The organism is Bradyrhizobium sp. Ec3.3, from assembly GCF_000472925.1.
In the GTDB taxonomy this organism is placed as follows: domain Bacteria; phylum Pseudomonadota; class Alphaproteobacteria; order Rhizobiales; family Xanthobacteraceae; genus Bradyrhizobium.
Window position 1 is genome coordinate 110,859 of record NZ_AXAS01000002.1, and the last position, 230,007, is coordinate 340,865.

Genomic DNA, 230,007 nt, shown 5'->3' on the forward strand with positions numbered 1-230,007 from the left:
AAGACGACTGGCGGAAAGGTGGCGGAGATCACGCTTGCACCGCTCGCTCGTGAGCACCTTGGGCAGCTCTTGGCGGACGCTCTGCGCTGCGAGCCGGAGAGCGCCGCGCCGCTCGCGCAACTGGTGCATGAGAAGACCGGTGGTAATCCGTTTTTTGCCGTTCAGTTCATTTCTTCGCTGGCCGAAGAGGGAATGCTCGCCTTCGATCATGATGCTGCGAGCTGGTCCTGGGATCTCGACCGCATTCAATCCAAACGATATACCGACAACGTCGTGGACCTTGTGGTCGGCAAGTTTGCCCGCCTGCCGATCGAAACGCAGAACGCATTGCGGCGCCTGGCCTGCCTCGGAAACATCGCCGAGATCAAGACCCTTTCCCTCGTCCACGGGACGTCGGAGGAGCACATCCACGCGGCCCTGCAGCCGGCCGTCCGCCAGGAATTTGTCGAGCGCCTGGCCGGCAGCTACCTGTTCGTCCACGATCGCGTTCAGGAAGCCGCATATTCGCTGATCCCGGAGGCGCTGCGCGGCGAAGCGCACCTTCGAATCGGGAGACTGCTCGCGGCGCACATCCCTCCCGAGAAACGCGAGGAAGCGATCTTCGACATTGTCAATCACCTCAACCGCGGCGCCACGCTGATCACGGCACCGGAGGAGCGCGAGCGGCTGGCCGAGCTCAACCTGATCGCGGGCAAGCGCTCCAAGGCCTCTACCGCCTATGCCTCGGCGCTCACCTATCTCGCCGCCGGCGCGGCACTGCTGCCGGAAGACCGGTGGGAGCGCCGGCATGAACTGACTTTCGAGCTGGAGCTGCACCGGGCCGAATGCGAGTTCGTGACGGGTGCTCTGACGGAAGCGGACGAGCGCCTGGCTGCGCTTGCTCCGCGCACCGCAACGACGGTCCAGCGAGCAACCGTGGCGTGTTTGCGCGTGGATCTGTATATGACCATCGATCAGAGCGACCGCGCCATAGCAGTCGGGCTGGACTACCTCCAGCACCTGGGCATCGACTGGTCCTCGCATCCGACAGAAGAGGAGGCACACCGCGAATACGAGCGCATCTGGTCGCAGCTCGGGAACCGCACGATCGAGGGCCTTGTCGAGTTGCCCTTGATGAGCGATCCGGAATCGCTCGCGACCGTCGACGTCCTGATAAGGATCGCACTGCCCGCCTTCTTTGCGTCATCCCATTTGGGAACCCTGGCAACCTGTAGAGCCGTCAACCTCAGTCTCGAGCACGGCCACAGCGACGCCTCGTGTCCCGCCTATGAGCTGCTTGCCATGTTGGCCGGGCCGTATTTCGGCAACTACGATGCCGGATTTCGATTTGGCCGCCTCGGCTGTGAGCTCGTCGAAAAACCGGAGCTGAAGCGCTTCCAGGGCAGGACGCTCGAGATTTTCGGGTTCGTCGTGCCCTGGACGAGACATGTCCGGACCGGCCGTGATTTCCTCCGTCGCGCGTTTGAAATCGCAAACCGTGTCGGCGATCTCACATATGCGGGATACAGCTGTGCCCAGCTGAACACCAATCTTCTCATGGCAGGCGATCCGCTCGTGGAAGCGCAAAGCGAAGCAGAAAGGGGGCTCGAATTTGCACAGAAATTCGGGTTTGGTCTTGTCGTTGGTTGGATTACCGGGCAGCTCGCCCTGATCCGGACGTTGCGTGGCCTGACGGCGAAATTCGGTGCCTTTGACGATGGGCAGTTCGATGAATGCGCGTTCGAGCGCCATCTGTCGAACCACCCGGCATTGAGGCTTCCCGAATGCGGGTACTGGATACGAAAGCTGCAGGCACGCTTTCTTTCCGGCGACTATACGGCTGCTGTCGATGCTTCGTCGAGGGCGCAACCGCTGCCTTGGCCATCGCTGACACACCCGGAAACGGCGGAGTATCACTTCTATGGCGCACTGTCGCGCGCCTCATCGTGGGACATCGCAGCGGCCGGCGAGCGGCAGCAGCATTTGGAGCCCCTGGCCGCGCACCACCGACAGCTCGAGATCTGGGCAGCGAATTGCCCGGAAAACTTCGAGAACCGCGCCGCGCTCGTAGGGGCCGAGATCGCGCGGATCGAAGGCCTGGAGCTCGAGGCCACGCGTCTATACGAGAAAGCGATCCACTCGGCGCGCGCAAACGGCTTTGTTCACAACGAGGCGCTTGCATACGAGCTTGCCGCGCGCTTCTACGCGGCGCGCGGGTTCGAAGAGTTCGCGCGCGTGTATCTAACAAGCGCGCGCGATGGCTATCTCCGTTGGGGTGCCCTTGGCAAGGTGCAACAGCTCGATGAGATGTATCCGCACCTTCGTAAGGAAGTAACGGCGCCCGCTGCGACGGGTACGATCGGCACCCCAGTCGAACATCTCGACCTCGCGACCGTGATCAAGGTGTCTCAGTCCGTCTCGGGCGAGATCGTACTGGATAAGCTGATCGACACACTCATACGCACCGCGATCACTCAGGCGGGCGCCGAGCGCGGCCTGTTGATTCTTTCGCAAGGGCTTGAGCAACGGACCGCGGCAGAAGCCACGACCAGCGGCGACGCGGTCATCGTGCAACTGCGCGAGGAGACCGTAACTGCAGCCATGTTGCCGGAGTCGGTTCTGCATTGCGCCTTGCGCACGCAAGAGAGTGTGATCCTCGATGATGCCGCGACCCAGAATCCATTCTCCGCGGATCCGTACATCCATCAGCACCGTGCTCGTTCGATCCTCTGCCTACCTTTACTCAACCGGGCCAAGCTCATCGGGGTGCTCTATCTGGAGAACAACCTGACTCCTCGCGCCTTCGCGCCGGCCCGCATCTCGGTGCTGAAGTTGCTGGCCTCGCAGGCGGCGATCGCGCTGGAGAATAACCGTTTGTACCGTGATCTCGCTGAGCGCGAAGCGAAGATCCGGCGCCTGGTCGATGCCAATATCATCGGGATCTTCATCTGGGATTTCGACGGTCGGATCATCGAAGCCAATGACGCATTTCTCCGCATGGTAGACTACGACCGAGAGGATCTCCTCTCGGGCCGCGTACGCTGGACGGAGCTGACGCCGCCGGAATGGCTCGACCGCGACGAACAACGCTGGGTACCCGAGTTGAAGAGGACCGGAAGCTTGCAGCCGTTCGAGAAGGAGTATTTTCGGAAAGACCGCGGCCGCGTTCCTGTACTGATCGGCGTGGCGACCTTAGAAAGCGGGAACCAAGGCGTCGCTTTCGTGCTCAATTTGACCGAGCGCAAGCGCGCAGAGGAACGCCTTCGCGTGCAGCACATGGTCGCGCAGATCTTGGCGGAAGCGGTCACGATCGAAGAGGCCACTCCGAGAATATTGCGGGCCATGGGCGACTGTCTGGGATGGGACGTGGGCGCGCTCTGGTGCGTGGACCGAGAGGCCGGGGTGCTGCGCTGTGTCGAGCTTTGGCATCAAGCGTCGATAGAAGTCTCGGAATTTGAAAGAGTCGCTTGGGAGTTCACCTTCGTTCCAGGGTTGGGACTACCGGGCCGGATATGGTCCAGCCTCAAGCCCGAATACGTTCCCGATGTCGTTCCTGATCAAAACTTTCCGCGCGGACTGATCGCCCAACGCGAAGGACTGCACGCGGCCGTTGGCTTTCCTGTCCTGCTCGGGGGGGAACTCTTTGGCGTGATCGAGTTCTTCAGCCGCGAGATCAGGCAGCCCGATCAGGAGCTGCTCAATATGCTGGCGACCGTCGGCAGCCAGATCGGTCAGTTCATCGAGCGCAAGCGCGCCGAGACGGAATTGCGCGATTCGGAGCAGAATTACCGCACGTTGTTCGACTCGATCGACGAGGGTTTTTGCACGATTGAGGTCTTGTTCGACCAGAACGAAAAGCCGGTCGATTATCGGTTTTTGCAAACCAGCCCGTCGTTTGAACGGCACACGGGAATCAAGAATGCAGCCGGCAGACGGATGCGCGAAATCGCGCCACAGCACGAAGAACATTGGTTCGAGATTTACGGCAGGATCGCCCTGACGGGCGAGCCGGTGCGCTTTGAAAATGAAGCCAAACAACTCGGACGCTGGTATGACGTTTACGCCTTCCGGGTCGAAGACCCCAGGCGCAGACGCGTTGGAATCCTTTTCAAGGATATTACCGAACGCAAGCAGGCGGAAGCCGAAGCACGAGACAGCGAGCGCCGCTATCGCGAGGTGCAGGCGGAGCTGGCCCACGCTAGCCGCGTCGCGACGATGGGGCAGCTTATGGCCTCGATTGCCCATGAAATCAGACAACCGATTGCTGCGACTGTCACCAACGCACAGGCCGGGATGAACTGGCTCGCTGCTCAACCGCCGAATCTGGAGGAGGTCCGAAAGACGCTTGGTTGGATCGTCAGCGACGGCATGCGAGCCGACGACGTCATCAGCCGGATCCGGGCCCTTATGAAGAAGACGCCGCCGCGAAAGGAGGTCCTGGACATCAACGAGGCGGTGCTTGAGGTCATAGCCCTGACTCGTGCCGAAGTCGTGAAGAACGGTGTCTCGGTGCGGACGGAACTCGCGAAAGGATTGCCGCTCATTCAAGCAGATCGGGTCCAATTGCAACAAGTGGTCATCAACTTGATCGTCAACGCCGTCGAAGCAATGAGCGGCGTCGGCGAAGGGGCGCGGGAGTTGCTGATCAGCACCGGCAGAGATGGGTTGAATGGCGTGCTCGTCAGCCTGCGGGATTCGGGTCCGGGACTGGATCCGGCGAACATTGAGCACATCTTCAACGCATTCTACACGACCAAGTCCGGTGGCATGGGCATGGGATTATCAATTTGCCGTTCAATCGTCGAAGCGCATGGGGGACGGATATGGGTGGGCGCGAATGAGCCTTGTGGCGCAGTCTTTCAATTCACCCTGCTCTAATTAGCTGGACGAGACCGTTTCCGCTGAATGCGGCGGCCAATGCTGGCGGCATGAGAGAGCCGATGCGGGGCGGTTGCCTCCTGCGGTCTGGTACCGCCGCCTCTCCTCAATCGATGATGTGATAGCCGCCGTCGATGTAGAGAACGCTGCCGGTCATCAGCTTGGCGCCGTCGAGCGCCAGGAACGCCGTGGCATGGCCGACGTCGTCGATGCTGACGAGGCTCCGTGCCGGCGCTTTCGACTGCGCCTTGTCCATGAGCTCGTCAAACTCCGGAATGCCTGATGCCGCGCGCGTCGCCAGCGGTCCCGGCGAGATCGCGTGGACGCGGATGCCCTTCGGCCCGAGCTCCGCTGCGGCATAGCGAACGGCCGATTCCAGCGCCGCTTTCGCTACGCCCATGATGTTGTAGTTCTCCACGACCATCTGACTGCCGTAATACGTCATGGTGAACATGGTACCGCCATTCTTCATCAGCGGCTCCGCCAGATGAGCCATGCGCAGGAAGGACCAGCAGGAAACCTCCATGGTCTTGAGAAAGCCCTCGCGGCCGACGTCGACGACGCGTCCGTGCAGCGCTTCCTTCGGCGAGAAGGCGATGGAATGCAGCAGGAAATCGAGCTGGCCCCATTCCTTCTGAATGCGCTCGAACACCTGCTCGATCTGGCCTTCGACCATCACGTCCATCGGCATGAAGATAGGCGCCTCGAGCGCCTGCGCCAACGGCTCGACATGCTTCTTGGCGCGATCGTTCAGGTAGGTCACGGCGAGCTCGGCGCCGAGCGCGCGAAACGCCCGTGCGCAGCCCCAGGCGATCGACTGATCGTTGGCGATGCCGACGACGAGACCCTTCTTCCCCTTCAGCGCAACCTTCGTCTCCGGATACACGGGAATCATGACACCCTCATAGATCTGGCGTTTTGCGATTTTCCGTTCATCAACAGCGCCAACGTGTGCTGCGCGATCATCAACTCCTCGTCCGTCGGCACGACGTAGACGGGAATGAGGCTGTTCGGTCGCGAAACCAGCCGCGAGTGACGCGCGTTCTCGGCAGCATCGAGCGCGACGCCCAGCCAGCCGAGTTGCTCCGCAACGCGAGCTCGAATGCTGGCGGAGTTCTCACCGATGCCGGCGGTGAAGACGAAGGCGTCGAGGCCCTGCAAGGCCGCCGCGAGCATCCCGGTGGCGAGGCCGATCCGATAGACGAAGTAGTCGATCGCGAGCTTTGCGCGCGGGTCCGCGCTCGCTTCCAGCTCGCGCATATCGTTGCTGACGCCGGACAGGCCCTTCAATCCGCAATCGCGGTAGAGGAAGTCCTGCACTTTCGCGGGTGACATGCCCTTCTCGGAGATCAGATAGAGCACCACGCCGGGATCGAGCTGACCGGGACGCGTGCCCATCGGCAGACCGTCCAGCGCCGTAAAACCCATGGTGCTCTCGACGCTCTGCCCGCCCTTCATCGCGCACATCGAAGCGCCGCTGCCGAGATGCGCAACGATCACCCGCCGCCTGGCGATGTCGGGCGCGATCTGCGGCAAGGTCTTCGAGATGTATTCGTAGGACAGGCCATGAAAGCCATAGCGCCGCACGCCTTCGGCATGCAGTTGATGCGGGATCGCGTAATGATCGGCAAGCGGCCCATGGCTGCGGTGAAACGCGGTGTCGAAGCAGGCGACCTGCGGAAGCGAAGGAACGTTGGCAAGGATCGAGCGGATTGGCGCGAGATTATGCGGCTGATGCAGCGGCGCCAGCGGGATAAAGCGTTCCAGATGCGCCACCACTCCGTGGTCGATGAGGACGGGTCGCTCGTATTCCGGCCCGCCATGGACGACGCGATGTCCAACAGCCAACGGTTGAATGCGAGCCTCGTTTCTTAGCCACTCGCCCGCGACCTCCATCGCGGCCGGAACGTCCGGGATCGCCTCGATCGGATAGGCGCGATCGGCCAGGGGATCGCCACCCGCTCCGCTCGCCCGCAGGCGCGGCCGGCTCCCGATACCGTCCATCTGCCCCTTGATCTGCCGGCGAAGCGTGCCCTCGCCCTCGACCGAGAAGACCTGGAACTTGACGCTCGAGGAGCCCGCATTGATGACGAGGATCGTATCCATGGCAGTCACGCGGCAACTGTCGGCGCCTTCTGGCGCCGTGCATGGGCGTACAGCGCGGCCACGGCGCATGACGCCATCCGCGCCCGCGGGCTGTCCGCCCGCGACGTCAGGACAACAGGCACCCGGGCGCCGAGCACGATGCCGGCGCTATCCGCCTTGGCGAAGTAGGCGAGATTCTTCGCCAGCATGTTGCCGGCCTCGAGATCAGGCACGACCAGAATCTGTGCCCGGCCCGCCACCTCTGACTTGATGCCCTTGATCCTCGCGGCGTCGACATCGATGGCGTTGTCGAAGGCCAGCGGACCGTCGAGCAGGCCGCCGGTAATCTGGCCGCGATCGGCCATCTTGCAGAGCGCGGCAGCCTCGATCGTGGACGGAATCTTCGACGTGACAGTCTCGACTGCCGACAGGATCGCCACCCGCGGCGTCTTGCCGAAGCCGGCAAGGTTGTAGAGGTCAATCGCGTTCTGGATGATGTCGCGCTTGGCATCGAGATCGGGAAAGATGTTGATGGCCGCGTCGGTGACGAAAATGGTCTCGGCATAGGCCGGCACGTCCATGACGAAGACGTGGCTGATGCGCCGGTCGGTGCGCAGGCCGCCGACCTTCGCGGTCACCGCGCGCATCAGTTCGTCGGTGTGCAGGCTGCCCTTCATCAGCAACTCGCCGCGGGCCTCGTGAATCAACTCGACGCCCTTGGCTGCTGCCGCGTCGCTGTGCGGCGCGTCCACGATCTCATACCCGGCGATGTCGAGACCAAACCTGCTCGCTGTCTCCCTGATCTTCCGCTCCGGACCGACGAGCACGGGCCGGATGATCCCGGCGCTCGCGCTGTCGACGGCGCCACGCAGCGATGTCTCGTCGCAGGGGTGGACCACGATGGTTGGCGTGGATGGCACGGCCTTGGCGGCCGCGATCAGACGGTCGTATTTGTTGCCCGCTCGCGTTTGCGTCGTGTCGGCCGACATGGTGCTGCTCCCAATTCTGCCAATCTGCGCTACGACGCTTTTGCTCTGGGATCGAAAGGGGCGACGTTCGAGTCGCCTTCCTCACCGACACCGAAGAGCCCGGCAACCTGCTTCAAGCGCCTTGCCCGCTCGCCGGTGATGTCCTCGCTCGCGGACAGCACTTCGCGCATGGCCGCGAAGGCTCCGCGCCGCTGATTGACGTCGTCGGGCAACATCTTCGGGATCGCAGCCAGGGCTCCGTCCCGATCGAGCAGCAACATGAAGAATTGCTCGCGAACCAGCATCTTGAACTCAGCCAGCGTCAACCGGGTTCCGGTATGGTCGCGCCGCACCTGGCGCAACGCCTCGATGCTTCGCTCATCAACCATGCCTCGCGCCGATCCGACATAGAGCAGCGCACGAATGGCCGCCTCGCGAAGGCCGCCTTGGCCGATCTTCGACTTCAGCTCGGCGATCCGCTTCTGAAGCATCGCCCGGTGTTCGCCCGTCATCTCCCGCCGGCCGGATGGCGCGGCGTTCGGGTCGACTCCGACCGCCGTCTGCAAGGCCGGCGAACCATAGACATTGAGGAAGATGGCTTCGCTCAGCGCCTCCTGCGAATCCCGCCAGCTATCCAGCGCGTGAACGATCTGCTTGGACATCTGTTCCTGGAACGCCAGGAACGGATTGTCCTTCGAGGCCGGCTTACGCTTGTCCTCGACCGCGTCGGCCGCCGATTTCACTACCGACATCCAGGGATTCTGGCTGCTGAAGGCCTCATATTGCAGCCGCAGCGGATGCATGTTGCGCGCCAACTCCGCCATCTGCGGGGTCACCATGCCCTTGATCCAGGGCTGTACGTATTTCTGATAGGCCGCGAGGTTGAGCTCCGAGACGCGCTTGGCGGCGGCAAACCGCCGCTCGTCCTCGGGCGAATTGCCGCCCATGGCGCGGATATCGTCGAGCGTCCGCGCCTCACAGCGCATGATCCACTGGCCGGTCGCGAGATCGGCATTGACGGTATCGGAGCCCCTCGCCTCGAACGTGGCCTCATAGAGCCCCGGCGGCAGCACGTCGATCAGATCGATATTGCTCGAGAATTCCGCGTGCTCCTTCTTGGCGACACCGCCGGACACGAAGATGCCGAGATGGCCGACACTTTCATGCACGGTATAGACGATCGTCTGCCCATAGGCCCTGATCTCATCGACGTCGGCATAGCATTCGAGGATCCAGTGCAATGCCTGCTGTGGCGGCGTGATGTTGTCGCCCTTGGAGCAGAACACCACGATCGGCGAGCGGATATTGCGCAGATCCACCTTCTTGCCGTCGGACATCTCGATCTTGCCGGCCGCGAGATTGTTGCCGACGAACAGCTCGTCGACGATGAACTGGATCTCCTCGGCATTGAGGTTGACGTGCCCGCCCCACCAGCGCTCGAATTCGAGGTAACGATCGGCCTCGGTGTCCACCTTGGAATAGACGTTATATTGCTTGGTCCAGAGCGTGTTCGACGGATTCTGGTTCTCGAAGTTTTGAACCAGCCAGGCGCCATCGAATTTGCCACCGCCGAGATCACTCGCGAGCGCCGTGAGCCAGCTTCCGCCGAGCAGCCCGCCGGAATAGCGCATGGGATATTTGCCATGCACGCCTGCCCAATAGGCGAGCGGCGCACCGGCGATGACGAGCGGCCCGAACAGTTCCGGCCGCTGCGAGGCCAGGATCATGACCGCCCATCCGGCCTGGCAATTGCCGATCACGCACGGCTTGCCGTCCGCCTCGGGATGGCGACTGATCACCTTCTCGATGAACAGCGCTTCGACGCGCGCGATGCGTTCGATTGTCTGTCCCGGCATCGGTTCCGGGAGGAAGCCGATGAAATAGCAGGGATGTCCCGCCTTCATGGCAACGCCGATCTCGCTGTCGGCCTTGAAACCGCCAATGCCCGGCCCATGGCCCGCGCGGGGATCGACCACGATGAATGGCCGCCGCTTCATATCGATGTCGACGCCCTTGGGCGGAATGATGCGAACGAGCGCATAGTTGACCGGCTCGTCCAGCTTGCGGCCGTCCATGATCAATTCGGCGGCATATTGCAGAACATGCGGCGCGGTCTGCGAGACATGTTCCCGGTACTGGTCACCGCGCTGTCGCATGATGTCCAGGAACAGGACGCTGCGCTGGCCCGCATCCACTAGATATTCGACCGCCGACGCAACCAGTCCAGACATGGGGCCGCCGGGGAGTTGTGGTTTGTCCAGTTGTGGTGTGTCCAGCTGCTGTGCTTTGTCCATGGGCATGTTCCGACCTCGCTGTCGCGCGGCGTCATTCAAGTTGCGCGGCCCGCGGCCGACGTTGATCTAGGTCAACGTCGGAGGGCCTTTAAAGCGATGTCGAAATATGGCGCTCGGCAGCGATCACGGCCGCGGCGGTATTGGGACCCAAAATGGCAGAGGCAGCGAACTATTCAGCCGAGGAGTTTCTGAAGGACGGGAGCCCAGTCGAGATCAGGGCGCTGCGTCCCGCGGACGAGGCGGAGATGCTGGCCGCGATCGAGCGGACGAGCCCGCAATCTCTGCAACGTCGCTTCTTTGCCATGAAGCGCCACTTCTCGGACAAGGAACGGGTCTTCTTCATGCAGGTCGATTTCAAGAATCACGTCGCGCTTGCAGCACTCGTCCGAGAGGGCGACGAACAGATGATTGTCGGAGGCGGCCGATTCATCGTGTTCGAGCCAGGGGGCGCAGAAATGGCCTTCGTCGTGATCGATGCTTTCCAGGGACGCGGACTCGGCTCGCTCCTGATGCGGCACCTGATCCAGATTGCGCGCGACAGCGGATTGCAGCAGTTGACGGCGGAAGTCCTTCCCGAGAACACGGGCATGTTGAAAGTGTTCGAAAGGTCCGGCTTCAAGCATGCCGCTCGCCGTGACCCGCAGACGGTCCATCTGGTCCTCGAGTTCGGCTAAACCTCAGCCGCTCGTCGCTTTTTCCACTGGCGTGCCGCTGTCGATGCGTATCCACGCCGCGGCGAGTTCCCAGGCCACCGACAGGATGATCGGCCCGATGAAAAGGCCGATGATCCCGTGCGCGAGCGTTCCTCCGATCACGCCGATGAGGATGACGAGCGTCGGCGTGGTCAGGCCACGTCCCATCACGAGCGGCTTCAGGATGTTGTCGAGGAAACCGACAAGGACGAGGAACACCGTCAATAGCAACGCCGTCGTCACGTCCTTGTCCATCCAGATCCAGATGACCACGGGCAAGAGGACGATGAGGGGACCGATCTGCACGATCGACAGCAGAAGGACGACGAAAGCCAGCAGGCCTGCGCTTGGAATATCGGCCAGCTTGAAACCGATACCGGCCAGCAAGGCCTGAATGATCGCGACGCCGATCACGCCCTGCGCCACCGCACGGATGGTCGCACCCGCGAGCTCCAGAAAATGCTCGCTCTGCTCCGGCACGATCCGGAACAGGAAACCTCGCGTCACCGCCACGAGTTGCGGCCCGAAAGGAAGGAGAATGCCGGAGACGAGGACGGAGACCAGGAACTGGAGCGTGCCGAGACCGGCGTCGCCTGCAAAGGACAGCAGCGGTCCCGCGAGCGACTTCAGATAGGGCGCGACCTCGCGCAACACCGCCCGCACGTTGGTGTAGGCCAGATCCCAGAATTGATAGAGCTGCGGGCCGATTAATGGCCACGTCTTGACCCGCTCCGGCGCCGGCTGAAGCGCGAGTTCACCGCTGCCGAGCTGGCTTGCCAGATCCTTCACGCCCTCCACCGCGCTCACGCCGAGCCAGGCCGCCGGGCCGACAACGATGCCGAGCGCGATGAGCGTCAGAATCGCTGCCGCAGTCCGGGGACGTCCGCCGAGCAGTTTCGCAAGCCAGCTGAAGGCGGGATAGAACGCGACTGCAAGCACCGCGCTCCATGTTAAAATCGACACGAAGGGACGGATGATGACGAACGTCCACATGATCAGCAAAGCCAGCAGGCCAAGCCGGATCAAGAGCTGGATGATATCTTCTGCGGACAAGAGCTGACGGAGCGTCTTCACGGCGGACTCTCATCTCAAGGCAGCCTTCGCAAAAATATCGATCGGCCTCGCCCGGTCCTGTTGACCCAGATCAATGATCGCCGCCTCCGCGGTTCCCGGCCGAACTGCCCCAAAAGCGCGATGAGATTGGGATCAATCGTCGCCGCGCTTTAGTTATTGTTTGAGCATGATCTTTTCGGAAAACCGCTTCGCACTTCGCGCTAACGCGGCCCTTCGGGTCCGGATCATGCTCTAGAACGCGCCCGCCATCGTCACCCGGAATGTCAGCGGCTCGACCGGGTGCAGCACGTAGTCCATCACGCCATTCTGGCACACGGCCGCCGGCGCGGTCTGTTGCACGTAGCAAAGATTGTAGAGGGAATCCGTCTTCAGCAACGAGCCATAGGCATAGGTGATCTGGTTCGCCTTCGTGTTGAAGAGATTGAGCACGTCGAGCTGAATGCGCCAGCCGTCGCCGGTTCGGTAGCCGAGCCGCCCGTTGACGATGCTGGTCGGCTGCGAGCGGAACGCGTTGTCCTCGGTCAGCGGACTGGATGCGAGATAGCGCCAGCGCATACTACCGAACCATCCGGTCTTCTCGCCGATCGTGATGCCGGCCGACGCCACCATCGCCGGCGCGTTCGGAATGTAGTTGCCGGGCGCGTTGCCGATCTGCGCCTCGGGGAAGCCCGCGAGCGAGGCATAGACCGCCGCCTGCTCGCTATCGTAGCCGCGAAAGCGCGCATGCGTCATCGCGAGATCGGCGTCGATGTCGATCCAGGTTCTTGGGCGATAATGGTTGGTCCACTCGAAGCCGAAACGTCGGCTGGCACGGCTCGCCGAGGTGTCGCCGGCATCGCCGGAGAACAGGATCTCGGAATCCTGATCGAGGATGAAGACGCTGAGCGAGGTGTCGAGATCGGGGACGATCCTGCTGCGGACGCCGACCTCGGCGCCCCTGGTGCGCACCAGCAGCGGTGACGGCGAGAGTTTCGTGCCGGGATCGCCGGGGTCTTCGGTCGTCGTCGCGCCGCGCGCGTCGTTCGAGTGCATGCCGTAGCCAGCGCCGAAGAAGAACTCGATCTTGTCAAAGGGACCGAGCACCATCCGGAACTTGGGACTGCCGATCGCCGCGTTGGCGCGGCCGCTGTTGTTGGCGTCGTAAAGCGAGGTGACGTCGGCCGCATAGTAATCGCCGCGCCAGCCGGCCGTAGTCCGAAGCCAGTCCGTCCAGCGCACCGTGGTCTCGGCGTAGACGCCGACGCTACCCTCGCCCACCTTGTCACTGCGGATGTTCGACAGGAAGTCGCGCTGAAACGTTCGCGTCAAGGCGAGATCGATCGCATCGTAGCGCGATTGCAGGCCGATGGTGGTTTCGACGGGCAGGCCCGCAAACGATCCGTTCAGCGTGCGCGCGACGTTGGCGCCGGCCATCAGCCGGTCGTCATGCTGGTGGAACTGGTCGCCAAAAGTCTGGTCGCTGAGGACATAGGTGAAATTGTTGTAGAGATCGAGCTCGCTCTTGACGACATAGGCGTTCGCTTTCCACGCCCCCTTATCGTCGCTTTGCGCAAGGCGCGCCGACAGCGCCAAGCGATTGGTGTTGCCGCCATCGCTCGGGTCCTCCGACCCGAACCGGCCGAGCAGGCCCGACGTGATCGCGCGCTGTGGCACCTGGTCGGTCGAATTCCATTTGTTGGCATAGGCCATGCCGGTGACCGTCAGGCCGTCGGTCGCCGTGCCCTGACTGTAACGCACGAGCCCGTTCAGCTTGCGCATGTTGTCGGGATTGTCCCAGGGACCGTTGTAGGTGCCGGCCTCGCCGGCGATCAGCAGCGAACCGTCGCCGAGCTTCACCGAATCCATGCCAAGGAAGCGGCGATAGCCGAAACTGCCGGCGGTCATCAGCGCAAGGCCCTTCACGGTGCGATCGATCAGGCTGATATGCGCGCTGCCGACCGAGGAGAAATCACCTTCATCGGCGAAGTATGGTCCCTTGCGCACGTCCATCGCGGCGATCGTTTCCGGGATCAGCCAGTTGAGATCGGCATAGCCCTGGCCGTGCGCGTGCGTGCGCATGTTGACGGGCACGTCGTCGACATAGATCGCAAGATCGGTGCCGTGATCGAGGTTATAGCCGCGCAGAAAATACTGGTTGGCTTTGCCTTCGCCGGAGTGCTGGGTCACAATCAGGCCGGGCACGGCCTCCAGCAGTTCGCCTGGACGCGCGACGGGCCGTGCGCGCAGATCTTCGCCCGATACGGTCGTCTCGCTCGCCATGGACGGCGACGCTGGCGGACCAGAGGCGACGCCGCTGACGCCCGAGCCCGCGACCGCAGCCGGATAGACAACGAGCCGCGTCGCGGTGTCCGCGGGCTTCCTGGAGCGCTGCGGCGAGCGTCTGGCCGTTTGCCGGGATGGCTCGCTAGGCGTCACCTCGATTGGCGGCAATTCGCGCGGGACAGGAACAGCCTGCGCGAAGGCGCCCTCGCCTCTAGCGCATGCGAGGCAGACCACGAGCATCGACAACGTGACCGATGCCCGCCTGCTCGCAAAAAACTCAGGCCACCTCGACGGCATCGACGGGCCCGACGCGGGCGAACGCGACGCGATAGGTAACGATGGAGACGATCCAGGCGAGCACGAACAGGGCGATCACCGCGAAGCCGAAATTGGCGAGCGAGCCGTTGAGGCTTTCAATCAGCGTCCACAACGCGCCGTCGAGGCCAAAGCGCTGGCCGATCAGGCCGAGCGCCTCGACGCCGCCGATGAACAGTGCGACCACCACGGAGGCGCCGGTGATGGTGAGGTTGTACCAGAGCTTGCGGATGGGATCGACGAAGGCCCAGCGATAGGCGCTCACCATCAGCGTCGAATCGGCGGTGTCGACCAGCGCCATGCCGGCGGCGAACAGCGCGGGAAACACCAGCACATCCGACAGCGACGCGCCGCGTGCGGCTTCCGTCGCCGAAATGCTCAAGAGCCCGATCTCGGTCGCAGTATCGAATCCGAGGCCGAACAGGAAGCCGAGCGGATACATGTGGTGGGATTTCGAGACCATGCGGAACATCGGCGAGAGCAGCCGCGCCAAGAGGCCGCGGCCGGCCAGCAGCGCCTCGATGCCTTCTGCATCATGGGTGCCATGGACGCGCACCGCGCGCAGTGTCCGCCACAGGTCGACGAAGATCGCAAGATTAAGCACGGCGATCAGCAGCAAGAAGAGCGCAGACACCGATGTGCCGATCACGCCGCCGACGGTCTTGAGCAGGCTGTCGCCGCCAAGGCTCACGACGCCAAGGCAGAGCAGCAGCGTGGCGACGACCACGACCGTGGAATGGCCGAGCGCGAAATAGAGCCCGGCGCTTTTCGGCGCCTCGCCCGCATGCATCAGCTTGCGCACGACATTGTCGATGGCAGCGATGTGATCAGCATCCACAGCGTGGCGCAAGCCGAACACCCAGGCGAGCAGCGCGGTCGCCATCACCGCGGGCCGGTCGGCAAACAGCGCGAAAGCCCAGATCCATGCGGCGACGTTGGCGAGGATAAGTCCTGCGAACAGCAACAGGGTACCGGATTTGCCCCCCTGCCAAGACCCCTTCGTCACGCGACCCGCTCCATCCAACCGCACTTCCTAGTATGATCTTTCTATCGAACTATCATACCAGGGAGCAAGCCTAGATGTAGCCCTCAAACCCGACCCGCTGGGCCGGCGTCAGATGCAGGCCGTGCTTGGTGCGGCGATCCAGGAAGTCGGCCGGGGTTTTGGCCCATTCTTTCTCGCGCAAATATGCTGCTTCGCGTTCATAGAAGTCGCCGCCGAAATGACGTCCGAGATCGGCGGAGATGCGGGCCGAGCCCAGAAGCTCACGGGCACGTGTGCCATAAAGGCGCGCATAGTGATGGATCAGCTTGCGCGGAAGATCGGGATAGTCGCGCGCAAGATTGACGACGAAACTATCGAAGGAGCCGCCGATGTCGCCGCCGGGCAGCGGCGCGCCCGCCGTCCATGCCGGCTGCATTTTTGGAAACCAGCTCTCCAGACGCCCGAGTGCATGCTCGGCGAGCCGGCGATAGGTCGTGATCTTGCCGCCGAAGATCGACAGCAGCGGCGGCGTGTCGGGCGTGCCGTGAACCTCGAAGACATAGTCCCGTGTCACGGCGGACGGATTGTCTGCGTTATCGTCATAGAGCGGCCGTACGCCGGAGAAGGCATGGACCACTTCGCTTGCGCGCGGCGGCGCGCGGAAGTAGCGGCTCAGGACCTTGAGCAGATAGTCGATCTCGCCCTGGTCGATCGCGACGTCCTCGGCGCGGCCGTCGTAGGGAATGTCCGTGGTGCCGATCAGCGCGAGATCGTCCTCATAAGGGTTGACGAAGATGACCCGGCGATCCTCATTCTGGAGCAGATAGGCCTGCGGCCCGCTCCAGAATTTCGGCACCACCACATGGCTTCCCTTGACCAGCCGGACATTGTGCGAAGAGTTGAGGCCCGCGACGCCTTGCACGACATCTTGCACCCAGGGCCCCGCAGCGTTGACGAGCGCGCGCGCGCGGACGATCTGCGTACTGCCGTCCTCGCTCTGCATCTCCAGACGCCAGACGTCCCCTTCCCGGCGCGCGCTCACCGCGCGCGTGCGCGGCAGGATTTTTGCGCCGCTTCGCGCAGCATCGATCAAATTGAGGATGACGAGCCTGGCATCGTCGACCCAGCAATCCGAATATTCAAAGCCACGGCGGAATTCGGCACGCAGCGGCGCGCCCTCCGGTTCATGCGCGAGGTCGAGCCCGCGGCTCGCGGGTAAGCGCTTGCGGCCGCCGAGATGGTCGTAGAGGAACAGCCCGGTGCGGACCAGCCAGGCCGGCCGCTGCTCCGGCGAGTGCGGCAGCACGAAACGCATCGGCCAGATGATGTGCGGCGCCGATGCGAGCAGCACCTCGCGCTCGATCAGGGCCTCGCGGACCAGGCGAAACTCGTAATATTCGAGATAGCGCAGCCCGCCATGGACGAGCTTGCCGGAGCGCGACGAGGTGCCTTCGGCGAAATCGTCCTTCTCGCACAGCAGGACTTTCAGCCCGCGCCCCGCCGCATCGCGGGCGATACCGGCGCCATTGATGCCACCGCCGATGATGGCGATGTCGACAAGCCCGTGATCCCTGCCCGCGTCAGGCGCAGCGCCCGTCATCGCTTTCCGCTGTGCTTTTTCTCAACCCGTTGCCGTGCCGCCGCCTTCGCAGCGCGCGCCTTGGCCGGCTTTGGACCCGACTTGGCCTTGGATTCGGGCTTGGGCTTGGGCGTCTGCAATCCGTAAGTCGAGAATCCTTTCGCCGTTTCGGCGATCTCCGCCTCGCTTAGAATGTGCGGCGCGCCGAGTGCGAGCGAGAGATAATATTGGCGCGCGATGGTCTCGAGCTCGACGGCAAGCCACATCGCCTTGTCGAGATTGGCGCCGACGGCGATCATGCCGTGATTGGCGAGCAGGCAGCCATTGCGGCCCTCGAGCGCTTGCAGGGCGAGTTCGGACAGCTCCGCCGTGCCATAGCGCGCATAACCGGCGCAGCGGATGTCGTTGCCGCCGAACGCCGCCATCATGTAGTGGCAGGCGGGAATCGGCTTGCGGGCGATGGCGAGCACGGTCGCGTAAGTCGAGTGCGTGTGGACGACGCCGCCGACATCCGGCCGCCCGCGCATGATGTCGAGATGAAAGCGCCATTCGGTGGACGGCTGCAGCGGTCCTTCCCAGGAGCCGTGTTCACCCTCGAGCGGCATCGAAGCAATCATCTCCGGCTTCATCGCGTCATAGGGCGTCGCCGACGGCGTGATCAGCATCCGGTCCTTGCAGCGGGCGGAGATATTGCCTGACGTCCCCTGGTTCAGACCCGAGGCGTTCATCCACCGGCATTTGGCGATGATCGCTTCGCGTAACTGTCGCTCCTCGCGGGTCATGTCGAAACACCTTTCGTCTTCAGCACGGGTTGAGCGGCGGCTCACCGGCTAGATAGCGGCGAACCTCTTCCGCGGCCTGATCGGCAGCAATGGTGACGGTGCGCAAGGAAGCGCCGGCGATGTGCGGCGTCAGCGTCACGTTCGGCAATTGCAGCAGCGGCCAGTCGGGCGGCACCGGCTCGACGGCAAACGTATCAAGCATGGCGCCGCCAAGGCGTCCCGAGGACAACACCTCGAACAGCGCCTGATAGTCGACCAGCGGGCCGCGCGCCGTGTTGATCAGCAATGCGCCCGGTTTGACCCGCGCGAGCGCCGCGCGATCGATGAAGCCCGTCGTCTCGCCGGTGACCCGCGCATGCAGGCTGATGACGTCAGCGCGCGCCAGCAGATCCGCGAGGCCGACGTGCTCGACGTCGTCCTTGCGGTCCTGCGCGCTGAGCTGGACGTAGGGGTCGGCGACCAGGATCTTGCAGCCGAAGGCCTTGAGCAGCTTCACCACGCGGGTGCCGATCGCGCCATAACCAACGACGCCCACCGTCATCTCGCCGAGCTCGCGACCGGTGCGATCGGCGCGATAGAGATCGCCGCGCCATTCGCCACCGCGCAACGACTCGTGCCCGCTGCGGATCAGGCGCGTCTCCGCAAGAATGGCGCCGATGGTGAACTCGGCCACCGCGCTTGCATTGCGCCCGGGGGTGTTGACGACGATCACGCCGTGATCGCGCGTGGCCTGCATGTCGATATTGACGGGGCCGCCGCGCGAGACCGCAATGAACTTCAGGTTCGGCAAGCGCTCCAGCATCGACCGCGAGATCGGTGCGAGATGCGTCACCAGCAGCGCTGCGTCGCCGATGAACTCTGCGACCTCGTCCGGATCGCCCATGAACTCCTTCAGGCCATCGAGCTTCGAGCCGGCATAGCCGTGCTCCATCGGCTCGTCCGGCCAGGGCTGCTCCAGAAGGCGGATGTCGACGCCGTCGCCGCAGGCAGCCGTGATCTTCTCGGCGAACACCGACGGCAGCATGAAGCGGTCACCGACGATGGCGATGGAGCTAGACATGACCGGCTCCTGCACGCAGCGCCGCAAGCTGCTTCCAGACCGGCCGCGACGCGAGTCTCGCCTCCAGATAGGCCGGAAACATCTTCGCGTAACGCACGGCCAAGGCCGGATCCGGCGTCTGTGGTTCGTTCAGATACGGTCTCACCCAATCCTCCGCGCAGGCCGTCATATCCGGATAAAGTCCGGTTGCGACGGCTGCGATCATCGCAGCACCTCCTGCCCCGGCTTCGCCGCGACTACAGACGCGCACATTGCATTCGAGCACAGCCCCAAGGATAGTCCCGAGAGCGCGGCTGCGCGCTGCGCCGCCCGTGATCCGCACCTCGCCCGGCAACGCCCCCATCGCGGCATAGCAATCGCGCGCGGCGAAGGCGAGCCCCTCCATCACGGCACGCATCAGGTCCCAATAGCCGTGGCGCGACCGCAGGCCGATGAGTTGGGCGCAAGCCTCATGGGCAACGAAGGGCCCGCGCTCGCCAGCGTCGGAGATGAAGGGATGAAACAACAGGTCGCCGGCCTTCGCCGCCAGCACCTTCTCGTCCAGGCGGCGGATCAGGTCGGCACGCGAACGCACCACGCCCTCGGCGGCGAGCAGATCCCGCGCGAGATCGAGCAGCCAGTCGATGTTGAGCGTCGCCGCCATGTTGGACTGCATCTGGGTGTAATGGCCGGCGACCGGGAACGGCATGGTGTAGCCAGTCGCCTCCGCGTTCAACGTGACCGCGTCGGCACTGGTGGCGAGCCGCATATGCATGCCGGTCGACCCGATGATGGTGCAGCCGACATCGGGTGATGGATCGTAGAGGCCCGCGCCGAGCGCATTGCAGACCACGTCGACATAGCCGAGCGAGACGGGCACGCCCTCAGGCAGTCCGGTCTCGATGGCGGCGGCCGCACTCAGCGGATGCGTCGTCGTGACTCCGTCGACCACCTCGGGAAACAGGGCCGCGCAATCGGCGATGCCGATCAGCCGCGCTGTCTCCGCATCAAAGCGGCGCTTGCGGAAATCACCACAGGTGAAGGTCGACTCCGACGGATCGGTCGCACGCTGGCCGGTGAGCAGAAAGTAGAGCCAATCCTTGCAGTGAAAGGCCGTGCTGGCCCGGGACAGTGTCACGGGCGCATGCGCTTGCAGCCAGGCGAGTTGCGGCCCCTGCTGGCAGGCGTTGAGCCCCGAGCCGGTGCGCCGATAGAGCGCGGCATTGCGCTCGCTGGCGCGGATTCCTTCGACGAGGCTGGCGGCACGGGAATCCAGCCATAGCAGCGCCGGCGCGACCGGGCGGCCGTCATCGTCGATGAGCCAGGTGCCGTCGCCCTGCCCTGTGACCGCGACGGCCGCGAGGCGCCGGGAGATATCCGGCACGGCCGCCACCAGTCCGCGCAATGCGGCAACCGTGTCGGTCCAGGTTCGGGACATGTCCTGCTCGACGTGGCCGCCAGGCGTGGTCGTGTATGTATTGGGCAGAGAGAAATCGCCGAGCTGCCGCCCGTCGCGCGTGAACGCCACGGTCTTGATCAGAGACGTGCCGGCATCGATGCCGATGATCACGTCGCGCTGCGGCGAGGTCAGCATGGTCAGCCCCCCTCCGCATGACGAATGCAGGTGCCGTCGGCGCCAAAGATGTGGAGGTGGCGCGGCTCCAGCGCGAATGGAATGACGTCGCCCGCCCGCGCCGCGATCCGGTTCGGCGTCACCGCGATGAGAAGATGGCCAGCGCATTCCCCTGCGACATGCGACTGGTCGCCGAGCCACTGATTGGACACGACGCGCACGCGGACATCCCCCGTCCCGACCGCGACCTTCTGCGGGCGGATGCCGACCCGGACGCGGTTGCCCTGTTCAAGGGACCGACGCGCGGCCTGATCGAGCGTATCGCCCGGAATCTGGAACGCGATATCAGAACCGACCGACAGGCGGAAGCCGCCGTCGGCGGGTGCAACCCCCGTCTCCAGCAGATTCATCGGCGGTTCGCCGATGAAGCTTGCGACGAAGAGATTGGCCGGACGGTTCTTCAATTCCCTTTCGCTGGCGAATTGCTGAAGGACGCCATCCTCCATCACCGCGATGCGATCGGCGAGCGCGCTCGCCTCGGTCTGGTCATGGGTAACGAAGATCGCCGTCATGCCGCGCTCGGCCAGCAAGCCCTTGATCCGCCCGCGCAGCACTGCGCGCAGTTGCGGCTCGAGCTGGCCCATGGGCTCATCGAGCAGATAGAGGTCGGCGTCCCGCACCAAGGCACGCGCCAGCGACACACGCTGCTGCTGCCCGCCCGAGATGGCGCGCGGAAAGCTGTCCAGGATGTCCTCGATCTCGACCAGCCGCGCGATCGCTTCGACCCGGCGCGATATTTCGCCGCGCGAGAGCTGCTGTGCCTTGAGCGCGAAGGCAATGTTCTCGCGCACCGTCAGCGGTGGGTAGAGCGAATAGCCTTCGAAGGCCATCGCCACTTTGCGCTTCGCCGGCGGCAGCTCGTCGATCCGCCGCTGCGACAGCGCGATCGCGCCCGAGGTCACGCTCTCGAAGCCCGCGATCATCCGCAACGTCGAGGTCTTGCCGCAGCCCGAGGAGCCCAGGAGAGCAACGATCTCGCCTTTCGTCACTGCCATGTCGAGCGCGCGCACGGCATGCACCGGCGGTTTGCCGCGGCTGCTATAGACCTTGTCGACATTCTTGATTTCGAGCATGGCCATGGGTCCGCTCTCCTCACGCCGCCTGACGCCGGTGCGGCAGACCAACCCGGAGCCCCGTCGCACGATCGAACAACAGCGCTGCCTCCGGCGCAAAGCGGACGAAGACGCCGTCGTCGGCACTCGCCATCGGTGAATCCGGCGGCAGCGCCGCGAGCCATTCGGAGCCGTCGGCAAAACGCAGCAGCAGCACGGCCCGCTCATGCATCGGCGTGATCGCGACGATGCGCGCTGGAATCGCGTCTTCGCTCGCTGTCCGGGTGACGACGAGATCGTCAGGGCGAACGCCGAGCCAGCATGGACCATGATCCGCAGCTTGCTGGTCCACTGGATCGAGCCGGACCTTCGTCCCGGCAATTTCGGCCGTCAGGTCCGCCTGTTTGGTGTGGGGCGTGACCTCGGCAAGATTGATGCTGGGGTCGCCGAACAGGCGCGCAACGGCAACGGATGCTGGCCGGGCATAGATCTCCTCGGGCCTTGCGACCTGGACGAGACGGCCCTCGATCAGCACCGCGATACGGTCGGCGATCGCCATCGCTTCGCGATAGTCCTGGGTGACGTAGAGCACCGCAGCGGAGCTGCGGCGCAGCAGGCTCGGCAGCTCGAGCCGCATTTCATAGCGAAGTTTCGCATCGACGTTGCGCAAGGGATCGTCGAGCAGCAGCACCTCCGGATTGCCGATCAGCGCACGCGCGAGCGCCGTGCGCTGCTTCTGCCCGTTGGACAATTCGCGCGGCATGTGGCCGAGCACATGCTCGATCTTCAGCAACCGGCTGATCGAGGTGACCCGCGAGGTCAACTCTCCGCCCTTGGCTTTCGCCCGTAGCCCGCTCGCAATATTGTCCTGCGCGCTCATATGCGGGAACAGCGCAAAATTCTGGAAGGCCATGCCGATGCCGCGCCGCTCCGGCGGCGCGCCGACGATGGAGCGGCCGCCGACCAGGATGTCCCCATCGTCGGGCTCGAACATGCCCGCGATCATGCGGAGCAGCACGGTCTTGCCGCTGCCCGAAGGCCCGAACACTGCAACGATCTCGCCGGGCTCGACCACCAGCGACAGGTCGTCGGCGCAACGCACCGCGCCGAAAGCCTTGCCGACGGAATTGAGTTCGAGACGCGCCATGTGTCAGCCTTTCACCGCGCCGAGCGAGAGACCCTCGACCAGGTAGCGCTGCGCATAGAGCGCGAGCAGCAGCGTCGGCGTCACCGAGAGGACGATGGCGGCTGCGATCTGGCCGTACTGGATACCGGAGGCCGTGACGAAAGCGAGCGCACCCACGGTCACTGGCTGCTTGTCGGCGGAGGCCAGGATCAGCGCGAAGACGAAATTGTTCCAGCAGAAGATGAAGGACAGCAGTCCGGCCGCCGCGATGCCGGGACCGGCGAGCGGAACCGCAATGCGGGTAAAGGCCTCGCGCCAGGAATGGCCGGCGAGCCGATAGGCGTGCTCGATGTCCGGGCTGATATCCTCGAAATAGCCGCGCACGATCCACAGGATCAGGGGAAGCGCGATGAGCTGATAGACCCAGACGATGCCGAAATACGTGTCGCTGAGCCCGAGCTGCTGATAGTAGAGCGACAGCGGCAGCAGCACGAGCAGAGGCGGCGCAAAGCGGAACGACAGCAGCGTGAACGCGATGCTTTCGCCGAGCCGGAACTTGAACCGCGCGAACGCGTAAGCCGCTGGCACGCCGAGCAGCAGAGCCAGGAGCACCGCCGCGCTCGACAGCACGAAGCTGTTCATGAGGTTGCGCATGAAGGGGATCTCGAGATTGCCGGCCGTGGTGCGGAGCTGGCCCGAGATCAAGGCCTGATAGTTGGAAAGCGTCGGCTCGAACAGGATGTGCGGCGGGATCCGCAGGATCTGTTCATTCGTCTGGAACGACATCATGAGGATCCAGACGATCGGGAACATGAAGAAGACGAGCACCAGCGCCAGCGCCACGCCCCGGAAGATGCGACCTGCGAGACTGGAATGATCCATCTTCGCCTCCTTCGCTCTTACCCGTGACCGTGGGCGCGTGCGCGCAGCCGCAGCCAGTTCTTGATGAAGATGTTCGACAGGATGTTGGTGATCAGCCAGAGGATCATCAGCAGCGCCGCCGAGCGGCCGACATTGGTGTACTGGAAGAATTCGAGATAGGCCTGGACCTGGAACACCATCAGCCGGTCGCCGGGCCCGCCCTGCGTCATCGCATAGATGATGTCGAACTGCTGGATGGAATCGAGCAGGCGGAACAGCGAGGCTGTGATGATGTAGGGCGCGAGCATCGGCAACGTGATGCGGAAGAATACGAAGCTTGCCGGAACGCCGTCGAGTGCCGCGGCCTCGAACGGCTGGCGCGGCAGCGAGCGCAGGCCGGCCAACAAGAGGATCATGATGAAGGGCGTGTAGACCCAGACGTCGACCAGCACGACCGTAAACAGCGCACTCGACGGGTCCGACGCCCATTTGAAGTCGTGCACGCCGAGCAGGCTGACCAGATAGGACAGGATGCCGAAGCTCGGGTTTGTCATCAGCTTCCACATCAGTGCGGCAATCGCTGGCGCCGTCATCAGCGGCAGCAGCAGCACGATCGACACCGCATTGTGGAAGCGCGTCGGCCGCCGCAGGAGCAGCGCGATACCAAGGCCGAGCAGAAGCTCGAGCACCACCGTCAAGGCGGTATAGACGAGCGAGATGCGCAGCGTATTCCAGAACGCCGGATCGGAGAGGAAGTCGATGTAGTTGTCGACACCGATGAAGCCGCGCAAGTACGGCAGGTTCAAACGGTAGCGCTGGAGCGAATAGACCGCGGCCGTCACGAACGGCACGAGGATGGCGATGCAGACGAGCAGAGCCGGCAGGCTCAGCAGGTAAGGCAGCATGCGCCCGCGCAGCCTCGTGGTGCGGCGCGGAAGCGCAGAGGTCTGAAGGAGTTGAACCATGCTCATGATGATACGGGATCACATACTCACTGCAACACCGCCGGCCCGGATCGTAGGCGTTCCGAACCGGCGGGTTGTCGTGGCGCGGAGGAATTGAGGCACCACGAAAGGCGTCAATCGAGGCAGTTCAACCAAGTCCTGCCTGCTTGAGCTGACGGTTGATGCTGTCAGCGAGCTTGTCGAGGCCTTCGTCGACGCTGATCTCCTTGGCGACCATCTTCTGGAGCGAGGCTGCCCATTCGGTGGTCAGGTCGAAGAACAGCGGCTGCGCCGTGAAGTAGATCTTGGCGCCCGGGGCCGAGACGTCATGCTGCTCCAGATAGCCGGGATAGGATTTCGCGATGCGGTCGCGGAACTCCGAGTCCTTCCAGACCGAGGCGCGCACCGGGTTGACGAAGTCCATCTTGCGGGCGCCGAACAGATCGTGCTCGACGGAAGCCGCCCATTGCATGAACACCCAGGCCGCATCCTTCTGCTTCGAGAAGCTCGACATTGCGAGCGACCAGATCCAGACGTTGGGCGTCGGCGCCTTGGCCGCCGGGTTCGCGGCGAAGGGCGCGTAGCCGAGATTGCCCTTCTCCTTGTTGTCACCGCCGTTCATGAAGTAGCCGAGAATGTCGGCGTCGAAGATCATGCCGGAGGCGCCAGCGCCGAGGTCGGTGCCGACCTGGTACCAGGTATAGGTCGACCAGTTCTTCGGGCCCGAGGTCTGAATCATCTTGACCCATTTCTCGTGGAAATCCTTCGAAGCCTTGGTGTTCATCGCGGCCTTCAGCTTGCCGCCCTCCATCACAAAATCCCTCTGGCCGAAGTTCGAATAGGCCGAGAGGAAGCCCGGATGGATGGTCGCCCAGGAGCGCGACCCGCGAACGCCGACGCCGTAAGGCCCGCCGGCGTCCTTGGTGATCTTCGCGGCCACCTCGAGCATCTCGTCGAGGTTCGTCGGCGGCTTGACGCCGACCTTGCTGAAGATGTTGCGGTTGTATGTGATGTTGTTGAGCTCGTAGCCCCAGGGGATGCACCACTGCTTGGCCTTGCCCGAGCCGAGTTCGGAGCCGGCGACGCCGTCCCATGCGGTCGAGGAGCGCAGGCCCGGCAGCACGTCGTCCCAGGCGAAGGCCGGGTTGGTCTTGGCGGGATCCTTGATGTAGCTGTTGAGGTCCTCGATCCAGCCGGCCGGACCGTAGGTCCAGGTCATGTAGGCGCCGGTCATGAAGGCGTCGTACTGATCCGATTTCGAGGACAGCGCCGCCGTCACCTTGTCGAAATAGACGTCCTCCGGGAAGATGTCGTAGGTGACATTCATGCCCGTCAGCGCCTTGAATGCTTCGAGGTCGCCGATCATGGCATCGACGTAGGGATGCTTATTCAGCAGCAGCTTGACGGACTTGCCGCTATAGGCCTTCCAGTTGAAGTCCGCGGCCATCGCCCGCGACATTGCGGAGGCGAAGGTTGCGTTGGCCGCCGCGCCGGCGATACCGAGCTTGGCGGCTCCGTCCAGTAGATCACGCCGGCTGATCCGTTTGGCGGCGTAGGAATCGAACAGATTCTTCTCGCGGTCGTGCATTGTAACCTCCCATGGTGCGCGTTTACTTACCCTTCCGACTCTTGTTCTTGGTTTTGCCGGATGTTGCCTCCGGCCTGTCGGTAGCGAGTGCCTGCGCTGTCACCTCATCGATGATGAGGCCGTGCAGGAGGCCGCTGCGCAAAACCGCGCGCAGCGCCGTGACTTTTGCCAGTCCGCCGCCGATGGCGACGATGCGGTGTTTCCGCAAATCCGCCGCCTCCATCGAGGTGGCGCGCGCCGACAGATCGATGTCGAGCATCTCGCCATCGGCATTGAAGAAATGGCCGAGCAGGTCGGCGCAGGCGCCTTCCCGCTTCAGTTCCACGACCTCGTCCGGCCTGATCATGCCGCTCGAGACCAGGAAGCCCTCGGCGTGGATCTGGCCGATGCCGACGAACAGCAGCGAGGCCTTGCGGGCGAGCGCGAATACGTCGGCGATGCCGTATTGCTGCATCAGCACCGCGCGGTCGGCGACGGAATTGGCGAACACGGGAACAGGCAGAAGATAGGCTTCCGCGCCGGTGCGCTCGGCGAGGCGATGGATGACGTCGAACGGATTGGCGGCGAATTTCCGTGTCAGTCCGCCAAGCAGCGATACGAATTGCACGCCGCGTGCAGGTGTCTGCGGCAGTTGTTCCACCATCGCGGCGAGCGTGCGGCCATGGCCGACGCCGATGATCTTGTGCTCGCCGCGCTCGAGGATCTGCCGCAGGAAGCTGGCCCCCTCCAGCGCCAGCGCCTTCAGCGGCAGGTCGCCCTCGCCGAGATCGGGTGCGACGCGGCAGAAGGAGAGCCCGTAGCGCTCGACCAGCGTGTTCTCCAGCGCAACGCATTCGGCGACCGGCCCTTCCACGAAGACGCGGATCATGCCCTCGCGGCTGGCGCGCGCGATCAGCCGGTGCGCCTTGGTGCTCTGGATGTTGAGGCGGTCGGCGACCTCCGACTGGGTCAGTCCGGCGGCGAAATAGAGCCAGGCCGCGCGGGTCGCGAGCGACGCTTCGCCGTCAATCGTCGCCATCCTGTCGGGTTGCATCACCACGGCGAAAAAGCCTGCTTGCAAATTTCTTCACGCCTTGCAAAAAATTGCAGAGGCCGGCCGGGACGTCAATCCCCCAAACGTGCTGCAGTGCAATCGCGGGGGCGATTGTGAACTGCGCCGCAATCGACAGAGTGCCAAAGGGAGGTGAGATCCAATGACGGGCTTGTTCCTCGGCATCGACGTCGGAACCAGCGGCGTTCGCGCCTGCGCCGTCGATGCGCGCGGCGACATCCAGGGCATGGAGTCCGCCACCCTGCCCCCACCGCGACAGGACGGTAACGCGATCGATCAGGACCCCGAATTCTGGTGGCACGCGAGCGTCGTTGCGATCAGCAAGCTCGGACGCGGCATCGATCTCCAGGCCGTCGAGCAGGTTTGCGTTGACGGCACGTCCGGCACGCTGCTCCTGATCGACGCGGCCGGCCGTCCCTGCACGCCGGGGCTGATGTACAACGACGCCCGCGCGGCAAAGGAAGCCCAGCGCATTGCATCAGTTGCGCCGAAGGAAAGCGGCGCTCACGGCGCCAGCAGCGCATTGGCGAAACTGCTTCATTTGTTGGGCCAAAGCGACGCAAGAAGCGCGCGCTTTGCCGTGCATCAGGCCGATTGGATCGCCGGCCGGCTGGCGGGAACCCACGGCGTCAGCGACGAGAACAACGTCCTCAAGCTCGGCTACGATCCCGTCACGCGCAGCTGGCCGGCCTGGCTCGATCAGCTCGGCGTGCCGCACACGCTTTTGCCGCGCGTGCTGGTGCCGGGGACGCCGTTTGCCGAGATCGATCCAGGGGTTGCCTCAGAGCTCGGCCTGTCGAAAACGGCCCGCATCACGGCCGGCACCACCGACGGCGTCGCCGCGTTCATCGCGACGCGCGCCGATAGCCCCGGCGATGCCGTGACCTCGCTCGGGACGACGCTGGTCGTCAAACTGCTCGCGACGCAGCCGATCTTCGCCGCCGATCAGGGCGTCTATTCGCACCGGCTCGGCGAGCGCTGGCTCGCCGGCGGCGCCTCCAATTCCGGCGGCGGCGCGCTGCTCGCGCATTTCTCGGCGGCAGAGATGGAACGGCTGACGCCGCAACTGCGACCGGAGGAGCCGACCGGGCTCGACTACTATCCCTTGCCAAAGCCAGGCGAGCGCTTTCCGATCGCCGATCCGTCCTTGGCCGCACGGATCACGCCGCGCCCGGCGGAAGACCATCGCTTCTTCCAGGCGCTGCTCGAAGGCATCGCATCGGTCGAAGCCCTCGCCTATCAGCGCCTCGCTGCGCTCGGAGCACCGCGACTGCGCCGCGTCGTCAGCATCGGCGGCGGTGCGAAGAACCCGGCATGGACCGAGATCAGACGCCGCGCGCTCGGTGTTGCCGTCACGACGGCCGAGCAAACCGAAGCGAGCTACGGTGCAGCGCTGCTGGCCTTGCAGGGCAGCCCGTCATGAGAGTCGGCACAATCGAAATCAATACTTTGAGCGCGATCGCCGACCGGTTCGATCACGTGCTGCTCGACCAATGGGGCACGCTGCATGAAGGCGGCACCGTGTTTCCGGCCGCGCGGGACTGCGTGGTGAAGCTCAAGACCGCGGGCAAGCGCGTGCTGGTGCTGTCGAACTCCGGCAAGCGTGCACGCAGCAACGAAGAGCGGCTTGCAAGGCTCGGCCTGCCGCCGACGGCCTATGACGGCATCCTGACCTCCGGCGAAGTGACCTGGGCGGGATTGCTTCAACGCGCACGCGCCCCTTTCGCCAATCTCGGCCGATCATGTTTTCTCATCACGCGCGGCGGCGATCATTCCGTTATCGACGGTCTCGGCCTCTCGATCGTGACCGAGATCGAGAAGGCCGATTTCATCCTGCTGGCCGGGCTCGATGATGACGTCGCTGAGCCCGAGCACTGGCGCGCACGCTTCGCCGCGGCGGCAGCGCGGCGGTTGCCGATGCTGTGCGCCAACCCTGATTTGACCATGTTCAGCGCGAACGGATTGGTCCCGGCGCCGGGCGCACTGGCGCGGTTCTACGAGAGGTTTGGCGGTGCCGTGGCATTCGTCGGCAAGCCGCACGCGCCGATCTTCGAGGCGGCACTGGAGCAACTCGGCCATCCCGATCCGAAGCGGGTCCTGATGATCGGCGATTCCCTCGATCACGACGTCGCCGGCGCACGGGCCAAGGGAATGCTGACCCTGTTCCTCGGCGCGGGCGTGCACAGGGACGCACTCGCAGGCGCGCCCGATCTGCCGGCGGCGATCCGCATGCTGGCGGGATCGCAGGAGATGATACCGGACTGGCTGATGAACCACTTGACCTGGTGAGGCCTGCAATGCGCGAGCCTGCACAACTCGATGATCTCCGCCATATGTCGGCGCGCGTCGGCCGCAACATCCTGCTGGTGCAGGGTGCCGGCGGCAACTCCTCGATCAAGGATGGCGATGTGCTCTGGGTGAAGGCGTCCGGCACCTGGCTTGCGGATGCGGAAGCCAAGGACATCTTCGTGCCGGTGTCGCTTGGCGCAGCGCGCGCTGCGCTTATGCAAGGCGACGAAAAGGTGCCTCTTGCTCCCGGCACCAACTCGACATTGCGCGCCTCGATCGAGACCTCGCTCCACGCGCTCATGCCACATCCCGTCGTGTTGCACGTTCATTCGGTCAATACGATCGCCTGGGCGGTGCGGTCCGACGCGCGCGAGGAGCTTGCCAGGCGCCTCGACGGCTTGTCCTGGCGCTGGCTCGACTATCATCATCCGGGACTGCCGCTGGCCAAGGCCGTGAGCGATATCCTGGCGGAGGATGCCGTGGATATCCTGATCCTCGGCAACCATGGGCTGGTGGTCGGCGCTGACAGCTGCGCGGCGGCCGAGACGCTGGTGGACGAGGTCGAGAGGCGGCTCGCACTCACCCAGCGCAGTGCCATACCAGCCGATGACGAGGCGCTCCGCTCAATCTGCGCCGGCACCGATTATCGTTCGCCAAAAGATCCGCTCTGCCACAGCATCGCGATCGACCGCTACAGCCGTGCCATTGCGACCAGCGGCTCGCTGTATCCGGACCACGTCGTCTTTCTCGGTCCCGGCCTGCCCGTGCTGGACCATGGCGAGGATCTGCGCGTCCTGACGTCGCGAGCCCATACGGACAGGCGGCCGCCTCCGGTCGCCCTCCTCGTTCCCGGCCTCGGCTGTGTCATTCGCAAGGATGCAAGCAATGGTGCCGAAGCCATGCTGACCTGTCTCGGACTGGTGACCTGCCGTGTGCCCCTTATCGCCGAGGTCCACTATCTCTCGGCCGAGAACGAGCACGCGTTGCTGAGCTGGGACGCCGAACGGTATCGCCAGCAATTGACCGCCGATCGCTGACCTTATGACGCCGCCCCGCCAATCCCGGAATCCCATCCGCCGACGAGGAGTGACGCGGCCGCGAGATCCTCGGACGCCGCCCCGACTGACTTGAACAGCGTGATCTCACTCTCCTCCAGACGACCGGGCCGCGCACCGCTGGCCAGCTCATGCAGATCACCACAGATCCTGGCGGCGTCCCAGCGCCCGGCGGCGATCGGCTGGAGCAGATCGCCGGCTTCCGCGAGCGCACCACCATAGGTGTCGACAAAAACGCGGCTGCGGCAGACGGCCTCGTCGTCGCTCTCGCGCATCTTGGGCGTGAACGCACCGACGAGATCGAGATGTGTGCCCGTTCCTAAGTGTCGACCAAGAACGATGGGCTCGACCGATGTCGTCGCGCAACTGACGATATCTGCCTCGGCCAATGCCGCGGGCAGATCGACAACCGCCTCGGCGCCGAACCCTTGCCGGGAGATCTCGCCTGCAAAAGCCTCCGCGCGCTGCGGATTGCGGCCCCAAACGAGCACGCGCTCGATTGGACGCGTGGCGCGATGCGCGGCCGGCAGACAGGCCGCGATGCGACCCGTGCCAATGACGAGCAACGTCTTGCTGTCCGGGCGCGACAGATAGCGCGAGGCAAGCGCGGAAGCAGCCGCCGTCCGCCGGTTGGTCAGCGCTTCGCCGTCGATCATCGCACGCGGCTGGCCGGTGGTGCCGTCGAACAGCGTGTAGAGCGATGACACGGCGCCGAGGCCGCGGGACGCGTTCGCAGGGAATACCGTCACGAGCTTCACCCCGAGCGCCTTGCCTCGTTCCCAGGCCGGCATGGTCAGGAGATGGCCGGGCGTGTCGGGAGCTCCGACGTCGTAACTCTGCCGAACCGGCATTGCCTCGCCGCCACGCCGGAAGGACTCGGCCAGCGCGTCGATCAGTCTGAGATAGTCAAGGCCGGCCTCGACCTCAGCAGCGGTGTAGTAGCGCAGCAAGGCATCCTCTTTCATGGTTCGACGGCTTAAAGCATGACCCGGAAAAGTGTGAAGCCGTTTTCCCTCGCGACAAACGCGGAACGCGTTTGCGCGGAGATCATGCTCAAACAACAACCTAAAGCGCGATGACGATTCATCCCAATCTCATCGCGCTTTAGAGCCGCGCTTCGGTCAGATGAACGAGCTGGGATCCGGCGCGGTAGAGAGCCTCCTGTGCGAGGCGGAAGCGCGGCTCCTCGCAGGCTGCGACCGGCAGCGGAAGGTCTTTTTCAGCGACATGGCCGAGCACGTAGGACGCCAGCACACCGCCAAACACCGTGCCCGGCGCGATACCCCGGCCGTTGTAGCCGCTGAAGGCGATGACGTTGCGGTCGAGCTTGTGAAAACGCGGCAGATTGTCCGAGGTCATACCGATCATCCCGAACCAGCCAGCCTCGAACCTGATGTCGGCAAGCTGCGGAAACAATTTTCGCAGCGAACGAATGGCCCACGCCCTGTGGATCGCGGCACCGCTTCCCTCGAGCGCACCGACGCTGCCAAACACCAGTCGGCCTGCGCGGTCGAAGCGGAACGAGGAGAGCACCTGCTTGGTGTCCCAGGCTCCCTGCCGTTCCGGCAGGATCGACGCCCTCAGATTGTCCGACAGGGGCTCGGTCGCAAAATTGAAGTAAGGCAGATGAATCTGCTCCTGCCGAACCTGCGACCACGGGCCTTGCGCATAGGCATCGGTGGCAACGATCACCCAATCCGCGCGGACCGATCCCGATTTCGTGTCGATCTTCCAGCGCGAGCCGTCCATGTGCGCGGCGAGAACGGGACTTTGGGTAAAGATCTTCGCGCCCGCCGCCAGCGCGACGCGCGCCAGGCCGCGGACATAGGCGAGCGGCTGAATGGTGCCGGCGCGCTTGTCCAGCAGCGCACCGGCGTAGTCGCCGCCGCCGATCTTGGCGCGCGTCTCTTCGGCGTTGAGCACCTCGACCCGTGCACCGCGCCGCTGCCATTGCTCGGCACGGGCCTCGATCTCGGCCAGGCCCTTATGCCCGACGGCGCAATGCAGCGTGCCCGCGCGCTCCGGCTCACAATCGATGCCGTGCTTTTCGATGAGATCGAACACCTTCGCCGGTCCGTGACCGAGAAGATCGATCAGGCGCTCGCCAAAGACCTGACCCAGCGTCGAGGTGAGAGCATCGGGCATGACCCACATGCCCGCATTGACGAGACCGACATTGCGCCCCGATCCGCCGAACCCGATCTCGGAAGCTTCAAGCACGGCGACGCGCGCGCCTCCCTCGGCGAGATGAAGCGCGGAGGACACGCCGGTATATCCGCCGCCGATGACGACGACATCGACATCCAGCTCGCCCACGAGCGTCATGGTCTCAGGCGCAGCCGGCGCCGTCAGCGCCCAAAGACCATGCGATCGCGGATCATCCTGCATCAGGCCTCACACCACGTCGAACTTGACGCCCTGGGCCAGCGGGAGCGTTCGGCCATAATTGATGGTGTTCGTGGCCCGGCGCATATAGGCCTTCCACGCATCGGACCCGGACTCGCGTCCGCCGCCGGTCTCCTTCTCGCCGCCGAACGCGCCGCCGATCTCCGCGCCGGACGGACCGATATTGACGTTGGCGATCCCGCAATCGGAGCCGCGCGCCGACAGGAACGTCTCGGCTTCGCGCAAATCATTGGTGAAGATCGACGAGGAGAGCCCTTGCGGAACGGCATTGTGCAGTTCGAGGACGGAATCGAAATCGCTGTATTTGATCACGTAGAGGATCGGCGCGAAGGTCTCCTGCTCGACAGGCCCCGTCTGCGCAGCAATCTCGACCAGCGCGGGACGAACGTAGTACGCGTCCGTGGCGTCCTCGACGGCAATCGGCTCGCCGCCGTGAATGGCGGCCCCCGCCGCCTTCGCGGCCTCGAGCGCACCCTGCATCGCACGATAGGCCGCGCCGTCGATCAACGGACCAACCAGCGTGCCGGCTTCCAGGGGACTGCCGACGGACACGGATGCGTAGGCCCGCTTCAGCCGCGGAACGAAGCTGTCATACACGCTCTCATGGACGAAGAGGCGCCGAAGCGTCGTGCAACGCTGGCCGGCGGTTCCCATCGCGGCAAAGGCAACGCCGCGCAGCGTCAGATCGAGGTCGGCCGTCGGCGCGACGATGGCTGCATTGTTGCCGCCGAGTTCGAGAATTGCGCGCGCGAAACGCTTGGCGAGCCGCGGCCCCACGGCGCGGCCCATCGCGGTCGAGCCCGTGGCCGACACCAGCGGGACCTTCGCATGGTCGACAAGCAGCTCGCCGAGGTCGCGGCCGCCAATCAGCAGCGCCGCAAGCCCTGCAGGCGCGCTTCCGCCTTCCTTCGTAAAGCGCGTCAGCGCGCGGTCGAACAGCGCCTGCGTCGCCAGCGCCGTCAGCGGGGTCTTCTCGGACGGCTTCCACACGATGCTGTTGCCGCAAACGAGTGCCAGCGCCGCGTTCCACGCCCAGACGGCGACCGGGAAATTGAAGGCGGAGATGATGCCGGTCACGCCGAGCGGATGCCAGCTCTCCATCATCCGATGCTCGCCGCGCTCGGTGGCGATGGTCAGGCCATAGAGTTGGCGGGACAGCCCGACGGCGAAGTCGCAGATGTCGATCATCTCCTGAACCTCGCCGAGGCCCTCGGACACGATCTTGCCGACCTCGATCGACACCAGCCGGCCCAAAGCCTGCTTGTTGGCGCGAAGCTCTTCGCCGAACAGCCGGACCAGCTCACCGCGCTTCGGTGCCGGTACCAGCCGCCAGACCTGGAAGGCCGCATGTGCCTTCGCAATCAGCGCGGCGGCGTCGGCCGCGCCGACTTCCCTGACCTTCCCGACGATCTTGCCGGTGATCGGCGTCTGCACGGCGAGCGTGCCCTCCGTGTAGCTCGCACGGCTCACGCCGACGTCGGCGAGGAGCCTGTCGACCTCAGCGGCAAGATCGGCGGTGTGAGCTTGGGTCTGAGGGGCGGGTTTGACGGACATGACAGGCTTTCCGAAGTCGGCGTTGATTTGGATGGCGCGGCCGTTGCGTCTGGTTGAGCGCGCCGGCCCTTGATCGAACTGAAGTGGCACGCTGGTCAATGGCTAATTCTCGTGAGGCCGCCGCTCGGAACTGGGCCTGACCACCACGAGAGTCATGCAAAATTAGCATGAAGCGCCCGAACTATTCTTGCCTTTTCAAGACCACCAAACGATGATTGCTCAATAGATCATTCCAAGATGGAATAATATGCAGCCGTCCCGTCGCTTCCTGCCGTCAACCGCTCTGCTTGCCGCCTTTGAAGCTGCGGCGCGCACCGGCAGCGTGACGCTGGCAGCCAAGGAGCTCAGCCTGACCCAGGGGGCTGTCAGCCGGCAGATCAAGTCGCTGGAAGAGCAACTCGGTGTCGAACTGTTCGTCCGCGAGCGCCAGACCATTCGGCTGACGCCCGCCGGCGAAGCCTATGCGCGCGAGATTCGCGACGCGCTGCGGAAGATCAGCACCGCCTCGTTCAACCTGCGCGCCAATCCGAGAGGCGGCACGCTCAATCTGGCGATCCTGCCGACGTTCGGCACGCGCTGGCTGGCGCCACGCCTTCCGAGATTCCTGGCGCAGAATCCGGGCGTCACCGTCAATCTTGCAACCCGCCTGTCCTACTTCGATTTTCGTTCCGAGCCGCTGGATGCAGCGATCCATTTCGGATCACCGGACTGGCCGGGCGCCGAGATGGTCCTCCTGCGCTCGGAGGAAGTCGTTCCCGCCTGCAGTCCCGAGCTCAGGAAGCAATTCCACTTTCGCTCGGCAGGAGACATCAGGAAGGCATTGCTGCTCAGCATCTCGACGCGACCGAACGCATGGGACCAATGGTTCCTTGCGCAGGGCGTTCCAGGGGCGTCCGCCCAGACGATGTATTTCGATCAGTTTGCAACGGTTGCCCAGGCGGCGATGGTCGGCGTGGGCGTTGCGCTTCTTCCCACGTTCCTGATCCAGGACGAGCTGGCCAGCGGTCGCCTCGTGCGCGCCCTCAACCTGCCGATGGAGAGCCCCGAACGATACTATCTGGTGTGGCCGTCGGAACGAGCGCCCCACCCGCCCCTCGTCGTCTTTCGGGATTGGCTGCTCGCTGAGACGGTAGCCGATCGGTGAGCGAATTGGCGAGCCGCCAGCCCGCCAATGCCCCTTCACGGCGCCACCAGTCGCTTGCGAATGGCATAGCGCACCAGCTCGGCCGTCGACGACATCCCGAGCTTGCGCATTGCGGACGCGCGATGCGTCTCGACCGTCTTCACGCTCAGCTTCAGGATCGTGCTGATGGACCTGTTGGTATGTCCTTCGGCAATGAGCTGAACCACGCTCTGCTCGCGTGACGTGAGCAGCATGGCCGACTTGTTCTGCTTGTTGAGCTGGTAGTCGTGGAGCAGCTTCTCCAGCAGCAGGCTGGTGAAGTAAGGCCGGCCGTCGAGCAGCGCCTCGATGGCGGAAATCAGGTGGTTCCTGGCATCCGACTTGAACAGGAACCCGCGAACTCCTGCCAGGATGGCCTCGGTCAGCAGCTCCTCATTCTCGTGCATCGTCAGGATCAGCACTTCCGTGCGCACATGCAGCGCCTTCAGACGACGGCTGACCTCCAGCCCGTTCATGAGCGGCATCGAATAGTCGACGATCACGATATCGGGCCGCGTCTCCAACGCCAATGCGACCGCCTGCTCGCCATTGGTCGCCTCTCCGCTGACGATCCAGTTGGAGCGGGTTTCGACGATCGCCCGCAGCCCGGAGCGCACGACTTCATGATCATCCGCAATCACGATGCGCTTCACGACGTCGTTCCCGTATGCCGGCCCGCGGGCCCATCGGGCGATCGATGGAGGCGACCGGCAGGAAGATCGAGCGATCATACCGGTCGCGGTCCAGCGGGTTATCCCACAAAACCCTGAAATCCCTCGGCGATTGTACCCAAAGGCCTCATACCTCGATCAGCCCGGCCCGCACCGCGTAGCGGACCAGTCCGGCCGTCGAATTCACGTCGAGCTTGCGCATCGCGGCCGCCCGGTGCGCCTCCGTCGTCTTGACGCTGAGGTCCAGGATGGAGCTGATGCCTTTGTTGCTATAGCCCTCCGCGACCAGCTTGACGACGAGCTGCTCCCGCGGGGTGAGCGCCTGCCTGCTGTCCATGCCGGAGCTCAGCCCGCGATCCAGTTCGTTCTGACAGCTCCTGGTACAGAACGGCTTGTGCGCCAGGAGCGCCTCGACCGCCGCCAGCAGAAGTTTGTTGGCGTCGGACTTCAGCAGGAAGGCGCGCGCACCTGCCTGGAAGGCCTCCTGCGCAAGCAGGCTGGAATTGTGCACCGTGAAGATCAGCACCTCGGTCTGAAGCGGGTATTCCCTGATCCGCCGTGCGACTTCCACCCCCGACATGCGCGGCATGGAAAAATCGACGATGGCGACGTGGGGCTGGTTGGCGATTGCAGCGGCAACAGCCTTGCTGCCGTCATTGGCCTCAGCGACCACCTCCCAATCCGCCCGCTGCTCGAGCACGGCTCGCAAGCCCGACCGTACGGCCTCGTGATCATCTGCGATAAGAAACCGCTTCATGGCAGCGCACTCCAGGTTTTTTGACACGGTGGCAGCCCCAGACGCCAGGCGCGATAGACGATTTCGGCCACCACCGGTGATCAGTTTTCTTCTTTCACGATGTGCCTGCGTGGACCCTCGCGACTGTTGTGGTCTTCCTGTTGCGTTTGCTTTCGACGAAATCGCGCGGCAACACCGCCAGCAATGTGGTGCCGGAATGTCGCGCCGCCGAGCCGGACTGGATATGAAGCGTACCTCCGATTTGCTGCAATCTGGCCCTCATGGCCGGAATGCCGACGCCCATTACAGCCTTCGTACTGGATTTGGCATGGGCAGCCGGAAAGCCTCGCCCGTTGTCGCTGACCGTCAGTTGAACATGGCTGCCGGTCGAGGCGATGACGATTCTAACTTCCGTCGCCTTCGCATGACGAAAGACGTTCGTCAGGGCCTCCTGGACGACCCGGAGCAACGAATGCTGCTTGTCACGCGACAAGCGATCGATATCCGACGAAATCCTGGTCGTCACGTGCAGGGATGTCCGCGTGGCAAATCCCCGCGAATAGCGTTCGATCGTCGCTTTCAGACCGTCGACCGTCAGATTCTGCGGGTGCAGCAGATAGGCGAACGCTCGGATCTCCCGCAGCGCTTCGTCGATCGAGGCATCGATCTCGTCACATAGCCGCGCAGCTCCGGCCGGGTCGTTCAGGCAGGTGCGCAGGCGCATCAGGCCGAGGCTCGCTGCGATCAGATACTGGCAGGTTGAATCGTGAAGATCGGATGCGATCCGCTGCTGGATGCACTCCTGAAGGGACACCAGGCTGGCGTTCGGATGCACGTCGCCGAGCCGCTCTTCCGGACCGATTGGCAGCCATTCCCTGACGCCGGTTCGACTCGACTCGCAGGTGGGGGAGCCATGTAGCTTCACGGTACGCACTCACTCTTTGAGCGACCTTGGCATCGAAGCTCAATGCCGAGTCTTCAATGTTCCCGAGCGCGAGGGTCGCTCCCTGCCCCGTCGACGCCACGCCAGGTGATGATCTCTGGATCAGAACCCGCGCCCTCGGGCTTGCGGGATTATACACCGCTGGGTCAGGTACACTACCAAGTAGTACCCTACGCCGATTGAAATCCCGAATATGTGAAAGATGAAGTCCGAGCGTGTGATTGTGCAGTTCGTGCCAAATCGCCGCGAACCGACATTCAACATCAATGCAACAGAGACTAAAACGCCTTCCGACGGGCTCCGTGATGGCGATCCGCCACCACGCCCAGTCCGCCCCTAGTAATCAACCGCGTCCCGAGTGATCGGACAGGTCATGCAATGACCGCCACCCCGGCCGCGGCCGAGTTCTGCGCCGACGATGGTAATCACCTCGATCCCCTCCTTGCGCAGCAAGGTGTTGGCGTAGGTGTTGCGGTCATAGGCGAATACGACCCCGGGCGACGCGCAGACCAGATTGGCGCCGCTGTCCCACTGCGTACGCTCGCGCATATAGGCGGTGCCACCAGTCTCGACGACGCGCAGCTTCTTCAGGCCCAGCGCCTCCGCGACGACCTGCACGAACGGCTTCTCGTCCTTGCGCAGCTCGATGCCGGTGGCGTTGTTTGCGGGCCGGTACGAGAACGCCCTGATGGTGTCGACGATGTCGGGATAGATCAGCACGCAATCGCGATCGGCGAAGGTGAAGACGGTGTCGAGATGCATCGCCGCGCGGAGCTTGGGCATCGCGGCCACGATCACGCGCTCGGCCGCCTTCCTCTTGAACAAGGCAGCCGCAAGCTGGCTGATCGCCTGCCGCGAGGTACGCTCGCTGAGGCCGATCAGGACGTTGCCTTTGCCGATCGGCATCACGTCGCCGCCTTCCAGGGTGGCAAGGCCATGATCCTGGGTCGGGTCACCCCACCAGACGTTGACCTTCCCCGCAAAGTCCGGATGGAACTTGTAGATCGCCGTGGCGAGGATCGGCTCTTCATGCCGTGCCGGCCAATAGAGCGAATTGAGGGTGACGCCGCCATAGATCCAGCAGGTCGTATCCCGCGTGTACAGCGTATTGGGCAGCGGCGGCAGCAGATACTCGGTCATGCCGGCTGCCTCGCGAATGAGCCGCAGCGTTTCGCCGCCATGGGCGTCCGGAAAATCGTAGGTGGAAACACCGCCGATCAAGGTTTCGGCCAGGTCACGCGGCTTGAGGCTTTCCAGATAGGCGCGCAGGTCATCGACGATATCTGGCCCGACCTGGTTGGGAACGACCTGGTTGTCGAGGATCCATTTCCTGGCCTCAGGGATCGCGACGGTCTCGGTGAGCAGATTATGCATCTCGACCACTTCGATGCCGCGGTCGCGCATCTTCTGCACGAAATCGAAATGATCGCGCTTGGCGTTGTCGACCCAGAGCACGTCGTCGAACAGCAACGTGTCGCAATTGGAGGGCGTGAGGCGTTGATGGGCACGGCCCGGCGAGCAGACCATCACCTTGCGCAACTGTCCGACCTCAGAATGCACGCCGAAAGCAGTGGAGGAGTCCGAAGCTTGCTTTGCCATGGGAGCTGCCTTGCCTAGATGGTCTCGCCTAGATGGTGATGTAGCCGGTGGCCAATCCGTGAACTCCGATCACGGCGCCGATCACGGCCACGATGAAGATGACCCATTCGACCGGCTTGAAGACCTTTGCCTTCTGCTCAAGGCGGGCCCAGAAATACAAAACCGTACCGGGCGCGTAGAGAATGGCGGCCAGCAGCAGGTATTTCATCCCCGCCGCATAGATCAGAAACAGCGTGTAGACGACGGCGATGCCGGTGAAGATCAGGTCGCGCCTGCGCTGGTCCGGGCGCTTCTCATAGGTCTCGCCCCGCCTGACCAGCAAGAGCCCGTAGGCGGCGACCAGGAAAAATGGAATGAGGTTCATGACGCTCGTCAAATTGAGCATGAATGCGAAGGCGTCTCGCGACCAATAGGTGCTGATCACGAAGAGCTGGACGACCAAGTTCGTCAACCACAGCGCGGCGGCAGGCACCTTGTTCGCGTTCTCCGTGCCGAACACCGCCGGCATGTCTCTGGTCCGGCCGGCGGCGGAGAGCACTTCGGCGCAGATCAGCGACCAGGCGAGATAGGCGCCCAACACCGAAACCAAAAGTCCAATGCTGACGAAGACGGCGCCCCAGTGCCCGACGACCGCCTCCAGCACAGTCGCCATTGACGGCTGCCGCATGTCCGCGATCTCGGCGCGCGGGAGCACGGCATAGGGCAGCATGGTGACGAACACCATCAGGCTCGTCACGATCACGAAGCCGAGGATCGTTGCGGCGCCGACATGGGCACGCTCCCTGGCATAGCGCGAATAAACGCTGGCGCCCTCGATGCCGAGAAAGACGAACACCGTGACCAGCATGGTCGCGCGAATCTGCTCGAACAGACTCTTGTCCGGCATGCCCTCGCCGCCCCAGAAATTGGCGCGGAACATATCCGCCTTGAAGGCGAAGATCAGGATCGCGATGAAGACCAGGATCGGCACGATCTTGGCGATGGTGACGATGGTGTTGATCGCAGTCGCCTGCTGCACGCCGCGCAAGATCATGAAGTGGAACAGCCAGATGCCCATCGAGGCGACGATGATCGCGGTGACGGTATTGCCATCGCCGAACACGGGAAAGAACGCGCCGAGCGTCGACTTGATGAGCACCCAGTAGGATACGTTGCCGATGCAGCTCCCGGACCAGTAGCCGAGCGCCGAGAGGAACCCGGGATAGTCGCCAAATCCTGCCTTCGCATAGGCATAGACGCCGGCATCGAGATCGGGCTTGCGTTCGGCCAGCGACTGGAAGACGCGAGCCAGTGTGTACATGCCGCCGCCGGCGATGCACCAGGCAAAGATGGCTCCGAACGGGCCCGTTGCGATGCCGAAGGTCCGCGGCAACGAGAAGATGCCCGAGCCGACCATCGACCCGACCACCATCGCGGTCAGCGCGAACAGTGAAAGCTTCTGGATCGATGACGTCGCGGTCATGGAGGCCTCGCGCAGCCAATCGGCTTTTGGCAGTGCTTGCGACGATGCGCCTTCGGACCCGCAGGGAATATCGGGTGATTACCTAGTCGTGGATCAGGATTTCCCTCCTCGCCGGGGATCTCCGCCGATCGCGCGCACGTACCCCTTGGCTCATCAGAACATTCATCCTTTGAGCCCAGGGTTTTCTCCGATGCCGCGCGTAGCGCCCGCGGACTAGCGTCACGCCGGAGCACACCATCAGCATCCTGCCCAGCCGACAAAGCTCAAGGAGGTTTCGATGTCCGATCTCGTCGCGATCGTGTACCCGACCGAGGCAAAAGCCGAGGAAGTGCGTCAGCGCCTCCTCAAATTGCAGAAGGAATACCTCATCACCATCAGCGACGCCGTGATCGCCGTCAAAACCGATACCGGCGGCATCAAGCTCAACCAGCTCGTCAACACGACCGCCGTAGGAGCGATGACGGGAAGCTTCTGGGGGCTGTTGATCGGCGTCTTGTTCCTGAACCCGATCCTCGGCGTCGCGGTCGGAGCGGCCTCCGGCGCGCTCGGCGGCGCGTTGTCCGATTTCGGCATCGACGATGCCTTCATGAAGGAGCTGTCCAGCAATCTCCATACCGGCAACGCGGCGCTGTTCGTCCTGATCAAGCACATGACGGCGGACAAGGTGCTCAAGGAGATCAAGGACGCCGGCGGTGTCGTGCTGAAGACCTCGCTCGACGAGAGCAAGGAAAAGATGCTGCGCGACGCGCTCGCCAGCGCAGCAGAGCGGCCGGCGGCTTGATGCCGCCTTCCGCCGCTCAGCGGCGGCTTCCGGCGAGGCGCAGCAGCATCATGAACAGGTTGATGAAGTTGAGGTAGAGCGACAGCGCCGATATCACGGACTTGCGGCCTGCCGACGTCTCATCGTCCGCGCTGTCGTACATCGCCTTGATGCGTTGGGTGTCGTAGGCGGTGAGGCCTGCAAAGACGCCGACGCCCACGATCGAGATCAGCCAGTCGAGCCCGGTCGACCTCAGGAAGAGGTTGACCAGGCTTGCGATGATGATGCCGATCAGGCCCATGAACAGGAAGGTGCCGACCCCGGACAGGTCGCGCCTCGTCGTATATCCGAACAGGCTGAGTGCGCCGAAGGTCGCAGCGGTGATGAAGAACACGCGGGTGATCGAAGCGCTCGTGTAGATGTGGAGCAGGATCGAGAGCGATATGCCGACGAGGGCGGCATAGACAAAAAACAGCGTCCTCGCCGTCGAGACCGACAGCGTATTGATGCGCGATCCCAGGAAGAATACCAGCGCGAGCGGCGCCAGGATGAAGACCCACATCACCGGGCTTTGCAGCCAGGAGGGATCGACCAGCTGATAGGTCAGCCAGGCCGCAACCGCGGTCACGCCGACGCCCGCGGCCATGTGATTGTAGATCCGCAACATGTAGTCGCGCAGTCCGGCGTCAATCGCGATCGCGCTGCCGCCGGCCTGGCCTGAGCCCGCCAGGTTCTGATCATAGTTCGACATCGCTTTCCTCCTCTCGCGCGTCGGGGCGATGAGATCACGCTATTCCGGTGCGCAGGTCCCGGACATCGGCTGATCACCCGAGGAACCGAGGCAAGATTCCCCTAGTCCGAGGCGCCCGCCTCCACCTTACGAAAGCGCAATCCGCCGGCCCGCTCGGCATCCCGTTGGCGGATGTGCCTTACGGGTTTGTCACTGGCAGCCGTCCACGCCCCAGCTTAATGCAGCAGCATGCGCTATTTCTTTCATATCGTCGACAGATATGGCCTCTTCCCCGACTGGATTGGATGCGAGTACGCCGACCAGGATGCGGCGCTGGAGCACGCCAGGCGGCTTGCAGCCGAACTCGCCAAGACAGGCGAGTTCTTTCGGTCGAGCTTCGTATTCGTGGCGCGGGCCTCGGCACCCGGTTCGCTGTCGCGTTCCGACCAGCCCGCGGCCAGGCAGGTCGCCGGAGCCTGAAGGCGGCACTCCCCAGGAGCCCGGCGATGCCAATTTACGGCCATCGCCCTCTACAGAGAATCCCTGATGTGCGGGCGGGAATGCCGCCTCTAAGGTCGCAGATCTGAGGCCGGCCGACATCCTGCGATCCACGCGGACCGTCGTATCAGGCTCATTTCCGATCGGGAGGCCATTCCCTGTCATGGCTCCTTCGTCGAACGAGGCCGCTCAGACGCTGTCACGCAGCGCGCTCACCGCGCTCGTGATCGGGTCGATGGTGGGTTCGGGCATCTTCGCATTGCCCGCATCCTTCGGCCGCGCCACCGGGGTGCTTGGGGCGATCATCGCCTGGATCATTGCGGGCACCGGTATGCTGATGCTGGCGCTGGTGTTCCAGGCGCTCGCACGTCGCAAGCCGGAGCTGGACGCCGGAATCTACGCCTATGCCAAGGCCGGATTCGGAGATTACATCGGCTTCGCCTCTGCAGCCGGCTACTGGATCGGCTGCTGTCTCGCCGACGTCACCTGTCTCATCCTGATCAAGGCCACGCTCGGACAGTTCTTTCCCGTGTTCGGCGACGGCACGACGCCGACGGCGATCGCGGCGGCATCCGTGCTGCTGTGGGGCGTGCATGTCCTGGTGTTGCGCGGCATCAAGGGAGCGACCACCCTCAATACGATCGCAACCTACGCCAAGATCGTCCCGATCCTGGCATTCATCATCGTGGCGATCTTCACCGTGAACGCTGAACGCTTGTCACAAAACTTCTGGGGAACGGACGAGCCATCCCTTCCGGACGTCTTCGCGCAGGTCCGCGGCACGATGCTGCTCACCGTCTTCGTCTTTGTCGGGATAGAGGGGGCAAGCGTGTACTCCCGCTACGCCAGGGACCGCTCCGATATCGGAGTTGCGACCGTCATGGGCTTCCTGATCGTCTTGAGCCTTCTCGTCCTCGTCACGCTCCTGTCCTACGGCGTGCTGCCGCGCGAGGCGCTGGCGGCGCTTCCGACGCCGTCGATGGCCGGCGTGATGGAAGCGATGGTCGGCCGCTGGGGCAGCATCTTCATCAGCGTCGGGCTCCTGATCTCGATCCTCGGAAATTACCTGTCATGGTCGCTGCTGGCGGCCGAGATCCTGCATTCGGCCGCGATGAACCGCACCATGCCCTCCTTCCTCGGCAGCGTGAACGCGCATCAGGTGCCGGCGGGCGCGCTCTGGCTCACCAACTGTGTCATCCAGGCATTTCTTCTCGTTACCTGGTTTGCGGAATATGCCTTCACGCTCGCACTGAAGATGACAAGCGCGATGACCCTGATCCCATATTTCTTCGTCGCCGCGTATGGGCTGAAGCTCGCCTCTCTCGGCGAGACCTACGATGCCGGCGAGCGCGCCCGCAGAGTCGACTGGGTCCGCTCGGCCGTCGCGACGCTCTATGCCGCCGGCATGATCTATGCGGGCGGGCCAAAATTTCTGCTGCTGTCGTCCATCCTGTACGCACCCGGAACGGTGCTGTTCTTCCTCGCCAAGCGCGAGCGCAAGGAGACGACGTTCCGGCCGTTCGAAGCCGTCACATTCGCAGCGCTGGCGGCCGCTGCATGCGCCGGCATCTATGCGCTGACCGTCGGAGCGATCTCGATCTGAACCATTCGTTTGGTTGTCAATTGGAGGCGAGCATGAACATCCGGGCCCTCTGCGCCGGTCTGATCCTTGGACTGATGGCGGTGACTGCACCCTCGACCCCATCCCTGTCGCAGTCCGACACCAAGGGCGTGGCCGCGCCGAAAGAACCAGGCGCAGCCGCGCCCAGCACCGCCGCGCCCAATACCAATATGAACCCGACGAAACATCGCTACTGGCGCCATCGTGGCGGCACGCATCCGCACTATGGCAGCCGTCGGGTTCGCACCTAGCGCAACGAAGGGATCGCCGAGATCCCGCGAACTGGTCGATCGATGAGCGACACCCGGATCGGACAAGACAGGCTGCGCGAGGTGGCGCGGCGCGACGAAGCCGACCCCGCCGGAGGCGACGGCCGGCGCAGCCTGCTCACGACGGGACTCACTCTGCTCGCTGCGTGCGTCGCACTGTTTCTGGCATGGCAATCCGTTTCGAGCCTGCTCGTCGTCTTCGCGGGCGTGTTGTTTGCGGCCTTGCTGGACGCCGCCGCGCGGGCGCTCGCGCCAGCCCTCCCGCTCAAGCGCGTCTGGCGATTGACGCTCGTGCTTCTGTTCCTCACCGCCCTGTCGGGACTTGGTCTCGTTTGGGGTGCGCGCAAGCTGCCGGAGCAGACACGAATATTGCTCAAGGTGATGGATGCCCAGCTCGACATCCTTCAGGAGCATCTGTTGTCGTACGGCGTCGATCTGCTCGGTCCGGAATGGGGCCGGGATTTCGCGCAATGGCTGTTCTCCGATCAAGGCCGGCTCCTGAGCCACGCCCAGTTCGTGCTGGGAGGCGCCTCGAGCGTGCTGACCGCTACGCTCGTGATCCTGTTCCTTGGAATCCTCTTTGCGTTCGATCCCACCAGCCATCGTGAAAGCCTGGTCATGCTGGTGAAGCCGTCATATCGGGCACGGACGCGCGAGGTGATGGACGAGATGGGCAACGTCATGCGGCTCTGGTTCGTCGGACAACTGATCCGCATCATCCTGATGACGCTGTGCGTCTGGGTCGCGCTTTACCTGATCGGGCTGCCCGGTCCATTCGTCCTTGGACTCCAGGCAGGCTTGTCGAACTTCATCCCGTATCTCGGGCCCATCGTTGCCGCCATTCCGATCGCGCTCGTCGCGATGCCGCTCGGCGGCTCGCTGCTGATCTGGGCCGTCGTCGTCTACACCATCATCCAGTCGATCGAAGGCTATGTGATCGGCCCACTGATCCAGCGTCAGGCCGTGGAAATTCCACCGGCCTGGACCCTGGTCGCGATCGTCCTGTTGGGCGCGCTGTTCGGCGTCATGGGCATTGCGCTGGCGATGCCGCTGGTCGCCATCGGCCGGGTCGCGATCATCAGATTCTATGTCGAGGATTATCTCGGCGATGGTCCCAGACTGGCGCTGAACAACGGCAAATCACGCGTGGGTGACCCATGAATGACACTGAGCGCGAGATGGATACACAACAGGCGGAGAGCGGCGAAGCTCATTCCGGCATGGCCCATTTCCTGTGGCAGCAGCTTCCTTATGTCGTGGCGCTGGTGCTGGCCGTCGCGGGCGTCGCCTACACCAATGTCTCGCGCCAGCCCCTGGTCGGCTATTGGGAGTTCCTGGCACTCGCCATCGGCGTGGTCTGTGTCATCACCAAATGGCCGGAGGTCGACGGCAAGGAAGCCAAGTTGCGGTTGATCTGGACACAGGCGCTGCACTGGGTCGCCGTCCTGGTCACGATGAACATCATCCTGGTGTCGGGCGTGCAGCAGCTGCTTCCGACACCGGCAACCGGCCTCGTCTTGCTGACGTTGCTCGCGCTCGGAACGTTCCTGGCGGGCGTCAGTCTTCTGTCGCTGCAAATTGCTTTCCTCGGCCTTGCGATGGGCTTGGCCGTTCCAGCGATATCCTGGCTGAAGCAGTCTTTCTTCTTCTTCCTGCTGGGCGCCGTGCTCCTCATCGGCCTCGGCCTTACCTTCTGGCTTCGCCAGGACCGGCGGCCGAGGACCGCGCCCGCCGACACCAAGACGCACATGGAGGCCTGACATGCGAATGACGAGGATCGTTGCAGTGATCGGCGTATCGGTCCTGCTATGCACGTTCACCCTGCCCGCGCGCGCGGAGACCTTCAGGGTCGGCCGGCTCCTCTGTTTCAGCAATCCGCGCGTCGGGCTGGTGCTCGGATCAGCGCAGACGCTGCGTTGCGTGTTCTACACGGGAAATCCGCCGCGGCAGTACATCTATGAAGGACGGATCCGGCGCATTGGCCTTGATATCGGCGTGACCAGCGCAGGCACCCTGTCCTGGGCGGTGCTCTCCAAGAACTCGCGCATCGGTCCCGCCACCTTGCGCGGAAACTATGTGGGCGCGAGTGGTAATTTCGCACTAGGGCCAGGCCTCGGCGCCAATGTCCTGATCGGCGGCTCGCGGCGCAGCGTGATGCTGCAGCCGCTCTCCATCGAGCGATCGATCGGACTCAATCTCGCAGCCGGCGTCACCAATCTGTCACTGGGGCCGAGGGGACGGCGATAGCAATTCACCGGCGTCTCTCGCGCGATCGCAGCGCCGCCATTCATGCAAATGGGAATATTCCCGCTCCACTGCTCAGGGTTTCGTCGGATGTCGGCGCTGCGGGTTCCAAGCTAGCATTCAGGCGTGTCGATCGAGCCATTGCCGATGAGGAGCATGGCATGACAGCCTATGACAGCCGAACCGAGATCGAGGCTCTCGTTCCGCCCCCATTCTGGGTCTGCGCGCTCCTGGGCATCGTGCTGATCGCCGCCGGTCTCTTTGCTCTCGGCGACGTCGTGTTCGCAACGCTCATCAGCGTCAAGCTGATCGGCGTGATTGCGATCGCGGCCGGCGCGTTCGAGATCATGCACGCCTTCTGGACCAGAGGATGGGGCGGGTTCCTGTGGCAGGTTCTGCTTGGCGTGCTCTATCTGGGGCTCGGTTTCCTGCTGCTCAGCCAGCCGGTGTCAGGCGCTCTCATCCTGACCTACTTCCTCGGCGCGATACTGTTCGCCTCGGGCGCCATTCGCTGCGTGCTGAGTTTCGCGCGTTGGCGGCAGAACGGATGGATGATGCTCATCTCTGGCGCCTTTGCAACACTCGCAGGTCTCGTGATCCTGCTCGGATTCCCCGAGATCAGCGTCTGGGCCCTTGGATTCCTTTTGGGCGTCGACCTGATCTCGCATGGCCTGGCGTGGCTGCTCTATGCGCTGCAGTCCGTGCGGCGGACTGTGTGACAGGAAGAGGAGAAGATGATGAACGCTCCCACCCGCCGTGCTTTCCTCGGCTTTGCCCAGAATGCCGTTGCCGCCGCAGCGATCGGCGCCATCGGCGTTCGCTTGATCGAGGCCGCGGAAGCAATGCCGATCGCTCCCGATCTCGGGCAGGCGGGGATGCCATCCGATCTCGTGACGCAAGCGCAATGGGGACCGGGACCCGGCTGGGGACCTGGAACTGGCCCCGGTTGGGGACAAGGCCCCGGCTGGGGGCGACCGCCACCACCGCCGCCGCGGCGCAGGCGCCGCTGGGTCTGCTGGTGGCATCGCGGCCGTCGTCAATGCGGATGGCGGTGGCGCTAGGAGCTGTCGCAAACCGACGCGGTCCATCGGCAGCAGGTTTGTCGTGAAGACAATTCAGGCTCTCAACCAGACGATGGAGGACACCATGCACACGAAGAACCAATGGCTCCTTGCGGCCGTGCTGGCTGTCCTTCTCGTCGTGGCCACCTGGTACTGCGTAGCGGTGTGGCAGGCGACGCCCATGCCGCTCTACGGCAACATCATCCTGGCAGTCGCCGCGATCTTCATACTGGTCTCGGGCTGCGGCCTTATCGCGCTGATGTTCTACAGCCGTCGCAAGGGCTACGACGAGCCTGCTCGCAGCAACCGCACGCCGCGGGAATGAGTGAGGCCTGCGCCACTGATTTCAGGGCCGGGGCAAGGAGCGGACGATGGACCTTGCACAAGCCTCGGTCAGACTGCTGATGGCAAGCCTCGTGACGATCATCACCGGCGGGACAGCCTTGACACAGCCTGCTCCCGCCGGTCCTCCCGCGGTCGGTGTCGTGGAAGCGGCCAAGCGGCCGATCACCGAGACCAGCGAATTCATCGGGCGGATCGAAGCGATCAATCGCGTCAACGTCGTCGCACGCGTCACCGCGTTTCTGGAAAAGCGGTTGTTCGTGGAAGGCGCGGAAATCAAGTCCGGAGATCAGCTCTATCATCTCGAACGCGGCCCCTTCGAAGCCGACCTCGAGTCAAAGCAGGCACAGGTGGCGCAGCTCCAGGCGACGCTCGAAAACGCCAAATTGACCACCGAACGCGCACGCACGCTGCTCGGCGGACCGGCCGGACAACAATCGACCTACGATGCCGCTATTGCGAACCAGCGCAGCCTGGAAGCACAGGTACAGGCTGCTCAGTCACAGGTCGATGCATCACGGATCAATCTCGACTACACCGTGATCAGCGCAGCGATCGACGGCAAGATCGGACGCACGTCAGTCACCGAGGGCAACGTCGTCAGTCCGAGTTCGGGCGTTCTGACCACCATCGTCAGCCAGGACCCGATGTACGTCACCTTCCCCGTGCCGCTTCGCCAGGGGCTGGAATTGCGCGAACGGTATGGTCCGAAAGGCGGCCTGGAAGCCGTGGTGATCAGGTTGCGGCTCCCCGACGGCCGCATGTATGGCCAGGCTGGCAAGCTGAATTTCGTCGACAACACCATCGCGCAAAACACCGACACGGTCACCGTGCGCGGCGAAATCGCCAACCCGATCCTGCGGGCGCCTTCGGCCGCGGGCGTGACCGTCCACGAACTGACCGACGGCGAATTCGTCACCGTGGTGCTCGAAGGCGTCGAGCCCGTCGAGGTGCTGGCGATCCCCCGCTCCGCCGTGCTCTCGGACCAGCAGGGTGATTATGTCCTCACCGTCGGTGGCGACAACAAGGCCGAGCAGCACCGCGTCAAGCTCGGACAATCGACGCCAACCATCGCCGCCGTGATCAGCGGGCTCACCGCCGGCGACAAGGTCATTGTCGAGGGCTTGCAGCGGGCCCGCCCCGGCCAGGTCGTCGTGCCCGGTCCGGCAAGCCCGCTGATCCTGTCGAGCATGAACGCTGCCACAAGCGACACTGGCACTTCTGGCGAAGCTGTGGGCACCAAGCGATGATGTCAGCGGTTTTCATCGATCGCCCGCGACTGGCGATGGTGATCGCATTCATCATCACCATCGCCGGTGCACTCGCGGTGATGCAGATCCCGGTGGCGCAGTTTCCGGACATCGTGCCGCCGCAGGTCTCGGTCTCCGCCACCTTCCCCGGCGCATCCGCGGAGGTGGTCGAAGGCAGCGTCGCCCAGCCACTGGAGGCGCAGGTCATCGGCGTGGACCGCGCCCTCTATATGAAATCGACCAGTGCCAATGACGGCACCTATACGCTTACCGTTTCTTTCGCTCTCGGCACCAACCCCGACATCAATACGGTCAACGTCAACAATCGCGTCCAGAGCGCACTGTCGCAACTGCCGACGGAGGTCCAGCAACAGGGCGTCACGGTGCGCAAGCGGTCCTCGGCGATCCTGCAATTCCTGGTGCTCTACAGCGCCGACGGGCAGCAGGATCCGCTTTTCATCACCAACTACGCCATCATCAACGTGCTCGATGCCCTCGCCAGCACGCCCGGGGTCGGCCAGACCAATCTGTTCGCCAAAATGAACTACTCGATGCGGATCTGGTTCGATACGCAGCGGCTGACCAGCCTCAATCTGACTCCGTCGGACGTCATTGCCGCGATCCGTGCGCAAAGCGTCCAGGCACCGGTCGGCCGCATCGGCGCGCGGCCGATCAGCGATGACCAGCAATTCCAGTTCAATGTTCAGACCCTCGGCCGGCTCGCCACCACCGATCAATTCGCCAACATCGTGCTGCGCGCCAATCCGGACGGCTCCTCGCTCCTGGTGAAGGACGTCGCCCGGGTCGAGATGGGCGCGCAAAATCTCGACAGCGAAGCGCGGATCGATGGACGCTCTGCCGTGCCGATCGCGATCTATCTCGCACCGGGCGCCAATGCCGTGACGACAGCGAAGGCGATCGCAGCCACGATGCAACGTCTGTCCAAGCGCTTCCCGACCGGGCTCAGCTACCTCGTACAATACGACTCCACGAGCTTCGTGTGGGATACGATCACCGAAGTCCTGCGGACGCTTGCCGAGGCCTTCGTTCTGGTCGTGATCGTGGTCTACCTCTTCCTTGGCAATCTCCGCGCTACCGTGATCCCGGCCGTGGCCGTTCCCGTAAGCCTGATCGGTACTTTCGCAGTGCTGCTGGTGGCCGGCTATTCGGCCAACACCGTGTCATTGCTCGCGATGGTGCTCGCCATCGGCATCGTCGTCGACGACGCGATCGTGGTGGTCGAGAACGTGGAACGCGTGATGGAGGAAGAGCCGGCGCTGTCCGCCGTCGAGGCCAGCAAGAAAGCCATGACGCAGATCACGGCGCCGATCATCGCGATCACGCTGGTGCTGCTCTCCGTCTTCGTGCCGATTGCGTTCATTCCGGGCATTTCCGGCACGCTGTTTCGCCAGTTCGCGGTCACGATCAGCGCCGCGATGATCATTTCGGCATTGAACGCGCTGACATTGTCGCCGGCGCTCTGCGCGCTTTTCCTGCGTCACACCGGGCCCAGGCGCGGCATCATCGGGCGCGTGCTTGGCGGGATCGACTGGCTGCGTGACCGCTACAGCAGCGGCGTGCGCCGACTGTTGCGTGTGGCTGTACTCTCCCTCCTATTCGCTGCCGTCTTCGCCGCCGGGATCTTCGGCATGTCGCTGATCACGCCGACGGGATTCCTCCCCGAGGAAGACCAGGGCGCCTTCTTCACGTCGGTGCAACTCCCCGACGGCGCATCGGTCGCACGCACCAGCGAGGTCACACAAAAGATCGAGGACATCCTGAAGAACATGCCGGCGGTTGATCACGTCCTCGCCGTCATCGGCTTCTCACTGCTCGACGGCGCATCCGAGCCGAACAGCGCGCTGGTCGTGACCCGACTCAAGCCTTTTGCCGATCGCAAGGCGGCGGCCGATTCTGCACAGGCATTGATCGCGCAAACCTTCGCAGCCGGAGCACAGATCCCGCAGGCAAACGTGCTGCCCTTCAACATGCCGCCGATCATCGGCCTCTCGACCTCCGGCGGGTTCGAATACCAGCTCCAGGCGTTGGAAGGACAGAGCCCCGCGGCGATTTCCAGCGTCACCGGCGCACTGATCAGCGCCGCCAACGCCGATCCGCGGCTGGCGCGCGTCTTCTCGACCTTCACCGCGACCAATCCTTCGATCTTTCTCGACATCGACCGTCGCAAGGCGCAGGCGCTCGGCGTCAACGTCAGCGACATCTTTACCGCCTTGCAGGCGACGCTCGGCGGCATCTACGTCAACAACTTCAACCTGTACGGCCGCACCTGGCAGGTCAACGTGCAGGGCGAGGCGTTCGATCGCGCCGATATCTCCGACATCTGGCGGATCTACTTGCGCAACGACACCGGCCAGATGGTGCCGATACGGTCGCTGGCCGGCATCAAGATCGTGACCGGACCGCAGGTGATCACCCGCTACAACAACTATCGCTCGGTGACTGTGAACGGCAGCCCGGCGCCAGGCATCTCGTCCGGCACGGCGATAGCCGCCATGGCGGAGATCTCGAACACCGTGCTGCCGGCAGGCTACGGTTTCGAATGGACCGGCACGGCCTATCAGGAGCAGCAAGCCGCCGGCCAGACCGGCATCGTGCTGATGCTCGCCGTATTGTTTGCCTATCTGTTCCTGGTCGCTCTCTACGAAAGCACGGTGATCCCGATCCCGGTGCTGCTGTCGGTCGTCGTCGGCGTACTCGGCTCATATGTCGGTATCAAGATCGCCGGCCTCAATCTCGATCTCTATGGCCAGATCGGCCTCGTGGTCCTGATCGCGCTCGCCGCCAAGAACGGCATCCTGATCGTCGAATTTGCAAAGGAGCAGCGGGAGGCGGGCGTGGCGCTCGCCGATGCCGCGGTTCAGGGGGCGCACATGCGGTTTCGCGCGGTCATGATGACATCGGTTGCGTTCATCCTCGGTCTCCTGCCGCTCGTCATCGCAACCGGTGCCGCCGAGCTCAGCCGCCGCGCGGTCGGCACCGCCGTGTTCGCCGGCATGCTCGCCGCCAGTTCGATCGGGATCTTCATGGTGCCGATGCTCTACGTGACGTTCCAGCGCCTGCGCGAGCGGGCGAAGGCGAAATCTGGATCAAACACCCACCTGACGCCGCCTGTCGATGAAACGGCCTAGACTATGACGCGCAATCGAAAACGCTGGCTGATCGCCCTCCTTGTCGTGGCCCTCGGCGTGGGGGGCTACCTTGCCTGGCAGAAGCTGGGGGGCGACAGCCTTCCGCCCGGCTTTGCCAGCGGCAACGGCCGCATCGAGGCTGTCGAGATCGATATCGCAACCAAGACGCCGGGACGCATCAGGGACATCCTCGTGAGAGAGGGTGATCTGGTCTCGGCCGGACAGCCGCTGGCACAAATGGATACTGCCCAACTTGAGGCGCAGTACCGCCAGGCCCAGGCGCAACTGCGGCGCGCCACGATCGGGATCGACACGGCCAAGAGTCTCGTGACCCAGCGCGAGGCCGAGAAGAAGACGGCGACCGCCGTGATTAGCCAGCGCAGCGCGGAGTTCGATGCTGCCGATCGAAGGCTACAGCGTTCCGAAACATTGATTAGGACCAACGCAGTGTCCCAGCAGGTGCTCGACGACGACCGGGCGGCCGCCAACGGCGCGCGCGCAGCTGTGGCCGCGTCGGAGGCCCAACTCGCCGGCTCAGAAGCCGCGATCAGCGCTGCCGAAGCCCAAGTCGTCGATGCTGAGGCTGCCGTCGAGGCGGCGAAGGCAGCCATCGAGAGTATAAAGGCCGACCTCAACGACTCGACGCTGCGCGCCCCGCGCGACGGGCGCGTGCAGTTCCGCGTCGCCCAGCCCGGCGAAGTGCTTTCCGCCGGCGGACGCGTGCTCAATCTCGTCGACCTCGGCGACGTCTACATGACCTTCTTCCTGCCGACGGCGCAGGCCGGCCGCGTCGCGATCGGCTCGGAGGTCCGCCTCGTGCTCGACGCCGCGCCGCAATGGGTCATTCCGGCCAAGGCGACGTTCGTCGCCAGCGTTGCTCAGTTCACGCCGAAGACCGTCGAGACCGAGGAGGAGCGCCAGAAGCTGATGTTCCGCGTCCGTGCGCATATCTCGCCGGACCTGCTGCGAAGAAACATCGAGCAGGTCAAGACAGGCCTGCCCGGCCGCGCCTTCGTCCGGCTCGACCAGAACGCCGAGTGGCCGGCCCAACTGACGGAACATCTGGTCAAATGAACGTCGCGTCGAACGGCGATCAGTCAGCTTCTTCGGCGCCGGTCATACGCCTGGAAGCGGTCGGGCTGTCCTATGACAGGACTCGCGCACTGGACGGCATCACGCTCGACATTCCCGCAGGCCGCATGGTTGGATTGATCGGACCTGACGGTGTCGGCAAATCCAGCCTGCTTTCGCTCATCGCCGGGGCTCGCGCGATCCAGGAAGGCCGCGTCCACGTGCTCGGCGGCGACATCGCGGACGCTGCGCACCGGCGGCGGACCTGCCCGCAGATCGCCTACATGCCGCAGGGCCTGGGCAAGAACCTCTACCCGACCCTCTCCGTGTTCGAGAATGTCGATTTCTTCGGCCGTCTGTTCGGACACGACCGGCATGAGCGCGAGGAACGCATACAGCAACTCCTCAAGGACACTGGCCTCGCCCCGTTCATAGACCGGCCCGCAGGTAAGCTGTCGGGCGGCATGAAGCAGAAGCTCGGCCTCTGCTGCGCGCTGATTCACGATCCCGATCTCCTGATCCTCGACGAGCCGACCACCGGCGTCGATCCGCTCTCGCGCCGGCAGTTCTGGGAGCTGATCGAGACGATCCGAAAGGATCGTCCCGGCATGAGCGTCATCGTCGCGACCGCCTATATGGAGGAAGCCGCGCGCTTCGACTGGCTCGTTGCGATGAATGACGGGCGGGTGCTGGCGACCGGCACGCCGGCGGAGCTGCTGCGACAGACCGGCGCCGACAATCTCGATGCCGCCTTCATCGCCCTGCTGCCTCAGGAGCAGCGACGGGGTTACAAGGAGGTGGTGATCCCGCCACGCGCGAGCGGGCATGACGACGACATCGCGATCGAGGCCGAGCAACTGACAGTCCGGTTCGGCGACTTCACGGCGGTCGACCATGTGAGCTTCCGCATCGCTCGCGGCGAGATCTTTGGCTTCCTCGGCTCGAACGGCTGCGGCAAGACCACGACGATGAAGGTGCTGACCGGGCTGCTGCCCGCCAGCGAAGGCGAAGCCAGGCTGTTCGGGCACGAAGTCGATCCCAACGACATGGATGTTCGGCGGCGCGTCGGCTACATGTCGCAGGCCTTTTCGCTCTACTCCGAGCTGACGATCCGCCAGAACCTGCAGCTGCACGCGCGCCTGTTCCGCCTCGCGCCTGACACGATCGACGGACGGGTCCGCCAGATGGTCGAAGACTTCGACCTCACCGATGTCATCGACGCACTGCCCGACGCGCTGCCGCTCGGTGTGCGCCAGCGCCTGTCGCTTGCGGTCGCCATGATCCACGCGCCCGACATCCTGATCCTGGACGAGCCGACCTCCGGCGTCGATCCGGTCGCTCGCGATGGCTTCTGGCAGATCCTGTCCGACCTGTCACGGCGCGACAATGTCACGATATTCGTGTCCACCCATTTCATGAACGAGGCGGAGCGCTGCGACCGCATCTCGCTGATGCATGCCGGCAAGGTGATGATCAGCGACACGCCGGCGGGGATCGCGGAGCGTCGCGGCGGCGGCAACCTGGAGGAAGCCTTCGTCGCCTATCTGACGGACGCGATCGCCGCAACAGACGCGCGTGAGGCGCGCGCCACGCCGCATGTCACGCCCGAGCCTGCCGCCGCCAAGGCGCACGGCGCCATGCACAACGCCCTAAGCTTCTTCGATCCCCGACGCATGTTTGCCTACACGCAGCGGGAGGCGCTCGAGCTCAGGCGCGATCCGATCCGCGCCACGCTGGCGATCCTCGGCAGCCTGATCCTGATGTTCGTGATGGGCTACGGCATCAATATGGACGTCGAGAATCTCTCCTTCGCCGTCATGGACCGCGACGACACCACCATCAGCCGCGACTACGTCCTTCAGATCGCGGGGTCCCGCTATTTCACCGAGCTCGCGCCGATCACCGACTATGACGACCTCGACCGCCGCATGCGCAGCGGCGAGTTGAGCCTGGCCATCGAAATCCCACCCGGCTTCGGTCGCGACGTTGCGCGCGGCAGCGAGGTCCAGATCGGCGCCTGGGTCGACGGCGCGATGCCATCGCGCGCAGAGACCGTACGCAGCTACGTGCAGGCAATGCACGCGACATGGCTGACGCAGCGGGCCCGGCAGCTCCTGGGCAATGCCGCGACCACCGGCGACTACCAGCTCGAGGTTCGATTCCTCTACAACCCCGATATCAGAAGCATCGTCGCGATGGCGCCCGCCGTGATCCCGATCCTGCTGCTGATCATCCCGGCGATCCTGGCGACGCTGAGCGTCGTGCGCGAGAAGGAGCTCGGCTCGATCATCAACTTCTACGTCACGCCGGTCACCCGGATCGAGTTCCTGCTCGGCAAGCAGCTGCCCTATGTCGCGCTCGCCATGCTGAACTTCTTCCTGCTGACGGCTTTCGCCGTGTTTGCATTCGGCGTTCCCTTCAGGGGCAGCTTCGTGGCCTTCATGGCGGCCGCCCTCCTCTACGTCGTCATCACGACGGCGATGGGGCTCGTGATCTCCTCCTTCATGACGAGCCAGATTGCGGCGATCTTCGCGACCGCGCTGCTCACCATGATTCCGGCCACGCAATATTCGGGCCTGGTCGATCCGGTTTCCTCGCTCCAGGGCGCGGGCGCGATCATCGGGCGGATCTATCCGACGGCCCATTTCGTCACCATCACGCGCGGCACCTTCTCGAAGGGGCTGGATTTCGGCGACCTGACCGGACCGTTCGTCGCGCTGCTGATCACCATCCCCGTGCTACTCGGGCTCGGCGTGCTGTTCCTGAAGAAACAGGCGAACTAGTCATGCGCGCAGGCAACATCATCCAGCTTGGCGTCAAGGAATTGCGCGGCCTGTTGCGCGATCCGATGATGCTGGGGCTGATCGTTTATGCCTTCACGGTCTCGATCTATACGTCTTCCAGGGCGCAGCCCGAGACGCTGAACCAGGCGGCGCTGGCCATCGTCGACGAGGACAGGTCGCCGGCCGCCACGCGCATCATCACTGCGTTCAGCCCGCCCTATTTCACGGTCCCGCGGCTGATCCCGCAGTCGGAGATGATGTCCCGCATGGACGCCGGGCTCGACACCTTTGCGCTCAACATCCCTCCCAACTTCCAGCGTGACCTGCTGGCGCAGAGATCGCCCGCCATCCAGCTCAACGTGGATGCGACGCGCATGTCCCAGGCTTTCACGGGCAGCGGCTACATCCAGTCCATCGTCAGCGACGAGGTCAGCGAGTTCCTGTCCCGCTACCGTTCGGCCGCGCCGCTGCCGATCGATCTGGCGCTGCGCGCGCGCTTCAATCCGGAGCTCAACAAAGGCTGGTTCGGCGCCATCAACAACGTCATCTCCTCGGTCACAATGCTCTCGATCATCCTGACCGGCGCGGCGCTGATCCGTGAGCGCGAGCATGGCACCATCGAGCATCTCCTGGTCATGCCGGTGACGCCGTTCGAAGTGATGGCGAGCAAGATCTGGTCGATGGGGCTCGTCGTTCTCGTCGCCGCCAGCGTCGCGCTGATCTTCATTGTACAGGGATTGCTCGCGGTCCGGATCGGGGGCTCGGTCCCGCTGTTCCTGTTCGGCATGGCGCTCTACCTCTTCGCCACCACCAGCATGGGCATCTTCCTCGCCACATCAGCCGGCACCATGCCGCAATTCGGTCTGCTCCTGATGCTGGTGCTGATGCCGCTCCAGATGCTGTCGGGCGCGACAACGCCAAGAGAGAGCATGCCGCAAATTATCCAGGACATCATGCTCGCCGCGCCGAACACCCATTTCGTCATCCTCGCGCAAGCCGTCCTGTTCCGTGGCGCGGGGCTGACCGTCGTGTGGCCGCAATTCGCGGCCTTGCTGGCGATCGGCGGGATCCTGTTCTTCGTGTCGCTTCGCCGCTTCCGGCAATTCCTGCGCTGAATGCGCGCCTGCCTAGCCGAGGCCCCCGTCGACCAGGAAGCACTGACGCGTGATGCGTTTGCTGTCGTCGGACGCTAGAAACAGTGCCATCCGCGCGATATCGTCCGGCGTCACGGCGTCGGGAATGGCCTGCCGTGTCCGGAGCTCGGCGATCGCCTGCTCGTTCGGATACCAGAGCCGCCGCTGACGCTCCGTGATCACCATGCCGGGCGCAATCGCGTTGACGCGGATACGGTCGGGGCCGACCAGCCGCGCGAGCGAGTTGGTGAAGCCGACGATCGCCGCTTTGGCCGCGGCGTAAACCGGCAGCGCCGGCCCGCCGCGCATCCAGGCCACCGACGACATGTTGATGATGGAACCGCCACCGCGTGACTTCATCTGCGGCACAACCGCTTGCGCGGCGAAGAAGACGTGCTTGAAGTTGACGCCGATCGTCCAGTCGAATTCTGCCGGCGTCACCTCTGACAGCACCTGGCGCTGGTCGTTGGCGGCGTTGTTGACCAGCACCGCGGCATCGCCAAGCGTACCATGGACCCGTGCGATCGCCTCGCGCAGGACCTCGATGTCGAGCAAGTCGCACGGCACGAACAGCGGCGCTGCGCCGCCAGCGCCCGTCACCTCCCGCACCAAGGCTTCGCCGGCATCGGTGTCGATGTCGAGAAAGGCGACGCGGGCCTTTTGGGCCGCGAACGCGCGTACGAAGGCCGCGCCGATGCCGCTGGCGCCTCCGGTGATCAACACCACCTGGCCCGCAAGGCCCAGATAACTCGTCTCGGTCATGCGATCAGTCGCTCCGTCTCGGGGTCGAACAGGCAGATGCGGCGCGTGTCGAGCGCGAACGCGGCGACCTCGCCAGGCACCGGCCGGATGTCCGGCGCGATCCGCGCCAAAGCGGACTCGCCGCCGAGCCGCAACAGCACGATGGTCTCCGCACCGGTGGGCTCGACCATCTCGACCGGCGCGTTGACGACGACGGGCGCGCCGGCGCCGTTGGAGAAACCGCGACTTCCCTCGGCGATGCATTCCGGCCTGATCCCGACCACGATGTCCCGGCCGACGAAGGAGGCAGCCGCGTCATACCCTTGCAGGCGCAGGCGGGCCTCGTCCGGCCGCCCCGCGCCGATCACGACCACCGGCCCGCCATTGTCCGCTTCGAGCCGCGCCTTCATGGTGTTCATCGGCGGCGAGCCCATGAAGCGCGCGACGAACAGGTTGGCCGGATAGCGGTACACGGTGTCGGGATCAGCGAACTGCTGCACCTCGCCCTGGTGCATGACGGCAATCCGCGTCGCCATCGTCATCGCCTCGATCTGGTCATGGGTGACGTAGACGATGGTGGCGCCGATGCGCTGATGCAGCCGCTTGATCTCCATCCGCATCTCGACACGCAGCTTGGCATCGAGATTGGACAGCGGCTCGTCGAACAGGAACAGCAGGGGATCGCGCACCAGCGCGCGGCCCATCGCCACGCGCTGCCGCTGGCCGCCGGACAGCTGCGACGGCTTGCGGCCGAGCAGCGGCTCGATCTGCAAGAGGCGAGCGACATTCGAAAGCGCCTTCTCCTGCTCCGCCTTCGGCACATGACGGCATTCCATGCCGAACGTGATGTTCTGCCGCACCGTCATCGACGGATAGAGCGCGTAGGACTGGAACACCATGGCGATGTCGCGGTCCTTGGGCGGGACGTCATTGACGACGCGTCCGCCGATCTCGATCGTTCCGTCGCTGGCGCGATCGAGCCCGGCGACGATGTTGAGCAGCGTGGACTTGCCGCAACCCGACGGCCCGACCAGCACGGTAAACTCGCCGCTCTCGATGTCGAGGTCGATGCCCTTCAGCACCTCCAGATTGGCGTAGCGCTTCGACAGGGCGCGAATGCTTAGTGCTGCCATGACAATCCCATCATTTCACGGCCCCTGCGGTAAGGCCGCGCACGAAGTACCTGCCGCCAAAGAGATAGATCAACAAGGTAGGCAGCGCCGCGATGATCACCGCAGCGCTCTGCACGCCGTGCTTCGGGATATCTGCGATCGCTGCAGATAGCGCGATGAGAGCGGCCGTGACGGGCTGCTGTTGGCCGGTCGTGAATGTTACGCCATAGAGGAACTCGTTCCAGATGTGCGTGAACTGCCAGATGACGGTAACGATCAGGATGGGAGACGAGAGCGGCAGAATGATGCGCCAGAAGATGCGAAAGAACCCGGCGCCGTCGATCCGCGCGGCCCTGATCAGTTCATGGGGAATGGCGACATAGTAGTTTCGGCAGAACAAGGTCGTAAAGGAGAGCCCCTGGATCGTGTGAATCAGCACGAGACCGGTCAGCGTGTTGATGAGACCGATGTCCCGCAGCACGATGGTCCAGGGAAGCAGGCGCATCTGCTGGGGAAGGAAGAGGCCAAGGGTCACGATACCGTAGATCCAGCTATCGCCGCGAAAGCGCCAGAGCGACACGGCGTACCCGGCAATCGCACCGAGCAAGGTCGAGAAGATTGTGGCGGGAATCGTGACGAGCGCGGAGTTCAGCATATACGGCCGGATGCCAGCGCAGGTCTCGGCGACGCAGAAGCCGCTCCAGGCAGCGGCGTAGTTGCTCCAGGCCCAGTGTTTCGGCCAGCCGATCATCGAGGCCTGGGCGATCTCCTCATTGGTCCGCAGCGAGTTCAACACGACAACAACCAATGGCGCGAGCCAGGCTGCAGCCATCAACGAAACCACGAAATAGATCAAAATCCGGCTTGGCGCGAGGGCTCGGTCACGCATGGATCGCCCGCCGCCGCTGGAGATAACGCCACGCTGCATACGGCAGCAGCACCGCAAGAAGAATAAGCAACATGAGCACCGCCGCCGCCGCACCCCGGCCGAGCTGGCTGCGCTGGAACATGAGATCATAGACGACAAGAGCGGGCAGCTGGGTCGCGATCCCGGGCCCGCCATTCGTGAGCGCGCGGACGAGGTCGAAGGCCGAAATCGCGAACTGCAGCTGGACGACGACGACGGTGATGGTGATCGGCCACAACGTCGGCAAAATGACGCGCCAGTAGGTTCGGATCGGTCCAGCGCCGTCAATCTGCGCGGCCTTGATGATGTCGGCATCGACGGACCGAAGGCCAGCAAGGAAGAGCGCCATGGCAAAGCCCGAAGATTGCCAGATCGCAGCGATGACAATCGTCCAGATTGCCATGTCGCGGTCGACCAGCCAGTCGAACCGGAAGGAGGTCCAGCCGAGGTCATGAACGAGCTTCTCGATCCCGATGCCAGGATTGAGCAGCCAGCTCCAGACCGTGCCAGTGACGACGAACGACACCGCCAAGGGATAGAGGAAGATGGATCGGAGCACGTTCTCGGCACGAATGCGCTGATCGAGCAGGATCGCAAGCATGAGGCCGGTCACCAGGCTCAGCAGCACGAAAGCGCTGCCAAACAGCAGCAGATTGTCGAAGGCGATCTGCCAGTTTCGTGACGCCAAGACCGCCGTGTAGTTGCGCAAGCCTACCCAGCCCGAGACCGGAACCAGAGTGGATGGCGTGAACGAAATCCAGATCGTCCAGATCGAAAACGAAATGAGGTGCGCTGCAGACAAGAGCAGCGGCACCCAAATCATCAGGTATTCGGGCAGCCGGCGCACCACGCCAGAGATCGCCGGCCGGCCCTGCTGCGTTGCTGTCGCGACGACGTCGGTCAACGCGCCCCCTCGACGGCATCGGCGAGGCGGGTGACCGCCTGCTCCGGCGTAATCGTCTTGTTCTTCACGTACTCTGTGATCACGTCGATCATCGCGGCGGTCAGGCCGTTTTCCTGCGCCATGTTGTGCGCGAGGCTCAGGACGGCCTGATTGTTGGCGACAGCGTCTTTCAGAGCTGCGGCGGTCCGCCGTTGACCGTCCGACCAGCCCTCACCGGACAGATCGACATCGGTGCGCACGGGGATCGATCCCGTGATCTGCGAATACATGGTCTGGATTGCCGGATCCATGACGAGCTGGGCCATCAATGTCTGACCGGCCTGCAGATCGGCCTCTTTGCGTTGCCAGAATATGAAGGCATCGGCATTCAACAGGAAAACCGGCTTGGTATTATCGCTGGGGCCCGGCGCGATGACGTAGTCATCGAACTTGAAGCCGGCATTGCGCAACACGCCCTGGGCCCACCCGCCCATGATCAACATGCCCATCTCGCCATCGACGAAACGCTTCAAGTTGGTGGCATAGGGTTGGGCGCCGACGTTGGGGTCCGACCAGTCGGCGATCTTGCGGACCTGTGCGAACGCCGCCTTGATCTCGGGGCCCTCCAGGGCCTTCTTGTCGAGATTCATGATGGCTGCGCGGTACACTGTCGGGCTGATGCCGGCCAGAGAGGCCTCGAATTTCTGCCCATCGTCCGGGCGGGTGCCGCCGTTGGCGATGGGATACGTGATTCCGCTCGCCTTCATCTTCTCTGCGAGATCGTTGAAGTCAGCCCAGGTGACGGGGATCTTGTCGGCCTTGGCTTTGTCCATTGCGCGTTTGGAGAGAAACAGCATGTTGGTGCTGTAGATCTGCAACGGCAGCGAAATCCACTTGCCACCCGGCTTATGCAATCGCGCAAGGTCTGGAGCGACAACCTTTTCGTAGCCGGCGGCAGCGACAAGGGCGTCGAGATTGACGGTCGGGGCAATCTTCGACCAGGCCGCAATCTCGGGGCCCTTGAGTTGCGAACAGGCTGGCGGATCGCCGGCTATGATCTGAGCACGCAGCTTGTTCATCATCTCGGTGGTGAATCCCGGGACGGGCGAGTGCTGCCAAATCCCACCCTTCTCCTCGAATTTCTTGCCGAGCGCCGTGATAGCCGCGCCATCGCTGCCTGCGGACCATTGCGAGATGACGGTCAGTCGCGGCTTGACCGCGCTTTGCGCGCGAGCGATCGCCGGCAGTGCCAGCGCGGCAGCGGATCCAGCGAGCAGACGACGCCTTGTTATTGTTGTGATCGGCATAGCAAGTTCCTCCCGGGTGTGAGCTTTTTGGCACGGCGAGCCACAGGCCTTAGGGCATTTCAGGCAGCCTCCGTCGTCGCGGCCGGCATGCCACCGCGACACGCCAGACAACAGGCCGCAAAGGCGAGCGCGGCATTCGGATCGTTACCGTTCGAAGGCGGCACGAAATCGAGCGACACCTCGGCGAGCCTGCGTCCGCCAAGCAGGCTGGCATCGATACCTTCAACTACGGCCTTTCGGTCATCCTCCGCGAGAAGGGACGGCCAGCCACTGATGACGACACCCGGACAGGGCTTCACGTTCAGCGTATTGCCGATCGCAAGGCCGAGCCGGAACAACCGGCGCCGCAACTCCTGGCGCAGACGGGACGGAACCGAGATTGCATTTACCCAATCGTCGCCGAGCTGGAGCAAATCCGTTTCGCCAACACCAAGAAGCTCGGCGAGCGCAGGAAGCGACGTATAGGCTTCGACGCAGCCATGATGGCCGCAGCGGCATCGCGGACCGCCCTCGCCGAACACCATGTGGCCCAGCTCAACCGGCCGTGAGGCATTGGCCTCGATCGCGTCGTCCACCCATGCGCCTGCGACACCCTGACCGACGAACACGAACAGATGGGCACCCATAAACGGATAATGTTCGGTGCGGCAGCGATGAAACATCGCATGTGCCACGACCGAGTTCGTGAACTCGACCGGCGCGTCCGCAAACATCTCGCTGAACATGTCGCGAACCATGGCGACGTCACAGGGAATGATCGGATTGTGCAGCTCACTCAACCGGCCGAGTCCGGGAACCGAAACTCCGATCTGCGCAAGATCGCCCCCTCGCCGCCGCGTCCAGTCCTGAAGCAGGTGCAGTGCGTCGCGAAAGACCCCGCCGACGGCGTCGACCGTCAGCGTCTTCGGCAATGGCAGCCGCTCGACGTAGCCAAGCTCGCCCGAAAGCGTGCCGACGCCGACGCTCAGCCGCTGAGTGGTCAGCTCGAAAGCCGCCAGCGCCACGGACCTGTCGAGCGACACCAGGCCGGTCGGACCACCGAAGTAAGGGGCAGGTCGCCTCACTTCCTCGATCAGGCCCTCCGCCTTCAGATCAATCAGGATGCGCGACAGGCTCGCCTCGGACAGGCGCACCGCCTTAGCCAGAGGAGGCCGAAACATGCCGCCCGACTTGAGCAGATGCCCAAGAATGGCCGCACGCGTCTGCCGCCGACTTCTCGGCTGCTCGGACATTTCCGTCCCTGTCGTCATTCTTACTTAGTGTAAGAATGTGCGCGCGGAGCGTTTCGACTGTCAAGGCGCCTGCTGACTAGACGTTGGACTTAGTGTTGTGCGAGGCAGCAAAATTTCATGCAACGGACTCGTCTTTCGACGGAACAGTCAGAACGCCGTCTGGTACATCTTCAGGATCGCATCGCGGCCGAGATCGCGCGGATTGTTGTCGAGAAGGCGGCGGATCGCGTGGGCCTCGTCGGCCATCGCGCCAAGATCATCTGCGGGCACGCCGAGCGCCGATAATTTCATCTCGATGCCGAGATCAGCGCAAAACTTGTAGGCCGCATCGAATGCAGCCGCGGGATTCCTGGTCGCGGGCGCGCCGAGCGCCTCCAGCACGGCCTCCGTCTTCGCTTCCACCGCCGGCATATTGAACGCCAGCGTATGCGGGAAGATCACAGCGCAGGCGAGGCCATGGGCGATATGATGGCGGGTGCCGAGTGGATAGGCCACCGCGTGACCGGCGGTGGTGTTCACCGGTCCGAGGCAGAAGCCGCCATAGAGCGATGCCAGTGACAGCGCGGCGCGCGCCTCGCGGTCCGCGCCGTCCTTGACCGCACGACCGAGATAGCGGCCGACGAGGCGGATGCCTTCGAGCGCGTAGAGATCGATGGTCGGATGCGCCTTGCGGCTGGTGAAGGCCTCCGCGCAATGCGCGAGCGCATCGACGCCGGTCGCAGCCGTCACCTGCGGCGGAACGCTCATCGTGAGATCGGGATCGACGACCGCGAGATCGGCCAGCATGAAGCGGCTCTGCACGGCGAGCTTGTTGCGGGTCGCGGGATCCGTGACCAGTGCGCGGATGCCGCCCTCGCTGCCGGTGCCCGAGGTGGTCGGCACCTGGACCAGCGCGACGCTGCGGCCCGCCACCTTGTCGGGACCGACGACATCTGCAAGCTTCTGCTCGCCGGTGCAGAGCACGGCGACGAGCTTGGCGAGATCCATCGCGCTGCCGCCCCCGAAGCCGACCACGAGATCCGGCCGCGCAGCGCGCGCCACGCCGAGCGCCTTCTCCAGATTGGGCACGTCAGGCTCCGGCTTGACCTCGCCGAACACGGTCACCTCGCCGGGCAGCGCGAGCAGGTCGACGCGCGCGGCATTAAAGGCATCGGCGACCACGAGCGGACGCCGCACGCCTTTCCCGCGTGCAAACCGCGCCACTGCGGCAATGGTGCCGGATCCGAACTCGATGACTTCGGGGCGGATGATTTCGATCGGTGCAGACAAACTGGTCATGGTTCCCTTTCCGGGCTCACCCGCGCGTCGCGCTGGCGGCAAGGCGTTCGGCATATTCGATCGCCTCGATCAGGCTGCGCTCATTGGCGATGCCCTTGCCCGCGATGTCGAAGGCGGTACCGTGGTCGACCGAGGTGCGGATGATCGGCAGTCCCAGCGTGATGTTGACGCCGGACAGCTCCTGCCAGCGGCCGGTGGCAGGATCGACCTCGAAGCCAAGCAGCTTGACCGGGATGTGTCCCTGGTCGTGATACATCGCGATCACCGCGTCGTACTGGCCGGCACGCAGTTTCACGAACACGGTATCGCCCGGCACCGGGCCGACGATATTGAGACCGTCGGCGACCGCCTTCGCGATCGTCGGCTCGGACACATCGATATCCTGGCGACCGAACAGTCCGCCCTCACCGGCGTGCGGATTGAGCGCGGCCACGGCGATCTTTGGCCTCGATAGGCCGAGGCCGCGCAGCGCCTTGTCGGTGAGATCGATAACATAGCGCAGGCGCTCCGGCGTCAGCCGCTTCGGCACGTCCTGGAGCGCGACGTGGGTGGAGACATGGCTGACGCGCATGTTGCCATGGGCGAGCATCATCACCGAGCCTTTGACGCCGGTGAGTTCGGCCAGCATCTCGGTATGGCCGGGATAGTGGTAGCCGGCCTTGTTGAGCGCTTCCTTGTTCAGCGGCGCGGTCACGATGCCGCCGATCCGGCCGGCCTGGGTCAGGCGCACACCCTGCTCCACCGCCTTGAAGGCAAAACGGCCGCCGTCGGCCGTCAGCACGCCGGGCTTCATCGGCTCGCCTTCGTCATCGGCCTGGAGAAAGCACAGGTTCGGCCAATCCTTGTCCGACGCGTGCACCTCGGGAATGTCGAGTTTCGCAGCCAGTTGCACAGCCGCATTCTTCAATGCTGCGCCGCTGCCGATGATCAGCAGCCGGAGATCACCGGTGTCGATCCGCGACCGCAGCTTCTCACAGGCCTTGATGATGATCTCCGGACCGATCCCGGCGGGATCGCCCATGGTGATGGCGAGATGCGGATGGGTCATGTGTCGTGTCTTTCGTTGATCAACTGACTGTCCTGCAACAGCGAGCGCCACAAGTTCGGCGCGCCGAAGGCGCCTGATTTCGAGATTACCTCGACCCCGTCCCAGCGGCCGCCGCGAATGATCGAGCGTGGCAGGCCCGGCATGATGCGCCCGGTCACTTCGAGCGCGTTTGCGCCCAGCGCAAGGCACAACGCCCGCAAGGTCTCCCCGCCCGCGACAATGAGCGTGCCCGGCGGCTCCAGTGCAGCGGTCAGCGACGTGAGTCCGCGCGCGATGCGGTGCGCCGCCTCACCACGGGACAGACCGGACGGGAGGTCGAACTTCACCAGCGCAACGTCTTCCGTACCGAGCTTGCGGCGAACCAATCCGGCGTTGTCTTCGCCAGTTTCCGTGAGCGCAACGACGGCCTCACCGCAAGCCGTAAGCTGTGCGGCCGTCGCAGACTGGTCTGATCCGAACAGCCCGAGGACCGGCTTGCGCAAGACCGACGGCGCGGACGCGTCGCTGCCGCGTGCGAGCGCGCCGGCAAGCCCACCGCTGCCGCACCACAGGACCGGCTGCGACGCGCGGCGTCCGATCGCGACGATACGATCGAGATCATCCTCGCTCTCCGCGTCGAAGACGCTGATGCCGGCAGGCAGATCGGTATCACACCGCCCAGTCTGCGCATCGAGGCCTTCCGCAGCGAGTTGCGCCAGCAGATTGTCGCCGACCCGCGACCAGCTTCCGTCATGGGCACGCGCGTATTGCTGGCCGCCGAAGGTGCGACGACCCTGATAGGCGAAAGCCGGAGCCACGATGCAGGACCTCCACGGCCCCGATCGCAGGCACGCCCCGAGCTCGGCTGCCCAGGCGCCGCGCAACATGCTGTCGACCTTCTTGTAGGCGATCGCTCCGTCGCGTAGCAGCGGCGCGAGGCGCTCGACGATCGCGACACTGTCGGCCTTGTCGCGCTCCCGCGTGCCGGTATCGACCGCGAGACACGCAGGAAGTTGCGAAGGCTGCGCCTCCGCCCAGGTCACTTGCGCCCATGTCACTTGAAGCGGTCCGCACACGCCGACGAACTCGGCGGCCGTGTCCAGCGCACCGGTCAGATCATCGGCGAGAAGGCGGAGCGACGGCCTCACACCTGCTCCTTGACGCGACTTGCGGCCAGGAGTGTGTCGGCATTCTCCTGCGACAACGGCAGCAGCGGCGGCCGCATCCGGCGCCAGTCGGCGTGGCCGGTCTCCTGCGCCAGCAGCGTCTTCAGCGAAGCGATCTGGGGGAACACGGAGACGCGCTCGCGCGCCTTGATGATGCGGCTCTGCGCCGCCTCCAGCGCGGCGTCATCGTCATTATAGTGACGGAATACGTAAGCGAGTTCACGCGCGACCAAGTTCGAGGTTGCGGTGATGCAGCCCGCGCCGCCCTTCTTCAGAAGCGGCAGCAGCAGCGGATCGGCGCCTGCGAGCACCGCAAAGCCCGGGAATTTCTCGATCATCGCCGTCATGTTGGCAAAGTCGCCCGAAGAATCCTTGATGCCGACGATGACGTCCGGATAGGCTGCGCGCAGCCGCGCGATCACCGCGTGCGGGATCGGCTGATGCGACATCTGGGGGATGTGATAGAGCAAGACCTTGAGTCTGGCATCAGCGACACGCTGAATGACCTCACTGTAGGATGCGAACAGTCCCTCGTCGGTGATGTCCTTGTAGTAGAACGGCGGCAGCATCACGACGGTGGTCACGCCGAGCGAGAGCGCGTGCCGTGTCAGCTCGACGGTTTCGGTCAGCGCCGGCACACCGGTCCCCGGCAGGAGCTTTGACGGCGCGATCCCTGCGCCGACGACGCTCTCGATCAGCGCCTTGCGTTCGCTCGCCGAAAACGAGTTGGCTTCTCCGGTCGTGCCCAGCAATGCGATGCCGTCACAGCCTTCGCTCAGGAGATGGCGACAATGCTTGATGAATACGCGATGATCCGGCGCAAGATCGGCATCCAGCGGCGTCAACGCCGCGCAAAATACGCCTTTGGGCTGAACGTCCACGACGAGAGCTCCTCCGTTGGCATCCGGCCGATCGATTGATCGGAGTCCGAACAATTGTTGTCAAACCTTGAGGAGGTGATTAGACTTCGCAGTCGCGGTCGTCAAGCGAGCAGCCCATGCCTTTCCATCCGGGACGGCTGTCCTCCTGCCGGACCGGCCCAAGTAGAGCGCGGATTTGCGAGGAGTTCCAACTCTTTCCGCAAGACGTCAGACGAGAGGAAACGAACATTGGCCAAAGCCGCATCGCCTGCCGACAATCCCAAGAACTTCGTGAACTCGGTGGCCAAGGCCTTCGCAGTGCTGAAGAGTTTTTCGGCCGAAGAGTTCGAATTGACGATCACGGAGATTGCCGAGCGCGCCGAGATGGACCGCGGCACGGCGTTCCGCCTGGTGCAGACACTGGTCAAGCTCGGCTACCTCCACGCCAACGAGGCGACGCGCCACTATCGTCTCAGCCTGAAGTGCCTCGATCTCGGCTACACGGCGCTCTCCGCCGGCAATCTGCGCGGCCAAGCCGAACCGCTGCTGCGCGAGCTCGTCCCGTCGCTGGGTGACGCCGCCTCGCTCGGCGTTCTCGACGGCAGCGACGTCGTCTATCTCGCGCGCGTCAGCGCCGGCCTCGACCGCCACAAGATCGACCGCAGGCCCGGTAGCCGGATCAAGGCCTACGCCGCAGCGCTCGGGCACGTCATGCTTGCGGGCCTGCCGAAGAACGAGCAGATCGCGCGGCTCGAGGCCACCGAGCGGATCAAATTGTCGGAGCGCACGCTGACGGATCTGAAGGCGCTGCTCACGCGGCTCGATCTGGTGCGCAAGCAGGGTTATGCCGTCTCGGACGGCGAAAACGCCTATGGCTTGCGCACGCTCGCCGCACCGGTGTTCGGCCCCGACAAATCCATCGTGGCGGGTATCAGCCTCACCGTCGACGCCAACCGCATCGATATCAAGACGTTCGAGAAATCGGCGCTGCCGGAAGTGCTGCGGGTCGCCAAGCTCTTGACCAACGCCGTCCAGATGAGCGGCTGATCCCTCTTTCAACCGGGAACCCACTGAACTCGCTACGGCAATGAACGCGCGGCGGGCGCGCCCCACCGCCGCGTCAACGCGTGCGCTTGACGGAAGGCGCCCGGGCAGGTCTAATAGGATTTAACAACATTTGTTCGCATTCCGATCAACGAGCAATCGGACAAAACCGGACGTAGCGGGCTTCACAACACCGCGTCCGTGTCACCAGAGGAAACACCATCGATGCAAGCCATCCTCAATGGAGAGAGCACGCTCATCGTCACGATGATCGCCGCCTACATCGCCTTCACGTCGTGGCTCACGATCAAGCTGCGCAGCAGGACGAGCGATCAGTTCATGACCGGTGCGCGCGCCATGCCCGCCGTCGTCGTCGGCGTGCTCATGATGTCCGAGTTCGTCGGCGCCAAGTCGACCGTCGGCACGGCCCAGGAAGCGTTTCAGTCCGGCATGGCCGCTGGATGGGCCGTGCTTGGCGCGTCGATCGGCTTCCTTCTGTTCGGGTTCTTGATGGTGAAGAAGCTCTACAATTCCGGCGAATACACGATCTCGGCCGCGATCGCGCAGAAATACGGCAAGTCGACCATGCTCACCGTGTCGGTGATCATGATCTACGCGCTGCTGCTCGTGAACGTCGGCAACTATGTCAGTGGCGCGGCGGCCATCGCCACCTCGCTGCATATCAGCCTACCCGTTGCGATGTGCATCATCGCCGTGGTCTCTACTTTCTATTACGTGTTCGGCGGCCTGAAGGGCGTGGCCTGGGTCACGATCCTGCACAGCGCCATCAAGGTCGTCGGCATCCTCATCATCTTCGCGGTCGCCATGTCGTTAACCGGCGGGATCGCGCCGATCCAGGCGAAACTGCCGGCCTATTACTTCAGCTGGGACGGCAAGATCGGCTTCACGACCATCTTCGCCTGGACCTTCGGCACGGTTGGCGCGATCTTCTCGACGCAGTTCATCGTGCAGGCGATCTCCTCGACGCCGAGCGCCGACGACGCCCGCAAGGCGACCTTCTACGCGGCGGCGTTCTGTCTCCCGCTCGGCTTCCTGCTCGCCCTGATCGGCGTTGCGGCGAAATTCCTCTATCCGGACATGAACAGCCTTTACGCGCTGCCGGTATTCCTGGAGAAGATGCCACCGCTGGCCTCCGCTTTCGTGACGACCTCGCTGGTCGCCTCGATCTTCGTCAGCGTCTGCACCGTCGCGCTCGCGATCGCCTCGCTCGTGGTACGTGACTTCTACGTCCCCTACTGGAAGCCGACGCCGGAGCGCGAACTGAAGATGACCCGCGTATTCTCGGTCGTGATCGGTATCGTGCCGCTGGTGTTCGTGTTCTTCGTTCCCGAGATCCTCAAGCTGTCGTTCTTCACGCGTGCGCTGCGGCTGTCGATCACCATCGTCGCCATGATGGGCTTCTATCTGCCGCTGTTTGCCAGCAACCGCGGCGCGACCGCCGGCCTGATCGGCGCCGCGGTCTCGACGACGGTCTGGTATCTGCTCGGTAATCCCTTCGGCATCGACAACATGTATATCGCAGCGGCGACGCCGCTGGTCGTGATGGCGATCGAGCGTCTCGTGCTCGGCCGCACGCCCATTGAACGCGACGCCCCGACAGCCGCGCAAGCTAATACTCTCGTGGAAAGCACTTCAGCATGATCGCGGACACCGAGATCGCGGCCGACGGTGTCGTGCGCCGGGCGGCCGGCGATCCCGACCGGTTCGATGCCTTCATTCCGTCGCCCTGCGTGCAGAACCACGCGGCCAATCTGATGCCCCTTGCGGGCGGCGACCTCGGCTGCGTCTGGTTCGGCGGCACGCAGGAAGGCATGTCGGACATCTCAGTCTACTTCTCCCGCCTTTCCCGCAGCGCGACGCAATGGTCGCCGGCCGAAAAGCTGTCTGACGATTCCAAGCGTTCCGAGCAGAACCCGGTGCTGTTCCCTGCCCCGGACGGCACGCTGTGGCTGATGTGGACAGCGCAGCTTGCGGGAAACCAGGACACGGCCTTCGTCCGCAGGCGCCTGTCACGCGACAACGGTCGCAGCTGGGGCCCGATCGAGACGCTGTTTCCGGAGCAGCGCGGCCGCGGCACTTTCATCCGCCAGCCGATCGTGGTGCTCGACAATGGCGACTGGCTGCTTCCCGTCTTCTATTGTCACAGCACGCCGGGACGGAAATGGAACGGCGACGAGGACACCAGCGCGGTGAAGATCTCCTCCGACGCAGGAAAGACCTGGCGTGACGTGGACGTCCCGGAAAGCCGTGGCTGCGTGCATATGTGCATCGAACGCCTTGACGACGGCTCGCTGCTCGCGCTGTTCCGCAGCCGCTGGGCCGACAACATCTATCAGAGCCGGTCCACCGATCACGGCCGCACATGGTCGACGCCGGTCGCAACCGTTCTTCCGAACAACAACTCCTCGATCCAGTTCACGCACCTTGCCGACGGACATCTCGCGCTCGTTTTCAATGACAGCAGCGCGAATGCTTCGACCGACCGCCGTCTGTCGCTCTACGACGAGATCGAGGACGAGCTGCCGCCCGTGATCGCCGGCGACGGCAAAACGGACGGACGTTCCGCGTTCTGGGGAGCGCCGAGAGCCCCGATGACGCTCGCCGTGTCGAGCGACGGCGGACGGAGCTGGACCAAGCGCGACGTCGAGACCGGTGATGGCTATTGCATGACCAACAATTCGCGCGACCAGACCAACCGCGAACTGTCATATCCCTCGGTCAAGCAGACCGCCGACGGCGCGCTTCACATGGCCTTCACCTTTCATCGGCGGGCGATCAAGCATGTTCGCGTGAGCGAGCCATGGGTCACGCGCGCGGCCAGGGACTAGGATGATGGGCGGGAGGCCTCACGCACTCGTGACGGGCGCCAGCTCTGGCATTGGAGCTGCGATCGTCGAACGCCTGCTGCGCGACGGCTGGCGCGTCACCGGCATCAGCCGCCGCCCCGCCCCCTTCGACCATCCGGCGTTCGATCACCTGTCGCTTGATCTCGGCGACGTCGATGCTATCGCGCCTGCCGTCGCAGGCATCGCACCGACGGCGCTCGTTCATGCCGCGGGCGTTCTCAGGGGCGGCCAGCTCGGCGCGCTCAACCATGACGACGGTGCCGCGATGTGGCGGCTGCATGTCGATGTCGCCGAACGTCTTGCCGACGCGCTGGCGCCGCGCCTGCCCGAGGGCGGGCGTATCGTCTTCATCGGCAGCCGGACTGCATCGGGCGCATCCGGCCGGGGACAATACGCTGCGACGAAAGCGGCGCTGGTTGCGCTCGCACGTTCATGGGCGGCGGAGCTCGCGCCACGCGGCATCACGGTGAACGTCGTCGCGCCCGCCGCAACCGAAACGCCGATGCTCCAAGATCCGACGCGCGTCAATGTGACGCCCAAGTTGCCGCCGATCGGCCGCTTCATCCGTCCCGAGGAAGTCGCGGCCAGCGTGGCGTTCCTGCTCTCGGCGGAAGCCGGGGCAATCACCGGGCAGCAACTCGTCATCTGCGGCGGCAGCTCGCTCTGAACGCGACGCTCGTGCGCAGCTTGCCAGATCACGCCCGCGGCGCTCTACTCATCATGTCCTGACTCTGGGAGGAGACACGACATGGTACGTTATCCTGCTCTGTTGAGCGGGCTGATTGCCCTTGCCCTCACCACCTCCGCCAATGCTGAGGTCACGCGCTTCAACATCCTCGAACGCGCCGCCTCCGTCCTGCAAGGCCGCAGCTTCGGCGCCGCCGGTCAGGTCGAGAAGATCGCCGCGCGTGCCACCATCGCACTCGATCCGGCCAATCCCCACAACTCCGTCATCACCGACCTCGACCGCGCGCCGCGCAATGCCGACGGCAAGGTCGAAGCCATCAGCGACGTCGTCATCCTGCGTCCCGCGCATCCGAACGGCATCCTGCTGTTCGAAATACCAAACCGTGGGCGCAGGCTGATATCGGCGTGGTTCGACAACAGCTCGATCCAGGGGAGCATCCGTCTCGAGCAAGCGGATGACATGAGCCGCGGCTTCCTGCTGTCGCAGGGCTACACGCTGGTCTGGGCCGGCTGGCAGGCGGATGCGCCCACAGGCGCTGGCTTGCTGGGGATCCAGGTGCCGGTCGTTACCGGTATCACTGGACCCGTTCGCGAGGAGTGGAGTTTTGGCGACACGACGAGCCCGCATCGCGCAACGCTGAGCTATCCGGTCGCGGACCGGGCGAGCGCGCAATTGTCGGTGCATGCTCGCGCCGACGATCCGCGACAAACTCCACCGGAGCTCAAGTTCAGCTTCGTCGACGACACGACGATCGAGATCACGCGCCCGCCCGGCTTGATCCCGGATGCGCTGTACGAGCTGACCTATACGGCGCGCGACCCGAAGGTGACAGGCATGGGCCTCGCCGCGATCCGCGACGTCACCGCCTTCCTGCGGCGCGAGCGCGGTCCGACCAATCCGCTCGCGGCCGACGGCCAGAGCGGCATCTCGCGGGCGATCGGGCTCGGCATCTCGCAGTCCGGCCGCCTGCTTCGCGACGTGCTTTATTTTGGGATGAACGAGGACGAAGCCGGACGACTGGTATTCGAGGCGATGATGCCGATCATCCCCGGCGCGCGGCGCAGCTTCACCAATGACCGTTTTGCCGAGCCAGGCCGCAATCCCGGACCCGAGTTCGACCGGCTCTATCCCGTGCTGCGTTTCCCCTTCACCTATGCCGTCACGGAGGATGCATTCACTGGCCGGCGTGACGGGCTGTTGCTCCGCTGCGGCCTGACCAACACCTGTCCGCGCATCATGCAGGTCGACTCCGAGTTCGAGTTCTGGGGATCCGAAGCGAGCTTGCTCGTCACCGACACGCGCGGGCGCAATCTGGAGCCGCCGCCGGAGGTGCGGCTCTACATGGTCGCAGGCAGCCCGCACGGCAATGTCGCGAGCGCCGTCGTGACCCATAGACCGACCTGCACCCTGCCGCTAAATCCCGTCTATGGCGGTCCCGCCTTCCGCGCGCTGCTGACCGACTTGCGCGCTTGGATCATCGAGGACTTGCCGCCGCCCGCAAGCCGCTACCCGACACTCGCGCAGAATACGCTTGTAGCGGCCGGCGATGTTTATCCGGTGCCGATCCCCGGCCTCGGCTATCGCGCCCAATATGCGCGCGCGGAGGCGATCGAACAGGCAACTCCGTTGCCGAAGGTGCGCGGGGAATACCCGCTCTATCTGCCGCGCGCCGGCGCTGATGGCAACGCGCTGGCGGGCATCCGGTTGCCGTTGCTTGCTGCGGCTCGCGCGACCTACACGGGATGGAATGCGATCGCCGGGGCAGACGGCGCGCAGACTCTGTGTTCCCAGATGGGCGGTACGCTGGCGTTCGCCGGCACGCGCGCAGAGCGTCTTGCCGCCGGCGATCCCCGCCCCTCGATCGAGGAGCTCTATCCCACGCCGGATGCCTATGTAGCCGCAGTCAAGGCGGCAAGCATGCGAATGGTCGATGACCGCCTGCTCCTCCCAGAGGATGCGGCCGATGCCATCGCGGCGGCGCAAGCCGGCACGCTGGCCCGGCTCGCGCCTTAAAGCACGATGAGAATGGGATGAATCAACATCGCGCTTTAGGTTATTGTTTGAGCATGATCTCCCGCGCAAACGCGTTCCGCGTTTGTCGCGAGGGAAAACCGCTTCGCGCTTTGGGCTAACGTGGCCCTTCGGGTCGGGATCATGCTCTAGCGATTCCGAGCGAAGTGCCGGCACGGCGACGGCAACCAGGTATACATCTGTATAGTCGCCGCGACTGACGGTTGGACCTAAGCTCTCGTCAACGGTCGGGATCATCGTTGTCGTCCCGCCGATGCCCGTTTTCGGGATGACGGATCGTGCAAGTACCCCATGCAGGACGGCTCGTTGCGATCGTAGACGACGACAACTCGGTTCGTACCGCAGTTGGCGGGCTGCTGCGCTCCATTGGCGTTTCTGCGGAGGTGTTTGCATCTGCGGAGGAGTTCCTGCGCTTCGCGAAGATGGATCAGGTTGGTTGCTTGGTCGTCGACGCCAATATGCCGAACATGAGCGGACTTGATCTGCACCAGACACTGATCGGCCGGGGAAATTCGATCCCCACGATCATCATAACCGCCTATCCGAGCGACCATGTCCGGGCGCGCGCCCAGCAGAATGGCGTGCATTGCCTGCTCACCAAGCCGTTCAACGAGGACGATCTGCTCAGCGCCATTGGCAACGCCCTGGCTCGAGCAGGCCGGTGACCGTCAAGCCACCTTGCCGCTGTCGTTCGATTTTCCCAGCGCGAGAAGAACTCGGTCGGCCATGCGCGATAATTCGGGCAGCGACTTCGCATGCATCTTTCGCATCACCTGGCCGCGATGAACCTTGACGGTGATCTCGCTGAGGCCAAGCTCCGCCGCGATCTGCTTGTTCAGCCGGCCGCTCACGACCAGCGCCATGACTTCGCGCTCCCGCGGCGTCAAAGTTTCGAAGCGCGCCTTCAGCTCGGCGGCGATCTTCTCCTGCTCGAGCCATGTCCGGTCGCGGGCGTGGCCAAGCTGGATCGCGTCGAGCAGGTCCTGTTCGCGAAATGGCTTTGTCAGGAATTCGATTGCGCCGCCCTTCATCGCCTGAACGGACATCGGGATATCGGCATGGCCGGTGATGAAGATGATCGGCAACTGCCGCTTGCCGGTGCCGAGTTCGCGCTGCAACTCGAGTCCGCTCTGCCCCGGGAGACGGACATCGAGCACCAGGCAGGTCGGCCCTTCCGGCCGCCCCGCATCCAGAAACTCGCTGACCGAGCCCATCAGGCTGACCCGAAATCCTGCCGACCGCAGCAAATTCCCAAGCGATTGCCTTATGCTCGGATCGTCGTCGATCACGACCACTGTCGCGGGTTGGTCCTTGTCCTTGGGCTCCGCCACAAGCGCACCTTGACACGTGCTTCGACCGAGGAGTGTAGCGGGCACCCCAAGACGAGGGAAGCGCTCGATCAGCCCGCGTGGCTATCCATGCCCCGACCTTCCGGTGAACAGACTGAAACCACTCAGCACGCTCGGCTATGCCATCGTATAGCTAGCGAAGTGAAACGAATTCAGTAAGTTAGTGGCATGAGGAACGAAACCATATCACTCGTTTTCCCGGCACTCGGCGTTACGATGCTGATAGTCGCGATCGTCCTGCTCGCCGGCGTGTAGCTCGCCTCAACGGGCGCGCCTTCTGACGGACGCCAAGCGCGGGCAACGTCAGCACTCACTGAGCAAACGTTAGCGCACGGCCGCGGCTCTGCACGAGCCATCACCTGGTGCGTTGCACCGAAACCCGTCCGGCGTATCAGCCCTCAAACCGTTCCACCAGAAAATCGATGAACAGACGCACCTTGAGTGCGAGATGGCGTGTCGGCGGATAGAGCGCGTAGAGCGCCAGTGGCGGCGCATGATAGTCATCGAGACAGGTCCGCAGACGCCCCGTCTGCAATGCGTCCTCCCCGATGAAGACCGGAAGCAAGGCGATCCCCCGCCCGGCCACGGCCGCATCGCGCAACACTTCGGCATTGTTGACGCATAGCATCCAGGACGGCTGGATCCAGTGATCGCCATCCTTGCCTGACAGCTTCCACTGGTTGCCGGTGGAGAGGAATCCGTAAGTGAGGCAGTTGTGATCACGCAAATCGTTGGGATGCGCTGGCACGCCGTGCCTCTGGAAGTAATCGGGTGAGGCACAGATCAGCCGGGCGATCGGCACGATCTTGCGCGCGATCAGGCTCGACGACTCCAGGTCGGCAATGCGCAGGGTGACATCGAGGCCGTCCTGGAGCGGATCGACATTCTCATCGCTCAGCACGAGCTGGATGCGAAGCTCCGGATAGCGCTGCATGAACTCGGCGATGGCCGGCCCGAGCCGAAGCGTACCGAACGACATCGGCGCATTGACCCGCAATAGTCCACGCGGTGCCGCCTGCGACTGGCTGACGGCCTGGTCCGCTGCCTCGAGCTCGCCGATGATACCGAGTACGCGCTCGAAATAGGCCTGGCCGTTTTCGGTTGGACTGACGCGGCGCGTGGTGCGGTTCAACAGCTGCACGCCGAGCTCGTCCTCGAGCTCGCCGACATATTTGCTCACCGCGGACCGCGACAGGCGCAGCGCCCGGCCCGCTTCGGAAAAGCTGCCGAGTTCGACCACCTTCGCGAATGCCCGCAGGCTCGCCAGCTTGTCCATTCAGGCCACCGTCCAATTGTCTCCGATTCATAGACAGTGATGCCATGAAAGGCCAGATTGTCTTTGAAACAGGGCAGAACAATATTTCCGGCATGACGAGCCAACAGGGCTCACACGCAATGGAGACAAGCTATGGCCGGCCTTCACCACGTCACCGCGATTTCCGGTAACCCGCTGCGGAACCTGAAGTTCTATCGAGATCTTCTGGGCCTGCGGCTGGTCAAGAAGACCGTGAATTTCGACGATCCCGGCACCTATCACTTCTATTATGGCGACGAGAGCGGCACGCCCGGCACCATCCTCACCTTCTTCCCATGGGAGCATGCGGCACCGGGCCGGGGCGGCGTCGGCCAAACCCAGCAGACGGCCTTCCGCGTGCCGGCGCGCTCGATCGGCTACTGGACCCATCGCTTCATCGAGAAGGGTGTCGCGCACGAGGCACTGGAGAAGCGCTTTGGCGAGAGCGTGCTGTCCTTCACCGACCCTGACGGCATGAGCCTCGCTTTGGTCGGCGTGCCCGGCGCCGAGAACGAGCGCGCGTGGAGCAATAGCGACATTCCGGCCGAGCACGCGATCCGCGGCTTTCACGGCGTGACGCTGCTGCTCGATGATGCCGCCAAGACCGGGTCCATCCTGACCAATGTGCTCGGCTTCGAGGCCGCCGGCCGCGAAGGTTCGATCAGCCGCTATCGATCGCCGAACGCAGTCGGCGGCGTCGTCGACATCTACGAGGCCAAGGGCTTTCTGCCCGGCCGCATGGGTCGCGGCTCCGTGCACCACATCGCGTTCCGCGCCGCCGACGATGCGGCGCAATCGGAGATGGCGCGCAAGCTCGTGACGGAGCACGGCATGCACCCGACCGAGCAGAAGGATCGCAACTACTTCCGCTCGATCTACTTCCGCGAGCCCGGCGGCATCCTGTTCGAGATCGCGACCGACATTCCCGGCTTTGCCGTGGACGAGCCGCTCGCAACACTGGGCGAGGCCCTGAAGCTGCCGCCCTTCCTGGAGGCGCATCGCAAGGACATCGAAGGCGTGCTGCCTTCGCTCGACGAGACGCAGGTGGCGTGATGAGCAAGCCCTCTTTCATCCACCGCTTCGAGAAGGGCACGCGGCGCGATCTCGCGCCGCTGCTGCTCCTGCACGGCACCGGCGGCGACGAGAACGATTTGATCCCGCTTGGCCGCATGGTCGCCCCCGACCGCGCGCTGCTGTCGGTGCGTGGCCAGGTGCTGGAAGGCGGCGCACCGCGCTTCTTCAGGCGCCTCGCCGAGGGCGTGTTCGACGAGGCCGACGTGGTGCGCCGTGCGCATGAGCTCGCCGACTTCGTCGACGCCGCGCGCAATGAATACGGCATCGCGGCGCCGGTGGCTCTCGGCTATTCCAACGGCGCCAATATCGCGGCCGCCATGCTGCTGCTTCGGCCGCAAGCCTTGGGTGGCGCCGTGCTGCTGCGCGCGATGGCGCCCCTGGCAAAGCCGCCGCAGGTCGATCTTGCGGGAAAATCGATCCTGCTGCTCTCCGGCCGGCAGGATCCGATCGTTCCGCCAGGCAACGTCGAGGGCCTTGCCGAGACTCTCGCCGCATCGGGCGCGCGAGTGGAGGGCCGCGTCTTGCCAGTCGGCCATCAACTCTCCCAGCTCGACGTCAACCTGGCACGCGAGTGGCTGGCGGAGGAAGGATTGTCCGACGGCTCACGCCGCAACGAAGCCGCGAACGCGTGATGTCTGTCACGGCCGCAACATCCCGGTGCCGATTGTGTAACGCAATCGGCGCCAGCCGATGACAATGCCGGTGAGCGAGAACAACAAACCCAGCGCACACAGGCCGACGATCAAGGCGCTGCGCATGTAGGGATGCTCCGTCAGGATCGGAACATCCAGCGTATGGAGCGCGCTGTACAGCCAGCGATAGGCCCGTCGCGACCAATCCAGTCGCTGCAGCATCATCCCGTTCGAACCGTCGATGTCGAACCAGACGTCGCCGCATCGCGTGCGATAGACGGGACCACCCGGCACCGCAGATGATGCCGGGTAGTCATCGTTCCCATGGACGAGCAATGGAAGGCCGCACCCGGTTGCAAGACGCTCCGTCAGTCCGGTGATCTCGCGTGGGGTCAGAAATGCCGGCGAGTCATCCGATGCTGCGCCACCTGCACTGAACAGGATCTGCCTGTCGAGACCGACGCGATCGCGCCGATAAAACCTCCCGTTGAAGGCGAACCATTCGACCTCGCCCGCGGACGGCGAGATCAACGGCCAGTTCGCCACTGCCAACGTGCGCCAGTCGGGCACGGCAGCGGCGACGTCCGCCTCGGCCTGCGTCAACTGCCCGCGCGAGAACAGGCGCCCATGGTCCATGGACAGCCAGCCGCTGAAGATCCAGGTCAGCACGAAGACCGTCACCAACAATCCGATGACGTGATGCAACGCATGCCAGCCGCGAAAGGGTGAGCGCATTCGCCCCTTCCAAACCCTGATCCGCGCGATGCCCAGCACAGCGCCAAGCACCGTCGCGATCAATGCGATCAGCGAGAGGCTCCAGACCGCCCCGTCCCAGAGCGACCAGTTGCGTCTCAGCACGGTCGGATAGATCCAGTGCACGACGCTGCCGACGAGATTCCACCCGCGCTCGCGCCGCGTCGTATCCAGGACGATCTCGCCCGTGACCGACGACACGTAGAGCTCGCTCTCATCAGCATCGCCGAGCGCCACTCGGAACAGCGGCCGATGCCGATCGAAGCCGTTTGGCACGCTCCATTGATCGTGCTCGGCAAGCGCGACGACTGACGCGCGGGCAACATCAAGCCCGCGCCGTCGCGCATGATCGGACGCGATGGCAAGTGCAACGTCCGGCGACGTCACGGTGGCGTCGGTTCCGTCCGTTGTGCGGACGGCCCGCGACCGCGAAGGTCCCACGACGACGTAGACAGGACCGTCGCCCCGCCCGATCAGCCGCACGCGCGCGGCGTCGGACAGTCCGCTCGCCGCGACGGCGTCCGACGGCCCGATCGACGTGACCACGTCTCGCAATGGTGCGAGACCCTCGAAGCGGTCCGCTTCACTCAGCGCGGGAAACGGAACGAAATGCATCACAATCCCGCTTGCGAACCACATCGCAAACAGGAGGCTGAACGCAATCCCGAGCCAGCGGTGCAGCAGGATCATCGCGCCCAGCATGCTATCAGCACCTCACCATTTGAACGCAGCGGAGATCTCGTAGGTGCGCGGTGCACCCAACAGGACCTGGTCGGGGTAGAACGGATCGCCCCAGATCGCATAGCGCTTGTCGGTGATGTTGCGCACGCGGAACGTCAGGCGCGTCTGCTCGACGGCGGAGAAAACCGCCTTGGGGACGTCGACGAAGGCGTAGACGTCTGCGATCGTGTAGGCGTTCAGTGTCACGGTGTTCGCATCGGTGTTGTAGCGATCGCCGACGTGGCGTCCGACGATTCCGAGCTCCACCGGCCAAGGTGTGAAGAAAGGCGTGAAGAAGCGATAGGATGCGCCGGCATTGGCGACGATGCGCGGCACGTTCGGCGGCGTGTTTCCGGAGAACGAGCCGCCGGCGAAGTTATAGTCGGCATAGCGCGCGTCGACATAGGCGATATTGCCCCACAGCCGCATGGCGTCCGTCACGCGCACGGCACCGGCGAGCTCCACACCCTTGGACTCCTGCCGCCCGGCGATGTTGAGCTGCATACCGCCGGCGGCTCCGTAGACGTTCTTGCGCAGGATGTCGTAGGCCGAGAACGACCACTCCGCCCTGTTGTCCCAGAACAGATGCTTGATGCCGGTCTCGTAGGTGCGCGAGGTCGTCAGGTCGAGCGGCTGGGTCGGCGCGAGCAGGAAGATGTTGTTGGCCGAGACATCGGCACCGGTCGCGTACTGGCTGAAAAAGGTCAGGCCGGGCACGGCTTCCCAGGTGTAGCCGATACGGCCCGTCACCGGCGCCCAGTCCTTCGAGAACGGGAAGCCCGCGTTCTCTAAGCCGAACTTGTCGGTCGAGTTGCGGTCGAGCCCGATATGCTCGACACGCAGGCCGCCGATCAATGCGAAAGTCCGCGTCAGCTTCAGCCGGTCTTCGAACGACAGCGCCTCGTTATCGATACGCGCGATCTGCTGCTTGGTCGTGAGATCACCGTAATAGCCGCGGTTGGGATCGACCAGTGAGACATAATCGTTCGGGAAATTCGCGGCACCGGGCCTGACGAAGTCGAGGTAGCTCGACGACGACGTGGTGACTAGGCGATTGTCGAAACCTGCGATGTTCGCATCCCAGATCAGGTCGGTGATATTGCCGACGAGGCGCTGGCTGTGCGCGACGTAGAAGCGCTCGCGATAGACTTGGTTGTTCGTGGAATCGAACGCCTCAATCTCGTTGTTGAACCAGGTGCGCTCTGCGCCGTAACCATAGGCTTGGCTCTTCAACGTCAAGTCAGGCGCGAGCTTCAGCTCGAAGCCGCCGCGCAGCCACACCTCCTGCGCAACGTTGCGGTTGTCGAGGACGTTGTAATTGGTGTTGAAGCTGCGATCGTCGATCGTGACAGACCCAAGGTCAGTCCTGTTGAAGTAATTGCCCGAGACAATTCCGGTCGTCGCATGTGAGCCACTGAATGCGACCGGCACCAGCGGTGCGCCCCAATAGGCCTTGCCGCGGTCCTCCCGATACTCGATCGCGCCCCAGATCTTGAGGCTGTCGGAGACGCGGTAGTTGAGCTGGCTCGACACGTCGAGCGTCTTGGTGCCGGTGTCGTCGGCAAAGCCGTTGAGCGAGGAGCGGCTGACGTCGAACCGGTAGTCGAGGCCCTGCACGTTGGTGCTGCCGCCGGAGCCGTAATAGCTGCGGAACGAGTTCAGGGAGTCGTACGAAAAGAATGCCTCGTTCTGGACCGGCCCGGTGTGCGGCTGCTTGGTCACGAGATTGACCGCGCCGCCGGCAGCACCCTCGCCCGACATCACCGAGGCTGGGCCTTTCACGAATTCCACGGCCTCGAGATTGGCCGTGTCCATGATGCGCGAAGTCATGTTCTGCGGGCCAATCTTGATGCCATTGTAGAGGATGTTGATCTGGCTGTTGGTGAAGCCGCGCATCGAGAAGGCCGAGGGCTCCGCCGGATTGTCGCCGGCGGTCACGCCGACCGCGCCCTGGGCGACGTCGGAAACGGTCCGGTAGCCCTGCTCGCGGATCGTCTCGGCCGAGATCACCTCGACGGTCGCGGGCACCTCGCGCACGGTCAGCCCCAGGCGCGAGGCGCTTTCGGCCACCACGTTGCTGTTGAGCGGCGTCTGGCTTGCGTTTAGTGCGGCGGGCTTCTGCGCCGGCGCGCTCGATGCGGCTCTCTTCGGTGCCGCACGGCGGGTGCCCTGCCCGTCACGGCTGGTTACCGGCTTGCGGTTGTGATCACCCTGCGGGGCGACCTCGATCGGCGGCAATTGTTCGCGGGTCGCTTGCGCCAAGGCTCCGGGGACATCGACGAAGAGAAATGACGCAAGAATGCTGGACGCGAGCAAAAATGCGCGCGGGTAGCCGGTACGGGAAGACACGGTTCGGACCTCGGTATGACGTCAGTGGCACGTCACAGCGAACCAAGTCTCAACCTTCGGCGCATTTCTCGCCTCCGGCTAAGCCAAATGTCTGTACTCCCCGACCGACATCTTCGCGTGTGACCACGGCTGACGGCAGGTCTCCTGGCTCGCGGGTCGTGACCTCTTCGCCGCCTTCCCGGGACCGAGAGCCCAGTGGCTAGTGACGAAGGATTCTCCGCTTACAGTTGCGGGGGCAGCCGCGGCATAGGGGAAAAATCCCCGCACCGCGTTCCCTTTTCATCCCCGATGGGGAAACCGTCACGAGCATCTAGGATTAAGTCCGGGACGGAGTCAATGTGAAGAGGTATGGCGTTCTTGTCGCAGCAGTGGAAACATCTTGGAGACGTTGAATGGAAGGAGACACCTTCCTCTGGCTGGTACGGCATGCGGTCGTCGATGGCGTTGCGGGGACGATCCACGCCATGGATGCGCCGGCCGATTTCAGCGACCGGACGCGCCTCGACGCGCTGCGACGGTGTCTGCCGGAGAGGGCCGCGAGCTATGCGAGCCCGGCACGACGGACCGTCGACACAGCGCGCGCACTCGGGCTTGATCCGATCCTCGTGCCCGCCTTCAGCGAGCAGGATTTTGGCGAATGGACCGGACGACGTCACGATGAACTCGCCGCTGCGGGCGACGACGCCTATGCAAGATTCTGGGCCGACCCGGCGGGCTCAAAGCCCCCTGGCGGCGAAAGCTTTGAAGATCAAATCGCCAGAACCCGCGAAGGCCTCCACCGCATCGAAAGAGGATCAGCAATCCTCATCGTCCATTCCGGCACGATCCGCGCCGCGCTGTGCATCGCGCTCGACCTCGCGCCACAAGCGGCCCTGCGCTTTGCGATCAATCCGCTCTCGCTTACCCGTATCGACCGGCTGGCAACCGGCTGGCGCGTCGTCTCGGTCAATCAGACGATCGCTTGAGCCGCCTCAGGCCGGACGATCCGGAACATTGGCCTGCGCGAACGTTGCCATGCCATTGTGCAGGGCGCAGGCGAGCCGCACCAGCGGCAGCGCGATCGCCGCGCCCGATCCCTCCCCGAGCCTGAGATCAAGGCTAACCAGCGGCTGAACGTTCAGCGCACGAAGCACGAGGCGATGCCCCTGCTCTGCCGACTGATGCGACGGCAGCAGGAACGGCTGACATGACGGATTAAGCCGCGCGGCCGCCAGCGCAGCGACTGAGACGATGAAGCCGTCGATCAAGGTTGGAACGCGCCGCTGCGCGGCCGCGATGATGGCGCCGCAGATCGCCGCAATTTCGAGGCCGCCGACCGTGCGGAGCACTTGCTCCGGCGATGCACTCGAATTCGTCAGGCCATGCCGCGCAAGCGCAGCGTCGATCACGCGCGCCTTGCGTGCACGCCCTGCCGCATCGACACCGGTGCCGCTGCCCGCGATTTCGTCGGCGCTCACGCCAAGCAGGCTCGCTGCGATCGCCGCCGATGTCGTGGTGTTGCCGATACCCATCTCGCCGAGGATCAGAAGGTCTGGCTGCTTCGCCGCCGCACGCGCCACCGCGCGCTGTCCGCATTCAAACGCAAACGCGAGCTCCGCCGGCTCCAGCGCAGCTTCCACGCTGAAATCGCGGGTGCCGCAGCGCGGCTTGTCCGCGACGATCCCCGCGACTTCCGACTGCGCCAGCGAGCCGGCATCGACGACCTCGAGACTTGAGCCCAGTTCGCGCGCCAGCACCGAGATCGCAGCGCCGCCCGCGGCGAAGTTCGACATCATCGCGATCGTGACTTCCTGCGGATAGGCGGAGACACCCTGGTCGACGATGCCGTGATCGCCGGCAAACACGATGATCGGCACGCGAGCGGCCCTCGGCTGCTCCGTTTCCTGCAGGCCCGCGAGGTCGATCGCGACCTGCTCGAGCCGTCCGAGCGCGCCGGTCGGCTTGGTCAGTTGCGCCTGCCGCGCCATCGCCGCCTCGCGATGCGCGGTCGAGATATCAGGGCATTTCTCGTAGACCCAATTGGGGAGCATGTCGTCCTGCCTCCGTTCACGCGACCGCGGTCGCGTCACGCTCTGCGTTTGAGAATGTAGCTGTCCATGATCCAGCCGTGCCGTTCGCGCGCCTCCTGCCGTGCCGCGACGATGCGGGGACCGATCTCGGCCAATGCACCCGACATGACGATCTGATCGGGCATGCCGAGATAGGCGCCCCACCAGATCTGCAGGCCTTGCGGATCGAGCGACTGAAATGCCGTGGCGCCGTCTAGCATCACCACCACGGTGCCGGTGCCGTCAGGCCAGCCGCCTTCGCGCAGTCGCCGCCCTGTCGTGACCAGAAAAGGCTCGCCGATATCGTTCAGCGGCAGCGCATGCGCCGCGCACAGCGCCTGGATCGAGGTGATGCCGGGGATGACTTCGATCGCGGGCAAAGGATCAAGCCGTCGCGCGATCCGCAAAGAGGAGTCATAGAGCGAGGGATCGCCCCAGATCAGCAGCGCGACTCGGCCCTCGCGTCCGAGATGCTGCGCAATCTCCCGCGACCAGGCTGCCGCGACCGCATCGTGCCAGTCGTCGACGCCCCTGCAGTAATCAGCCTCGCCCGCGTTACGCACCGGCAAGTCGAACTCCGCGATCCGCGTCTCTTTGTTGGTGAGTACATCGGCGCAAATCGTCCGCCGCAGGTCGGCGAGATCGGACTTCTGCGCTCCCTTGCGCGGGATCAGAACGAGATTGGCCGCGTTGATGGCACGGATCGCGGCGAGCGTGAGCTGCTCGGGATCGCCGCAACCGATACCTATCAGGGAAAGTGTGAGCATCACGAGTGTGAAGGGCGGCTATGACGGCCGCCCTTCAAATCATCTCTACGCCGCGTTGTGCAGGCGCGGGGTGACGAGACCGGGCGCGGTGACGCCGCGCAGCGACTTTGCCAGCGCCAGCACCGCGAGATCGGCGAGCGGCTCGATCACGATGACCAGCGCATAGGACGCGGCGAAGGTCGCGATGTTGGCGAGGTTGGTCGCGCCGAAGCCCGAACCGTAGATGGCCCAGAACGCAACCCAGGCGATGATGCCCGACTGATACGCCGTCGAGAGCGCCAGCGCCTGACGATACTGCAGGTCGACATAGGCCGTGTTGCGGGAAATGATGCGGGTCGCGAGCGCCTGGATGGCGAACAGAGGCACCAAGAGCGTGGTGACGTTCATGCCATATTGCGGCAGGTCAGTAGGCACGAAGAACAGGCCTTGCAGCAGGAGGCCAAGCGCGAGACCAAGGGCTGCCGGTGCCGCACCGAACAGCAGGAACAGGGTCGAGCCGAGGATGAAGTGCACCTCGGAGACCCCGACCGGGAAGTGCGGCAGGATCTCGAAGAAGGTGAAGACCAGCGCGGTCGTCGCAGCCGTCCGCACCGCGAACGAGCTGATGCCCTGCTCGCGCACGGTCTCGGCCGCGAGCTTCAGCGCAACGCCGCCCGCGGCGATGCCGGTTGCGTAACTCAACACGAGCTTGGCGCCCGTCACGATTCCGGGTTCGATATGCATGGTTCAAGTCCTTCCTGCCGTCACACCCGACGGCCTTGGCGTCCAAACGTGCAGGGCCGGTCTCCTGGCTCGCGGATCGAAGGGGATCTCCGGCCTTCCCAGGCCTTGCGGCCCAGTGGCGGATCGGAGCCCCTCACCGCTTACAGTCGCGGGGGCGGCTGGGGTTTGGGGCGCCGCAACTGGGTCCGCCCACCCCCATTCCCGATTATGCTCCGGCGCTTTGCGCCGCATCGAGCACCATGCCCCTCTTGTGTGCCCCTTTCGCAAGCCGGGCGTCAAGGGTCGAACGGCGGCCACGGGCATCATCACGAAGATTCTCCCGCCAATGCGCCAAACAGGATGACGGCGGCCGTGGTCGCGGGCGCGGCCTGCGTGAGCTCTTCGGCGAGCCTTGCGATCGTGGTCCGGACGAGCCGCTCATCGACGCGGCCCAGGGATTCCGCAAACAGCGCTGGCGTTTCCGGCGAAAGACCATGCGCGATCAGCTTTGCGGCCAGATCCGGAAACGTGCGCCGGCCCATATAGACCACCGTCGTCGCGTCCGGGTCGGCCAGCGCCGCCCAGTTCAGATTTTGCGGCAACTGTCCGGTCACGTCGGCCCCGGTCACGAACTGCACCCGGCGCGCGGTGTTTCGCCGGGTCAGGGGGATGCCGGCTTGGGCCGCCGCGACGCAGGCCGAGGTGACGCCGGGCACGATCTCGTAGCCGATCCCCGACGCCCGAAGCGACTCGATCTCCTCCTCGAGCCGGCCGAAGATGCCGGCATCGCCGGATTTCAGCCGCACCACGCGCGCGCCGGTCGCCGCATAATCGACCAGCAGGCGGTTCACGTGCTGCTGCTTGGTCGAGGGCCGGCCGGCGCGTTTTCCGACCGCCACCAGATTGGCGCCGGGCCGGGCCAGTTCGAGGATCGCGCCGGACGCGAGATCGTCATAGAGCACGACGTCGGCCCCGCGCAGCCGCGCGGCGCCCTTGAGCGTCAAAAGCCCGGGATCGCCGGGACCGGCGGAGATGAAGGAGACGAAGCCGCTCACCGGTCCTCCGCAATCAGGTGAAAGAAAGTACCCGTCGCATGCCCGCGCCGCGATCCTGTCTCCGCGACAACAGCGCCTGTCGCGTCACGCACGATCGCAAGCGGTACATCAGGCTGCGCGAGAATCGTCGAATAATGGAATTCATGACCGCGCAGGCGCGCGCCCGGCCGACGTCCCGGCATTGGTGCCGCGAGCTCGGCAAGACGATAGCCGAGATGCATGCGACGCTTGGCAAAGCTCGTCTCCAGGCCCAGGAGGCCAAGCATCTCGTGCCGCGCGCCGTCGGCATCGGTCAAGGTCGCGCCCATCACCATGTAGCCGCCGCATTCGCCATGGACCGGCCGCGTCTCGGCGAAGTCGCGCATGCGCTCGCGAAAGCGCGTATTCACTGCGAGCCGGCCGGGATGCAACTCGGGATAACCGCCGGGCAGCCAGCACACATCGGCGCTTGCATCGGGTCCCTCGTCGGCGAGCGGCGAGAACGGCTGGATCTCCGCACCGGCGTCGCGCCAGGCCTCGAGCATATGTGGATAGACGAAGGAAAACGCGGCGTCGCGCGCCAGCGCAATGCGCTGGCCCGGCGGCGTGACGTTGAGCCCATTCGTGGCTGATTGCGCCAACCATGTGGACGCCGCGCCCAGCGCGGCATCGAGATCGACGTGCTCACTGACAAAGCGCGCCGCTTCATCGATCAGGGTTCCGATCTCCGCCTGCTCTTCGGCCTGCACCAGGCCGAGATGCCGCTTCGGCAGGCTGATCTCGGCATGGCGCGGCAACGCGCCGAACACCGCAATGCCGGCATCGTTCATCGCACGCCGCACGAGATCCTCATGCCGCGGGCTCGCGACGCGGTTGAGCACGACGCCGGCAAGGCGTACACCGCTGCGGAAATCCCGCAAGCCGGTCGCAATTGCAGCTGCCGTCTGCGCCTGGCCTGACGGATCAATCACCAGCAGCACGGGCCAGCCCATCATCTCCGCGATGTCGGCGGTGGCGCCTGTACCGGAGACGCCGCGCGCGGCAACGCCGTCGAACAGGCCCATTGAGCCCTCGGCCAGTATGAGATCGGCGTTCGCGCCGCGGCTGACGAGATGTTCGATGCTCGCACGATCCATCGCCCAGCTGTCGATGTTGACGGAGGCGCGTCCCGTGGCCGCCGCGTGAAAGGCGGGATCGATGTAGTCAGGGCCGCTCTTGAAGCACTGCACCTTGAGGCCGCGATCGCGATAGGCGCGTGCGAGCGCCAGCGTCAGCGTCGTCTTGCCGACGCCGGAAGCCGGCGCGGAAATGACGAGACCTGCCGCCATCACGATGCCTCCGGAAAGCGCGGCGCCGGTCCGACCGGCCGGTAGCGGCGATCGTAGTCGGCGGCGTAAAGACGGCTCTCGGAGAACTCCTCCGAGCCGAGTGTTTTGCCGACCAGGATGAGCGCGGTACGTTCGAGCTCGGCGCCGACGGCCGCATCGAGCGTGGCGAGCGTAGCGCGGACGATGCGCTGGTCCGGCCAGCTCGCGCGCCAGACGATCGCCACCGGACAGTCCGCGCCATAGTGCGGCGTCAACTCGGCGATCACCTTGTCGAGCAGATGAATCGAGAGATGGATCGCGAGCACCGCGCCGGTCGCGGCGAACGCAGCAAGCTTCTCGCCATCTGGCATCGCGCTCGCGCGTCCCGGTGTCCGCGTCAGCACCACCGATTGCGCAAGCCCCGGCAGCGTCAGCTCGGCCTCCAGCGCAGCGGCGGCCGCCGCGAAGGACGGCACACCCGGTGTGACGGTGAAGGGAATGCCGAGCGCGCGCAGGCGGCGCAATTGCTCGCCCATCGCCGACCAGACCGAGAGGTCGCCCGAATGTAGCCGCGCGACATCCTTGCCTTCTCCATGCGCGTTGGCGATCTCGGCGATGATCTCGTCGAGCGACAGCGGCGCCGTGTTGACGATCCGCGCGCCCTTCGGGCAGTGCGCCAGAACGCCTTCTGGCACGAGCGAGCCCGCATAGAGGCACACCGGCGAGGCCGCGATCAGATCACGCCCACGCAAGGTGAGGAGATCGGCGGCGCCCGGCCCCGCCCCAATGAAATGCACGGTCATTCGCCGTCTCCCTCTGCAATCGCCGCGGTCGCGGTCCGGTCCTGCGAAACCACGCGCGTCGCAATCAGTCGCGCGCCACGGCCGGCGGCCGCAAGCGCGACGGCTTCCGCCACCGATCCAGTGCCGAACTTTTCCTGGATGAGTTTTGACTGCGTCGGCGTCGCGATGCCGGCGAGCATGTCGGCGGAAATGGCCTTGATCGGCACGTCGAATTCGCCCGCCAGCAACTTCAGCGCCGGGCTGTCCGCCTTGTCGCTGACTGTTGCAACAGCCGCGAGACCTTCCACGCCGCCCGCGGCGAGAAGTGCCTCGCGCAGCGCAGCAAGGGTAACGTCGCGCTTGAAGCCGAGCCCAGCGACTTTCATCGCGCCACGCTCCATTGCACGATCGGCCGCGCCGCGTCCCAGGATCGATAGCGTCCCAACGGGCCCGCATGCGCAATCTCGACCCGCATCAATTCGCCGCCATGGCGCTGGTTCAGCTCCACCAGCAACGTTTCCGTCTCCAGCGTTACGGCATGAGCAACCAGCCGCGTGCCCTGCGCAATCTGCGACCAGACGGCATCGAACATCGCGGCATCGAGGCCGCCGCCGATGAACACGGCGTCGGGCGTCTCCAGGCCCGCCGTTGCGCCGGGCGCAGCTCCTACGATCACGGCGATCCGATGCGCCAGTCCGAAAGCCGCGGCATTGCTGCGGATGTTCGCGGCACGATCCTCGCGCGCCTCGATCGCAATCGCCGCGCCGCCGCACAAGGCCCATTCCACCGAGATCGAACCCGAGCCCGCCCCGATGTCCCAGAGGCGTTCGCCCGGACGCGGCGCCAGCGCGGACAAAGCCAGCGCACGTATCGGCCGCTTGGTGATCTGACCGTCATGCAGGAAGAGATCGTCCGCAAGGCCGGAGCTGCGGGGAATCCCATTCGGTCCCCTCGCCTCCAGCGCGACCGCGACCAGGTCGCCAGGCTCGGCTGCATAGGCGTCCGCTTGGTGCGACCTGATACGCTCGCGCTGCCCGCCGAGCGCTGAGAGGGTCCGGAACGCCGACGCGCCCCAGCCTCGCTCCGTCAACCAGCTCGCGAGATCGCTGGCCGCCTTGCCGTCGCGCACGAGGCAGATGATCCGCGCACCATCTGCCAGATGTGGCACCAGACGCTCGAACGGCGCGGCATGGAGCGCAACGCATATGCAAGATTCGACTCGCCAGCCCAATCTCGCCGCAGCCAGCGAGAACGTCGAAGGCGCGGAATGCGCGATCCACTCGCCCGCTTCCAGCCTCTCGGCGAGGCTGGCGCCGGCGCCGTGCCAGAACGGATCGCCGGACGCAAGCACCGCGGTGGGCCGGCCACGGCAATCCAGAACGACATCCGCGTCGAACGGCACTGGCCACGGGCGGCCGCGATCGGTTATGCCTGCCAGCGCAAGATGGCGCTCGCCGCCGAACACGGTCTCGGCCCTGGCAAGCGCCTTTCGGCTTGCCTCGGAGAGGCCCGCGAGGCCATCTTCGCCGATACCGATGATGGTCAGCCAGGGATCAGCCATGACGCGCGCCCTCATTCTGGGCGGAACGAGTGATGCGAATACGCTCGCCGCGGAGATCGCGCGTGCCGGCGTCGATGCGATCTATTCCTATGGCGGTCGCACCCGCGCGCCCGCCGGTCAGCCGCTGCCGACCCGCACCGGCGGCTTCGGCGGCGTGAGCGGACTTGCGGACTACATCCGGCAGGAGGGCATCACGCATGTCGTCGACGCCACCCATCCCTTTGCGGCCGAGATGAGCCGCAATGCGGTCGCGGCCTGCACAGAAACGGAGACGCCGCTGGTCGCGCTCGAACGCGCACCCTGGGTTAAAGCGGCCGGAGATCACTGGATCGAGGTCGCGGATATCGCCGCCGCAGTCGCAGCCCTGCCCGAGACGCCGGCGTGCATCTTCCTCGCGATCGGCCGGCAGCATATCGCGCCGTTTAGCGAGAGGCCGCAGCACGCCTATACGCTCAGGTTCGTCGACCCGCCTGAGGGCGCGCTGCCGTTCGAAGCCGATGTCATCGTATCGCGCGGGCCGTTCACGCTTAAAAGCGAGCTGGAGATGCTGCAATCGCGCCGCATCGCATGGATCGTCGCCCGCAATTCCGGCGGCGATGGCGCGCGCGCCAAGATCGACGCAGGCCGCGCGCTCGACTTGCCCGTCATCATGATCTCGCGACCGCAACTGCCCGAGCGGCCGCGGGTGGAAAGCGTGGTCGAGGTCATGGCCTGGCTCGGTCATCGGGCCTGCCTCGGCGCATAGACCCACCGGCCGACACGGCGTGTCTGCGAATTGCCGACGATCACGAGCGTGCGCATGTCGGCCATCTCGGGCGTCGCCTCGTTCAGCGTGACTGTCTCGATTCGCTCGTCCGGCGCACTGATCGCGCGGGCGAAGATCACCAGCCTTTCGCCGCAGCCCGCCTCCTTCAGCACCGCGAGCGCGCGGCCAAAACCTTCCGGCCGGCTCGCCGAGCGCGGATTGTAGAGCGCGATCGCGAAATCGGCCTCCGCCGCAAGGCGCAGGCGCTTCTCGATCGCCGCCCAGGGCTTGAGATTGTCGGAGAGATTGATCGCGCAGAAATCATGGCCGAGCGGCGCGCCAGCGCGCGCAGCCGCGGCCAGCATCGCGGTCACACCGGGCAGCACGCGGATAGGAAGCTCTCGCCATTGTGGCGCCTGTTCAAGCGCCTCGAACACGGCCGACGCCATCGCGAACACGCCGGGATCTCCCGAGGACACCACGACGACGCTTCGTCCCTCGGCTGCGAGACGCAGCGCCTCGCTCGCACGCTGAAGCTCCACGCGGTTGTCCGACGGATGCAGCGTGAGACCATCGCGGGCTGCGACGCGCGCGACATAAGGCGCGTAGCCCACCACATCAGTCGCAGCCGCGAGCGCTGCGGAGACTTCCGGCGTCACCAGCGCCTCGTCGCCGGGCCCAAGTCCCGCAATGGTCAGCGTTCCCGTCATTCGCCCGCGTCCATGCGCCGCCCCCGCCCGTGCACCAGCACGATCGCGAAATAAGGACAGTCGGATTCGTCGATCTCGGCGAGCCGCGCAACGCGCTCGCCCGGCATGGTGCCGCGCTCGACCAGCCAGGCATCGTCGAGCCTGCCGGCCGACGCAAGGGCACGCCGCACCTTCTGCAAATTGCGTCCGGTCTTCATGATGACAAGCGCATCGGAATTGCACATCCGCTGCTCAAGCTCGTCCTCGGCCAGCGTCCCCATCAGGACCGTCGTCACGTCGTCGCCGAGCGCGATCGGCTGGCCGATCGCGTTCCAGCAGCCGGCCATGCCGGGAATGCCGGCGATCACCTCGATCTCGACGCGCCCCTGCAGGCGTGCGTGCAGGTGCATGAAGGAGCCGTAGAAGTAAGGATCACCCTCGCAGAGCACGACGACGTCAACCGCGCGTGCCAGCCGCGCCAGCCGCTCAGCCCATTCGTCGTAGAATCCGGCGAGCAGGCGCACATATTCAGGACTATCGAACGCGATCTCGGTCGTAACCGGATATTCCATCGGATATTCGGTGACGTCAGCTGCGAGCATGGCCTCGACGATGCGCCGCGCCTGGCCCGGGCGGCCTTTCTTGCGGAAATAGGCAACGTGCCTTGCTGCCCGCACCTCACGGTCGGCACGCACGCTCATCAGGTCGGGATCACCAGGCCCAAGGCCGCAGCAGATGATACGTCCCATCTCTATTCGCTCCGGCTCGCCAGCGCATTCACGGCGGCAACGGTGATCGCCGAGCCGCCGAGGCGTCCCTCGACGGTCAATGCCGGCGCCGGCGGATTTGCCATCAAGGCCGCCTTGGATTCGGCCGCGCCGACGAAGCCGACCGGACAGCCGATGATCGCCGCCGGCCGCGGGCAGTCTTGGTCCTCCAGCATGTTGAGCAGGTGGAACAACGCGGTCGGCGCGTTGCCGATCGCGACGATCGCGCCTTCCAGATGCGGCCGCCAGAGTTCGAGGGCCGCCGCCGAGCGCGTATTGCGCATGGCCTGTGCAAGCGTCGGGACGGCAGGATCGCCGAGGGTGCAAATGACGGCGTTGCCGGCTGGTAACCGCGCGCGCGTGATTCCTTCCGACACCATGCGCGCGTCGCACAGGATCGGCGCGCCGTTCTCGAGCGCCGCGCGCGCGGCGCGCGCCATGCCCGGCGTGAAGCGGATATGGGCCTCGAGCCCCACCATCCCGGCGGCATGAATCATGCGAACGGCGACCTGCTCCTCGTCCGCGGTGAAGCGCGCGAGGTCCGCTTCCGCACGGATGGTGGCAAAGGACTGCCGATAGATCGCTGCGCCGTCGGTCTCGTACACGTGCGCCATCATCGCCCTCCCATCAGCACGGAGGGATTTTTGACGATCTCAGCGCTGCTCAGACCACGCAGCACCGGCATATCGCGGGTCGAGCCGCACCGCACGAGGTCAAATCCGTCGCGAGTTGCAACAAGTGTCACTGCTGCCGGACCGGAATGCGCGCAACCCTTAGCACATCCGGAGACATGAAGCCGTGCATCGGGCGCGATGTGCGGCGCGAGCGTGGCCGCGAGCGCGCGGGTGTCGGCATGTGCCTCGCGGCAGCGCGGCGCGCCGCTACAGGCGATCACACGCAACGCGGGATCGTCGGCCTCGGTGATGAGGCCTTCACCGCCCGGCATCTCGCGCAAGCCCTCCGCCAAAATCATCCGCCACGGCGTCATCCGCAGCGCCGGCGCGCAGGACGCAAGATGAGTGAGCGCCGCATGCGGCAACTGGCCGAACGCGACACCCAAGATCGCGCCGTGCGGATAAAGACCAGGACGTGGCCCAACTGCCGCTGCCGCGGGCTCGGCGTCGCCGCGCAAGCCTTCAGGCAGCGTCGCGCCGGCAGCGATATGCGCCGCCATCCGCCCTCGCCCACCCTTGGCTCCGCCGGATGCCATGAACCACTCTGCCAGTGCTAGCGCCGCGGCCACAGCTTCTCCGCGCGCAGCGGTGCGACCGAGCTCCGCACCATCAGCGCGCACGACAAGTTCACCAGCGCGATCGCGCTCGATCCGGACGTCCGCGGATGCGCCGGCCAGCAAGCGCTCGCGCCCATCATCAATAGCAAAACCGAACTTGGTCGGAAGATCGAGCGCGCTGTCGGCAAGGGCCTGTTCGAGTTCACCGGCGAGCAAGCAGGTGTCGTCGCCGACGTTCCAGAATGGCGTCACCAGAATATTGCGCCGCGATTCGGTCCCCGGATCGGCATCGAGCAGGCCCAACTGCGCGAGCCCGTCGAGCAGAGGCAGATGCGCCGTCTCGGTCACGCCCCTCACTTGAAGATTGGCCCGGCTGGTGACGTCGATCAGGCCATTGCCATGGCGCGCGGCAAGCTCGGCAATGCCGGCCGCCTGCGTCGCCGCAAGCCGTCCGCCATGCGGGCGCACACGAACCACGAGGCCATCGCCCGACAACATCGGCCGTAGCGCGCCCGGACACCAGCCCTTGATCGCGACCGCGCTCATGAGGCCTCCTTCAGCGCCGCCGCAATCGAGTTGCGGCGCGTCTTCCAGAGGGCGGCTTCGTGCAGTCGAGTGAAGCAGGTTTCGATCGCAGCCAATGCGGCCGGATTTTCCCGTGCCATGAACGCACGAACCTCGTCATTGCCGAGTGTCGCATCATAGTAGAGATCGAACAGATGCGGCGGCACGGCACCGGCAAGATGGGCGAATGCAGCCATGTGCTCGAGCGTCGCTGTGATCTCCGCCGCGCCACGAAAACCGTGGCGCATCATGCCGGCGATCCAGTCGGGATTGGCGGCGCGGGCGCGGACGACCCGCGAGATCTCTTCCGTCAGCGCGCGCGCCTGCGGCTGGTCGGGCCGCGTCGCATCGAGGTGATAGAGCGATGGCGCGGCAGCACCTAACTTGGCCGCCGCAGCCGCAACGCCTGCCTCATGCGCGGCATAGTCGGCGGCGAGCAGCAGGTCTGTCTCGGGCAGATCCTGCACATGGACGAAGGCGTCGGCAGCGGCGAGCCTCGTCTCGATGCCGGCGCGATTCTGCCGCATCTCGCCCTCTGATGACAACGACCAGGATGACGCCGATAGCCAGGCCTCGCCAGCCGCCGCACGTGAGTCCTCGGTGAAGACATCCGGTATCGAGGACAGGCCGACGCCATACTGTCCGGGACGCGGTCCGAACACGCGTGCGGCGCGTGTGCGATAGGGATTTTCGTCACCCTCGTCGTCGCGCGTCGAGAGCGCCTCGCTGGCCGCCTCGAACAATTGCGCGAGGCCCGCGAAGACGTCGCGGAACAGGCCGGACACGCGCAGCGTGACGTCGATGCGGGGACGGCCGAGCTCGGCCGGCGCGATAATGTCATAGCCGGTCACGCGCCCCGAGGCATGATCCCAGCGCGGCGCGAGGCCGGCGAGATGCAGCGCCATGGCGAACTCTTCACCGGCGGTGCGCATGGTCGCGGAGCCCCAGAGATCGACCACGAGTCCCTTCGGCCACTCGCCATGATCCTGCAAGTGACGGCGCAACAGTTCTTCCGCAAGCTTGATGCCTTGCGCATGAGCCGACGGGGTCGGCACGGCGCGGGGATCGACGGCGAACAGATTGCGCCCGGTCGGCAGCACGTCGTGGCGCCCGCGATAGGGCGAGCCCGCAGGCCCCGGCGCGACGCGCCGGCCGGACAACGCCGCGATGAGCGCGTCCCTCTCTGCTTCGCCACAAGTTCCACGACCGAACACATGCAGGCCGTCGCCGAACTGGCTCTCCTTGAGATCGCAGACGAAACGATCGATCCGCGGAATTGCTTCGGCCGGCGCAGCCGACGCGGCAAGACCGAGATCGGCGTCGAGGCCGGCGGCGCGTGCCTCGTCGCGGATCTCGGCGATCAGGCGTTGCCGGCGGGCGGGATCAAGACCGTCAGCGGTCGAATATTCGTCCAGCAGTTGCTCGAGCCGGCGCAAGGCCTCCGGCACCGCGGACTTCGCCAGCGGCGGCGGCAGATGGCCAATCGTGACCGCGCCGGTGCGTCGCTTGGCCTGCGCCGCCTCGCCGGGATCGTTGACGATGAAGGGATAGATGACCGGCAGATCGCCGATCAGCGCCTCGGGCCAGCAAGACGACGACAGCGCCACGGATTTCCCCGGCAGCCATTCCAGCGTGCCATGCGCGCCCATGTGCACGACGGCGTCCATGTCCCGCTGCCGGAGCCAGAGATAGAACGCAACATAGGCATGGCGCGGTGTGCGCGAAAGATCGTGATAGTCGGCATCACGGTGACTGACCTCACCGCGCTCCGGCTGCACCGCGATGATAGCCTTGCCGCTTTTGATCGCCAAGAAATGAAATTCGCCGCACCGGCAGCTTGGATCATTCTCCGGCGCGCCCCAGGCGCGCTCGAGGTCGTCCTGCAATGCCCGCGGAAGGCGGGAGAGCGCGGCTCGATAGTCGGCGACACTCCACGTCAAGTCTTGCCTCAGCAAGACATCGCCGAGCGCACTCAGCGGTTCGACGTCAAAGCCGGCCTTGCCGAGATCGGCGAGCAGCACTTCAACGGAGGCGAGCGCATCGAGCCCGACCGCGTGGGCAATCTGGTGCGGTCGACCGGGATAGTTGGAAAGCACGATCGCCAGCCGCTTCTCGCCCGCCGGCTCCTGCGCGAGCTTCTGCCAGGCCACCACGCGCGCAACGACGGCGGCGACACGCTCGTCATCCGGCCGATGCGCCAGGTGCGCAAACTGCAAGTCAGAATCGCGCTCGCCAGCCGACTTGAAGCTCACCACGCCCGCGAACACGCGGCCGTCGACCTCCGGGAGCACGACATGCATCGCCAGATCGCCCGGCGAGAGCCCGCGCAGAGAGTCAGCCCAGTCCTCGCGCCTTGCCGTGGAGAGCGCGACCTGGAACACAGGACACGATGCGGCATCGAACGGCGTCGTGCCGTCGTCGCCAACGGCGGAGAACGCGGTCGCATTGACGATAGCGGCGGGCGGATGCTGCGCAAAGTGCGCGCGCAGCCAATCGGCCACGCCCGGCGCCTTTAGTGAGGTCACGAACAACCCCCAGGCATCAAAGCCCCTCTCGCGGAGCATTGCGATTAGCGCATCGACCGGGGCAGTATCGGCGGCCGTGAGATAAGAGCGGTAAAAGGTAACGAGCGCACGAGGTTCTTCATCGGGATCAGGCAGCGACGCGACAACACCGCGCCTCGGCTCGTAGAAACCAATCTCGGGAACCTCGATCTCTCCAACCACTGGCCCGGCATAGAGACCCGAGGCCAGCGCAAGCTGGGCGATCGCGGCTTGTGCAGCGACCGGTCCGCCCTTGTCGCAGAGCACTTTCAGCCGCCTGAGCGTCGAGACTGGCAAGGTCGAGAACGCATCCAGCCGTTCATCATCGCGGCCATCCGCCGGCAACACGGCAAGCGCGATGCCGCGCTCCTTCGCCAGTTGCTGGAGCGCCGCGAGCCCGTAGGCCCAATAGGACTCGCCGCCGATCAGGCGCACCAGAATGCCGCGCGCTTGCGACAGCGTCCGCTCGATATAGGTGTCGACCGACAGCGGATGACGCAGCTCGGCCAGATTGGCGAGCCGCAGCGACGGCAGGTTTTCGCGGCCGCGCCGCCAGCCAGCCGCGAACGCGGCGAGATCCGAGTCCGAGAACGAGAGCACCACGAGATCGGCCGGATCCTGGCCGATGTCCCTTGGCGTCGCGGTCTCCTCCAGACCACGGCTCTCGCGGAAGACGACGTGCATCAGATGCCAAGCCCTGACATTCCAAGCCCTGCCTTGATCGCGGCCTCGTCGATATCGCCGTGCTCGCCGATCACGACCAGCCTGGATTGCCGGGGACGCAGGCCCCAGGGCTGATCGAACTGGTGCCGCACCCGCTCGCCAACCGATTGCAGCAACAACCGCATCGGCTTGCCCTTGACCGCGATATAGCCTTTTGCGCGCAGCACGTTCTGCTCGCGCGCCAGCCGCTGCACCGAGGCGATCAGCGCCTCGACGTCGACGACCTCAGGCAGATCGATCACGACGGAGTTGAAATCGTTGTGCTCGTGCTCGTCCTCGCCATCGTGATGCGAGGGACGCGCGGCGAGATCGTCTTCGGCCGCGGCTTCCAGGCCGAGGATCACGCGCAGATCGACCGCGCCGTCGACCACGGGGAGCATCGGCACCGGACGCGGCATCTCGGCGGATATCACCGCCTTCGCCGCTTCGAGCCCTTCCGCGCCCGCAAGGTCAGCCTTGGTGAGCAGCACGATATCGGCGCAGGCGATCTGGTCCTCGAACACCTCCGACAGCGGCGTCTCGTGATCGAGATTCGCGTCGGCCGCACGCTGTGCCTCAACAGCATCCGGGTCCGGCGCGAAGCGGCCGGCCGCGACCGCCTCGGCATCCGCCAGCGCGATCACGCCATCGACCGTGATCCGCGAGCGGATCTCCGGCCAGTCGAACGCTTTCAGCAGCGGCTTCGGCAGGGCCAGCCCCGACGTTTCGATCAGGATGTGGTCCGGCCTCACCCGGCGCGCGAGCAGTTGCTCCATCGCCGGAATGAAATCGTCGGCCACGGTGCAGCAGATGCAGCCATTGGCGAGCTCGACGATGTTCTCCTCCGGACAATTGGCATCCGCGCAGGATTTCAGGATCTCGCCGTCGACGCCTTCACTGCCGAACTCGTTGACGAGCACCGCGAGCTTTTTGCCGTTGGCATTGGTGATCAGATGCTGGATCAGCGTCGTCTTGCCTGATCCCAGAAAGCCCGTGACGACCGTGACCGGAACTTTTGCGAGCGTGTTCATTCGGCGGCCTCCGGCACGACGGCGATGGGGGGAATGCGGGCAAGCGATTGCTTGCGAAAGATTTCGGGACGGCTGCGCCATGGCACGATGCCGTCGGGCGCAGCGGCGTAAGCCGAAGCGCCTGCGATCACGTCGCTCGCATTGGCATCCGACAGGCGGCCATAGACATAGGACCATCGACCGGGCGCGCTGAGCGCCACCGAACAGCCCTGGCTACAGGCCGACAGGCATTCGACGGGAACCAGGTTGACGCCCGCGGGTACGCCGGCGTCGAGGATCGCGGCATGAAGCCGCGCGCCGGGCGTGGTTTCGCCTTCGCCCAGCGTCTGGCCGGCGCGGCAGGTGATGCAAACGTGAAGTGTGACGGCCATCGCCCCTTCCAGGATATCTGCGGGAGGCGATGAGGCGCACGAACCGCTCGATGAGAGGGTCCGCTTCCCCGTCGCGGAACACCCCGTCCGCCGGTCCAAAACATTCGCGCTGGCAGGTCTCCCGGCTTGCGGAGCAGGGTTTTATCCCTTCGATCCCCGCCTTCCCGATCCCATGGGATCAGTGGCTTCGGGCATCTCTCCGGTCACGGTCGCGGGGGCGGCTGCTTTTCGAACACGAATCTTGCCGATTCGAGCCCTATCGCATTCCCTCTTCGCCTGTCGTAGGACAGGAACCAACGCCGGCCCACCATTTGCCCATGGCCGCCACTTGTCAAGCCGAAGGACCATTTCAGATGACGCCTGAACCGGATACCCCAGCGGTGGAGCAAACCGATGCCCGGCACGCCGCGAAAATGGCGAAGAAGAAGGTCGCCCGCGACAAGATCATGGCGACCAAGAGCGGCGAAAAGGGGCTGATCATCGTCCATACCGGCGCGGGCAAGGGCAAATCGTCCTCCGCCTTCGGCATGATCGTTCGCTGTGTCGCGCACGGCATGCCTTGCGCGGTGGTCCAGTTCATCAAGGGCGCCTGGGATACCGGCGAGCGGCGCCTGCTCACCGGGCATTTCGGCAATCTCTGCCAGTTCCATGCGATGGGCGAAGGCTTTACCTGGGAGACGCAGGATCGCGCCCGCGACATCGCAGCCGCGCGCGCCGGCTGGGAGAAGGCCAAGGAGCTGATCTCCGATGAACGCCTGCGCATGGTGGTGCTCGACGAGATCAACATCGCGCTGCGCTACGACTATCTCGACATCGGCGAGGTCGTCGACTTCCTGAAAACGCAGAAGCCGCCGCTGACGCATGTCGTCCTCACCGGGCGCAACGCCAAGGACGAGCTGATCGAGATCGCCGACCTCGTCACCGAGATGACGCTGGTGAAACATCCGTTCCGCTCCGGCATCAAGGCGCAAGCCGGCGTCGAGTTCTGAGACGTCGATGGCGCGCGCATTGATGATCCAGGGAGCGGGCTCGGACGTCGGCAAGTCGCTCGTCGTTGCGGGCCTTGCGCGTGCCGCAAAGCGCCGGGGCCTGCGCGTGCTCCCCTTCAAGCCGCAGAACATGTCGAACAATGCGGCCGTCACCGTCGACGGCGGCGAAATCGGCCGCGCGCAGGCGCTCCAGGCACTCGCCGCCGGCGTCGAGCCGCACACCGACATGAATCCCGTGCTGCTCAAGCCCGAGACCGATGTCGGCGCGCAAATCATCGTGCAGGGCAAGCGCATCGCGACGGCACGCGCCCGCGACTACGCGGCGATGAAACCTTCGCTGATGGGTGCCGTGCTCGAGAGTTTCGAACGGCTGAAGGCGCGGGCCGATCTCGTTCTGGTCGAAGGCGCCGGCAGCCCGGCCGAGGTCAATTTGCGCAAGGCCGACATCGCCAATATGGGCTTCGCCCGCAAGGCCGATGTCCCGGTCGTGCTGATTGGCGACATCGATCGCGGCGGCGTCATCGCGCAGCTCGTCGGCATCAAGACCGTGATCGATCCTCACGATGCCGCGATGATCTGCGGGTTTGTCATCAACAAGTTCCGCGGCGATCCCACGGTGTTCGACGATGGCTATCGGCTGATCGAAACCAAGACATCCTGGCGCGGTTTTGGTGTGCTGCCCTGGTTCGCGCGCGCCGGCGAATTGCCGGCCGAGGATGCACTGGGATTGGGCGACGCGCGAAAGCCCGGTCAGTGCAAGATCGCGTTCCTGGCGCTGTCGCGGATCGCCAATTTCGACGATCTCGACCCGCTCAAGCTCGAGCCCAACGTCGACCTCGTGATGGTCCGCCCGGGCGAAGCGATCCCCGGCGACGCGCGGCTCGTCATCGTGCCCGGCTCGAAATCGACGCGGGGCGACCTCGCGTTCTTGCGTGCGCAAGGCTGGGACATCGATCTCCTCGCGCATCACCGCCGCGGCGGTCACGTGCTCGGTGTGTGCGGCGGCTACCAGATGCTCGGGCGCAACGTGGATGATCCTGATGGCATCGAGGGCGCGGCCGGAGAGACGGCCGGCCTCGGCCTTCTGGATGTGACCACCGTGATGTCGCCGCAGAAGACGCTCACCCGCGTCGTTGCACGACATGCGGCGACGAGCGCGCCGATCGACGCGTATGAAATCCACATCGGCCGCACCGATGGGCCGGATCGCGCGCGCCCCTTCGCCATGCTTGATGGCGCACCGGAAGGAGCGATTTCCGGCGATGGGCGTGTGCACGGCAGCTATCTGCATGGCCTGTTCACGTCGGATCATTTTCGCAAAGCGTTCCTTGCGCAGCTCGACATTCCCTCAGCCGATCAACCCTATCAGGCACGGGTCGAGAGCGCGCTCGACGCGCTCGCCGATCACATCGAGACGCATCTTGATATCGAAGGCCTGCTCGCGCTGGCGCGCTGAGCGTCAGCCCGCGAGCGCGGCGACGAGGCGCGACCATTCCGCCTCATCACCCGGCAGCCCCAGACGCAACCATCCCGGCTGCTGGCTGAAGACGCGCGACCAGATCCGGCCGCGCGCGAGCTTGTCCTGGGCAGCAAGCGCATCACCGACATCGTAGAGCCGGAACAGCGGCGTGCCGCCGACCAGCCGCCATCCTTGCGCCGTAGCCTCGACGTCGAGCCGCGCGCAGTCGCGGCCGAGCCGCGCCGTCGTTGCGCTGGCCCATTCGCGATCGCGCAGTGCGCGCCGACCGACGGCGATCGCAGCGCCTGAAACCGGCCACGGCCCTGCTATCGCCGAGAGCGCTGCAATGTCCGCGTCCGCGCCGAGCACAAAGCCAAGGCGCAAGCCGGCCAGCCCGTAGAACTTGCCGAATGAGCGCAGGATCAGAAGACCGCCCTGCCCCGCCTCTCGCGCGAGCGACAGCTCAGGCAGCGCATCGGCAAAACTCTCATCGATTACAAGGCGGCCGACGCGCGGCAAGAGGGCAAGCAGATCGGCCATGCCGTGACGCCGGCCGTCGGGATTGTTGGGATTGACGACGACGGCAAGATCGGCGCCCGCGAGCGCGTCGAGACCTGAGACCTCGGCAACGTCCCAGCCCGCGGCGGACAACACCCCGCCGTATTCGTTGTAGGTCGGCGCGAGAATGCGCGCGCGGCCCTTGCGTGAAAGATTCGGCAGACACTGGATCGCCGCCTGCGCGCCGGCCATGGCGAGCAGCGGCGCCTCTGTTGCATAGGCCTGCCGCGCGGCATCGTGAAGCGCTTCAATCTCGGACCGCGACGGCAGCGCGCGCCAGGCATGCGGTTCGATCTCACCCACCGGATAAGGCTGCCGGTTGATGCCGGTCGACAGATCGATCCAGCCCTCGATGCGCCCGCCGAACCGCTGCACCGCTGCATCGAGATTGCCACCATGTTCGCGCATCACCGCCTCGCTAGATCAAAGCCAGTGCCGCGAGCGAGCCGCCGAGCAGCAGCATCGCGCGAACATAGAGCCGCAATCCCCGGCCGATATCGGCGCCGAGCGGATCGCGCGCGCCTTCGTTCAGCCAGGGTTCGTCGGTCACGGCGCCATGATAGCTGCGTGGCCCGCTCAGGCGCACGCCGAGCGCACCGGCCATTGCCGCCTCCGGCCAGCCGGCATTGGGCGAGCGATGGCGGTTTGCATCGCGCGACATGCAGGACAAGACCACTGTGGGGTGCGCTGTCACCAACGCGAACAACAGGCCCGTCAGCCGCGCCGGAATGAAATTGGCGACGTCGTCGATGCGCGCGGCCGCCCAGCCGAACCAGAGATGACGCTCTGAGCGATGACCGATCATGGAATCCAGCGTGTTGATTGCCTTGTAGCCAAAGATGCCGGGCAGGCCCAGCAGCGCGCCCCAAAATACCGGCGCCACGATGCCGTCGGATGCGTTCTCCGCGAGGCTCTCGAGCGCCGCGCGCGAAATCCCGGCCTCATCGAGGGACGCGGGATCGCGGCCGACGATCTGCGCGACCGCAAGCCGCGCCGCCTCTAAGTCGCCCGACTGCAACGGCTGCGCGACGGCAGCGACGTGATCATGGAGCGAGCGCAGCGCGACCAGCGGCCAGGCCAGAATGCCGAGCAGGACGGCGCGGCTCCATCCGGGAATGAGCCAGCTTTGCACCAACCAGCCGATGGCAGCGCACAGCGCAATCACCAGCAGCGCAGCGGCAATGCCGGCCATGCGCCGCGTTTCGGGTGCATCCACCGGTCTGTTCCAATTGCGATCGAGCAGAGCGATCAGCCTGCCGATCCAGGTCACGGGATGGCCGATGCGCGCGAACAATGCGGCGGGCCATCCCCAGATGGCGTCCACCGTCATCGCTACCGCCATCGCGCCGGCAAAGCCCACGTCACATCTCCTTCTCGCCTGCCCTGATGCGCAAGAATTGCGTCGCAGCGCAAGCCCCTGCCCGCCGATTTCGGCTTTGTCTTTGCGCCCGATTGGTGGTTAGTGCGGTCAGAATGGAGGTTTCATGGCGGTTGTCCTGATCACGGGAGGGGCGAGGTCCGGGAAAAGCCGGCGCGCCGAGGCGCGCGTCCGCGGCTTTCCCGGCCGGCCCGTCTACATCGCGACCGCCGAGGCGCTCGATGCGGAGATGGCGGAGCGGATCGCGCACCACCGCGCCCGCCGCGGCGGTGACTGGATCGAGCGCGAGACCCCGCTCGATCTCGTGGCGGTGCTCGATGCGACCGACGGCGGCGGCGCGCGGCTGGTCGACTGCCTCACGCTATGGCTCTCGAACCTTCTTCATGCCGGACGCGAGTGGTCGAACGAAGCTGCGCTGCTCGCTGCGGCACTTCGCAGGCAAAAGAGCCCGGTGATCCTCGTGACCAACGAGGTCGGCCTCGGTATCGTGCCGGACAATGCGCTGGCGCGCAGTTTTCGCGATGCGGCCGGCCTGCTCAACCAGGCCATCGCCGAAGTCGCCGATGAGGTCGAGTTCGTGGTCTCGGGGCTACCGATGAAGGTCAAGTGAAGCCATGACCGACCGCAAGCAACTCGCCACCATCGTCAAGGATTTGCGCATCGGCCTGTCACTCGCCACGATCCTGCCGCTAGGCCCGTCGACGCCGGTCGGCGACGGCGACATTGCGCGGGCGGGCTGGACACTGCCGGTCGCGGGACTCTTGGTCGGTCTCCTCAGTGCCGCCGTTTATGCGATCGCTTCTGCAGTCGGCGTGACACCGGCACCGGCCGCGATGCTGGCGCTTGCGAGCACGATCATCATCACCGGCGCGCTGCACGAGGATGGCCTTGCCGATACCGCCGACGGCCTCGGCGGCGGTACGCGCGCGCGAAGACTCGAGATCATGCGCGACAGCCGGATCGGTAGTTTTGGCGTCTGCGCACTCATCGTGTCGCTGGGCCTGCGCTGGAGCGCGCTCGCGGCCATTGCCGCGCCGCGCGCGGTCCTGATCGCGCTTCTGCTTGCACATGTGGCCGCGCGCGCGGGCCTGCCGCTGTTCATGGCGCTGGTGCCACCGGCGCGGACGGATGGATTGTCCGCCGGCGCCGGCCGGCCGGCAGGCCCGAACGCCGCCATTGCGCTCGGCCTTGGTGCCATCGTGCTCGCGATCGGCTTTGGCCCGGGCAAGGCGATCCTTGCCGTGATCCTGCTCGCCTTTCTCGGACTGCTGATCGCGTGGCTCGCGATCAGGCAGGTCGGCGGGCAGACCGGTGATATACTCGGTGCTTACGAGCAAGTCGCCGAGACCGCCATCCTGCTGATGGCCGCCTCGCTGTTTCACGCGGCCTCCTGATGGTCTCCTTCGACGACGATTTTCGTCGGCAATTGCGCGAGCTCTTCGTCTGGCGGCGCGACGTGCGGCGCTTCCGTAGAGATCCGCTGCCCGAGGGCACGCTGGAACGGCTGATCGACATCGCCTGCCTGTCGCCATCGGTCGGGCTCAGCCAGCCCTGGCGCTTCGTGATCGTCGAGGATGAGGCACGGCGCCGCGCTATTGTCGACGACTTCAAGCTCTGCAATGCCGATGCGCTCAAAGCCTATTCCGGCGAGCGCGCCGCGCGCTATGCCGCGCTCAAGCTAGCTGGCCTCGAAGAGGCGCCCGGGCATCTGGCGGTGTTTTCAGAAAACGCCTGCAAGACCGGACATGGCCTTGGCCGCGCGACGATGCCGGAGACGCTCGACTATTCGGTCGTCGCGGCCATCGTCTCGGCCTGGCTCGCCGCGCGCGCCGACGGCATCGGTATCGGCTGGGTTTCGATCCTCAACCCGCTCCGCGTCCGCGAGATTCTCGACGTGCCGGAGACTTGGAAATTCATCGGCTATCTCTGCATCGGTTACCCCGAGGCCGAGCTCGATCGTCCCGAGCTCGAGCGCGCGGACTGGGAACACCGGCGGCCATCGGCGGACGTCACGATCCGGCGCTGAGGTGCCCGGCTACGGCAGATTGTCCCGCAAGAAGATGTCGATGCGGATACGCTCCTGGTCGGCACTGATCGGCTCGCCCGAGCAATGCGCGAGCAAGACGCGCGCAGCGGAGCGCGCTTCGTGGCCGGGATCCTGGTTGATGATCGCATCGATGGTGCCGCGCACCAGAAAGCGCCCCGTGAACTGGGTGAGTTCGTGGGCAATCCAGACCACATCGCGGGCACGACCCGAGGCTTCCAGCGCCTCCGCGATGCCGCGATTGCCTGCGCCACAGGAATAGATGCCAAGCAGATCGGACCGTCGCGACAAGAGCTCTGCTGTGAGGACGCGCGTGCGCTCGCTGTCGTCGCGCCCCTCCAGCACCGGCAGCACAACCAGATCCGGATATTCGCTCGTCAGAATCTGGTGAAAGCCAAACTGTCTCTCGGTGTGATCGCGTAGCGACAGCGAGCCGGCAATGACGGCGACGCTGCCTTTGCGTCCCGACAGGAAACGTCCCATCAGGGTTGCGGCCGTGCGACCGGCGGCCGGATTGTCGATGCCGACATAGTGCAGGCGCCGCGCGCTCGGCGCGTCCGAGACCAGTGTCACCACGGCAACGCCGCGGGCCGCGAGATCATCGATCGCCGCGCGCACCCGAGGATGATCGAGCGCGATGACGGCGACGCCGTGATAGGCCGGCGACAGCTCCTCCAGCGTGTGGGCCAGCACGTCCGGATCGAGCACGTCGACGTGCAGGATATCGATGAATCCGCGCTGGCTGGCGAGCCACTCCGCGGTGCGCTGCACCTGCTCGGTCAAGTTGGTCATGAAGCTGTTGCTGCCGGTCGGGAGCACGAAGGCGAAGCGAAATGTCTGGCCACGGGCGAGCCGTGCGGCGGCGATATCGGCGCGGTAGCCGAGCTTTGCGACCGCCGCCTCCACGCGCGCCACCGTTTTGGCCCGCACGCCTTCGCGACGGTTGACGACGCGATCGACCGTTGCGAGCGACACTCCGGCCATGCGCGCGACGTCTTCCAGCGTCGCGCGCATGGCCGGATGTATCTCGCCGCCCGTCATCCGCGCGCCGCCCACAACATGCCGCGGATCATCATGGTCCTGATCTCGGGCACGTCGAGTTCATAGGCACGGTGGCCGAGCGAGGAATAGAACACCCTGCCCTCGCCGTAGCGCTTCTTCCAGACCACCGGCATCACCACGCCCTCGATCCAGGGCGCGTGCTCGCCGGAAAACGTCGTCGTGGCCAGCACCTCGTTGGCAGGGTCGACATGCATGTAATACTGCTCGGATCGATGCTCGAAGCTCTTCAGGCCCTTCATGATGGGGTCGTCCGGCTTCGTCAAGTCGACCCTGTAGTCGATGATGTTGCCGGGATGGGCAACCCACTGGCCGCCGCAGAGGAATTGATAGTCGACCGATTCCCGGAAGGCGTCGCACATGCCGCCATGATGGCCCGCGAGCCCGACGCCGCCGCGCACGGCCGCGCAGAGGTTGAGCGCCTCCGGCTTCTCGATCTTCGACATGGTGTAGATCGGAATGATCAGCGAGAGATCGTGGATCGCGGGATCGGCGAACGCCGCCGTCGTGGTCTCGATGCGGACCTCGAAGCCTTCCTGCTTCAACCAACCTCGTATCATCGAGGCGCAGAGATCAGGATCGTGTCCCGGCCAGCCACCCCAAACGATCATTGCCTTGCGCATTGTCATCATCCTCAGTCGATCTGTCCGGTGTCACGCCCGGCCGGCAACATCGCCGGCCGCTCGGCGCGGCTCTCGATTTTGACGCGGCGCCCCTCATCGGCGGAAGTCTGGAACGCTTCCATCACCTCCAGGACGTGGAAGGCGAGCGCGCCGCTGGCGCGGTGCGGCCGGTTGGTGACGATGGCGCTCGCCATATCGGCGACGCCGATCGAGCGGAATTCACCTTCGACATGACCGTGGGTCAGCGGCACTGTCTCCCACTCGCCGCCGGTCTTCGCCACCTGCACCTCGCCGCCGAAGCGGTTGGGATCGGGGACCAGCATGCTGCCCTTGTCGCCATAGATCTCGATCGGCGTATGCCGGTGCTTCGGCACGTCGAAGCTCATGGCGATCGAGACCACGGCGCCGCTTTCGAATTCCAGCGTGCCGGCCACGTGGGTTGCGACCTCGACCGGGATCATCTGGCCGTTCATCGGCTGGCTGGTCACGAGACGCTCGGATTTCGGCCGCGCGGTCGAGCCCATCACGCTCGCGACGGGGCCGAGCAGCTGCACGAGGTCGGTGATATAGTATGGCCCCATGTCCAGCATCGGCCCGCCGCCGCGCAAGTAATAGAAGCCCGGGGCCGGATGCCAGCGTTCGTGGCCGGGGCACATGAAGAACGCGCTGCCCGCGACGGGCGTGCCGATGGCGCCGTCGTCGATCAGCTTGCGCGCGGTCTGATGGCCGCCGCCGAGGAAGGTGTCGGGCGCGCAGCCGACGCGCAGGTTCTTTTGCGCGGCGAGATCCATCACCTTCCGCGCCTCGGCCACGTTGACGCCCAGCGGCTTCTCGGAATGAACGTGCTTTCCTGCGTTCAGCACCGCGAGGCTGACGTCGGTGTGCGCGAGCGGAACCGTGAGATTGATCACGATCTCGATATCGTCGCGCTTGAGCAGCTGGTCGACGCGCATCCCCGGCAGCCCGAACTCGGCGCCGCGCTTTTCCGCCACTTCGCTGCGCATGTCTGCGAGCGCCTTGACATCGAGGACCGGGAAGCGCTGCGAAGCCTTGAGGTACGCGGTGCTGATATTGCCGCAACCGATGATGCCGATGCCGACTTTTCTCATTCTTGTCTCCGTGAGGTGTCGTTCATCCCTTGACTGCGCCTGCGGTGAGACCGGCGACGATGTGCTTCTGCGCCAAGAGGAAGAGGATGATCGTCGGCAGGATGGTCAGGGTGATGAAGGCGAGGATCAGGTGCCACTCCGACGAGTATTCGCCCTGGTAGACCATGATGCCGAGCGGCCATGGATACAGCGCATCGGTGTTGAGCATCACCAGCGGCAACAGATAGGCGTTCCAGCTATTGACGAAGGTGATGGTGCCGACGGTGGCCAGGATCGGCCGCGACAGCGGCAGCGTCACGTAGCGGAAGAATTTGATGTAGCTGCAACCATCGACCAGCGCCGCCTCGAGCAGCTCGTAGGGGATGTCCTTGAAGAAGCGTCTGAGCAGCAGGATGCTCATGGCGAGGCTGAAGGCGACCTGCGGCAGCACGACGCCGAGATAGGTATCGAGCAGCCCGAGATCGCGTACCTTGATGAACAGCGGCAGCACGGCGGTTGCGGCCGGAAACAACAGTCCCAGCGTCAAATAGCTCAGCAGCATCGAGCTGCCGTAGAACCGGACATGGGCGAAGGTGAATGCCGCCATCGACGCGACGATCAGGGTCAGGGTCACCGTCAGCGTCGATATGATGAGAGAGTTACGCAGGAGCTGCCAGTAGCGCTGCGAGAACAGGATGTCGGCGTAGTTCTGCCATTCCCAGTGCCGCGGCAGACCGAACGGATTGACGCGCAACTCGCCGAGCGTCTTGAAGCCGCCGAGCACGGTCGCAAGCAGCGGCACCGCGACGAAGATCGCGACAAGGCTGAGGAACAGCGCCTTGTACAACACGGCGGGATCGAACGGCGCGCGGGTGATCTCGACATTACTCATCGCGCATGAACCATCGCTTGTAGGAGAAGGCGAAGGTGACACAGGTCATGAACAGGATGACGCCGATGGCGCTGCCATAGCCGACCCGCATGCGCGAGATGCCGTTGTTGTAGAGGAAGCTCACCATCGTATTCGAGGAATCCGCCGGCCCCCCGCGCGTCAATGGCATCACCAGGTCGAACAGTTGCAGGGAGCCGATGATGGCGAAGAACACCGAGAGGCGGATGGTCGGATAGAGCAAGGGAATCACGACGTGGCGCAGCGTCTGCGAGCGCGTTGCACCGTCGATGCGCGCCGCCTCGATGAGGCTCTTGTCGAGGCTCTGAAGCGCGGCGATGAATAGCATCATGTGGAAGCCAAAGTACTTCCAGACGATGACGATCAGCACCGCCAACATCGCGGTATCGGTCGAGGCGAGCAGATGCGGGGCTTCGCTGCCGAAGGCGCGCCAGACCGAGGCGACGAGGCCGTAATCGCCGTCATAAACGAACGAGAAGATCAGCCCGGTCGCGATCTCGGCGAGGATGTAAGGCATGAAAAACAGCATGCGCAGCGCGACCGCACCGCGGAAGCGCTCGGCGAGCATGAGCGCGAGCGTCAGCGCCAGCGGCAACTGGACGAGCAGCGAGACCGCGATGATCAGGCCGTTATTGCGCAGCGCGAGCCAGAAGGCGCGCGTCTGAAACACGAAACGGTAGTTGTCGAGCCCGATCCAGTTGGTCGGCCGGCCAAAACCGTTCCAGTTGAAGCCGGAATACCAAGCCGCCTCCCCGATCGGCACCACGACGAACAGGGTGAACAGCAGCAGCGCCGGCGGAAGGAACAGCACGAGCACGGTGAGCCGGCCGTCCCAGCTCGGTCCGCGCGCCGCGATTGGCGCAATCGCGGGCTCGACCGCGTCCATGGCGGGCGATGTCGCCATCCGCCGCGCCACGGTCAGTTGCCCTGCTTCCAGGCTGCCTCGATCGCCTTGGCCGCGTCCTGCGGGCTCATGCTGCCGCCGGCAATCTCCGCCGTGACGTCGTTGACGACGCGACCGACGGAGGGACCGAGGCTCTGGTCATAGAAGTTCTGGTGGTAGTTCGATTTCGCGAGATTGTCCGCGATGCGCTTCATGAACGCGTTGTTGAGCCCGACCTCGGCGCCCTTCACCACGGGAACGATATAGTTGCCTGCGGCAAGGCGCGTCTGCACGTCTTTTGAGACGAAGTATTTGAGGAAGTCGACCGCCTCCTTCGGCGAGCCCTTGGTGACGAGCCAGCCGGTGATGCCGCCGAGCGTATCTGATGGCGCGCCCTTGCCGCCGGGCACCACCGGGAAATCGAACCAGCCGATCTTGTCCTCGCCGAGGCCCACCTTGTCGGCGGCAAGTGCGCGCTGGAGATGATAGACGGAGCTGATGGCAAGCGTCATCGCCGCCTTGCCGTCGCCAAAATAGCCCACGGCTTGCGGATTCTTGAAGCCGAGGAAGCCGTTCTGGAACGGCTGGAGGTCCACGAGCTGCTTGAACAGCTCACCGGATTTTTGGAACGTCTCGCCGGCAAAGCCGCCGTTTTCGCCGCGCAGCGCGGCATCGAAGGCCGGCTTGCCGCCGATCCGCACCGCAAGGTGCGTCCAGTAGAAATGTAGCGGCCATTTGTCGGCGCCGCCGACGACGATCGGCGTCACGCCCGCGGCTTTCAGCGTCTTCACCGCCGCGAGCAGATCGTCCCAGGTCTTGATGGAGGCCGGATCGACATTAGCCTTCGCCATCAGTTCCTTGTTGTAGAGGAAGCCGACCTGCGACAGCGCCGTCGGCAAGCCGTAGACGCGGCCATCCCTGCTGAAGGCGGCAAGCGCCGCCGGCGTCAGCGTGTCGGAATAACCCTTCACCTGGTCGGTGATGTCGTCGAGGACATCAGCTTCGATCTGTGCCTTCAACACGCCGCCCGACCAGCTGTAGATGATGTTGGGCCGGTCCTTGGACTGGAGAATGGTCGGAAGCTTCGCCTTGTACGCCTCGTTCTCGAGGAACTGCATCTCGATCTTGACGCCGGGATGAGAGGCCTCATAGGCCCGCGCCACCTCTTCCCAGATCTTGACCTGCGCGGGATTGACCTCGATGTGGAGCCATTTCACCGTGGTGTCGGCCATCGCCGCGCCTTGCGCGAGCAGCCATGCGGTAGCAGCGAGTCCCAGCTTCCTGAGCAGCCTCATCAGCATTCCTCCCGACTGTTTTGGTCTTGCTTATGTCGTTGCGGCAATGCTGCCCTCATTTTTTGAGGTACGCAACTAAAATTCTGATCTATGCACCTCACCGACGGTGTGGCTAAGGTTCCCGGCGAGTCGTTTTTGCCGGGCGAGCGCTGCCCGGATAACAGTGCCGGGAGGACAATCATGGCCGCCATTTATCCGGACCTTGCAGGCAAGGTCGTTCTCGTCACGGGCGGCGCGTCTGGCATCGGCGAAGCGATCGTGCGGCGCTTTGCGCAGCAAAAAACCGTCGTCGTGTTCTTCGATATCAAGGCCGATGACGGCACGCGGCTGGCGCGCGAGCTTGCTGACCAGGGCCTCGCGGCACATTTTTGGCATGTCGACCTCACCGATATCGCGGCCTTGCGCGCCGGCGTCACGGAAGCCCGCAAGGCGCACGGCCCGATCAACATCCTCGTCAACAATGCCGCGCATGACGAGCGACATCCGACCGAGGAGGTGACGCCGGAATATTGGGACGACCGCATCGCCGTGAACCTGAAGCATCAGTTCTTCGCGGCGCAGGCGGTCCTGCCGGACATGAAGGCGGCTAATGCCGGCGCCATCATCAATTTCGGCTCGGTCTCCTGGATGGCAGGACAAGGCGGCATGGCCGCCTACACCGCCAGCAAGTCCGGCGTGATCGGCCTCACCCGCTCGCTCGCGCGCGACTACGGCCCCTACAACATCCGCGTCAATGCAATCGCGCCCGGCTGGATCATGACCGAGCGCCAGGTCACGAAATGGCTGACGCCGGAAGGCGTGGAAGAGCTGATGCAGCGCCAGTGCCTGAAGCGCAAGCTGATGCCGGACGAGATCGCGAAGGTGACGGTGTTTTTGGCCTCCGACGAAGCCTCGGCCTGCACCTCGCAGCATTACGTCGTGGATGGCGGCTGGGTCTGATCGAGCGATCCACCTTGCCGAGGATGGGATGAGCCCGCACATGGATACGTCCTTTCTCTCTCGTGCGCCCTTTGGTCTCGATGCGCGCGCCGTCGCGTGGGTCGAGACCACCTATCGCGCTCTGAGCCTGCAAGACAAAGTGGCTCAGCTTTTCAACCTTCTGTCGCGCGGAACCGATCCCGGTGAGCTCGACAGGCTCGCGCGATTGCGACCGGGCGGAATCACGCGGTACTTCGGTCGCGATGGCGAGGCCGAGCGCGCGCGACTAGTGGCCGCTCAGAAGGCCGCACCGATCCCGCTCCTGGTCAGCGCCGATCTGGAAGGCTCGCGCATGAGCCTTCCCTTTGGCACACAGCTGCCGAACCCGCTCGCACTCGCGGCGATCGATGACCCCGCGGTGACCGCGGATATCTCGCGTATCATTGCCGAGGAGGCCGTCTCCCTCGGCGTGAACTGGTCGTTCGCTCCGGTGATCGACATAAATCACGCGTTTCGCAGTTCGATCGTCGGCACGCGAAGCTTTGGCTCCGATCTCGAAACGATCCGCCGTCATGCGCTGCCCCACATCGAGGTCCTGCAAAGGCATGGCATCGCCGCGACCGCCAAGCATTGGCCCGGCGAAGGCTACGACGACCGCGACCAGCATCTGCTCACCACGATCAATCCGCTCTCCATGGAGCAGTGGGAGGCGACGTTCGGCAGGCTCTATCGCGCGGCGATCGACGCCGGCGTGCTCTCCATCATGTCCGCGCATATTGCGCTGCCTGCGTACGTCAGGAGCCAGCTATCCGATCCGGGCGTCGAGGCTTTCAGGCCGGCCTCCATCAGCAGGCTTCTCAATATCGAGCTGCTTCGTCACAAGCTCGGCTTCAACGGCCTGATCGTCTCGGATGCCAGCGAGATGGCCGGCCTCACCTCCTGGTGCCGCATCCGCGCGGCCAAGTCGCAGATCATCGCCGGTGGGTGCGACATGATCCTGTTCTCGCGCGCGCCGGAGGAAGACATGGCGGAGGTGCGCGCGGCTGTCGAGGATGGCCGCCTGCCGGCCGAACGGTTCGAGGACGCGGTGCTGCGTGTCCTCGCTCTGAAGGCGGCGCTCGGTCTCCACGAGATGGCAACCGTTGGGCCGACCGGAGCGATTGCGCGGGCTTCCGACAAGGTCATCGCCGACGCGGCCTTGCGGCGGGCGCCGACCCTGGTCAAGGACACTCTGGGCCTCCTGCCCATCAGTCCGCGGCGGCATCGGCGCGTGCTGGTAATATCCGGCGGAATCATCAGTCCGCTTCATGACTCACCGCACGAATTCAGCCTGCCGGATATGCTGGCCAGGGAGGGATTCGAGGTTACGCTGCACACCCAGCAGCCCGCGGTCGATCCGGCCGGTTTCGATCTCGTCCTCTATCTCCTTGGAGAAGAGACGTTGCTTACGCGCGGGCGCATTTTCCTCGATTGGGCACGGCTTGGCGGCGATTTCGTCGGTGCCATGCGGCGCTATTGGCACGACATTCCGACCATCATGGTCTCGTTCGGCTATCCCTATCACCTCTATGACGCGCCCCGCGTGCCCGTCTACATCAACGCGTATTGCACGATCGACGAGATGCAGGCAGCCGTCGTCGACCTGTTGATGGGACGACATCCCTGGAACCGGAACAGTCCCGTTGATCCCTTTTGTGGCCTCGAGGACGCGAAGTACTAACCTCTATTTCACTCCGCGTTCGCCCGCTCCAGCGGCGCTGCTGCAACGCTCGCCTGCGGCCGCGCCTTCGCCGTCGTCGCGCGGCGACGCTGCATGAGATACTGGTCGCCGAGCACGCCGATCAGGATCACCGTGCCCATGACGGCAAAATTCAGCGAGCTCGGAATGCCCAGGAGATTGACGAGATTCTGCAGCACCTGGAGCAGCACGGTGCCGAGCACGACACCGATGATCGAGCCCTCGCCGCCGCGCAAGGAGCAGCCGCCGAGCACGGCGGCGGCAATCGCGTACAGCTCGTAGAAGGAGCCATGCACCGCCGGCGAGATCGAGCGGGTGTACATCGCGATCAGGATCGCGGCGAACGCGGTCAGCCCCCCGCAGATGATGTAGGCGGAAATCACGACGCGATCGGAACGGATGCCGGAATAGCGCGCCGCCTCCTCGTTCTTGCCGACGGCGTAGAGATAGCGGCCGAACACGGATCGGTGCAGCAGCACCCAGGCGATGGCGGCGACGATGAAGAGCGCGACCACGCTGTGCGGCAAGGGAAAGCCGAGCACATTGGTGCGGCCCGCGGTCAGCCATTCCAGCGTCGGAAAGCTCGCGCCGAAGCCGAAGCCGGCGGTGGCGTCCTCGGTATAGTAGCGCGCGGCGCCGCGATAGATCAGAAGTCCGCACAGCGTCACCACGAAAGGCTGGATGTGCATCCGGGTGACGAGCGTGCCGTGCACGAGGCCGATCGCGAGCCCACCGGCGATGATCGCGGCAAAGGCGAGCATCCAGTTGACGTCGTGATTGACGATAAGGTCGATGAAGAGCACCCCTAACAGCGCGATGACCGAGCCGACCGAGAGCTCGATGCCGCCGATGATGATGACGAAGGCTTCCGCGATCGAAAAGATGCCGAACATCCCGACCTGGTTGGCGGTGTTGGAGAGATTGCCGACCAGGAGGAAACGCGGGTTGATGAAGGTGACGACCGCACCGACCACGAGGATCAGGATCAGGAGGCTCAGATCTTTCTTGTTCAAGGTCCCCTCGCCTCAAATTGTGTGGCCGACCGCCAGTTGCAGCACATTGTGCTCGCTGAACTGGCTGCGATCAAGGAAACCCGAGATCGCCCCCTCATGCATGACGGCGATGCGGTCGCTCACCCCGATCACCTCCTCCATGTCGCTGGAGATCATCAGGACCGCGACGCCCGCATCGGTCAGGCGGCGCAGCATGTCGTAGATCTCCTGCTTGGCGCCGACGTCGATGCCGCGCGTCGGCTCGTCGAAGATCAAGACTTTCGGCCGCATCGACAGCCATTTGGCGAGCACGACCTTCTGCTGGTTGCCGCCGGACAGTGAGCCGACGGCGGTTTCGACGTCAGGCGCGCGGATCTTGAGGCGCTCGCGCTGGCGACGGGCGTTCTCGGTCTCGCGCGCGGTGTTGACGAGCCAGAGGCGCAGATATGAGGACAGATCCGGCAGCGAGATGTTTTCGGCGATCGAGAAGTCGAGCAGGAGGCCGGAACTTTTGCGGTCCTCCGGGACGAGATAAATACCGTGCTCGATCGCGGCGCGCGGGCTGGCAATCCGGATCGGCGTGCCGTCCAGCCTGATCGCGCCGCCGCGCAAGGGATCGACGCCGAAAATGGCCCGCGCAAGCTCCGTGCGCCCCGAGCCGACCAGGCCGGCAAGCCCCAAAATCTCGCCGCGGCGCACCGACAGGCTGACGGCGCGCTCCGGATAGGTATCGGTGACGGCCTGGACGATGTCGAGCACGGCCTCGCCGGGAGGAGCTGCCGGCGGAACGTACAGCGATTTGAGGTCACGCCCGATCATCAGGCGGATCATCGCTGCCGGCGAGAGCTCCGCGCGGGTCAGCGCGCCGACCATGCGGCCGTCGCGCAGCACCACCGCGCGATCGGCGCACTGCATCACCTCGTTGAGGCGGTGTGTGATGAAGATGATGCTGACACCGTCGGCCTTGAGGCCCGCGATGACGCGCATCAGGCGGTCCGTCTCGGTCAAGGTCAGGCTCGAGGTCGGCTCGTCCATGATGACGAGGCGCGCATCGAGCGAGAGCGCCTTCATGATCTCGACGAGCTGGCGCTGGGCGAGCGACAGCTCGGCGAGCGGCGCGTCGGGTTCGAAATCGGCGCCCAGCCGTTCGAGCAGCGGTCGCACCTTTGCATAGAGAGCCTGCCGGTTGATCAGCCTGAGCGGCCCACCATGCACCGGCTCGCGGCCGATGAAGACGTTGCCGGCGACGTCGAGATTGTCGAAGAGGTTGAGTTCCTGATGGACGAAGGCGATTCCGGCCTGGATCGCCTCCGCCACGGTGAACGAGCCCCGCTCGACGCCATCCACCCGGATCAGGCCGCCACTCGGCTCGACGACGCCGCCGAGCACGCGCATCAAGGTCGACTTGCCTGCGCCGTTCTCGCCGATCAGCGCGATCACCTCGCCCGGCGCGACCTTGAGGTCGACGTGGTCGAGGGCGACCACGCCGGGATAGGTCTTGCTGATGTCGACCAGCTCGAGGAACGGCTCAGGCATTGGCGGCTGCGAGCAGCGCTGACACTCCTACTTCTTGAGCATCGCTTTCATCGAGGCCATGAAGTCGTCGACGTTCGCCTTGTCGATGACCTTCCCGGGAACGATGATAATGCCGTTCGCCGGAATCCCCGACTTGTCGCCGCCGATGTAGGCGGCCATCAGCTTCATGCCCTGATAGCCCCACTCGAACGGCTGCTGGACGACGGTGCCGGCGATGCTGCCTTCCTTGACGCCGCCGAGCGTGATCGGATCCTCGTCGAAGCCGATGATCTGGATCTTGCCGAGCTTGCCGGCCTCCTTGAGCACCTCGTAGATGCGCGGCGTGTTGTAGGAGTAGAAGCCGACGAGGCAGCTGACGTCGGGCATGGCGGCGAGGATGTCCTCGACGTTTCGCTTGGCCCGGGTCTGGTCGATCTCGTCGCCGCGGACGTCCACGAGCTCGACCTTCGAGCCCTTGATCGTCTCCTTGACGCCCTCGATGCGCTCGCGGGCGTTGTCGGCGCCGGGCAGACCGACGAAGCCGACACACTTGCCGCCGCTCGGCAGCGCCTTCAGCATCAGCTTGCCGGCTTCCTTGCCGAGATCGGTATTCGACGAGCCGATATAGGCCACTCTCTTCGAGGCCGGAGCGTCGCTGTCGGTGGTGAACAGCACCGTCTGCGAGGCGACCTTGTTCAATTGCTCGGTCTGGTTCTTGGGATCGACGGCACTGACCATGATGCCGGCAGCACCTGCCGCGACGAGGTCGTCCATCACCCGCTGCTGCACGGCAGCCGCGGCCTGTTCCGGGTATTTGAACTGAAGCTCGAAATTGGGCAGTTCGCCCTGCGCCTTCTTCACGCCGGCCTCGGCGATTTTCCAGAAGTCGGACGCGCCGTTGACGACGAAGGCCAGAACCTTCTTGTCCGCCGCGTTGGCCGAGCCGAGACCCAGCGCGACCGCGAACGCAACGGATACACCTGCAACCAAGAGACGCTGCATACATCCCTCCCTTTTAAGCGGTTGACCGTCGATCGCGGCCAACTCTTCATGTCATTTACGCAATCGCCCTGTTTCCCCCGCCACTGGACCAACGAAGCCCGGCTCCGGATCAACGGAGGTCGCGGCGCCGTCGGCTTCAGCCTTCAAGGAAGAAAAATGAGGCACGCACCTCAAACGTACCAGAAACCCTCCGGACGTGCAACCGAGGGCCCGTTCGCTTTGATCGGAGCAGGCAAATCAGCCGAAAGCCCGTAGCCCGGGCGAGCGAAGCAACACCGGGACGATCACACGCGGAATCCCGGGTATCGCTTCGCTCACCCGGGCTACGATTTCTACTTTGCATGGGGTTGTTTTCGCGAAATAAGAAATCACGTGCGCCGCCCGGCCAATTCCGCCAGCGCCGGGCAATTCGCGTCACCCAAAATATTCATATTGGCGGAATTCTGAATTATCGTACTCTAGGTTCACTTGGCGTCCGACACCCCCGATAGCTGCGAACGAACATTCACAGGCGCGATCCCCCACCATTTGTTATCACGGCGCTTTCGCGCTATTCACTCCGGCTGGAACAGGCCATCGTGCAACCCATTACATGATCGGGCAGTCCGCGCGTCCCCTCGCCCCGGTGGCGGTCGACCGCCGAAACTTCATTCGCCTCGCCGGAGCATCGGCCGCGGGATGGTTTGCGCTCGGCGCATCGCCGGACCGGGTCCGCGTCGTCGCCTCCCTGATCGGATTGCCGCTCGGCGATCCCCTGACCAACCGGAGTGCGCCGGAGAGCGCGACCTCGCGACTGAGCGCGCTGATCCAGGGCATGACCGAGCGCGGATGGGTGGAAGGCGTGAATGTCCGCTACGAGACCCGTTCGAGCTTCGGCGGCCCGGCGCAGCAGGAAGCTGCGATCCGGGAAATCCTAGCACTCAAGCCGGACGTGATCCTGACCTCGTCGACGATCGAGACCGCAGCTCTGACGGCGGCCACCAAGACGATCCCGATCGTGTTTGCCACCGCCAACGATCCCGTCGGCAACGGCTTCGTCGAGAGTCTCGCGCGCCCCGGCGGCAACGTCACCGGCTTTACCAACAGCACCGCCGAAATGGGCGGCAAATGGCTTCAGCTCCTGCGGGAAGCAGCTCCCGCCATCGAGCGCGTCGGCGTGCTTTTCAATCCGGAGACCGCACCGCGCGCAGGGCGCTTCTTTCTCGACTCGATCGAATCCGAAGCCGCATCGACGGGCGTGACTGTCACGCCGGTGCCGATCAACGACGCAACCGGAATCGACCAGACCATCCGCGGCTACGCCGGTGCGCCCGCGGGCGGGATGATCGCGCTCGTCGACAGCTTCCTGGTCATCAACCGGCGCGCCATCGTCACCGCCGCCGCGCAGCACCGCGTTCCGGCAATCTATCCCTTTCACTATTTCATCGACGTCGGCGGGCTGATGAGCTACGGCGCCTCCCTCGAGGTGCGCTCGGCGGACTATGTCGACCTCATCCTGCGCGGGACCAGGGCCGGCGACCTTCCGGTGCAGTCGCCGCGCAAATACGAGCTTTTGATCAACCGCAAGGCTGCCGATGCCCTGGGGCTGAAGCTGCCAGCCACTTTGCTCGCCCGCGCCGACGAGATCCGCGAGTGAACGAGCCGGCCGACCAGGACACCTCGCGCACGCCTCCGAGCCGGCTGTTCCGCAAATATCTCTATTCGTTCGTCGCGCTTGCTTTCGCGGCGCTCGCCGTCAACACCGCGCTCGAGGTCTGGTTCTCCTACCGCGAGCAGCAGCAGCTCCTCGCGGCGACCCAGCGCGAACAGGCCGCATCGGCGGCGATCCAGATCGGCCAGTTCATCGGTCAGATCGAGAGCCAGCTCAGATGGCTGTCGCGTCTGCCGCCGGATCTGTCGGCGCAGGAGGACGAGCGGCTGAACGCCATCCGCCTCTTCCGCCTCTCGCCCGCCATCGCCGAGATCGCAACGCTCGATGCCCTCGGACGCGAGCAGGTCCGCGTGTCGCGCCGCCTCGCCGACAAGGTCGGCAGCCAGGCCGATCTTGCGGCCTCGCCGGCCTTTCTCGGCGCCAGGGCGAGCGGCATCTATTACGGACCCGTCTACTTCTTCGGCGATACCGAGCCGTTCATGACGCTTGCCGTTCTCGGCGGCGGCAACGATCCGCAAGTCACGGTCGCCGAGGTCAATCTGCGCTTCATCTGGGACCTCGTCGCCAGGATCAAGGTGGGCAGCACCGGCAAGGCCTATGTCGTCGACCGCAAGGGACAGTTGATCGCACATCCGGACTTGTGGCCGGCGCTACGCCACACCGATCTTTCCGGCCGTCCCGACGTCCAGGCGGCGCTTGCCGGCACCCCGCCCGCCGCGGGAGGACTCGTCAAGGACGACCTGTCGCAACGGCGCGTGTTGTCGACTTACGCAACCGTCCCTCCGCTCGGCTGGCTCGTTTTCGTCGAGCTGCCGATCAGCGAAGCCTATGCGCCGATCTACGCCTCCATCGGGCGCTCGACGTTCTTGCTGGTCGCCATGCTCGCATTCGCCGTTCTGGCGGCGTTCCTGCTCAGCCGGCGCATGACCGTCCCCATCCAGATGCTGACGCAGGGCGCAAAACGGATCGGCAGCGGCGATCTCTCCTTACGGCTTGCCATCAGGACCAATGACGAGCTGGAGGCGCTCGGCGACCAGTTCAACGTGATGGCCGCGCATTTGCGCGATTCCTACGCGACGCTGGAGCGCAAAGTTGCAGAACGCACGGCCGAGCTCGAAAAGGCCCGCGATCATGCGCTCGCCGAGCACGATGCCGCCGAGCGCGCGCGCAACGCCGCCGTAGAGGCCAACGAGACCAAGTCGCGCTTCCTGGCCGTCGTCAGCCATGAGCTGCGCACACCGCTCAACGGCGTCATGGGCGTGTTGCAACTGCTCGACGACGGCAGCCTGAACGAGGCGCAGCGGCGACACCTCGCGACTGCGGCCGGATCCGGCGAAACCCTGATCGCATTGGTCGATGCGATCCTGGAGTATGCGCGGCTGGAAGCGAGCACGGAAGCACTTGAGACCCGCGATTTCCGCCTCGATCAGCTCATCCAGACGGCCGCTGAGCTGATGCGTCCGCAGGCGGTGGCGAAGGGGCTGGCATTCGAGCTGTCTTGCGATGCGAGCCTCAATGCGCATGTGCATGGCGATCCGGTGCGGCTCAATCGCGTGCTGCTCAATCTCATCGGCAACGCCGTCAAGTTCACCGCGAAGGGCAGCATCACGCTCAAGGCCGCGCTCGCGCAGCAGCAGGATGCCCTGCTGCTGCGCGCGTCTGTCGCCGATACCGGCATCGGCATCGCATCCGCCATGCACGAGCGGATCTTCGAGGATTTCGTGCAGGCCGACGACAGCATTGCACGACGCTTCGGTGGCACCGGGCTAGGACTTGCGATCGCTCGCCGCCTGACGCGGTTGATGGGCGGGGACGTGACGGTGGAGAGCACGCCAGGCTCCGGGAGCGTGTTCCACCTCGCCGTCCCGCTCGGACTTGTCGAGTCAGCGACCTCACAGGGTGTTCCGCGCGCGCCGTCGCGCGCGCTGCGCGTGCTGCTGGTCGACGACGATCCCGTCAATTGCGAGATCGGCGAAGCCATGCTCGGGCGGCTCGGGCATCATGCCGTGATTGCCACAGACGGCGCGTCCGCGGTCGAGCGGGCGAGCTGCGCGGCGTTCGACGTCATCCTGATGGACCTGCACATGCCCGACATGGACGGCGTGGAGGCCGCGGCGCGCATCCGCCAGCTTCGATTGCAGCAGACACCGCGCATCATTGCGGTGACCGCGGATGTGTCGCGGAATGCGCGCGAGCGCCTCGCCGGTGCCGGGATCAACAAGATCGTCGGCAAGCCGATCCTGATCAAGAACCTGTGCGACGCGCTCGAAGACGATCCGCAAGAGGGATCGGAGACAGCCCGGCTGGCCGCGGGCACGCTGATCGACGAGCGCTTCCTGAGCGATCAAAAAGAGCTGCTGGGCGCACAGCAGATCGCCAAGCTCTGCGAGCTGCTCGAGGAGACGAGTGAGACGCTCGCTACCGACATCGCCAGGGCCGCAGCCGCAGATGATCGCGCGCAGCTTGCGAAATGCGCGCACCGGCTTGGCAGCGCCGCCAGCGCGCTTGGCCTCGTTCGCCTGTTCGAAGCCTGCAACGCGATCGAGCTTGCGGCCGCATCGATGTCGATTGTGGAGTGCCGGACCGCAGGCCGTGAGCTGGACACGCTCCGGCAGGCATCCCTGCACGCGCTGGCCGGTCTGATCGGCCCCGAAAGAGAGCGCACCAGCGCCGGAGCCCCAGCGGTCCAAAAAGAGGCCCGCCAACCGGGGCGGGCAGGATTTTTAAGGGAGGAAGCGCCCTGACAAGGGAGCGCTATGCAATCTCTGCGATTCGATTGGAAACGGTAAGATCGTATAACTACTGTCATCTGCGTCTGCCTTGCTGCTAGCGGGCCGGCCGCAGGACCATCGCGACTGCCGCGCAGGCCGGATCGGTTCCGCGGGCTCAACAGGGGATTTTCATGAGTTTTTCCAGCGTGTTCGCGCGCATCGTCGCGCTGATCGGCGGAGCTGCGCTCGTCTGGCGGCGGATGTCGGAGACCCAACCACAACCGGCCTGGGGCGGCGCGCCACAGATTCCGGAAGCCAAGCCGCAAGGCGCCATCCCGACGCTGAAGATGCCGACCGCGCGGGGCTGGCGCGATGGCGAGAAGCCGGTCGCCGCGCCCGGACTGAAGGTCAACGCATACGCGAGCGGGCTCGACCACCCGCGCTGGATCAACGTGATGCCGAATGGCGACGTGCTGATCGCCGAGGCAACGCAGATCGCGGGCGCGCCGAGGAGCGTGTTTCACTATGCGATGCAGGCGACGATGCGGCGCGCCGCAGCGCTCGGCGTCAGCGCCAACCGCATCACGCGGCTGCGTGATGCGGACGGCGACGGCGTTGCCGAGCAGCGCGGAACGTTCATGGAAGGACTGAGCCAGCCGTTCGGCATGGCGCTCATCGGCGACACCTTCTATGTCGGTAACACCGACGGCGTGGTCGCGTTTCCCTATGTCGCGGGCGCGGAAAGCATTAAGGCCTCGGGACGCAAGCTCATCACCTTCAAACCAGACGGACACTGGACGCGCAGCCTGCTGCCGAGCGCGGACGGCAAGAAGCTCTATGCCGGCGTCGGCTCGCTCAGCAACATCGCCGAGATGGGCATGGAGGTCGAGGAGGGCCGCGCCGCCGTGTATGAGCTCGATCTCGTGAACGGCACGAGCCGCATCTTCGCCGGGGGCCTACGCAATCCCGTCGGCCTCGCCTTCGAGCCGAACACCGGCATGCTCTGGACCGTCGTCAACGAGCGTGACGGGCTGGGTGACGAGACGCCGCCCGACTACCTGACCTCGGTGCGCGACGGCGGCTTCTACGGCTGGCCTTACTGCTATTGGGGCCAGACGGTCGATGATCGCGTGCCGCAGGATGCAGCGATGGTCGCAAAAGCGCTCACGCCGGACTATGCGCTCGGCGGGCACACGGCCTCGCTCGGCCTGTGCTGGATGCCGGCCGGCACCCTGCCCGGTTTTCCCGACGGCATGGTCATCGGCCAGCACGGCTCCTGGAACCGCTCGACGCTGAGCGGCTACAAGGTGGTGTTCGTGCCGTTCGAGAACGGCAAACCTTCTGGTCCCGCGCGCGACATCCTGTCGGGATTCCTCGCACCCGACGAGAAGGAGTCCTATGGCCGGCCGGTCGGCGTCGCGCTCGGGCCTGACGGCTCGCTGCTGGTGGCCGACGACGTCGGCAACGTCATCTGGCGCGTGACGGGCGCGTAAGCGCGCTCACGTCCCCACGCTGAGCGTGGCGCGCTGCTTGCGCAACAGGGCGATCACGGACAATGCCGTGATCATGCCGGTCTTCGGGTTCTCCGAGGGGATGTTCTCGATTCCCATCGAGAAGCGCGCGGAATCCGCCTCCACCTCGATGCGGTGCACGTTGCGAGTCACGCTCGGATCGGCCCAGATCTCGACCATGGTGCGATCGGGGCCGATGCCCGCCAGCGACAGCGCGACCGCGACGTTGAGATTGGCCGGAAAGCCCTTGGCCGCCTCGCGCGCCGTGCCCGCGAACAGTCTGAGCGGCTCGCGCAAATTGTCGATGTCGATGCCGTTCCGCACGATGAACGGCGCGCCCTTCAATCCGTCGATCGGCTTGCGCGTGACCATCTTGACCGAATGAATGGTGCCGACGGCTGCCGCGTTGACCGCATCGAGCCCGATCAGCGCACCGGTCGGCACGATGATGCGGCCGCGATTTGCCTTGGCGAGATCGATGAGGTCGGAATTGTCCAGGAGCGCGCCGACGCTGACGACCACCGCCGCCTTGCCTCGCCTCACCACCGGCTCGACGATGCTGCGCAACAGATGGCTCGGAGCGCACTCGACGACGATGTCGGCGGCCTCGGCGAGCTGCTCGATCGGCAGGATGGCCGGCGGCTGGCGCAGGCTGCTCAGAAATGCGCGGTGCTTGTCGGGGTCGCGTGCTGCAATCGCCGACAGGACGAGCCCCTCGATGCCGCGATCGAGCTCGACGGCGATCTTCGTGCCGATCGAGCCCAATCCAGCGATCGCAACCCGCACGTCCTGCTGCTGATGATCGGCCATGCGCAACACCTCTCTGCCGCGCCTTTCATAGCCCAGCAGCCTCATGCGCGCAAAGCCGCGGCTTCAATCGGCCTCGGCTCACTGCTCGAAGGTACGCGCGCCGTGAATGCCGCCATCGGTGCGGATCATCCGCCCCTTCTTGCCGTCGGACGTGACGAAGATATCCCAATGCGCGGTGCCGCCGGGCTGGCCGTCCATGATCATGGCGCCGGTACAATCGGCGTTGATGGTGTACGTGCCCTGAAGCGTTTCGCGCACCGGGCTGTTGGTCTGGCGGATCGAAGTCTGCTTGCCCGAGAACCTGCCGCTGCCGTCGAAATTGAAGACACCGTAGTGCACGTTGGTGCCCTGTCCGTCGAAGACGTAGGCGCCCTGCAGCTTATCCACCGCGCATCCAGCAGCGGCGTAGGTGGGAGAGATCGAAGCGCACGCCAGGATCAGGCCGCCGACCGCGCCTGCCAACATTCGATTGAACTGCATGTTTGCCCCACTGCTCAGACGTTGAGAGCGCAAGCACACGCGCAAATTGAGGCGCAAAAAGGGAGACCACTCGAAGCCCGCAGATTTGCGGACAACGCAGCGCAGTGCGCGTGTCAGTTAGGCCCCGACAGCGCGCGCAGGCGCGCGTAGGCCGGTCGCGCGAGGCAGCCGTCGAGCCACCGCGCCAGATGCGGACAGGCCGACAGATCGAGCCGGGAAATCCTGCCCCAGGCAAGGATGGAGGCGACGTTGAGGTCGGCAACCGTGAAGCCGTCACCAGCGAGATGGCCGCGTGCGGCGAGCGCCTTGTCGAGGATGCCGAGCGGCCTTTTCAACAGGAGTTCGGATCGCGTGGCATGCGAGGGGTCGCGGCAAAAGTCCGGTAACAGCGCGCGATGCATCAACAGATCGAGCAGCAGGCCATCCAGCTCCAGCATCGCCCAGATGCTCCACTGCGAGGCAAGGCCGGTGACCTCCGGCCCGCAATGCATGGGCCCACCATACTTCTGTGCGAGATAGAGATTGATCGCCATGGATTCCCACAGCACGAGATCGCCGTCGACGAGCGTCGGTATCAACGCGTTCGGATTGAGACGGAGATAGTCCGGCGTTTGCAGATCAGCGGGGCTGGTGCTCCTTTCGACCAGCTCGTAGGGCTCTCCGATCTCCTCGAGCATCCAAAGGCAGCGCGTCGCGCGCGATCGCAGATTTCCGTAGAGCTGAAGCATCGTGGCCTCCACTGGCGGATGGAACGCGTCTTGAATAACGGATCGACCATATCCGAGATCGCACGAAAGGCGTATGCTCCTCCCGCACCTGTTCGGCCGAACAGTTATCGCAGCGGGAGGACCTCAATGCCCGAGAGCGTGATGTTTCACGATGGAAATCGGCAGTTGCAGGACCAGTTCGACAGCCGGCGTATTTCCGACCGGCTGGAGGAGAAGTTGACGCGGACAGAATTTTCCGACGACGACAGGCTGTTCATCGGCAGCCTGCCCTATTTCTTTCTGGCGACAGCGGATGCGAAAGGGCAGCCGGATTGCTCGTTCAAGGGCGGGCTTCCCGGCTTCGTGCGCGTGACCGGGCCGTCGGAGATCGCCTTTCCGGACTATGACGGCAACGGCATGTTCAAGAGCCTCGGCAACATCGTCGTCAACGCGAACGTCGGCCTGCTCTTCATCGCCATGCACGACAAGCCGCGGCGCCTGCGCGTCAATGGCACGGCGAAGGTGAGCGATCGCGATCCGCTTCTGGCCGAGACCGTCGGCGCGCAGCTCATCGTGCGCGTCACCGCGCGCGCGATCTTCCCGAACTGTCCGCGCTACATTCCGACGATGCAGCTCACCGGGCCATCGATCTACACGCCGCAGGCCGGGTGCGACGCTCCGGAGCCGAAGTGGAAGGGATTAGCGGACTTCAGCGATGTCGTCCATCCGCGTCAGCCGACGTTCAAGGGCTGATGACGGGCGACGACGGCCGGGGCAAGCCGGGCCGTCATACCGCGGGAAGGCGATGCGTGAGGATCGCCCGCACTATTCCCAGGACCAGGCCGAGAAATCGTTCTCGAACTGCGGGACTTCCTTCCAGACACCCTTCAGCTTCTTGCTGGTAACGGTGACCCATTGCGGCTGGAACAGGAAGCCGGCAACCGCATCGGTTGCCAGCATGCGCTGCGCATCGCCGAGCAATTTTGCGCGACCGGCCTCGTCCGGCGTCGTCACGATCTGCTTGTAGAGCGCGTTAAAGGCCTCGTTGTTGTAGCCGAGATAGTAGTCGGGCTCGGTCAGCTTCACGAGATCGAACGGTTCGACATGGGAGACGATCGTGAGATCATAGTTGTGCGGCCCGTTCGGCGCGAACACCTGCGACAGCCACTGCGCCCATTCGACGTTCTCGATCTTGGCGGTGATGCCGACCTTGGCGAGCTGCGCCGCGAGGATCTCGCCGCCCTGCCGCGCATAAGGCGGCGGTGGCAGCTTCAGGCTGATTTCGAGCGGCGCGGTGACGCCGGCTTCCGCCAGCAGCTTCTTCGCCTTCTCGGGGTCGTAAGGATTGACGCCGGTGGTGTCGACATAGCCGAGCGAACCCGGCGTGTAGAAGCTGCCGATCGGCGTGCCGTAACCTTCAACCGAGCCGTCGATCATCGCCTTACGATCGATCGCGGCGAGGATGGCGCGGCGCACCCGTACGTCGTCGAGCGGTTTCTTCTTCTCGTTGATGGCGACGATGGTCTTGGCCTTGGAGCCGCCGACCAGCACGGTGAAGCGCGGATCGGACTTGAACTGAGCGACGCCGCGAGTCGTGACGCGCGGAAACGCGTCGACGTCACCGGACAGCAGGGCAGCAATCTGCGCCGCGGGATCGCCGATGAAGCGGATCGTCACCTTGGACAGCTTGATCGCCGGGGCATTGCGATAGTCGGCCCATTTGTTGAGCGTGATCGAGGAGCCCTTGACCCAGGCGCCGAGCTGGTACGGCCCGGTGCCGACCGGCTGGGTCACGTTGGTCGCCGCGCTCTTCGGCTCGACGATCGAGGCGCTCGCCTGCCCGAGCAGGAACGGCAGGTTCGGCTCGGAATATTTCAGCGCGACCACGACCGTGTCGGCGTCCGACGCGTCAACCTTCTCGAAGCTCTGGAACAGGCTCTTGTCCTTGTTGGTGCTGTTCGCGGCCGCGTTGCGCTCGAACGAGAACTTCACCGCCGCGGAATCGAACGGCTCGCCGTTCTGAAACTTCACGCCCTTGCGCAGCTTGAACGTATAGGTCTTCAGGTCGGGCGACGCCGTCCAGCTCTCCGCGAGCAGCGGCGACACCGAGCCGTCCTCGCTGATCTTGGTCAGCGTCTCATAGATGTTGTAGAGCGTGACTTCGGCAATCGCCGCCGCGGCTGCGTTGGTGGGATCAAGTCCCGGCGGCTCCAGCGTCATGCCCATGACGACGCTGTCCTTCTTGCCCTGCGCCAGAGCCGGTAGCGACGCCGCGGCGAACGCGGCAGCTAGTGCGACGATGGTGAATTTCTTGAACATATTTTCTCTCCCCGGCCGGTAACCCGATCAATCCATGCCAATCCGCAGCCTGACGCTAACCGACCTCCGCGGTCACGGCCGGCAGCGCCATCACCTGTTCCGCCTTGTGGCAGGCCGCAAGATGCGTCTCTCCGACCCTGCGTAGCGCAGGGGCGGCCTCGCGGCAATGCTGGTCGGCGAGCGGACAGCGGGAAATATAGGGGCATCCGGTCGCAGCTGATGATTGCGAGGCGATCGCCTGCGCGCCGCGGCGGCGGCGCACACGCCCGCCGCGCGCGCGCGGCACGGCATCCAGCAGCGCGCGCGTATAGGGATGGGCGCAATGTTCGAACAGGTCCTCCGGCCGGCCCTGCTCGACGATCCGGCCGAGATACATCACCGCGACCTCGTCGCAGAGATAGTCCACGACCGCGAGATCATGGCTGATCAGGATGTAGCTCAGGCCGAACTGCTCCTGGAGGTCCTGCATCAGGTTCAGGACCTGTGCCTGTACGGAGACGTCGAGCGCGGAGACCGGCTCGTCGGCGACGATCAGCTTCGGCTGGGTGATCAACGCGCGCGCAATCGCGATGCGCTGGCGCTGGCCGCCGGAGAATTCGTGCGGATATTTGTCCATGTCCGCATCGCGCAGGCCGACCTGCCGCAGCACCGCTGAGACCCGCGCGCGCAGCGTCGCACGATCGGTCCGCTCCAGTGCGGTGAGCGGCTCGGCGACGATGCGCGCGATCGTCTGGCGCGGATCGAGCGATCCGTACGGATCCTGGAACACCATCTGAAAATCGCGCCGCGCGCGGCGGAGCTCATCTGCGGGCAATTGATTGAGGTCGCGGCCGAGCAGCTCTACCCGCCCCGACGTCGGCCGCTCGAGCGCCATCACCACGCGGGCAAAGGTCGACTTGCCCGAGCCGGATTCGCCGACCACGCCGAGACTTTTCCCCGCCTCGATCCGCACGCTCACGCCGTTGAGCGCCAGCACCTGGCCGGGCGGCCGGAACAGGCTTTCGCGCGGCAGCGTGTAGCGCTGCACAAGGTCGTTCACGTGGAGAAGCGGCGTGGCGGTCATGCGGACACCGCCCCTACGCGATCAGCCATCGATACGTCCGTCCTGATGCAGCGCACGCCATGGCCGGGGCCGACGTCCACCACCGGCGGAGGCGCCGCGCGACAACGATCGATCACCAGCGGACAACGATCGGCGAAGGTACAGCCGGACGGCAGATCGGCAAGCTCGGGCACCGTGCCGGTGATGGTCTTCAGCCGCGTTCCCTTCCGCGCGCCGAGCTGCGGCCGGGCGCGGAACAGGCCTTGCGTGTAGGGATGACCCATGCGCCTGAACACCTCGTCGGTCGGTCCGCTCTCGACCACGGTGCCGCCATACATCACCATCATGCGCCCGACGTTCTCGGCGATGACGCCGAGATCGTGCGAGATCAGGATCATGGACATGCCCCGCTCCTCGACGAGATCGGCAATGAGATCGAGGATCTGCCCCTGGATGGTGACGTCGAGCGCGGTGGTCGGCTCGTCGGCAATCAACAGATCGGGCTCGCAGGCGAGCGCCATGGCGATGGTGACGCGCTGGCGCTGCCCGCCGGAGAACTGGTGCGGATAGGCATCGACGCGCTTTCCCGCGTCCGGAAGCCCGACGCGGTCGAGCAAGGCGATCGCCTCGGCGCGTGCCTGCGCCGCCGAATAATTCTTGTGGCGCCGGAGCGGCTCGGCGACCTGATGCCCGATCGTGTGCATGGGATTGAGGGCGGTCATCGGCTCCTGGAAGATCATGCTGATGCGGTTGCCGCGCAGCTTGCAGTAATCCGCGTCCGAAAGCTTGACGAGTTCGCGGCCATCGAGGCGGGTGCTGCCGGTGACCACCGCGCTATCAGGCAACAGGCCCATCAGCGCGAGCGCGGTGACCGACTTGCCGCAGCCGGATTCGCCGACCAGCCCCAGCGTCTCGCCGCGCCTGAGAGAAAAGCTGATGCCGCGCACGGCCTGCGCCGGGCCACGGCTCGTGTTGAGACGGACGCCGAGATTGTCGACGTCGATCAGCGGCGCGTTTGCGGGATTGCCCATCGTCACCGCTCCCGCGCCAGACGGGGATCGAGCAGATCGCGCAATCCGTCGCCGAGGATATTGAGGCCAAGGACGGCGACCGCGATCGCCGCGCCCGGATAGACCGCAAGCATCGGCGACTGGAACAGCAGCGTCTGCGCGTCGTTCAGCATGCGACCCCAGGACGGCTGCGGCGGCTGCGTACCGAGCCCGAGATAGGACAGCGCAGCTTCGGCCAGGATCGCGAGCGCGAACTGGATCGTCGCCTGTACGATCAGGATCGACAGGATGTTCGGCAGCACGTGCTCGATGGTGATGCGAAAAGCCCCCTTCCCCGACGCGCGCGCCGCCAGCACGAACTCGCGCGCCCAGATCGCGTTGGCCGAGCCGCGGGTGACGCGAACGAAGACCGGGATCTGGAAGATGCCGATCGCGGTGATCGAGGTCAGCATGCCGGGACCGACCACCGCGGCGAGCATGATCGCCGACAGCACGGCCGGAAACGCGAAGGTAAAATCGCTCATGCGCATGATGAGCTCTTCCGTCCAGCCTTTGCGCGCGGCGGCGATCAGTCCGAGGCAGACACCGAAAGTCAGCCCGATTCCGACCGCGATGATGCCGACCAGGATGGTCGAGCGCGCACCGACCAGCAGCAGCGAGACGATATCGCGGCCGAAGGAGTCGGTGCCGAGCCAGTGCGAGAACGACGGCGGCTTGAGCTTCGAGGCGATGTCGATTTCGTAAGCCGACCAGGGCGTCCACACCAGCGAGAGCAGCGCCGAACCGATCACCAGGAGAACCAACGCGCCGCCCAGCACGAAACTGCGATGGCGGAACGCGCGGCGCCAGAAGCCGGTCGCGGGCCGCGAGGGAGCTGAAGTCGTCGGCAGGCCGACGGCAGCGGTCAGTGGATCGCTCACAGGTCGTGAACCTTGATGCGGGGATCGATGAAGGCATAGAGCACATCGACCACGAAATTGACGATGACGACCATGGCAGCCAGCAGCATCACGCAGTTGCGCACCACGATCAGGTCGCGATTGGCGATCGACTGGAAGATCAGCCGGCCGAGGCCGGGCAGATAAAAGACGTTCTCGATCACGATGGTGCCGGCGAGCAGATTGGCGAATTGCAGGCCCATCACGGTCATCACGGGGATCATCGCGTTGCGCAGCACGTGGCTCCAGAGCACCTCGCGCTTGCCGAGCCCCTTGGCGCGCGCGGTGCGGACGAAATCCTCGCGCAGGACTTCCAGCACCGCCGAGCGCGTGACGCGGGCCAGGATCGCGGCCTGCACCACGGCGAGCGAGATCGCCGGCAGCAGCAGCGATTTGACGCCGGGCCAGATGCCGTCGTCCCAGCCGGCAAAGCCGCCGGCCGAGAGCCATTGCAGCTTCACCGAGAACAGCAGGATCAGCAGAATAGCGAACCAGAAGTTCGGCAGCGCGATGCCGACCTGGGTCAGCGACATCACGCCGACATCGCCGAGCCTGTTGTGGTTGGCGGCGGTGTAGATGCCGGCGGCGAGCGCGAGCGTCACCGTGATCAGCATGGACATGATCGCGAGCGGAATGGTCAGCACCAGCCGCTCCCCGATCAGGCCGGCGACGGGCGTGCCGTAGACATAGCTGTTGCCGAGGTCGCCCACCGCCATGCCCTTGACCCATTGCAGGTAGCGCACGGTGAGCGGTTGATCGAGGCCGAGCTTGATGGTCAGCGCCCGCACCGCATCCGGCGAAGCATCGGCGCCCATCAGCATCTGCGCGGCGTTGCCAGGAAGCGCGTCCAGCACCAGGAAAATGATCAGGGATGCGCCGACCAGCGTCGCCAGCAAGGTCACAAGCCGCCTTAGGACAAATACGCTCATGCGCTCTCAGGTTCAGGCTCGGGAATTCAAGGCTTCCCCCGGCACGATCAACATGTCCCGGCGCCGGACGCAAGTGCCTTGGTGCAAGTGTCTTGGTGCATGTGTCCCACCTCAGCCGGGCCGGCGGGACAAAAGATCGTGCGAGGCCTCGAACAGCGCGCTCACGCGCAACAGCTCGGCATCGTCGCGGAAGCGGCCCACGAGTTGAAGGCCGATCGGCAGCCCGTCCCGGCCGAACCCGCAAGGCAGGCTGATCGCGGGGTGACCGGTCATGTTGAACAGCATGGTCCAGGGGAACCAATGCGGCCGGACGCTGTCAAAACTCCGGCCGTCGATCTCGATGGTACCGAACAGGTCCTGGTCGATCGGCAATGCCGTCCGGGTCAGGGTCGGCATCGCCAGCAAATGGCCCCGCGTGAGCAGCGATTGCACACGGCGGAATAACGCCGTGCGCGCGAACATCGCCTCCTGGTAGTCGACGCCGCTCACCTTCGTCGCGAGCGCGAGTTGCTTGAGGAACGCTTCGCTCAACTCGTCCTTGTGGTCGGCCGCGAGCTTGGAGAAACGCGTCCGCCAGACGGTGTGGTTGATCGCGCGCCAGATCGGCTCGATGTCGAACCCCTCGCCGGAGAACTCCTCGAGCTCCGCGCCGAGACCCGCCAGCTGGTCGAGGCCTGACTTGAAGGCATTGGCGACATCGGCCGAGACAGGTCGTCCGGGCGGCGACAGGCAGTACATGATCCTCTGCCCGCGCAGATCGCCGAGCTGCGCGGCCGTACCAATGAAATCGGGCGCGGGAAGACCGATCGACCAGGGATCGCAGGCATCCTCCCCGGCCATGGCCTGCATCATCAAAACGGTGTCCGCGACGGTCCGCGTGGTCGGCGTGACATAGGTCTGGTTGCCGAAGGCATCCTGCACCTGGCTGTGCGGAATGACGCCATTGCTCTGCTTCAGGCCGACGACGCCGTTGCAGGCCGCGGGAATCCGGGTAGAGCCGCCGCCATCGGTTGCGATCGCCAGCGGCGCGATGCCGCTAGCAACCGCCACCGCCGCGCCGCCGCTGGAGCCGCCAGAGGAGCGCTCGGCACTCCAGGCGTTGCGAGTGCGGCCGAACAGCGGCGAGTCGGTCAGACATTTCGAGCCGAATTCCGGCGTCGTGGTCTTGCCGATCAGGATCGCGCCGTGGGCGCGCAGCCGCGCCACCGCCACGGCGTCCTCCTCCGGCACATTGTCCTTGTAGGGAACGGCGCCGAAGGTGGTCTTCACGCCCTTGGTGTTGACGATGTCCTTGACGGTAACGGGAATGCCGTGAAGCAGGCCAATCGGGTCGCCCGCCATCACCTTGCGCTCCGCCTCGCGCGCCTCGACAAGCGCCTCGTCGGCGCACAGGGTGATGAAACAGTTCAGCTTCGGCTGCAATGCTTCGGCGCGGGCGAGCACAGCCTTGACGATCTCGACCGGCGAGGCCTGCTTGCGGGCAATGAGGTCGCGCAGATCAACCGCGGACAGCAGGCAAAGGTCGCCGTTCATTATCAAACCATGCTCCGGAAAGCCGGCCCGCGTTGGCCGATGGCATTGACAGCGAGAATGGCACCCATGTTAACTCGCCGTCCAATACGATTTTGACGGCCAACCCATACGTTTTCAGTATGCCTATGGATCTTCGCCGGCTCCGCTACTTCGTGGCGGTGGCCGAAGAGCGCAGTGTCGGCAAGGCCGCGGAGAGGTTGCGGATGGCGCAGCCACCGCTCTCGGTCCAGATTCGCAAGCTCGAGGCCGAAATCGGCACGCCTCTGTTCCATCGCGGCACGCGCGGCATGGATCTGACCGAGGCGGGGCTCGCGCTGTTGTCGCGGGCAAGCGAAGCCCTTGCGCTCGCCGCCGAGGGCGTCGAGGCCGCGCGCGCCGTGGCGGCCGGACGGCGCGGTCGCCTCGCGGTCGGATACATGTTCGTTCTTGCGAATGCAGTCCTGCCGCGACTCGTTCCGGAATTGCGCCGGTCGCTGCCGGGGGTCGATCTCGACTTCGTCGAATTGAGTGCATCGACGCGCGAGAGCATGCTGCTCGACCGGACCGTCGCCGCCGCCCTGAGCATGCCCGCAATCCGCCATCCGGAAATTCAGGCAAGCCAGATCGGCAGCCAGCGGCTGATGCTTGCGGTTCCGGCGCGTTCGCCGCTCGCTCGGCTTGCGACCGTGCCGGTGACGAGATTGCAGGGGCGACCACTCATCGCGCTGCCGCGGCCGGATGAAGAGCCGACCTCCTCTGCGGTCGCGGCGCTCTTGCGACGGCACCAGGTGGTGATGCCGATCGCGAGCCGGGTCGAAACCGTGCACTCCGCGCTCAGCCTCGTTCTGGCCGGCGAAGGCGTTGCGATCCTGCCGGCCTGCGCGCAGCTTGCTTCGCCGCGCGGCATCGTCTTCAGGCCATTCCTCGACGCCGCCGATGCCATCGAGATCGCAGTCTGCTGGCGGCGGGATTCGCTGAGCCCGCTCATCCAAAGCTTTCTCAAATGCGCCGAGAAGGCGGTCGCGCGGATCTGACGCGCGAAGAGCTACCAGCGCCAGTCGATCTCGCTCAGGCGCGGCGGATCGGCGCCGGGCCGAGTGCAGGTGAAGCCGGCGCAATTGGCCGCGAAGGACAGCGCGCGGCGCAGCTCATCGGCGCCGATGTCCGCGAGTTGCTGCCGACGCAAGCGCGCCTGCTTGTGCAGGGCGAACAGCAGCGCCGCTTGAAAGCTGTCGCCAGCGCCGATCGTGTCCGCGACCGTCACCTTGGGCGCGGCGACATCGATCTTCCCCGCCGTCTTGTGCCAGGCGACGGCGCCGTCGATGCCACGGGTAATGACGACGAGGCTCACGCCTTGCCCAAGCAACGCATCGGCCCTCTGCTGGTACGGCTCGTCACGATAGAGATAGGTGAAATCGACGTCGGACATGCGGACGATATCGGCGTTCGCAGCGAATTCGGCCATGCGCGCGGCATAGGACGGCTTGTCCTTGACGAGGTTGGGCCGGCAGTTCGGATCGAACGAGATGGTGGAAGACGCCCGCGCGTCTGCAATCAGCGCCCCGGTCTCGGCCGCACCGGTGTCGTTGACCAGCGTCGTCGAGCCGACATGGAGCGCTTCGATGGTCTCGAACGGAATGGACCCGCGCCGATAGGTCCAGTTCCGCGTCGCGGTCTCGGCGTCGTAGAAGGCGTAGTGCGACTCGCCGGCAACGATGCGCACGAAAGCGAGCGTTGTCTGATGATCGCTGCGCGCGGCGTAGCGGAGATCGACGTCGGAGGCTTCGGCATGCGCCGCGATCATCTGCCCGAACATGTCGGTCGAGAGGCCGCCGACGAAACCGGTCGGCGCGCCCAGCCGCGCCATGCCGATCGCGACGTTGAGACAGGAGCCGCCGACCGCAGGCATCACGGCCTCACGGCCGTCGGCTGCGCGCGTCGGCACGAAATCGATCAACGCATCGCCACAACTGAGCAGCATCACCCGTACCCTTATCCCGCCCTTATCCCGGCAGCGTCAGCTCGAAGCCGGCCATAGCTTCGCGGCTGCCGCAGTCGACCTCGCGCAGCATCTTATAGGCCTTTCGCTTGCGGCTGTGAAACTCGGCCATGCCGGGCGCTGTAGGCTCGCTGAGGCGGCCGAGCGCCGACATTTTGGCCATGGTCTCGCCGATCGAGGCGAAGGCGCCGCCGGCGACCGCGCCAAGCATGGCGGCACCGAGCAGCACCGGCTCCCTGGTCTGCGGCAGCGCGACGGTCAGCCCCGTTGTATCCGCCATGATCTGCCGCACCAGCGGGCTGCGGCTCGCCCCACCGCCCATGATCATGATGCTGGAGTGAACACCGTGCGCGGCAAAGGCCTCGTTCACCTCGGCAAGACCATAGGCAAGGCCGCAGAGCCCGGCGACGAACAGGCGCTCCATCGCGCCGATGTCGGTATCGAGATCGAGGCCCGTGATCACCGCGCGCGTATCGGGATCGGCGTAGGGCGAGCGGTTGCCGATGAACTCCGGAAGAACGTGGATATCGCGTGCCAGCAGCGCGGCACGGCTCACATCGCCCGCGCGCGCGATGATGCGCTTCTCCAGGAAGTCGATGATATCAAGCCCGTCCTTGCGTGCGGCCGTGCTTGCCTCGGCATATCCCGCATGGGACCTGAGAAGGTGGTCGATTGCAGCTCCCGCAGCCGACTGCCCGCCCTCGTTCAGCCAGAAATTCGGCACCATGCCGGAGTAATAGGGCCCCCACACGCCGGGAACGAAGCACGGCTCCGTGGTCGTCGCCATGATGCAGGCGGATGTCCCCATGATGTAGGCGAGGCGGTCGCAGACATCGGCGGTGCCGCCCGAGGCATCCCGTCCGCCGATCGCGCCGATGCCGCCGGCGTGGGCATCGATCAACGACGCGCCGACCGGGGTTCCGGCACTCAATCCCAGATCAGACGCCGCCGTCCGGGTCAGGCCCGTCCCGAGCCGCGTCCCGGGCGCGACGATCTCGGTGCCGATGCGGGCGTATTTCTCGGCGACGAAGTCCGACAGCCCGATGCGCTGGAAGAACGGCGCACTCCAGCCGCCGCCATCATGCGCCAGGTAGTTCCATTTGCAGGTCACCGTGCAGGTCGAGCGCTGGAGCGAGCCGGTCGCGCGCCAGGTCAGATAGTCCGCAAGGTCGAAAAAATGGCCGGCGGCATCAAAACTCTGGCGCAGATGCCGCTTCAGCCATAGCAGCTTCGGCATCTCCATCTCGGGTGAGATCGAGCCGCCGACATAGCGCAGCACATCGTCCTGCGTGTCATTGATCAGACGCGCCTCGGTCGTGGCGCGGTGGTCCATCCAGACGATGACATTGCGCTGGCTGTCGCCGGAGCCACTGACCGTGACCGGCTCGCCGTCCTTGCCGAGCACGACCAGCGAGCAGGTGGCATCGAACCCGATGCCCTTCACGGAGTCGGGCGCGATGGCGGCCTCAGCCATGGCCGCGCGGACGGATTTGGAGCAAGCGTCCCAGATGTCCGACGACGATTGCTCGACGATATCGCCGGCCTCGTGCCAGATCCTGATCGGATGCCGCGCGGTCGCCAGCAGATTCCCGGCCTCGTCAAAAACCCCTGCCCGCGTGCTGGTCGTCCCGACATCGACACCGATATACGCCTGCGGCATTGTCGCTCCCGTCAATTTTGACGAGGAGCCTACCAGCAAGTGTAACCGCCATCCACTAGCACGATGCTGCCCGTCATCAGGCTCGCGGCCTCGGAGCTCAGAAACAGCACGACCGAGGCGATCTCCTCCACCTGCCCCATCCGCGCCATCGGAGTTCCACCGATCCAGGCGTCATACATTCTGGGATTGCTTTTCACGAAGGCGTTCAACGGCGTTTCGATATAGGTCGGCGCGACCGCGTTGACGCGGATGCCGCGCGCCCCCCATTCCGCGGCAAGCGATTTTGTCAGATGATGCACCGCGGCCTTGGAGGCGTTGTAGAAGGACTGCTCCTGCGGCTTGTTGACGATGAAGCCCGACATCGAGCCGACGTTGACGATGGTTCCCGCTTTTGCCTTCAGCATGTGCTTGCCGAATTCGCGGCAACACCAGAAGGTCCCATTGAGATTGACGTCGATGACGTTGAGCCAGTGCTCGTCGGTGACGGTCTCCGCCGGGGTCTCGCTGCGGGCAATGCCGGCATTGTTGACGAGGATATCGACCTTGCCGTGACGGGCGACGAGATCGTTCGCCACGTCGGCGACGCGCCTGGTGTCGGTCACGTCCATGACGACGGTCTCGGTATCGTAGCCCTTGGCCTTGAGGCCGGTTTGAGCGGCCTGGGCAACCTTGCCGTCACGGTCGGCAATGATCACCTTCGCGCCGGCTTCCGCCAGCGCCTCTGCGCAGGCGAGCCCGATGCCCTGCCCGCCGCCGGTAATGATCGCGGTCTTGCCGTTCAGCTTGAATTTTTCCAGGTACATGTTGCTCTTCCCGTTTCTTGTTCGCCCAGCTTGTCAGCCCCGGATCGCGTTGCCGCTCTCGTTGAAGCGGTGAATGCGCGCAGGTTCGGGCACCAGCGACACGCGGTCGCCGGCATGCAGGCTCAACTCGCCGATATAGCGGGCGGTGAGCATGCCGAGCTGGCCGGCGTCGACATAGAGAAAAGTGTCGCTGCCGAGATGCTCGGCGACCGCAATCGTGCCCGGCCAGCCGCCTGCACCATCGCGCTCGATCTTCAAATGCTCGGGCCGCACGCCGATGGTGAACGCGCCGCGCTGAAGGGCAGACTCGCCGGTGACGAAGTTCATTTTTGGCGAGCCGATGAAGCCCGCGACGAACAGGTTGGCGGGCTTCTCATAGAGATCGAGCGGCGAGCCATATTGCTCGATTTTTCCGCCATTGAGCACCACGATCTTGTCGGCCATCGTCATGGCCTCGACCTGGTCATGGGTGACGTAGATCGCGGTGGTGCCGAGCTGCTTCTGAAGCCGCGTCACCTCGATCCGCATCTGCACGCGCAGCGCGGCGTCGAGGTTCGACAGCGGCTCGTCGAACAGGAACGCCTTGGGTTCGCGCACGATCGCGCGCCCGATCGCGACGCGCTGGCGCTGGCCGCCGGACAGCTCGCGCGGCTTACGCTCGAGATAGGGCGTGAGGTTCAGGGTCGCGGCCGCCGCTTCGACCTTGCGGTTGATCTCGTCCTTTGCGAGGCCCGCCATCTTGAGTCCAAAGCCGATATTGCCGCGCACGCTCATATGCGGGTACAGCGCGTAGGACTGGAACACCATGGACAGACCGCGCTTGGCGGGCGGAACCGCGACGACGTTCTTGCCGTCGATCAGGATCCGTCCATCCGTCACGTCTTCGAGCCCGGCGATCAACCGCAAGAGCGTGGTCTTGCCGCAGCCGGATGGACCGACGAACACCACGAAGGAACCGTCCGCGATATCGAGGTCGGCGCCCTTGATAATGTGCACGGGCCCGAAGGCTTTCTGCACGCCTTGAAGTGTGATTTGACCCATGATGCGACAGCCCTTTCGCTACTTGACCGCGCCAAAGGTGAGCCCGCGCACGAGCTGCTTCTGGCTGAACCAACCGAGGACGAGAATAGGCGCGATTGCCAGCGTCGAGGCGGCCGACAATTTTGCCCAAAACAATCCCTCGGGACTCGAATAGGAAGCGATGAACACCGTCAGCGGCGCCGCCTCTGATGTCGACAGGTTGAGCGTCCAGAACGCCTCGTTCCAGGCGAGGATAAGGTTGAGCAGCAAGGTCGACGCCAGGCCAGGGATTGCCATTGGCGTCAACACATAGACGAGCTCGCGGCCGACGGTGGCGCCGTCCATGCGCGCCGCTTCCAGGATGTCGCGCGGAATCTCCTTGAAATAGGTGAAGAGCATCCAGATCACGATCGGCAAATTGCCGAGGCACAGGATGAAGATGAGGCCGATGCGTGAATCGAGCAGGCCGACGTTCTTGTAGATCAGGTAAATCGGCACGAGCACGCCAACCGGCGGCATCATCTTGGTCGAGAGCATCCAGAGCAGGATGTCCTTGGTGCGCTTTGTGGGCGAGAACGCCATCGACCACGCGGCCGGAATGGCGATCAGCAGCGCGATCAACGTCGAGCCGCCGGCGATGATGATCGAGTTCAGCGCATGGTGGAGGTAGTCGCTGCGCTCCTGCACCGTCGCGTAATTTTCGAGAGTCCAGTGGAAGAACAGGAATGAAGGCGGAATGGCGAAGGCCTCCAGCTCGGTCTTGAAGCTTGCGAGCACCATCCAGAGGATCGGGAAGAAGATCAGGAAACCGCAAAGCCAGGCGGCTGCCGTAGAGACCGCGACCCGCTGCGTCGTTGCGATGCGTGCCATGGTCTAAGCCTCCAGATTGCGGCCGACGATGCGAACGAGGAAGAAGGCGACGATGTTGGCGATCACCACCGCGACCAGGCCGCCGGCCGAGGCGCTGCCGACGTCGAACTGGATCAGCGCCTGCGAGTAGATCAGGAAGGCTATGTTGGTCGTCTGGAGGCCGGGTCCGCCGCCGGTGGTGACGAAGATCTCGGCAAACACCGTGAGCAAAAAGATGGTCTCGATCAGGACTACCACCGTGATGGGGCGCGCGAGATGCGGCAGCGTGATGTAGATGAAGGTCGAAACCCCGCTCGCGCCATCCATCTCGGCGGCTTCCTTCTGCTCCTCGTCGAGCGATTGCAGCGCGGTCAGGAGGATCAGGGTCGCGAACGGCAGCCACTGCCAGGCGACGATCAGGATGATGGCGAACATCGGCATGTCGTTGAACCAGTCGATCGGCGTCAGCCCGAACACTTTTGCGAGCCAGGCAAACAATCCGGAAACCGGATGCATCAGCAGGTTCTTCCAGACCAGCGCACTCACCGTCGGCATCACGAAGAACGGCGCGATCACCATCAGCCGCACGATGTTGCGACCGACCACGGGCTGATCGAGCAGGAGCGCCAGGGGAATGCCGAGCAAGATGGTCAGCACCAGCACCGAGCCGACCAGCACCAGCGTGTTCTGGAGCGAGGCCAGAAAGGCCGGATCGGTGAGAAAGTAGCGGAAGTTTTCCAGGCCGACGAACGCTTCGGAGCCGGGATCGAGCAGGCTGTAATGCAGCGTCGAGAAATAGAGCGTCAGCGCGAGCGGGACGATCATCCAGATGAACAGCAGCCCGACGGCCGGGGCCAGGAGCGACCGCGCAAGATACTGGGTCTGCCGGGTTGCCATTGTCAGCTTCTCCTCTTCCGGGAAGAAGGCGGCCATCCATCCCAAGAGGTGGATGGCCGCAGGTTAGGCTCTCAGGAGGGTGAGCCTTGGTCTTACTTGATATAGCCGGCGCGCTTCATCTCGCGCTCGGTCGTGGATTGCGCCGCCGAAAGCGCGGCATCGACGGTGGTCGATCCGGACAATGCGGCGGAGAACTGCTGCCCCACCTGCGTGCCGAGACCCTGGAACTCGGGGATCGCGGCGTATTGCACGCCGACATAAGGCACCGGCTTCACGGTCGGCTTGTTCGGGTCCGCCGCATCGATCGAGGCCAGCGTCAGCTTCGCGAACGGTGCAACCTTCAGGTAATCAGGATTCTGGTAGAGCGAGGTCCGCGTGCCCGGCGGCACGTTGGCCCAGCCCTCCTTGGAAGCCACGAGCTTGGTGTAGTCCTTGCTCGTCGCCCAGGCGATGAACTTCTCGGCAGCGTCCGTCTTCTTCGAGCCGGCCGGGATCGCCAGACTCCAGGCCCACAGCCAGTTTGCGTTCTTGCCGAGCCCGGTGTTCGGCGCCAGCGCAAAGCCGACCTTGTCGGCGACCTTCGATTCCTTCGGATTGGAGACCATGGACGCCGCAACCGTCGCGTCGATCCACATCGCGCACTTGCCGGCGTTGAACAGCGCCAGGTTCTCGTTGAAGCCGTTCGAGCTCGCGCCGGGAGGGCCGGCTTCCTTCATGAGATTGACATAGGTCGTCAGCGTCGTCTTCCATTCCGGCGAGTTGAACTGCGGCTCCCACTTCTCGTCGAACCAGCGCGCGCCGTAGGAGTTCGACATGGCGGTCAGGAACGCCATGTTTTCGCCCCAGCCGGCCTTGCCGCGCAGGCAGATGCCGTAGACGCCGGCATTCTTGTCGGTGAGCTTCTTGGCCGCATCGATCACGAAATCCCAGGTCGGGCTTTCCGGCATCTTCAGGCCGGCCTTTTCGAACAGATCGGTGCGGTACATCATCATCGAGCTCTCGCCGTAGAACGGCGCGGCGTAGAGCTTGCCGTCGACGGAGACCGCATCCTTGATTTTCGGCAAGAGGTCGGCGACGTCGTAGTCGGCGCCGAGATTCGCGAGCGGCACCAGCCAGCCCTTCTTGGCCCAGATCGGCACCTCGTAGGTGCCGATGGTGAGGACGTCGAACTGCCCGCCCTTGGTGGCGATGTCGGTGGTGACGCGCTGGCGCAGCACGTTCTCCTCGAGCGTCACCCACTTCACGTTGATGTCCGGGTTCTTCGCGGTGAATTCGCTGGTCAGTCCCTGCATGCGGATCATGTCACTGTTGTTGACGGTGGCGATCGTCAGGGTCGTTTCGGCCATCGAGGGAACGGAAAACAGCAGTGCAGACACGCCGCAGACGGCGCCTAGGACTTTTTTCACGGTGACCTCCCTTAACTCGCGTTTTGAGCATATGCCCACGCGTTGGGCGTATGTTCAACTCAGGCCGGCGCTTTGTCAAGCAGGCGCGCGCGCCCTCCCCTCAATTCCGGGTGGTGCAGTGCAAGAGAGATGGTGGTGGAGATGCGCCGCGACGCCGCGGCTTCAGCGCTCGAGGATCGCGCGGGCGGTCGCTTCGTCCGTGATCAAGCCGTTGATCAGGCGGCCGTTCAGCGCGGCCGAGATCGCCGACACTTTTGCCGCGCCGACCGCAGCGCCGATCGTCGTGGTCTTGACCGGCACCTCAGGCGGGATGCTGGTGAGGCGCTTGTTGGTGCCGCCCTTGAGCAGGCGGCCCTTGGCGTCATAGGCCCAGCCGGTGATCTCGCCGATGGCGCCGAGCCGCATCATCTCGAACAACTCGTCGCGGGTGACGAAGCCATCAACGTGGACCTGCGCTTTCTGGTCCATCTGGCCGATGCCGACGAGCCGCAGGTCGGCTTTGGTTGCGATCGCCTTCACCTTCGCGATCGGCTCGATCCGGCCCATCTTGTTGCGCTCGTCCTCCGAAGACATCAGGAACGGCAGCGGCATCGGATAATGCCGCGCGCCGGTGCGGTCGGCCAGGCGCCCGACGGTGTCGTAGAAGCTCGCCGAACCATCGGCGGAGATGTTGCCGACCAGCGAGACGATCTGGTGATTCGGTCGCTCGATCGGGGTGACGCGCTCGACCGCCGCGCGCACCGCGCGCCCCGTCCCGAGCGCGACGATGACGGGGGTCTCCGAACGCAGCGTCGAGTCCAGGAGGTTGGCGCAGCGCTCGGCGATCCCTGCGGTCGCCTGCGGCGCCGCCGGGTCTGTCGGCACCACCTCGCAATGGGCAAGCTCGAAGCGCGCCTTCAGCCGCGAGGCCAGTTCCATGCAGGCGGCAATGGGATGTTCGAGGCGAAAGGTGATCAGGCGCTCGGCCAGGCACAACGAGACTAGCCGCTGCGCCGAGGCGCGCGAGACCTGGAGCATTCTGGCGATCTCGTCCTGCGTGTGACCGGCAATGAAGTAGAGCCAGCCGGCGCGCGCGGCATCGTCGAGTCTGGATTTTTCGTTCTCCACCGCCATGGCCGGCGTCACGCGTCCTTCCAGAAATCACTCATCTGCGCGAAGACCCGATCGGCTCCGGCGGCGGTCAATATAGCGCGGCCGTCGCGGGCGCGATAATGGCTGCCGCCGACAAATCCCCAGACCGTCATGCCGGCCGCCTTGGCCGCCTGCACGCCGCTGACGCTGTCCTCGATGACCAGCGCACGCGCCGGATCGGTGCGCATCTTCTCCGCGGCATAAAGGAAGAGATCGGGCGCCGGCTTGCCGTGTCGCACCATCTGCGCCGTGTACAGCCGGTCGCCGAAATGCGGCTTGAGACCGGTGACTTCGAGGGAAAGCGAGACGCGATCGATGTCGCTCGACGAGGCGACGCAAAACGGCCTGTTCAACTCCGATACCAACGCGCCGATCCCGGGGATCGGCCGCAATGCACTTGCGAAGGTGCTCAGCACCCTCGACTTGAAGCGAGGCAAGAAGCTTTCCGGCACGACCTGTCCGAGATCCCGATAATGCTGCTCGATCGCCTTCGTGCTGCGCCCGAGGAACAGCTCGAGCGCCTGCTCCGCACTGAGCACGATGCCGAATTCGGACAGCACTTCCGACAGGCAGCGACAGCTCAGGAGCTCGCTGTCGACCAGCACGCCGTCGCAGTCGAAGATGATCAGATCGGGCCTGGTAGCGTCCATCGTGACATTCGATCATATACTCACGCGCTGAGCAATAGCTCACCGTGCGGCGTTGCGCCCGAGGCAGGAAACGGTGGCTGGGGGAGTGCATGCGAGGAACGTCAGCGACGAAGCCATGAGGGGAGCAAGGTGGGAGACCCACATTGCGTAAGACGCATGTCACTTGCAGGCGCGGGTGGGCACCGCCCGACGACAGATGATGGGAAGCCCCCGCCCCTCAAATCCGGATTCGTCACAGTTTTGTTTTTTGCGGCGCCACCGAATTCGCGGCAGCGAGCGCTGCCCTGCGATCATGAATCAGATTCTCAAGACGATGGGCCGCAACATTCAGGGTGGCAGCATCCAGAGCTTGTTCATCGTCGTCCGTCCTGGCGCGTTGCGCGCGCAAGACCTCGTCGATCTGATTTTCGATCTCCAGCAATTCCGAGGCGTTTCCGACGTGCCGTATCCGTTGCCCCAACGCATAAAGCGTGTCGAGCGCCGGCTCGCTCGGCTTCAGCTCGCCGGATCGGAGAAACCGCCAGGCCGTCGCGAGCACTGTGACAAGCGCGCCAAGCGCCATTGGTGCGAGAAAGATGGCGTTGCTCCACTTGTCCAGGAACGTGAGCTGATTGCCATTGTAAAACTCCGCCGCTCCGGCATGGACGGGAAGAAAGGCGCCGGCATCGGTGTCCGGCGCCTTGAACTGCGCAAGAATTGGCAATTCGGCCAGAAGGTCCCTGCGAGCGGTCGTAATGGCTTGCGTGAAGCCGGCAATCATATCGTTGTCGAGGCTCTTCTTGCCGACCAGATAGAAGGCGGTCTGAAGCGTGGTCACATCGTCTTCGGGAACGGGAGGGGATCCGCGCAACGTGCCCTTGGGGATGTCGAAGCTCTCGTAGGCTCGTTCCTTCTCGGCAATTGCTCCTGCGCTCTCGATCGGAATCAGAACCGGGGCGGTCTTCGCGTTCTGAGGGAACAGCCCTCGCACCAGCGACAGGTATTTGTCGCTCAGCGGCATCACGAACAGGACGGCACGTATCTCCTTGGTTTCGAGCGCCCGGCGGACCTGATCGAGCGCAACGCCCTTGAACGCAACGTTGGCGCGGTCAAGGTCATATGTCCTTCTCAAGACGTCGACGAGTTTCTGATTGGTGTCGCTACCGACCACCCCCACCGTGGTGCGCTTCAGGCCCGCCATGTCGGTGATCGCGGAGCCCGGAGGCGCAACGAGCATCGCCACCGCCTGGGCCAGGACCACAATGGCCTGCGCATGCGAGAGGTCGCCGACATCGCCGCGAACGACGGCAAGGTCCGTCTTGCCGGAGGAGAACGCTGCCGCGGATTCGATCAGGCCGCTGGTCTCCACCACCTTGAGCCGCACCGGCGCGTTATTGACGACAAGTCTACTCGCCAACGCCGATACGATTTTTGGCGCGTCGCCGTCCAGCGACCCGACCGCGATCGATAGGGTCACCGGCCGGACGTACCAGCGGTACGCGATGAGGCTTGCAGCGGCGGCGAGGATAACCAGGCCCGCGACGACCGCGATGCGCAGCCAGATTGGAAGCTTGATCGTACCCTTGCCCAATCTCGACACGTCCTCGATGTTGAAGGTGACCATTCACTAAGGGACGACCGAGCGCCGTCTTGCGACACGAGCAGAGGCGGCTCTTTGAGCCGCCCCTTGTCGTCGCCATACGGGTTTCCTACTGACAGACGTGCATCAGGCCGTCATCGCCTTTGATCAGGCTGCCTGGATCACAGACGATTCCATAGCGCGCCTTGTAGCCAGCCCATCCGTTGACGCCGTACCAGGGACCGTTCGCGGGATAGGCCCTTTGCAGGTAGAACGGACTGGTCTGGATGGCGCCGCCGCCATAATAGGCATTGGCCGCCAAAGCCCCGCTACCGACGTAGGGCCGGCCGCCATAGTAACCGGTACCACCCCAGCCCCAAGGCTGGGTGGCGGCGACGGTTGCCGTGCCAGCCGCGCTTGCAAGGCCGGCGTAGTTGACCGCCATCGGGCCTGCAATGCCAGCCGAGTCGTACTGGTACGCGGCCCGCCGGTTTTGCCGGCGTGCAACACCCGCAACGCTCACTGGAGTGAGCGGACGACCGACTCGCGCCTGAGCACTGTCGATCGATAGCGAGACGCCGCGTTGCTCAGTCCAGCTGAAGGAGAGCAATGTCGCGCACGCGAAGGTCGAGGTCGCTATTGCAATTTTTTTCAAACTCATCTGGTTCATGGATTGGCTCCACGGTTTCCTGCCCGTCGGAAACGATGTGCCCTCGCGATCGGTGCGCGCCTTGCGCTAGATCAACGTTTCCTCACGCGAGTTTTCTTGCCCCCAATCGGGCCAGCAGCACTGACGCACCGGCCTCTTGCGGCTTTCCCGGGCCTTAATGTGCCACCTGCCGGTAGATCGCCGGCAGTGCCGCAGGCAGCCGGCGGATATTGCCGACGATCGCGTAGCCGCCACGCCCGAACAGGGTCGGAAAATAGGATTGCGCCGTCGCGTCGACCGTGACGCCGAACACGGCAATGCCGAGCCGGCGCGCCTCCTGCACGGATTTACGGGTGTCCTCGATCGCAAAGCGCCCCTCATAGTGATCGACATCGTTCGGCTTGCCGTCGGTCAGAACGAGCAGCAGCTTCTTGCGCTGCGGCTGGCGGGCGAGCCCGGCCGCTGCATGGCGCACCGCCGCGCCAATGCGGGTGTAGTAGCCAGGCTTCAGCGCCCCGATCCGGCGCTCCACTGCCCCACTCATCGGCTCGCCGAAGGCCTTGATCGTCTCGAGCCGCACCCAGGAGCGCCGGCGCGAGGTGAAGGTCAAAATGCTGTGGTGATCACCGCAGGCCGAAAGTCCATGCGCGAGTACCAGAAGCGCCTCCTTCTCGACGTCGAGCACGCGGTGACCATCAACCCACGCGTCCGTCGACAGCGAGACGTCGACCAGCAGCGTGACGGCGAGATCATGGCCCTGCGGCCGCATCGCCAAATGGACGCGGTCGAGCGCGCCGCTGCCGGCGCGAAGGTCGCAACGCGCGCGCACCAGCGCGTCGAGATCGAGGTCGTGCCCATCGGCTTGCGCGCGCATCAATTCGTGGCGCGGCCGCAACACCTCGAACCGGCGCCGCACCTGGCGGATGTGGCAGCGCATGGTCTCATCCGGCGCCCAGCTCTCGCCGATCTCGGACGCCGCAGCGGCAAGGACGCGGCAATGATCGGGCAGATAAGTTCCGCTACGATAATCCCACTCGGGATAGGTGAGGTCCGCGTTCAGCCGCGATGCGTCGAGGGCTTCCGGCGGCAGGTCGAGATCGAATTTGAGCCGGGTTGCGGGCTTGCCGCTGCGGCGGCTGAGCGTGATTTCTTCGAGATCGTCAGCCGCCTTCTGTGCGTCCTCATCCTCGCTGTCATCGGCGGGGCGATCGACATTGACCATCTCGGCCATTGCGAGGATCTTTTCGAAGCGGTTGAGCACGAAGGGATCTCGGCGGCTCGCATCCTCGTCGCGCTCGCGTACGGCGAAGCGCTTGCGATCGTCCGCTGGCGCAGGTTCTGCGCCCTGCGCGTGCTCATCGTCGCTTGCGCCCGCGGTCGAGAGCTCGCGCGCCCAGCAATCGCCCCATAGAGGGCACGGCAGAATGGAGCGATATCCCGGTGGCGCCTTTGTCGGCAGCGCGCCCGTGCCGGCCATGGCCTTCCACAGTTCGCCTGAAGGTGGCTTGCGCGCGCCGAGCAAGGCGAGCACGATCTCTTCCATTTCCCGTTCGATGCGCGGCAGTGGCCGGCGCGGACGCGCCAGCGCCGTTGCCGCGGCGAGCTTCGCGTAGTCATCAGCCAATCCGGGAAACTGCGTGAGCACCCACACCGCCGTCTCGCTGGCCCGTCGCAGCGTCAAGAGATCGCGCCGCAGCGGATCAACCTCGTCGATCGCCTCGATCGGCGCGGTCGCGAACCAGGCGGCGAGCCATCGATAGAGCGACACATTCAGCGCGCGGTCCTCGAAAATCGCGATGCTATCAGGCAGAAAGATGGTAGCGGCATCACGCCCCGGCTGCTCGAGGCGCTCATCGCCGAGCCCGATGCGCTGACGCCAGCCGAGCCTGTGGCCGGAGCGGCGCGCGCCGGCGCTCGCGATCTGCACGCCGGCTTCGCCACCGAGCGCGCGGAACATCACGGCGATCCGCGGGCGAACCTCGGCCAGCGAAACCGCATGCTCGGCATGGACCGGATAGCTCGCGGTGCCGCCAACCAGGCGATGCCAGGCACGGCCGACCGTCTCTTCCAGCTCGAGGAAGTCGAGCATCGGCCTCCCCTCACCCGATCACGGCGCGCGCGACGTCGAGCAGCGCCGCCTTGACGTCGGTATCATCGGTCAGCGGTTCGATCATACCCGCCAGCACGGCGTCGGCGATCGAGGCCCCGGCCGCAATCAGTGTCGCGCAATAGACGACCAGCCGGGTCGAGACGCCCTCCTCCAGGTCGTGGCCCTTCAGTGCCCTCAGGCGAGCGGCAAGCTGAACCAGCGGCCGCACGCGATCGGGCGCAAGCCCGCTTTCGACGGAGACCACTGCGATCTCCTGCTCCGCCGGCAGGAAGCCGAACTCGATCGCGACGAAGCGCTGCCGCGTCGACGGCTTCAGCGCTTTCAAGAGGGTCTGGTAGCCGGGGTTGTAGGACACCACCAGCATGAAGCTCGCGGGCGCGACAAGCTCTTCACCGGTGCGCTCGAGCGGCAGGATACGGCGGTCGTCGGTGAGCGGATGCAGGACCACGGTGACGTCGTTGCGCGCTTCCACCACCTCGTCGAGATAACAGATGCCGCCTTCCCTTACGGCCCGGGTCAGCGGACCGTCGGTCCACACGGTGTCACCGCCCCTGAGCAGATAACGGCCGGTGAGATCGGCAGCAGTCAGATCGTCATGGCAGGCGACGGTGTGAAGCGGCAATCCGAGCCGTGCCGCCATGTGGGCGACGTAGCGTGTCTTGCCGCAGCCGGTCGGACCTTTGAGGAGAACCGGCAGGCGATGACGCCAGGCGTGCTCGAACAACGCGCATTCGTTGCCGCTTGCGACATAGGCCGGAAGCTCGGGCGCGGGCGCTGGGACGGCATGGAGTGCGGGTTTCATGATGTCTCTCCGGTATTTCCCTGGAAGGGGCGGCCGCGACTGGCGCGGCCGCCATAAGCCTATTCGGCGGGTTGCAGTGCACCGGGGATGACCGCCTGCTTCTCGCGCCCGGGCACCAGCACGGCCCAGACGAACATCACCGCGGAGATCACCACGAACACACCGGAGCCGAGCCGGATCCAGTAGAAGAACGCAAGCTGGTCCTGCACGTCCATGTAGCTCTGGCCGAGCACGCGCTGGAGATGGACCTGGATCACGCCGGCAAAGGTCAGCGCAAAGGTCATCACCATCATGGCCGTGCACATGATCCAGAAGCTTGTCATGCTGAGCCACTGGTTATACGGAGCGCGCTCCTTCAGCTGCGGGATGGCGTAGGCCATCATCGCCAGATTCAGCATCACATAGGCGCCGAAGAAGGCGAGATGCCCATGCGCCGCGGTCACCTGGGTGCCGTGGGTGTAGTAGTTCACCGAGGACAGCGTGTGCAGGAAGCCCCAGACGCCCGCACCAAGGAATGCCATCACCGAGCAGCCAACCGACCACAACAGCGCGGCGCGGTTCGGATGCTTGCGTCCGGCTTTCCAGGTCATCTGCACCGTGAAGATCACCATGGTGAAGAAAGGCGCGACTTCCAGCGTTGAGAACAGCGAGCCGATCCACTGCCAGTAACCGGGGGCGCCGATCCAGTAGAAGTGGTGGCCGGTGCCGAGGATGCCGGAGAACAAGGCCAGGCCGATGATAACGTAAAGCCACTTCTCGACGACCTCGCGATCGATGCCGTTGAGCTTGATCATGAGGAAGGCAAGCACCGAAGCCATGATCAGCTCCCACACGCCCTCGACCCAGAGGTGGACGATGTACCACCAGTACATCTTGTCGACCGCAAGATTGGCCGGGTTGTAGAAGGCGAACAGGAAGAAGATCGCAACGCCCCACAGGCCGAACAGCAGAATGTTGGTGACCGTGGTCTTGCGTCCCTTCAGTGCCGTCATCGTCACGTTGAACAGGAACATCAGGCAGACGACGACGATGCCGACCTTGATGATGAAAGGCTGCTCGAGGAATTCGCGGCCTTCGTGATAGTGGAAGAGATAGCCGACCACCGCGATGCCGGCGGCACAGAAGAACATCCAGAACTGGATTTTTGCGAGTATCGGGCTGAACAGCTCGGTCTCGGTTTCCTCGGGCAGGAGATAGTAGGTCGCGCCCATGAAGCCGATCAGCGACCACACGATCAGCGCATTGGTGTGAATCATCCTGACGATGTTGAACGGCAGGACGACGGACAGGGTGTTGGGAAGGACATAGATGGTTCCGGCGACGAGGCCGAACGTGACCTGCGCCAGGAACAGCGTCAGCGCGCCGTAGAAATACAGCATCGCGACTTTCTGGGTCTGATATTTCATCTCAGGCTCTCTGTCTTGAGGGATTGTTGAGCGCTCAACCGGCCTTGTTCGGCGGCCAATCCTGGCGCTTGATGGTGCTCACCCATTGCAGGAAGTCGGCGAGATCGTTGAGCTCCTGGTCGGTGAGGTTGAACTGCGGCATCTGCCGGCGGCCCGGCGCGCCGGACGGCTGCGACTGCATCCAGGCTTTCAGCGTCTCGCGGGCACTGGCGGGATCTTCCTTGCCGCCCCAGCGGTCCCAGACATTGCCGACCTCAGGAGCGAAATAGGCGCCCTCGCCCAGCAGAGTGTGGCAGTTGATGCAGGAGTTCTTCTCCCAGACGTGCTTGCCGCGGGCGACCGACGACGTCAGCGTGGCTGCGTCCGTCGAGCTCGTGATCATGTAGTAGTGGCTGTGCGCCGTCAGCCCCAAGAAGATGGCGAAGAAAAAGGCCGATCCGCCGTAGAAGACGTTTCGGGCGGCCGACTTGGTTAGGCGTTCAGCCATTGCCAATCCTTTCCGGTTTTAAGTCCTGTCGAGAAAAGCGGTGACGATATTTTGCCGATTGGGCGCCGGAGCTCTTTGTTGCGGCGCAATGAGCGCGACGATGCGCAACGATCAGACCAGGGCGACGGCCGCGGAAGCGAGCCAGGCGAACAGCACGAGGATGACGATCCAGGCGTTCATCAGGCCGCGCCACAGCGCCGGCGCGGCGCGCAAATCGAGATAGTCGAGCACGATCCGGCGGCCCTTGACTGCGGCCAGGGCGAGCAACACGGCGTTGGCAAAGAGTGCGCGCGGCACGAGCCAGGGCACCAGCACGGTTGCGATCGCAAGGGCGATCAGCACGGCCCAAGTCACATTGAGTCGATTCACGTCGAGACGGTTCATCACCGCACCAGGTAGACGATGGGGAACATGACGATCCAGACCAGGTCGACCATGTGCCAGAATGCCGTTCCTGTCTCGACGCTCGCAGCTTCCGCACGCCGGCAGACCACGGCGAGGATCACGATGCCGAGGCCGACATGCAGGAGGTGAAAGCCGGTCAGGAGGAAATACAGCGTGAAGAACGGGCTGGTCTCGAGACCGTTGCCGTGGCCGATCTCCTGCGCATACTCCATCAGCTTAATCGCAATGAAGACGCCGCCAAGTGCCATGGCACCGAGCAGCCAACGGCGCGCGATCCGCCTCGTCCCGTTCCGCGCCGCCAGCGTGCCGCGCGCGGCCGCCCAGCCGCTGGTCACCAGGACCACGGTGTTCATGCCAGCAAGCCCCGAATCGAGCGCCGCCTGCCCGGAGGCGAACAGCGCTGGCTGCACGAGCCGGGCGATTGCGAAGGCGCCCAGGAACAGCCCGAAGGCAGCGAGCTCGCTGAAAATCAGCACCCAGATCATGGGATCGCCGGGTAGATCCTCGAGGATGCCCCAGCCACTTCCCTGCTGCTCGTAGTCCGTCGCCGACATCTGGTCTCCGCAAGGCGCGATGCCGGGATGCAATATCGCGCAGGAGCGCGTCGCAATTTGTCGGCGGACAAACCGGAGGCAGCTTTCGTGCCGTTTGCGCCGTCGCAACCTCCGTGACGGCGGCAGTCGGTAGAGTGACCGTCGAGGTTCCATCATTTTCGCGAAGGCCAACCATGAGCGAGGCGCAACTTGGTCTGATGACCGCAACCCCCATCATCATCCTGTTCGCCGCAGCGCTCCGGCGGATGGGCGTGCTGTCGACGGCGGCGACCGTATCCGCGGTATGTCTGTCGGTCGCGATCGCGGTGGTGCTGTTCACGACGCAGTAGAGCGTCGGTTCCTCATCCGGAGGGGGACAGACCGCACGGGCGCCGGTCTCCACTGCCACCGGATGGTGCCACTCATCCTCCTTGGCTTAGCGCCGCAGCGCGCTAATATTCGTCATCGCTCGCTACCCGATGAGTCCGCCATGCCTCAGATCATCAATCTTGGCGCATTGCAGCTGACGTTTCTGCAGAGCAAGGACGACACCGGCGGCAGTCTCGATCTGTTCGAGATGACGCTCCAGCCCAACGCGCGCATGCCGATCCCTCACTATCACGATCGCTGGGACGAAACGATCTACGGCCTGAGCGGCATCTCGACCTGGCGGATCGATGGAAAAGACACCGACGTGGCGCCGGGCGAGACCGTGTTCATCAGGCGCGGCGTCGTGCATGGCTTCATCAATCGTTCGGCCCGACCGGCGACCTGCCTGTGTATCCTCAGCCCAGGTGTACTTGGCCCGCAATACTTCAAGGAAATGGCCGCCCTGCTCTCGGCCGGCACGCCCGATCCGGCAAGAATGAAGGAAACGATGCTGCGCTACGGCTTGGTTCCGGTGCTGCCATCCTGACGCAAGAGCGCGGCCCATCCTGCTCGGCGAGGACGAGACAGGTCCCCGCAATCGCCCGTGCTTGATCTCCAGCAACGGCTCTGTTTGGATGAATTCCGTTCGGCACTTCAATTTCGAATAATCTGATTTTTTGGAATCGAAATGTCGTTTGCTGCGTTGTTGATTGCCTTTGCCTCGACCACTCAGTGGGAACCGCCTCGGGGCTGCCGCACACGTGAAAACGCCCATGCCGGCGCGCGCTGCGTTGACTCAAGCGCACTTTCATGGATGCTAGCCACCGTCGTTCCTGGGTTGCTCGTTCACCAAGAGGCATCGTGACCGCTCACCGCACCGGCATTGGGAATCGGCTTCTGGCGGCGCTGCCGCCCGAGGATTTGGCCTTGCTCGCACCCCACTTCCAGAAGGTCTCGTTCGAACCCGATGCCATCCTGGTGCGGTCGGGCGACGAACTCGACCCGGTTTATTTTCCCCACAGCGGCGCGATCGCCTTCATGCTCGAGATGCCGGACGGGCAAACGGTCGCAACCACGTTGATGGGACGGGAAGGTGCTTTGGCCTCGTTCTCCGTACTCGGTCCGTCGCATTCATCCGTCACAGCGACTGCACGCCTGGCCGGCACGGCATCGCTGATATCAGCCGCGAAGTTCCGGGCTGCCTACGCGCGGAGCGCAGCGATCAGGCATGTCGTGCAAGTCCACGCCCGCGCGCTGTTGTTGCAGCTCCAGCACGTGGCCGCCTGCAACGCGCTGCATCGGGTGGATGGCCGCATGGCGCGTTGGCTACTGCAACTGCACGACCGCGTTCCCGATGATCATCTTCCCGTGACGCAGGAGGCGCTTGCGCAATTGCTTGGGGTGCGGCGGACGACCGTGACTCTGACCATGAGCAAGCTTCGCGCTGCGGGCGCCGTCCCGTCCGACCGGCGCGGCTTCGTAGAGATCCACCGGGCGCAGCTGGAGAGGGCCGCATGCGACTGCTATGGGCTCATGCAGCGCAAGATCGATCAGATGTATTGCCAGGAATTGTCGGCGCCGCAGCCTGCCCTTGCCCCTTTCCGGGAAGGCTCCGTTGTCGCCTTCGACGAAGCGGGTCCTGAATCCAGAGCCGCTTCGCGCGAGAGAAAGTGAAGCCCGTCCTCGATCCGATCAGCCTAACATAGCCAACAATGTCGCACGAGCATTGCCCGTTGGTGTGCCCACGACATTGCGCAAACAGACCAAGATGTAGGGTGGGCAAAGCGAAGCGTGCCCACCTCTTCTGCGCAACGTAGAGAGAAGACGGTGGGCACGGCGCTCGCGCGCCTTTGCCCACCCTACGCCACCGTCGAATTGGCTACCGCCGCTGGTTGTACACGTCGATGCAGACCGCGCCGAGCAGCACCAGGCCCTTGATGACCTGCTGGTAATCGATGCCGATGCCGAGGATGGACATGCCGTTGTTCATCACGCCCATGATCATGGCGCCGACCACGGCACCACCGACGCGCCCCACGCCGCCATAGGCCGAGGCGCCGCCGATGAAGCAGGCGGCGATGACGTCGAGCTCGAAGCCAAGGCCCGCCTTCGGCGTTGCGGTGTTGAGCCGCGCGGCGAAGACGAGGCCGGCGAGTGCGGCCAGCACGCCCATGTTGACGAAGGTGAAGAAGGTCAGCCCCTCGGTCTTGATGCCTGAAAGCTTTGCGGCCTTGGCATTGCCGCCGACCGCGTAGATCTGCCGCCCGATCACGGTGCGCCGGGTTACGAAGCCATAGAGCGCGATCAGCGCGCTCATGATCACCAGCACGTTCGGCAGGCCGCGATAGGTCGCGATCAGATAGGTGAAGTAGAGCACCGCACAGGCCAGCACGACGTTCTTTCCGAGGAAGAACGCGTAAGGCTCGACCTCGATGCCGTGCGACTGCTCGCGCGAACGGTTCTTCGCGGCAGCATAGACCAGTCCGAGGGCCAACACGGCGCCGATCAACATCGAGGTCGGGTGCAGCGTGCCGGCCTCAGGCAGGAACTCCGGAATGAAGCCCGAGGACAATTTCTGGAACGTCGACGGGAACGGTCCGAGCGACTGGCCCTGCAACACCGCGAGCGCCAGGCCCTTGAACACGAGCATGCCGGCCAACGTCACGATGAAGGACGGGATCTTGAAATAGGCCACCCAATAGCCCTGCGCGGCACCGATCGCCGCGCCCAGCAGCAGGCAGGCGATGAAGGCGACCGTGTAGTCGACCTTGTAGCTCACCATCAGCAGCGCGGCCACGGCGCCGACGAACCCCGCGACCGAGCCGACCGACAGATCGATATGCCCGGTGACGATCACGAGCAGCATGCCCAGCGCCATGATGACGATGTAGCTGTTCTGCAGCACGAGATTGGTGAGATTGAGCGGCTGCAGCAGCGTGCCGCCGGTCATGGCCTGGAAGAACAGCATGATCGCGACCAGCGACATCAGCATGCCGTAGTTGCGTAAGTTGTTCTTGATGAAGCCCGTGTGCCGGCGCTCTTCAGGCAGCGAAACCGTCTTGTCGGTCATGGCTGCATTCCTCCCATCTCCGCGGCTACAGGCACGCCGTTCCCATTGTTTCTCTCATTGCGCATGATAGCGCGCATGATCTTCTCCTGCGTCGCCTCATGGCCCGCGAACTCGCCGACGAAAGCGCCGTCGTTCATGACGCAGATGCGGTCGCAGATGCCGAGCAGCTCCGGCATCTCCGACGAGATCACCACGACGCCCCGGCCGGCCTCCGCCAGCTCGTTGATGATACAATAAATCTCATATTTGGCACCGACGTCGATACCCCTCGTCGGCTCGTCCAGGATCAAAACCTTGGGGTCGGTCATCAGCCATTTCGACAGCACGACCTTCTGCTGGTTGCCGCCCGAGAGCTGGCCGGTCTCCTGGTAGACGTCGGAGCAGCGGATGCGCATCCGGTTGCGGTAGTCGCTTGCCACTTTCAGCTCGGCAATGTCGTCGATGACCTTGCCGGGGGCCACTTGGTCGAGGCTGGCCAGCGTAATATTCTTGCGGACGTCGTCGGCCAGGATCAGCCCGAGCTGCTTGCGGTCCTCGGTGACATAGGCAAGGCCGGCATCGATCGCCGCCGCCACGCTCGGCAGGACGATCTCGTTACCCTCGAGGCTGATGCGGCCCGTGATATTGGTGCCCCAGGAGCGGCCGAACAGGCTCATGGCGAACTCGGTGCGCCCCGCCCCCATCAGCCCGGCGATCCCGACGACCTCGCCACGCTTTACGCCGAAATTGACGTTCTTGATGACCTGCCGGTCGGGATGGATCGGATGGTAGACCGACCAGTTCTCGACCTTGAGGACGGGCTCCCCGATCTTGGCGCTGCGCTCGGGGAAGCGGTGGGCGAGATCGCGGTTGACCATGCTGCGGATGATACGGTCCTCCTGGACCTGCTCGGCCCGGCAGTCGATGCCGTCCACGGTGCGGCCATCGCGCAGCACCGTGATGTGGTCGGCGACCTTGGCAACCTCGTTCAGCTTGTGAGAGATCAGGACCGAGCCGATGCCCTGCTCGCGAAACTTCATCAGGCGCTCGAGCAGCGCGGCGCTGTCGGCCTCATTCAGGCTGGCGGTCGGCTCGTCCAGGATCAGCATGCGCACCTTCTTCGAGAGCGCCTTGGCGATCTCGACCAGCTGCTGCTTGCCGACGCCGATGTCGGTGATCAGCGTGTCCGGCGACTCCTTCAGGCCGACCTGCGCCAGGAGTTCCCGCGTCCGGCGGTAGACCTCGTCGCGGTCGATGACGCCCATCTGCGACGGTGGATGCGAGAGGAAAATATTCTCCGCGATCGACATCAACGGGATCAGCGCCAGCTCCTGGTGGATGATGATGATGCCGAGCGCCTCGGAATCGTTGATGTCGCGGAAGTGTCGCTCCTCGCCCTCGAAGACGATGGTTCCCTCATAGCTGCCGTGGGGATAGACCCCGCTCAACACCTTCATCAGGGTGGATTTTCCGGCGCCGTTCTCGCCGACCAGGGCATGGATCTGCCCGGCCTGAACCGAGAAATTGACGTCACGCAGCGCCTGCACACCCGCAAAGCTCTTGCTGACGCCGCGCATTTCCAACATTGCCGTCATGGCTTCGTTTCCCGTCTTTTAACCCACCTCACCCCGCTTGCGGGGAGAGCATAGGCCGCCTTTGGCGTCCGTTCAAAAACGCCGAAGCGATCGGGCGAGGAGGAGCTTCCGCAAGAGCAACTCTCGCCGCCCCGTAGAGACTTCCCCTCACCCCAATCTTCTACAACGGCGGCCCAAAGGCGGCCTATGCTCCCTCTCCCCGTAAGAACGCGGAGAGGGAGCAGGCGCAGCTTACTGGAATTGCGACTTCTTGTAGTAGCCGCTGTCAACCAGGGTTTTCTCCCAATTGTCCTTGTAGACCACGACCGGCTTGAGCAGGAAGGACGGCACGGTCTTGGAGCCGTTCTCATAGGTCTTGGTGTCGTTGACCGTGACCTGCTTGCCTGCCAGCGCCGCGTCGACCATATCGGCGGTCACCTTGGCGAGGTCGCGGGTGTCCTTGAAGATGGTCGAGTACTGGTCGCCGCGCAGCATCGCCTTGATCGAGGGCACCTCGGCGTCCTGGCCGCTGATGATCGGCATCGGCTGGTCGGCACTGCCGTAGCCCACGCCCTTCAGCGACGAGATGATGCCGATCGAGAGGCCGTCATAGGGCGACAGCACCGCGTTGACCTTCTTGTTGCCGTAGTAGGCGCTGAGCAGGTTGTCCATGCGGGCCTGCGCGGTGGCGCCGTCCCAGCGCAAGGTCGCGACCTTGTCCATGCCCATCTGGCCGGACACGACGACGAGCTTCTTGCTGTCGATGTAAGGCTGCAGCACCGACATCGCGCCGTTGTAGAAGAAGTAGGCGTTGTTGTCGTCGGGCGAGCCGCCGAACAGCTCGATGTTGAAGGGACCCTTGCCATCCTTGAGGCCGAGACCCTGCACGAGCGATTCCGCCTGGAGCACGCCGACCTGGAAGTTGTCGAAGGTCGCGTAGTAGTCGACGTTCGGCGTGCCGCGGATCAGGCGGTCATAGGCGATGACGGTGATGCCCTTGGCCTTGGCCTGCTTGAGCACGTCGGAGAGCGTGGTGCCGTCGATCGCGGCGATCACCAGCGCCTTGGCGCCCTTCGTCACCATGTTCTCGACCTGCGAGAGCTGGTTCGGAATGTCGTCCTCGGCATATTGCAGGTCGGTGTTGTAACCGCGCTCCTTCAGCACCTTGACCATGTTGTTGCCGTCATCGATCCAGCGCGCCGATGATTTCGTCGGCATCGAGATACCAACGGTCGGCTTGTCCTGGGCCAATGCCGGGGCCGATGAGGCCATCGCGGCGGCGCCCGCGAATGCGAGCGCGAGTACGGTCGTCTTCAGTTTCAGCATGCTTCACTCCCTTGGGGTGTAAGAACGTTTGTAGTTACAGCAAGAACTCAGGTGTGTTGTGCCTTTAAGTGACTCCTTGGATCTCCTATTCGAGCGTGACGTCGGGCTCCGCGCGACCGCGCGCAGCAGCCTCGAGGATGAAGGTGCAGCCGGCTTGCGGATCGGCGGCGCGTGCCGCCGCATCCATATCCTGCCACGCCGAGGTGACAAGAAGGCGTGACAGATCGGGACCGATGAAGGCGGGACAACTCGACTGCTGTGCCGGCACCGCCAGCGAGCGCAAGCGCTCGCCTTCGGGACTATAGACGTCGACGCAGGCGCCGCCCCAGCGCGCGTTCCAGATCAATCCGTCAGCATCGACCACCGAGCCGTCGAGACCGCCGACGCCGGTGTGGCGCACCAGCACCTCCGGCTCACCGCGCGGCAACCCCGTCGCCGGATTGAGCGAAACGCGATAGAGCACGTGACGCGCGGTGTCGGCGAAGTATCCGATGGCGCCGTCCGGCGAAAAGCAGATCGAGTTCGGAATGCTGATGCCGGGAAACAGCGTCGAGATCTTGCCGCGATGGAGCGCATAGATCGCGCCGGCGCCCGCTTCAGCCTTGCGGCCCATGGTGCCGATCCAGAACGTGCCGGACTGATGCACGCGTGCGTCGTTCGACCGCGTCGTCGGGTTATCGGCCTCAAGCGGACGATAGAGCGTCATCGCGCCGTCGGCGAGCTTGCGGACGTAGAGGCCATCCTCGGCCACGATCAACTGCCGCTCGGCATCGATGCGGCCGAGCGCGCTCGCCATCCGGCCGAGGACATGGACGCGAATATTGCGACTCGCGAGATGGGCCTCATAAAGGCGGCCTTCACGGATGTCGAACCACCAGGCGGTATCGGTGGCGACGTCATAGGTCGGGCCCTCGCCGAGATGGCAATGCTCGGTGCAAAGTACGGAGGTCGGCACCTGCTCGGTCATGACGAGCTCACCCCAAATCGATACACGGTGTGGTGCTTGTAAACGCTGCCGGGCGCAAGACGCGAGCTCGGAAAATCCGGCCGGTTCGGCGAATTCGGCCAGATGTGCGGCTCCAGGCACAGCGCGTCGGACTGCCGATACAACCGGCCGCCTTTGCCCGCCACCGAGCCGTCGAGGTAGTTACCGGAGTACACCTGCAAGCCCGGCTGATCCGTGAATAGCTCCATGACGCGTCCCGAGCGCGGCGCCTCCACGCGCGCGGCGAGACGCAAGCCGCCGTCAAGCGGAAGGCAGAACGTGTGGTCGTAGCCCTTGCCGTTGCGCAGTTGCTGATCGTTCTGACGGATACGCGCACCGACCGGCGTCGGCGTCCGGAAGTCGAAGGGCGTGCCGGCAACCGCGTGCGGCGGCCCGGCCAGCGGGATCGCGGTCGGATCGATCGCCAGGAAATGATCAGCTGCGACCATGAGCTTGTGATCGAGGATCGGCGTCCCCGACGTCGCGCCTTCGAGGTTGAAGAAGCTGTGATTGGTGAGATTGACGATGGTCGGACGATCGCTCGTCGCCTCCATGCTGACCGACAGTTGGGCGGGACCGGTCACCCGATAGGTGAGACGAACGTCGAGCCGGCCCGGGTAACCTTCCTCACCGTGCTCGCTTGTGTAAGTGAGCGTGACCGCAGGCTCCGCGCCGTCAGCGAGGTCGGCGATCTGCCAGAGCTTGCGGTCAAAGCCGTCCAGGCCACCGTGCAGCGCGTTCGGGCCATTATTGGCGGCGAGCTGCACCGTCTCGCCATCGAGCACGAAGCGCGCGTCCGCGATACGGTTGGCATAGCGGCCGACGGTCGCGCCAAAAAACTTCCGCTCGGCGAGATAGCCGGCAAAGTCGTCATAGCCGAGCACGACGTCGTCGGTGCCGCCCTTGGCATCGGGCGCGATCAGCGCCTGAATCACTGCACCATGAGTGATGATGCGCGCCTCGAAACCACCCTGCCCGCACAGCACCACGCGCTCGACGGCGCGGCCATCCGGCAGCGTTCCGAAGACGTCCCTTGTGATGCGTGCGCTAGCCATGATCATTCCACGAACGGTTCGACGACGTTGCGCTTGCCGAGCATGAAGGCGTCGGCGACGAGACGGAACGGCGTCAGGTCGACGTCACTCTCCCCCGTCGCCGCAAGCTCGACGAAACGCCGGTAGAGCCCGCGATATTCGGCTTCGGGCTCCTCCGCAAGCACTTTGCCGTCGATGGCCATGCGGGCGCCGCCGCCCGACAGCGTCATTCGGCCCTGATCCGTCTCGGCCACGATGTCCCAGCTCTGCGGGCCGGTCTGGCGGAAGTCGAATTCGGCCATGATTGGCAGGCCGTCGACATCGGCAAGCGTCAGGTTCGCCGCAATCGGCGCCTCGCAATTGGCCGGGAAGGATAGTTGCGCCGCGGTCACGAACACCGGACGCGGCAGGATGCGGGTCAGGATCGAGAGTGCGTTGATGCCGGGATCGAATACGCCGAGCCCGCCCGGCTCCCAGATCCAGCCTTGTCCGGGATGCCAGACGCGGACATCCTCCTTCCACGCGATGTGCACGGACTTGATCCGGCGCGCGGCGAGCCATTGCCGCGCCGGCTCGACAGCGGGGGCAAAGCGCGAATGCCAGGTCGCAAACAGCGCCCGCTTCGCATCCTTCGCCATCGTGACCAACGGATCGAGTTCGCCGAGGCTGAGGCCCGGCGGTTTCTCCAGCATCACGTGCTTGCCGGCGGCAAGCGCCGCGAAGGCCTGCGCGCGCCGCACCTGCGGCGGCGTGCACAGCGACACCGCATCGATCGGCGGGCCCTTTGCGAGCAGCTCCTCGATGGTGGCGAAGTGCGGCAGGTCCGGCAGCGAGGCATTGCGGCTCGCGATGGCGGCAAGGGTTGCGCCCGGTGTTGCCGCGATGGCGGCGACGTGCTGATCGCGCGCGATCTTGCCGAAACCGACGATGGCGATACGAAGTTCAGTCACGCTTGTTCTCCAGATTGAGCCGATTGCGCCGGCTCGGCCGGCGCCGTCTCGATCACCGTGCCTTCATGGCGGCTCATGCCATTGTGGATGACGAAGACCATGGCGGCCGAGGCGGCCTCGCCGTCGCCCGCCGCGATCGAATCGACGATCTTCTGGTGCCAGAGCAGCACCGTGTCACGATCCTCGACCTCGACCGGCGCGCTGAGCAGGAAGGACGCCCGCAAGGCGGCTTCGATGACATGGCCGATGGAACGCATGAACAGATTGCCCGACGCCCGCGCGACCGCAACGTGCAAGGCGAGGTCCGCGTCGGCGAAGCCCGCGGAATCAGATGCCTCGCGCCGCATGCGGTCCATGCTGCGCTTGAGTTCGGCGAGGTCCTCCTCCGAGCGTCGCGCAGCCGCGAGCATCGCCGCGCGCGGTTCGACCGCGAGACGGATCTCGGCGAGGTCGTTGAGGAAGCGTTTGTCGATGCCGGCGTCGAGATGCCAGGCCAGCACATCTGCGTCGAACATGTTCCAGGCGCCGCGCTCGCGCACGACGGTGCCGACCCGCGCCTTGGTGGTGAGCAGACCTTTTGCCACGAGGGTCTTCACGCTCTCGCGCAGCACCGGCCGCGAGACGCCGAACATCGAGGTCAGCTCGGCATCACCAGGCAGCCGCGTGCCTTCGGCATAGCGACCGGCGATGATGTCGACGCCGATCGAGCGGGATACCTCCGCATGGTTGGAGTGGGCCCGCCGCGTCGGGATGACGACGATGCGCGAGGTCATGACGTGGCTCCCGCGGGTCTCACGGCAGGCCGGCGCGCGAGCGCGATCATGACCTGCTGCAGAGCGATGAAGGCGAACAGCAGAACACCGGTCGCGATCTTGGTCCACCAGCTCGACAGTGTCCCGTCGAAATTGATGTAGGTCTGGATCAGGCCCTGAATGAGGACGCCGAGGAACGTTCCGACCACCGAGCCCTGCCCGCCCGTGAGAAGCGTGCCGCCGATCACCACCGCCGCGATGGTGTCGAGCTCGACGCCGACGGCCGAGAGCGAATAGCCGGCGCCGGTGTAGAAGGAAAAGACGATGCCGGCGATGCCTGCGAGCAGGCTCGACAGCATGTAGATGCGGATCGTCATTTTGCCGACTGCGACGCCCATCAGGCTCGCCGTAACCCGGCTGCCGCCGAGCGCATAGACATTGGCGCCGAAGCGGGTGAGCTGCAGCAGCAGCGCTCCGCCGATCACGATGACCAGCATGATAATCGCAACCGCCGTCAGTCGTCCACCGCCCGGTAGTCGCAGCGCAAAGTCCGATACCGTCGAATAGATCGGCGCGGTGATCGGCACCGATTCCGTCGAGAGCAGGAAGCTCGCGCCACGCGCGAGGAACATGCCGGCCAGCGTGACGATGAACGGCGGCAGGTCGAACAAATGGATGACGGCGCCCATCGCCGCGCCGAACGCCGCGGACAGCGCCAGAATCGCCGCGAAGGCGACCAGCGGCGGCATGCCCCAGCGTTCGATCGCGAGCGCGACGAACACGGTGGTAAAGCCGATCACCGAGCCGACCGACAGGTCGATGCCGCCCGAGATGATCACGAAGGTCATGCCGGTCGCGACGATGCCGAGAAAAGCGTTGTCGGTCAGGAGATTGCAGACCACGCGGGTCGAGGCAATGTTGGGAAATTGCAGCGCGCAAAGCACAAAGCCCGCGACGAGCACGATGGCCGTGATGAGGACGGGCGGCAGGCCTTTCATGCTTTCGTCCCCCGGATACGCGCCACGATGCCGGCCATACCGGTCAGCTTCGGCGATTGCAACAGCAGCACCGCCAGCACCACCACGGCCTTGACCAGGAGGTTGAATTCCGGGGGATAGCCCGACAAGAGAATGCCCGTGTTCATCGTCTGGATGATGAGCGCGCCGAGCACGGCGAGCAAGAGGCTGAAGCGGCCGCCGAACAGCGAGGTTCCGCCGATCACGACGGCCAGGATCGCATCGAGCTCCAGCCAAAGGCCGGCATTGTTGGCATCAGCTCCCATGATGTCGGCCGCGGCGATCACGCCCGCAAGCGCCGCGCAGACGCCACACCAGACATAGACGGCCAAAATCATGGCGCGGGTGCCGACGCCGGCGAGCTCGCTTGCCCGCGCATTGCCGCCGGTGGCCTCGATCAAGAGCCCGAGCGCCGAGCCGCGCACCACGGCGCCAGTGAGGATCAGCATCCCCAGGGCAATCGCGACCGGCACGGGAACGCCGAGGATGGCGCCGTTGCCGAGCCAGACCAGATCGGGCGAGGTGAAGGTGACGATGCGCCCTTCGGTGATGAGCTGGGCGATGCCGCGGCCGGCGACCATCAGGATCAGCGTCGCGACGATCGGCTGCATGCCGAGGATGCTGACCAGGAAACCGTTCCAGAGGCCGCAGACGAGGCCCGCACCGAGCGCGGCCGCGAGCACCACCGGCAAGCCGTGACTGTCGGCGAGGCTCGCGGCGATCGCACCCGAGATCGCCATGACCGCGCCGACCGAGAGATCGATGCCGCGCGTGGCGATCACCAGCACCATGCCGAGCGAGAGCAGCGCCACCGGGGTGCCGCGGTTGAGCACGTCGATCATGCTGCCGAACAGCCGTCCATCCTGCAAGCGCAGATCGAAGAATTGCGGCGAGACGGCACGATCGACCATCAGGATGACGATCAGCGCGAAGATCTGGGCAAGGCCACGGCGCGGCAGAAGAGCGGTCATGGCCTGCCCTCCTGCGCCACGGCACTGTTGTCGGCAGCGATCGCCGCCAAGATATTGGAGACGTCGATCGCCTCGCCCTGCAATTCCTCGACATGGGCGCGATCGCGCAGCACGACGACGCGATCCGAATAGGTGACGATCTCGTCGAGCTCGGAGGAGATCACGAGCAGCGCCAGCCCATCCTCGCAGAGCTCGCGGATCAGGCGGATGATCTCGGCATGCGCGCCGACGTCGATGCCGCGGGTCGGTTCGTCCAGCACGAGGAGCCGCGGCGAGGTCGCAAGCCAGCGCGCCAGCAGTACCTTTTGCTGATTGCCGCCCGACAACAGGCCGACCGGACGTTCCGGATCAGGCGGGCGGATGTCGAGCAGCTTGACGAAACGTGCAGCAATCTCGTCCTGCTCGCGGCGCGACAGCGGCAGATAAAGGCCGCGCTTGGCCTGGAGCGCGAGTACGATGTTCTCGCGCACCGTGAGCTCGGCGACGATGCCTTCCGTCTTGCGCTCCTCCGGGCAATAGCCAAAACCGTGTCGGACTCCGTCACGCGGCGTCTGGAGCCGCACTGGCGCGCCCTCCACTTTCGCCTGGCCCTGATCGGAACGCTCGGCGCCGAAAACCAGCCGCGCGGTTTCGGTTCGTCCCGAGCCCAGAAGGCCGGCGAGACCCACGACCTCGCCATGGCGCAATTCGAGATTGAAGGGCGCGACGTAGCCAGACTTGCCGTAGCCCTCGAAGCTCGCGCAGATCTCGCGCACCTGCTGCTCGCTTGCAGGCGCGCGTGCGCTGGTGGTTTCGGCAAGCTCGCGGCCGAGCATCATCCGGATCAGTTCGAGCCGCGGCAGCGATGCGGTCTCGCGTTCGCCGACCAGGCGGCCGTTGCGCAAGACGGTAATGCGGTCGGAGATTTCGTAGACCTGGTCGAGGAAGTGGCTGACGAAGACGATTCCGATGCCGCGGCCAGCTAGCTGACGCATGATCTTGAAGAGAATCTCGACTTCATGACGGTCGAGGCTCGCGGTCGGCTCGTCGAGAATGAGAACGCGCGCCGACAGGTCGACGGCGCGAGCGATCGCGGTGACGTGCTGGATTGCGACGGAGTAGCTGCCGAGCGGCGCCGCCACGTCGATGTCGAGGCCGAACTCGGCAAGCAACGCCTTTGCCCGCCGGCGCATCTCGCCTTCGCGGACGATGCCGAAGCGCATCGGCTGCCGGTCGAGAAAAAGATTCTGCGCCACCGACAGGTTCGGCAGCAAATTTACTTCCTGGTAGACGGTGGCAATGCCAGCTTCCAGCGCCGCCTTCGACGATCGCGGCGCGACCTCGGCGCCGCCCAGCCGAACGATTCCCGCATCGCGCGGGAATACGCCGGTGACCACCTTGATCAGTGTGGACTTGCCGGCGCCGTTCTCGCCGAGCAGGGCATGGATCTCGCCCGCACGAAGCGTGAAATCGACGTCCTGTAACGCACGCACAGCGCCAAAACTCTTGCTGATCCCACGCACCTCGAGCAGACAAGGGGCAGAATCCGGGCTGGTCTCCATTGCGACGTCACTCCCGCCGGCGTCCGCTTGTGCGGTTGCGGACGTCCGGCCAATTCACCACGCTTAGCAGTTTCGAACGGGGGTGCGCCACCGGAGCGCATCAGCCGCGGTGGCGCACGGGAGGGCTCAGTAACCAAGACCCTTCTTGCTGTCGTAGACCTTCTGCGGATCGTCGGAGGCGGTGTAGAGCTTCGATTCCGTCTGGATCCACTTCGGCGGAACGGTGCCCTTGTCCTTGAAGGCGGCAATGACGTCGAGCGCGGGCCCTGCCATGTTCGGCGTCAGCTCCACCGTGGCATTGGCTTCGCCTGCGGACATCGCCTTGAAGATGTCGGGAACCGCGTCGATCGAGACGGTCAGGACGTCCTTGCCGGGCTTGAGGCCGGCTTCCTTCATGGCCTGGATCGCGCCGACCATCATGTCGTCATTATGCGCATAGACCGCGCAGATCGACTTGCCGCCGCCTTCCGCCTTGATGAAGCTCTCCATCACTTCCTTGCCCTTGGCGCGGGTGAAGTCGCCGGTCTGGCTCCGCACCACTTTCAGGTTCGGATGCTTGGCGACGACGGAGTCAAAGCCCTTCTTGCGGTTGGTGGCGACGCTGGCGCCGACCGTGCCCTGCAATTCGACGACATTGCAGGCCTTCTCGCCGACCGTCTTGGCGAGCCACTCGCCGGCGACGGCACCTTCGTGCACGCTGTCCGAGGTGACCGCGGTCAGATAGAGGTCCTTGCCGGAGGGATCGATGTCGCGGTCGAGCAGTACGACCGGGATCTTGGCTTCCTTGGCCTCCTTCAGGACCGCGTCCCATCCGGTCGAGACGACCGGCGCAAGGAAGATCGCGTCGACGTTCTGAGCGATGAAGGACCGGATCGCCTTGATCTGGTTCTCCTGCTTCTGCTGGGCGTCGGCGATCTTCAGGTTGACCTGCCGCTTGGCTGCTTCCTGCTTGGAGACCGAGGTCTCAGCGGCGCGCCATCCGGATTCCGATCCGATCTGCGAAAAACCGATCGTGAGCTGGCCGGCATTGGCCGGCAGCGAAAGCAGCAGCGCGGCCGTGGCGCTGGCCGCAAAGAGGGCTTTGAGGGTCATCAGGCGTGTCTCCCAAAAAATGTTTATCTCGGGTGCCAATTGGTATCATAGCACCTGCTAAACCGCCCCTCTGGGCGGCGGGAGGCACCATTTCACGGAAGTTCGGCGCTGTATAGTAATATTATTTTACTATATGACTGATCCCCGGATTTGTCGTCGACACGCGCCGCGGCCCTACTTTGCATGGGGTTGTTTTCGATAGTTTTGCGGAGGCAAGGCCAGCACCGGCTTTGAACGCGGTCTACGCCGATGCTGGCACCCCAGCGTTACAGCAGCTTCCGTTGCGCCAGGTTCTTCATCAGCGCGCCGATGCCGAAGCTCCAGGGCTCGCACTCGTCGCTCGTGCGCATGCGATTGGTGAGCTTGCCGAGCTCGGGCGCAGCGATCGTGACGATGTCGTCGTGCTTGTGGGTGAAGCCCTGCCCCGGCGCATCGCGATCATCGACCGGCGCGAACATCGTGCCGAGGAACAGCACGAAGCCGTCCGGATATTGATGCACGCTGCCAATCGTCTGCGCGACGAGATCAGTGGGATCGCGGCTGATCTTGCTGATCGAGGAATGGCCGTTGAGCACAAAACCGTCCTGCCCCTTCACATTGAGGCTGATGTCCAGCTTGCGTGCGTCATCGAGAGAGAACGTGTCGTCGAACAGCCGCAGCAGCGGGCCGATGGCGCAGGAGGCGTTGTTGTCCTTGGCCTTCGACAACAGCAGCGCCGAGCGGCCCTCGAAGTCGCGCAGGTTCACGTCATTGCCGAGCGCTCCGCCGACGATCTTGCCGCGGCTCGAGACGAACAGCACCAGTTCCGGCTCCGGATTGTTCCAGGTCGATTTCGGATGCAGTCCGGCATCCATGCCGGCGCCGACCGACGACAGCACCGGCGCCTTGGTGAAGACCTCCGCATCGGGGCCGATGCCGACTTCGAGATATTGGCTCCATGCGTTCTGCTCGATCAGCACCTGCTTCAGCCGCATAGCCCCCTCCGAGCCGGGCTTGAGCTTCGACAGATCGTCGCCAATCAGCCGCGTCACCTCTTTCCGGATCGCTTCGGCCGAGGCCGGGTTGCCCTTCGCCCGCTCCTCGATCACGCGCTCCAGCATGGAGACGGCAAAGGTCACGCCGGCGGCCTTCAGGGTTTGAAGATCGACCGGCGCGAGCAGCCAGGGTTTTTGCCGGTCGCGCTGGTCGGGCGGCGTGTTCGCCGCAATCGCCTCGAGATCGCCGATCCGCTCACCCTTGGTCTCGCTCACCGCCTTTGCCGGATCGGCCTCCTCGCACAGCGAGCTGATGGTCGGAAACCGCGCGGTGACGTCGAACACGCCATCGCTGCGCACCGCGACCACGGCAGGACCATTGACCTGCGGCAGCCAGACGCGTCCGACCAGCGTGCCGCGCGTCCCGTCCTCCGGCAAAACGTCCTTCGCCGTCAGTGTCATCCTGGCCGTTTCCGACTTCATTGTATCGGTCCTTTTCTCATTCGTTGTCACCCGCGCGTGGCACGACAGACGCGCCGCTCGCCAGCACCAAAAACACCATTTGCGGGCGCTCCGCTACTGGGCAGCGCGCGATTCAATCTCACCGCGCGCCCTCGCCTATTGCACCGCGGAACCATTTGCGACGCAACAATCAAAATGAGACTGCCCGTTAAGCCACGCATGGCTCCGACGCGTGCGCTGCATCCGAGTTCGGTTAGCCTTCATTCAAGAACCGTGAGCCTCGTGCCAACGAGCTACCGGCAAATAATGACGACAAGAATGACGACTAAAGGGAGGAGAGCAATGTTGAAAGGCAGTGTGGGACTCATCGCGCTGAGCAGCCTGTTGCTTTCGGGCGCAGCCATGGCTCAGGAGAAGATCAAGGTCGGCGTCACCGCAACCCTCGAAGGCACCTACACCGTGCTCGGCGAGGACGGCATCCGCGGCCATCAGACCGCGCTCAACGTGCTCGGCAAGAAGGTCGGCGACAAGGAACTCGAATTCATCATCGCCTCGACCGATGCAACGCCCGACTCCGCCGTGCGCGCCGTGCGCAAGCTCATCGAGCAAGACAAGGTGCAGATCCTGCTCTCGCCGCTGTCCGGCGACGAAGGCATCGCCGTGAAGAACTTCGCCAAAACCCATCCGGAGCTGACCTTCATCAACGCGGCCTCGGGCGCCCAGGAAACCACCTTTGTCGATCCCGCGCCGAACTTCTTCCGCTACAACATGGACGGCGCGCAGTGGCAGGTCGGCCTCGGCAAATACGCCTATGAGAACAAGGGCTATCGCAAGATCGCGACGGTCGGCGAGGACTACTCCTTCATCTACACGCAGGTGTTCGGGCTGGTGCTCGAATTCTGCGGCATGGGCGGACAGGTCACCAATCGGCAATGGGTACCGCTCGGCACCAAGGACTTTGCCTCGGTCATTGCCGCACTGCCCGACGATGTCGATGCGATCTATCTGGGCTTGGGCGGCGCCGACGCCGTCAACTTCCTCAACCAGTACCAGCAGGCCGGCGGCAAGGCGCATCTGATGGGCGGCTCGATCATGATCGACCAGACCATCCTGTCCTCCAAGGGCAACGCCAAGAACGCACTGATCGGCACGCTGGCGGCGAGCGGACAGGCTGACACCTGGGAGGATCCCGGCTGGCAGAAGTTCGTGAAGGATTATCAGGACGCCTTCCCGCCGAACAAGCGCTTCCCGAGCCCGTCGCTGCTCGCGACCAACTATTACGGCTCGACCATGGCGCTGATCCTTGGCCTGCGCGCCGTCAACGGCGACCTCTCCAACAACCAGGAGAAGTTCAAGGCAGCGCTCGCCAAGCTCGAGATCGACGCGCCGAACGGCAAGATCAAGCTCGACTCCAACCGCCAGGCAATCGGCACCAACTTCGTGACCGAGGTCGTCGATGACGGCAAGGGCGCGCTGTTCTCGAAGGTCGTGAAAGTGATCCCGAATGTGAACCAGACCCTCGGCTACGATCCGGCGGTGTTCGCCAAGATCGGACTGCCGAGCCGTTCAGTACCGGAATGTAAGAAGTACTGACGCAATCACGTTCGCAACTGCGGCGACCGGGGAGCGATTTGCGAGGCGCGGATCTCACCGCCCTTGCAATCTCTCCCCGGTTGTTGAACGCTAACGGCAAAACAACAGAACATCGGGAGGGGATGGCATGAGCCGGGCGCTCGCCGTCTTCCACGGCCGGTTCGGTCGGGCGACGGTCTATCAGTTGAACCGCCCTTTCAACATCCACGCGCATCGCGAGGGTCATCTGATCTTCCATGTCGGCGGCATGCCCGCGTGCATCGACGTTTGCGACGGCCGCTTCCAGCTCAATGAAACTTCCGTTGTCGCCGTCAACCCCTGGGAACCGCACAATTTCCTGCCCTCCGATCTCGACGCCGGCGCGATCTTCTTCGTGCTCTACGTCAACGCCGAGTGGTTCGCGCCCGATGCGCCCGGCGCCGACCGGCTGCGTTTCGGCCGCACCCAATTCAAGCGCACGCCGGCGCTCGATAAGCACATCCGCAGGACCGCGGCGCTGGTGTGCGGCGCGCCCTCGCTCTCGAGCCTCGACTCCGAGCTCAGGCGACTGATCGACATCTGCTACGACGAAAGCTGGCAGCAGGCCGAGATCGCCCGCGATACCCGCGCGGCCGGCGCCGTTACCGATTTTCGCGTGCGCAAATGCATCAAGCTGATGTCCGAAAGTCCGGGCGCCGAGATGGAGCTCGACACCATCGCTCGTGAATCCGGCCTGTCGCGGCCGCATTTCTACCGCCTGTTCCGCACCCAGACCGGCGTGACCCCGCATCTCTATCTCAACACGCTGATCATGGAGCAGGCGCTGGAGGCGCTGGTCGCGAGCGAAGCGCCGATCGCCGATATCGGCTTCGATCTCGGCTTCTCCTCGCAGAGTGGTTTCACCCGCTTCTTCGCTGCCAATGTCGGCATGGCCCCGACCGATTATCGCCGCGCAGCCAAGGTTTTGCGCGCATAAAGCCGCGCGCGAAAAGATACTCTCGATCAAACACCCTCCTCGCCTCCTCGCTAGGATACACGGAACGCGATCCCGAAAGAGGATCGCGAACCCAGGGAGATGCACGTCCATGGCAGGGCTAGCAGCCGGTGACGGTCTGCCTGCCCCCTCTCCCCGCCTGCGGGGAGAGGGTTGGGGCGAGGGGGAGCCTCCGCGAGGTCGGTGGCGGTTGGACCCGTGGTCCCCTCCCCTCACCCCGAATTTGCGCGTTGCGCAAATTCCGACCTCTCCCCGCGAGCGGGGCGAGGTGAAGAGCGAGCGGCCATCATGACCCGCTTTGTCGAACGCCATCCCGCCTGGGCGCTGATCGTCATCATCGCGATTGCGCTCGCGCTATGGCTGATCTTCGCGGTCTGGCCGCCGGGGCTGGAAGAGGCGATCGGCCGCAAGCGGGTGTTCCTCAACGCCGTCTTCAACGGCATCACGCTCGGCGGGCTGTACTTCCTGGTCGCGAGCGGCTTCACGCTGATCTTCGGCCTGATGCGCAACGTCAATCTCGCGCACGGCTCGCTCTATCTGTTCGGCGGCTATGTCGGCTACGCCATCAGCGCCTCGACCGGCTCGTGGATTCTGAGCTTCATCATCGCCTTCATCCTGACAGCGCTGGTCGGCATCCTGCTCCAGGTCATCGTCTTCCGCCGCATGGAGGGCCAGGACCTGCGCCAGACCATGGTGACGATCGGGCTCTCGATCGTGTTTGCCGACCTGATGCTGTGGGCCGCCGGCGGCGACTTCTACCAGATCCCGACCCCGAGCTGGCTGATCGGCCCCATCGAGCTGCCGCTGATCACGGCGCTCAAATCCTCGGGTGAGCCGGTCTATCTGCGCTATCCGCTGGTGCGGCTCGTGATCTTCGCGGCGTCCGTGGTGATCGGGATCGCGATGTGGCTGGCGCTCAACCGCACGCGGATCGGCATGATCATCCGCGCCGGGGTCGATGACCGCGACATCCTCGCCGCGACCGGCGTACGCATCCAGGTCGTGTTCGTACTGGTGTTTGCGCTGGGCGCCGGACTCGCCGGCATTGCCGGCGTCGTCGGCGGCACGTTTCAATCGCTCTCGCCGGGCGAGGACATCCGCTTCCTGCTCGCCTCGCTCGTGGTCGTGATCGTCGGCGGCATGGGCTCAATCCCGGGCGCCGCCCTCGGCGCCCTAATCATCGGCCTCGCCGAGCAGCTCGGCTCGGTCTACATCCCGACCTATGCGATCGTCGTGACCTTCCTGATCATGGTGCTGGTGCTGGCACTCCGGCCGCAAGGCCTGCTCGCGAGGCGCTGACATGTCGCTCACCCACGACGCACGCGTTCCCGTTCGCACCGCCTCCGGCGTGCAGCGGCCCGCGTTGCGTGGCTGGCCGGAGATCGACAATCCCGCCGCCTGGATCGTCGCGATCGTCCTTTTGATCATGCCGCTGATCGCCAACGGCTTCTTCCTGATCGAGATCTTTGCGACCACGCTGATCCTCGGCACCATCGCGCTGAGCCTGATGTTCCTCGCTGGCTATGGCGGCATGGTCAGCCTGATGCAGCTCACCGTGGCGGGCTTTGCCGCCTACATGGTCGCGGTGTTCGGCACCAGCGACAACGCCAATATCAGCCTGGGCTGGCCGTGGTGGCTTGCGGTCCCCATGGCGCTCGCGCTCGCCACCGCGTTCGGCTCGCTCGGCGGCGCGCTCGCGGTGCGGACCGAGGGCATCTACACCATCATGATCACGCTCGCGATCGGCGCGGCGTTCTACTACTTCACCAACCAGAACTGGGCGATCTTCAACGGCCACACCGGCATCAACAACGTCGGCACGCCGCGCTTCTGGGGCGTCAACTGGCGCGCCGATATTCCCTTCTATTACATCGTGCTCGGCGTCGCCGCGCTCTGCTACTTCGCGGTCGAATACATCTCGCGGGCGCCGTTCGGTCTGGCCCTGCAAGGCGTGCGCGATAATCCGCGCCGCATGGCGGCGCTCGGCTTCAACGTCAATGCCCATCGCGTCGCCGCCTACGCGTTTGCGTCCTTCGTCGCGGCGCTTGCCGGCGTGCTGCAGGTCTGGAACTACCGGCAGATCTCGCCCGGCTCGGTCAGCGTCGGCGCCTGCATCGACATTCTCATCATTGCGATCGTCGGCGGCATCACGCGGCCTATCGGCCCTTACATCGGCGCGCTGATCTTCGTGCTGCTGCGCACCTTCGCGCTCGACTTCCTGGTCAAGATCGGGCTCGACGGCAACCGTTTCCGGCTGCTGATCGGGCTCGGCTTCCTCGCCATCGTGTTCTGGTCGTCGGATGGCGTCATCGGACTCTGGCAGCGCTGGCGCGAGCGACTGAGCACGCCTCGTTCAAGCGGAGGCCGCGGTCATGGATAGCGTCGCCCATCGCCTCTCGGCCGTCGGCGCCGGCGCCGCGCTTGAGCTACGCGGCGTGACGCGGCTGTTCGGCGCGCTCGCGGCGCTGACCGACGTCACCATCACCGTCCGCCCCGGCGAGCGGCGCGCGGTGCTCGGCTCCAACGGCGCCGGCAAGACTACGCTGTTCAACTGCATCACCGGCGACTTCCCGCTCTCCTCCGGCACCATCCGTTTCTTCGGCGAGGACATTACGCACTTCCCGCCCTATGAGCGCATCCGCCGCGGCCTGCGCCGAACCTACCAGATCTCTGCGCTATTCCCCGGCCTCACCGTGCAGGACAACGTCTACCTCGCCTGCCGCGGCGTCTCGCGCGGACGCTTCTCGCTCCTGCGGCCAGGCCAGAACGACGCGCTGATGCATGCCGCCGAAAATCTCGTGCAGGCGGTGCATCTGACAAACGTCAGGGATCAGCGTGTCGCCGAGCTCGCGCATGGCCAGCAGCGTCAGCTCGAGATCGCGCTGGCGCTGGCCGGCGCCCCGCGCTTCGTGCTGTTCGACGAGCCGGCCGCGGGCCTCTCGCCGGCCGAGCGGCTGGAACTGATCGAGATCCTGACGTCGTTGCCTGCCCATATCGGCTACATCATCATCGAGCACGACATGGACGTGGCGCTGCGCGTCGTCGAGAGCGTCACGATGATGCACAACGGCCGCATCTTCAAGGAAGGCCTGCCGCAGGAGATCCAGTCCGACCCCGAGGTCCAGGAGCTCTATCTCGGAGGCGGTCATGAATGAGCTCCGTCGCTCCGCGCCCGCGCTCGAGGTGAAAGGCCTCGACGTCTATTACGGCCATTCGCATGCGCTGCAAGGCGTCGAGCTCTCGCTCGACGCTGGCGTGTTCTCCGTTGTGGGGCGCAACGGCATGGGCAAGACCACGCTGTGCAAGGCGATCATGGGGCTGGTGCCCGTGAGCGGCGGCTCGATCCGCATTCGCGGCGAAGACATCACGCGGCGACCACCGGCGCACATCGCGCGGCTCGGCGTCGGCTATGTGCCGCAGGGACGCCGCCTCTGGCGCTCGCTCAGCGTGGACGAGCATTTGCAGCTTGCCGGCGGCATCCGCAGCGGCGCCTGGACCGTCGAGCGCATCTACGACACGTTTCCGCGGCTCGCCGAGCGCAAGGGCCATGGCGGCGGCCAGCTGTCGGGCGGCGAACAGCAGATGCTCGCGATCTCGCGCGCGCTCCTTACCAATCCGCAGCTCCTGATCATGGACGAGCCGACCGAGGGCCTCGCGCCGGTCATCGTCGCCCAGGTCGAGGAGATGCTGCTTCGTCTCGGCGAGGACGGCGATATGTCCGTGCTCGTGATCGAGCAGAACATCGGCGTTGCCACCGCGATCTCGCGCAACGTCGCGATCATGGTCAACGGCCGGATCAACCGCATCATCGATTCGGTTCGCCTTGCCGCCGACCGCGATTTGCAACAGCGTCTGCTTGGCGTTGGGATTCATGCCGAGCTTACGCCGGACATCGATGTTCCAGCGACCGGTTCTGATGGAAAAGCTGCACCGCAGCCCACGCGTCCGAGCGGTCCGATCCGCATCTACATCTCCAACCCGACCTTGCCGACGCGCTGGTCGCAGCCGGTGCCGATCGCCCGCATCGAGGCCGCAGCGCGCACACTCTCCACTCAGATCGCGCGGCTCGACGAAACCGCGCGGCGCAAGCGCGAGCCGGTCGCGGCGCAAACCTCCGGCCCGCCCGTCGTGCTGGTCGTCGGCACGCTCGACACCAAGGGCACGGAACTGCGCTTCATCCGAGACATCATCGCGGAAAGCGGCCTGCGCACGCGCCTCGTCGACGTCTCCACCAGCGGCAGGCACACGAGCTGCGACGTCTCCGCGCAGGAGATCGCGCTGAACCACGGCCGCGGCGGATTGGCCGTGTTTGGCCCCGACCGCGGTGTCGCCGTGACAGCGATGGCCGATGCATTCGCAAACTGGCTGCGCCGCCAGGGCAACGTCGCCGGCGTCATCTCGGCCGGCGGCTCGGGTGCGGCCTCGCTCGTTGCACCGGGGATGCGGGCCCTCCCCGTCGGCGTGCCGAAGCTGATCATCTCCTCGGTCGCCTCCGGCGACGTCGGCCCCTATGTCGGGCCGGTTGACATCACCATGATGTATTCGGTCACCGACGTGCAGGGCCTCAACTCGATCTCGCGCGCCGTGCTGGCCAACGGCGCCAACGCGCTTGCCGGCATGGTCAAGGCACGTCTCGACCAGCGCGAGGCGAAGGAGCGCGCCGCGAGCGCAAGCCAGCCCGCGATCGGCATCACCATGTTCGGCGTCACCACGCCGGCGGTGCAGAAGATCGCGGCCGACCTGCGCGATGATTTCGAATGCCTTGTCTTCCACGCCACCGGCGTCGGCGGACGCTCGATGGAGAAGCTGGTCGAGTCAGGCCAGCTCGCCGGCGTCATCGATCTCACGACGACGGAAGTCTGCGATCTCCTGATGGGCGGCGTATTTCCGGCGACCGAGGATCGCTTCGGCGCGATCATCCGCAGCCGCGTCCCCTATCTCGGCTCCGTGGGTGCACTCGACATGGTCAATTTCGGCGCGCCCGACACCATCCCGGAGCGCTATCGCGGTCGCAAATTCCACGTCCACAATCCGCAGGTCACATTGATGCGGACCACCGTGGAGGAGAACGAGCGCATGGGGCGGTGGGTCGGCGAGCGGCTCAACCAGATGGACGGGCCGGTGCGCTTCTTCCTCCCTGAGGGGGGCGTCTCCGCGCTCGATGCGCAGGGACGACCGTTCTGGGATCCCGAGGCCGATGCCGCGCTGTTCCGTGCACTCGAGCGCACGGTGCGGCAGACGAGCAATCGCCAGCTCTTCCGCGTCAAGAACAACATCAACGATCCCGAGTTCGCCTCCACGATTGTCAGTGCGTTCAAGACCCTGTTCGGACGCACCGGGGCGCGCCGGAGAATGGCGAGGTGACCGATGGCCAGGTTTGAACGGGCTGCACTGCTGAAGCGATTTCGCGAGATGGCAAAGCGCGGCGAGCCGATCGTCGGCGGCGGGGCCGGCACGGGTCTCTCCGCCAAGTGCGAAGAGGCCGGCGGTGTCGACCTCATCGTCATTTACAATTCCGGCCGCTATCGCATGGCCGGTCGCGGGTCGCTTGCGGGCCTGATGGCCTACGGCGATGCCAACGCCATCGTGCTGGAAATGGCGAGCGAAGTCCTGCCCGTGGTCAGCAAGACACCGGTGCTCGCCGGCGTCAACGGCACCGATCCGTTCCGCGACATGGACGTCTTCCTCGACCAGTTGAAGGCTCTCGGCTTCGCCGGCGTACAGAACTTTCCGACGGTCGGGCTGATCGACGGGATCTTCCGCGCCAATCTGGAGGAGACCGGCATGTCCTACGCGCTGGAAATAGACATGATTGCGAAGGCGCGCGAGAAGGACATGCTGACGACGCCTTACGTCTTCAGCGAGAAGGAAGCCGCCGCGATGGCGATCGCCGGCGCCGACATCATCGTCTGTCACCTCGGGCTCACGACCGGCGGCACGATTGGCGCGCAGACCGCGCCGAAGCTTGCCGATTGCCCGGCGCATATCGACACCTGGGCCTCAGCCGCGCTCAGCGTCAACCCCGACATTCTGGTGCTCGCCCATGGCGGTCCGATCGCGGATCCCGCGGACGCCGATTTCATCATGAGGAACACCCGCTATTGCCACGGCTTCTACGGAGCCTCCTCGATGGAGCGCCTGCCCGTGGAGCGGGCAATGACGGACCAGGTACGCAAATTCAAGGCGATCGGCGCGCGCTAACGCCGAAACGTTCGAGGGAGGGAAAGATGTCGGGGATTCTAGTCGGTGAATTGATCCTCTGGCTGATCGTCGCGATCGTCGTGATCGTGGTTGGCGTCTACATCGTGAACTGGCTGTACCATCGCTCGTCAAAGGAAGTCTCGTTCGTCCGGACCGGCTTCCTCGGCGAACGCGTGGTGATCAACGGCGGCGCTTTCGTGCTGCCTTTCATCCACGACTACACGCCGGTCAACATGAACGTGCTGCCGATGGGCATCATACGTTCCAGGCAGGACGCCGTGATCACCCGTGACCGCATGCGCGTCGACATCGAGGCGGACTTTTACGTCCGCGTGCAGCCGACCCGCGAAGCCGTCTCGATTGCGGCCGCTACCCTCGGCCGCCGCACCATGGAGCCGGAGCAGCTCCACGCCCTGCTGGCCGGCAAGTTCATCTCCGCGATCCGTTCGGTTGCTTCCGAGATGACCATGGAGGAGATGCACGAGCGGCGCGGCGACTACGTCGCACGCGTCAAGACCAATGCAGCCGAAGCCCTCGCCCAGAACGGCCTCGAACTCGAGTCGGTCGCGATCACCGATCTCGACCAGACTGACCTCGAATTCTTCAATCCCTCGAACCGCTTCGACGCCGAAGGCTTGACGAGGCTGATGGAGGACATCGAGGCCAAGCGCAAGCTGCGCAACGACATCGAGCAGGACTCGATGATCAAGATCCGCTCCCGCAACCTGGAGGCCGAGCGGCAGGCGCTCGAGATCGAGCGCGAAAGCGAGACCGCGCGCCTCGAGCAGGAACGCGACATCGAGATGCGCCGCGCGCTTCAGCGCACCGAGGTCGCCCGCGAGCGCGCACTGCGCGAGACCGAGGCCGAGCAGGCGCAGATTTCTGCGCGCGAAGCCATCGAGAAGGCCCGCATTGCCAACGATCAGGCCATTGCCGAGGCCCGTATCGCCTCCGAGCGCGAGACCCGCCAGAAGGAGATCGAGCGGACCCGGACCATCGAAGAGAAGGAGCTGCTCGCCCGCGAGGAGGTCGAGAAGACCCGGATCGCCAACCAGCGCTCGATCGATACGACGCGTATCGCATCCGAACGCGAGGTCCGCCAGCGCGAGATCGAACGGATGCGCACCGTCGAGGAAGCCGAGCTCGCCGCACGCGAAGCGATCGAGAAGGCCCGCATCCAGCAGGATCGGGTGGTGACCGACGCCCGCATCGCCAACGAGGAAGAGACAAGGCGCCGCGAGATCGAGCGTACCCGCGCCGTCGATGAGGCCGAAATCGCGGCACGCGAGGCCACTGAAAAGGCCCGCATCGCCCAGACCATGATCGTCAATGTCGAGCGCATTTCCTCCGACGAACGCACCCGCGCGTTGGAAATCCAGCAGGTGCGTACCATCCAGGAGGCCGAGATCGAGGCTCAGCGCGCGGTCGAAGCCGCCCGCATTGCCCGCGAACGGACGCTCGCGGCAGAGCGTATCGCCGCCGAGCAGAACACGCGGCAATTGGAAATCGATCGCAACCAGACCTTGGATATCGCCGGCGTCACGGCACGCGAAGCGACGGAGGCGGCGCGCATCGCCCAGGAGGAGCGCGTCCGCTCGCTGGAGATCGCCCGCAACCGCGCTGTCGAGGAAGCCGACATCGCCTCCCGCGAGGCGATCGAGGCCGCGCGTATCGCGCAGGAGAAAACGGTTGCCGCCGAGCGCATCCAGGCCGAGCGTGAGACCCGCGCGCTCGAAATCGAGCGGACCGGCATCTTGGAGGCGGCCGAGCTGAAGCGGCGCGACGCCATCGAGCGCCAGCGCATCGGCGTCGACCTTGCACTCGAAGCCGAGCGGATCAACTCCTCCAAGAAGCGCGAGGTGCTCAATATCGAGCAGAAGAAGGCGGTCGAGATCGCGGACGAGGACCGCGTCATCGCGCTATCGACCAAGAAGTCCGAGCGCATCGATGCCGACCGCCAGGTCAGGCAGGCCGAGATCGTCGCGCGCAAGGAGGTCGAAACCACGGACGTCTCGCGCGAACAGGCGCTGGAAGCCGCGCGTATCGAGCGGCGTCGCGCGATCGAGCAGCTCGAGGTCGCGCGCGTGCAATCTTTGCAGGAAGCCGAGATCGCCTCCCGCGAGGAAGTCGAGCGTGCTCGCATCGCCTCCGACCGTGGTCTGGACGAAGCCCGCATCGGCCGCGAGCGCGAGCTGCGCAAGCTCGAAGTCAATCGCGAGAAAGAAGTCGAGACCGTCCTGATGGAGAAGGCAATCGCCATCCATCAGAAGTCTCTGGAAGAGTCCGCCGCGCGCGCCGCCGCCGAGGAAGCGCGCATGCGCGCGACCGAAGCCGCCGAGCGTGTTGTCACAGCCCGCGAGAGCGAGATCGCCAAGCGCCGTAAGACGGTCGAGGTGCTGCTCGCCGAGAAGCAGGCCGAGGAGACGCGCATTGCCGCCGAAGCCGAGCGTGTTCGCGCGGCCGTCGAAGCCGAGGCGCAGCGGATGCTGAACGAGGCCGAGAATGTGCTGACCGATCAGGCGCGCTACTCGTTGTTCCGCAGAAAGCTGCTCGACCGCATCGAGGGCATCGTGCGCGAGAGCGTCAAGCCGATGGAGAAGATCGAGGGCATCCGCATTCTCCAGGTCGACGGCCTCAACGGCGCCGGCCATGGCGGTGGCAATGGTGGCCGCAGCGCCACCGACGAGGTGATCGACTCGGCGCTGCGCTACCGCGTCCAGGCACCGCTGATCGACTCCATCCTGTCCGACATCGGCGTCGAAGGCGGCAGCCTCGCCAAGATGCCGGGCCTGATCCGCGAGGCCCGCGACATGCAGGGCATCAAGGATTCGACACGCAAAGGCGGCGGCGACAAGCCGGCCGCCTCGCCTACGCCTTCCGCCGAGGGCGAACCGCCGGTCGGGCGCGGCCCGCGCAAGAAGAGTTGAGGTCTAGATCATGGCCCGCGTCTACGTCTCAACCGTCGTCAATGCACGCAACGACCGCGTTTGGGCGCGGGTGCGCGACTTCAATGGCATGCCAAACTGGCATCCGGCAATCGCCGAGAGCCGCATCGAGGGCGGCGAGCCCTCCGACAAGATCGGCTGCGTCAGGGATTTCCGCCTGCGCAACGGCGACCGCATCCGCGAGAAGCTACTCGGCCTCTCCGACTACGACATGTTCTGCACTTATTCGATCCTGGAATCCCCCATGGGCGTCGAGAACTATGTCGCGACGCTGCGGCTCACGCCGGTCACCGACGGCGACCAGACCTTCATGGAGTGGACCGCCGAATTCGACTGCGCTCCGGAGCGGGAAAGCGAGCTCGTCAACAATATCGGCGGTGGCGTGTTCCAGGGCGGGTTCGATGCCCTGAAGCGCGTGTTTGGAGGTTGAGCCGTGCCCCACATCGTCAAGAGCACGATCCTGGACGCGCCGACCGACGCGGCATGGGCCGTGCTGCGGGATTTCAATGGCCATGACCACTGGCACCCGGCGGTCGCGACCTCCTCGATCGAGCGCGCGCACCCCTCCGACAAGATCGGCTGCATCAGGCGATTCAAGCTGCAGGACGGCTCGGAGCTGCGCGAGCAGTTGCTGGCGCTCTCAGATCTCGAACAGACTTTTAGTTACTGCCTGCTCGATACTCCCATTCCCATGTTCAACTACGTAGCCCATGTACGCCTGCTGCCGGTCACCGATGGCGACCGCACGTTCTGGCACTGGGAATCGCGCTTCACGACGAAGCCCGAGGACGCAGCCCGCATCACCCACATGGTCGCCGAAGACATTTACCAGGCCGGCTTCGAGGCCATCCGCCGGCATCTGAATGAGGCCGCGTAATCATGTCTGTGACGGTGAAGACCTTTACGAGCTCCAGCGAAGCGGCCGCGGCCCTGTCGTCGGACCGTAGCGCGCGCTACCTTGGCGGCGGCACGCTCGTGATGCGCGCATTGAACGAAGGCGATATCTCGATCTCGACCGTCGTCCGCGCCAATGATCAGGCATTGTCCCGGATCGACGCATCCGGCCCGCGCATCACGCTCGGCGCGGGCGTGACCTTTGCGAGGATCCTGGCGGAGCGCGATCTCGCCTTCCTGCACGCCCCTGCCCGCTCGATCGGCGGGCCTGCGGTTCGCAACATGGGGACGGTCGGCGGCAATCTGTTCGCACCCAGTCCATACGGCGACTTCACGGTCGCCCTGCTTGCGCTCGATGCCACTGTCGCCGTGCAAGGCGGTTTTGGCGCACGCGATATCCCGATCGAAGAATTCCTGCAATCGCGCGAACGGCAGGCTGGCACGCTGGTGCTGTCCGTGTCATGCACCCGGCCGGCGAGCGCTGACGCATTCCGCTATCGCAAGGTCGCCCGTATCAAGCCCAAGGGCGGTTCCGTCATCACGCTCGCGGCGCATCTGCCGATCAGCGGTGGCCGAATTGCCGGCGCCAGAATCGCGCTCGGCTCGATGGCACCGACGCAGATCCGCGCGCGCGCCGCCGAACGCGCACTGGAGGGCCGTTCGCTCGACGCCCCCTCGATCGCAGCTGCAGCGTCCGCCGCGAGCGAGGGGACATCGCCATCCGACAATGCACTCGGCAGCGCCTGGTATCGCCGCGAGATCGTCGGCGTGCATCTGCGTCGCCTTCTCTCGGGTCAGGAATAGACGTCATGTCCAAGACCCCGCTGCAATTTCGTCACAACGGCCGCGACGTCGCTATCTTCGTCGATGGCGGCACCAATCTGCTGGTCGCGCTGCGCGAGCTGATCGGCGACATGACACCGAAATTCGGTTGCGGCCAGGGCGGTTGCGGCACCTGCAGCGTGCTGGTTGACGGCGAGCTTCATCTCTCCTGCCTGACGCTGGCGGAGACCGTCGCCGGCCGTTCCGTCGAGACGCTCGACAGCTTGAAGCAAGGTCCAAACCTGCATCCGCTGCAACGCGCTTTCGCCGACAATTTCGCGGCCCAGTGCGGCTATTGCACGCCGGGCATGCTGATGGCCGCAAAGGCCCTGCTCGACCGTAATCCGCAGCCGAGCCGCGCCGAGATCGTGGAAGCCATCTCCGGCAACATCTGCCGCTGCACCGGCTACGAGCCGATCATCAACGCGATCCTCGCCGCCTCGGGTGGCCGGGCCAGCGCCTGAGGACATTTGCCATGCTGGAATTGCGCAAGGACATCTTCGCCGACGAGCGCGACGACAATCTCAAGGAGATCGGCAAGGGCACGCAGCGCCAGGACATGCTCGGCCACGTCACGGGCACCTCTACCTATTTCGGCGATCACAAATTGCAGGGCATGCTGCATCTGAAGGTCGTCCGCTCGAGCCATGCCCACGCGCGGCTGCGCCGCATCGATACGAGCGACGCGGAGCGTTCGCAGGGCGTACGCCGGGTCATCCGCGGCGCCGACGTGCCGCGCAATCTCAATACGCTGCTCAGCCTGATCAATTTCGGCAAGGACGACGAGCCGTCGCTTGCGGTCGACAAGGTCCGTTACAACGGCGAGCCAATCGTCGCCATCGTCGCGGATAGCGAGCGCGAGGCCTTCGAGGCCATCGCAAAAGTGCGCATCGACTACGAGCCGCTACCGACCGTGTTCGACGTCGAGGACGCGCTGAAGCCCGGTGCGCCCGTGGTCAACGAGACCTATCCGAAGAACACTTTCACCTATCACGACGTCTATGATCATCAGAAGCTCCGCTTCGGCGATGCGGACGCGGCGCTCGCGACAGCCGATCACGTGCTGGAGCAGCGCTACCAGATGTCGCCGATCGAGCATGCGCCGACCGAGACCAACGGCGCGATCGCGGCGCCCGACACCAACGGCCGCTACGTCGTCTATACCTCGACCCAAGCGCTGTTCTTTTCGGTCGATACCTGCGCGAAGATTTTGGACGTGCCCTCCAACACCTTCCACTTCATCGGCGGCACCGTCGGCGGCGGCTTTGGCGGCAAGGTGGATACGTTGACCGAACCGCTCGCCATCCTCGGCGCGATGCTGACCGGGCGTCCCGTGCGCTACGTGTTCGGGCGCGAGGAGGAGATGCAATATGGCCCGCCGCGCGGCGCCGAGCGCATTTACATCAAGGATGGCGTGATGCGCGACGGCCGTATCGTCGCGCGAAAAATCCGCGCCTATTTCGACAGCGGCGCCTATACGCGGCTCTCCAGCTACGCCGCCGTGAAATGCGCCGCGCACCTTCCGGGCCCATACACTATCCCGAACGTATATGGCGACGTCTACTGCATCTTCACCAACCGCACGCCGGCGACAGCGATGCGCGGCTTCGGCGTCACCGCGATGGACTTTGCCATCGAATGCCAGATGGACAAGCTGGCGCATCTCGTCGGCATGGACCCTATGGAGTTCCGCATCCTCAACGCCTATCGCGACGGCGATATGAAGGCGCATCGACGCGAGGCGAAGAATACGGCGCTGATCGAATGTGTGCAGGTCGCAGCCGAAAAGGCCAAATGGCCGATCCGCGAGGAGTTCAGGCGAGCGTCCTCGCGCAAGGACGGCGGCGGCAGCCGCGCAGCCATTCCGCCGACGCCGACAGAATCACGCGCGCGGCCGGCCGCACCGACGCAGCAGCGCACGACCTATGACCGGCTTCCGCCCACGGTGACCCGCGAGCCGCCGCCACCGACACCGCCGCCGCCCTCGCCGCGGCCCGCAGCACCCTCGCACGGAGCCACCCGTTTCTCCTCCGTCTTCGGCACCAGGAGGCGCTAGATGACCAGGCATCGCGGACGCGGCATGGCGTCGATCAACTATCCCATCGGGATGAATCTCGGCGGCGATCCGAGCCAGGCCCTGGTTCATTCCAATCCCAGCGGCAAGTTCACGGTCGCGCTGTCCTCGATCGATCTCGGCCAGGGCATGAAATCCGTGACCCGCCAGATTTGTGCGGAGACGCTCGGCGTCCCGGTCGAGGACGTCTATGTCGACACGGCGGACTCCGACACCGGCCCGCATTGCATGGGCTCGTTCGCCTCGCGCGGCACTCATCGCGTCGGCAACGCCGTGATGGCCGCGGCGCGCGAGGCCCGCGGGGTAATGATGGAGGCCGCCGCCGAGGAGCTCGAGGTCAACGCCGCCGATCTCGAGACCGACGGGCGCGGCAATATCCACGTCAAGGGCGCGCCACACCGCTCGATCTCGACCAAGGACGTCGCCATCGCCGCGCAGTTCAAGCAGGGCAAGACCATCTCCGGCCGCGGCATTTTCCTGGTGCCGCTTTCCGACGTGGACCCTGAAACTGGCGAGATGTCGCCGGCAACCTGCTATGCGCATGCCTGCCTCGTCGCCGAGGTCGAGGTCGACGACGAGACCGGCGAGGTCGCCATGGTGCGCATGGATTCGGCCTATGAACTCGGCCGCGCGCTCAACCCGCGGCTTGTCGAGCAGCAGCTTGTCGGCGGCGCCTGGATGGGTGTCAGCCACGCGCTCTACGAGACGCCGGAACCTTATTATCCGGACCCGGTGCACGGGCCGCGGGATTTCGTCGAATATCTGATGCCCGGGCCAGGTGATATTTGCCCACACGACATCGCCGTACTGGAGCGCCCGGCTCCCGACGGCCCGTTCGGCGCCAAGGGTCCCGGCGAGATGTGCGCCAATCCGGTGCTGCCGGCCGTTGCGAACGCGATCTTCAATGCCGTCGGGGTGCGCATCGACGATCTGCCGATCACGCCCGAAAAAGTGCTGCGCGCGATCAAGGCCCAGGGCGGCGCGCGGCCGCAGGCGCGGCGCTGAGGTTTGTCGTGGCGGTTCGCAGCAACATCGTCGGCATCGACAGCCCCGAAGCGCTGGAGAAGGCGCTGCGCGCGGCCTATTACCTCGCCGACGAGGGGCTTGCGACCGCGGCCTATCTCGGGCTCGCGCTCGGCAAGCCGCTGCTGCTCGAGGGCGCGCCGGGTGTCGGCAAGACCGAGGCCGCCAAAGCGATTGCCGCCGTGTTGGGCCGCCGGCTGATCCGCCTGCAATGTTACGAAGGCATCGACGCGTCCGCCGCGCTCTACGAATGGAACTATCCGCGCCAGATGCTGGCGATCCGCCAGGCCGGCGACGAGAGCATCGACATCTATGGCGAGACGTTCTTGATCGAGCGTCCCATGCTCGCCGCGCTGCGCGCACCTGATTCCACCGTGCTGCTGATCGACGAAATCGATCGCGCCGACCAGGAGTTCGAAGCGTTCCTGCTCGAATTCTTGTCCGACTTCCAGATCTCCATTCCTGAGCGCGGCACTGTTCGCGCAGCGGAACGGCCGGTGGTCGTGCTGACCTCCAACCGCACACGCGACTTGCACGAAGCCTTGCGCCGACGCTGCGTCTATCACTGGATCGACTATCCCACCCCGGAACGCGAAGCGCGCATCGTGATGATGCGGGCTTCCAGCGTCGCCGAGGCGACCGCTCGCGCGGTCGTTGCGGCAGTCGGCAAGCTCCGGCGGGAGCCGCTGAGCAAGGCGCCAGGGATCGCCGAGGCCGTGGACTGGGCCGAGGCCGCGACGTTGCTGCAGAAGGGCGGCGCGCGCTGGCCGGACGCCTTCAAGCGCTCGATCGGCGTTGCGCTCAAGGACGAAGAGGACCTGCACTTCATCTCGCCGCGGCTCGACGCTTTGCTGGCGGAGGCTTCGGCATGAGTACGGAACCGCAATTGCCACGCGCCGCGCGCGTCTTCATCTCCTTCGTCGCGCTTCTGCGCGCCAACGGTTTTGCCGTTGCGCCGGAACAGACCACGTCCTTCCTCGCCGCGATCGAACTGCTTGGCCCGCGCAGCCTCGACGACATCCGGCAGGCGGCATTGGCAACCCTGGCCCCGCCGCCCGAGCGGCGCGCCACCTTCGACCGGCTGTTCGATCTGCACTTCCGCGGCAGCGAGGCGATCGAGCGGACCGATGACGGTGAAGATGACGAGACCGTGCGGCTGCAAGAGGAAGGCCGCGGCGACGAGGAGCCGCTGCGGTCTGATGACACCAGCGAGTCGGGCCTGACTGCTACCCGTGCCGAGGCGCTGGTCGAGCGGCGGTTCGCGGTCACCGCAAGCAGCGATGTACTGCGCCGCCTCGCACGCGAGGCGCCAAGGCGCCTGCCGAAGCGGCGCGGCCATCGCCGCATGCGCGCACGTCGCGGGCCCTTCGCCGATCTGCGCCGGACCTTGCGCGACACGGTCCGCAGCGATGGCGAGATCCTGCGGCTCGGACACCTGAAGCGGCGGCAGCGCCCGCGCAAGTTCCTGCTGCTGATCGACGTCTCGGGCTCAATGAAAGCCCGTACCGAGCAGAACATGAAGCTTGCGCATGCGCTGGTGCAGGCCGCGCCCACTATCGAGGTCTTCACCTTCGGCACGCGCCTCACCCGCGTCACCCGGGCATTGCGCATCAAGCGCCGGGAGCAGGCGCTCAATGCCGCCGCTCATCTCGTCAGCGACTGGGACGGCGGCACGCGGATCGGCGACGCGCTGCAAGCCTTCCTCGCCGTGCCACGCTTCGGCGGCTATGCGCGCGGTGCCGCGGTCGTCATCGTCTCCGACGGCCTGGAGCGCGGCGAGCCCGATAGCTTGCGCGACGCAGTCGCAAAATTGTCGCGGCGCGCCTGGCGGCTGAGTTGGCTTACGCCGCTCGCAACGGCTGCCGGTTTCCGTCCGCAAACCGAAGCGTTGGTCGCCATCGAACGCTTCGTCGACGATCTCGTCGACGGCAGTTCGAGCGCGTCGATCGTTGCGCATGTGCTGGCGCTGGGACGAAGGAGAGTGGCGTGACCGGTATTGTCGACGGCCATCACCACATCTGGCGCCAGGCTGATCTGCCATGGCTGACGGGCCCGATGCAGCCGCGCATCTTCGGCCCGTACGAGGCGATCCGGCGCGACTATCCGATCGAAGAATATCTCGACGATCTCAAGGGCACCGGCGTCACCCGCTCCGTCTACGTTCAGACCAACTGGGCCAACGACCGTTTCGAGGATGAGGCCGCCTGGGTGCAGCGGACTGCCGATGAGCACGGCTGGCCGCATGCCATCGTCGCCTATGCCAATTTCGCCGCCGCGGACGTCCGTCCGCAACTCGACCGCCTGGAGCGCTATCCTCTGATGCGCGGCGTGCGCATGCAGCTCCACTGGCACGAGAACCCGCTCTATCGCTTTGCGGCGCGGCCTGATCTCTGCTGCAATCTCATGATCCGCCGCAACATCGCGCGGCTCGCCGATTATGGCTGGAGCTTTGATCTGCAGGTCTTCACACCGCAGATGCCGGATGCAGCGGATCTCGCCGACGCCTGCCCCGACGTCACTTTTATCCTGCAACATGCCGGCATGCCCGAGGATTTGTCTCCCGCGGGCCGCGCCGCCTGGCGCGTCGGCATGGGCCGTCTTGCTGCGTCCCCGAACGTCTACGTCAAGCTTTCAGGGCTCGGCACGTTTATCCACCGCAACGATGCCGCGCATATTGCCACCATTGTCGCCGACACCGTCATGATGTTCGGCGCCGAACGCTGTCTGTTCGGCTCGAACTTCCCGATTGAGAAATTGTGGACCAGCTATCGCGAGCTGGTAGACGCGTTCAGCGCTGCCGCTGCGCCACTGAACGACGCGCAGCGCCAGGCTATTTTCAGGACAACCGCGACGAGCGTCTACCGGCTTGGACCGTAGAGGCAGCAAAGAGAGACAGGGAGGGGAAAGAATGCCGCTGGAGATCAAGATCCTGGACTATGGCGATATCGAGCTGGAATCGAGCTTTCTGGTTCTCGGCCGCGACTGCGGCCGCACCCGGCGCGTCCTCACCCTCGGCTTCCTGATCCTTGGCGGCCCCTATCCGGTCGTCGTCGACACGGGCTACCGCTCCAACCAGATCATGGAAACGCTGGGCATGCGTGGCTTGCAGTATCACGAGCACATGATCGAGAACCAGCTTACGCGCCACGGCGTGCGCATGGGCGACGTCCGCTTCGTCTGTCACACCCATCTGCACATCGACCACGCCGGCAAGGACGATCTGTTCCCGATGAACACGACGGTCGTCGTCAACCGCCGCGAGCTCGAATATTCGGTCTCCGGCCTGATGCACCCGCAATATCCGGCGCCCGACATCAAGCATCTGATCGACCGTCTGCACACCAAGAGCGCGCTGCGCTTCCTCGACCTCGAGATCACCGGTCCCATCGAGCTGATGCCCGGTGTCTATTGCGACGCTGCGAACGCGCACACCGAAGGCTCGATGAACATCATCGTCCACACTGCTGATGGCATCGCGACCATCTGCGGCGACGTGATCTACGATTTCAACGACCAGATCGTCACACCCTTCCACGAGATCCACGACTGGGAGCCGCGCACGACCGGCAATCACGGCACGACCAAGCGCGCCGAGAAGGCGGCGATCAAGAAGCTGCTCAGCAATTCGCGGTACCTGCTGCCGGTGCACGACCGGCCCGCCAAGATCGAAGGCGGCAATGTCGTGGGACGGCTGCATGACCAGGTCCCCGGACCGATCGTGCAGTCGTTGCCGCAGCGTAACTGGTTCCCCGCCTGATATTCCCAAGGGAGCGACCGATGACCCACGTCACCTTGCGTTCCGAATTCGAGACCCTGATCGACCCCTATGCGCCGGTCGGCCAGGTCGGCACGGGTTTTGACTTCACGGAAGGGCCGATCTGGCATCCGGTCGATCACTACCTGCTGTTCTCGGACATGCCGGGCGACGTGCGCCGGCGCTGGGATGCGCGGCGCGGTGTCGTCGAGGTCAAGCGCCCCGCGAACAAGTGCAACGGCATGACCTATGATGCCGAGCTGAACCTGATCGTCTGCGAGCACGCGACGTCGTCGCTGATCCGCGAACGGCCCGATGGCCGGCGCGAGGTGCTGGCCTCGCACTTCCAGGGTCAGGAGCTCAACAGCCCCAACGATGTCTGCGTGCATTCCTCGGGCGCGATCTATTTCTCGGATCCCTGGTATGGCCGCATGCCGGTCTACGGCGTCGAACGGCCGCGGCAGCTCGGCTTCCAGGGCGTCTATCGCGTCATGCCCGGCGGCGAGCCGCAGCTCGTGGTCGAGCGCACCCTGTTTGACCAGCCGAACGGGCTTTGCTTCTCGTCGGACGAGAAGCTGCTCTATGTCAACGATACCGTGCAGGCGCTGATCCGGGTGTTCGATGTCAGCACCGACGGATCGCTCGGCAACGCGCGCGTGTTCGCAAGCGGCATCAAGTCGGAGCTCGAACCCGGCGTGCCCGACGGCATGAAGTGCGATCAGCACGGCAATGTCTGGGTCACTGCGCCGGGCGGTGTCTGGGTCTATTCGCCGAGGGGCGAGTTGCTCGGCAAGGTGCGGGTACCGGAGCTCGTCGCCAACCTCGCTTGGGGCGGGCCAGATTTCCGCACGCTCTATCTCACCGCGACGCATTCGGTCTACGCGATCCCGACCAGAACGGGGCCGCGGCACGAACCCTATATGAGCGGCAAGCGCGGCGGTGCGGGCGCGAGCGCCTCCGCAGCCGCGCCGATCCTGACCGACGGCGAATTGCGGCTCGATCCGCAGCGCTGCGCCATGATCATCCAGGACCTGCAGAACGACGTCGTCATGGAAGGCGGCGCCTTTGCCGAGTCCGGCGCCCCCGTGCATGCGCGCCAGCAGAACGTGATCGAAAACGTGCGTAGGCTTGCGGAAGCCGCGCGCTCCCGCGGTGTTGCCATCATCCATGTCTGGTTCGTGGTCGAGCCCGGCGCGCCCGGCGTCACATTGAACGCGCCGTTGTTCGAGGGGCTGGTCGACAGCAAGGCGATGGTGCGCGGGAGCTGGGGCGCTGCGCCCGTGTCCGGCCTCGAGCCGCGGCCCGGCGATTTCGTGGTCGAGAAGATGCGCATGAGCGCGTGGGAAGGCACGAAGCTCGAGACGGTCCTTAAGGCGACGGGGCGCGACATGATCATCAACACCGGCGCTTGGACCAACATGTCCGTCGAGCACACCGCGCGAACCGGTGCGGACAAGGGCTATTTCATGATCGTGCCGGAGGATTGCTGCTCGACCATGAATGCCGACTGGCACAACGCGTCAGTGAACTTCGCCATGCAGAACGTCGCCGTCGTCACCAAGGCCGAGACCGTCATCAGAGCGCTGGGATGAGCGGTGGCAAAGCTCCTGCACCTGTCCTGCTCGCCGCGCGCCGACTCCGAGTCGAGTGCCGGCGCGCGCGTCTTTCTTGACGGGTTTTGTCAGGTGCACCCGGACTGGGACGTCGACGTGATGGACCTCTGGCGAGAGCGCATGCCGGAGTTCGTCGGCCCGATCGTCGAGGCGAAGTATGCGCGCATGAAGGCGCAGGCCTTTAACGACGCACAGCGGGACAGCTTTGCCGAAGCCGAGCGGATGGCGTTACGCTTTTCGCTCGCCGACCGCGTGCTGATCTCGACGCCGATGTGGAATTTCGGCATCCCCTACAAGCTGAAGCAGTGGTTCGACGTGATCATCCAGCCCGGCCTGACCTTTCGCCTCGATCCATCGCAGGGCTATTTTCCGCTGCTCAAGGACCGCCCCACGCTGGTGATCCTGGCTAGCGGCAGCGATTATTCGACCGGGATGAATCGCGGCCGCCTTGACATGGCCACGCCCTATTTGCGCGAGGCGCTGCGCTTCATCGGCGTGAGCGACGTGCGCTTCGTGCCGATCGGCCCCACGGCGGGACCGGCCGAACCGATCCGCGCCGCGCGCGACAGCGCCCACCGCCGCCTCGCTGAGATGGCGAGGCGGTTCTGACGCTTACGAGCCAGCCCGCGCCTTCCGCGCAGCGATCTGCTGGAGCGCCCAGCGCGCGTTCTTGCGCACGTCGGGATCGGGGTCGTTGGCGACAACGGCGAGATACGCCTCGCCCTCGGGATCGGCGATCTCGCCGAGCGCAGCGGCCGCTTCCTTGCGGAGGTTGGCCTGCTCGTGGTTGATGCCATTGCCGATCGGACGCACCGCGCGCTCGATCTTCATCTTGCCGAGGCTGCGGATGGCCTTGAGCCGGACCTGCCAGAACTGGTCTGCAAGCGTCGCAATGAGCTGGTCGGCGGCGAGCGAACCGTTGACGTTGAGCCCCAGCGTTTCGGCAGCCATCTCCCGGACCATCCAGTCGTCGTCCTTTAGCGCGCGGGTGATCGTCTCCGCGGCCGGCTTCATCTGCGAGAAGGCGAGCGCACTCACCGCGGCGCGGCGTACATGGGCGTCGGGATCGTGGATCAGCGCGGTCAGCGCCGGAATCGACTCTTCGAGCTTCAGGAAGCCGATGACGCCGATCGCCTGCACGCGCACGGCCGCGTCGGTATCCTGGAGCGCTTCCAGCGCCGGCTTCAGCGTGTCCTTGCGGCGCAACTCCTTGAGCGCGCGCAGCGCGCCCATGCGGACGAAGGCGTGGGCATGCCTCACCAGCGGCAGGATGACGTCGGCGCAGGCCGGATCCTTGAACTCGGCCATGCCGTCGGCGGCGGCCGACGCCACGATCCGCTCGGGGTCGACGAGCAGCTTGACGAGCGCGCTCGCCGCCTCCGGCCCGTCGAACTCGCCGAGCGCCATCGCGACCTGCTGGCGCACGCCGGCGTCGGGATCGGACACCATGTTGGCGAGATGACCGACCGCGGCGGGATCGCCGGAATGGCCGAGCGCGATGATGGCCACCCGACGTTCCGCGGGGTCCGCGGCCTGAAGCCGTTCGTCGGCGTCGTCGAGGTCGTCGTAGGATTCGAACGGGCTCGACATGCTCACCTCAAGAGATAGGGAATGTTGACGGTCACCGCGCCAGTCGGGCAATCCGCCTCGCAGGGCATGCAGTACCAGCACTCGTCATAAGCTATATAGGCCTTGCCGGTCATATCGCTGATACGGAGCACATCGAGTGGGCAGACATCGACGCAGACCGTGCAGCCCTTGTCGGCGATGCATTTGGCGTCGTCGACCACCACCGGGACTGAGGTCTCATAGGAAGCGAGAGGCATCGTCAAATCTCCTGTTGTGTTGCTCTTCGGCGGCTCAGGCGCTCGCCCGGATGCGCTGCTTGTCGTAGAGGTCCTTCTCGTCGTCGGCGATCGGCACGACATAGGGTTCGACCGCGCGCTTCTCGCTGCTCATCCTGCCGTCCCGCTTGGAAAGCAGCGTGTGGCAGAACCAGTTTTCGTTGTCCTTCTCCGGGAAATCCGTGCGCCAGTGGTAGAGGCCCCAGCGGCTCTCCTCGCGGTACAGCGAGGCGTGAGCCGCCATATCCGCGCAATCCATGATCGACTGCACCTCGAGCGCGCGGAGCAGCTCATGCGCGTTGCGGGCGATCATGCGGTCCTGCATGTCCTGACGCACCTCGGCGAGGCGGCGCATGCCGAGCTCGTATTTGCGGGTAACCTTTGGCGGCTGGAGATAGTCGTTCACAAGGCGACGCGTCTTGTATTCGATCTGGTTCGGCGGAATGCCGTCCTCGCGCGTGGTCGGCGCCATCACACGCTCGCGCTCCATCGCCACCTCGCTCGCATCGAACTCCGCAAAGTCGTGACTGTCGGCAAACTCCATCGCGTCGATGCCGGCGACCGAGCCGTTGGTGAAGGCACCCAGCATGTAGTTGTGCGGCACGCTCGCCATGTCGCCCGCGGCATAGAGGCCTGGCACGGTGGTGCGCGCATTGTCGTCGACGAACACGCCGGAGGCGCTGTGGCCGGAGCAGAAGCCGATCTCCGAAATGTGCATCTCGATCGACTCGCTGCGGTAGTCGACGCCGCGTCTCTGCTGGAACAGGCCGCGCGTCGGCCGCTCGACCTTGTGCAGCGTCGACTCGATCTCCGAAATGGTGTCGGGATGGAGATGCTTGAGCTGGAGGAACACCGGCCCCTTGCCGGACAAGAGCTCGTTGTAGAACTCCAGCATCATCTGTCCGGACCAGTAGTCGCACTCGATGAAGCGCGAACCTTCGTTGTTGGCGGTGTAGGCGCCGAAAGGACCGGCGACATAGGCGCAGGCCGGGCCGTTATAGTCCTTGATCAGCGGATTGATCTGGAAGCATTCGAGGTTCGCGAGCGCCGCACCGGCGTGATAGGCCATGGCATAGCCGTCGCCGGAATTGGCGGCGTTCTCGTAGGTTCCGAACATATAGCCGGAGGTTGGCAGCCCGAGCCGACCGGCGGCGCCCATGCACAGGATCACCGCCTTGGCCTTGATCACGAGCATCTCGGCGGTGCGCGTGTTGACGCTGATCGCGCCGGCAATGCGGCCGTCGGCGGACTTCAGCAACCGCGTCGCCATGTAGCGGTTGGAGATCAGGATGCGGGCCCGGCGGAGCTGACGGTACAGCGCCTTCTTCACGGTCTCGCCGTTCGGCATCGGCAGCACGTAGGTGCCGATGTGGTGCACCTTCTTGACGGCATAGTCGCCGTTCTCGTTCTTCAGGAATCGGATGCCGAAACTGTCGAGCTCCTCGATGATCTTGTAACAATTCTGCGCGTATTTATAGACCGCCTTCTGATCGACGATGCCGTCGTTCGCGATGGTGATCTCCTTGGTGTACTGCTCGGGCGTCGCGTAGCCGGGAATGACGGCGTTGTTCAGCCCGTCCATGCCCATCGAGATTGCGCCGGAGCGCTTGACGTTGGCTTTTTCGAGCAGGACGACGTTGGCCTTCGGATTCCTGAGTTTCGCCTTCAGTGCCGCCATCGGACCGGCCGTGCCGCCGCCGATGACCAGCACATCGCAGGAAACCTCCGAAAGTCCGTCGACGATCTGATCTAGTGCCATCGCTTGCTCCTGGTTCGCCGGCATGTCCGGCGCCTTTGCATCAGAGTTGTTCAGGTGGGGTCCCGGCGATAGCAATTAGTTGTCGCCGGAGAGAGATTTTTCCTCACCGCTCCACGAACGCTTTCTCGATCACGAAGTGGCCGGGCTGGCTGTGATTGCCTTCGGCAAAACCGCGGTCCCTGAACATCACGTGCAGCTCTTCGAGCATCGCGGGGCTGCCACAGAGCATGATGCGATCGGTATCGCGGTCGAGGCAGGGCTGGCCGATGTCCTCGAAGAGCTGGTTCGACGCGATGAGGTCGGTGATGCGACCGCGATTGCGGAAGGGCTCGCGCGTGGCGGTCGGGTAATAGATCAGTTTGTCCCTGATCAGGGGACCAAGAAATTCATGGCTACGCAGGCTGTCGACCAGGTGCTCGCCATAGGCGAGTTCGGAAACCTGGCGGCAGCCATGGGCGAGCACGATGGTCTCGTAATTCTCGTAGACGTCGGGGTCCTTGATCAGGCTTGCGAACGGTGCGAGGCCCGTGCCGGTAGACAGCAGGAGCAGCCGCTTTCCCGGAATGAGATTGCCGGTGATCAACGTGCCCGTGGGCTTGCGGCCGACCAGGATGATGTCACCCTCCCTGATCTTCTGGAGCCGCGAAGTGAGCGGACCATCCGGCACCTTGATCGAGAAGAACTCGAGATTCTCCTCGTGATTGGCGCTCGCCATGCTGTAGGCGCGCATCAGCGGCCGGCCGTCGACCTCGAGCCCGATCAGGGCGAACTGGCCGTTCTGGAAGCGGAAGCCGGGATCGCGTGTCGCGGTGAAGCTGAACAGGGATTCGGTCCAGTGCTTGACCGAGAGGACCGTCTCCTTCTGAAAAGCGCTCATCGTTCGTCTCTCCTTGCTTGCCCGATGCCGGGGAAAGTTTCGGAGAGGAGCAGTTCCCGCAACGGCGAACTGCCGTTCCCGGTCGATTAGTTTCACATTTCGCGGGCAATGATCGAGGAGGAGGCAGCCGCGCTGTGCTCGTGACTGTCGCGTCCGCTCAAGTCCGGCAATTAGTTGCTATCGGGACGCTTTCTTTGCCGGCTAGGAGGAGACTGGAGGCTTGCCATGACCATGACTGCACTGGTCGCACCAACGGTGACCGACTACGCAACAAGCGCCGATCTCGCGACACTCGTCGTGCGCACCACGCACGATGGCGAGATCATGCTCGGCGCCGAGCAGCTCCGCCTCTCCTGCAAATGCGCCCACTGCACCCGCGCCCGCTTCGACGGCCGCTTCCCCCAGGCGTTTCCGGGCATCGCCATTACGGAGATCGGCGACCTCGGCTACGGGTTGAACATCTCGTTCTCGGACGGTCACAACCGCGGGATCTACCCGAAGCCGTATCTGCTGAATTTGGCGGGGCGGTAGACCGAAGCAGACTCGGCATTGGTGCGAGCGCGGGCCCCAAGCTCCTCTGTCATTCCCCGCGAAAGCGGGGAATCCAGTACGCCGCGGCCTCTCCGTAACTCATTGCTGTCTCTGGAATACTGGATCGCCCGCCTTCTCGGGCGATGACAGAGGAGTGGACGGCGCCGGCCTGCCACAAGCGTTCCCCTAAGAGGCCTGTCCCGCGCCCCGTCTGGCACGGACATTGCTCCTCTTTAGAACGGTTTGAACAATCCGGAGGCAGGTGATGTTGCAGGCGGCCAATGCGGTTCGCGGGACTGTTCCCGCAACGGTCCGGCCTGCCGGAAGCTCCTCGCTGCTGCTCACCGAGAACCAGCAGTGGATCGGTGGACCTCCGCCGCTGATGGACAAGCTGACCCCGCGCGAGCGCGAATTGGTGCTGAAGCAGGGGCGCCGAAAGGTGCTCAACCGCGGCCAGACGCTGTTCAGCCAGGGCGGCAAGCATGACGGCATCTGGCTGATCGAGAGCGGCCGCGTCCGCGTCTTCTACACCTCGCCGCTGGGCCGCGAGATCACGCTCGCCTACTGGCATGTCGGCAATTTCGTCGGCGGCCCCGAAGTGTTCGAAGGCACCGTGCACCAATGGTCAGGGGTTGCATCCAGCAATTGCTGCGTCGTGCACCTTCCCGGAAAGGAGCTGCGAACACTCGCGGCCGAAATCCCCAACCTCGCGATTGGCCTGATCGAAGGGCTGACCTTCAAGGGCAAATGCTATTCGGCGCTGGCGCAGATGCTGGGAACGCGCTCGATCACCCAGCGCCTTGCGCATCTGATGCTCCACCTCGTCGAGCTCTACGGCGTGGAAGATGCTGACGGCACGTTGATCGCCGCCGCGTTCACCCACGCCGACATCGCCCACATGGTCGGCGCGACCCGGCAATGGGTCACGATCAGCCTGAAGCGCATGCAGGAGAAAGGAATCGTTCAGACAAAACGCTCCCAGATCGTGGTCAGCCGTCCCGGCATCCTGGAGGAGATGCGCGGCCAGGCTTCCGATTAGGACCGGTGCACATGCAATTGGCTTTCAACTGCGAAACTGCCCAAGGAGTATGCAACCGGTCTTTCCCGGCAACTAATCGACTGCGACGGTAAATCCGGATTTGCCCTGCCCGCCCCCTCAACCAATCATGGCAACCACAGCACATCCAACCGAATGAGGATGAGAATGGTCCGCCATCTTCCCACGCTCTCGATCGCGATGTCGGTGACATCGCTGGCGCTCTTGCTGGCGCAGCCCGCGACGGCGGAGACAGTCACCCTCGGTATCGGCACGCAGGACACCACGACCAACACGGTCACCGCCGGCGTCGTGATCCGGCAGCTTCACCTCCTCGAAAAATATCTGCCAACCGACGGCAAATACGCCAACATCAAGTTCGAGCTGGAATGGCAGAATTTTACGTCCGGTCCGCCCGTCACCAATGCGATGATGGCGAACAAGCTCCAGATCGGCATGATGGGCGACTATCCGCTGATCGTGAACGGCTTCACCTTCGAGAGCAATCCCGAGAGCAAGAGCCGGCTGATCGGCGTTGCCGCCTACAGCCTCTCTGGCTCCGGCAACGGCATTGTCGTCCACAAGGATTCGCCCTACTACGATCTCGCCGATCTCAAGGGCAAGCTTGTCAGCGTGCCCTTCGGCTCAGCCGCGCACGGCATGGTGCTGAAGGCGATGCAGGACCGCGGCTATGCGTCCGACTTCTTCCAGCTCGTGAGCCAAAGCCCCGAGGTCGGCTCGACCAATCTCCAGGAGAAGAAGATCGACGCCCATGCCGACTTCGTTCCGTTCGCCGAGCTGCTGCCGTTCCGCGGCTTCGCGCGCAAGATTTTTGACGGCGTCGAGACCAACCTTCCGACCTTTCACGGCATCGTCGTGCGCACCGACTTCGCCGAAAAATATCCGGAGGTCGTCGTCGCCTACATGAAGGCGATCATCGCAGCCAATCAGTGGCTGCGCGACGATCCCAAGCTGGCGGCCGAGAAGATCCAGGAATGGACCGGCATCAGCAAGGAGGTCGTCTACATCTTCCTAGGTCCCAGCGGCAACATGACCACCGATCCCACGATCAAGCCAGCACTGATCGACGCGGCCACCACCGACGTCAAGGTGCTGCAGAATCTCGGCCGCATGAAGGAGTTCGATCCGAAGAAATGGGTCGACGACAGCTACATCCGCAAGGCCTATGCCGAGATGAAGCTCGATTATGACGCGCAGCTCGCGAGCACCAAGAACTACGAGATCTCCGGCGAGGACAGCTTCTGCAGGAAGCCGATCGTCGATCCGCGCAAGGCCGGCGAGGTCTGGGTCGACGATGCCGGCATCCTGCCCTTCGCCAGCGCGGCCTGCACGCTCGGCGCCTATGCCGACCTCAAGGCCAAGGGCAAGAAGATCAACGTCGCCTACGTCTTCGACACCACCCGCGGCATCAAGCTGTTCGCCGACCAGGCCTTCTATGCGGTCGGCGCCGGCGACGTCGCACCGTTCCTCCTGAAGAAGGACGCGGAAACCTATGCGACCAAGATCAACGGCAAGGTTCTCGGCTTCGATGATGCCGTGAAATCGGCGGTCACTGGGGGCAAGACGTGAGCAGCAGTCCCGCCATCCTGCGCCATCAGGAGGACGCCATGCCGGCAGCCGCAGCCGTCACAGAGCCCTCGCCTGCGCCTGTCGCAACGCCGACCCCCGCGTCGCCCTCATTCGGCGCCCTGGCAGGTCGCTGGTATCGGCTCAACCAGGACAGGTTGCGTGCGACCGCCATCGGCGTGATCTCGCTCGCCGCCTTCCTGCTCGTCTGGCATTTGCTCACGACCTACCGCGTCGTGTTCTTCGTGCGTTTCACCAACGTGCCCTCACCACTGGCGGTCTATGCGAGCTTCACCAAGGCGATCCACGATCCCAAATTCCTGATGCACATCGTGTTCAGCTGCCGGCGCATATTCTTCGGCTTCTCGCTGGCTGCGATCGTCGGCGTGCCGCTCGGGCTGATCATGGGCCGCTTCAAGCTGGTCCATGAGGTGGTGTTCCCGGTTGCGGAAGTGCTGCGGCCGATCCCGGCGATCGCCTGGGTGCCGATGGCGATCATGCTGTGGCCGACCAACGAGCAGAGCATCGTCTTCATCACCTTCCTTGGATCGTTCTTCCCGATCCTGGTCAACACGCTGCACGGCATGTCGCTGGTCGATCCAGTGCTGGTACGCGCGGCGCAATGCCTGGGGGCGCGCGAGCGCTCGATCTTCCGCGAGGTGTATTTTCCGGCCTCGCTACCGCACATCTTCACCGGCCTCACCATCGGAATGGGGGTTGCCTGGGTGTCGCTGATCGCGGCCGAGATGATCTCCGGGCAATACGGCATCGGTTACTTCACCTGGGAGGCCTATTCGCTGGTCCAATATGCCGACATCGCGCTCGGCATGATCGCCATCGGCGTGCTCGGCCTCGGATCGAGCCTGCTGATCCGCGGCGCCGGACAATTGGTGATGCCATGGAGGGCGAAATGAGCGAGATCGCGACCGCCACCCCGCAGGGACATATCGAGGTCAGGAATTTTTCGCTGAGCTACGAGACCATCGACGGATCGGTCGAGGCCGTCACCAACACGCATATCCATGTCAAACCGGGGGAATTCGTCTCGATCGTCGGGCCATCGGGTTGCGGCAAGTCGACCTTCCTGAATGCGGTGGCTGGGTTTCTCAAACCCACCACCGGCACCATCACGGTCGACGGCGAACGCGTCAGTAGGCCGAGCGCCGAGCGAGGCATGGTGTTCCAGCAATATTCGCTGTTTCCCTGGAAGACGGTGCGGGAGAACGTCGAGTTCGGCCTGAAGATGCGTGGCATGCCCCGCTCGCAGCGCGAGCGCGCGGCGCGCACGCTGCTCGGGCTCGCGGGGCTCGAGGCCTTCGAGAAGCATTATCCGGAAAAGCTCTCCGGCGGCATGAAGCAGCGCGTCGGCATCGTGCGTGCGCTCGCGACGGGGCCGAAGGTGCTGCTGCTGGATGAACCCTTCGGCGCGCTGGACGCGCAGACCCGGGTGATCATGCAGCAGATCCTCACCAACATGTGGCAGCGGCTGAAGATCTCGGTCTTGTTCGTCACCCACGACATCGACGAAGCAATCTTCCTCTCCGATCGGGTCTACTGCATGACCGCGCGGCCCGGCTCGATCAAGGCGGAGATCCCGATTCCGCTGGAGCGGCCGCGACAACAATCCATGATGATGTCCTCGGAGTTCCTGGCGCTGCGCCGCGGGTTGATGTCCCTGATCCGCGAGGAAAGCCTGAAGGCGATGGGCGGCGAGATCAACGACCTCGGTATGCAAGGGCTCAACATCGAGCTGCACGGCCACTCTCTGGCGGACGTGTTGTAAGCGGCGTTCTCGTGAACTGATTTCCCTTCTCACGTTGTCGGGGAAGGTGGCGCGCACAGCACGCCGGATGAGGGGTTGCGTCCGCGAATATCATGAGCGTGTCTCTCGCGGAGAGAGACCCCTCACCCGGCTTCGCTCACGCGAAGCCACCCTCTCCCAGAAGGGAAGAGGTTCAGTGTGCGTTCCTCACTTGAACCAGTGCACCAGTCCGATGCTGATCCCGAGCAGCAGCATCAGCGACAGCGTCACTGCCGCCGTCACGCGTCCCCCGACGTTGGCGAGCACGCGCACGTCGACGCCGAGACCGAGCGCGGCCATGGAGACGACGGTGAGGAAGCTTGTGATCTTCGTCACCGGACCGACTACGGTTGACGGAACGATCTCGAGCGAACGGAGCGTGGCGAGCGCGAGAAAGCCGAGGATGAACCAGGGCACGAGCCGGAAGAAGCCGACGCTGGTCTTCTTCGCTCCGCCCTGCCGGCGCGAAGCAACGAGCGAGAGGCCGACGACGACCGGCCCCAGCATCAACACGCGCATCAGCTTCACGAGCGTTCCGATCTGCGTGCTGACGAGGCCAGCCGGCACGGTCGCCGCGAGCACCTGCGGCACGGCGTAGACGGTCAACCCTGCGAGGATGCCGTATTGCGTCGCCGTCAGTTGCAAAAGCGGGATGAGCAGCGGCAGGCCCAGCACCATCATCACGCCGAGGATCGCGGTGAAGGAGATCGAGGATGCGATCTCGTCATTGTTGGCCCCGATGATCGGCGCCACGGCGGCGATCGCCGAGTTGCCGCAGATGGAATTGCCGCAGGCGATCAGGATCGACAGCCGTGTGGACAGGCCGAGCATGCGGCTTAAGCCAAACGAGACGCAGAGCGCGACCACGACCACGGCGGCGATCGAAGCGAGCAGCGTCACGCCCGAGGCGGCGATCGCGGCAAAGCTGATGGAGGCCCCGAGCAGCATCACCGCGACTTCGAGGAGTTGCTTGGCGCTGAAGGCGACGCCGGCCTGCCAGCGCTCGGACGGCTTCCAGAAGCTGCGTACGGCCATGCCGAGCAGGATCGCCATCACCAGCGCCTCTACATAGGGATGCGCGAAGGCGTGCCGTTCGGTGGCTTCAAGGGCGGCTGAGATGCCGGCAATGCCGATGCAAAGGAGAACGCCCGGAATCAGCGCCACAATGCGGCCGGCAGTGGTCGCCGGTCTTGTGCCGGCTGAAGAGGATGCTTCGTTCTGGGCCACTCAAATCTCCCGAAGGAGAAGATTTTATGCGCGAGAGGGCGCAAGAGGGCAATATATTTTCGATTCCGGCCGGCGGAAGCAAGTAATGTCCTTAAAGGCTATTCTCCTGTGCGCGCAGGCGAGTGCGGCCCAAAGGATGGCCTTCGAGCACATTGCAGACAGAAGGGAGCGGCTGCTCGGATGGCCTAGAAGATCAGGCCCTTGGCCAGGGATGCGACGCGGCTAAAACCGTCGAAAACGCCAGGCTCGAAGAAGGCGGCGCGGGCGAGCACGATGGCCCCGACCAGCGACCAGAACAAACCGGCGCCCGTCCACAGCAGATATTTGGAGGCGCGAGACTGCGGCCGGTCGTCCCTTGCCGGGGCCAGTCGCTCGCCAAAAGGCTCGAAATTTGCGCGTTCCATCGCGAGGCCAATCCACTGAATTCTGAACGGAATGTCGTCGTTTGCGCTTCTCTCGGCAATGGAACTGATTGGCTTTTTTCGCCCCCGCGCGGGAATTTCCTTCCGCGGGAGCAGGCTACAACGATAGCTTTCTTCTTTGGCGGCGTCTGGGCCCAAGCCCCCTGCCCGGTTCGGCAGTAAAGTGCCAAGATCGCATTGGTCGCCTTCGCCGGACTTGGGATCATTCATGAACATCGAACTGCCGCGCCAGCACCTCGACCTCGCCTCCGCAATCGCCGAGGGCGACATCCGCTGCCTCCTGATGGTGCTCGTTCACATGACCGGCGACGAGCGCTGGCTCGCCCAGCCCTATTTGCCGAAGCGCGACATCCGTCTCATCCCGGATCCCGAGGCCGGCGTGCCGAGGGACGTGCAGGACGAAATCCGCGCCGCTGTGGTCGGACTCTTTGCCGACGGCCATCCAACACCAGTCATCACCGATCCTGGCGAAGAGCTGCTTCTGAAGATGATGCGTGCCTGCCTTGGCGAGAATGTCGCGCCGGAATATGCGCCGCTGATGCGCGAGGAGATGGGTTTCGCGCCGCGCGAGGCGCGCTGGAGCAGCCGTCCGTCCGACGCGCAATTGGCGGAGGAGCACGTGCTGATCGTCGGCGCCGGCGTCTGCGCCATCGCGCTTGGCGTGGCGCTCGGCCATCTCGGCATTCCCTACACCATCGTCGAAAAGAATGCCGAGCTCGGCGGCACCTGGTGGATCAACCGCTATCCCGGTTGCGGCGTCGACACGCCGAACCACTCCTATTCCTACTCCTTCGGCCCGCGCAACGCGTGGACCCGTTATTTCTGCCAGCGCGAGGAGTTGCTCGATTACCTCAGGAAGGTCGCCGACGAGTTCGGCCTGCGCAAGCATCTGCGGCTGAACACGCAACTGACCTCGTCGCGATGGGACGAGAGCAGGCGCCGCTGGATCTCGACGCTGAGGACAAGCAGCGGCGAAGAAACGTTCGAGTCCACGGCACTCGTCAGCGCGATAGGCCAGCTCAACGATCCCTCCCGCGCGCGGTTCAAAGGCGAGGAGGATTTCAAGGGCCGGATCCTCCATTCGGCGCTGTGGTCGAACGACATCAACGTCGACGGCAGGCATGTCGCGATCATCGGCACCGGCGCGACCGCGATGCAGCTCGTGCCGGCGATCGCACCCCGCGCTGCTTCCGTCACCGTCTACCAGCGCTCCGCGCAATGGGCGCGACCGGTGAAGGGCTATTCCGATCCAATTACACAGGGCGCGCGCTGGCTGCTCGCGCACCTGCCGTTCTATGTGCAGTGGTACCGCTTCAACATGTTCTGGCGCTATGGCGACGGCCTGTTGCCGTTCCTGCGCAAGGATCCAGCCTGGCCGCATCCGGAGCGTGCGGTCAACAAGGGCAATGACCGGCACCGCCAGGAGTTGACGGACTTCATCCTTTCCGAGCTGAAGGACCGCCCTGACCTGATCGCCAAATGCGTGCCGACCTACCCGCCTTACGGCAAGCGCATCCTGCTCGACAACGACTGGTTCAAGACGCTCACGCGCGGCAATGTCGAGCTGGTCACCGACTCGATCGATCATGTCGATCGCGATGGCATCGTGACATCCGACGGCGAGAACCGCCGGGCCGACATCATCGTGGTCGCGACCGGATTCAAGGTCACCGAGATGGCGGCCCGCCTCGACATCACCGGCCGCGACGGCAGGAATCTCCGCGACGCCTGGGCGGGCGACAATCCGACCGCGTTTCTCGGCCTCACCGTCCCGGGCTTCCCGAACTTCTTCTGCATGCTGGGCCCGAACTCCGGCCCTGCGCATGGCGGCAGCGTGATCTTCCAGTCGGAATGCCAGAGCCGCTACATTTCGGCCTGTCTCGTCGAGATGATGGAAAACAGTGTCGCCGCCATCGACGTCCGCCAGGATGTGCACGACGATTACATCCGGAAGGTCGATGCCGAGCACGAGGCGATGATCTGGACCCATCCGGGCATGACCACCTACTACCGCAATACAAGCGGCCGGGTGTTCTCAGCGATGCCGTGGCGCTTCGTGGACTACTGGCGGATGACGCACGATCCGGATCTCGGCGACTACCGCCTGACGAAGGCGTGAACCTGGCGACGCTTGGCTTCGGCCGGCGACTGCGAAGCAGGCGCGGGCCCTGCGCCATCGATTGCGCTGATCCGCGGTGCCTGAGCCTTCGATGTTTGAGGGTTCGGTGCATGAGTCCTTGGCGTCTGGACGAGAAACGCCGGCGGCTGCGCCGGTCGTTCAGACGCTCGCACGTACGGCTCCCACTTCAGATATTTGGCGCGGCGCTTTTGCGAGATGCGATCACGCGTGACATATCCCGCCGCAAACGAGATCGCGGCGACCAGAATGAGGATGAGAACGCCAAGCATTCGGACCGTTCCGTACGAAGATTTCGGATCGTGCCTATCAATGCCAGCAACCTAACCCCGATGTGACCATTTCGAGGAAATTAAGCGACGACGTGAACTGATCCGTGATCCCTGCTTTTCTCGCGCGTAGGAACCTTTGCGCGAGATGTGAAAAGAGCACATTATGAGGCTTACGCCTCTGGAGCGATCGCGCGGAACGCGCATTGCCTAATGCGTTATCAGCAAGCCCGACGTGACGGCTTCGTCACGCCGCCAGGCTGCTCTCGACCGGCGAGAACGGCAGACCTAGACTCTCCGCTACGGCCTTGTTGGTGATGCGGCCGCGATCGACGTTGAGGCCGTTGCGCAAATGCGGATTCTCGAGCACGGCTGCAAAGCCCTTGCCCGCGAGCATCAGCCCGAAGGGCAGTGTGGCATTGTTCAATGCCTGGCTCGATGTCACCGGCACTGCGCCTGGCATGTTTGCAACACAGTAATGCACGACACCGTCGACCTCGTAGGTCGGCTCGGCATGGGTCGTCGGACGCGAGGTCTCGAAACAGCCGCCCTGATCGATCGCAACGTCGACCAGCACGGCGCCTGGCCGCATCGGCTTGAGCATCGCGCGCGTAACCAATTTCGGAGCGCTCGCACCGGGTACCAGCACCGCGCCGATCACGACATCAGCGGAAAACACCTCGTCCTCGACGGACTCGATCGTGGAGAAGCGCGTGCGCACGCGCCCAAGGAACATATCATCCAACTCACGCAGGCGCGGGATGGAACGATCGATCACGGTAACCTCTGCACCAAGACCCGCCGCCATGCGTGCCGCCTGGGTTCCGACGACCCCGCCGCCGAGCACGACGACCCGCGCCGGCTGCACACCGGGCACGCCGCCGAGCAGCACGCCGCGTCCGCCTGCCGAACGCTTGAGCGCGGCGCCGGCCGCCTCGATCGCGAGGCGGCCGGCGACTTCGCTCATCGGCGCGAGCAGAGGGAGCTGGCCGCGCGCGTCAGTGACGGTCTCATAGGCAATGGCAGTGCAGCCGGAGGTGAGCAGCCCCTTGGTCTGCGCGGGGTCGGGCGCGAGATGAAGATAGGTGAAGAGGATCTGGTTCTCGCGAAGCTGCGTCCACTCGCTCTGCTGTGGCTCCTTCACCTTCACGATCATCTCGGACTTGGCAAAGATCTCGCGCGCGCTGCCCGCAATCGAGGCGCCCGCCTTGCGGTAGACTTCGTCGGAGGCGCCGATGCCCTCGCCCGCACCGGTCTCGACCCAGACCTCATGCCCGGCCGCGACATATTCGCGAACGGCGCCCGGGGTCAGCCCGACGCGATATTCCTGCACCTTGATCTCCTTTGGAACACCAACGCGCATAGCGAACTCCTTGCCCTAAAGTCTTGATTCTCCTCTTCATGTTAGCGGCCGCGCCGGTTTGGTTTCGTGCAAATATCGGCTAGTTTCTCCTCGCGGACGCCGGTTTCCGGCGTCGATTGCCCCTTCCACGCGGGAAACGAAACCTTGGCCCTCGACCGAAAAGATCTCGCCATCCTCGCGGAACTCACCACTAATGCGCGAGCCAGTCACACCGAGCTCGCCAACAAGGTCGGCCTGTCGAGTACGGCGCTGGCGCGACGGCAGAAGGCGCTGGAGGATGACGGCTATATCCACGGCTACCAGGCCGCGCTCGATCTCGGGCAATTCGGCCTCACCACGACAGTGCTGGTGCGGATCGCGCTGGAGAGCCAGAGCGACGAGGCGCTGAAGGCCTTCGAGGCCGAGGTGGTGAAATGCCCCTCCGTCGTGCGCTGCTTCCTGATGTCGGGCACCGACGACTACATTTTGATCGTGCTCGCGCGCGACATCCAGGATTTCGAGCGCATCCACCGCACCGAGCTGTCGCGCCTGCCTCGTGTCGCCCGGGTCCAATCGAGCTTCGCCCTACGCGAAGTCGTCAACCGCGCCGTGCCGACCGTGGTCTTCGGCGAGATAAAGCGCTGATTGCGCCATTGCTCCAGTCGCGTCGTCGTACCGCGTCGCGCCCAGCGACTTCCTTCGTGTTCGCCACGGATGTCACGATTGGGCTACGGGTACTCTCGTTAGAGATAAACATCTTACGTGAACTGGTTCACAGATGGACGGGTCAGATCGCGATACGCTAACTCAGGTTCTCGGCCGACGTGCGCCAGTGCGGTCAGCATGTTCGAGAATGCGTCTGACATCGACACGCACCGCTCTGTCACACGTATCGTGTTTCACAATGCCGGATCTATGAGCCTGTCTGAATGGGGTTCGATGGCATGCTGTACGGCCGCGAGCCTGCGGGTGCTTTCCAATAATCCAAGAACGACCAAGCGCTTCACTTTACGCAATTCAGAAGATTGATCGGAGAACAAACTACACGACAAACTAATTGGAGGAACCAATGGTGAAGAGAGCGATAACGCTAGGCGGCGGCGGTCCGGCAGCGGGGCTGCACATCGGGGTTCTGGAAGCTCTTGCCAACGCAGATATCAAGTTTGACGTGTGGGCTTTGTCCTGCATCGGCGCTTGGGTCGGGATCGTCTATAATCAGTTTGATGGAGTTAAGAATACAGATAGGGCGGAAAAGACCTATCAGTTCTTCAAGAACGGCGTGTTCCGAGACGACGAAGGCTACAAGCACTTTCCCATAAACACGGTGTTCGGTCCGGATTGGGAAAGTATCGGCAGGGCAATGACCAGCTTCGTCACAGATCCCAAAACCTATAAGGATTTATGGGACCCACGAGCGATGGCGAGTGCCGTCGGGGAGTCCATGTCGTTCTGGTGCGCTCAACACCCTGAAGCAGACGGCCGGAATAAGTTCGCGATGCCGGACGAAGGCGACATAAACAGATGGATCCTCAATCAGGTGCTGGCACCCAATCCTTTCGTTCGCTACGCCACCTCCATGATGTATCTGTCCCATGTCACCGGCCTCTCCAGGATCAACTATCCAAAAAGCCAGTTCATGAAGAGCATAAATTTCGAGGAGCTGAACAAGCCCGAAAAGCCCCTGATATTTCATAACGCTTGGAATCTTGACGATCACAGGCTCGCGTTGTTTTCCAACCGTCCGATGACCCAGCAGGACAAGGACAAGGAGTACAGGGTTCCGATCAGCGCGTCGAGCTTGTGTGCATGTTCAGCCCTTCCCTTCATCGAGGAAACGGTGAAGATCGATGGCGCTACTTACTGCGAGGGAGCGCTGGTCGACACGGTCAACTTTGAGAGTTTGATCCAGGAGCACCGCAAGCAAGGCGAGGAGCTGGACGAAATATGGGTGAGCCGAATCGTCGATTCGAAGCAAGTCCGCAAACCGAAAGACCTTCACGATGCCCTGGCAAATCTCTGCCAATTGTTCGCGGCGACCGTTGGCGAAGATGACGTCAGGCTCTTCAAATACCACGTGCGGTTCGACGGAAAAAAGGAGGATCGGTGGCAAGGCACCATCGTGGAGATTCACGTACCGGGGCACATCAGTTTCAAATGGAATCACAGCAACCTGGACGCTGGGCGCAAGTTGGGGAAAGCCGCTGCGGAACAAGCGATCGACGCATACAAGGTACATCAAAACGGTACGCCGCCTCCCGGGCCGCACTTCATAAACGAGAATCCGGCGAAGGACCACAAGGATGGGTGGCAAGGGGTGCAAAATACCTATCGAGAATGTCAACAGCAATTGGATGCATGACGCCAGATAGAGCGGCTTTGCGACCGACGTGCTGAGCAAGGCCACCACACCCGTAGTCCAAGCAGAATTACCGCAGCCGGTCGAGCAACGTCTTTGCTTGCCTTAGATCCTGCGTTTCAAGTCCCTCGCTGAACCCGGCGTAGATGGGGGCGAGCAGGTCAAGCGCCTCCTCGCGCCTGCCCTGATCGATCCACAAGGCGGCAAGGTCTACTGCAACTCGAATTTCGAGGGCCTTGGCGTGTTGGCTTCTTGCAATCGTCAAACCATGATCGAGGATCGATTGCGCCTCGGCGCCGGCCTGCGGAACGCCATGGAGGAGCAACGCGCGCGCCTTCAGTCGGTAGAGCTCGGCCTCAAATATCCGTTCGCTGTTGCGGCTGGTTGTAGCGAGGCCCTGTTCGATCAGCTCCAGCGTAGCTTCGTATTGATGGCTCGACAACAGGGCCGGACTCAGGAGCACGTATAGTGCAGTGATGCCGAGCTGATAGCCCGCGCTGCGATATTCGTTCATCGCAGTCCGGATTTCCGCGAGCGCAGCGGACGACGGATCAAGAAAGCTGGCACTTATCCCCCGGACGGCGCGCGCCAATCCTCGCCATTGCCGGAATCCGTGCTCCTCTGACAAGGCGAGACAGCGTTCGGCATAGCGGTGCGTGGCGAGGAACTCGCCCCGCAGAGCGTGGAGAATGGACGCATAGTAACATGCATAGGCCTGCGAATGCGGATGACTGGTGTCGTCGGCACGCTGAATGGCGGCATTGAGACGTGCAACTGCGGTATCGGCGCGGCCCAGCAGCCAGAGCGCCCATGACATCAGGGCAAGGTCGGCCACGCCCGCGTCCTGGCCGGCGGCACGCGCCGCCAATCTGTCCTGCTCGCTGCTCGCCTCGAATGCTTCGTAGGCCCGTTCGATCACGTCGTGGGCGCCCGTGAGATGTCCCATGAAAAGGCGAATCATTCCTTGCCCGCGCATCGCGTTGAGCAACGTTGGTCGATCGCCGCGGGCCATCGCGAGATCGAGCAGCGCTGAGATCATTTCCTCGGCGACCGGCAACTCACCACGAATGACGCTCGCAGTGGTCAACCAAAACATGATTTGTAGTTGCTCGGGCGGATCTCCGAGGCGCTGGCACAGTTCGCGCGCGCGAGCGAAGGTCGCCACCGCATGTGGCGAGGCCGGCCCCTCGGTAGCGATCAGGCACGGTCCCAGCGCGAATTGGAAATCGAGCTCCCGTCTGTCCCTCTGTGCGCTGTCGGCCAAATGGGTCGAGACCTCGATGCCTTTCCGCAAGTGTGCGATGGCTTCGAGGTTGGCGGAGCGCATGGCCGCCTTCTTGCCCGCCTGAAGCCAATATCCTCCTGCCTTTTCGAACAGTCCCGCCTCCGTAAGGTGGAGTGCGAGAGTCTCGGGTTGTGTCTCCACAATTTCCGGGAACCGTTCTTCGAAGACGCCTGCTATGGTGGCATGCAGCGCTGCGCGTCGGCTCTTCAGAAGCCCCGCTTCGGCCGCGTCCCGCACGAGCGCATGCTTGAAGGTATAGACCGCACGAGGTATCTCGCCCCGGCAGAATATCAATTCCGCCCGAACCAACGTGGCAAGCGCCTCCTCAAGCCTTTGTGTTGGCAGCCCGGCAACAGCGCTCAGCAGTTCGTAAGAGAACTCGCGTCCTACGACTGCGCCGATCTGAGCCACGTCCTTCACTGGGGCCAATCGGTCGAGTCTGGCCATCAGCGATGCGTTCAATGTCGTTGGAATCGCCATCGAGGGTAGCGGACGGCTGAGCATGTAGTGGTCGTCCCGCTCCTGCAACAGCCCGGTTTCGAGCACGGCCTTCGTCAGTTCCTCGACGAACAGTGGCACACCGTCGGTACGGGCGAGGATCTGGTCCATGACCTCCTCCGGGAGCGTCTTGCCGGCAGTGATGCGCTCGACCAATGCCGCCCCGTTGCGCCGATTCAGTCGTGTGAGCGAAACCGTCGTCACGTGCGCATGACCAGGCCATGGCGGCGTAAACTCTGGTCTCGCGGTGATGAGCAGCAGCACTCGAAGTCGCGGCACTCTCTCCAGTGTAACCGTAAGCAGCTCCAGCGAGGTCGGGTCCGCCCAATGGGCATCCTCGAAGATGAGGAACACTGGCTGCCGCGCCGCCAATGCCTCGAGCTGAGCCAAGAACGCCGCCAGCGTCATTTCCTTGCGTTTCTGCGGACTCAGTTCGGGCAGGCGATAGCGGTCACTGATCGGCAGCGACAGAAGGTTGGCCAGAGCCGGCACCACGCGGTCTACGTCAGCGCCAGACCGCAAGAGCAGAGCTTCAAGCTTGGCGAACTTTTCCGTCGGAGTCTCGCCTCGCTCGAATCGGGTGGCACGCTCGAGGTTGGCGATTAGTGGATACAGCGCACTGTTGGTGTGGTGCGCCGAGCAGAAATGGCGCACCGTGATGTGTGGTTCGGCCCGGAGTCGCTCTTGAAGCGCCAGCGCGATGTGCGACTTACCAATACCTGGCTCTCCAGTTAGAACCACCACGCAGCCTTCGCCTGACGCGGCATGCTGCCAGCGCCGCAACAGCATCTCGATCTCCTCGTTACGCCCAATGAGCGGTGTCAATCGAGTCTTGCGTTGCGCCTCGAAACGGCTTTCCACACCGCTTATCCCGAGCACCTGCCAGGCCGGTATCGGCTCCGCCCAACCCTTGAGCGCGATAGAGCCGAGATCGCCGTATTCGAAGTATCCGGCGGTGAGCTGGTGCGTACTCTCGGAAATCAGCACCATACCGGGCTCGGCGAACTGCTGCAGGCGAGCAGCCAGGTTCGGTGTTTCCCCAATGACCGCCTGCTCCTTGGCGGAGCCTTCGCCGGTCAGATCGCCCACGACTACCATGCCGGTGGCGATCCCAACGCGGACCTGTAGCTTGGCGCCGAAATCTATCCGGAGGTTGGCTACGGCATCGACCAGCGCCAACCCCGCGCGTGTCGCCTGCTCGGCATCGTCCTCGTGCGCCTGGGGGTAGCCGAAATAGGCAAGCACGCCATCCCCCATGTACCGCGCGATGATGCCCTCATTCCGCGCGACGATCTCCGCGATGCAGTCGTGATAGGCGCCGATTACCGAGCGTAAGTCCTCTGGATCCAGTCGGGCAGCAAGCGCCGACGAGTCCACCAGATCGCAAAACATGACCGTGAGTTGGCGCCGCTCGGCGCTGTCCCGCGGCGCTGGTTTGGCGCTCCTTTGGGCCGATACAAGGACTTCACCCTTAAGTTCTGCAATCGCGCGCAGAATCTTTCGCCGGTGACCAAGCAGGACGCCGAGGTCCTTGAGGTCCTGCTCTGTGAGATCGCTGACGACCGAGAGGTCGATCGCGTGCTCGGCGAAACGCTGGGCGTACTCTCCCAAACCAATCGATGCTAGCCACTCTGCAATACCGGTCATGGCATACCTACGGCCTGTGCGATACGATGCTAATGCGCCAGCAGGACAGGCAAATCCGCGTGCTCCATGACATGGCTGGTGGCACCGCCGAATATCATTTGCCGCAACCTGTTGCGGGTGAAGGCTCCCTTTATCAGGAGATCGCAGCCCTGAGCTCTGGCCGCATCGAGGACCGCCTCGCCGGTGTTGCGATCTCCCAGTTCAACGCTCACCAGTTTGGCGGGAATGTCATTGTACTGCAATTGGCGAACTATCTGGTCCGCGGATGGGCCTGCCACGTCCTGTCCGCCAATCACCCTCAGCAACGTAACCCTTTCGGCCAAACGAAGCAGCGGCATCGCAAATGCGTTTGCACGAGCCTGTTCGGTACTCCCGTTCCAGTGGATCACGATGTTTGTCGCAATGCTTCTCGGCACGTCTGGTGGTGCCAGCAGGACAGGCCTGCCACTCTCGAACAGCGCAGACTCAATGACGCGGCGGTGAGGGCCGGCGGCATCCACGTCGGACCGCGGCATTACGATGATGTCGAAAGCACGTCCATAACTTCCGACAAAATCCTCACCTTCAGGTGCATTATCGAACCAGTCGAAGCATGGCCGATTCGAGCTTGCGGTCGCCTTCGGAACCTCGTGCTTCAACATGAACGCCTCGAATGAACGACGCAGTTCGGCGATCTCCTCCTCACTCCTCTCATGGTACGAATCCAAGGAGAGGCCGGTAGCCAACTCTGCGACGACATATTGAGGTATGCTGAACCGGAGCGGAAAACCTTCGACATAGGCGCCAGTCCGTTGCGCCAGTCGTACCGCGACCTCGAGCGCGGATGTCATCATCGCCATGTTGTAGGTCGGTACTAGAATCGTTTTCATTCTCAACCCCCATGCTGGACACAAATCTCAGATGCGGCGCTGCTCATCTCCCAATGCAGTGACTTCCGAATGCTAGCTGTTGCCGAGGCAGACCGTTGGTGAGGCGCCAGCCATCCAGCACCCGGCGGCTTCTCGACCTCCATTTGGCGCCGCCTCACTTTATGATAGTATTGCCTGACGCGCCATTCGATGTCAGGCTGGCAAATAACGTCGTCTCTCCAACGGCGATCGCCACCTGCGTCCTTTCATCGTTCACTGGCAATCAAGAACGCACCGGGTGGCATCGCGACGGTCTTCTGCATCGTCGCGGAGTCTCAGTTTGACCACTACAAGAAGCGGTTGGCTGCTCGCTGCTCCGCTCTGAGAAGAGGCGCGAAAGCAACCATTGCTGATCGTCCAGTTGGGCCGGACGCAATCATTGTGATCGCTCCTGGCCCCTCGGGCACATCACCGCGTCGGCTGCGAAGACGCTCCAAAGGACGCCCCGTGCCGCCAACCTCATGTCCGCTGGAAAGCCACGCGTCGCCTGCCCCTACAAACAGAGACGTCGGCAGCGGCCTCCCATCAGGGACGACGCTGTCATCGAACTGTCATCGAATATGCCGAGAGCTGTTGGCTTCGCTATTCGGGACCCACCATGGACTATTTCAAGCGCTTCAACTTCCTGTTCGCCGCCCCGGTGTTCGATGCCGACGACCTCGAGGGCATCCGCTTCAACCAGATCATCGAGGAGATCCAGCGCTCCGGCTTCGAGGTCGTGAGGGCCCGCAAGCTCGAGGATGCCGAGATCGCCGTGCAGACAGACGCCGCCATCGGCTGCATGGTGGTCGACTGGGGCAAGAAGGGGCTGGAGGGCAAGACCGCCGCCCTGATCAACCTGATGCGTCGCCGCGGTCTCGACTTCCCGATCATCCTCCTGATCCGCCGCAAGCGCTTCGAGGACCTGCCGGTCGAGGTGCTCGACTTTATCGACGGCTACGTCTTCCTGTCCGAGGAGACCCCGCCCTTCATCGCCAAGAACCTGATCAGCCGGCTCAAGCAATATGCGGAAACGCTGAAGACGCCGTTCTTCGGCGCGCTGGTCGACTATGCCGAGGAAGGCAACCAGCTCTGGACCTGCCCCGGCCACAATGGCGGCATGTTCTATAGCCGCAGCCCGATCGGCCGTGTCTTCGTCGAGCATCTCGGCGAGTCCGTATTTCGCGACGACCTCGACAATTCCGTGCTCGATCTCGGCGATCTCCTCACCCACGAAGGACCGGCGCTGAAAGCGCAGAAGGAAGCCGCCCAAATCTTCGGTGCGGAAAAGACCTATTTCGTGCTCAACGGCACCTCGACCTCCAACAAGGTTGCACTCGGCGCACTCGTCACCGACGGTGACCTCGTGCTGTTCGATCGGAACAACCACAAGGCTGCCCATCACGGCGCGCTGATGATCAATGGCGGCATCCCTGTCTACGTGCCGACCATCCGCAATGCCTGGGGCCTGATCGGCCCGATGCGCTGGGAGGAACTCGACGAGAAGGCCTTGCGCGAGGCGATCCGCAATCATCCGCTGGTCAGCGATCGCGACGCCTGGCGCAGGGAACGGCCGTTCCGCGTCGCCGTCGTCGAACAATGCACCTATGACGGCACGATCCACAGCGCCGAGATGATCTTGAAGCGCATCGGCCACCTCTGCGACTACATCCTGTTCGACGAGGCCTGGGCCGGCTTCATGAAGTTTCATCCGCTCTATGCCGGGCGTTTTGCCATGGGTCTGTCGGGCCTCACGCCAGACGCACCCGGCATCATCGCGACGCAGTCGACCCACAAGCAGCTCGCGAGCTTCTCGCAGGCGTCCCAGATCCACATCAGGGACCGCCATATCCGCGGCCAGAAGCGGCGCGTCGAGCACCGCCGCTTCAACGAAAGCTTTATGCAGCACGCCTCGACTTCGCCGTTCTATCCGCTGTTCGCCTCCCTCGACGTCGGCGCGCAGATGATGAAGGGCCGCTCGGGCGAGGTGCTGTGGGACGACACGATCCGCCTCGGCATCGAACTGCGCAAGAAGATCCGCGCCATGCGCCGCGAGTTCGAGGAGAAAGAGCAGAACGTCGAGCGGCGCTGGTTCTTCGAGCCGTTCGTCCCCGATCGCGTTGCCATTCCGGATGTGAGCCGGCCGGGCGCCGCGCATAACGTCGCCTGGGAGACGCTCTCGACCGACGAGCTTGCCACCAATCCCGCGCTTTGGCAGCTCGGTCCCGACAGCACCTGGCATGGCTTCCCCGGCATGACCGAGGGCTTTGCCATGACCGACCCGAACAAGCTGACGCTGCTGACGCCAGGGTTCGATCGCGCCACCGGCACCTATGCCGAACACGGCATCCCCGCCCCCGTCGTCGCGCAATACTTGCGCGAGAATCGCATCGTTGCCGAGAAGAACGACCTCAACTCCCTGCTCTTCCTGCTGACGCCGGGCGTCGAGGCTAGCAAGGCTGGCACGCTGATCTCGGGGCTCGTCGCGTTCAAGAAGCTGCACGACGACAATACGCTGCTCGCGGACGCCATCCCCGAATTCTATCAACGACGGCAGGCGCGCTATGCCGGCGTGCGGCTGCGCGACCTCTGTGCGGAGATGCACCGCTTCTTCCGCAAGGCCGACGTCAGTGCGCTCCAGGCGCGTCAGTTCCTGCCTGAGCACCTCCCGGAGATCGCGCTGTCGCCGCGCGACGCCGCGCGCTGCCTGATCCGCAACGATGTCGACTATCTGCCGATCGAGGCCATCGCCGGCCGCATCGCGACGACGCCTTTCGTGGTCTATCCTCCCGGTATCGCCACCATCGTGCCCGGCGAGCGGCTCACGGAACGCGCGAAACCCATGATCGATTATCTCAAGATGTTCGAAACCTGCTTCAACACGTTTCCAGGCTTCGACGTCGAAATCCAGGGTGTCTACAAGGAGGTCGACGCCGCCGGCCGTATCGGGCTCTATACCTACGTGGTGGCCGAGTAGCATGAACGAAACCAGTGCAATGCGCACGAACGATGAGCCGGTCCTGGTCCGGCCCTCGCGCGACAGCGACGTCGAGGCGATGCTGGCGATCTACCGCCATCACGTCCGCCACGGCGTGGCGAAGGACGTCGAGGGCACCGGCGCGCCCGAGCCCGACGATCTGCGCGACCGGCGCAAGAATCTGCGGCAGACGCGCCTCCCCCACCTGGTCGCGACCTGGCGCGGCGAGGTGATCGGCTATGCCTATGCCGTGCTGTTTCGCAAGCGCCCGGCCTATCGCTACACCGCCAAGCACTCGATCTACGTCCATCACGACCATCTCGGCCGCGGTGTCGGACGCCTGCTGCTTCAGGAGTTGGTCGACGCTTGCGCCGCGGCCGGCTTCCGCCAGATGATCGGCTATATCGACGCCGACAATGCGCCTTCACTGGCGCTGCACGAAAAATTCGGCTTTGCCCGGGTCGGGTTGTTGTGCGGGGTCGCCTACCGCCATGGCCGCTGGTCCGATACCGTCATGGTGCAGCGATCGCTCGGCGCCGGCGCGACTGCGGCGCCGCCTGCGTCCATCCTCAGCCGCTGAACGCGCCGGACCTCCGCCTCAGGACGGAAAATCGGCTGCCTTCACATGAATACGATCCGCATGCAGGGACCAGTGATGTAACGCCTGGTCCTTGCAGAATTTCAGCTTGGCCTGCTCGGTCGCTTCGCGTTCACAGGAAGCGTCGATTTCCAGGGTTCCCTGGCAGACCTCACTCTGCCGGCCGTACTCACCGAGCACGTCCTTCATGAACCTGACGACATAGCGTGACATGGGACCTCCTGCTGCCCCGGCAGCACTCTAATCCTAATTACCCCGAAAGGGGTAAGGAGATTTTGAGAAGGATCAAACTGAGGCCGCTTCCCGGACCCAATCCCGATCCGTCAGCCGCCGCGCCTTATCGTCGCGTGACCCCAAACGTCTTCCGGAAGCGCTCGGCGTAATGCGGCCGGGCACGCATCTGGACCTCGTCGGCGGCTACACGCCACAAACCCGCAAGGTTGATGACGAGGCAGCAAAGATATCGCGTGCGTTCGTGGACCGGCGGGAATCCGCCTTTCACGGCGTTGGTGACATCCTGCAACCGATCGCGAGCGGCGCGATCAGCGAGAAAGACGTCCTCGGAGATCTCTGCGATCTCGCCAGCGGTCGCGTGCAAGGACGCACCTCACCGTCCGACATCACCTTCTTCGGAACGCGGGCGGCGGCCATCTCGACCTCATGACTTGCGAGGCCGCGTTCCAGCAGCTCGGCGCAAAGCTGGGGTAGAGGCCCTACCCCGGCGTCGCGCCGGTGGAGGCGGACGAGCGAAGGCTGGCAAGACAGGCCGACATCACCCGTCACGTGTCGATGTCGAGGAGCGACTCTGTCGTTTCCGAGTAGGCCTGAATGACCTTCGCATTGGCAATGAAGCTGTATTTTGCGGTCGTCAACTCGACGAATTCCCCGGCGAGATCGACATTCGGCGCTGCGACCAGACCATCATGGTTTGCGAAGGGAGCGCCTGGGTCGGATTGGGCGGTGAAGCTCGGCGACACCGTCGATACGGTCGCAACCGTACCGCCCGGCATCGAGCCGCTCGATTGGGCAACCTGATCGACTCGCAATGGCACATAAGCCGCGGGAAAAGTCGGAGCAATGCCCGAGCTGCCCGCACCGGCCGACGTGCTCGATCCGCCCGACGCGGGTAACGGGCCGGTCGTGTTAACATTGGCGATGTTGCTCGCGGCCACGCTTACGCGCAAACTCGCCGCAGAAAGTCCGGATGTCGCAATCGAAGGTATGCTCATGAACCCTGATCTACAGGACAAGTCATACGCGTTCATTCACGCCATCGGTAAAATCCGCCGCTTTCTGTTCTCATCCTCGTAACCAACGATCGGAGCGCAATCAGACTTCGCGCGCCCTACCCCGGCGTCACGCCAAAAGCCTGCTTGAAGCGCTCGGCGTAGCGCAGCCAGACCTCGGGGTTGATGATGCGGGGCGGCCGCTTGCCGTCGAGCGCATCGAGGACCTGCTCGGCGGCGATGCGTCCCATGTTCTGGCGGGCCTCCCGGGTCACGCCCGCGGTATGCGGGCTCGCCAGCACGTTGTCGAACTGAAGGAGCGGATGCTCCGGCGGCGGCGGCTCCTTGGACCAGACGTCGAGGCCGGCGCCGGCGATGCGCTGGTCGCGCAGGGCCTGGAGTAGCGCGCCCTCGTCATGGATGAATCCGCGCGCAGTGGTGACGAAATAGGCGAGCGGCTGCATCAGCGAAAATTCGCGGACGCCAATCATGCCGCGGCTCTCCTTGGTCAGCGGACAGGAGATCGAGACGAAGTCGGACCGGCGCAGAAGTTCGTCGAGCTCGACCTTCTCCCCGCCCCGCGCGGCCATCTCGCCTGCAGAAAGATAGGGATCGTAAGCCAGGACCTTCATGCCCAGCAGGGTGTTGCAGAGCGCGGCGATGCGGCGGCCGACATTGCCGAGCCCGACGATGCCGATTGTCTTGCCCCCGACCTCGTTGCCGATGAGATCGTTGCGGTTGACGTCGCGCTCGCGCCGCAGACGGCGATCCGACTGGATGATGCGCTTCGACAGGGTGAGCATCATCGCGAGCGCGTGTTCAGCCACCGAATGGGCGTTGCCGCCGGACTGGTTGACGACAAGCACGCCCGCCGCCGTGCAGGCCTCGACATCGACCGGATCGAAGCCGGCGCCGTTGGAGGAGACGATCAGCAGGTTCGGCGCGCGTTTCAGCAGCCCGGCCTGGGCATGGAAATGGGGAGCGAGCTCGTCGCGCGCGGCGCCGATCTGATAGACATGCGCGGCCTCCAGAATCGGCGCGTAGAATTCTTCCGGGCTTTCATTCTCGATGCGATCGAGCCGGACGTCACTCCGCGCCTTCAGGACGTCGACATAGATCGGATGTGCGAGATATTTGACGTAGAAGACGCGCTTGGTGTTGACAGGCATCGACAGGCTTCCGGCTCCTGAAAAGGAGGCACGCGGGGCCGGCGCCGCTTTGCGCCCGCTCCGGCCATCCTCCCGCAGTTCTCGTTGTGACTGGTTATGACATGGCGGTGCCGGCCACGGCAGCGCACCGGGCGCAGACCACCGTGGCAGCCCGGACATGTTGACAATCCCACCCAGCGCGTCAAGTTCGAGACCAAGGCGCCTATGAAGCGGCACCACGCATAGACCAAAAAGATGTCGCGGAAGGGAGGACGAGATGACGATCGTGGAGCAGCAGACCCCGCCCCAGATGTCTCCCACCGAACCAAGCTGGCACAGTATCGTGCTGCAAACCCTGAAGCGGAACGAGGTCAGCCTGGTGCCTTACGTGCCCGATCGGGTGCTGACGCCGCTGATCAAGGCCCTGCACGCCGACCCCTTCTTCACGACCTTTGCGACCGCGCGCGAGGAGGAAGCCGTCGGCATCGTCTCCGGCGCCTGGATGGGCGGACGACGGGGCGCCGTACTGATGCAGACCTCGGGCTTTGCCACGCTGGCCAATGTGCTGGCCTCGCTTGCGGTGCCCTATCAGATCCCGCTGATCATGTTCGTGTCCGAGCGCGGCACGCTCGGCGAGTTCAACTACGGCCAGGCGCTGGTCTGCCGCACCATGCGCCCGGTGCTGGACTCGCTCGCGCTCGAGCATCACACCATTACCCGGCTCGACGAGCTCGAGTTCATCGCCGACCGCTCGATCAAGCAGGCCGTCACCACACAGGCGCCGGTGGCGCTGATCCTCAATCCGCTGCTCACCGGCGGCAAGGTCTTTGACAAGTGAGCGCCGCGATGAACAGCAGCACCAGCAACACCAAGGTGATGAACCGCTTCGACGTCACCTCGCGCCTGATCGCAAGGCTCAACAACGAGGAGGCCGTGATAGGCGGCATCGGCAACACCAATTTCGATCTCTGGGCCGCCGGGCACCGCCCGCAAAACTTCTACATGCTGGGCAGCATGGGACTCGCTTTCCCGATCGCGCTCGGGGTCGCGCTGGCGCAGCCCGACCGCCGCGTCATTGCTCTGGAGGGCGACGGCTCGCTGTTGATGCAGCTCGGCGCCCTGTCGACGATCGCGACCTTGAGGCCGAAGAATCTCACCATGATCGTGATGGACAACGGCATCTACCAGATCACCGGTGCGCAGCCGACGCCGGCCGCAGGCGTGGCCGATGTCGTGGCAATCGCGACCGGTTCGGGTCTCGCCAACAGCGCCTGGGCCGCGGACGAGGAGGATTTCGAGCGGCTGGTCGAGGGTTCGCTGACGGCCACGGAACCGAGCCTCATTGCGGTGCGCATCGACGACAAGCCCGGCGTCGGCACCACGCGCCGCGATCCCGTACAAATCCGCGAGCGCTTCATGCACGGCCTCGGCGTACGGCAGCCACTCTGAATACGTGCAGGCCCCGCGAAACAATCTCCCGCGGGGCCTCAGCTTCTGGTTACGCTGATCAGTCGATGATCCTGATGACCTTGCGGGTCCGCGGCTCGACGATGACGCGGCGATCGTTGACGACCGCATAGTCGTATTCCCTGTAATTCGGCACCGGGTGCAACACCACGGTCGGCGGCAGCGGCTCACCGACCACCACGCGCTCATGCACCACGACGGACGGCTCGGAGCGAGGCACCGCACCGATCACCGCGTTCGGAATTTCGAGGCCGGCGCCAACGGCCGCGCCGACGGTGCCGCCCACCATCGCGCCCACCGGACCACCAATCACGCCCCCGGCCCGCGCGCCGTTCGCGGCGCCCTCGGCTGTGGTCGACTGGGCAAAGGCTGCGCTGGACGCCAGCAGCGAAGCGGCAGCCAACGAAATCGCAAGACGGGTCTTCATGTCCTCTCTCCAGATTGTTTGTTCGTGCACGATCAACCGCTGGGTCCCGGTGATAGTTCCGAGTTCCCAAGCGGCGGCAACGAGCCTCAATCCGAAGAAGTGTTACTGCGTAACAGTTTTACGCAGTGGCGATCTCGTGACCCGCCATCAACTCGAGTGCACGCACCATCGCCGAATGATCCCACGCCTTGCCACCGTGCGCGGTGCAGGCCGAGAACAATTGCTGCGCCACTGCCGTGCTCGGCAGCGAGAGCCCGAGCGCTCGCGCGCCATCGAGTGCGAGGTTGAGATCCTTCTGGTGCAGCTCGATACGGAAGCCCGGATCGAAATTGCGCTTCACCATGCGCTCGCCATGAACCTCGAGGATCCGCGACGAGGCGAAGCCGCCCATCAGCGCCTGCCGCACCAGCGCAGGATCGGCGCCGGCCTTCGAGGCGAACAGCAGGGCCTCGCTCACCGCCTCGATCGTCAGCGCGACGATGATCTGGTTCGCAACCTTCGTGGTCTGGCCGTCGCCATTGGCGCCGACGCGGGTGACGTTCTTGCCCATCTTGTCGAAGACGCTCTTCATGGTGTTGAAGGCGCGCTCCGGACCGCCGATCATGATGGTGAGGCTCGCCGCCTTGGCGCCGACCTCGCCGCCCGACACCGGCGCGTCGAGATAATCGGCGCCGAGCGCCTCGATCCTTTTGGCAAACTCCTTCGTTGCCAGCGGCGAGATCGAGCTCATGTCGACCACAATCTTGCCCTTGGAGATGCCGCTCGCGACGCCGTCCTTGCCGAACAGCACGGCCTCCACATGCGGCGTATCCGGCACCATGATGATGACGGCATCCGCCTCCTCCGCGACCTCCTTCGCCGATTTGCAGGCGACGCCGCCAGCGGCGATCAGCTCCGGCGCAATCGGTGCGACGTCGTGCAGGAAGAGACGATGGCCCGCCGCAAGGAGATGGCCGGCCATCGGCCGTCCCATGGTGCCAAGTCCGATAAAGCCGATGTCGATCATGGTGTGACTTTCTCTCAGTTGCGTTTGCGAAATTTCATCCGCGCGCTCGGTGCACCTCTCCCGCCTGCGGGAGAGGTCGGCGCGCAGCGCCGGGTGAGGGCTCTTTCCGTGTTGGGATTCCTTCCGCACATCTCAACGAATCTTATCGTGGAGACACCCTCACCCCAGCCCTCTCCCGCAAGCGGGAGAGGGAGCGCATCGTCGCTGTGGCTACGTTCTAGGTCTCGAAAGTTTGCGCCGCGTGCCAGGAAAGGCCTTCCAGCGTCGTGGTGCGCGGCTTGTATTCGCAGCCGATCCAGCCGCGAAAGCCGATCGCGTCGAGATGGCGGAACAGGAAGGGATAGTTGATCTCGCCCGTGCCCGGCTCGTGGCGGCCGGGATTGTCGGCAAGCTGGATATGCGAGATGCGGTCGAGATATTTCTGCATGGTGCGGGCGAGGTCGCCCTCCATGATCTGCATGTGATAGATGTCGTACTGGATGAACAGGTTGCCCGAACGCACCTCGGAGATGAGCTGTACTGCCTGCTCGGTGCCGTTGAGGAAGAAGCCGGGAATGTCGAGGGTGTTGATAGGTTCGATCAGCAGCTCGATATTCTCACGCGCCAACGCCGCGGCAGCGAAACGCAGGTTTCCGACCAGCGTCTCGTTCAACTCGCGCGGATCGGCATCCGCCGGCGCAATGCCGACGAGGCAGTTGAGCCGGTCGCAGTCGAGCGCCTTGGCAAAGTCGATGGCGCGGAACACGCCGTCGCGGAATTCGGCGACGCGATCGGGAAGGATCGCGATGCCGCGTTCGCCGCCCGCCCAATTTCCGGCAGGCAGATTGTGCAGCACCTGGGTTAGTCCGTGAGCCTCGAGCTGCTCGCGCAGTAGCGCCTTGTCGAAATCGTAGGGGAAGAGATATTCGACCCCGCTGAAGCCTGCCGCTTTTGCCGCGGCAAAGCGGTCGACAAACGGCATCTCGTTGAAGAGCATGGTGAGATTGGCGGCAAATTTCGGCACGATGCTGTCCTCCCTATTCCGCCGGCTGCAGCACGCCCGGGCGCGTGATCTCGACCTCGTCGAGCGGCAGATCAAGCACTTCCTCGAACTCGACGATATTGTCGATCTCGGTGCCCATCGCGATGTTGGTGACGCGTTCGAGGATGAACTCGACCACCACGGGGACGCGGTGCTTCGCCATCAACTCGCGCGCGGTCGCGAAGGCGGCCTGCGCGTCCTTCGGATCTGTGACGCGGATCGCCTTGCAGCCAAGGCCTTCAGCGACCGCAACGTGGTCGACGCCATAGACGCCGAGCTCGGGGGCGTTGATGTTCTCGAAGGAGAGCTGGACGTGATAGTCCATATCGAAGCCGCGCTGCGCCTGGCGGATCAGGCCGAGATAGGAATTGTTCACGACGACGTGGATGTAGGGCAAATTGAACTGCGCGCCGACCGCGAGCTCCTCGATCAGGAACTGGAAGTCGTAGTCGCCCGAGAGCGCGACGATGTCGCGATCCGGACATGCTGCCCTCACGCCGAGCGCGGCCGGCAGTGTCCAGCCGAGCGGCCCCGCCTGCCCCGCATTGATCCAGTTGCGCGGCTTGTAGACGCCCAGAAACTGCGCACCGGCGATCTGCGACAGGCCGATGACGGTGACATAGCAGGTGTCGCGGCCAAAAGCCTTGGTCATCTCCTCGTAGACGCGCTGCGGTTTGATCGGCACGTTATCGAAATGGCTCTTGCGCAGCATCGAACGCTTGCGATCGCGGCAGGTCGCGGGCCACGCCTGGCGCTCGCGCAACCTGCCTGTCCGCCGCCACTCCCTGGCGACGGTGACGAACAACTCCAGCGCGGCCTTCGCATCCGAGACGATGCCGAGATCAGGATTGAAGACGCGCCCGATCTGCGTCGGCTCGATGTCGACATGCACGAATTTGCGGCCCTTGGTGTAGGTCTCGATCGAGCCGGTGTGCCGGTTGGCCCAGCGATTGCCGATGCCAAGCACGAAGTCGGATTCGAGCATGGTGGCATTGCCGTAGCGATGGCTGGTCTGCAGGCCGACCATGCCGGCCATCAGCACGTGATCGTCGGGGATCGCGCCCCACCCCATCAGCGTCGGGACGACAGGCACGTTCACGGTCTCGGCGAATTCGACGAGCAGGTCGGACGCATCGGCGTTGATGATACCGCCACCCGCCACGATCAGCGGCCGTTCGGCGGCGTTGAGCATCTCCAGCGCTTTCTCGACCTGCTTGCGCGTCGCGGTCGGTTTGTAGACCGGCAGCGGCTCATAGGTCTCGTCGTCGAACTCGATCTCGGCGAGCTGCACGTCGAGCGGCATATCGATCAGCACCGGCCCCGGCCGCCCCGAGCGCATCACGTGAAAGGCCTGGCTGAACACCCGCGGCACCAGCGCGGGCTCGCGCACGGTGACTGCCCATTTGGTCACGGGCTTGGCGATGGATTCGATATCGACCGCCTGAAAGTCCTCCTTGTAGAGCCGCGCGCGTGGCGCCTGCCCAGTGATGCAGAGGATCGGAATGGAATCGGCGATCGCCGAATAGAGCCCGGTGATCATGTCGGTGCCGGCCGGTCCCGACGTGCCGATGCAGACGCCGATATTGCCGGCCTTGGCCCGCGTATAGCCTTCCGCCATGTGTGAGGCGCCCTCGACATGGCGCGCCAGGATGTGGCGGATCGAACCCCGCTTCTTCAGCGCCGAATAAAGCGGATTGATCGCGGCCCCGGGAACGCCGAAGGCGGTCGAGATGCCTTCCTTCTCCAGAATTCGCACGGCTGCATCGACGGCTCGCATCTTCGCCATATCGGACCTCGCTCGGTTGCGTCACTTCGAGCGTGATCATCGATCGCAAGAGGCGCCCTCTCAACGAGATCGATTTTATTTTCCACGATGCGGTAGCCGCAAAAAAATCTGCGGCGGTCTCAATCGGTTAGGTCAACAGACGCGTGAAAGCGGCTACTCGAACAAGGGCGCGAGCTCCATCTGCGGCACCAGCACGAGGCCCTTGTCGGTGATGCGAATTTCCGGAATGACCGATAGCGGAATCAAATTGAAGCCCATGTAGGGGATGGTGCAGCCAGCCTCCGCCCATTCTTCCTTCAGGGCCCGCACCTCCTCGGCCACCTCCGTGATCCGCTTGTCCGAAAGCAGCCCTGCGATCGGCAGCGGAACCAGCGCCCTCACCTTGCCATCAGCGACTACGCAGACGCCGCCTTGTTGCTGCTTGATGGCTGATATCGCCACCTGCATGTCGGCTTCGTTGGTTCCGGCGACGATGATGTTGTGGCTGTCATGCCCGACGCTGGAGGCCACCGCACCGCGCTTGAGCCCAAAGTCATTCAAGAGGCCATAGGCGACGTTGCCGGCCGATTTGCCATGGCGCTCGACCACCGACACGAAGCAGAGGCCGTGCCGCGCAAACAGCGTCGGCCAATCCTTCGCCGGCTCGATTCTGACCTTCTCGTGGATCAGCGTGATGCCGGGAAGCGCGGTCTTGATCGCATTGACGGTGCAAGCCTTCGCCGGAAGCTCCGGCGTCAGCTTGAGCTGTTCCGGCAGCTTCACGGTCGCGTAAGCCGCCTTTGGATATTGATAGCGCTGCGACAGCGCCTGGTCGAGGAGCTCTGTGATCTTGCCCTTCTCGACCACCAGCTCGCCGCCATACCAGGTGCATTGCGGCTTCAGATTGTCATCCATCAGCACGAGATCGGCGCGGCGGCCGCCGCCGAGGCCGCCGATTTCGCCCTCCATGTTGAAGCGCGTCGCGCCATGCAGCGAGCCCATCGACCAGGCCTGCTCCGGTGACATTCCGGCCTTCACCGCCTCGCGCACCACCCAGTCCAGGCCAAACAGGAAGAGATCGTCGGCGTCGCGGTCATCGGTGCACACCGCCGTGCGCTTGTGGGAGGCCCCGAGCTCGGTGATGGTGCGGATCGCCTGCGGTAGCGAGTGCCAGGGCGTGGTCGGAGGCCCGCCGCGCAGGAAGACCCAGACGCCGGCATCAAGGAGATCGTCGGCAATATCGCGATCAATTGCTTCGTGGGTATCGGTGACGCCGGATGCCGCATACGCCGCGACGAATTCGCGGCCATAGACATGACCGGACACCGGACGCCCGCGCTTGAGCGCGGCGGCCAGAATCGCATGGCTACGCTCGTCGCCCATTGTCACCGGCACGAAATCCATCTTCTCACCGAGCGCCACCGCTTCCGGCCAGCGGTCGAACAGGCCGGCGATCTTGTCGGGGGTGAGATCGCCGCCCGCAGTTTCCAATTCGGCTGATGTTGCCGGCACCGTCGAGGGCACCGTCAGGAAGATCGACAGCGGCGCCTCGCGCGCGTCCTGAAGCATCGCCTCGACACCGGCGACATCCATGACATTGCCGATCTCATGGCTGTCGCAGAAGATCGTGGTGGTGCCATTGAGCAGCGCCGCTTCCGCATAGGCGCAGGCCGTCACCATCGAGGATTCGATGTGGATATGCGGATCGACGAGGCCCGGCGCGATGATGCCGGCGGCAGCGTCATAGACGGCCACGCCGCTCCAGGCCTTCTTGGCCATGCCCGCCGGCTTCACCGCCGCGATCCGGCCGCCCGTGATCCAGACCTCGCGGTCCGGGTGGACGCGCTCTGAATAGGTCGACAGCACCCGCGCCCCCGTGATGACGAGGTCAGGCGCAACGCGCCCGGAGGCGACGTCGGCAAGGCGGCGGGTCATGCTGTGCAGCGGCGCGACGGCAAAGCGGGTCAGTTTGGGCATCAGGACTCTCGCGGGGCGTGGTTGGCCAAGCGATGGTTGCGCCCTCGGCCAGAAGGGGCAACTCAAATAAAACGGCACCGCTGCTTACGCGTTGGGCACGCTGCCGGCCAACCGTTCAGGCCTTCTCCGCAGCCGCGGGCACAACGCCACCAAGCGCCGCGGTGAGTTCCGCTGCCACCTCCCGGACCACGCGGCCGATCTCGGGCAGCCGGCCGTCGGTGATACGGCTGGTCATGCCGGAGACAGAGATCGCGGCGAGTGGCTCGGCGAGCGCATTGTAGACCACAGCGGCTACGCATCTGAGGCCAATCTGCGCCTCCTCATCGTCCACCGCAAAACCTTGCTCGCGGATCGTCGCAAGTTCCTTGAAAAGATCGCTCGGCCGCACGATTGACTTCTCCGTCAAGCGGGGCATGCCGTGATGCCGGATGACCGCGCCGACATCCTCGTCCGAATAGGTCGCCAGCACCGCTTTGCCGACGCCTGAGGTCACCATCGCGACGCGGCCGCCGACCTTGGTCAGCGAGCGCATGATCTCGCGGCTCTCCATGCGAGTCAGCACGATGATGAATTCGTCGTCGACGACGGCGAGGTTGGCGGTCTCGCGGGTGAGATCGCGTAGCTTGCGAAGGTAGGGAATGGCCTGCGCCGTGAAATTGCGCCGCCGCGCGAAGCTGGCACCGACGGTAAAACTGCGCACGCCGACGTGCCATTTGGATTCGGCGCGATCGAACTGCACGAAGCGGCGGCTTTCCAGCGTCGCGAGCAGGCGGTGCACGGTCGAGGCCGACAGCCCGGTGCGGACGGCGAGATCGCTCAGGCGATAGCCTTCGTCGTCCTCGGCCAGCGTTTCGATGATCGACAGCGCGCGGTCGACGGATTGCACGCCGCCGTCGCGCGCTTCGTTATCCGCCTCTCCCGGCGGTCTTGGCTCGAGCGATTTGCGCCGGATGACGTTCTTGCTCATCGCGACCTGCCGCCTCTTGGTTCGTCATTCCGGGATGGTCCGAAGGACCAGACCCGGAATCTCGAGATTCCGGGCTCGATGCTTGGCATCGCCCCGGAATGACGCACGTCACTTGCGCTTAGTCAGAATGCCGCTCCGGAAACTTCCGAAGCGGCATCTCTTGTTCCTCAGCTCAGAGCAGCCCTGCTCCGCGCGCCCACTTGTACTTGGCGCCGAGGACCTCGACCGGCAGCTCGGTCGAATAGGCGTAGGCCGGGATGCCGTGCTGGTAGAGATATTCGGCAGCTTCCTCGACCTCGACGTCGCCGGCGAGCGAGGCGACCATGGGCTTCACAAAACCCTTGGCCTCCATCTCCTTCTTCACCTCGACCATGTTGCGGGCGAACACCATCGGCGGGGTGACGATCGTGTGCCAGTAGCCGAGGATCAGCGCGTGGATACGATCGTCGGAGAGGCCGAGCTTCACCGTATTCACGTAGGTGATCGGCGGCTCGCCGCCGGTGATATCCACAGGATTTCCGGCTGCGCCAAACGGCGGGATGAACTTGCGGAAGGCCGCGTCGAGATCCGGCGGCATCGACATCAGCGACAGGCCGTTGTCGACACACGAATCCGACAGCAGCACGCCAGAGCCACCGGCACCGGTGATGATCAGCACGTTCTCGCCCTTCGGCGTCGGCAGCACCGGCACGCCGCGGGCGAATTCGAGCAACTGCCGCAGGGAGCGCGCGCGGATCACGCCGGACTGCTTGAACACGTCCTCATAGATCCTGTCGTTGCCGGCGAGCGCACCGGTGTGCGAGGACGCCGCCTTCGCGCCGGCCGAGGTGCGGCCGGCCTTGAGCACGACGACCGGCTTCTTCTTGGAGACGCGTTTTGCCGCTTCCGCAAAGGCGCGACCGTCCTTGAGGTCTTCGCAGTGCTGCGCGATCAGGTTGGTGTTCGGATCCTGCTCGAAGAAGGCGAGCAGATCATCCTCGTCGATATCGGACTTGTTGCCGAGGCCGACGATCGCCGACACACCCATCTTCGCCGAACGCGAGAAGCCGATGATGGCCATGCCGATGCCGCCCGACTGCGACGACAGCGCCGCATGGCCCTTCACGTCATAGGCCGTGCAGAAGGTCGCGCAGAGATTGGCAGGCGTATAGTAGAAGCCGTAGATGTTTGGCCCCATCAGGCGGATGTCGTACTTCTTGCCGACCTCGACGATCTCGGCCTGGAGCTCGGGCGCGCCGGCCTCCGCAAAGCCGGAGGGAATCAGTACCGCACCCGGGATCTTCTTCTCGCCGCACTCGGTCAAAGCGCCCGCGACGAACTTCGCGGGGATCGCGAAAACCGCAACATCGACCACGCCCGGCACGTCCTTGACGCTCTTGTAGGCCTTGTAGCCGAGGATCTCGGAGGCCTTGGGATGGATTGGAATGATCTCACCCTTGTAGCCGCCGTTGATGAGGTTTTTCATCACGGAGTTGCCGATCTTGCCGTCCTCGGCCGAGGCGCCGATCACGGCGACAGCCTTCGGCTGCATGATGCGGTTCATTGCCGCGACGATCTCTTCGGTCGGGCGCGGCTTCGGCTTGGGCTTGTAGGCGAAGTCGACGACGATGCGCACGTCGGCGGCAGTCGCGTCCTTCGGCGTCGCAAACACCGGGTTGAGGTCGAGCTCGACGATCTCGGGGAAGTCCGTGACGAGCTGCGAGACCTTGACGATGACGTCGGCAAGGGCGTTGCGGTTGACCGGCTCGCCGCCGCGAACGCCCTTCAAAATCTCATGCGCCTGGATGCCGTCGAGCATCGACAGCGCATCCTCCTTGGCCGCGGGCGCGAGGCGGAAGGTGATGTCCTTCAGGACTTCGACCAGCACGCCGCCGAGGCCGAAGGCGACCAGCTTGCCGAAGGAACCGTCCGTGATCGAGCCGACGATGACCTCAGTGCCGCCGGCCAGCATCTGCTGCACCTGGATGCCTTCGATCTTGGCGTCAGCCTTGTACTTCTTGGCGTTGGAGAGAATGGTCTCGTAGGCCTTCTCGGCATCCTCAGCCGTCTTGAGGCCGACGATGACGCCGCCGGCCTCGGTCTTGTGGAGAATGTCGGGCGAGACGATCTTCATCACGACCGGGAAACCCATGGAGGTCGCCATCTTGCCGGCCTCGCCCGCCGACTTCGCAACCCCTTCCTTCGGCACCGGAATGCCGTAGGCATCGCAGACGAGCTTGCCTTCGGGGGCCGTCAGGCTGGTGCGGTTGTCCGCCTTGACCTGGTCAAGCACCCTGCGGACGGCATCTTTGGAATTCGACATGTGGTTTCTCCCTTGACCTCAGATCTTGCTTTGCAAGGCGCGCGTATTACGGCTGCCCGTGATGCTTGCCATTCGCCGCGCCTTGTTCCATGCGGCGGAACGGAGGGCAGAAAGCCCGAGTTTACTCCGCCGGCTTGGATCAAAAATGGCTGGCGATGGCATTTGGTATGCCAGAAGCCAACTTGTCAAGGCGGGTCATGAGGCCGAAGGCCGCAAAAAATAGGCAGCTTGACATTCTGGCATGTGGTATGCCAAAAACATTTCGGTAAATATTCCTGTAAAAGACGACTCCCCCTGAGGAGGAGAATCGTCGTGAAGCAAATCAAGGCATCGCCCAACATGGCCGAGGCAGATCTCGCAATCGTCCGTATTGCCCCGGAGAGCAGCTTCAAGAACAAGGCGTATGACGCCTTGAAGGAAGCGATCCTCAAGATGGACATCTATTCGACGCCCGAGCCGGTGATGCTCGACGAGCGCGCGCTGTCCGAACGCCTGGGCGTGAGCCGGACGCCGATCCGCGAAGCGATCGCGATGCTTGAGCAGGACGGCTTCGTGAAGACCGTGCCGCGCCGGGGCATCATGGTGGTGCGCAGGACCAAGAGCGAGATCGTCGACATGATCCGCGCCTGGGCGGCGCTCGAGAGCATGGCGGCGCGCTTGATCACCACCACTGCGCGCAAGAAGGACATTTCGGCGCTGCGCGATTATTTCAAGGACTTCGGAAAGGACCGCCTGCCCGAGGATCACATCGAGGAATATTCGCGCGCCAACATCGCCTTTCACCAGGCGCTGATCTCGCTGTCGGAATCGCCGATCCTCGTCGACCTCACCAACGACCTCCTGCTGCATGTGCGCGGCTACCGGCAACTGACGATCGGACGGAAGGATCGCACTGCGACCTCACTGCCCGAGCATCTCGGGATCATCGAAGCGCTGGAGGCGCGCGACACCGAACTCGCCGAAAAGCGCGCCCGCGATCACACCCTCGGCCTTGCCGCTTACGTCGAAGCGCATGGCCAGGAACTCTTTACATAGCAACTTCACCAGAAGGGCGAACCATTCGCC

204 protein-coding genes and 3 riboswitches (1 of these 207 cut by a window edge) are annotated in these 230,007 nt (G+C 64.5%); of the genes, 81 read left to right on the forward strand and 123 right to left on the reverse strand.

Features of this window, described 5'->3' with window-relative positions; genetic code table 11:
* Positions 1 to 4,857 carry the 3' portion of an AAA family ATPase gene (locus YUU_RS49950; protein ID WP_084801317.1) on the forward strand. 1,545 nt of this gene lie to the left of the window's left edge, so 4,857 of the gene's 6,402 nt are visible here — the last part of the coding sequence; its start codon lies off the left edge, out of view; the stop codon is at positions 4,855 to 4,857.
* A 106-nt stretch (positions 4,858 to 4,963) separates the two neighbouring features.
* Here the strand turns inward: YUU_RS49950 and fabI are convergent, their stop codons facing one another.
* From fabI to YUU_RS0103065, 4 genes are read right to left on the reverse strand one after another with little or no spacing between them, the layout of a single operon-like run.
* Entirely contained in the window at positions 4,964 to 5,752 is a 789-nt protein-coding gene (gene fabI, locus YUU_RS0103050) for an enoyl-ACP reductase FabI (protein WP_027521028.1), read from the reverse strand.
* Positions 5,749 to 6,963 (reverse strand): acetate/propionate family kinase, encoded by a 1,215-nt coding sequence (locus YUU_RS0103055; RefSeq protein ID WP_027521029.1) that lies wholly within the window; start codon positions 6,961 to 6,963, stop codon positions 5,749 to 5,751. The genes fabI and YUU_RS0103055 overlap by 4 nt, the downstream gene beginning before the upstream one ends.
* 5 nt (positions 6,964 to 6,968) lie before the next feature.
* The gene (locus YUU_RS0103060; protein WP_027521030.1) at positions 6,969 to 7,931 is read right to left on the reverse strand and encodes a phosphate acetyltransferase; all 963 of its coding nucleotides are present in this window, start codon (positions 7,929 to 7,931) and stop codon (positions 6,969 to 6,971) included.
* 29 nt (positions 7,932 to 7,960) lie between these two features.
* Positions 7,961 to 10,141 (reverse strand): DUF3141 domain-containing protein, encoded by a 2,181-nt coding sequence (locus tag YUU_RS0103065; protein ID WP_245287934.1) that lies wholly within the window; start codon positions 10,139 to 10,141, stop codon positions 7,961 to 7,963.
* Positions 10,142 to 10,356: 215 nt separating this feature from the next.
* On the opposite strand from YUU_RS0103065, the gene YUU_RS0103070 reads away from it, so the two are divergent.
* Entirely contained in the window at positions 10,357 to 10,878 is a 522-nt protein-coding gene (locus YUU_RS0103070; protein WP_027521032.1) for a GNAT family N-acetyltransferase, read from the forward strand.
* A gap of 3 nt (positions 10,879 to 10,881) precedes the next feature.
* Here YUU_RS0103070 and YUU_RS49955 read toward each other — a convergent pair whose 3' ends face one another.
* From YUU_RS49955 to YUU_RS0103135, 13 genes are all read right to left on the reverse strand, one after another.
* Positions 10,882 to 11,970, reverse strand: coding sequence for an AI-2E family transporter (locus tag YUU_RS49955; RefSeq protein ID WP_035661070.1), 1,089 nt, complete (start codon positions 11,968 to 11,970; stop codon positions 10,882 to 10,884).
* Positions 11,971 to 12,201: 231 nt separating this feature from the next.
* Positions 12,202 to 14,472, reverse strand: coding sequence for a TonB-dependent receptor (locus YUU_RS0103080; protein WP_156944089.1), 2,271 nt, complete (start codon positions 14,470 to 14,472; stop codon positions 12,202 to 12,204).
* Positions 14,473 to 14,509: 37 nt separating this feature from the next.
* Positions 14,510 to 15,553, reverse strand: coding sequence for a HoxN/HupN/NixA family nickel/cobalt transporter (locus YUU_RS49960; protein WP_084801318.1), 1,044 nt, complete (start codon positions 15,551 to 15,553; stop codon positions 14,510 to 14,512).
* Positions 15,554 to 15,623: 70 nt separating this feature from the next.
* Positions 15,624 to 17,132 (reverse strand): glycerol-3-phosphate dehydrogenase, encoded by a 1,509-nt coding sequence (locus tag YUU_RS0103090; RefSeq protein WP_027521034.1) that lies wholly within the window; start codon positions 17,130 to 17,132, stop codon positions 15,624 to 15,626.
* On the reverse strand, positions 17,129 to 17,893 hold the full coding sequence (locus YUU_RS0103095) for a class II aldolase/adducin family protein (RefSeq protein WP_027521035.1): 765 nt from the start codon (positions 17,891 to 17,893) through the stop codon (positions 17,129 to 17,131). The genes YUU_RS0103090 and YUU_RS0103095 overlap by 4 nt, the downstream gene beginning before the upstream one ends.
* A gap of 19 nt (positions 17,894 to 17,912) precedes the next feature.
* Positions 17,913 to 18,953, reverse strand: coding sequence for a 2-hydroxyacid dehydrogenase (locus tag YUU_RS0103100; protein WP_027521036.1), 1,041 nt, complete (start codon positions 18,951 to 18,953; stop codon positions 17,913 to 17,915).
* Positions 18,946 to 20,526, reverse strand: a complete 1,581-nt coding sequence (locus YUU_RS0103105) for an FGGY-family carbohydrate kinase (protein WP_027521037.1) — start codon at positions 20,524 to 20,526, stop codon at positions 18,946 to 18,948. Before YUU_RS0103105 ends, YUU_RS0103100 begins: the two co-directional genes overlap by 8 nt.
* Positions 20,527 to 20,528: 2 nt before the next feature.
* Positions 20,529 to 21,638, reverse strand: a complete 1,110-nt coding sequence (locus YUU_RS0103110; RefSeq protein ID WP_027521038.1) for an ABC transporter ATP-binding protein — start codon at positions 21,636 to 21,638, stop codon at positions 20,529 to 20,531.
* Between the two features lie 19 nt (positions 21,639 to 21,657).
* Positions 21,658 to 22,764 carry an ABC transporter ATP-binding protein gene (locus YUU_RS0103115; protein ID WP_027521039.1) on the reverse strand — a complete coding sequence of 369 codons (1,107 nt, stop codon included), beginning with the start codon at positions 22,762 to 22,764 and terminating at the stop codon, positions 21,658 to 21,660.
* A gap of 3 nt (positions 22,765 to 22,767) precedes the next feature.
* On the reverse strand, positions 22,768 to 23,625 hold the full coding sequence (locus YUU_RS0103120; protein ID WP_027521040.1) for a carbohydrate ABC transporter permease: 858 nt from the start codon (positions 23,623 to 23,625) through the stop codon (positions 22,768 to 22,770).
* A 17-nt stretch (positions 23,626 to 23,642) separates the two neighbouring features.
* Positions 23,643 to 24,569, reverse strand: coding sequence for a carbohydrate ABC transporter permease (locus YUU_RS0103125; protein WP_198031697.1), 927 nt, complete (start codon positions 24,567 to 24,569; stop codon positions 23,643 to 23,645).
* Between the two features lie 127 nt (positions 24,570 to 24,696).
* Positions 24,697 to 26,136: an extracellular solute-binding protein gene (locus YUU_RS0103130; RefSeq protein WP_027521042.1), complete on the reverse strand. Its 1,440-nt coding sequence runs from the start codon at positions 26,134 to 26,136 to the stop codon at positions 24,697 to 24,699.
* Positions 26,137 to 26,158: 22 nt separating this feature from the next.
* Positions 26,159 to 27,154, reverse strand: coding sequence for a sugar-binding transcriptional regulator (locus tag YUU_RS0103135; RefSeq protein ID WP_156944068.1), 996 nt, complete (start codon positions 27,152 to 27,154; stop codon positions 26,159 to 26,161).
* 175 nt (positions 27,155 to 27,329) lie between these two features.
* On the opposite strand from YUU_RS0103135, the gene YUU_RS0103140 reads away from it, so the two are divergent.
* The 3 genes from YUU_RS0103140 to YUU_RS0103150 are packed head-to-tail and all read left to right on the forward strand — an operon-like array spanning position 27,330 to position 30,513.
* Positions 27,330 to 28,610, forward strand: coding sequence for an FGGY-family carbohydrate kinase (locus tag YUU_RS0103140; RefSeq protein ID WP_027521044.1), 1,281 nt, complete (start codon positions 27,330 to 27,332; stop codon positions 28,608 to 28,610).
* Entirely contained in the window at positions 28,607 to 29,476 is an 870-nt protein-coding gene (locus YUU_RS0103145) for a TIGR01459 family HAD-type hydrolase (RefSeq protein ID WP_027521045.1), read from the forward strand. The genes YUU_RS0103140 and YUU_RS0103145 overlap by 4 nt, the downstream gene beginning before the upstream one ends.
* An 8-nt stretch (positions 29,477 to 29,484) precedes the next feature.
* Positions 29,485 to 30,513 (forward strand): class II aldolase/adducin family protein, encoded by a 1,029-nt coding sequence (locus YUU_RS0103150; RefSeq protein WP_027521046.1) that lies wholly within the window; start codon positions 29,485 to 29,487, stop codon positions 30,511 to 30,513.
* A 2-nt stretch (positions 30,514 to 30,515) separates the two neighbouring features.
* Here YUU_RS0103150 and YUU_RS0103155 read toward each other — a convergent pair whose 3' ends face one another.
* From YUU_RS0103155 to YUU_RS0103165, 3 genes are all read right to left on the reverse strand, one after another.
* Positions 30,516 to 31,496 carry an ornithine cyclodeaminase family protein gene (locus YUU_RS0103155; RefSeq protein WP_051389601.1) on the reverse strand — a complete coding sequence of 327 codons (981 nt, stop codon included), beginning with the start codon at positions 31,494 to 31,496 and terminating at the stop codon, positions 30,516 to 30,518.
* 139 nt (positions 31,497 to 31,635) lie between these two features.
* The gene (locus tag YUU_RS0103160; RefSeq protein WP_027521048.1) at positions 31,636 to 32,919 is read right to left on the reverse strand and encodes an FAD-binding oxidoreductase; all 1,284 of its coding nucleotides are present in this window, start codon (positions 32,917 to 32,919) and stop codon (positions 31,636 to 31,638) included.
* A gap of 6 nt (positions 32,920 to 32,925) precedes the next feature.
* Positions 32,926 to 34,491 (reverse strand): aldehyde dehydrogenase family protein, encoded by a 1,566-nt coding sequence (locus YUU_RS0103165; RefSeq protein ID WP_027521049.1) that lies wholly within the window; start codon positions 34,489 to 34,491, stop codon positions 32,926 to 32,928.
* 247 nt (positions 34,492 to 34,738) lie between these two features.
* Here YUU_RS0103165 and YUU_RS0103170 point away from each other — a divergent pair, with 247 nt between their 5' ends.
* Positions 34,739 to 35,635, forward strand: a complete 897-nt coding sequence (locus tag YUU_RS0103170; RefSeq protein WP_027521050.1) for a LysR substrate-binding domain-containing protein — start codon at positions 34,739 to 34,741, stop codon at positions 35,633 to 35,635.
* Positions 35,636 to 35,670: 35 nt separating this feature from the next.
* Here the strand turns inward: YUU_RS0103170 and YUU_RS0103175 are convergent, their stop codons facing one another.
* The 5 genes from YUU_RS0103175 to YUU_RS0103195 form a co-directional block, all read right to left on the reverse strand.
* Positions 35,671 to 36,306: a response regulator transcription factor gene (locus YUU_RS0103175; protein WP_027521051.1), complete on the reverse strand. Its 636-nt coding sequence runs from the start codon at positions 36,304 to 36,306 to the stop codon at positions 35,671 to 35,673.
* 145 nt (positions 36,307 to 36,451) lie between these two features.
* The gene (locus YUU_RS0103180; protein ID WP_027521052.1) at positions 36,452 to 37,081 is read right to left on the reverse strand and encodes a response regulator transcription factor; all 630 of its coding nucleotides are present in this window, start codon (positions 37,079 to 37,081) and stop codon (positions 36,452 to 36,454) included.
* 94 nt (positions 37,082 to 37,175) lie between these two features.
* On the reverse strand, positions 37,176 to 37,985 hold the full coding sequence (locus YUU_RS49965) for a sensor histidine kinase (RefSeq protein ID WP_245287935.1): 810 nt from the start codon (positions 37,983 to 37,985) through the stop codon (positions 37,176 to 37,178).
* Positions 37,986 to 38,339: 354 nt separating this feature from the next.
* On the reverse strand, positions 38,340 to 39,602 hold the full coding sequence (gene arcA / locus YUU_RS0103190) for an arginine deiminase (protein WP_027521053.1): 1,263 nt from the start codon (positions 39,600 to 39,602) through the stop codon (positions 38,340 to 38,342).
* 28 nt (positions 39,603 to 39,630) lie between these two features.
* The gene (locus YUU_RS0103195) at positions 39,631 to 41,064 is read right to left on the reverse strand and encodes a basic amino acid/polyamine antiporter (RefSeq protein WP_027521054.1); all 1,434 of its coding nucleotides are present in this window, start codon (positions 41,062 to 41,064) and stop codon (positions 39,631 to 39,633) included.
* Positions 41,065 to 41,341: 277 nt separating this feature from the next.
* Between YUU_RS0103195 and YUU_RS0103200 the strand changes: the two genes are divergently transcribed.
* Positions 41,342 to 41,845 (forward strand): DUF1269 domain-containing protein, encoded by a 504-nt coding sequence (locus YUU_RS0103200; RefSeq protein WP_027521055.1) that lies wholly within the window; start codon positions 41,342 to 41,344, stop codon positions 41,843 to 41,845.
* Between the two features lie 16 nt (positions 41,846 to 41,861).
* Here YUU_RS0103200 and YUU_RS0103205 read toward each other — a convergent pair whose 3' ends face one another.
* On the reverse strand, positions 41,862 to 42,575 hold the full coding sequence (locus YUU_RS0103205; protein ID WP_027521056.1) for a Bax inhibitor-1/YccA family protein: 714 nt from the start codon (positions 42,573 to 42,575) through the stop codon (positions 41,862 to 41,864).
* A gap of 228 nt (positions 42,576 to 42,803) precedes the next feature.
* Between YUU_RS0103205 and YUU_RS0103210 the strand changes: the two genes are divergently transcribed.
* From YUU_RS0103210 to YUU_RS0103270, 14 genes are all read left to right on the forward strand, one after another.
* Positions 42,804 to 43,034, forward strand: a complete 231-nt coding sequence (locus YUU_RS0103210) for a hypothetical protein (RefSeq protein WP_027521057.1) — start codon at positions 42,804 to 42,806, stop codon at positions 43,032 to 43,034.
* Positions 43,035 to 43,215: 181 nt separating this feature from the next.
* Positions 43,216 to 44,655 carry a basic amino acid/polyamine antiporter gene (locus YUU_RS0103215; RefSeq protein WP_027521058.1) on the forward strand — a complete coding sequence of 480 codons (1,440 nt, stop codon included), beginning with the start codon at positions 43,216 to 43,218 and terminating at the stop codon, positions 44,653 to 44,655.
* A gap of 32 nt (positions 44,656 to 44,687) precedes the next feature.
* A complete protein-coding gene (locus YUU_RS0103220) occupies positions 44,688 to 44,924 on the forward strand; it encodes a hypothetical protein (RefSeq protein ID WP_027521059.1) in 237 nt (78 codons plus the stop codon).
* A gap of 42 nt (positions 44,925 to 44,966) precedes the next feature.
* Positions 44,967 to 46,103 (forward strand): AI-2E family transporter, encoded by a 1,137-nt coding sequence (locus YUU_RS0103225; RefSeq protein ID WP_027521060.1) that lies wholly within the window; start codon positions 44,967 to 44,969, stop codon positions 46,101 to 46,103.
* Entirely contained in the window at positions 46,100 to 46,702 is a 603-nt protein-coding gene (locus YUU_RS0103230; RefSeq protein ID WP_027521061.1) for a hypothetical protein, read from the forward strand. Before YUU_RS0103225 ends, YUU_RS0103230 begins: the two co-directional genes overlap by 4 nt.
* A 1-nt stretch (position 46,703) precedes the next feature.
* Complete coding sequence (locus YUU_RS0103235) at positions 46,704 to 47,189, forward strand: DUF992 domain-containing protein (RefSeq protein WP_027521062.1); 486 nt, start codon at positions 46,704 to 46,706, stop codon at positions 47,187 to 47,189.
* Between the two features lie 158 nt (positions 47,190 to 47,347).
* Complete coding sequence (locus YUU_RS0103240; RefSeq protein WP_027521063.1) at positions 47,348 to 47,905, forward strand: HdeD family acid-resistance protein; 558 nt, start codon at positions 47,348 to 47,350, stop codon at positions 47,903 to 47,905.
* A gap of 18 nt (positions 47,906 to 47,923) precedes the next feature.
* Positions 47,924 to 48,247, forward strand: coding sequence for a twin-arginine translocation signal domain-containing protein (locus YUU_RS56050; protein ID WP_198031688.1), 324 nt, complete (start codon positions 47,924 to 47,926; stop codon positions 48,245 to 48,247).
* Positions 48,248 to 48,290: 43 nt separating this feature from the next.
* Complete coding sequence (locus tag YUU_RS0103245) at positions 48,291 to 48,572, forward strand: hypothetical protein (protein ID WP_245287936.1); 282 nt, start codon at positions 48,291 to 48,293, stop codon at positions 48,570 to 48,572.
* 46 nt (positions 48,573 to 48,618) lie between these two features.
* The gene (locus YUU_RS49970; protein ID WP_035661079.1) at positions 48,619 to 49,839 is read left to right on the forward strand and encodes an efflux RND transporter periplasmic adaptor subunit; all 1,221 of its coding nucleotides are present in this window, start codon (positions 48,619 to 48,621) and stop codon (positions 49,837 to 49,839) included.
* Positions 49,836 to 52,988, forward strand: a complete 3,153-nt coding sequence (locus tag YUU_RS0103255; protein WP_027521065.1) for an efflux RND transporter permease subunit — start codon at positions 49,836 to 49,838, stop codon at positions 52,986 to 52,988. Before YUU_RS49970 ends, YUU_RS0103255 begins: the two co-directional genes overlap by 4 nt.
* A gap of 3 nt (positions 52,989 to 52,991) precedes the next feature.
* Positions 52,992 to 54,062, forward strand: a complete 1,071-nt coding sequence (locus YUU_RS0103260; protein ID WP_027521066.1) for an HlyD family secretion protein — start codon at positions 52,992 to 52,994, stop codon at positions 54,060 to 54,062.
* Positions 54,059 to 56,842: a ribosome-associated ATPase/putative transporter RbbA gene (gene rbbA / locus YUU_RS0103265; protein ID WP_027521067.1), complete on the forward strand. Its 2,784-nt coding sequence runs from the start codon at positions 54,059 to 54,061 to the stop codon at positions 56,840 to 56,842. Before YUU_RS0103260 ends, rbbA begins: the two co-directional genes overlap by 4 nt.
* Positions 56,843 to 56,844: 2 nt before the next feature.
* Positions 56,845 to 57,957, forward strand: a complete 1,113-nt coding sequence (locus YUU_RS0103270) for an ABC transporter permease (RefSeq protein ID WP_027521068.1) — start codon at positions 56,845 to 56,847, stop codon at positions 57,955 to 57,957.
* Between the two features lie 12 nt (positions 57,958 to 57,969).
* Here YUU_RS0103270 and YUU_RS0103275 read toward each other — a convergent pair whose 3' ends face one another.
* The 10 genes from YUU_RS0103275 to YUU_RS0103320 all read right to left on the reverse strand — a co-directional run bounded on the left by YUU_RS0103275 (position 57,970) and on the right by YUU_RS0103320 (position 68,509).
* Positions 57,970 to 58,737 (reverse strand): SDR family NAD(P)-dependent oxidoreductase, encoded by a 768-nt coding sequence (locus YUU_RS0103275; RefSeq protein WP_027521069.1) that lies wholly within the window; start codon positions 58,735 to 58,737, stop codon positions 57,970 to 57,972.
* Positions 58,734 to 59,849, reverse strand: a complete 1,116-nt coding sequence (locus YUU_RS0103280) for an ABC transporter ATP-binding protein (RefSeq protein WP_027521070.1) — start codon at positions 59,847 to 59,849, stop codon at positions 58,734 to 58,736. The genes YUU_RS0103275 and YUU_RS0103280 overlap by 4 nt, the downstream gene beginning before the upstream one ends.
* Before the next feature lie 10 nt (positions 59,850 to 59,859).
* A complete protein-coding gene (locus tag YUU_RS0103285; protein ID WP_027521071.1) occupies positions 59,860 to 60,717 on the reverse strand; it encodes a carbohydrate ABC transporter permease in 858 nt (285 codons plus the stop codon).
* Positions 60,710 to 61,558 (reverse strand): carbohydrate ABC transporter permease, encoded by an 849-nt coding sequence (locus YUU_RS0103290; RefSeq protein WP_371260473.1) that lies wholly within the window; start codon positions 61,556 to 61,558, stop codon positions 60,710 to 60,712. Before YUU_RS0103290 ends, YUU_RS0103285 begins: the two co-directional genes overlap by 8 nt.
* A gap of 77 nt (positions 61,559 to 61,635) precedes the next feature.
* The gene (locus YUU_RS0103295) at positions 61,636 to 62,925 is read right to left on the reverse strand and encodes an ABC transporter substrate-binding protein (protein ID WP_027521073.1); all 1,290 of its coding nucleotides are present in this window, start codon (positions 62,923 to 62,925) and stop codon (positions 61,636 to 61,638) included.
* A 59-nt stretch (positions 62,926 to 62,984) separates the two neighbouring features.
* Positions 62,985 to 64,157, reverse strand: coding sequence for an ROK family transcriptional regulator (locus YUU_RS0103300; protein ID WP_027521074.1), 1,173 nt, complete (start codon positions 64,155 to 64,157; stop codon positions 62,985 to 62,987).
* Between the two features lie 147 nt (positions 64,158 to 64,304).
* On the reverse strand, positions 64,305 to 65,435 hold the full coding sequence (locus YUU_RS0103305; RefSeq protein ID WP_027521075.1) for an iron-containing alcohol dehydrogenase: 1,131 nt from the start codon (positions 65,433 to 65,435) through the stop codon (positions 64,305 to 64,307).
* A gap of 16 nt (positions 65,436 to 65,451) precedes the next feature.
* The gene (gene pdxA, locus YUU_RS0103310) at positions 65,452 to 66,483 is read right to left on the reverse strand and encodes a 4-hydroxythreonine-4-phosphate dehydrogenase PdxA (protein ID WP_027521076.1); all 1,032 of its coding nucleotides are present in this window, start codon (positions 66,481 to 66,483) and stop codon (positions 65,452 to 65,454) included.
* The gene (locus tag YUU_RS0103315) at positions 66,480 to 67,610 is read right to left on the reverse strand and encodes a four-carbon acid sugar kinase family protein (protein ID WP_027521077.1); all 1,131 of its coding nucleotides are present in this window, start codon (positions 67,608 to 67,610) and stop codon (positions 66,480 to 66,482) included. The genes pdxA and YUU_RS0103315 overlap by 4 nt, the downstream gene beginning before the upstream one ends.
* Entirely contained in the window at positions 67,607 to 68,509 is a 903-nt protein-coding gene (locus YUU_RS0103320; RefSeq protein ID WP_027521078.1) for a dihydrodipicolinate synthase family protein, read from the reverse strand. Before YUU_RS0103320 ends, YUU_RS0103315 begins: the two co-directional genes overlap by 4 nt.
* A gap of 228 nt (positions 68,510 to 68,737) precedes the next feature.
* Between YUU_RS0103320 and YUU_RS49975 the strand changes: the two genes are divergently transcribed.
* The 6 genes from YUU_RS49975 (at position 68,738) to YUU_RS0103350 (ending at position 75,783) form a co-directional block, all read left to right on the forward strand.
* Positions 68,738 to 69,535 carry an IclR family transcriptional regulator gene (locus YUU_RS49975; RefSeq protein ID WP_035661089.1) on the forward strand — a complete coding sequence of 266 codons (798 nt, stop codon included), beginning with the start codon at positions 68,738 to 68,740 and terminating at the stop codon, positions 69,533 to 69,535.
* 222 nt (positions 69,536 to 69,757) lie between these two features.
* Complete coding sequence (locus tag YUU_RS0103330) at positions 69,758 to 71,194, forward strand: sodium:solute symporter family protein (RefSeq protein ID WP_027521079.1); 1,437 nt, start codon at positions 69,758 to 69,760, stop codon at positions 71,192 to 71,194.
* Positions 71,191 to 72,381 (forward strand): exo-alpha-sialidase, encoded by a 1,191-nt coding sequence (locus tag YUU_RS0103335; protein ID WP_027521080.1) that lies wholly within the window; start codon positions 71,191 to 71,193, stop codon positions 72,379 to 72,381. The genes YUU_RS0103330 and YUU_RS0103335 overlap by 4 nt, the downstream gene beginning before the upstream one ends.
* A 1-nt stretch (position 72,382) precedes the next feature.
* The gene (locus tag YUU_RS0103340) at positions 72,383 to 73,066 is read left to right on the forward strand and encodes an SDR family NAD(P)-dependent oxidoreductase (RefSeq protein WP_027521081.1); all 684 of its coding nucleotides are present in this window, start codon (positions 72,383 to 72,385) and stop codon (positions 73,064 to 73,066) included.
* Between the two features lie 81 nt (positions 73,067 to 73,147).
* Positions 73,148 to 75,100, forward strand: a complete 1,953-nt coding sequence (locus tag YUU_RS0103345; RefSeq protein ID WP_035661093.1) for an alpha/beta hydrolase domain-containing protein — start codon at positions 73,148 to 73,150, stop codon at positions 75,098 to 75,100.
* 296 nt (positions 75,101 to 75,396) lie between these two features.
* A complete protein-coding gene (locus YUU_RS0103350; RefSeq protein WP_035661096.1) occupies positions 75,397 to 75,783 on the forward strand; it encodes a response regulator transcription factor in 387 nt (128 codons plus the stop codon).
* Positions 75,784 to 75,786: 3 nt separating this feature from the next.
* On the opposite strand, the gene YUU_RS0103355 is transcribed toward YUU_RS0103350, so the two are convergent.
* On the reverse strand, positions 75,787 to 76,449 hold the full coding sequence (locus YUU_RS0103355) for a response regulator transcription factor (protein ID WP_035661099.1): 663 nt from the start codon (positions 76,447 to 76,449) through the stop codon (positions 75,787 to 75,789).
* A 409-nt stretch (positions 76,450 to 76,858) separates the two neighbouring features.
* Positions 76,859 to 77,743 carry a LysR family transcriptional regulator gene (locus YUU_RS0103365; RefSeq protein ID WP_027521085.1) on the reverse strand — a complete coding sequence of 295 codons (885 nt, stop codon included), beginning with the start codon at positions 77,741 to 77,743 and terminating at the stop codon, positions 76,859 to 76,861.
* 132 nt (positions 77,744 to 77,875) lie between these two features.
* Between YUU_RS0103365 and YUU_RS0103370 the strand changes: the two genes are divergently transcribed.
* Both YUU_RS0103370 and YUU_RS49980 read left to right on the forward strand, forming a co-directional pair.
* On the forward strand, positions 77,876 to 78,814 hold the full coding sequence (locus YUU_RS0103370) for a ring-cleaving dioxygenase (protein ID WP_027521086.1): 939 nt from the start codon (positions 77,876 to 77,878) through the stop codon (positions 78,812 to 78,814).
* Positions 78,814 to 79,467: an alpha/beta hydrolase gene (locus YUU_RS49980; RefSeq protein WP_156944071.1), complete on the forward strand. Its 654-nt coding sequence runs from the start codon at positions 78,814 to 78,816 to the stop codon at positions 79,465 to 79,467. The genes YUU_RS0103370 and YUU_RS49980 overlap by 1 nt, the downstream gene beginning before the upstream one ends.
* A 6-nt stretch (positions 79,468 to 79,473) precedes the next feature.
* On the opposite strand, the gene YUU_RS0103380 is transcribed toward YUU_RS49980, so the two are convergent.
* Positions 79,474 to 80,922 (reverse strand): PepSY domain-containing protein, encoded by a 1,449-nt coding sequence (locus YUU_RS0103380; protein WP_027521087.1) that lies wholly within the window; start codon positions 80,920 to 80,922, stop codon positions 79,474 to 79,476.
* 12 nt (positions 80,923 to 80,934) lie between these two features.
* The gene (locus YUU_RS60060; RefSeq protein ID WP_027521088.1) at positions 80,935 to 83,289 is read right to left on the reverse strand and encodes a TonB-dependent siderophore receptor; all 2,355 of its coding nucleotides are present in this window, start codon (positions 83,287 to 83,289) and stop codon (positions 80,935 to 80,937) included.
* Between the two features lie 116 nt (positions 83,290 to 83,405).
* Positions 83,406 to 83,606, reverse strand: a riboswitch (cobalamin riboswitch).
* Between the two features lie 75 nt (positions 83,607 to 83,681).
* On the opposite strand from YUU_RS60060, the gene YUU_RS0103390 reads away from it, so the two are divergent.
* Entirely contained in the window at positions 83,682 to 84,254 is a 573-nt protein-coding gene (locus YUU_RS0103390) for a histidine phosphatase family protein (protein ID WP_027521089.1), read from the forward strand.
* A 6-nt stretch (positions 84,255 to 84,260) separates the two neighbouring features.
* Here YUU_RS0103390 and cobT read toward each other — a convergent pair whose 3' ends face one another.
* The 8 genes from cobT to YUU_RS0103430 all read right to left on the reverse strand — a co-directional run bounded on the left by cobT (position 84,261) and on the right by YUU_RS0103430 (position 91,490).
* Positions 84,261 to 85,319: a nicotinate-nucleotide--dimethylbenzimidazole phosphoribosyltransferase gene (gene cobT, locus YUU_RS0103395; RefSeq protein WP_027521090.1), complete on the reverse strand. Its 1,059-nt coding sequence runs from the start codon at positions 85,317 to 85,319 to the stop codon at positions 84,261 to 84,263.
* Between the two features lie 35 nt (positions 85,320 to 85,354).
* Positions 85,355 to 86,104, reverse strand: a complete 750-nt coding sequence (gene cobF, locus YUU_RS0103400) for a precorrin-6A synthase (deacetylating) (protein ID WP_027521091.1) — start codon at positions 86,102 to 86,104, stop codon at positions 85,355 to 85,357.
* A gap of 45 nt (positions 86,105 to 86,149) precedes the next feature.
* Complete coding sequence (locus YUU_RS0103405; RefSeq protein ID WP_027521092.1) at positions 86,150 to 86,827, reverse strand: energy-coupling factor ABC transporter permease; 678 nt, start codon at positions 86,825 to 86,827, stop codon at positions 86,150 to 86,152.
* A 36-nt stretch (positions 86,828 to 86,863) separates the two neighbouring features.
* Positions 86,864 to 87,084, reverse strand: a riboswitch (cobalamin riboswitch).
* Between the two features lie 48 nt (positions 87,085 to 87,132).
* On the reverse strand, positions 87,133 to 87,861 hold the full coding sequence (gene cobA, locus YUU_RS0103410; protein WP_027521093.1) for a uroporphyrinogen-III C-methyltransferase: 729 nt from the start codon (positions 87,859 to 87,861) through the stop codon (positions 87,133 to 87,135).
* Positions 87,858 to 89,168 (reverse strand): cobyrinate a,c-diamide synthase, encoded by a 1,311-nt coding sequence (locus YUU_RS0103415; protein ID WP_027521094.1) that lies wholly within the window; start codon positions 89,166 to 89,168, stop codon positions 87,858 to 87,860. The genes cobA and YUU_RS0103415 overlap by 4 nt, the downstream gene beginning before the upstream one ends.
* Complete coding sequence (gene cobM / locus YUU_RS0103420) at positions 89,168 to 89,950, reverse strand: precorrin-4 C(11)-methyltransferase (protein WP_027521095.1); 783 nt, start codon at positions 89,948 to 89,950, stop codon at positions 89,168 to 89,170. The genes YUU_RS0103415 and cobM overlap by 1 nt, the downstream gene beginning before the upstream one ends.
* Positions 89,947 to 90,315 carry a cobalamin biosynthesis protein gene (locus YUU_RS0103425; RefSeq protein ID WP_027521096.1) on the reverse strand — a complete coding sequence of 123 codons (369 nt, stop codon included), beginning with the start codon at positions 90,313 to 90,315 and terminating at the stop codon, positions 89,947 to 89,949. Before YUU_RS0103425 ends, cobM begins: the two co-directional genes overlap by 4 nt.
* Positions 90,312 to 91,490: a bifunctional cobalt-precorrin-7 (C(5))-methyltransferase/cobalt-precorrin-6B (C(15))-methyltransferase gene (locus YUU_RS0103430; protein WP_027521097.1), complete on the reverse strand. Its 1,179-nt coding sequence runs from the start codon at positions 91,488 to 91,490 to the stop codon at positions 90,312 to 90,314. Before YUU_RS0103430 ends, YUU_RS0103425 begins: the two co-directional genes overlap by 4 nt.
* On the opposite strand from YUU_RS0103430, the gene YUU_RS0103435 reads away from it, so the two are divergent.
* Complete coding sequence (locus YUU_RS0103435; protein ID WP_027521098.1) at positions 91,489 to 92,235, forward strand: cobalt-precorrin-6A reductase; 747 nt, start codon at positions 91,489 to 91,491, stop codon at positions 92,233 to 92,235. The two genes, YUU_RS0103430 and YUU_RS0103435, sit on opposite strands and share 2 nt — an antisense overlap.
* Here YUU_RS0103435 and cobJ read toward each other — a convergent pair.
* Genes cobJ through YUU_RS0103470 form a run of 7 tightly spaced genes read right to left on the reverse strand, consistent with a single transcriptional unit; the run spans position 92,211 to position 100,133 of the window.
* A complete protein-coding gene (cobJ, locus tag YUU_RS0103440; protein WP_027521099.1) occupies positions 92,211 to 92,945 on the reverse strand; it encodes a precorrin-3B C(17)-methyltransferase in 735 nt (244 codons plus the stop codon). The genes YUU_RS0103435 and cobJ overlap by 25 nt on opposite strands.
* Entirely contained in the window at positions 92,942 to 93,673 is a 732-nt protein-coding gene (locus YUU_RS0103445) for a precorrin-2 C(20)-methyltransferase (protein WP_027521100.1), read from the reverse strand. Before YUU_RS0103445 ends, cobJ begins: the two co-directional genes overlap by 4 nt.
* Positions 93,674 to 93,675: 2 nt before the next feature.
* Positions 93,676 to 94,305, reverse strand: a complete 630-nt coding sequence (locus YUU_RS0103450) for a precorrin-8X methylmutase (protein ID WP_027521101.1) — start codon at positions 94,303 to 94,305, stop codon at positions 93,676 to 93,678.
* Positions 94,305 to 95,468 carry a precorrin-3B synthase gene (cobG, locus tag YUU_RS0103455; RefSeq protein WP_027521102.1) on the reverse strand — a complete coding sequence of 388 codons (1,164 nt, stop codon included), beginning with the start codon at positions 95,466 to 95,468 and terminating at the stop codon, positions 94,305 to 94,307. Before cobG ends, YUU_RS0103450 begins: the two co-directional genes overlap by 1 nt.
* A complete protein-coding gene (gene cobN, locus YUU_RS0103460; RefSeq protein WP_027521103.1) occupies positions 95,465 to 98,713 on the reverse strand; it encodes a cobaltochelatase subunit CobN in 3,249 nt (1,082 codons plus the stop codon). Before cobN ends, cobG begins: the two co-directional genes overlap by 4 nt.
* The gene (gene cobW, locus YUU_RS0103465; RefSeq protein ID WP_027521104.1) at positions 98,713 to 99,762 is read right to left on the reverse strand and encodes a cobalamin biosynthesis protein CobW; all 1,050 of its coding nucleotides are present in this window, start codon (positions 99,760 to 99,762) and stop codon (positions 98,713 to 98,715) included. The genes cobN and cobW overlap by 1 nt, the downstream gene beginning before the upstream one ends.
* Positions 99,759 to 100,133, reverse strand: a complete 375-nt coding sequence (locus tag YUU_RS0103470) for a DUF1636 domain-containing protein (protein ID WP_027521105.1) — start codon at positions 100,131 to 100,133, stop codon at positions 99,759 to 99,761. Before YUU_RS0103470 ends, cobW begins: the two co-directional genes overlap by 4 nt.
* Positions 100,134 to 100,226: 93 nt before the next feature.
* Positions 100,227 to 100,446, reverse strand: a riboswitch (cobalamin riboswitch).
* Positions 100,447 to 100,486: 40 nt separating this feature from the next.
* Here YUU_RS0103470 and cobO point away from each other — a divergent pair.
* Complete coding sequence (gene cobO, locus YUU_RS0103475) at positions 100,487 to 101,122, forward strand: cob(I)yrinic acid a,c-diamide adenosyltransferase (RefSeq protein WP_035661105.1); 636 nt, start codon at positions 100,487 to 100,489, stop codon at positions 101,120 to 101,122.
* 7 nt (positions 101,123 to 101,129) lie between these two features.
* Positions 101,130 to 102,578: a cobyric acid synthase gene (locus YUU_RS0103480; protein WP_027521107.1), complete on the forward strand. Its 1,449-nt coding sequence runs from the start codon at positions 101,130 to 101,132 to the stop codon at positions 102,576 to 102,578.
* Positions 102,579 to 102,581: 3 nt separating this feature from the next.
* Here YUU_RS0103480 and cobD read toward each other — a convergent pair whose 3' ends face one another.
* Both cobD and cbiB read right to left on the reverse strand, forming a co-directional pair.
* Entirely contained in the window at positions 102,582 to 103,547 is a 966-nt protein-coding gene (gene cobD, locus YUU_RS0103485) for a threonine-phosphate decarboxylase CobD (RefSeq protein ID WP_027521108.1), read from the reverse strand.
* A gap of 10 nt (positions 103,548 to 103,557) precedes the next feature.
* Positions 103,558 to 104,499 (reverse strand): adenosylcobinamide-phosphate synthase CbiB, encoded by a 942-nt coding sequence (gene cbiB / locus YUU_RS0103490; RefSeq protein ID WP_027521109.1) that lies wholly within the window; start codon positions 104,497 to 104,499, stop codon positions 103,558 to 103,560.
* Between the two features lie 124 nt (positions 104,500 to 104,623).
* Here cbiB and cobU point away from each other — a divergent pair, with 124 nt between their 5' ends.
* The 3 genes from cobU to bluB are packed head-to-tail and all read left to right on the forward strand — an operon-like array spanning position 104,624 to position 106,543.
* The gene (gene cobU, locus YUU_RS0103495) at positions 104,624 to 105,127 is read left to right on the forward strand and encodes a bifunctional adenosylcobinamide kinase/adenosylcobinamide-phosphate guanylyltransferase (protein ID WP_027521110.1); all 504 of its coding nucleotides are present in this window, start codon (positions 104,624 to 104,626) and stop codon (positions 105,125 to 105,127) included.
* Positions 105,128 to 105,131: 4 nt separating this feature from the next.
* Positions 105,132 to 105,911, forward strand: a complete 780-nt coding sequence (cobS, locus tag YUU_RS0103500; protein WP_027521111.1) for an adenosylcobinamide-GDP ribazoletransferase — start codon at positions 105,132 to 105,134, stop codon at positions 105,909 to 105,911.
* Complete coding sequence (bluB, locus tag YUU_RS0103505) at positions 105,911 to 106,543, forward strand: 5,6-dimethylbenzimidazole synthase (RefSeq protein ID WP_027521112.1); 633 nt, start codon at positions 105,911 to 105,913, stop codon at positions 106,541 to 106,543. The genes cobS and bluB overlap by 1 nt, the downstream gene beginning before the upstream one ends.
* Before the next feature lie 9 nt (positions 106,544 to 106,552).
* Here the strand turns inward: bluB and YUU_RS0103510 are convergent, their stop codons facing one another.
* Genes YUU_RS0103510 through YUU_RS0103535 form a run of 6 tightly spaced genes read right to left on the reverse strand, consistent with a single transcriptional unit; the run spans position 106,553 to position 112,419 of the window.
* Complete coding sequence (locus YUU_RS0103510; RefSeq protein ID WP_027521113.1) at positions 106,553 to 107,602, reverse strand: LacI family DNA-binding transcriptional regulator; 1,050 nt, start codon at positions 107,600 to 107,602, stop codon at positions 106,553 to 106,555.
* A complete protein-coding gene (locus YUU_RS0103515) occupies positions 107,599 to 108,243 on the reverse strand; it encodes a ThuA domain-containing protein (RefSeq protein ID WP_027521114.1) in 645 nt (214 codons plus the stop codon). Before YUU_RS0103515 ends, YUU_RS0103510 begins: the two co-directional genes overlap by 4 nt.
* Positions 108,244 to 108,254: 11 nt before the next feature.
* Complete coding sequence (locus tag YUU_RS0103520) at positions 108,255 to 109,352, reverse strand: Gfo/Idh/MocA family protein (protein ID WP_027521115.1); 1,098 nt, start codon at positions 109,350 to 109,352, stop codon at positions 108,255 to 108,257.
* 22 nt (positions 109,353 to 109,374) lie between these two features.
* Entirely contained in the window at positions 109,375 to 110,223 is an 849-nt protein-coding gene (locus YUU_RS0103525) for a carbohydrate ABC transporter permease (RefSeq protein WP_035661108.1), read from the reverse strand.
* Positions 110,216 to 111,157, reverse strand: a complete 942-nt coding sequence (locus YUU_RS0103530) for a carbohydrate ABC transporter permease (protein WP_027521117.1) — start codon at positions 111,155 to 111,157, stop codon at positions 110,216 to 110,218. The genes YUU_RS0103525 and YUU_RS0103530 overlap by 8 nt, the downstream gene beginning before the upstream one ends.
* A gap of 2 nt (positions 111,158 to 111,159) precedes the next feature.
* Positions 111,160 to 112,419 (reverse strand): ABC transporter substrate-binding protein, encoded by a 1,260-nt coding sequence (locus YUU_RS0103535; RefSeq protein WP_027521118.1) that lies wholly within the window; start codon positions 112,417 to 112,419, stop codon positions 111,160 to 111,162.
* 180 nt (positions 112,420 to 112,599) lie between these two features.
* On the opposite strand from YUU_RS0103535, the gene YUU_RS0103540 reads away from it, so the two are divergent.
* Both YUU_RS0103540 and YUU_RS0103545 read left to right on the forward strand, forming a co-directional pair.
* Positions 112,600 to 113,358: an SDR family NAD(P)-dependent oxidoreductase gene (locus tag YUU_RS0103540; protein WP_027521119.1), complete on the forward strand. Its 759-nt coding sequence runs from the start codon at positions 112,600 to 112,602 to the stop codon at positions 113,356 to 113,358.
* Positions 113,359 to 113,398: 40 nt separating this feature from the next.
* On the forward strand, positions 113,399 to 115,057 hold the full coding sequence (locus YUU_RS0103545; RefSeq protein ID WP_156944074.1) for a glycoside hydrolase family 3 protein: 1,659 nt from the start codon (positions 113,399 to 113,401) through the stop codon (positions 115,055 to 115,057).
* Positions 115,058 to 115,065: 8 nt separating this feature from the next.
* Here the strand turns inward: YUU_RS0103545 and YUU_RS0103550 are convergent, their stop codons facing one another.
* The 3 genes from YUU_RS0103550 to YUU_RS0103560 are packed head-to-tail and all read right to left on the reverse strand — an operon-like array spanning position 115,066 to position 118,584.
* Positions 115,066 to 116,088 carry an ABC transporter permease gene (locus tag YUU_RS0103550; protein ID WP_027521121.1) on the reverse strand — a complete coding sequence of 341 codons (1,023 nt, stop codon included), beginning with the start codon at positions 116,086 to 116,088 and terminating at the stop codon, positions 115,066 to 115,068.
* 12 nt (positions 116,089 to 116,100) lie between these two features.
* Positions 116,101 to 117,603: a sugar ABC transporter ATP-binding protein gene (locus tag YUU_RS0103555; protein WP_027521122.1), complete on the reverse strand. Its 1,503-nt coding sequence runs from the start codon at positions 117,601 to 117,603 to the stop codon at positions 116,101 to 116,103.
* A gap of 27 nt (positions 117,604 to 117,630) precedes the next feature.
* Positions 117,631 to 118,584 carry a sugar-binding protein gene (locus YUU_RS0103560; protein WP_027521123.1) on the reverse strand — a complete coding sequence of 318 codons (954 nt, stop codon included), beginning with the start codon at positions 118,582 to 118,584 and terminating at the stop codon, positions 117,631 to 117,633.
* A gap of 592 nt (positions 118,585 to 119,176) precedes the next feature.
* Here YUU_RS0103560 and YUU_RS0103565 point away from each other — a divergent pair.
* The 3 genes from YUU_RS0103565 (at position 119,177) to YUU_RS0103575 (ending at position 124,439) form a co-directional block, all read left to right on the forward strand.
* Positions 119,177 to 120,220 carry an ABC transporter substrate-binding protein gene (locus YUU_RS0103565; protein ID WP_035661112.1) on the forward strand — a complete coding sequence of 348 codons (1,044 nt, stop codon included), beginning with the start codon at positions 119,177 to 119,179 and terminating at the stop codon, positions 120,218 to 120,220.
* Positions 120,217 to 122,979: a hybrid sensor histidine kinase/response regulator gene (locus tag YUU_RS49985; protein ID WP_084801321.1), complete on the forward strand. Its 2,763-nt coding sequence runs from the start codon at positions 120,217 to 120,219 to the stop codon at positions 122,977 to 122,979. The genes YUU_RS0103565 and YUU_RS49985 overlap by 4 nt, the downstream gene beginning before the upstream one ends.
* Before the next feature lie 158 nt (positions 122,980 to 123,137).
* Positions 123,138 to 124,439, forward strand: a complete 1,302-nt coding sequence (locus tag YUU_RS0103575) for a sorbosone dehydrogenase family protein (RefSeq protein ID WP_027521125.1) — start codon at positions 123,138 to 123,140, stop codon at positions 124,437 to 124,439.
* A gap of 6 nt (positions 124,440 to 124,445) precedes the next feature.
* Here YUU_RS0103575 and YUU_RS0103580 read toward each other — a convergent pair whose 3' ends face one another.
* The 3 genes from YUU_RS0103580 to YUU_RS49990 form a co-directional block, all read right to left on the reverse strand.
* On the reverse strand, positions 124,446 to 125,267 hold the full coding sequence (locus YUU_RS0103580; protein ID WP_027521126.1) for an aspartate dehydrogenase: 822 nt from the start codon (positions 125,265 to 125,267) through the stop codon (positions 124,446 to 124,448).
* A 78-nt stretch (positions 125,268 to 125,345) separates the two neighbouring features.
* Entirely contained in the window at positions 125,346 to 125,747 is a 402-nt protein-coding gene (locus tag YUU_RS0103585; protein WP_027521127.1) for a hypothetical protein, read from the reverse strand.
* 113 nt (positions 125,748 to 125,860) lie between these two features.
* Entirely contained in the window at positions 125,861 to 126,475 is a 615-nt protein-coding gene (locus tag YUU_RS49990; RefSeq protein WP_035661195.1) for a glutathione S-transferase family protein, read from the reverse strand.
* Positions 126,476 to 126,601: 126 nt separating this feature from the next.
* On the opposite strand from YUU_RS49990, the gene YUU_RS49995 reads away from it, so the two are divergent.
* Positions 126,602 to 127,207 (forward strand): pyridoxamine 5'-phosphate oxidase family protein, encoded by a 606-nt coding sequence (locus YUU_RS49995; RefSeq protein WP_198031689.1) that lies wholly within the window; start codon positions 126,602 to 126,604, stop codon positions 127,205 to 127,207.
* A 72-nt stretch (positions 127,208 to 127,279) separates the two neighbouring features.
* On the opposite strand, the gene YUU_RS0103600 is transcribed toward YUU_RS49995, so the two are convergent.
* From YUU_RS0103600 to YUU_RS0103625, 6 genes are all read right to left on the reverse strand, one after another.
* Complete coding sequence (locus YUU_RS0103600; protein WP_027521128.1) at positions 127,280 to 128,773, reverse strand: ABC transporter substrate-binding protein; 1,494 nt, start codon at positions 128,771 to 128,773, stop codon at positions 127,280 to 127,282.
* 55 nt (positions 128,774 to 128,828) lie between these two features.
* A complete protein-coding gene (locus YUU_RS0103605; RefSeq protein WP_027521129.1) occupies positions 128,829 to 129,836 on the reverse strand; it encodes an ABC transporter ATP-binding protein in 1,008 nt (335 codons plus the stop codon).
* The gene (locus YUU_RS0103610; RefSeq protein WP_027521130.1) at positions 129,833 to 130,846 is read right to left on the reverse strand and encodes an ABC transporter ATP-binding protein; all 1,014 of its coding nucleotides are present in this window, start codon (positions 130,844 to 130,846) and stop codon (positions 129,833 to 129,835) included. Before YUU_RS0103610 ends, YUU_RS0103605 begins: the two co-directional genes overlap by 4 nt.
* 2 nt (positions 130,847 to 130,848) lie before the next feature.
* Positions 130,849 to 131,745, reverse strand: coding sequence for an ABC transporter permease (locus tag YUU_RS0103615; protein ID WP_027521131.1), 897 nt, complete (start codon positions 131,743 to 131,745; stop codon positions 130,849 to 130,851).
* Positions 131,742 to 132,692: an ABC transporter permease gene (locus YUU_RS0103620; protein WP_027521132.1), complete on the reverse strand. Its 951-nt coding sequence runs from the start codon at positions 132,690 to 132,692 to the stop codon at positions 131,742 to 131,744. Before YUU_RS0103620 ends, YUU_RS0103615 begins: the two co-directional genes overlap by 4 nt.
* 111 nt (positions 132,693 to 132,803) lie before the next feature.
* The gene (locus YUU_RS0103625) at positions 132,804 to 134,225 is read right to left on the reverse strand and encodes an amidase (RefSeq protein WP_027521133.1); all 1,422 of its coding nucleotides are present in this window, start codon (positions 134,223 to 134,225) and stop codon (positions 132,804 to 132,806) included.
* A 125-nt stretch (positions 134,226 to 134,350) separates the two neighbouring features.
* On the opposite strand from YUU_RS0103625, the gene YUU_RS0103630 reads away from it, so the two are divergent.
* On the forward strand, positions 134,351 to 135,238 hold the full coding sequence (locus YUU_RS0103630; protein ID WP_027521134.1) for a LysR family transcriptional regulator: 888 nt from the start codon (positions 134,351 to 134,353) through the stop codon (positions 135,236 to 135,238).
* 11 nt (positions 135,239 to 135,249) lie between these two features.
* On the opposite strand, the gene YUU_RS0103635 is transcribed toward YUU_RS0103630, so the two are convergent.
* The 17 genes from YUU_RS0103635 to YUU_RS0103715 form a co-directional block, all read right to left on the reverse strand.
* Entirely contained in the window at positions 135,250 to 136,185 is a 936-nt protein-coding gene (locus tag YUU_RS0103635; RefSeq protein WP_027521135.1) for a carbohydrate kinase, read from the reverse strand.
* A 22-nt stretch (positions 136,186 to 136,207) separates the two neighbouring features.
* Entirely contained in the window at positions 136,208 to 137,863 is a 1,656-nt protein-coding gene (locus tag YUU_RS0103640) for an FGGY-family carbohydrate kinase (protein WP_027521136.1), read from the reverse strand.
* A 29-nt stretch (positions 137,864 to 137,892) separates the two neighbouring features.
* On the reverse strand, positions 137,893 to 138,666 hold the full coding sequence (locus YUU_RS0103645) for an SDR family NAD(P)-dependent oxidoreductase (RefSeq protein WP_027521137.1): 774 nt from the start codon (positions 138,664 to 138,666) through the stop codon (positions 137,893 to 137,895).
* Positions 138,667 to 138,699: 33 nt separating this feature from the next.
* Positions 138,700 to 139,707 (reverse strand): ABC transporter ATP-binding protein, encoded by a 1,008-nt coding sequence (locus YUU_RS0103650; RefSeq protein WP_027521138.1) that lies wholly within the window; start codon positions 139,705 to 139,707, stop codon positions 138,700 to 138,702.
* 18 nt (positions 139,708 to 139,725) lie between these two features.
* Positions 139,726 to 140,556: a carbohydrate ABC transporter permease gene (locus YUU_RS0103655; protein ID WP_027521139.1), complete on the reverse strand. Its 831-nt coding sequence runs from the start codon at positions 140,554 to 140,556 to the stop codon at positions 139,726 to 139,728.
* Between the two features lie 3 nt (positions 140,557 to 140,559).
* A complete protein-coding gene (locus YUU_RS0103660) occupies positions 140,560 to 141,432 on the reverse strand; it encodes a carbohydrate ABC transporter permease (RefSeq protein ID WP_027521140.1) in 873 nt (290 codons plus the stop codon).
* Between the two features lie 92 nt (positions 141,433 to 141,524).
* Positions 141,525 to 142,778: a sugar ABC transporter substrate-binding protein gene (locus tag YUU_RS0103665; RefSeq protein ID WP_245287949.1), complete on the reverse strand. Its 1,254-nt coding sequence runs from the start codon at positions 142,776 to 142,778 to the stop codon at positions 141,525 to 141,527.
* Positions 142,779 to 143,000: 222 nt separating this feature from the next.
* Positions 143,001 to 143,951: a sugar-binding transcriptional regulator gene (locus YUU_RS0103670; protein ID WP_027521142.1), complete on the reverse strand. Its 951-nt coding sequence runs from the start codon at positions 143,949 to 143,951 to the stop codon at positions 143,001 to 143,003.
* Positions 143,952 to 143,959: 8 nt separating this feature from the next.
* Complete coding sequence (locus YUU_RS0103675; RefSeq protein ID WP_027521143.1) at positions 143,960 to 144,619, reverse strand: HAD family hydrolase; 660 nt, start codon at positions 144,617 to 144,619, stop codon at positions 143,960 to 143,962.
* Positions 144,620 to 144,851: 232 nt separating this feature from the next.
* Positions 144,852 to 146,189 (reverse strand): TAXI family TRAP transporter solute-binding subunit, encoded by a 1,338-nt coding sequence (locus YUU_RS0103680; protein ID WP_371260471.1) that lies wholly within the window; start codon positions 146,187 to 146,189, stop codon positions 144,852 to 144,854.
* 118 nt (positions 146,190 to 146,307) lie between these two features.
* Complete coding sequence (locus YUU_RS61010; protein ID WP_245287937.1) at positions 146,308 to 146,847, reverse strand: hypothetical protein; 540 nt, start codon at positions 146,845 to 146,847, stop codon at positions 146,308 to 146,310.
* Positions 146,848 to 147,001: 154 nt separating this feature from the next.
* Positions 147,002 to 148,915 carry a nitric oxide reductase activation protein NorD gene (locus YUU_RS0103690; RefSeq protein WP_027521145.1) on the reverse strand — a complete coding sequence of 638 codons (1,914 nt, stop codon included), beginning with the start codon at positions 148,913 to 148,915 and terminating at the stop codon, positions 147,002 to 147,004.
* A 10-nt stretch (positions 148,916 to 148,925) separates the two neighbouring features.
* Positions 148,926 to 149,738: a CbbQ/NirQ/NorQ/GpvN family protein gene (locus YUU_RS0103695; RefSeq protein ID WP_027521146.1), complete on the reverse strand. Its 813-nt coding sequence runs from the start codon at positions 149,736 to 149,738 to the stop codon at positions 148,926 to 148,928.
* A gap of 59 nt (positions 149,739 to 149,797) precedes the next feature.
* Entirely contained in the window at positions 149,798 to 151,144 is a 1,347-nt protein-coding gene (locus YUU_RS0103700; RefSeq protein WP_027521147.1) for a cbb3-type cytochrome c oxidase subunit I, read from the reverse strand.
* Between the two features lie 34 nt (positions 151,145 to 151,178).
* Positions 151,179 to 151,631, reverse strand: coding sequence for a cytochrome c (locus YUU_RS0103705; RefSeq protein WP_027521148.1), 453 nt, complete (start codon positions 151,629 to 151,631; stop codon positions 151,179 to 151,181).
* 111 nt (positions 151,632 to 151,742) lie between these two features.
* Entirely contained in the window at positions 151,743 to 152,015 is a 273-nt protein-coding gene (locus YUU_RS0103710) for a cytochrome C oxidase subunit IV family protein (protein ID WP_035661122.1), read from the reverse strand.
* On the reverse strand, positions 152,015 to 152,590 hold the full coding sequence (locus YUU_RS0103715) for a cytochrome c oxidase subunit 3 family protein (protein WP_027521150.1): 576 nt from the start codon (positions 152,588 to 152,590) through the stop codon (positions 152,015 to 152,017). Before YUU_RS0103715 ends, YUU_RS0103710 begins: the two co-directional genes overlap by 1 nt.
* A gap of 173 nt (positions 152,591 to 152,763) precedes the next feature.
* On the opposite strand from YUU_RS0103715, the gene YUU_RS60070 reads away from it, so the two are divergent.
* From YUU_RS60070 to YUU_RS0103730, 3 genes are all read left to right on the forward strand, one after another.
* Positions 152,764 to 152,919 (forward strand): hypothetical protein, encoded by a 156-nt coding sequence (locus YUU_RS60070; RefSeq protein WP_198031690.1) that lies wholly within the window; start codon positions 152,764 to 152,766, stop codon positions 152,917 to 152,919.
* A gap of 140 nt (positions 152,920 to 153,059) precedes the next feature.
* A complete protein-coding gene (locus YUU_RS0103725) occupies positions 153,060 to 153,485 on the forward strand; it encodes a cupin domain-containing protein (RefSeq protein WP_027521151.1) in 426 nt (141 codons plus the stop codon).
* Positions 153,486 to 153,799: 314 nt separating this feature from the next.
* Positions 153,800 to 154,612 carry a Crp/Fnr family transcriptional regulator gene (locus YUU_RS0103730; RefSeq protein ID WP_027521152.1) on the forward strand — a complete coding sequence of 271 codons (813 nt, stop codon included), beginning with the start codon at positions 153,800 to 153,802 and terminating at the stop codon, positions 154,610 to 154,612.
* Positions 154,613 to 154,817: 205 nt separating this feature from the next.
* Here YUU_RS0103730 and mmsB read toward each other — a convergent pair whose 3' ends face one another.
* From mmsB to YUU_RS0103790, 12 genes are all read right to left on the reverse strand, one after another.
* On the reverse strand, positions 154,818 to 156,008 hold the full coding sequence (mmsB, locus tag YUU_RS0103735; RefSeq protein WP_027521153.1) for a multiple monosaccharide ABC transporter permease: 1,191 nt from the start codon (positions 156,006 to 156,008) through the stop codon (positions 154,818 to 154,820).
* Positions 156,005 to 157,582, reverse strand: coding sequence for a multiple monosaccharide ABC transporter ATP-binding protein (gene mmsA / locus YUU_RS0103740; protein ID WP_027521154.1), 1,578 nt, complete (start codon positions 157,580 to 157,582; stop codon positions 156,005 to 156,007). The genes mmsB and mmsA overlap by 4 nt, the downstream gene beginning before the upstream one ends.
* A 231-nt stretch (positions 157,583 to 157,813) precedes the next feature.
* A complete protein-coding gene (gene chvE, locus YUU_RS0103745) occupies positions 157,814 to 158,887 on the reverse strand; it encodes a multiple monosaccharide ABC transporter substrate-binding protein (protein ID WP_027521155.1) in 1,074 nt (357 codons plus the stop codon).
* Positions 158,888 to 158,972: 85 nt separating this feature from the next.
* The gene (locus tag YUU_RS0103750) at positions 158,973 to 159,854 is read right to left on the reverse strand and encodes an SMP-30/gluconolactonase/LRE family protein (protein ID WP_027521156.1); all 882 of its coding nucleotides are present in this window, start codon (positions 159,852 to 159,854) and stop codon (positions 158,973 to 158,975) included.
* Complete coding sequence (locus YUU_RS0103755) at positions 159,851 to 160,927, reverse strand: aldose epimerase family protein (RefSeq protein WP_027521157.1); 1,077 nt, start codon at positions 160,925 to 160,927, stop codon at positions 159,851 to 159,853. The genes YUU_RS0103750 and YUU_RS0103755 overlap by 4 nt, the downstream gene beginning before the upstream one ends.
* A 2-nt stretch (positions 160,928 to 160,929) precedes the next feature.
* The gene (locus YUU_RS0103760; RefSeq protein WP_027521158.1) at positions 160,930 to 161,856 is read right to left on the reverse strand and encodes a Gfo/Idh/MocA family protein; all 927 of its coding nucleotides are present in this window, start codon (positions 161,854 to 161,856) and stop codon (positions 160,930 to 160,932) included.
* Positions 161,853 to 162,629, reverse strand: a complete 777-nt coding sequence (locus YUU_RS0103765; RefSeq protein ID WP_027521159.1) for a FadR/GntR family transcriptional regulator — start codon at positions 162,627 to 162,629, stop codon at positions 161,853 to 161,855. The genes YUU_RS0103760 and YUU_RS0103765 overlap by 4 nt, the downstream gene beginning before the upstream one ends.
* Positions 162,626 to 163,606, reverse strand: a complete 981-nt coding sequence (gene yjfF, locus YUU_RS0103770; RefSeq protein ID WP_027521160.1) for a galactofuranose ABC transporter, permease protein YjfF — start codon at positions 163,604 to 163,606, stop codon at positions 162,626 to 162,628. Before yjfF ends, YUU_RS0103765 begins: the two co-directional genes overlap by 4 nt.
* Entirely contained in the window at positions 163,603 to 164,595 is a 993-nt protein-coding gene (locus YUU_RS0103775; protein WP_027521161.1) for an ABC transporter permease, read from the reverse strand. Before YUU_RS0103775 ends, yjfF begins: the two co-directional genes overlap by 4 nt.
* Entirely contained in the window at positions 164,592 to 166,136 is a 1,545-nt protein-coding gene (locus YUU_RS0103780; protein ID WP_027521162.1) for a sugar ABC transporter ATP-binding protein, read from the reverse strand. The genes YUU_RS0103775 and YUU_RS0103780 overlap by 4 nt, the downstream gene beginning before the upstream one ends.
* Positions 166,137 to 166,262: 126 nt before the next feature.
* Entirely contained in the window at positions 166,263 to 167,228 is a 966-nt protein-coding gene (gene ytfQ / locus YUU_RS0103785; protein WP_027521163.1) for a galactofuranose ABC transporter, galactofuranose-binding protein YtfQ, read from the reverse strand.
* Positions 167,229 to 167,494: 266 nt separating this feature from the next.
* Positions 167,495 to 168,685 carry a fumarylacetoacetate hydrolase family protein gene (locus YUU_RS0103790; RefSeq protein WP_371260472.1) on the reverse strand — a complete coding sequence of 397 codons (1,191 nt, stop codon included), beginning with the start codon at positions 168,683 to 168,685 and terminating at the stop codon, positions 167,495 to 167,497.
* Positions 168,686 to 169,006: 321 nt separating this feature from the next.
* Between YUU_RS0103790 and YUU_RS0103795 the strand changes: the two genes are divergently transcribed.
* The 20 genes from YUU_RS0103795 to YUU_RS0103890 all read left to right on the forward strand — a co-directional run bounded on the left by YUU_RS0103795 (position 169,007) and on the right by YUU_RS0103890 (position 191,165).
* Complete coding sequence (locus YUU_RS0103795) at positions 169,007 to 170,257, forward strand: ABC transporter substrate-binding protein (protein WP_027521165.1); 1,251 nt, start codon at positions 169,007 to 169,009, stop codon at positions 170,255 to 170,257.
* 127 nt (positions 170,258 to 170,384) lie between these two features.
* Positions 170,385 to 171,212, forward strand: a complete 828-nt coding sequence (locus YUU_RS0103800; RefSeq protein WP_027521166.1) for an AraC family transcriptional regulator — start codon at positions 170,385 to 170,387, stop codon at positions 171,210 to 171,212.
* A gap of 306 nt (positions 171,213 to 171,518) precedes the next feature.
* Entirely contained in the window at positions 171,519 to 172,529 is a 1,011-nt protein-coding gene (locus YUU_RS0103805; protein WP_027521167.1) for a branched-chain amino acid ABC transporter permease, read from the forward strand.
* Position 172,530: 1 nt separating this feature from the next.
* A complete protein-coding gene (locus YUU_RS0103810; protein ID WP_027521168.1) occupies positions 172,531 to 173,610 on the forward strand; it encodes a branched-chain amino acid ABC transporter permease in 1,080 nt (359 codons plus the stop codon).
* On the forward strand, positions 173,603 to 174,385 hold the full coding sequence (locus YUU_RS0103815) for an ABC transporter ATP-binding protein (protein ID WP_027521169.1): 783 nt from the start codon (positions 173,603 to 173,605) through the stop codon (positions 174,383 to 174,385). The genes YUU_RS0103810 and YUU_RS0103815 overlap by 8 nt, the downstream gene beginning before the upstream one ends.
* On the forward strand, positions 174,378 to 176,594 hold the full coding sequence (locus tag YUU_RS0103820; RefSeq protein ID WP_027521170.1) for an ABC transporter permease: 2,217 nt from the start codon (positions 174,378 to 174,380) through the stop codon (positions 176,592 to 176,594). The genes YUU_RS0103815 and YUU_RS0103820 overlap by 8 nt, the downstream gene beginning before the upstream one ends.
* 3 nt (positions 176,595 to 176,597) lie before the next feature.
* A complete protein-coding gene (locus tag YUU_RS0103825) occupies positions 176,598 to 177,431 on the forward strand; it encodes a phosphoenolpyruvate hydrolase family protein (protein ID WP_027521171.1) in 834 nt (277 codons plus the stop codon).
* Positions 177,432 to 177,457: 26 nt separating this feature from the next.
* Positions 177,458 to 180,358, forward strand: a complete 2,901-nt coding sequence (locus YUU_RS0103830; protein ID WP_027521172.1) for a flotillin family protein — start codon at positions 177,458 to 177,460, stop codon at positions 180,356 to 180,358.
* Positions 180,359 to 180,368: 10 nt separating this feature from the next.
* Positions 180,369 to 180,806, forward strand: coding sequence for an SRPBCC family protein (locus tag YUU_RS0103835; RefSeq protein WP_027521173.1), 438 nt, complete (start codon positions 180,369 to 180,371; stop codon positions 180,804 to 180,806).
* 3 nt (positions 180,807 to 180,809) lie between these two features.
* Positions 180,810 to 181,253: an SRPBCC family protein gene (locus YUU_RS0103840; protein WP_027521174.1), complete on the forward strand. Its 444-nt coding sequence runs from the start codon at positions 180,810 to 180,812 to the stop codon at positions 181,251 to 181,253.
* Between the two features lie 2 nt (positions 181,254 to 181,255).
* Positions 181,256 to 182,074 carry a xanthine dehydrogenase family protein subunit M gene (locus YUU_RS0103845; protein ID WP_027521175.1) on the forward strand — a complete coding sequence of 273 codons (819 nt, stop codon included), beginning with the start codon at positions 181,256 to 181,258 and terminating at the stop codon, positions 182,072 to 182,074.
* A gap of 5 nt (positions 182,075 to 182,079) precedes the next feature.
* Positions 182,080 to 182,556, forward strand: a complete 477-nt coding sequence (locus tag YUU_RS0103850) for a (2Fe-2S)-binding protein (RefSeq protein WP_027521176.1) — start codon at positions 182,080 to 182,082, stop codon at positions 182,554 to 182,556.
* An 11-nt stretch (positions 182,557 to 182,567) separates the two neighbouring features.
* Positions 182,568 to 184,148, forward strand: coding sequence for a xanthine dehydrogenase family protein molybdopterin-binding subunit (locus tag YUU_RS0103855; protein ID WP_027521177.1), 1,581 nt, complete (start codon positions 182,568 to 182,570; stop codon positions 184,146 to 184,148).
* Positions 184,149 to 185,171, forward strand: a complete 1,023-nt coding sequence (locus YUU_RS0103860; protein ID WP_027521178.1) for a xanthine dehydrogenase family protein molybdopterin-binding subunit — start codon at positions 184,149 to 184,151, stop codon at positions 185,169 to 185,171.
* Positions 185,172 to 185,179: 8 nt separating this feature from the next.
* Positions 185,180 to 186,061, forward strand: coding sequence for a MoxR family ATPase (locus tag YUU_RS0103865; RefSeq protein WP_027521179.1), 882 nt, complete (start codon positions 185,180 to 185,182; stop codon positions 186,059 to 186,061).
* Entirely contained in the window at positions 186,058 to 187,179 is a 1,122-nt protein-coding gene (locus tag YUU_RS0103870) for a VWA domain-containing protein (RefSeq protein WP_027521180.1), read from the forward strand. Before YUU_RS0103865 ends, YUU_RS0103870 begins: the two co-directional genes overlap by 4 nt.
* Positions 187,176 to 188,066 (forward strand): amidohydrolase, encoded by an 891-nt coding sequence (locus YUU_RS0103875; protein ID WP_027521181.1) that lies wholly within the window; start codon positions 187,176 to 187,178, stop codon positions 188,064 to 188,066. Before YUU_RS0103870 ends, YUU_RS0103875 begins: the two co-directional genes overlap by 4 nt.
* A 31-nt stretch (positions 188,067 to 188,097) precedes the next feature.
* The gene (locus YUU_RS0103880; RefSeq protein ID WP_027521182.1) at positions 188,098 to 188,946 is read left to right on the forward strand and encodes an MBL fold metallo-hydrolase; all 849 of its coding nucleotides are present in this window, start codon (positions 188,098 to 188,100) and stop codon (positions 188,944 to 188,946) included.
* A 20-nt stretch (positions 188,947 to 188,966) separates the two neighbouring features.
* Complete coding sequence (locus YUU_RS0103885) at positions 188,967 to 190,535, forward strand: isochorismatase family protein (protein WP_027521183.1); 1,569 nt, start codon at positions 188,967 to 188,969, stop codon at positions 190,533 to 190,535.
* Between the two features lie 3 nt (positions 190,536 to 190,538).
* Positions 190,539 to 191,165, forward strand: a complete 627-nt coding sequence (locus YUU_RS0103890; RefSeq protein WP_027521184.1) for an FMN-dependent NADH-azoreductase — start codon at positions 190,539 to 190,541, stop codon at positions 191,163 to 191,165.
* A gap of 3 nt (positions 191,166 to 191,168) precedes the next feature.
* Here YUU_RS0103890 and YUU_RS0103895 read toward each other — a convergent pair whose 3' ends face one another.
* The 4 genes from YUU_RS0103895 to YUU_RS0103910 all read right to left on the reverse strand — a co-directional run bounded on the left by YUU_RS0103895 (position 191,169) and on the right by YUU_RS0103910 (position 195,036).
* Positions 191,169 to 192,146, reverse strand: a complete 978-nt coding sequence (locus YUU_RS0103895; RefSeq protein ID WP_027521185.1) for a HEAT repeat domain-containing protein — start codon at positions 192,144 to 192,146, stop codon at positions 191,169 to 191,171.
* Positions 192,147 to 192,148: 2 nt separating this feature from the next.
* Positions 192,149 to 192,382, reverse strand: coding sequence for a ferredoxin family protein (locus tag YUU_RS0103900; RefSeq protein ID WP_027521186.1), 234 nt, complete (start codon positions 192,380 to 192,382; stop codon positions 192,149 to 192,151).
* A gap of 34 nt (positions 192,383 to 192,416) precedes the next feature.
* Entirely contained in the window at positions 192,417 to 194,159 is a 1,743-nt protein-coding gene (locus tag YUU_RS0103905; RefSeq protein ID WP_027521187.1) for a fumarate reductase/succinate dehydrogenase flavoprotein subunit, read from the reverse strand.
* Between the two features lie 103 nt (positions 194,160 to 194,262).
* Entirely contained in the window at positions 194,263 to 195,036 is a 774-nt protein-coding gene (locus YUU_RS0103910; protein WP_027521188.1) for a ferredoxin--NADP reductase, read from the reverse strand.
* A 225-nt stretch (positions 195,037 to 195,261) separates the two neighbouring features.
* On the opposite strand from YUU_RS0103910, the gene YUU_RS0103915 reads away from it, so the two are divergent.
* The 5 genes from YUU_RS0103915 to YUU_RS0103935 all read left to right on the forward strand — a co-directional run bounded on the left by YUU_RS0103915 (position 195,262) and on the right by YUU_RS0103935 (position 199,973).
* Positions 195,262 to 195,567 (forward strand): gamma-butyrobetaine hydroxylase-like domain-containing protein, encoded by a 306-nt coding sequence (locus YUU_RS0103915; protein ID WP_027521189.1) that lies wholly within the window; start codon positions 195,262 to 195,264, stop codon positions 195,565 to 195,567.
* 265 nt (positions 195,568 to 195,832) lie between these two features.
* Positions 195,833 to 196,606, forward strand: a complete 774-nt coding sequence (locus YUU_RS0103920) for a Crp/Fnr family transcriptional regulator (RefSeq protein WP_198031691.1) — start codon at positions 195,833 to 195,835, stop codon at positions 196,604 to 196,606.
* A 165-nt stretch (positions 196,607 to 196,771) separates the two neighbouring features.
* Positions 196,772 to 198,193 (forward strand): ABC transporter substrate-binding protein, encoded by a 1,422-nt coding sequence (locus YUU_RS0103925; RefSeq protein WP_027521191.1) that lies wholly within the window; start codon positions 196,772 to 196,774, stop codon positions 198,191 to 198,193.
* Positions 198,194 to 198,231: 38 nt separating this feature from the next.
* The gene (locus YUU_RS0103930; RefSeq protein WP_051389612.1) at positions 198,232 to 199,104 is read left to right on the forward strand and encodes an ABC transporter permease; all 873 of its coding nucleotides are present in this window, start codon (positions 198,232 to 198,234) and stop codon (positions 199,102 to 199,104) included.
* Positions 199,101 to 199,973, forward strand: coding sequence for an ABC transporter ATP-binding protein (locus YUU_RS0103935; protein WP_027521193.1), 873 nt, complete (start codon positions 199,101 to 199,103; stop codon positions 199,971 to 199,973). The genes YUU_RS0103930 and YUU_RS0103935 overlap by 4 nt, the downstream gene beginning before the upstream one ends.
* Before the next feature lie 186 nt (positions 199,974 to 200,159).
* Here YUU_RS0103935 and YUU_RS0103940 read toward each other — a convergent pair whose 3' ends face one another.
* Both YUU_RS0103940 and YUU_RS61015 read right to left on the reverse strand, forming a co-directional pair.
* The gene (locus YUU_RS0103940) at positions 200,160 to 201,218 is read right to left on the reverse strand and encodes a YeiH family protein (RefSeq protein ID WP_027521194.1); all 1,059 of its coding nucleotides are present in this window, start codon (positions 201,216 to 201,218) and stop codon (positions 200,160 to 200,162) included.
* 185 nt (positions 201,219 to 201,403) lie between these two features.
* Positions 201,404 to 201,850 carry a hypothetical protein gene (locus YUU_RS61015; protein WP_245287938.1) on the reverse strand — a complete coding sequence of 149 codons (447 nt, stop codon included), beginning with the start codon at positions 201,848 to 201,850 and terminating at the stop codon, positions 201,404 to 201,406.
* Between YUU_RS61015 and YUU_RS0103950 the strand changes: the two genes are divergently transcribed.
* Positions 201,849 to 203,759: an NAD(P)/FAD-dependent oxidoreductase gene (locus YUU_RS0103950; protein WP_027521196.1), complete on the forward strand. Its 1,911-nt coding sequence runs from the start codon at positions 201,849 to 201,851 to the stop codon at positions 203,757 to 203,759. The genes YUU_RS61015 and YUU_RS0103950 overlap by 2 nt on opposite strands.
* A gap of 534 nt (positions 203,760 to 204,293) precedes the next feature.
* On the opposite strand, the gene ald is transcribed toward YUU_RS0103950, so the two are convergent.
* On the reverse strand, positions 204,294 to 205,409 hold the full coding sequence (gene ald / locus YUU_RS0103960; RefSeq protein ID WP_027521197.1) for an alanine dehydrogenase: 1,116 nt from the start codon (positions 205,407 to 205,409) through the stop codon (positions 204,294 to 204,296).
* Between the two features lie 144 nt (positions 205,410 to 205,553).
* Here ald and YUU_RS0103965 point away from each other — a divergent pair, with 144 nt between their 5' ends.
* Positions 205,554 to 206,033 (forward strand): Lrp/AsnC family transcriptional regulator, encoded by a 480-nt coding sequence (locus YUU_RS0103965; protein ID WP_027521198.1) that lies wholly within the window; start codon positions 205,554 to 205,556, stop codon positions 206,031 to 206,033.
* A gap of 424 nt (positions 206,034 to 206,457) precedes the next feature.
* The gene (locus YUU_RS0103970) at positions 206,458 to 207,747 is read left to right on the forward strand and encodes a patatin-like phospholipase family protein (protein ID WP_035661138.1); all 1,290 of its coding nucleotides are present in this window, start codon (positions 206,458 to 206,460) and stop codon (positions 207,745 to 207,747) included.
* 67 nt (positions 207,748 to 207,814) lie between these two features.
* On the opposite strand, the gene YUU_RS0103975 is transcribed toward YUU_RS0103970, so the two are convergent.
* Entirely contained in the window at positions 207,815 to 211,174 is a 3,360-nt protein-coding gene (locus YUU_RS0103975) for an AAA family ATPase (protein ID WP_027521200.1), read from the reverse strand.
* A gap of 29 nt (positions 211,175 to 211,203) precedes the next feature.
* On the reverse strand, positions 211,204 to 212,043 hold the full coding sequence (locus YUU_RS0103980; protein ID WP_027521201.1) for a universal stress protein: 840 nt from the start codon (positions 212,041 to 212,043) through the stop codon (positions 211,204 to 211,206).
* A gap of 637 nt (positions 212,044 to 212,680) precedes the next feature.
* On the opposite strand from YUU_RS0103980, the gene YUU_RS0103985 reads away from it, so the two are divergent.
* Positions 212,681 to 215,038, forward strand: coding sequence for an Orn/Lys/Arg decarboxylase N-terminal domain-containing protein (locus YUU_RS0103985; protein ID WP_027521202.1), 2,358 nt, complete (start codon positions 212,681 to 212,683; stop codon positions 215,036 to 215,038).
* Position 215,039: 1 nt separating this feature from the next.
* Positions 215,040 to 215,618, forward strand: a complete 579-nt coding sequence (locus YUU_RS0103990; RefSeq protein WP_027521203.1) for a GNAT family N-acetyltransferase — start codon at positions 215,040 to 215,042, stop codon at positions 215,616 to 215,618.
* Positions 215,619 to 215,636: 18 nt separating this feature from the next.
* Here the strand turns inward: YUU_RS0103990 and YUU_RS0103995 are convergent, their stop codons facing one another.
* Positions 215,637 to 215,849 (reverse strand): hypothetical protein, encoded by a 213-nt coding sequence (locus YUU_RS0103995; RefSeq protein ID WP_027521204.1) that lies wholly within the window; start codon positions 215,847 to 215,849, stop codon positions 215,637 to 215,639.
* Positions 215,850 to 216,018: 169 nt separating this feature from the next.
* On the opposite strand from YUU_RS0103995, the gene YUU_RS0104000 reads away from it, so the two are divergent.
* On the forward strand, positions 216,019 to 216,300 hold the full coding sequence (locus YUU_RS0104000) for a hypothetical protein (protein ID WP_027521205.1): 282 nt from the start codon (positions 216,019 to 216,021) through the stop codon (positions 216,298 to 216,300).
* A 115-nt stretch (positions 216,301 to 216,415) separates the two neighbouring features.
* Here YUU_RS0104000 and YUU_RS0104005 read toward each other — a convergent pair whose 3' ends face one another.
* The gene (locus tag YUU_RS0104005; protein WP_245287950.1) at positions 216,416 to 216,820 is read right to left on the reverse strand and encodes a flagellar basal body rod protein FlgC; all 405 of its coding nucleotides are present in this window, start codon (positions 216,818 to 216,820) and stop codon (positions 216,416 to 216,418) included.
* Here YUU_RS0104005 and YUU_RS61020 point away from each other — a divergent pair.
* Positions 216,714 to 216,947 (forward strand): hypothetical protein, encoded by a 234-nt coding sequence (locus YUU_RS61020; protein WP_245287953.1) that lies wholly within the window; start codon positions 216,714 to 216,716, stop codon positions 216,945 to 216,947. The genes YUU_RS0104005 and YUU_RS61020 overlap by 107 nt on opposite strands.
* A 34-nt stretch (positions 216,948 to 216,981) precedes the next feature.
* Here the strand turns inward: YUU_RS61020 and YUU_RS0104010 are convergent, their stop codons facing one another.
* Positions 216,982 to 218,031, reverse strand: coding sequence for a hydroxyacid dehydrogenase (locus YUU_RS0104010; protein ID WP_027521207.1), 1,050 nt, complete (start codon positions 218,029 to 218,031; stop codon positions 216,982 to 216,984).
* 256 nt (positions 218,032 to 218,287) lie between these two features.
* On the opposite strand from YUU_RS0104010, the gene YUU_RS0104015 reads away from it, so the two are divergent.
* Together YUU_RS0104015 and YUU_RS0104020 are read left to right on the forward strand one after the other, a co-directional pair.
* Positions 218,288 to 218,848: a thiamine pyrophosphate-binding protein gene (locus tag YUU_RS0104015; RefSeq protein ID WP_027521208.1), complete on the forward strand. Its 561-nt coding sequence runs from the start codon at positions 218,288 to 218,290 to the stop codon at positions 218,846 to 218,848.
* A gap of 8 nt (positions 218,849 to 218,856) precedes the next feature.
* Positions 218,857 to 219,459: a thiamine pyrophosphate-dependent enzyme gene (locus YUU_RS0104020; RefSeq protein ID WP_027521209.1), complete on the forward strand. Its 603-nt coding sequence runs from the start codon at positions 218,857 to 218,859 to the stop codon at positions 219,457 to 219,459.
* A gap of 58 nt (positions 219,460 to 219,517) precedes the next feature.
* Here the strand turns inward: YUU_RS0104020 and YUU_RS0104025 are convergent, their stop codons facing one another.
* The 7 genes from YUU_RS0104025 to YUU_RS0104055 all read right to left on the reverse strand — a co-directional run bounded on the left by YUU_RS0104025 (position 219,518) and on the right by YUU_RS0104055 (position 228,942).
* Positions 219,518 to 219,904, reverse strand: a complete 387-nt coding sequence (locus YUU_RS0104025; RefSeq protein ID WP_027521210.1) for a DUF1236 domain-containing protein — start codon at positions 219,902 to 219,904, stop codon at positions 219,518 to 219,520.
* A 118-nt stretch (positions 219,905 to 220,022) separates the two neighbouring features.
* On the reverse strand, positions 220,023 to 220,910 hold the full coding sequence (locus YUU_RS0104030) for a 2-hydroxy-3-oxopropionate reductase (protein WP_027521211.1): 888 nt from the start codon (positions 220,908 to 220,910) through the stop codon (positions 220,023 to 220,025).
* A gap of 217 nt (positions 220,911 to 221,127) precedes the next feature.
* Positions 221,128 to 221,913, reverse strand: a complete 786-nt coding sequence (hyi, locus tag YUU_RS0104035; protein ID WP_027521212.1) for a hydroxypyruvate isomerase — start codon at positions 221,911 to 221,913, stop codon at positions 221,128 to 221,130.
* A gap of 13 nt (positions 221,914 to 221,926) precedes the next feature.
* Positions 221,927 to 223,717, reverse strand: a complete 1,791-nt coding sequence (gene gcl / locus YUU_RS0104040) for a glyoxylate carboligase (RefSeq protein ID WP_027521213.1) — start codon at positions 223,715 to 223,717, stop codon at positions 221,927 to 221,929.
* Positions 223,718 to 223,870: 153 nt separating this feature from the next.
* Positions 223,871 to 225,673, reverse strand: coding sequence for an adenine deaminase (locus tag YUU_RS0104045; protein WP_027521214.1), 1,803 nt, complete (start codon positions 225,671 to 225,673; stop codon positions 223,871 to 223,873).
* A 115-nt stretch (positions 225,674 to 225,788) separates the two neighbouring features.
* Positions 225,789 to 226,640 carry an IclR family transcriptional regulator gene (locus tag YUU_RS0104050; protein WP_027521215.1) on the reverse strand — a complete coding sequence of 284 codons (852 nt, stop codon included), beginning with the start codon at positions 226,638 to 226,640 and terminating at the stop codon, positions 225,789 to 225,791.
* 172 nt (positions 226,641 to 226,812) lie between these two features.
* Positions 226,813 to 228,942 carry an acetate--CoA ligase family protein gene (locus tag YUU_RS0104055; RefSeq protein WP_027521216.1) on the reverse strand — a complete coding sequence of 710 codons (2,130 nt, stop codon included), beginning with the start codon at positions 228,940 to 228,942 and terminating at the stop codon, positions 226,813 to 226,815.
* A 339-nt stretch (positions 228,943 to 229,281) separates the two neighbouring features.
* On the opposite strand from YUU_RS0104055, the gene YUU_RS0104060 reads away from it, so the two are divergent.
* Entirely contained in the window at positions 229,282 to 229,977 is a 696-nt protein-coding gene (locus YUU_RS0104060) for a GntR family transcriptional regulator (protein ID WP_051389613.1), read from the forward strand.
* Positions 229,978 to 230,007: the final 30 nt, after the last annotated feature.

Coding starts and splice junctions, on each gene's coding strand:
- YUU_RS0103225 (WP_027521060.1), top strand. CDS start 44,967: ATGAGCGACACCCGGATCGGACAAGACAGGCTGCGCGAGGTGGCGCGG.
- cobS (WP_027521111.1), top strand. CDS start 105,132: ATGACCGACCGCAAGCAACTCGCCACCATCGTCAAGGATTTGCGCATC.
- YUU_RS0104055 (WP_027521216.1), bottom strand. CDS start 228,942: ATGTCGAATTCCAAAGATGCCGTCCGCAGGGTGCTTGACCAGGTCAAG.
- YUU_RS0103630 (WP_027521134.1), top strand. CDS start 134,351: ATGGATCTTCGCCGGCTCCGCTACTTCGTGGCGGTGGCCGAAGAGCGC.
- YUU_RS0103910 (WP_027521188.1), bottom strand. CDS start 195,036: ATGAGCGCTTTTCAGAAGGAGACGGTCCTCTCGGTCAAGCACTGGACC.
- YUU_RS0103675 (WP_027521143.1), bottom strand. CDS start 144,619: ATGGACGCTACCAGGCCCGATCTGATCATCTTCGACTGCGACGGCGTG.
- YUU_RS0103555 (WP_027521122.1), bottom strand. CDS start 117,603: ATGCCTGAGCCGTTCCTCGAGCTGGTCGACATCAGCAAGACCTATCCC.
- YUU_RS0103925 (WP_027521191.1), top strand. CDS start 196,772: ATGGTCCGCCATCTTCCCACGCTCTCGATCGCGATGTCGGTGACATCG.
- YUU_RS0104045 (WP_027521214.1), bottom strand. CDS start 225,673: ATGCCCAAACTGACCCGCTTTGCCGTCGCGCCGCTGCACAGCATGACC.
- YUU_RS0103655 (WP_027521139.1), bottom strand. CDS start 140,556: ATGGCACGCATCGCAACGACGCAGCGGGTCGCGGTCTCTACGGCAGCC.
- YUU_RS0103425 (WP_027521096.1), bottom strand. CDS start 90,315: ATGAAAGTCGCTGGGCTCGGCTTCAAGCGCGACGTTACCCTTGCTGCG.
- YUU_RS0103950 (WP_027521196.1), top strand. CDS start 201,849: ATGAACATCGAACTGCCGCGCCAGCACCTCGACCTCGCCTCCGCAATC.
- cobO (WP_035661105.1), top strand. CDS start 100,487: ATGACGCCTGAACCGGATACCCCAGCGGTGGAGCAAACCGATGCCCGG.
- YUU_RS0103280 (WP_027521070.1), bottom strand. CDS start 59,849: ATGGCAGCACTAAGCATTCGCGCCCTGTCGAAGCGCTACGCCAATCTG.
- mmsB (WP_027521153.1), bottom strand. CDS start 156,008: ATGACCGACAAGACGGTTTCGCTGCCTGAAGAGCGCCGGCACACGGGC.
- YUU_RS0103135 (WP_156944068.1), bottom strand. CDS start 27,154: ATGGCGACGATTGACGGCGAAGCGTCGCTCGCGACCCGCGCGGCCTGG.
- YUU_RS0103445 (WP_027521100.1), bottom strand. CDS start 93,673: ATGGGACGTATCATCTGCTGCGGCCTTGGGCCTGGTGATCCCGACCTG.
- YUU_RS0103070 (WP_027521032.1), top strand. CDS start 10,357: ATGGCAGAGGCAGCGAACTATTCAGCCGAGGAGTTTCTGAAGGACGGG.
- YUU_RS0103340 (WP_027521081.1), top strand. CDS start 72,383: ATGATGGGCGGGAGGCCTCACGCACTCGTGACGGGCGCCAGCTCTGGC.
- YUU_RS0103645 (WP_027521137.1), bottom strand. CDS start 138,666: ATGTACCTGGAAAAATTCAAGCTGAACGGCAAGACCGCGATCATTACC.
- YUU_RS0103195 (WP_027521054.1), bottom strand. CDS start 41,064: ATGACCGCGACGTCATCGATCCAGAAGCTTTCACTGTTCGCGCTGACC.
- gcl (WP_027521213.1), bottom strand. CDS start 223,717: ATGGCGAAGATGCGAGCCGTCGATGCAGCCGTGCGAATTCTGGAGAAG.
- YUU_RS0103155 (WP_051389601.1), bottom strand. CDS start 31,496: ATGAAAGAGGATGCCTTGCTGCGCTACTACACCGCTGCTGAGGTCGAG.
- YUU_RS0103990 (WP_027521203.1), top strand. CDS start 215,040: ATGAACGAAACCAGTGCAATGCGCACGAACGATGAGCCGGTCCTGGTC.
- YUU_RS0103415 (WP_027521094.1), bottom strand. CDS start 89,168: ATGGCGGCAGGTCTCGTCATTTCCGCGCCGGCTTCCGGCGTCGGCAAG.
- YUU_RS0103660 (WP_027521140.1), bottom strand. CDS start 141,432: ATGGCAACCCGGCAGACCCAGTATCTTGCGCGGTCGCTCCTGGCCCCG.
- YUU_RS0103985 (WP_027521202.1), top strand. CDS start 212,681: ATGGACTATTTCAAGCGCTTCAACTTCCTGTTCGCCGCCCCGGTGTTC.
- YUU_RS0103170 (WP_027521050.1), top strand. CDS start 34,739: ATGCAGCCGTCCCGTCGCTTCCTGCCGTCAACCGCTCTGCTTGCCGCC.
- YUU_RS0103110 (WP_027521038.1), bottom strand. CDS start 21,638: ATGCTCGAAATCAAGAATGTCGACAAGGTCTATAGCAGCCGCGGCAAA.
- bluB (WP_027521112.1), top strand. CDS start 105,911: ATGGTCTCCTTCGACGACGATTTTCGTCGGCAATTGCGCGAGCTCTTC.
- YUU_RS0103780 (WP_027521162.1), bottom strand. CDS start 166,136: ATGGAGACCAGCCCGGATTCTGCCCCTTGTCTGCTCGAGGTGCGTGGG.
- ald (WP_027521197.1), bottom strand. CDS start 205,409: ATGCGCGTTGGTGTTCCAAAGGAGATCAAGGTGCAGGAATATCGCGTC.
- YUU_RS0103700 (WP_027521147.1), bottom strand. CDS start 151,144: ATGAAATATCAGACCCAGAAAGTCGCGATGCTGTATTTCTACGGCGCG.
- YUU_RS0103560 (WP_027521123.1), bottom strand. CDS start 118,584: ATGCAGCGTCTCTTGGTTGCAGGTGTATCCGTTGCGTTCGCGGTCGCG.
- YUU_RS0103900 (WP_027521186.1), bottom strand. CDS start 192,382: ATGCCTCTCGCTTCCTATGAGACCTCAGTCCCGGTGGTGGTCGACGAC.
- YUU_RS0103215 (WP_027521058.1), top strand. CDS start 43,216: ATGGCTCCTTCGTCGAACGAGGCCGCTCAGACGCTGTCACGCAGCGCG.
- YUU_RS0103635 (WP_027521135.1), bottom strand. CDS start 136,185: ATGCTGCTCAGTTGTGGCGATGCGTTGATCGATTTCGTGCCGACGCGC.
- cobN (WP_027521103.1), bottom strand. CDS start 98,713: ATGCACGTCGTCTTCCGCGAGAGCCGTGGTCTGGAGGAGACCGCGACG.
- YUU_RS0103620 (WP_027521132.1), bottom strand. CDS start 132,692: ATGAGCGTATTTGTCCTAAGGCGGCTTGTGACCTTGCTGGCGACGCTG.
- cobM (WP_027521095.1), bottom strand. CDS start 89,950: ATGACCGTGCATTTCATTGGGGCGGGGCCGGGCGCCGCCGATCTCCTC.
- YUU_RS0103390 (WP_027521089.1), top strand. CDS start 83,682: ATGGAAGGAGACACCTTCCTCTGGCTGGTACGGCATGCGGTCGTCGAT.
- YUU_RS0104015 (WP_027521208.1), top strand. CDS start 218,288: ATGACGATCGTGGAGCAGCAGACCCCGCCCCAGATGTCTCCCACCGAA.
- YUU_RS0103095 (WP_027521035.1), bottom strand. CDS start 17,893: ATGACCCGCGAGGAGCGACAGTTACGCGAAGCGATCATCGCCAAATGC.
- YUU_RS0103105 (WP_027521037.1), bottom strand. CDS start 20,526: ATGCTGACCTCGCCGCAGCGCGACGTGATCATCGGCATCGATGCCGGC.
- YUU_RS0104010 (WP_027521207.1), bottom strand. CDS start 218,031: ATGCCTGTCAACACCAAGCGCGTCTTCTACGTCAAATATCTCGCACAT.
- YUU_RS0103535 (WP_027521118.1), bottom strand. CDS start 112,419: ATGAGGCTGCTCAGGAAGCTGGGACTCGCTGCTACCGCATGGCTGCTC.
- YUU_RS0103575 (WP_027521125.1), top strand. CDS start 123,138: ATGAGTTTTTCCAGCGTGTTCGCGCGCATCGTCGCGCTGATCGGCGGA.
- YUU_RS0103710 (WP_035661122.1), bottom strand. CDS start 152,015: ATGAACCGTCTCGACGTGAATCGACTCAATGTGACTTGGGCCGTGCTG.
- YUU_RS0104020 (WP_027521209.1), top strand. CDS start 218,857: ATGAACAGCAGCACCAGCAACACCAAGGTGATGAACCGCTTCGACGTC.
- YUU_RS0103765 (WP_027521159.1), bottom strand. CDS start 162,629: ATGACCTCGCGCATCGTCGTCATCCCGACGCGGCGGGCCCACTCCAAC.
- cobD (WP_027521108.1), bottom strand. CDS start 103,547: ATGCGCGAACATGGTGGCAATCTCGATGCAGCGGTGCAGCGGTTCGGC.
- YUU_RS0103565 (WP_035661112.1), top strand. CDS start 119,177: ATGATCGGGCAGTCCGCGCGTCCCCTCGCCCCGGTGGCGGTCGACCGC.
- YUU_RS0103380 (WP_027521087.1), bottom strand. CDS start 80,922: ATGCTGGGCGCGATGATCCTGCTGCACCGCTGGCTCGGGATTGCGTTC.
- YUU_RS60070 (WP_198031690.1), top strand. CDS start 152,764: ATGAGCGAGGCGCAACTTGGTCTGATGACCGCAACCCCCATCATCATC.
- YUU_RS0103835 (WP_027521173.1), top strand. CDS start 180,369: ATGGCCCGCGTCTACGTCTCAACCGTCGTCAATGCACGCAACGACCGC.
- YUU_RS0103470 (WP_027521105.1), bottom strand. CDS start 100,133: ATGGCCGTCACACTTCACGTTTGCATCACCTGCCGCGCCGGCCAGACG.
- YUU_RS0103970 (WP_035661138.1), top strand. CDS start 206,458: ATGGTGAAGAGAGCGATAACGCTAGGCGGCGGCGGTCCGGCAGCGGGG.
- YUU_RS0103640 (WP_027521136.1), bottom strand. CDS start 137,863: ATGCCGCAGGCGTATATCGGTGTCGATGTCGGGACGACCAGCACGCGG.
- YUU_RS0103255 (WP_027521065.1), top strand. CDS start 49,836: ATGATGTCAGCGGTTTTCATCGATCGCCCGCGACTGGCGATGGTGATC.
- YUU_RS0103120 (WP_027521040.1), bottom strand. CDS start 23,625: ATGGATCATTCCAGTCTCGCAGGTCGCATCTTCCGGGGCGTGGCGCTG.
- YUU_RS0103295 (WP_027521073.1), bottom strand. CDS start 62,925: ATGCCGATCACAACAATAACAAGGCGTCGTCTGCTCGCTGGATCCGCT.
- YUU_RS0103165 (WP_027521049.1), bottom strand. CDS start 34,491: ATGTCCGTCAAACCCGCCCCTCAGACCCAAGCTCACACCGCCGATCTT.
- YUU_RS0103140 (WP_027521044.1), top strand. CDS start 27,330: ATGACGGGCTTGTTCCTCGGCATCGACGTCGGAACCAGCGGCGTTCGC.
- YUU_RS0103715 (WP_027521150.1), bottom strand. CDS start 152,590: ATGTCGGCGACGGACTACGAGCAGCAGGGAAGTGGCTGGGGCATCCTC.
- fabI (WP_027521028.1), bottom strand. CDS start 5,752: ATGATTCCCGTGTATCCGGAGACGAAGGTTGCGCTGAAGGGGAAGAAG.
- YUU_RS0103480 (WP_027521107.1), top strand. CDS start 101,130: ATGGCGCGCGCATTGATGATCCAGGGAGCGGGCTCGGACGTCGGCAAG.
- cobJ (WP_027521099.1), bottom strand. CDS start 92,945: ATGACGGGAACGCTGACCATTGCGGGACTTGGGCCCGGCGACGAGGCG.
- YUU_RS0103515 (WP_027521114.1), bottom strand. CDS start 108,243: ATGCGCAAGGCAATGATCGTTTGGGGTGGCTGGCCGGGACACGATCCT.
- YUU_RS0103750 (WP_027521156.1), bottom strand. CDS start 159,854: ATGACCGAGCAGGTGCCGACCTCCGTACTTTGCACCGAGCATTGCCAT.
- YUU_RS0103065 (WP_245287934.1), bottom strand. CDS start 10,141: ATGTCTGGACTGGTTGCGTCGGCGGTCGAATATCTAGTGGATGCGGGC.
- YUU_RS0103090 (WP_027521034.1), bottom strand. CDS start 17,132: ATGACGGGCGCTGCGCCTGACGCGGGCAGGGATCACGGGCTTGTCGAC.
- YUU_RS0103260 (WP_027521066.1), top strand. CDS start 52,992: ATGACGCGCAATCGAAAACGCTGGCTGATCGCCCTCCTTGTCGTGGCC.
- cobU (WP_027521110.1), top strand. CDS start 104,624: ATGGCGGTTGTCCTGATCACGGGAGGGGCGAGGTCCGGGAAAAGCCGG.
- YUU_RS0103305 (WP_027521075.1), bottom strand. CDS start 65,435: ATGACCAGTTTGTCTGCACCGATCGAAATCATCCGCCCCGAAGTCATC.
- YUU_RS0103300 (WP_027521074.1), bottom strand. CDS start 64,157: ATGTCCGAGCAGCCGAGAAGTCGGCGGCAGACGCGTGCGGCCATTCTT.
- YUU_RS0103290 (WP_371260473.1), bottom strand. CDS start 61,558: ATGATTTGGGTGCCGCTGCTCTTGTCTGCAGCGCACCTCATTTCGTTT.
- YUU_RS0103625 (WP_027521133.1), bottom strand. CDS start 134,225: ATGAACGGCGACCTTTGCCTGCTGTCCGCGGTTGATCTGCGCGACCTC.
- cobT (WP_027521090.1), bottom strand. CDS start 85,319: ATGCTCCCCAATTGGGTCTACGAGAAATGCCCTGATATCTCGACCGCG.
- YUU_RS0103795 (WP_027521165.1), top strand. CDS start 169,007: ATGTTGAAAGGCAGTGTGGGACTCATCGCGCTGAGCAGCCTGTTGCTT.
- YUU_RS0103345 (WP_035661093.1), top strand. CDS start 73,148: ATGGTACGTTATCCTGCTCTGTTGAGCGGGCTGATTGCCCTTGCCCTC.
- YUU_RS0103405 (WP_027521092.1), bottom strand. CDS start 86,827: ATGCATATCGAACCCGGAATCGTGACGGGCGCCAAGCTCGTGTTGAGT.
- YUU_RS61010 (WP_245287937.1), bottom strand. CDS start 146,847: ATGAACCAGATGAGTTTGAAAAAAATTGCAATAGCGACCTCGACCTTC.
- YUU_RS0103920 (WP_198031691.1), top strand. CDS start 195,833: ATGTTGCAGGCGGCCAATGCGGTTCGCGGGACTGTTCCCGCAACGGTC.
- YUU_RS0103805 (WP_027521167.1), top strand. CDS start 171,519: ATGACCCGCTTTGTCGAACGCCATCCCGCCTGGGCGCTGATCGTCATC.
- YUU_RS0103115 (WP_027521039.1), bottom strand. CDS start 22,764: ATGGCGCGTCTCGAACTCAATTCCGTCGGCAAGGCTTTCGGCGCGGTG.
- YUU_RS0104030 (WP_027521211.1), bottom strand. CDS start 220,910: ATGATCGACATCGGCTTTATCGGACTTGGCACCATGGGACGGCCGATG.
- YUU_RS0103800 (WP_027521166.1), top strand. CDS start 170,385: ATGAGCCGGGCGCTCGCCGTCTTCCACGGCCGGTTCGGTCGGGCGACG.
- YUU_RS0103150 (WP_027521046.1), top strand. CDS start 29,485: ATGCGCGAGCCTGCACAACTCGATGATCTCCGCCATATGTCGGCGCGC.
- YUU_RS0103870 (WP_027521180.1), top strand. CDS start 186,058: ATGAGTACGGAACCGCAATTGCCACGCGCCGCGCGCGTCTTCATCTCC.
- YUU_RS0103230 (WP_027521061.1), top strand. CDS start 46,100: ATGAATGACACTGAGCGCGAGATGGATACACAACAGGCGGAGAGCGGC.
- YUU_RS61020 (WP_245287953.1), top strand. CDS start 216,714: ATGCCCGAGCTGCCCGCACCGGCCGACGTGCTCGATCCGCCCGACGCG.
- YUU_RS0103450 (WP_027521101.1), bottom strand. CDS start 94,305: ATGGCGCACGTGTACGAGACCGACGGCGCAGCGATCTATCGGCAGTCC.
- YUU_RS0103775 (WP_027521161.1), bottom strand. CDS start 164,595: ATGACCGCTCTTCTGCCGCGCCGTGGCCTTGCCCAGATCTTCGCGCTG.
- YUU_RS0103905 (WP_027521187.1), bottom strand. CDS start 194,159: ATGGCACTAGATCAGATCGTCGACGGACTTTCGGAGGTTTCCTGCGAT.
- YUU_RS0103510 (WP_027521113.1), bottom strand. CDS start 107,602: ATGACGGGCGGCGAGATACATCCGGCCATGCGCGCGACGCTGGAAGAC.
- YUU_RS0103825 (WP_027521171.1), top strand. CDS start 176,598: ATGGCCAGGTTTGAACGGGCTGCACTGCTGAAGCGATTTCGCGAGATG.
- YUU_RS0103435 (WP_027521098.1), top strand. CDS start 91,489: ATGACGCGCGCCCTCATTCTGGGCGGAACGAGTGATGCGAATACGCTC.
- YUU_RS0103670 (WP_027521142.1), bottom strand. CDS start 143,951: ATGGCGGTGGAGAACGAAAAATCCAGACTCGACGATGCCGCGCGCGCC.
- YUU_RS0103270 (WP_027521068.1), top strand. CDS start 56,845: ATGCGCGCAGGCAACATCATCCAGCTTGGCGTCAAGGAATTGCGCGGC.
- YUU_RS0103815 (WP_027521169.1), top strand. CDS start 173,603: ATGGATAGCGTCGCCCATCGCCTCTCGGCCGTCGGCGCCGGCGCCGCG.
- YUU_RS0103235 (WP_027521062.1), top strand. CDS start 46,704: ATGCGAATGACGAGGATCGTTGCAGTGATCGGCGTATCGGTCCTGCTA.
- YUU_RS0103930 (WP_051389612.1), top strand. CDS start 198,232: ATGCCGGCAGCCGCAGCCGTCACAGAGCCCTCGCCTGCGCCTGTCGCA.
- ytfQ (WP_027521163.1), bottom strand. CDS start 167,228: ATGACCCTCAAAGCCCTCTTTGCGGCCAGCGCCACGGCCGCGCTGCTG.
- YUU_RS0103895 (WP_027521185.1), bottom strand. CDS start 192,146: ATGTCGAGCCCGTTCGAATCCTACGACGACCTCGACGACGCCGACGAA.
- YUU_RS0103130 (WP_027521042.1), bottom strand. CDS start 26,136: ATGCACGACCGCGAGAAGAATCTGTTCGATTCCTACGCCGCCAAACGG.
- YUU_RS0103365 (WP_027521085.1), bottom strand. CDS start 77,743: ATGGACAAGCTGGCGAGCCTGCGGGCATTCGCGAAGGTGGTCGAACTC.
- YUU_RS0103200 (WP_027521055.1), top strand. CDS start 41,342: ATGTCCGATCTCGTCGCGATCGTGTACCCGACCGAGGCAAAAGCCGAG.
- YUU_RS0103605 (WP_027521129.1), bottom strand. CDS start 129,836: ATGACCGCCACGCCGCTTCTCCACGTGAACGACCTTGTGCAGCGCTAC.
- YUU_RS0103695 (WP_027521146.1), bottom strand. CDS start 149,738: ATGAAACCCGCACTCCATGCCGTCCCAGCGCCCGCGCCCGAGCTTCCG.
- YUU_RS0103665 (WP_245287949.1), bottom strand. CDS start 142,778: ATGGCCGAAACGACCCTGACGATCGCCACCGTCAACAACAGTGACATG.
- YUU_RS0103205 (WP_027521056.1), bottom strand. CDS start 42,575: ATGTCGAACTATGATCAGAACCTGGCGGGCTCAGGCCAGGCCGGCGGC.
- YUU_RS0103975 (WP_027521200.1), bottom strand. CDS start 211,174: ATGACCGGTATTGCAGAGTGGCTAGCATCGATTGGTTTGGGAGAGTAC.
- YUU_RS0103525 (WP_035661108.1), bottom strand. CDS start 110,223: ATGAGTAATGTCGAGATCACCCGCGCGCCGTTCGATCCCGCCGTGTTG.
- YUU_RS0103545 (WP_156944074.1), top strand. CDS start 113,399: ATGGATACGTCCTTTCTCTCTCGTGCGCCCTTTGGTCTCGATGCGCGC.
- YUU_RS0103125 (WP_198031697.1), bottom strand. CDS start 24,569: ATGGTTCAACTCCTTCAGACCTCTGCGCTTCCGCGCCGCACCACGAGG.
- YUU_RS0103145 (WP_027521045.1), top strand. CDS start 28,607: ATGAGAGTCGGCACAATCGAAATCAATACTTTGAGCGCGATCGCCGAC.
- YUU_RS0103880 (WP_027521182.1), top strand. CDS start 188,098: ATGCCGCTGGAGATCAAGATCCTGGACTATGGCGATATCGAGCTGGAA.
- YUU_RS0103285 (WP_027521071.1), bottom strand. CDS start 60,717: ATGCGTGACCGAGCCCTCGCGCCAAGCCGGATTTTGATCTATTTCGTG.
- YUU_RS0103060 (WP_027521030.1), bottom strand. CDS start 7,931: ATGTCGGCCGACACGACGCAAACGCGAGCGGGCAACAAATACGACCGT.
- YUU_RS0103610 (WP_027521130.1), bottom strand. CDS start 130,846: ATGGGCAATCCCGCAAACGCGCCGCTGATCGACGTCGACAATCTCGGC.
- YUU_RS0103885 (WP_027521183.1), top strand. CDS start 188,967: ATGACCCACGTCACCTTGCGTTCCGAATTCGAGACCCTGATCGACCCC.
- YUU_RS0103915 (WP_027521189.1), top strand. CDS start 195,262: ATGACCATGACTGCACTGGTCGCACCAACGGTGACCGACTACGCAACA.
- YUU_RS0103845 (WP_027521175.1), top strand. CDS start 181,256: ATGTCTGTGACGGTGAAGACCTTTACGAGCTCCAGCGAAGCGGCCGCG.
- YUU_RS0103580 (WP_027521126.1), bottom strand. CDS start 125,267: ATGGCCGATCATCAGCAGCAGGACGTGCGGGTTGCGATCGCTGGATTG.
- YUU_RS0103600 (WP_027521128.1), bottom strand. CDS start 128,773: ATGTTCAAGAAATTCACCATCGTCGCACTAGCTGCCGCGTTCGCCGCG.
- YUU_RS0103330 (WP_027521079.1), top strand. CDS start 69,758: ATGCAAGCCATCCTCAATGGAGAGAGCACGCTCATCGTCACGATGATC.
- YUU_RS0103585 (WP_027521127.1), bottom strand. CDS start 125,747: ATGCAGTTCAATCGAATGTTGGCAGGCGCGGTCGGCGGCCTGATCCTG.
- YUU_RS0103100 (WP_027521036.1), bottom strand. CDS start 18,953: ATGTCTAGCTCCATCGCCATCGTCGGTGACCGCTTCATGCTGCCGTCG.
- rbbA (WP_027521067.1), top strand. CDS start 54,059: ATGAACGTCGCGTCGAACGGCGATCAGTCAGCTTCTTCGGCGCCGGTC.
- YUU_RS0104050 (WP_027521215.1), bottom strand. CDS start 226,640: ATGAGCAAGAACGTCATCCGGCGCAAATCGCTCGAGCCAAGACCGCCG.
- YUU_RS0103210 (WP_027521057.1), top strand. CDS start 42,804: ATGCGCTATTTCTTTCATATCGTCGACAGATATGGCCTCTTCCCCGAC.
- YUU_RS0103690 (WP_027521145.1), bottom strand. CDS start 148,915: ATGCTCGACTTCCTCGAGCTGGAAGAGACGGTCGGCCGTGCCTGGCAT.
- arcA (WP_027521053.1), bottom strand. CDS start 39,602: ATGGCAAAGCAAGCTTCGGACTCCTCCACTGCTTTCGGCGTGCATTCT.
- YUU_RS49995 (WP_198031689.1), top strand. CDS start 126,602: ATGCCCGAGAGCGTGATGTTTCACGATGGAAATCGGCAGTTGCAGGAC.
- YUU_RS0103520 (WP_027521115.1), bottom strand. CDS start 109,352: ATGAGAAAAGTCGGCATCGGCATCATCGGTTGCGGCAATATCAGCACC.
- cobW (WP_027521104.1), bottom strand. CDS start 99,762: ATGAACACGCTCGCAAAAGTTCCGGTCACGGTCGTCACGGGCTTTCTG.
- YUU_RS0103725 (WP_027521151.1), top strand. CDS start 153,060: ATGCCTCAGATCATCAATCTTGGCGCATTGCAGCTGACGTTTCTGCAG.
- YUU_RS0104060 (WP_051389613.1), top strand. CDS start 229,282: ATGGCCGAGGCAGATCTCGCAATCGTCCGTATTGCCCCGGAGAGCAGC.
- pdxA (WP_027521076.1), bottom strand. CDS start 66,483: ATGACCCATCCGCATCTCGCCATCACCATGGGCGATCCCGCCGGGATC.
- YUU_RS0103755 (WP_027521157.1), bottom strand. CDS start 160,927: ATGGCTAGCGCACGCATCACAAGGGACGTCTTCGGAACGCTGCCGGAT.
- YUU_RS49980 (WP_156944071.1), top strand. CDS start 78,814: ATGAGCAAGCCCTCTTTCATCCACCGCTTCGAGAAGGGCACGCGGCGC.
- mmsA (WP_027521154.1), bottom strand. CDS start 157,582: ATGACGGCAATGTTGGAAATGCGCGGCGTCAGCAAGAGCTTTGCGGGT.
- YUU_RS0103790 (WP_371260472.1), bottom strand. CDS start 168,685: ATGAAGTCGGAAACGGCCAGGATGACACTGACGGCGAAGGACGTTTTG.
- YUU_RS0103980 (WP_027521201.1), bottom strand. CDS start 212,043: ATGAAAACGATTCTAGTACCGACCTACAACATGGCGATGATGACATCC.
- YUU_RS56050 (WP_198031688.1), top strand. CDS start 47,924: ATGAACGCTCCCACCCGCCGTGCTTTCCTCGGCTTTGCCCAGAATGCC.
- YUU_RS0103935 (WP_027521193.1), top strand. CDS start 199,101: ATGAGCGAGATCGCGACCGCCACCCCGCAGGGACATATCGAGGTCAGG.
- cobF (WP_027521091.1), bottom strand. CDS start 86,104: ATGCTCACACTTTCCCTGATAGGTATCGGTTGCGGCGATCCCGAGCAG.
- YUU_RS0103830 (WP_027521172.1), top strand. CDS start 177,458: ATGTCGGGGATTCTAGTCGGTGAATTGATCCTCTGGCTGATCGTCGCG.
- YUU_RS0103240 (WP_027521063.1), top strand. CDS start 47,348: ATGACAGCCTATGACAGCCGAACCGAGATCGAGGCTCTCGTTCCGCCC.
- YUU_RS0104025 (WP_027521210.1), bottom strand. CDS start 219,904: ATGAAGACCCGTCTTGCGATTTCGTTGGCTGCCGCTTCGCTGCTGGCG.
- YUU_RS49990 (WP_035661195.1), bottom strand. CDS start 126,475: ATGCTTCAGCTCTACGGAAATCTGCGATCGCGCGCGACGCGCTGCCTT.
- YUU_RS0103370 (WP_027521086.1), top strand. CDS start 77,876: ATGGCCGGCCTTCACCACGTCACCGCGATTTCCGGTAACCCGCTGCGG.
- YUU_RS0103860 (WP_027521178.1), top strand. CDS start 184,149: ATGACCAGGCATCGCGGACGCGGCATGGCGTCGATCAACTATCCCATC.
- YUU_RS0103055 (WP_027521029.1), bottom strand. CDS start 6,963: ATGGATACGATCCTCGTCATCAATGCGGGCTCCTCGAGCGTCAAGTTC.
- YUU_RS0103650 (WP_027521138.1), bottom strand. CDS start 139,707: ATGGGTCAAATCACACTTCAAGGCGTGCAGAAAGCCTTCGGGCCCGTG.
- YUU_RS0103850 (WP_027521176.1), top strand. CDS start 182,080: ATGTCCAAGACCCCGCTGCAATTTCGTCACAACGGCCGCGACGTCGCT.
- YUU_RS0103705 (WP_027521148.1), bottom strand. CDS start 151,631: ATGGCTGAACGCCTAACCAAGTCGGCCGCCCGAAACGTCTTCTACGGC.
- YUU_RS0103180 (WP_027521052.1), bottom strand. CDS start 37,081: ATGAAGCGGTTTCTTATCGCAGATGATCACGAGGCCGTACGGTCGGGC.
- YUU_RS0103430 (WP_027521097.1), bottom strand. CDS start 91,490: ATGGCTGATCCCTGGCTGACCATCATCGGTATCGGCGAAGATGGCCTC.
- yjfF (WP_027521160.1), bottom strand. CDS start 163,606: ATGAAAGGCCTGCCGCCCGTCCTCATCACGGCCATCGTGCTCGTCGCG.
- YUU_RS0103855 (WP_027521177.1), top strand. CDS start 182,568: ATGCTGGAATTGCGCAAGGACATCTTCGCCGACGAGCGCGACGACAAT.
- YUU_RS49970 (WP_035661079.1), top strand. CDS start 48,619: ATGGACCTTGCACAAGCCTCGGTCAGACTGCTGATGGCAAGCCTCGTG.
- YUU_RS0103810 (WP_027521168.1), top strand. CDS start 172,531: ATGTCGCTCACCCACGACGCACGCGTTCCCGTTCGCACCGCCTCCGGC.
- YUU_RS0103275 (WP_027521069.1), bottom strand. CDS start 58,737: ATGACCGAGACGAGTTATCTGGGCCTTGCGGGCCAGGTGGTGTTGATC.
- YUU_RS61015 (WP_245287938.1), bottom strand. CDS start 201,850: ATGAATGATCCCAAGTCCGGCGAAGGCGACCAATGCGATCTTGGCACT.
- YUU_RS0103080 (WP_156944089.1), bottom strand. CDS start 14,472: ATGCTCGTGGTCTGCCTCGCATGCGCTAGAGGCGAGGGCGCCTTCGCG.
- YUU_RS0103995 (WP_027521204.1), bottom strand. CDS start 215,849: ATGTCACGCTATGTCGTCAGGTTCATGAAGGACGTGCTCGGTGAGTAC.
- YUU_RS0104000 (WP_027521205.1), top strand. CDS start 216,019: ATGCGGCCGGGCACGCATCTGGACCTCGTCGGCGGCTACACGCCACAA.
- YUU_RS0103540 (WP_027521119.1), top strand. CDS start 112,600: ATGGCCGCCATTTATCCGGACCTTGCAGGCAAGGTCGTTCTCGTCACG.
- chvE (WP_027521155.1), bottom strand. CDS start 158,887: ATGCTGAAACTGAAGACGACCGTACTCGCGCTCGCATTCGCGGGCGCC.
- YUU_RS0103160 (WP_027521048.1), bottom strand. CDS start 32,919: ATGCAGGATGATCCGCGATCGCATGGTCTTTGGGCGCTGACGGCGCCG.
- YUU_RS0103820 (WP_027521170.1), top strand. CDS start 174,378: ATGAATGAGCTCCGTCGCTCCGCGCCCGCGCTCGAGGTGAAAGGCCTC.
- cobG (WP_027521102.1), bottom strand. CDS start 95,468: ATGAGCGCGGTCGCGATCAAGGGCTGGTGTCCGGGCGCGCTACGGCCG.
- YUU_RS0103335 (WP_027521080.1), top strand. CDS start 71,191: ATGATCGCGGACACCGAGATCGCGGCCGACGGTGTCGTGCGCCGGGCG.
- YUU_RS0103220 (WP_027521059.1), top strand. CDS start 44,688: ATGAACATCCGGGCCCTCTGCGCCGGTCTGATCCTTGGACTGATGGCG.